Origin of the sequence: Paraburkholderia sp. BCC1886 (assembly GCF_900996245.1) — a bacterium.
Lineage (GTDB): Bacteria > Pseudomonadota > Gammaproteobacteria > Burkholderiales > Burkholderiaceae > Paraburkholderia.
This window is the reverse complement of the sequence record NZ_CAAJGK010000129.1, coordinates 57,672-286,336: the sequence shown is the minus strand read 5'-3', so window position 1 is coordinate 286,336 and position 228,665 is coordinate 57,672. Positions and strand designations below refer to the sequence as shown.

The 228,665-nt window shown below is 64.6% G+C and carries 214 protein-coding genes (2 of these 214 cut by a window edge); 110 read left to right on the top strand and 104 right to left on the bottom strand.

Annotated elements, in window-relative coordinates:
* Both FQ746_RS34575 and FQ746_RS34570 read left to right on the top strand, forming a co-directional pair.
* Positions 1-69: the end of an aldo/keto reductase gene (locus FQ746_RS34575; RefSeq protein ID WP_144114288.1), read on the top strand. It extends 915 nt beyond the left edge of the window; the window shows 69 of its 984 coding nt (coding positions 916-984); the start codon falls outside the window, past its left edge; it ends in the stop codon at positions 67-69.
* 146 nt (positions 70-215) lie between these two features.
* The gene (locus FQ746_RS34570) at positions 216-569 is read left to right on the top strand and encodes a DUF4148 domain-containing protein (protein WP_144114287.1); all 354 of its coding nucleotides are present in this window, start codon (positions 216-218) and stop codon (positions 567-569) included.
* Between the two features lie 90 nt (positions 570-659).
* Here FQ746_RS34570 and FQ746_RS34565 read toward each other — a convergent pair whose 3' ends face one another.
* The 12 genes from FQ746_RS34565 to FQ746_RS34510 all read right to left on the bottom strand — a co-directional run bounded on the left by FQ746_RS34565 (position 660) and on the right by FQ746_RS34510 (position 13,661).
* On the bottom strand, positions 660-875 hold the full coding sequence (locus FQ746_RS34565) for a hypothetical protein (RefSeq protein ID WP_260854281.1): 216 nt from the start codon (positions 873-875) through the stop codon (positions 660-662).
* A gap of 238 nt (positions 876-1,113) precedes the next feature.
* Positions 1,114-1,578 (bottom strand): helix-turn-helix domain-containing protein, encoded by a 465-nt coding sequence (locus FQ746_RS34560; RefSeq protein WP_260854280.1) that lies wholly within the window; start codon positions 1,576-1,578, stop codon positions 1,114-1,116.
* Entirely contained in the window at positions 1,575-2,747 is a 1,173-nt protein-coding gene (locus FQ746_RS34555) for an NAD(P)/FAD-dependent oxidoreductase (protein ID WP_144114285.1), read from the bottom strand. The genes FQ746_RS34560 and FQ746_RS34555 overlap by 4 nt, the downstream gene beginning before the upstream one ends.
* The gene (locus FQ746_RS34550; protein WP_144114284.1) at positions 2,744-4,150 is read right to left on the bottom strand and encodes an NAD(P)/FAD-dependent oxidoreductase; all 1,407 of its coding nucleotides are present in this window, start codon (positions 4,148-4,150) and stop codon (positions 2,744-2,746) included. Before FQ746_RS34550 ends, FQ746_RS34555 begins: the two co-directional genes overlap by 4 nt.
* Positions 4,135-4,446 carry a (2Fe-2S)-binding protein gene (locus tag FQ746_RS34545; protein WP_144114283.1) on the bottom strand — a complete coding sequence of 104 codons (312 nt, stop codon included), beginning with the start codon at positions 4,444-4,446 and terminating at the stop codon, positions 4,135-4,137. Before FQ746_RS34545 ends, FQ746_RS34550 begins: the two co-directional genes overlap by 16 nt.
* Positions 4,443-6,287: an ABC transporter ATP-binding protein gene (locus tag FQ746_RS34540; protein WP_144114282.1), complete on the bottom strand. Its 1,845-nt coding sequence runs from the start codon at positions 6,285-6,287 to the stop codon at positions 4,443-4,445. Before FQ746_RS34540 ends, FQ746_RS34545 begins: the two co-directional genes overlap by 4 nt.
* Positions 6,287-7,237: an ABC transporter permease gene (locus FQ746_RS34535; protein ID WP_144114281.1), complete on the bottom strand. Its 951-nt coding sequence runs from the start codon at positions 7,235-7,237 to the stop codon at positions 6,287-6,289. Before FQ746_RS34535 ends, FQ746_RS34540 begins: the two co-directional genes overlap by 1 nt.
* A complete protein-coding gene (locus tag FQ746_RS34530; protein WP_144114280.1) occupies positions 7,234-8,187 on the bottom strand; it encodes an ABC transporter permease in 954 nt (317 codons plus the stop codon). Before FQ746_RS34530 ends, FQ746_RS34535 begins: the two co-directional genes overlap by 4 nt.
* A 75-nt stretch (positions 8,188-8,262) precedes the next feature.
* Entirely contained in the window at positions 8,263-9,879 is a 1,617-nt protein-coding gene (locus tag FQ746_RS34525) for an ABC transporter substrate-binding protein (protein ID WP_144114279.1), read from the bottom strand.
* A gap of 84 nt (positions 9,880-9,963) precedes the next feature.
* Positions 9,964-11,238 (bottom strand): NAD(P)/FAD-dependent oxidoreductase, encoded by a 1,275-nt coding sequence (locus FQ746_RS34520; RefSeq protein ID WP_144114278.1) that lies wholly within the window; start codon positions 11,236-11,238, stop codon positions 9,964-9,966.
* A gap of 40 nt (positions 11,239-11,278) precedes the next feature.
* Positions 11,279-11,947, bottom strand: coding sequence for a haloacid dehalogenase type II (locus FQ746_RS34515; protein ID WP_144114277.1), 669 nt, complete (start codon positions 11,945-11,947; stop codon positions 11,279-11,281).
* Between the two features lie 232 nt (positions 11,948-12,179).
* Positions 12,180-13,661 (bottom strand): aldehyde dehydrogenase family protein, encoded by a 1,482-nt coding sequence (locus FQ746_RS34510; RefSeq protein WP_144114276.1) that lies wholly within the window; start codon positions 13,659-13,661, stop codon positions 12,180-12,182.
* A 289-nt stretch (positions 13,662-13,950) separates the two neighbouring features.
* Here FQ746_RS34510 and FQ746_RS34505 point away from each other — a divergent pair, with 289 nt between their 5' ends.
* The 4 genes from FQ746_RS34505 to FQ746_RS34490 all read left to right on the top strand — a co-directional run bounded on the left by FQ746_RS34505 (position 13,951) and on the right by FQ746_RS34490 (position 17,847).
* Positions 13,951-14,823: a GNAT family N-acetyltransferase gene (locus FQ746_RS34505; protein WP_144114314.1), complete on the top strand. Its 873-nt coding sequence runs from the start codon at positions 13,951-13,953 to the stop codon at positions 14,821-14,823.
* Between the two features lie 5 nt (positions 14,824-14,828).
* The gene (locus FQ746_RS34500; protein ID WP_144114275.1) at positions 14,829-15,755 is read left to right on the top strand and encodes a 2-hydroxyacid dehydrogenase; all 927 of its coding nucleotides are present in this window, start codon (positions 14,829-14,831) and stop codon (positions 15,753-15,755) included.
* Between the two features lie 142 nt (positions 15,756-15,897).
* Complete coding sequence (locus FQ746_RS34495) at positions 15,898-17,295, top strand: aspartate aminotransferase family protein (RefSeq protein ID WP_144114274.1); 1,398 nt, start codon at positions 15,898-15,900, stop codon at positions 17,293-17,295.
* Between the two features lie 54 nt (positions 17,296-17,349).
* Positions 17,350-17,847 (top strand): Lrp/AsnC family transcriptional regulator, encoded by a 498-nt coding sequence (locus tag FQ746_RS34490; RefSeq protein ID WP_144114273.1) that lies wholly within the window; start codon positions 17,350-17,352, stop codon positions 17,845-17,847.
* Between the two features lie 13 nt (positions 17,848-17,860).
* On the opposite strand, the gene FQ746_RS34485 is transcribed toward FQ746_RS34490, so the two are convergent.
* Positions 17,861-18,790: a LysR substrate-binding domain-containing protein gene (locus tag FQ746_RS34485; protein WP_144114272.1), complete on the bottom strand. Its 930-nt coding sequence runs from the start codon at positions 18,788-18,790 to the stop codon at positions 17,861-17,863.
* 123 nt (positions 18,791-18,913) lie between these two features.
* Here FQ746_RS34485 and FQ746_RS34480 point away from each other — a divergent pair, with 123 nt between their 5' ends.
* The 4 genes from FQ746_RS34480 to FQ746_RS34465 are packed head-to-tail and all read left to right on the top strand — an operon-like array spanning position 18,914 to position 22,856.
* Entirely contained in the window at positions 18,914-19,996 is a 1,083-nt protein-coding gene (locus FQ746_RS34480; RefSeq protein ID WP_144114271.1) for a tartrate dehydrogenase, read from the top strand.
* 15 nt (positions 19,997-20,011) lie between these two features.
* A complete protein-coding gene (locus FQ746_RS34475) occupies positions 20,012-21,484 on the top strand; it encodes an NAD-dependent succinate-semialdehyde dehydrogenase (protein ID WP_144114270.1) in 1,473 nt (490 codons plus the stop codon).
* Between the two features lie 14 nt (positions 21,485-21,498).
* Positions 21,499-22,476, top strand: a complete 978-nt coding sequence (locus FQ746_RS34470) for a succinylglutamate desuccinylase/aspartoacylase family protein (RefSeq protein ID WP_260854277.1) — start codon at positions 21,499-21,501, stop codon at positions 22,474-22,476.
* Positions 22,477-22,511: 35 nt separating this feature from the next.
* Positions 22,512-22,856 carry a cupin domain-containing protein gene (locus FQ746_RS34465; protein WP_144114269.1) on the top strand — a complete coding sequence of 115 codons (345 nt, stop codon included), beginning with the start codon at positions 22,512-22,514 and terminating at the stop codon, positions 22,854-22,856.
* 46 nt (positions 22,857-22,902) lie between these two features.
* Here the strand turns inward: FQ746_RS34465 and FQ746_RS34460 are convergent, their stop codons facing one another.
* Positions 22,903-23,697: a substrate-binding domain-containing protein gene (locus tag FQ746_RS34460; protein WP_144114268.1), complete on the bottom strand. Its 795-nt coding sequence runs from the start codon at positions 23,695-23,697 to the stop codon at positions 22,903-22,905.
* 209 nt (positions 23,698-23,906) lie between these two features.
* Here FQ746_RS34460 and FQ746_RS34455 point away from each other — a divergent pair, with 209 nt between their 5' ends.
* Complete coding sequence (locus FQ746_RS34455) at positions 23,907-24,575, top strand: aspartate/glutamate racemase family protein (RefSeq protein ID WP_144114267.1); 669 nt, start codon at positions 23,907-23,909, stop codon at positions 24,573-24,575.
* 75 nt (positions 24,576-24,650) lie between these two features.
* On the top strand, positions 24,651-25,745 hold the full coding sequence (locus FQ746_RS34450; protein WP_144114266.1) for a LacI family DNA-binding transcriptional regulator: 1,095 nt from the start codon (positions 24,651-24,653) through the stop codon (positions 25,743-25,745).
* A gap of 62 nt (positions 25,746-25,807) precedes the next feature.
* On the opposite strand, the gene FQ746_RS34445 is transcribed toward FQ746_RS34450, so the two are convergent.
* Positions 25,808-26,512: a molybdate ABC transporter substrate-binding protein gene (locus tag FQ746_RS34445; RefSeq protein WP_222105921.1), complete on the bottom strand. Its 705-nt coding sequence runs from the start codon at positions 26,510-26,512 to the stop codon at positions 25,808-25,810.
* 55 nt (positions 26,513-26,567) lie between these two features.
* Entirely contained in the window at positions 26,568-27,803 is a 1,236-nt protein-coding gene (locus tag FQ746_RS34440; RefSeq protein WP_144114265.1) for an alpha-hydroxy acid oxidase, read from the bottom strand.
* 299 nt (positions 27,804-28,102) lie between these two features.
* Between FQ746_RS34440 and FQ746_RS34435 the strand changes: the two genes are divergently transcribed.
* The 6 genes from FQ746_RS34435 (at position 28,103) to FQ746_RS34410 (ending at position 35,383) form a co-directional block, all read left to right on the top strand.
* Positions 28,103-29,185, top strand: coding sequence for a lactonase family protein (locus FQ746_RS34435; RefSeq protein ID WP_144114264.1), 1,083 nt, complete (start codon positions 28,103-28,105; stop codon positions 29,183-29,185).
* Between the two features lie 115 nt (positions 29,186-29,300).
* Complete coding sequence (locus FQ746_RS34430; protein ID WP_144114263.1) at positions 29,301-30,590, top strand: MFS transporter; 1,290 nt, start codon at positions 29,301-29,303, stop codon at positions 30,588-30,590.
* 49 nt (positions 30,591-30,639) lie between these two features.
* Entirely contained in the window at positions 30,640-31,452 is an 813-nt protein-coding gene (locus tag FQ746_RS34425) for a cupin domain-containing protein (RefSeq protein ID WP_144114262.1), read from the top strand.
* Positions 31,453-31,525: 73 nt separating this feature from the next.
* A complete protein-coding gene (locus FQ746_RS34420; protein WP_144114261.1) occupies positions 31,526-33,076 on the top strand; it encodes a c-type cytochrome in 1,551 nt (516 codons plus the stop codon).
* 60 nt (positions 33,077-33,136) lie between these two features.
* Entirely contained in the window at positions 33,137-33,709 is a 573-nt protein-coding gene (locus tag FQ746_RS34415) for a sugar dehydrogenase complex small subunit (protein WP_144114260.1), read from the top strand.
* A gap of 45 nt (positions 33,710-33,754) precedes the next feature.
* Positions 33,755-35,383 carry a GMC family oxidoreductase gene (locus tag FQ746_RS34410; RefSeq protein WP_144114259.1) on the top strand — a complete coding sequence of 543 codons (1,629 nt, stop codon included), beginning with the start codon at positions 33,755-33,757 and terminating at the stop codon, positions 35,381-35,383.
* A 33-nt stretch (positions 35,384-35,416) separates the two neighbouring features.
* Here FQ746_RS34410 and FQ746_RS34405 read toward each other — a convergent pair whose 3' ends face one another.
* Positions 35,417-36,691, bottom strand: coding sequence for a hypothetical protein (locus tag FQ746_RS34405; protein WP_144114258.1), 1,275 nt, complete (start codon positions 36,689-36,691; stop codon positions 35,417-35,419).
* 193 nt (positions 36,692-36,884) lie between these two features.
* Here FQ746_RS34405 and FQ746_RS34400 point away from each other — a divergent pair, with 193 nt between their 5' ends.
* From FQ746_RS34400 to FQ746_RS34340, 13 genes are all read left to right on the top strand, one after another.
* On the top strand, positions 36,885-37,613 hold the full coding sequence (locus tag FQ746_RS34400) for a GntR family transcriptional regulator (RefSeq protein ID WP_186310916.1): 729 nt from the start codon (positions 36,885-36,887) through the stop codon (positions 37,611-37,613).
* A 60-nt stretch (positions 37,614-37,673) separates the two neighbouring features.
* On the top strand, positions 37,674-38,900 hold the full coding sequence (locus tag FQ746_RS34395; RefSeq protein ID WP_144114256.1) for an ABC transporter substrate-binding protein: 1,227 nt from the start codon (positions 37,674-37,676) through the stop codon (positions 38,898-38,900).
* A 69-nt stretch (positions 38,901-38,969) separates the two neighbouring features.
* Entirely contained in the window at positions 38,970-39,890 is a 921-nt protein-coding gene (locus FQ746_RS34390; protein WP_144114255.1) for a ferritin-like domain-containing protein, read from the top strand.
* A 21-nt stretch (positions 39,891-39,911) separates the two neighbouring features.
* On the top strand, positions 39,912-40,835 hold the full coding sequence (locus FQ746_RS34385) for a hypothetical protein (protein WP_144114254.1): 924 nt from the start codon (positions 39,912-39,914) through the stop codon (positions 40,833-40,835).
* Positions 40,832-41,722, top strand: a complete 891-nt coding sequence (locus FQ746_RS34380) for a branched-chain amino acid ABC transporter permease (RefSeq protein WP_144114253.1) — start codon at positions 40,832-40,834, stop codon at positions 41,720-41,722. The genes FQ746_RS34385 and FQ746_RS34380 overlap by 4 nt, the downstream gene beginning before the upstream one ends.
* Before the next feature lie 3 nt (positions 41,723-41,725).
* The gene (locus FQ746_RS34375; protein WP_144114252.1) at positions 41,726-42,793 is read left to right on the top strand and encodes a branched-chain amino acid ABC transporter permease; all 1,068 of its coding nucleotides are present in this window, start codon (positions 41,726-41,728) and stop codon (positions 42,791-42,793) included.
* Positions 42,786-43,562: an ABC transporter ATP-binding protein gene (locus tag FQ746_RS34370; RefSeq protein ID WP_144114251.1), complete on the top strand. Its 777-nt coding sequence runs from the start codon at positions 42,786-42,788 to the stop codon at positions 43,560-43,562. Before FQ746_RS34375 ends, FQ746_RS34370 begins: the two co-directional genes overlap by 8 nt.
* Positions 43,555-44,373 (top strand): ABC transporter ATP-binding protein, encoded by an 819-nt coding sequence (locus FQ746_RS34365; protein WP_144114250.1) that lies wholly within the window; start codon positions 43,555-43,557, stop codon positions 44,371-44,373. The genes FQ746_RS34370 and FQ746_RS34365 overlap by 8 nt, the downstream gene beginning before the upstream one ends.
* Positions 44,370-44,762, top strand: a complete 393-nt coding sequence (locus FQ746_RS34360) for a RidA family protein (protein WP_144114249.1) — start codon at positions 44,370-44,372, stop codon at positions 44,760-44,762. Before FQ746_RS34365 ends, FQ746_RS34360 begins: the two co-directional genes overlap by 4 nt.
* A gap of 75 nt (positions 44,763-44,837) precedes the next feature.
* On the top strand, positions 44,838-46,241 hold the full coding sequence (locus tag FQ746_RS34355; protein ID WP_144114248.1) for an amidase: 1,404 nt from the start codon (positions 44,838-44,840) through the stop codon (positions 46,239-46,241).
* A 168-nt stretch (positions 46,242-46,409) separates the two neighbouring features.
* Positions 46,410-47,567, top strand: a complete 1,158-nt coding sequence (locus FQ746_RS34350) for a Gfo/Idh/MocA family protein (RefSeq protein WP_144114247.1) — start codon at positions 46,410-46,412, stop codon at positions 47,565-47,567.
* A gap of 179 nt (positions 47,568-47,746) precedes the next feature.
* Positions 47,747-49,594: a thiamine pyrophosphate-requiring protein gene (locus FQ746_RS34345; RefSeq protein WP_144114246.1), complete on the top strand. Its 1,848-nt coding sequence runs from the start codon at positions 47,747-47,749 to the stop codon at positions 49,592-49,594.
* Between the two features lie 89 nt (positions 49,595-49,683).
* Positions 49,684-50,685 carry a glycosyltransferase family 2 protein gene (locus FQ746_RS34340; protein ID WP_144114245.1) on the top strand — a complete coding sequence of 334 codons (1,002 nt, stop codon included), beginning with the start codon at positions 49,684-49,686 and terminating at the stop codon, positions 50,683-50,685.
* A gap of 5 nt (positions 50,686-50,690) precedes the next feature.
* Here the strand turns inward: FQ746_RS34340 and FQ746_RS34335 are convergent, their stop codons facing one another.
* Positions 50,691-52,754 carry a putative bifunctional diguanylate cyclase/phosphodiesterase gene (locus FQ746_RS34335; RefSeq protein ID WP_144114244.1) on the bottom strand — a complete coding sequence of 688 codons (2,064 nt, stop codon included), beginning with the start codon at positions 52,752-52,754 and terminating at the stop codon, positions 50,691-50,693.
* 138 nt (positions 52,755-52,892) lie between these two features.
* Complete coding sequence (locus FQ746_RS34330) at positions 52,893-53,831, bottom strand: LysR family transcriptional regulator (RefSeq protein ID WP_144114243.1); 939 nt, start codon at positions 53,829-53,831, stop codon at positions 52,893-52,895.
* 102 nt (positions 53,832-53,933) lie between these two features.
* Between FQ746_RS34330 and FQ746_RS34325 the strand changes: the two genes are divergently transcribed.
* The 12 genes from FQ746_RS34325 (at position 53,934) to FQ746_RS34275 (ending at position 68,984) form a co-directional block, all read left to right on the top strand.
* Complete coding sequence (locus FQ746_RS34325) at positions 53,934-54,815, top strand: HpcH/HpaI aldolase/citrate lyase family protein (RefSeq protein ID WP_144114242.1); 882 nt, start codon at positions 53,934-53,936, stop codon at positions 54,813-54,815.
* A gap of 69 nt (positions 54,816-54,884) precedes the next feature.
* On the top strand, positions 54,885-56,195 hold the full coding sequence (locus FQ746_RS34320) for a CaiB/BaiF CoA transferase family protein (RefSeq protein ID WP_144114241.1): 1,311 nt from the start codon (positions 54,885-54,887) through the stop codon (positions 56,193-56,195).
* A gap of 40 nt (positions 56,196-56,235) precedes the next feature.
* Entirely contained in the window at positions 56,236-57,129 is an 894-nt protein-coding gene (locus tag FQ746_RS34315; RefSeq protein ID WP_144114240.1) for an amidohydrolase family protein, read from the top strand.
* A gap of 94 nt (positions 57,130-57,223) precedes the next feature.
* Positions 57,224-58,591, top strand: coding sequence for a short-chain fatty acid transporter (locus FQ746_RS34310; protein WP_144114239.1), 1,368 nt, complete (start codon positions 57,224-57,226; stop codon positions 58,589-58,591).
* A gap of 97 nt (positions 58,592-58,688) precedes the next feature.
* Entirely contained in the window at positions 58,689-60,017 is a 1,329-nt protein-coding gene (locus tag FQ746_RS34305) for a 2-hydroxycarboxylate transporter family protein (protein ID WP_409932465.1), read from the top strand.
* A gap of 209 nt (positions 60,018-60,226) precedes the next feature.
* Positions 60,227-63,118, top strand: coding sequence for an ABC transporter permease subunit (locus tag FQ746_RS34300; RefSeq protein WP_144114238.1), 2,892 nt, complete (start codon positions 60,227-60,229; stop codon positions 63,116-63,118).
* On the top strand, positions 63,115-63,816 hold the full coding sequence (locus FQ746_RS34295; RefSeq protein WP_144114237.1) for an ABC transporter ATP-binding protein: 702 nt from the start codon (positions 63,115-63,117) through the stop codon (positions 63,814-63,816). Before FQ746_RS34300 ends, FQ746_RS34295 begins: the two co-directional genes overlap by 4 nt.
* A gap of 121 nt (positions 63,817-63,937) precedes the next feature.
* Positions 63,938-64,075: a hypothetical protein gene (locus tag FQ746_RS34990; RefSeq protein WP_186310915.1), complete on the top strand. Its 138-nt coding sequence runs from the start codon at positions 63,938-63,940 to the stop codon at positions 64,073-64,075.
* Positions 64,072-65,157 carry an ABC transporter substrate-binding protein gene (locus tag FQ746_RS34290; protein WP_186310914.1) on the top strand — a complete coding sequence of 362 codons (1,086 nt, stop codon included), beginning with the start codon at positions 64,072-64,074 and terminating at the stop codon, positions 65,155-65,157. The genes FQ746_RS34990 and FQ746_RS34290 overlap by 4 nt, the downstream gene beginning before the upstream one ends.
* Positions 65,154-66,545, top strand: coding sequence for an NtaA/DmoA family FMN-dependent monooxygenase (locus tag FQ746_RS34285; protein ID WP_144114235.1), 1,392 nt, complete (start codon positions 65,154-65,156; stop codon positions 66,543-66,545). Before FQ746_RS34290 ends, FQ746_RS34285 begins: the two co-directional genes overlap by 4 nt.
* A gap of 69 nt (positions 66,546-66,614) precedes the next feature.
* Positions 66,615-67,865, top strand: a complete 1,251-nt coding sequence (locus FQ746_RS34280; protein ID WP_144114234.1) for an acyl-CoA dehydrogenase family protein — start codon at positions 66,615-66,617, stop codon at positions 67,863-67,865.
* 135 nt (positions 67,866-68,000) lie between these two features.
* A complete protein-coding gene (locus FQ746_RS34275; RefSeq protein WP_144114233.1) occupies positions 68,001-68,984 on the top strand; it encodes a GlxA family transcriptional regulator in 984 nt (327 codons plus the stop codon).
* An 8-nt stretch (positions 68,985-68,992) separates the two neighbouring features.
* On the opposite strand, the gene FQ746_RS34270 is transcribed toward FQ746_RS34275, so the two are convergent.
* The 13 genes from FQ746_RS34270 to FQ746_RS35460 all read right to left on the bottom strand — a co-directional run bounded on the left by FQ746_RS34270 (position 68,993) and on the right by FQ746_RS35460 (position 85,814).
* The gene (locus FQ746_RS34270) at positions 68,993-70,198 is read right to left on the bottom strand and encodes an NAD(P)/FAD-dependent oxidoreductase (protein ID WP_144114232.1); all 1,206 of its coding nucleotides are present in this window, start codon (positions 70,196-70,198) and stop codon (positions 68,993-68,995) included.
* A 145-nt stretch (positions 70,199-70,343) separates the two neighbouring features.
* A complete protein-coding gene (locus FQ746_RS34265; RefSeq protein WP_222105920.1) occupies positions 70,344-72,065 on the bottom strand; it encodes an NAD(P)/FAD-dependent oxidoreductase in 1,722 nt (573 codons plus the stop codon).
* 121 nt (positions 72,066-72,186) lie between these two features.
* The gene (locus FQ746_RS34260) at positions 72,187-73,533 is read right to left on the bottom strand and encodes an MmgE/PrpD family protein (protein WP_260854274.1); all 1,347 of its coding nucleotides are present in this window, start codon (positions 73,531-73,533) and stop codon (positions 72,187-72,189) included.
* A gap of 50 nt (positions 73,534-73,583) precedes the next feature.
* Positions 73,584-74,675 (bottom strand): flavin reductase family protein, encoded by a 1,092-nt coding sequence (locus FQ746_RS34255; protein WP_186310913.1) that lies wholly within the window; start codon positions 74,673-74,675, stop codon positions 73,584-73,586.
* Complete coding sequence (locus FQ746_RS34250; RefSeq protein ID WP_222105919.1) at positions 74,668-75,936, bottom strand: aromatic ring-hydroxylating oxygenase subunit alpha; 1,269 nt, start codon at positions 75,934-75,936, stop codon at positions 74,668-74,670. The genes FQ746_RS34255 and FQ746_RS34250 overlap by 8 nt, the downstream gene beginning before the upstream one ends.
* A gap of 101 nt (positions 75,937-76,037) precedes the next feature.
* Complete coding sequence (locus tag FQ746_RS34245) at positions 76,038-76,883, bottom strand: nitrilase-related carbon-nitrogen hydrolase (RefSeq protein WP_144114230.1); 846 nt, start codon at positions 76,881-76,883, stop codon at positions 76,038-76,040.
* Positions 76,884-76,892: 9 nt separating this feature from the next.
* Positions 76,893-77,795, bottom strand: a complete 903-nt coding sequence (locus tag FQ746_RS34240) for a glycine betaine ABC transporter substrate-binding protein (protein WP_144114229.1) — start codon at positions 77,793-77,795, stop codon at positions 76,893-76,895.
* A gap of 42 nt (positions 77,796-77,837) precedes the next feature.
* On the bottom strand, positions 77,838-78,518 hold the full coding sequence (locus FQ746_RS34235) for an ABC transporter permease (RefSeq protein ID WP_313955596.1): 681 nt from the start codon (positions 78,516-78,518) through the stop codon (positions 77,838-77,840).
* A 74-nt stretch (positions 78,519-78,592) separates the two neighbouring features.
* On the bottom strand, positions 78,593-79,834 hold the full coding sequence (locus FQ746_RS34230; protein ID WP_144114228.1) for an ATP-binding cassette domain-containing protein: 1,242 nt from the start codon (positions 79,832-79,834) through the stop codon (positions 78,593-78,595).
* Complete coding sequence (locus tag FQ746_RS34225; RefSeq protein ID WP_313955595.1) at positions 79,831-80,523, bottom strand: ABC transporter permease; 693 nt, start codon at positions 80,521-80,523, stop codon at positions 79,831-79,833. Before FQ746_RS34225 ends, FQ746_RS34230 begins: the two co-directional genes overlap by 4 nt.
* Before the next feature lie 235 nt (positions 80,524-80,758).
* Positions 80,759-81,724: a LysR family transcriptional regulator gene (locus FQ746_RS34220; protein ID WP_144114226.1), complete on the bottom strand. Its 966-nt coding sequence runs from the start codon at positions 81,722-81,724 to the stop codon at positions 80,759-80,761.
* A gap of 155 nt (positions 81,725-81,879) precedes the next feature.
* Positions 81,880-84,969, bottom strand: a complete 3,090-nt coding sequence (locus tag FQ746_RS34215) for a hypothetical protein (RefSeq protein ID WP_144114225.1) — start codon at positions 84,967-84,969, stop codon at positions 81,880-81,882.
* 161 nt (positions 84,970-85,130) lie between these two features.
* Entirely contained in the window at positions 85,131-85,814 is a 684-nt protein-coding gene (locus FQ746_RS35460) for a hypothetical protein (protein ID WP_260854272.1), read from the bottom strand.
* 451 nt (positions 85,815-86,265) lie between these two features.
* Between FQ746_RS35460 and FQ746_RS34205 the strand changes: the two genes are divergently transcribed.
* From FQ746_RS34205 to FQ746_RS34195, 3 genes are all read left to right on the top strand, one after another.
* The gene (locus FQ746_RS34205; protein ID WP_144114306.1) at positions 86,266-86,718 is read left to right on the top strand and encodes an HrpB1 family type III secretion system apparatus protein; all 453 of its coding nucleotides are present in this window, start codon (positions 86,266-86,268) and stop codon (positions 86,716-86,718) included.
* Positions 86,715-87,482, top strand: coding sequence for a DUF3455 domain-containing protein (locus FQ746_RS34200; RefSeq protein WP_186310912.1), 768 nt, complete (start codon positions 86,715-86,717; stop codon positions 87,480-87,482). The genes FQ746_RS34205 and FQ746_RS34200 overlap by 4 nt, the downstream gene beginning before the upstream one ends.
* A 382-nt stretch (positions 87,483-87,864) precedes the next feature.
* The gene (locus FQ746_RS34195; protein ID WP_260854271.1) at positions 87,865-88,800 is read left to right on the top strand and encodes a response regulator transcription factor; all 936 of its coding nucleotides are present in this window, start codon (positions 87,865-87,867) and stop codon (positions 88,798-88,800) included.
* Positions 88,801-88,881: 81 nt separating this feature from the next.
* On the opposite strand, the gene sctC is transcribed toward FQ746_RS34195, so the two are convergent.
* The 10 genes from sctC to FQ746_RS34145 form a co-directional block, all read right to left on the bottom strand.
* Positions 88,882-90,738 carry a type III secretion system outer membrane ring subunit SctC gene (sctC, locus tag FQ746_RS34190; RefSeq protein ID WP_313955594.1) on the bottom strand — a complete coding sequence of 619 codons (1,857 nt, stop codon included), beginning with the start codon at positions 90,736-90,738 and terminating at the stop codon, positions 88,882-88,884.
* Between the two features lie 79 nt (positions 90,739-90,817).
* Positions 90,818-92,290, bottom strand: a complete 1,473-nt coding sequence (locus FQ746_RS34185) for a helix-turn-helix transcriptional regulator (RefSeq protein ID WP_144114223.1) — start codon at positions 92,288-92,290, stop codon at positions 90,818-90,820.
* A gap of 272 nt (positions 92,291-92,562) precedes the next feature.
* The gene (sctT, locus tag FQ746_RS34180) at positions 92,563-93,375 is read right to left on the bottom strand and encodes a type III secretion system export apparatus subunit SctT (RefSeq protein ID WP_144114222.1); all 813 of its coding nucleotides are present in this window, start codon (positions 93,373-93,375) and stop codon (positions 92,563-92,565) included.
* A complete protein-coding gene (locus FQ746_RS34175; RefSeq protein WP_144114221.1) occupies positions 93,372-93,869 on the bottom strand; it encodes a type III secretion protein in 498 nt (165 codons plus the stop codon). The genes sctT and FQ746_RS34175 overlap by 4 nt, the downstream gene beginning before the upstream one ends.
* Positions 93,866-95,287, bottom strand: coding sequence for a type III secretion system ATPase SctN (gene sctN, locus FQ746_RS34170; protein WP_144114220.1), 1,422 nt, complete (start codon positions 95,285-95,287; stop codon positions 93,866-93,868). The genes FQ746_RS34175 and sctN overlap by 4 nt, the downstream gene beginning before the upstream one ends.
* The gene (gene sctL, locus FQ746_RS34165; RefSeq protein ID WP_144114219.1) at positions 95,284-96,066 is read right to left on the bottom strand and encodes a type III secretion system stator protein SctL; all 783 of its coding nucleotides are present in this window, start codon (positions 96,064-96,066) and stop codon (positions 95,284-95,286) included. The genes sctN and sctL overlap by 4 nt, the downstream gene beginning before the upstream one ends.
* Entirely contained in the window at positions 96,051-96,797 is a 747-nt protein-coding gene (locus tag FQ746_RS34160) for a type III secretion protein HrpB4 (protein WP_144114218.1), read from the bottom strand. Before FQ746_RS34160 ends, sctL begins: the two co-directional genes overlap by 16 nt.
* A gap of 46 nt (positions 96,798-96,843) precedes the next feature.
* The gene (gene sctJ / locus FQ746_RS34155) at positions 96,844-97,680 is read right to left on the bottom strand and encodes a type III secretion system inner membrane ring lipoprotein SctJ (protein ID WP_144114217.1); all 837 of its coding nucleotides are present in this window, start codon (positions 97,678-97,680) and stop codon (positions 96,844-96,846) included.
* A gap of 2 nt (positions 97,681-97,682) precedes the next feature.
* A complete protein-coding gene (locus FQ746_RS34150) occupies positions 97,683-98,084 on the bottom strand; it encodes a type III secretion protein HrpB2 (protein WP_144114216.1) in 402 nt (133 codons plus the stop codon).
* A 73-nt stretch (positions 98,085-98,157) separates the two neighbouring features.
* Complete coding sequence (locus FQ746_RS34145; RefSeq protein ID WP_144114215.1) at positions 98,158-98,751, bottom strand: HrpB1 family type III secretion system apparatus protein; 594 nt, start codon at positions 98,749-98,751, stop codon at positions 98,158-98,160.
* A gap of 423 nt (positions 98,752-99,174) precedes the next feature.
* Here FQ746_RS34145 and FQ746_RS34140 point away from each other — a divergent pair, with 423 nt between their 5' ends.
* The 6 genes from FQ746_RS34140 to FQ746_RS34115 all read left to right on the top strand — a co-directional run bounded on the left by FQ746_RS34140 (position 99,175) and on the right by FQ746_RS34115 (position 105,951).
* Entirely contained in the window at positions 99,175-100,212 is a 1,038-nt protein-coding gene (locus tag FQ746_RS34140; RefSeq protein ID WP_144114214.1) for an AraC family transcriptional regulator, read from the top strand.
* Positions 100,213-100,270: 58 nt separating this feature from the next.
* A complete protein-coding gene (locus FQ746_RS34135; protein WP_144114213.1) occupies positions 100,271-101,329 on the top strand; it encodes a sugar ABC transporter substrate-binding protein in 1,059 nt (352 codons plus the stop codon).
* Positions 101,330-101,396: 67 nt separating this feature from the next.
* Positions 101,397-102,221: an ATP-binding cassette domain-containing protein gene (locus FQ746_RS34130; RefSeq protein WP_144114212.1), complete on the top strand. Its 825-nt coding sequence runs from the start codon at positions 101,397-101,399 to the stop codon at positions 102,219-102,221.
* Complete coding sequence (locus FQ746_RS34125; protein WP_186310911.1) at positions 102,218-103,498, top strand: sugar ABC transporter permease; 1,281 nt, start codon at positions 102,218-102,220, stop codon at positions 103,496-103,498. The genes FQ746_RS34130 and FQ746_RS34125 overlap by 4 nt, the downstream gene beginning before the upstream one ends.
* A 26-nt stretch (positions 103,499-103,524) precedes the next feature.
* On the top strand, positions 103,525-104,253 hold the full coding sequence (locus tag FQ746_RS34120; RefSeq protein ID WP_144114211.1) for an SDR family oxidoreductase: 729 nt from the start codon (positions 103,525-103,527) through the stop codon (positions 104,251-104,253).
* Between the two features lie 63 nt (positions 104,254-104,316).
* Positions 104,317-105,951: an FGGY-family carbohydrate kinase gene (locus FQ746_RS34115; protein ID WP_144114210.1), complete on the top strand. Its 1,635-nt coding sequence runs from the start codon at positions 104,317-104,319 to the stop codon at positions 105,949-105,951.
* 59 nt (positions 105,952-106,010) lie between these two features.
* Here the strand turns inward: FQ746_RS34115 and FQ746_RS34110 are convergent, their stop codons facing one another.
* Positions 106,011-107,516 (bottom strand): PLP-dependent aminotransferase family protein, encoded by a 1,506-nt coding sequence (locus FQ746_RS34110; protein WP_144114209.1) that lies wholly within the window; start codon positions 107,514-107,516, stop codon positions 106,011-106,013.
* A 139-nt stretch (positions 107,517-107,655) separates the two neighbouring features.
* Here FQ746_RS34110 and FQ746_RS34105 point away from each other — a divergent pair, with 139 nt between their 5' ends.
* From FQ746_RS34105 to FQ746_RS34080, 6 genes are all read left to right on the top strand, one after another.
* The gene (locus FQ746_RS34105) at positions 107,656-108,306 is read left to right on the top strand and encodes an FMN-binding negative transcriptional regulator (protein ID WP_144114208.1); all 651 of its coding nucleotides are present in this window, start codon (positions 107,656-107,658) and stop codon (positions 108,304-108,306) included.
* A gap of 152 nt (positions 108,307-108,458) precedes the next feature.
* Complete coding sequence (locus tag FQ746_RS34100; RefSeq protein ID WP_144114207.1) at positions 108,459-109,595, top strand: muconate/chloromuconate family cycloisomerase; 1,137 nt, start codon at positions 108,459-108,461, stop codon at positions 109,593-109,595.
* Between the two features lie 30 nt (positions 109,596-109,625).
* Complete coding sequence (gene catC / locus FQ746_RS34095; RefSeq protein WP_144114206.1) at positions 109,626-109,916, top strand: muconolactone Delta-isomerase; 291 nt, start codon at positions 109,626-109,628, stop codon at positions 109,914-109,916.
* 43 nt (positions 109,917-109,959) lie between these two features.
* The gene (gene catA / locus FQ746_RS34090; RefSeq protein WP_144114205.1) at positions 109,960-110,895 is read left to right on the top strand and encodes a catechol 1,2-dioxygenase; all 936 of its coding nucleotides are present in this window, start codon (positions 109,960-109,962) and stop codon (positions 110,893-110,895) included.
* 45 nt (positions 110,896-110,940) lie between these two features.
* Positions 110,941-112,197: a GTPase gene (locus tag FQ746_RS34085; RefSeq protein WP_144114204.1), complete on the top strand. Its 1,257-nt coding sequence runs from the start codon at positions 110,941-110,943 to the stop codon at positions 112,195-112,197.
* Positions 112,194-113,744 (top strand): dynamin family protein, encoded by a 1,551-nt coding sequence (locus FQ746_RS34080; protein ID WP_260854270.1) that lies wholly within the window; start codon positions 112,194-112,196, stop codon positions 113,742-113,744. Before FQ746_RS34085 ends, FQ746_RS34080 begins: the two co-directional genes overlap by 4 nt.
* A gap of 33 nt (positions 113,745-113,777) precedes the next feature.
* Here the strand turns inward: FQ746_RS34080 and benD are convergent, their stop codons facing one another.
* The 5 genes from benD to FQ746_RS34055 all read right to left on the bottom strand — a co-directional run bounded on the left by benD (position 113,778) and on the right by FQ746_RS34055 (position 119,031).
* The gene (gene benD / locus FQ746_RS34075; RefSeq protein ID WP_144114203.1) at positions 113,778-114,554 is read right to left on the bottom strand and encodes a benzoate diol dehydrogenase BenD; all 777 of its coding nucleotides are present in this window, start codon (positions 114,552-114,554) and stop codon (positions 113,778-113,780) included.
* A gap of 82 nt (positions 114,555-114,636) precedes the next feature.
* Positions 114,637-115,974 carry an MFS transporter gene (locus tag FQ746_RS34070; protein ID WP_260854269.1) on the bottom strand — a complete coding sequence of 446 codons (1,338 nt, stop codon included), beginning with the start codon at positions 115,972-115,974 and terminating at the stop codon, positions 114,637-114,639.
* Between the two features lie 129 nt (positions 115,975-116,103).
* Entirely contained in the window at positions 116,104-117,132 is a 1,029-nt protein-coding gene (gene benC, locus FQ746_RS34065) for a benzoate 1,2-dioxygenase electron transfer component BenC (RefSeq protein WP_144114202.1), read from the bottom strand.
* Positions 117,133-117,187: 55 nt separating this feature from the next.
* Entirely contained in the window at positions 117,188-117,676 is a 489-nt protein-coding gene (gene benB, locus FQ746_RS34060) for a benzoate 1,2-dioxygenase small subunit (protein ID WP_144114201.1), read from the bottom strand.
* On the bottom strand, positions 117,673-119,031 hold the full coding sequence (locus FQ746_RS34055; protein ID WP_144114200.1) for a Rieske 2Fe-2S domain-containing protein: 1,359 nt from the start codon (positions 119,029-119,031) through the stop codon (positions 117,673-117,675). The genes benB and FQ746_RS34055 overlap by 4 nt, the downstream gene beginning before the upstream one ends.
* A 215-nt stretch (positions 119,032-119,246) precedes the next feature.
* Between FQ746_RS34055 and FQ746_RS34050 the strand changes: the two genes are divergently transcribed.
* Positions 119,247-120,179: a LysR family transcriptional regulator gene (locus FQ746_RS34050; protein WP_144114199.1), complete on the top strand. Its 933-nt coding sequence runs from the start codon at positions 119,247-119,249 to the stop codon at positions 120,177-120,179.
* Here the strand turns inward: FQ746_RS34050 and FQ746_RS34045 are convergent.
* The gene (locus tag FQ746_RS34045) at positions 120,176-121,189 is read right to left on the bottom strand and encodes a zinc-dependent alcohol dehydrogenase family protein (RefSeq protein WP_144114198.1); all 1,014 of its coding nucleotides are present in this window, start codon (positions 121,187-121,189) and stop codon (positions 120,176-120,178) included. The genes FQ746_RS34050 and FQ746_RS34045 overlap by 4 nt on opposite strands.
* Positions 121,190-121,283: 94 nt before the next feature.
* On the opposite strand from FQ746_RS34045, the gene FQ746_RS34040 reads away from it, so the two are divergent.
* Positions 121,284-122,249, top strand: a complete 966-nt coding sequence (locus FQ746_RS34040) for a LysR family transcriptional regulator (protein WP_144114197.1) — start codon at positions 121,284-121,286, stop codon at positions 122,247-122,249.
* A gap of 162 nt (positions 122,250-122,411) precedes the next feature.
* Positions 122,412-122,834, top strand: a complete 423-nt coding sequence (locus FQ746_RS34035) for a PaaI family thioesterase (RefSeq protein ID WP_144114196.1) — start codon at positions 122,412-122,414, stop codon at positions 122,832-122,834.
* A gap of 95 nt (positions 122,835-122,929) precedes the next feature.
* Here FQ746_RS34035 and FQ746_RS34030 read toward each other — a convergent pair whose 3' ends face one another.
* The 5 genes from FQ746_RS34030 to FQ746_RS34015 form a co-directional block, all read right to left on the bottom strand.
* Positions 122,930-123,310, bottom strand: a complete 381-nt coding sequence (locus FQ746_RS34030; RefSeq protein ID WP_144114195.1) for a hypothetical protein — start codon at positions 123,308-123,310, stop codon at positions 122,930-122,932.
* 54 nt (positions 123,311-123,364) lie between these two features.
* Positions 123,365-123,712 (bottom strand): hypothetical protein, encoded by a 348-nt coding sequence (locus FQ746_RS34025; RefSeq protein ID WP_260854268.1) that lies wholly within the window; start codon positions 123,710-123,712, stop codon positions 123,365-123,367.
* Between the two features lie 166 nt (positions 123,713-123,878).
* Entirely contained in the window at positions 123,879-124,004 is a 126-nt protein-coding gene (locus FQ746_RS35455) for a hypothetical protein (RefSeq protein WP_260854267.1), read from the bottom strand.
* A complete protein-coding gene (locus FQ746_RS34020; RefSeq protein ID WP_144114194.1) occupies positions 124,001-125,254 on the bottom strand; it encodes an MFS transporter in 1,254 nt (417 codons plus the stop codon). Before FQ746_RS34020 ends, FQ746_RS35455 begins: the two co-directional genes overlap by 4 nt.
* A gap of 139 nt (positions 125,255-125,393) precedes the next feature.
* Complete coding sequence (locus tag FQ746_RS34015) at positions 125,394-126,329, bottom strand: LysR substrate-binding domain-containing protein (protein ID WP_144114193.1); 936 nt, start codon at positions 126,327-126,329, stop codon at positions 125,394-125,396.
* A 96-nt stretch (positions 126,330-126,425) separates the two neighbouring features.
* Here FQ746_RS34015 and FQ746_RS34010 point away from each other — a divergent pair, with 96 nt between their 5' ends.
* The 13 genes from FQ746_RS34010 (at position 126,426) to FQ746_RS33950 (ending at position 141,479) form a co-directional block, all read left to right on the top strand.
* Complete coding sequence (locus FQ746_RS34010; RefSeq protein ID WP_144114192.1) at positions 126,426-127,421, top strand: alpha/beta fold hydrolase; 996 nt, start codon at positions 126,426-126,428, stop codon at positions 127,419-127,421.
* Positions 127,422-127,601: 180 nt separating this feature from the next.
* Positions 127,602-128,687, top strand: coding sequence for a type III secretion system export apparatus subunit SctU (gene sctU, locus FQ746_RS34005; RefSeq protein WP_144114191.1), 1,086 nt, complete (start codon positions 127,602-127,604; stop codon positions 128,685-128,687).
* Positions 128,688-128,770: 83 nt separating this feature from the next.
* Positions 128,771-130,909 (top strand): type III secretion system export apparatus subunit SctV, encoded by a 2,139-nt coding sequence (gene sctV, locus FQ746_RS34000; protein ID WP_186310918.1) that lies wholly within the window; start codon positions 128,771-128,773, stop codon positions 130,907-130,909.
* A gap of 74 nt (positions 130,910-130,983) precedes the next feature.
* Positions 130,984-131,613, top strand: a complete 630-nt coding sequence (gene sctP / locus FQ746_RS33995; protein ID WP_144114189.1) for a type III secretion system protein SctP — start codon at positions 130,984-130,986, stop codon at positions 131,611-131,613.
* Positions 131,614-131,678: 65 nt separating this feature from the next.
* Positions 131,679-132,992, top strand: coding sequence for a type III secretion system cytoplasmic ring protein SctQ (sctQ, locus tag FQ746_RS33990; RefSeq protein WP_144114188.1), 1,314 nt, complete (start codon positions 131,679-131,681; stop codon positions 132,990-132,992).
* Positions 132,976-133,644: a type III secretion system export apparatus subunit SctR gene (sctR, locus tag FQ746_RS33985; RefSeq protein ID WP_144114187.1), complete on the top strand. Its 669-nt coding sequence runs from the start codon at positions 132,976-132,978 to the stop codon at positions 133,642-133,644. The genes sctQ and sctR overlap by 17 nt, the downstream gene beginning before the upstream one ends.
* Positions 133,645-133,648: 4 nt before the next feature.
* Entirely contained in the window at positions 133,649-133,912 is a 264-nt protein-coding gene (sctS, locus tag FQ746_RS33980) for a type III secretion system export apparatus subunit SctS (RefSeq protein WP_144114186.1), read from the top strand.
* Positions 133,913-133,991: 79 nt separating this feature from the next.
* The gene (locus FQ746_RS33975) at positions 133,992-135,254 is read left to right on the top strand and encodes a hypothetical protein (protein WP_144114185.1); all 1,263 of its coding nucleotides are present in this window, start codon (positions 133,992-133,994) and stop codon (positions 135,252-135,254) included.
* 124 nt (positions 135,255-135,378) lie between these two features.
* A complete protein-coding gene (locus tag FQ746_RS33970) occupies positions 135,379-136,824 on the top strand; it encodes a secretion protein (protein ID WP_144114184.1) in 1,446 nt (481 codons plus the stop codon).
* Positions 136,825-136,893: 69 nt separating this feature from the next.
* Positions 136,894-137,136 carry a type III secretion protein gene (locus FQ746_RS33965; RefSeq protein ID WP_144114183.1) on the top strand — a complete coding sequence of 81 codons (243 nt, stop codon included), beginning with the start codon at positions 136,894-136,896 and terminating at the stop codon, positions 137,134-137,136.
* A gap of 160 nt (positions 137,137-137,296) precedes the next feature.
* Positions 137,297-137,518 carry a hypothetical protein gene (locus tag FQ746_RS33960; protein ID WP_144114182.1) on the top strand — a complete coding sequence of 74 codons (222 nt, stop codon included), beginning with the start codon at positions 137,297-137,299 and terminating at the stop codon, positions 137,516-137,518.
* A 163-nt stretch (positions 137,519-137,681) separates the two neighbouring features.
* Complete coding sequence (locus FQ746_RS33955) at positions 137,682-138,137, top strand: CesT family type III secretion system chaperone (RefSeq protein WP_144114181.1); 456 nt, start codon at positions 137,682-137,684, stop codon at positions 138,135-138,137.
* A gap of 243 nt (positions 138,138-138,380) precedes the next feature.
* Positions 138,381-141,479, top strand: a complete 3,099-nt coding sequence (locus FQ746_RS33950) for a winged helix-turn-helix domain-containing protein (RefSeq protein WP_186310910.1) — start codon at positions 138,381-138,383, stop codon at positions 141,477-141,479.
* 113 nt (positions 141,480-141,592) lie between these two features.
* Here FQ746_RS33950 and FQ746_RS33945 read toward each other — a convergent pair whose 3' ends face one another.
* Positions 141,593-142,027, bottom strand: a complete 435-nt coding sequence (locus FQ746_RS33945) for a lytic transglycosylase domain-containing protein (RefSeq protein WP_222105918.1) — start codon at positions 142,025-142,027, stop codon at positions 141,593-141,595.
* 213 nt (positions 142,028-142,240) lie between these two features.
* On the opposite strand from FQ746_RS33945, the gene FQ746_RS33940 reads away from it, so the two are divergent.
* Positions 142,241-145,231, top strand: coding sequence for a hypothetical protein (locus FQ746_RS33940; RefSeq protein ID WP_144114179.1), 2,991 nt, complete (start codon positions 142,241-142,243; stop codon positions 145,229-145,231).
* Between the two features lie 44 nt (positions 145,232-145,275).
* Here the strand turns inward: FQ746_RS33940 and FQ746_RS33935 are convergent, their stop codons facing one another.
* Both FQ746_RS33935 and FQ746_RS33930 read right to left on the bottom strand, forming a co-directional pair.
* Positions 145,276-145,557 (bottom strand): transposase, encoded by a 282-nt coding sequence (locus tag FQ746_RS33935; RefSeq protein WP_144114178.1) that lies wholly within the window; start codon positions 145,555-145,557, stop codon positions 145,276-145,278.
* Positions 145,558-145,723: 166 nt separating this feature from the next.
* Complete coding sequence (locus tag FQ746_RS33930; RefSeq protein ID WP_144114177.1) at positions 145,724-147,217, bottom strand: MFS transporter; 1,494 nt, start codon at positions 147,215-147,217, stop codon at positions 145,724-145,726.
* A 245-nt stretch (positions 147,218-147,462) separates the two neighbouring features.
* On the opposite strand from FQ746_RS33930, the gene FQ746_RS33925 reads away from it, so the two are divergent.
* Entirely contained in the window at positions 147,463-148,410 is a 948-nt protein-coding gene (locus FQ746_RS33925; protein WP_144114176.1) for a TauD/TfdA dioxygenase family protein, read from the top strand.
* A gap of 26 nt (positions 148,411-148,436) precedes the next feature.
* Here the strand turns inward: FQ746_RS33925 and FQ746_RS33920 are convergent, their stop codons facing one another.
* Complete coding sequence (locus FQ746_RS33920; RefSeq protein ID WP_144114175.1) at positions 148,437-148,781, bottom strand: DUF3088 domain-containing protein; 345 nt, start codon at positions 148,779-148,781, stop codon at positions 148,437-148,439.
* A gap of 40 nt (positions 148,782-148,821) precedes the next feature.
* Positions 148,822-150,039, bottom strand: coding sequence for an acyl-CoA dehydrogenase family protein (locus FQ746_RS33915; RefSeq protein WP_144114174.1), 1,218 nt, complete (start codon positions 150,037-150,039; stop codon positions 148,822-148,824).
* Between the two features lie 246 nt (positions 150,040-150,285).
* Here FQ746_RS33915 and FQ746_RS33910 point away from each other — a divergent pair, with 246 nt between their 5' ends.
* Both FQ746_RS33910 and groL read left to right on the top strand, forming a co-directional pair.
* The gene (locus FQ746_RS33910; protein WP_144114173.1) at positions 150,286-150,576 is read left to right on the top strand and encodes a co-chaperone GroES; all 291 of its coding nucleotides are present in this window, start codon (positions 150,286-150,288) and stop codon (positions 150,574-150,576) included.
* Positions 150,577-150,606: 30 nt separating this feature from the next.
* Entirely contained in the window at positions 150,607-152,247 is a 1,641-nt protein-coding gene (gene groL / locus FQ746_RS33905) for a chaperonin GroEL (protein WP_144114172.1), read from the top strand.
* Positions 152,248-152,421: 174 nt separating this feature from the next.
* On the opposite strand, the gene FQ746_RS33900 is transcribed toward groL, so the two are convergent.
* The 8 genes from FQ746_RS33900 to FQ746_RS33865 all read right to left on the bottom strand — a co-directional run bounded on the left by FQ746_RS33900 (position 152,422) and on the right by FQ746_RS33865 (position 159,698).
* A complete protein-coding gene (locus FQ746_RS33900; RefSeq protein ID WP_144114171.1) occupies positions 152,422-153,177 on the bottom strand; it encodes an SDR family NAD(P)-dependent oxidoreductase in 756 nt (251 codons plus the stop codon).
* A gap of 190 nt (positions 153,178-153,367) precedes the next feature.
* Positions 153,368-154,192, bottom strand: coding sequence for a MetQ/NlpA family ABC transporter substrate-binding protein (locus tag FQ746_RS33895; RefSeq protein ID WP_144114170.1), 825 nt, complete (start codon positions 154,190-154,192; stop codon positions 153,368-153,370).
* A gap of 211 nt (positions 154,193-154,403) precedes the next feature.
* A complete protein-coding gene (locus FQ746_RS33890; RefSeq protein WP_144114169.1) occupies positions 154,404-156,515 on the bottom strand; it encodes a family 2A encapsulin nanocompartment cargo protein cysteine desulfurase in 2,112 nt (703 codons plus the stop codon).
* A complete protein-coding gene (locus tag FQ746_RS33885) occupies positions 156,490-157,422 on the bottom strand; it encodes a family 2A encapsulin nanocompartment shell protein (RefSeq protein ID WP_144114168.1) in 933 nt (310 codons plus the stop codon). The genes FQ746_RS33890 and FQ746_RS33885 overlap by 26 nt, the downstream gene beginning before the upstream one ends.
* A gap of 106 nt (positions 157,423-157,528) precedes the next feature.
* Entirely contained in the window at positions 157,529-157,780 is a 252-nt protein-coding gene (locus FQ746_RS33880; protein ID WP_144114167.1) for a helix-turn-helix domain-containing protein, read from the bottom strand.
* Complete coding sequence (gene epsC, locus FQ746_RS33875) at positions 157,777-158,754, bottom strand: serine O-acetyltransferase EpsC (RefSeq protein WP_260854264.1); 978 nt, start codon at positions 158,752-158,754, stop codon at positions 157,777-157,779. The genes FQ746_RS33880 and epsC overlap by 4 nt, the downstream gene beginning before the upstream one ends.
* A 42-nt stretch (positions 158,755-158,796) precedes the next feature.
* Positions 158,797-159,264 (bottom strand): rhodanese-like domain-containing protein, encoded by a 468-nt coding sequence (locus FQ746_RS33870; RefSeq protein ID WP_144114166.1) that lies wholly within the window; start codon positions 159,262-159,264, stop codon positions 158,797-158,799.
* Between the two features lie 188 nt (positions 159,265-159,452).
* Positions 159,453-159,698 (bottom strand): hypothetical protein, encoded by a 246-nt coding sequence (locus tag FQ746_RS33865; RefSeq protein WP_144114165.1) that lies wholly within the window; start codon positions 159,696-159,698, stop codon positions 159,453-159,455.
* 421 nt (positions 159,699-160,119) lie between these two features.
* Between FQ746_RS33865 and FQ746_RS33860 the strand changes: the two genes are divergently transcribed.
* Positions 160,120-161,433, top strand: coding sequence for a CocE/NonD family hydrolase (locus FQ746_RS33860; protein WP_144114164.1), 1,314 nt, complete (start codon positions 160,120-160,122; stop codon positions 161,431-161,433).
* A 35-nt stretch (positions 161,434-161,468) separates the two neighbouring features.
* Here the strand turns inward: FQ746_RS33860 and FQ746_RS33855 are convergent, their stop codons facing one another.
* Positions 161,469-162,059, bottom strand: coding sequence for a carboxymuconolactone decarboxylase family protein (locus tag FQ746_RS33855; RefSeq protein ID WP_144114163.1), 591 nt, complete (start codon positions 162,057-162,059; stop codon positions 161,469-161,471).
* 231 nt (positions 162,060-162,290) lie between these two features.
* Between FQ746_RS33855 and FQ746_RS33850 the strand changes: the two genes are divergently transcribed.
* Genes FQ746_RS33850 through FQ746_RS33840 form a run of 3 tightly spaced genes read left to right on the top strand, consistent with a single transcriptional unit; the run spans position 162,291 to position 165,829 of the window.
* Positions 162,291-163,913, top strand: a complete 1,623-nt coding sequence (locus tag FQ746_RS33850; RefSeq protein ID WP_260854263.1) for an ABC transporter substrate-binding protein — start codon at positions 162,291-162,293, stop codon at positions 163,911-163,913.
* Positions 163,906-164,928 (top strand): ABC transporter permease, encoded by a 1,023-nt coding sequence (locus tag FQ746_RS33845; protein WP_144114162.1) that lies wholly within the window; start codon positions 163,906-163,908, stop codon positions 164,926-164,928. The genes FQ746_RS33850 and FQ746_RS33845 overlap by 8 nt, the downstream gene beginning before the upstream one ends.
* 1 nt (position 164,929) lies before the next feature.
* Positions 164,930-165,829 (top strand): ABC transporter permease, encoded by a 900-nt coding sequence (locus tag FQ746_RS33840; RefSeq protein ID WP_144114161.1) that lies wholly within the window; start codon positions 164,930-164,932, stop codon positions 165,827-165,829.
* Between the two features lie 86 nt (positions 165,830-165,915).
* Here the strand turns inward: FQ746_RS33840 and FQ746_RS33835 are convergent, their stop codons facing one another.
* Positions 165,916-167,652, bottom strand: a complete 1,737-nt coding sequence (locus tag FQ746_RS33835) for an ABC transporter ATP-binding protein (RefSeq protein ID WP_144114160.1) — start codon at positions 167,650-167,652, stop codon at positions 165,916-165,918.
* A gap of 367 nt (positions 167,653-168,019) precedes the next feature.
* A complete protein-coding gene (locus FQ746_RS33830; RefSeq protein ID WP_144114159.1) occupies positions 168,020-168,820 on the bottom strand; it encodes a FadR/GntR family transcriptional regulator in 801 nt (266 codons plus the stop codon).
* Positions 168,821-168,935: 115 nt separating this feature from the next.
* On the opposite strand from FQ746_RS33830, the gene FQ746_RS33825 reads away from it, so the two are divergent.
* Positions 168,936-169,355: a nuclear transport factor 2 family protein gene (locus FQ746_RS33825; protein ID WP_144114158.1), complete on the top strand. Its 420-nt coding sequence runs from the start codon at positions 168,936-168,938 to the stop codon at positions 169,353-169,355.
* A gap of 48 nt (positions 169,356-169,403) precedes the next feature.
* Here FQ746_RS33825 and FQ746_RS33820 read toward each other — a convergent pair whose 3' ends face one another.
* The 5 genes from FQ746_RS33820 to FQ746_RS33800 all read right to left on the bottom strand — a co-directional run bounded on the left by FQ746_RS33820 (position 169,404) and on the right by FQ746_RS33800 (position 173,817).
* Positions 169,404-169,835 (bottom strand): GlcG/HbpS family heme-binding protein, encoded by a 432-nt coding sequence (locus FQ746_RS33820; protein WP_144114157.1) that lies wholly within the window; start codon positions 169,833-169,835, stop codon positions 169,404-169,406.
* 27 nt (positions 169,836-169,862) lie between these two features.
* On the bottom strand, positions 169,863-171,278 hold the full coding sequence (locus FQ746_RS33815) for an MFS transporter (RefSeq protein ID WP_144114156.1): 1,416 nt from the start codon (positions 171,276-171,278) through the stop codon (positions 169,863-169,865).
* A gap of 38 nt (positions 171,279-171,316) precedes the next feature.
* Positions 171,317-172,249: a transporter gene (locus FQ746_RS33810; protein WP_186310908.1), complete on the bottom strand. Its 933-nt coding sequence runs from the start codon at positions 172,247-172,249 to the stop codon at positions 171,317-171,319.
* Between the two features lie 162 nt (positions 172,250-172,411).
* Positions 172,412-172,951 carry a cupin domain-containing protein gene (locus FQ746_RS33805; RefSeq protein WP_144114154.1) on the bottom strand — a complete coding sequence of 180 codons (540 nt, stop codon included), beginning with the start codon at positions 172,949-172,951 and terminating at the stop codon, positions 172,412-172,414.
* A 53-nt stretch (positions 172,952-173,004) separates the two neighbouring features.
* Positions 173,005-173,817 (bottom strand): HpcH/HpaI aldolase family protein, encoded by an 813-nt coding sequence (locus FQ746_RS33800; protein WP_260854282.1) that lies wholly within the window; start codon positions 173,815-173,817, stop codon positions 173,005-173,007.
* A gap of 492 nt (positions 173,818-174,309) precedes the next feature.
* On the opposite strand from FQ746_RS33800, the gene FQ746_RS33795 reads away from it, so the two are divergent.
* Positions 174,310-175,677: an LLM class flavin-dependent oxidoreductase gene (locus tag FQ746_RS33795; protein WP_222105917.1), complete on the top strand. Its 1,368-nt coding sequence runs from the start codon at positions 174,310-174,312 to the stop codon at positions 175,675-175,677.
* A gap of 16 nt (positions 175,678-175,693) precedes the next feature.
* Here the strand turns inward: FQ746_RS33795 and FQ746_RS33790 are convergent, their stop codons facing one another.
* Both FQ746_RS33790 and FQ746_RS33785 read right to left on the bottom strand, forming a co-directional pair.
* A complete protein-coding gene (locus FQ746_RS33790; protein ID WP_144114151.1) occupies positions 175,694-176,893 on the bottom strand; it encodes a sugar transporter in 1,200 nt (399 codons plus the stop codon).
* A 123-nt stretch (positions 176,894-177,016) separates the two neighbouring features.
* Positions 177,017-177,562 carry a TetR/AcrR family transcriptional regulator gene (locus FQ746_RS33785; protein ID WP_144114150.1) on the bottom strand — a complete coding sequence of 182 codons (546 nt, stop codon included), beginning with the start codon at positions 177,560-177,562 and terminating at the stop codon, positions 177,017-177,019.
* Between the two features lie 187 nt (positions 177,563-177,749).
* On the opposite strand from FQ746_RS33785, the gene FQ746_RS33780 reads away from it, so the two are divergent.
* The 4 genes from FQ746_RS33780 to FQ746_RS33765 are packed head-to-tail and all read left to right on the top strand — an operon-like array spanning position 177,750 to position 183,096.
* Entirely contained in the window at positions 177,750-180,407 is a 2,658-nt protein-coding gene (locus FQ746_RS33780) for an FAD/NAD(P)-binding protein (protein ID WP_222105916.1), read from the top strand.
* A 39-nt stretch (positions 180,408-180,446) separates the two neighbouring features.
* A complete protein-coding gene (locus FQ746_RS33775; RefSeq protein ID WP_144114149.1) occupies positions 180,447-181,259 on the top strand; it encodes a MetQ/NlpA family ABC transporter substrate-binding protein in 813 nt (270 codons plus the stop codon).
* Positions 181,260-181,289: 30 nt separating this feature from the next.
* A complete protein-coding gene (locus FQ746_RS33770; RefSeq protein WP_313955593.1) occupies positions 181,290-182,459 on the top strand; it encodes a methionine ABC transporter ATP-binding protein in 1,170 nt (389 codons plus the stop codon).
* On the top strand, positions 182,440-183,096 hold the full coding sequence (locus FQ746_RS33765; protein ID WP_144114148.1) for a methionine ABC transporter permease: 657 nt from the start codon (positions 182,440-182,442) through the stop codon (positions 183,094-183,096). Before FQ746_RS33770 ends, FQ746_RS33765 begins: the two co-directional genes overlap by 20 nt.
* A 21-nt stretch (positions 183,097-183,117) precedes the next feature.
* Here FQ746_RS33765 and FQ746_RS33760 read toward each other — a convergent pair whose 3' ends face one another.
* From FQ746_RS33760 to FQ746_RS33750, 3 genes are all read right to left on the bottom strand, one after another.
* The gene (locus tag FQ746_RS33760) at positions 183,118-183,804 is read right to left on the bottom strand and encodes an amino acid ABC transporter permease (protein WP_144114147.1); all 687 of its coding nucleotides are present in this window, start codon (positions 183,802-183,804) and stop codon (positions 183,118-183,120) included.
* On the bottom strand, positions 183,801-184,541 hold the full coding sequence (locus tag FQ746_RS33755; protein WP_260854262.1) for an amino acid ABC transporter permease: 741 nt from the start codon (positions 184,539-184,541) through the stop codon (positions 183,801-183,803). The genes FQ746_RS33760 and FQ746_RS33755 overlap by 4 nt, the downstream gene beginning before the upstream one ends.
* A gap of 81 nt (positions 184,542-184,622) precedes the next feature.
* Positions 184,623-185,441, bottom strand: a complete 819-nt coding sequence (locus FQ746_RS33750; protein ID WP_144114146.1) for an ABC transporter substrate-binding protein — start codon at positions 185,439-185,441, stop codon at positions 184,623-184,625.
* A 258-nt stretch (positions 185,442-185,699) separates the two neighbouring features.
* Between FQ746_RS33750 and FQ746_RS33745 the strand changes: the two genes are divergently transcribed.
* The 5 genes from FQ746_RS33745 to FQ746_RS33725 are packed head-to-tail and all read left to right on the top strand — an operon-like array spanning position 185,700 to position 189,812.
* Entirely contained in the window at positions 185,700-186,494 is a 795-nt protein-coding gene (locus FQ746_RS33745) for a GntR family transcriptional regulator (protein ID WP_144114145.1), read from the top strand.
* A complete protein-coding gene (locus tag FQ746_RS33740) occupies positions 186,491-188,224 on the top strand; it encodes a fumarate reductase/succinate dehydrogenase flavoprotein subunit (RefSeq protein ID WP_144114144.1) in 1,734 nt (577 codons plus the stop codon). The genes FQ746_RS33745 and FQ746_RS33740 overlap by 4 nt, the downstream gene beginning before the upstream one ends.
* Positions 188,225-188,236: 12 nt before the next feature.
* Positions 188,237-188,482: a ferredoxin family protein gene (locus tag FQ746_RS33735; protein ID WP_144114143.1), complete on the top strand. Its 246-nt coding sequence runs from the start codon at positions 188,237-188,239 to the stop codon at positions 188,480-188,482.
* Positions 188,483-188,532: 50 nt separating this feature from the next.
* On the top strand, positions 188,533-189,528 hold the full coding sequence (locus FQ746_RS33730; RefSeq protein ID WP_144114142.1) for a HEAT repeat domain-containing protein: 996 nt from the start codon (positions 188,533-188,535) through the stop codon (positions 189,526-189,528).
* The gene (locus FQ746_RS33725) at positions 189,525-189,812 is read left to right on the top strand and encodes a DUF971 domain-containing protein (RefSeq protein ID WP_144114141.1); all 288 of its coding nucleotides are present in this window, start codon (positions 189,525-189,527) and stop codon (positions 189,810-189,812) included. Before FQ746_RS33730 ends, FQ746_RS33725 begins: the two co-directional genes overlap by 4 nt.
* On the opposite strand, the gene FQ746_RS33720 is transcribed toward FQ746_RS33725, so the two are convergent.
* Complete coding sequence (locus FQ746_RS33720; RefSeq protein ID WP_144114140.1) at positions 189,802-190,794, bottom strand: helix-turn-helix domain-containing protein; 993 nt, start codon at positions 190,792-190,794, stop codon at positions 189,802-189,804. The two genes, FQ746_RS33725 and FQ746_RS33720, sit on opposite strands and share 11 nt — an antisense overlap.
* 125 nt (positions 190,795-190,919) lie before the next feature.
* Between FQ746_RS33720 and FQ746_RS33715 the strand changes: the two genes are divergently transcribed.
* Positions 190,920-191,438, top strand: a complete 519-nt coding sequence (locus FQ746_RS33715; protein ID WP_144114139.1) for a cysteine hydrolase family protein — start codon at positions 190,920-190,922, stop codon at positions 191,436-191,438.
* A gap of 8 nt (positions 191,439-191,446) precedes the next feature.
* Here FQ746_RS33715 and FQ746_RS33710 read toward each other — a convergent pair whose 3' ends face one another.
* Genes FQ746_RS33710 through FQ746_RS34985 form a run of 4 tightly spaced genes read right to left on the bottom strand, consistent with a single transcriptional unit; the run spans position 191,447 to position 194,408 of the window.
* On the bottom strand, positions 191,447-192,121 hold the full coding sequence (locus FQ746_RS33710; RefSeq protein WP_144114138.1) for a response regulator transcription factor: 675 nt from the start codon (positions 192,119-192,121) through the stop codon (positions 191,447-191,449).
* Between the two features lie 16 nt (positions 192,122-192,137).
* Positions 192,138-193,499 carry a sensor histidine kinase gene (locus FQ746_RS33705; RefSeq protein WP_186310906.1) on the bottom strand — a complete coding sequence of 454 codons (1,362 nt, stop codon included), beginning with the start codon at positions 193,497-193,499 and terminating at the stop codon, positions 192,138-192,140.
* A 9-nt stretch (positions 193,500-193,508) separates the two neighbouring features.
* Positions 193,509-194,186, bottom strand: coding sequence for a response regulator transcription factor (locus FQ746_RS33700; RefSeq protein ID WP_144114136.1), 678 nt, complete (start codon positions 194,184-194,186; stop codon positions 193,509-193,511).
* Between the two features lie 3 nt (positions 194,187-194,189).
* On the bottom strand, positions 194,190-194,408 hold the full coding sequence (locus tag FQ746_RS34985) for a hypothetical protein (protein WP_186310905.1): 219 nt from the start codon (positions 194,406-194,408) through the stop codon (positions 194,190-194,192).
* On the opposite strand from FQ746_RS34985, the gene FQ746_RS33695 reads away from it, so the two are divergent.
* The 5 genes from FQ746_RS33695 (at position 194,407) to FQ746_RS33675 (ending at position 199,085) form a co-directional block, all read left to right on the top strand.
* Complete coding sequence (locus tag FQ746_RS33695) at positions 194,407-194,697, top strand: DUF4148 domain-containing protein (RefSeq protein ID WP_186310904.1); 291 nt, start codon at positions 194,407-194,409, stop codon at positions 194,695-194,697. The two genes, FQ746_RS34985 and FQ746_RS33695, sit on opposite strands and share 2 nt — an antisense overlap.
* On the top strand, positions 194,685-194,978 hold the full coding sequence (locus FQ746_RS33690) for a DUF4148 domain-containing protein (protein WP_144114134.1): 294 nt from the start codon (positions 194,685-194,687) through the stop codon (positions 194,976-194,978). Before FQ746_RS33695 ends, FQ746_RS33690 begins: the two co-directional genes overlap by 13 nt.
* Positions 194,979-195,135: 157 nt before the next feature.
* Positions 195,136-195,843, top strand: coding sequence for a gluconate 2-dehydrogenase subunit 3 family protein (locus tag FQ746_RS33685; RefSeq protein ID WP_144114133.1), 708 nt, complete (start codon positions 195,136-195,138; stop codon positions 195,841-195,843).
* A gap of 96 nt (positions 195,844-195,939) precedes the next feature.
* Positions 195,940-197,712, top strand: coding sequence for a GMC family oxidoreductase (locus FQ746_RS33680; protein WP_144114132.1), 1,773 nt, complete (start codon positions 195,940-195,942; stop codon positions 197,710-197,712).
* A gap of 2 nt (positions 197,713-197,714) precedes the next feature.
* Complete coding sequence (locus tag FQ746_RS33675; RefSeq protein WP_222105915.1) at positions 197,715-199,085, top strand: c-type cytochrome; 1,371 nt, start codon at positions 197,715-197,717, stop codon at positions 199,083-199,085.
* Positions 199,086-199,146: 61 nt separating this feature from the next.
* Here the strand turns inward: FQ746_RS33675 and FQ746_RS33670 are convergent, their stop codons facing one another.
* From FQ746_RS33670 to FQ746_RS33650, 5 genes are all read right to left on the bottom strand, one after another.
* The gene (locus FQ746_RS33670) at positions 199,147-199,500 is read right to left on the bottom strand and encodes a YbjQ family protein (RefSeq protein ID WP_144114131.1); all 354 of its coding nucleotides are present in this window, start codon (positions 199,498-199,500) and stop codon (positions 199,147-199,149) included.
* A gap of 30 nt (positions 199,501-199,530) precedes the next feature.
* Positions 199,531-201,396, bottom strand: coding sequence for an ABC transporter transmembrane domain-containing protein (locus FQ746_RS33665; protein WP_144114130.1), 1,866 nt, complete (start codon positions 201,394-201,396; stop codon positions 199,531-199,533).
* Between the two features lie 112 nt (positions 201,397-201,508).
* The gene (locus FQ746_RS33660; RefSeq protein ID WP_144114129.1) at positions 201,509-203,314 is read right to left on the bottom strand and encodes an NAD(P)/FAD-dependent oxidoreductase; all 1,806 of its coding nucleotides are present in this window, start codon (positions 203,312-203,314) and stop codon (positions 201,509-201,511) included.
* Positions 203,315-203,429: 115 nt separating this feature from the next.
* Positions 203,430-204,602: a sigma-54-dependent Fis family transcriptional regulator gene (locus FQ746_RS33655; RefSeq protein ID WP_144114128.1), complete on the bottom strand. Its 1,173-nt coding sequence runs from the start codon at positions 204,600-204,602 to the stop codon at positions 203,430-203,432.
* A gap of 163 nt (positions 204,603-204,765) precedes the next feature.
* Positions 204,766-205,614, bottom strand: a complete 849-nt coding sequence (locus FQ746_RS33650) for an alpha/beta fold hydrolase (RefSeq protein ID WP_144114127.1) — start codon at positions 205,612-205,614, stop codon at positions 204,766-204,768.
* A gap of 102 nt (positions 205,615-205,716) precedes the next feature.
* Between FQ746_RS33650 and FQ746_RS35450 the strand changes: the two genes are divergently transcribed.
* Positions 205,717-205,851 (top strand): hypothetical protein, encoded by a 135-nt coding sequence (locus FQ746_RS35450; RefSeq protein WP_260854261.1) that lies wholly within the window; start codon positions 205,717-205,719, stop codon positions 205,849-205,851.
* A 39-nt stretch (positions 205,852-205,890) separates the two neighbouring features.
* Here the strand turns inward: FQ746_RS35450 and FQ746_RS33645 are convergent, their stop codons facing one another.
* Positions 205,891-206,802, bottom strand: a complete 912-nt coding sequence (locus FQ746_RS33645; protein ID WP_144114126.1) for a LysR family transcriptional regulator — start codon at positions 206,800-206,802, stop codon at positions 205,891-205,893.
* A 135-nt stretch (positions 206,803-206,937) separates the two neighbouring features.
* On the opposite strand from FQ746_RS33645, the gene FQ746_RS33640 reads away from it, so the two are divergent.
* The 5 genes from FQ746_RS33640 to FQ746_RS33620 all read left to right on the top strand — a co-directional run bounded on the left by FQ746_RS33640 (position 206,938) and on the right by FQ746_RS33620 (position 212,477).
* Positions 206,938-207,948 (top strand): hydroxymethylglutaryl-CoA lyase, encoded by a 1,011-nt coding sequence (locus tag FQ746_RS33640; protein WP_144114125.1) that lies wholly within the window; start codon positions 206,938-206,940, stop codon positions 207,946-207,948.
* Between the two features lie 8 nt (positions 207,949-207,956).
* The gene (locus tag FQ746_RS33635) at positions 207,957-209,105 is read left to right on the top strand and encodes a CaiB/BaiF CoA transferase family protein (protein ID WP_144114124.1); all 1,149 of its coding nucleotides are present in this window, start codon (positions 207,957-207,959) and stop codon (positions 209,103-209,105) included.
* Positions 209,106-209,238: 133 nt separating this feature from the next.
* The gene (locus FQ746_RS33630; protein WP_144114123.1) at positions 209,239-210,678 is read left to right on the top strand and encodes an MFS transporter; all 1,440 of its coding nucleotides are present in this window, start codon (positions 209,239-209,241) and stop codon (positions 210,676-210,678) included.
* 144 nt (positions 210,679-210,822) lie between these two features.
* Entirely contained in the window at positions 210,823-211,476 is a 654-nt protein-coding gene (locus tag FQ746_RS33625; RefSeq protein ID WP_144114122.1) for a DsbA family protein, read from the top strand.
* A gap of 65 nt (positions 211,477-211,541) precedes the next feature.
* On the top strand, positions 211,542-212,477 hold the full coding sequence (locus FQ746_RS33620; protein WP_144114121.1) for a YncE family protein: 936 nt from the start codon (positions 211,542-211,544) through the stop codon (positions 212,475-212,477).
* Positions 212,478-212,482: 5 nt separating this feature from the next.
* On the opposite strand, the gene FQ746_RS33615 is transcribed toward FQ746_RS33620, so the two are convergent.
* From FQ746_RS33615 to FQ746_RS33575, 9 genes are all read right to left on the bottom strand, one after another.
* Positions 212,483-213,718, bottom strand: coding sequence for a Gfo/Idh/MocA family protein (locus tag FQ746_RS33615; RefSeq protein ID WP_222105914.1), 1,236 nt, complete (start codon positions 213,716-213,718; stop codon positions 212,483-212,485).
* Positions 213,705-214,436 (bottom strand): YoaK family protein, encoded by a 732-nt coding sequence (locus tag FQ746_RS33610; RefSeq protein WP_144114119.1) that lies wholly within the window; start codon positions 214,434-214,436, stop codon positions 213,705-213,707. The genes FQ746_RS33615 and FQ746_RS33610 overlap by 14 nt, the downstream gene beginning before the upstream one ends.
* A 145-nt stretch (positions 214,437-214,581) precedes the next feature.
* Positions 214,582-215,469 (bottom strand): ABC transporter permease, encoded by an 888-nt coding sequence (locus tag FQ746_RS33605; protein ID WP_144114118.1) that lies wholly within the window; start codon positions 215,467-215,469, stop codon positions 214,582-214,584.
* Positions 215,466-216,308 carry an ABC transporter ATP-binding protein gene (locus tag FQ746_RS33600; RefSeq protein WP_144114117.1) on the bottom strand — a complete coding sequence of 281 codons (843 nt, stop codon included), beginning with the start codon at positions 216,306-216,308 and terminating at the stop codon, positions 215,466-215,468. The genes FQ746_RS33605 and FQ746_RS33600 overlap by 4 nt, the downstream gene beginning before the upstream one ends.
* A gap of 50 nt (positions 216,309-216,358) precedes the next feature.
* On the bottom strand, positions 216,359-217,411 hold the full coding sequence (locus tag FQ746_RS33595) for an ABC transporter substrate-binding protein (RefSeq protein WP_144114116.1): 1,053 nt from the start codon (positions 217,409-217,411) through the stop codon (positions 216,359-216,361).
* Positions 217,412-217,465: 54 nt separating this feature from the next.
* Positions 217,466-218,386, bottom strand: a complete 921-nt coding sequence (locus FQ746_RS33590; protein WP_144114115.1) for a TauD/TfdA dioxygenase family protein — start codon at positions 218,384-218,386, stop codon at positions 217,466-217,468.
* 173 nt (positions 218,387-218,559) lie between these two features.
* Positions 218,560-219,336, bottom strand: a complete 777-nt coding sequence (locus FQ746_RS33585; RefSeq protein WP_144114114.1) for a molybdopterin-dependent oxidoreductase — start codon at positions 219,334-219,336, stop codon at positions 218,560-218,562.
* Between the two features lie 15 nt (positions 219,337-219,351).
* Positions 219,352-219,951 carry a cytochrome b/b6 domain-containing protein gene (locus FQ746_RS33580; protein ID WP_144114293.1) on the bottom strand — a complete coding sequence of 200 codons (600 nt, stop codon included), beginning with the start codon at positions 219,949-219,951 and terminating at the stop codon, positions 219,352-219,354.
* Positions 219,952-220,074: 123 nt separating this feature from the next.
* Complete coding sequence (locus FQ746_RS33575) at positions 220,075-220,338, bottom strand: pentapeptide MXKDX repeat protein (protein ID WP_144114113.1); 264 nt, start codon at positions 220,336-220,338, stop codon at positions 220,075-220,077.
* Positions 220,339-220,566: 228 nt separating this feature from the next.
* Here FQ746_RS33575 and FQ746_RS33570 point away from each other — a divergent pair, with 228 nt between their 5' ends.
* A complete protein-coding gene (locus FQ746_RS33570) occupies positions 220,567-221,139 on the top strand; it encodes a sigma-70 family RNA polymerase sigma factor (protein WP_144114112.1) in 573 nt (190 codons plus the stop codon).
* On the top strand, positions 221,136-221,777 hold the full coding sequence (locus tag FQ746_RS33565; protein WP_144114111.1) for a DUF1109 domain-containing protein: 642 nt from the start codon (positions 221,136-221,138) through the stop codon (positions 221,775-221,777). The genes FQ746_RS33570 and FQ746_RS33565 overlap by 4 nt, the downstream gene beginning before the upstream one ends.
* Here the strand turns inward: FQ746_RS33565 and FQ746_RS33560 are convergent.
* Positions 221,766-222,458: an O-methyltransferase gene (locus tag FQ746_RS33560; protein WP_144114110.1), complete on the bottom strand. Its 693-nt coding sequence runs from the start codon at positions 222,456-222,458 to the stop codon at positions 221,766-221,768. The genes FQ746_RS33565 and FQ746_RS33560 overlap by 12 nt on opposite strands.
* A gap of 114 nt (positions 222,459-222,572) precedes the next feature.
* On the opposite strand from FQ746_RS33560, the gene FQ746_RS33555 reads away from it, so the two are divergent.
* Positions 222,573-223,208 carry a TetR family transcriptional regulator gene (locus FQ746_RS33555; protein WP_144114109.1) on the top strand — a complete coding sequence of 212 codons (636 nt, stop codon included), beginning with the start codon at positions 222,573-222,575 and terminating at the stop codon, positions 223,206-223,208.
* A 42-nt stretch (positions 223,209-223,250) separates the two neighbouring features.
* On the opposite strand, the gene msrA is transcribed toward FQ746_RS33555, so the two are convergent.
* Genes msrA through msrB form a run of 3 tightly spaced genes read right to left on the bottom strand, consistent with a single transcriptional unit; the run spans position 223,251 to position 226,525 of the window.
* Positions 223,251-223,988 (bottom strand): peptide-methionine (S)-S-oxide reductase MsrA, encoded by a 738-nt coding sequence (gene msrA, locus FQ746_RS33550; protein WP_144114108.1) that lies wholly within the window; start codon positions 223,986-223,988, stop codon positions 223,251-223,253.
* A gap of 59 nt (positions 223,989-224,047) precedes the next feature.
* Complete coding sequence (locus FQ746_RS33545) at positions 224,048-225,952, bottom strand: cytochrome c biogenesis protein DipZ (protein ID WP_144114107.1); 1,905 nt, start codon at positions 225,950-225,952, stop codon at positions 224,048-224,050.
* Between the two features lie 60 nt (positions 225,953-226,012).
* Positions 226,013-226,525, bottom strand: coding sequence for a peptide-methionine (R)-S-oxide reductase MsrB (gene msrB, locus FQ746_RS33540; protein ID WP_144114106.1), 513 nt, complete (start codon positions 226,523-226,525; stop codon positions 226,013-226,015).
* Between the two features lie 188 nt (positions 226,526-226,713).
* On the opposite strand from msrB, the gene FQ746_RS33535 reads away from it, so the two are divergent.
* Both FQ746_RS33535 and FQ746_RS33530 read left to right on the top strand, forming a co-directional pair.
* The gene (locus FQ746_RS33535; protein ID WP_144114105.1) at positions 226,714-227,460 is read left to right on the top strand and encodes a response regulator transcription factor; all 747 of its coding nucleotides are present in this window, start codon (positions 226,714-226,716) and stop codon (positions 227,458-227,460) included.
* On the top strand, positions 227,457-228,665 hold the 5' portion of the coding sequence (locus tag FQ746_RS33530; protein WP_144114104.1) for a sensor histidine kinase. The gene runs 315 nt beyond the window's last position; only the first 1,209 of its 1,524 coding nucleotides appear in the window; its start codon is at positions 227,457-227,459; its stop codon lies beyond the right edge, outside the window. The genes FQ746_RS33535 and FQ746_RS33530 overlap by 4 nt, the downstream gene beginning before the upstream one ends.

Sequence of the window (228,665 nt, the reverse complement as noted above, 5' to 3'; positions counted from 1 at the left end):
GCGCTCAAGCAGATCGAGGTGGTAGGCGATCGTTATCCGGCGCAGTGGCAGCAACGTATCGACCGTTGAATGGTGACATCTGGGTGACAAAGGTCGCGTCGACCATAGACCGGAAATTTTTTCATCTCCGTTCTGGACCATCGGCAAGCGCTCATCCCGTGGCACGCCGCATGCGATATCTCTTTCGCAACGCCAACTTTTCTGGGAGAACCACGATGAACAAGCTCAAGCAAATCACCGCAATAGCCGCGCTCGTTGCCACTCCGATCGTCGCATTTGCGCAGTCCGACATGCCGTCGAACACTAACGACTCGCTTACACGGTCTGAGGTCAAGCAGGATCAGCGCAATGTCGAGCAGGCTGGCTATAACAACTCGGTGGGCGACCATGCGTCGTATCCGCGCGAGGCTCAGGCCGCTGAAGCCCGCATCGGCGCGCAACAGGTCCAGCAGGAATCGAATGGCGACTATGGTGGCGTCGTCCCCGGATCGTCCGCATCGGGCGCGCCGATCCAACCCGCTCACACGGGTGGCGCAGCGGGTACGAAGCCGGTGTATTTCGGCCAGTAAGTCCGACCGCATCTGAAAAGAGCAAGCGGCAAACAGGCGGACCTCATCGACGAGGTCCGCTTTTTTTTATGCCGCACGCAGACCGTGAGCCTAGCCGCGTTTGCGCACGACTTCGCGTCCCGCATACACCGCTACGAACAGACCCACGAGCGTAGACGCGACGGCTAAAGACTGAACCTGCCGGCTCGCAGGGAGTGCGTTCGACGCATAAACCCAAAGGGCTACGCCGACTATCGTCAGCAACACGCCGACGACCAGGCTCCAAACCGGTCGTGCGGCTTCGACGCTTTCCAATCTGTGAGACATCTTCATTGCCAGTTTTCCCCGTACGCGCCGACGTTTTCTGATTGCCGATGGCTGCGAGTTTTTGCAGCCGTTCGGTATTGAAGGAGCGTACGCAGTCAAAAACAGGCGATCAACCGGTCAGATTAGTTGTTGTCGAAATGCATCGATTCGGGCTTATTCACGCGCCGGAACCGACGATGCCCTTCTTTTCCAGACGGCTCGACCCACGCGCCGTCGATATAAAACTGCAAGGCATGCTTCATGTGATGGAGGTCTCGAGAGAAGAAATCGGGCGCGCGGGACGCCGGGTATCGCGTTTGCCGGCATCGGCGCCGACGTCGCGTCCATAAGCCGGCGTCAGCGACGGCAACTCATGCCGAAGCTGCGATCGACTCCCGTTCGCCGCGGCGAGCTGCATGAACCGGCTCGGCGTCATTCCACAGCACTTCTTGAAATGCCGGCCGAAATGGCTTTGATCGAAGAACCCCACCTCGGTCGCGACCGCCGATCCCGGCACGCCTTCGAGCAACAGCGTCTGCGCGCGCTGAATCCGCAGGCCGCACAGGTACCGGTAAGGCGACGAGCCGAATTGCTCGCGAAAGACGGTGGCAAAACGCGACACGCTCAACGCCGATAGCTCGGCGAGTTGAGCCAGCGTGACGGGTTCGTCGAAATGGGCTTCGATAAACGCGCGGGCAGCGTTCAGGCCGATGGCTTGTTTCATGACGTCACGCCAGTCGGTAAAGCCGCATCCTGCTGCGCGAAGCGCCGGATGGAAAACGAGTCGAGTGAAATGGACGTGCTGCCGGTATCGATGAGTTCGGCCAGCGTCTCGCCGACGCCCGGCCCGATCTGAAAGCCCGACCCGCAGAACCCGAATGCGTAGAACAAGCCGTCGACCCGGCTGCTCGGACCGATCACCGGCTCGCCATCGGGCAGATAACTTTCCACACCGCTCCACACGCGAATCACGTGAAGCGGCGCCAGCGCCGGCACGAGACGGCGCATTTGCGCGACCTGTCGCACGGTATTGGCCGGCAACACCGATGCACGACTCGTGGCGATATCGGCAGGACCCGCCGGACCGCCGCCGACGATGATGTTGCCGCGTGGAATCTGCCGGAAATAGATGCTCTCTTCCTTGATCGACGTGAACACGCCCATCGACGAACGGAATACGTAAGGCACCGGTTCGGTCACGCACATTTGCGGTCCGCGCGCGGCGATGGGCACGGTTTCGCCGAACTGCGCAGTCAGCCTGCCCGCCCACGCGCCGGCGCAGATCACCAGTTGCGCGGCCCAATACACGTCGCCGCGCGCGCTTTCCACACGGAACCGCCCTGCTTCTTTTTCGACCCTTACGATTTCCGTGTTCTCGACGACCCGCGCGCCGAGCCGCGCGGCCGCACGACCGAACGCGGGCGCCGCGAGCCGCGGATTGGCGTGACCGTCGAGCGGCGAGATCGACGCGGCCAGCACCTCGCGGCCGAGAAACGGAAAACGTTCGAACATGGCTTTGCCGTGCAGTACTTCGAGGTCGAGTCCGTAGGCGCGCGCATCCAGCGCGTATTGATCGAAGTTCTCCACGTCCTGCTGGTGGTAGCACACGCGCGTGTGGGCCGAGGCGAGAAACTCGATGTCTTCGCCGAGCATCTGCGCCGAGCGTTGCCACGTGCGCAGCGCGCGGTTGGCCATCGCGAGTTGCGGCAGCGCACGGCCCTGCCGGCGGATGCCGCCGAAATTCACGCCGCTCGCCTGCTGCCCGGTGAGTCCGCGTTCGAGCAGAATCACCGAGCGCTTGCGCTCACGCAGGAACAGCGCGGTCGTCGTGCCCATGATGCCGCCGCCGATCACGATCACATCGGCTTCATTGCCGGTCGTCGTCGTGCTCATTCGGTCACCTCGTCCTTCATTGCTTCGCTCGATGCTTCGCCGGATGCTTCGGTCAGCGCCACCGGCAGCGGCTTGACCGGTGCCTGACCGCGCAGGCGTCCTACCGCAGACAGCGGAACGCAGGCCGCCGCGGCGATCACTTCCGCGCCCGCATGCGCGCAATAGCGTCCCTGACAGCGACCCATGCCGACGCGTGAAAATGCCTTCGCGCGATTCGCTTCCGTCGCGCCCGACTCGCGTACGACGCGGCGCAACTCACCGGCAGTAATCGCCTCGCAGCGGCAGACGATCGTTTCGTCGGGCAGCGCCGCCGCGAATCGCGCCGGCCACGGGAACGCCTGCCGCAAGCCCGCGGCGAAGCGCGTAAAGCGCGCGAGTTCGGCGCGCAGGCGTTCCACGCCGCTCACCGGCATGCCGCGATCCTGCAACGCGGCAAGCGCCGCGAGACGGCCGGAGCGCTCGGCCGCATCGGCGCCGCGCACGCGCGCGCCGTCGCCCGCCAGGTACACGCCGGGCACGCTGCTGCGGCCATCGGTATCGATTTGCGGCAGCCACTGCTGCGTGTCGGCGTCGAACACAAACTGGCAGCCTGCGAGGTCGGCGAGTTGCGTCTCGGGCCGCAAGTGATACCCGATCGCGACTGCATCGCAAGGCACTTCGAGACGCTCACCTCCGTGCAGCGCGACTTCGACCGCGCTCACGCCGTCCTGCGGCGTGCCTTTTATCTCGAGCGGCTGCACGCCGCGATGAACCGGCACGCGAGCCGCGGCGAGCACCCGCATCAGCGCGATGCCTTTGCCGAGCGCGGCGGGAATCGCCAGTAAGCGAGGCAACGCGGCGACGCGCTGCATCGGCGTCGACGTGTCGAGCACCGCGGCAAGCTGCGCGCCTGCCTTCACGTACTGCGCGGCGACCAGATACAGCAGCGGCCCGCTGCCCATCATCACGATGCGCGAGCCGATGGCGCAGCCCTGCGATTTCAGCGCGACCTGCGCACCGCCGAGGGTGTACGTGCCGGCGTGCTGCCAGCCTTTGACCGGCATCAGCCGGTCCGTTGCGCCACTGCAGACGATCAGCGCGTCGAACTCGAGCGTCCGGTAACGCGTGCCGCTCGTCAGATGCAGCGTATTCGGCGAGATATTCCAGACCAGCGTGTCCGGCAGATAGTCGATGCTGGCTTTCAACGCATCGAAGCGCCGGTGCAACGACTCGGCGCGCGCGGCCTCGGTCCCGTAGAGCGCAGAATAGCTGCGCGTAAAGCCGTCGGGCTGACGTCGATAAATCTGCCCACCATCGCGTCGTCCTTCATCGACGACGACCGGCCGCAGCCCGGCTTCGACCAGCGCCTCCGCCGCACGCACCCCTGCCGGTCCCGCGCCGATCACCACTACGCGCGTGGCCATACGCCCTCCACGGCAGCGAGTCGCGTGACGATCGACATGCCGGGCGTCGCCGGCGTGCTGCAGGCGCGCACGCGCTCGCCTTGCGCGGTCCACACCCAGCAGTCCTGACACGCGCCCATCAGGCAGAAGCCGGCACGCCGGCCGTCGCCGAATTCGGAATCGCGCAACGTGCGGGTGCCGGTGAGCAACGCGACCATCAACGTATCGCCTTCGGCCGCCATCTGCTCGACGCCGTCGACGGTGATCGGAAAGGTCTTGCGACCGGTTTCCGCGAGACGCACAAAACGTCCGTTCATGCCGGGCTCGCCTCCAGGGTTTGCAAGCGGTTCAGTTCGGCGGCCGGATGGTGGCACAGAATCTCCGCGCCCGAAGGCAGCCGTTTGACCGACGGCGGCGTGACGTTGCATTTGCCGTCGATCCGCACCGGGCAGCGCGCGCGGAACGTGCACAACTCCGCAATGTCCGCGCTCTCGCCCATCGCCGGCAGTGCGCTCGCGACGATCTCGCGGCGCGCGTCGAGCCAGCCGGGTTGCAGCGCCGGCACGGAATCCACCAGCAGGCCCGTGTACGGGTGATAAGGCGGCGCGGAGAGGATGTCGCGATGCCCGGCTTCCACGCGATGTCCCGCATACAGCACGATCACGTCGTCGCAGATCGCGCGCACCGTCGAAATATCGTGGCTGATGAACATGTACGACACGCCGAGTTCGCGCCGCAATTCGCCGAGCAGATCGAGAATGGCCGCGCCGACCACGGTGTCGAGCGCCGACGTGACCTCGTCGCACAGAATCAGCGCGGGATCGGCGGCGAGCGCGCGCGCCAGATTCACACGCTGTTTCTGTCCGCCGGACAGGCCCGCCGGTGTGCGGGTCGCAATCGATGCCGGCAGCCTCACCAGATCGAGCAGCGCCAGCATGCGTTTTTTAGCGGCCGCGCCACGCAGATGGTGATAGAACGCGAGCGGCCGGCCGAGAATATCGGCGATGGAATGGCTGGGGTTGAGCGCCGTATCGGCGTTCTGGAACACGATCTGGATCTGCCGGTACTGCTCCGGCGTGCGCCGCGCGATACTGGCCGCGAGCGGCTCGCCTTTGAACAGCACCTCGCCGCGCGCCCGTTCGACGAGCCCCGCCACCACGCGCGCGAGCGTCGTCTTGCCCGAGCCGGATTCGCCGATCACGCCGAGCGCGCGGCCGCGTGGAATCGCCAGACTCACGTCGTCCAGCACGCGCACCGCAGGCACGCCCCAGCGGTCGATTCGGCCATAACCCGCGGAGAGTCCGCGAATCTCGAGCAGCGGCGCTTCGTTGGGAGCGACGTTCGCCGGCACGCTCAGCACGGCTTCGGGGCGCCGCGTCGCAGCCAGCAACTGCCGCGTGTAGGCATCCGCCGGCGCGTCGAGCACTTGCGCGACCGCACCGTTTTCTTTGACAGCGCCGCCGTTCAGCACGACGATGCGGTCCGCCATCTGCGCGACCACGGCCAGATCGTGCGAGACATAAACAGCCGTGGTGCCGAGTTCGCGCACCACCTTCTTGAACGCCGCGAGCACCTCGATCTGCGTGGTGACGTCGAGCGCAGTGGTCGGCTCGTCGAACACGACGACGGCCGGATCGGTGATCAACGCCATCGCCGCCATCAAACGCTGCAACTGGCCGCCCGAGACCTGATGCGGATAGCGCTCGCCGAGCGTGTCGGGCGCGGGCAACGCGAGCGCCCGGAACAGGCCGATCGCCTTCGCGCGCGCCGCTTCCTTCGTCATCAGGCGATGCAGCAAGGCCGGTTCGATGACCTGATCCATGATCGTGCGCGCCGGATTGAAGCCGGCCGCCGCGCTTTGTGCGACATACGCGACGGTCCGCGCGCGCAGCGCACGGCGCCCCTTCTCGTCGAGCGACAACACCTCGACCTCGCCGATACGCACCGAGCCGCCGCTGATCGCACAGCCCGCGCGCGCATAGCCGAGCAGCGACAGCGCGATGGTGGTCTTGCCCGAACCCGACTCGCCGATCAACGCGAGCACTTCGCCCTTCTTCACCGAGAAATCGACGCCCTTGACGATTTCCGTCACCGGCCCGGGTGCAGCGCCCGCGACGACGCGCAGGCCTTTCACTTCGATCATGTCCCGTTCAGCCATCACGCACCTCCGTGGCTACGGCTGCGGCGCCGCAGATTGTCGATCAGCAGATTCATGCCGATGGTCAGCGTCGCGATCGCGACGGCCGGCATCAGCACGGCGGGCGCGCCTTCCGACAGGCCGCCGATGTTCTCGCGCACGAGCGAACCCCAGTCGGCATTCGGCGGTTGCACGCCGAGACCGAGGAAGCTCAGTCCGCTCAGCAGCAGCACGATGAACACGAAGCGCAAGCCGAAATCGGCGAGCATCGGATGCATCATGTTCGGCAGCACTTCGACTCGCGCGATATAGAAGATGCCCTCGCCGCGCGCTCGCGCCACCTGCACGTATTCGAGGTTCATCAGATTGACCGCGAGCGAGCGCGAGATGCGGAACGCGCCGGGAATGTAGGCGAGCGCGGCGACGGTCGTCAGCATCGGAATCGACGAACCGAACGCGGCGATCACCACCAGCGCGAGCACCTTGCTCGGAATCGAAATGAGCGCGTCGAACAGGCGGCTCAAAATCTCGTCGATCACCCGGCCCGAGACGGCCGCGAGCAGACCGAAAAACGTGCCGATCAGGCTCGCCAGCACCGCTGCGGCCAGCGCGAGACCGACCGTATAGCGCGCGCCGTACAGAATCCGGCTGAGCATGTCGCGGCCGAGATAATCGGTGCCGAGCGGGTAAGCCGCGCTGTAGCGGCCGAAGATTTCCGTCGAGGTCAGCGCCCCGCCTTTATACGGCGCGATCAGCGGGCCGATGAAGGCGACGATCAGCCAGAACGCGACCATCGCCAGGCCGATCAGGCCGAGCACGGAAAAGCGGGTCACCAGCCGCCTGAACACGCCCTGTTTGACGACCGGGACTTCGGCGGGCGCGGGTTCGACGACCACTTCGTCGCGGCGCACGTCGTACAGTTCGGTGCCGGCGTGCGGCACGTGGTGGGGATTGGTTGGTTGGCTCATCATCGACGCAGCCTCGGGTTGGAGACGATCTGACACAGGTCGGCGATCAGCACGAGTGCGAGATACGCCGCACAGAACACCATCACGCAGCCCTGCACGAGGGGCATGTCGCGGTTGGTCACCGCGTCCACCATCAGGCTGGCCAGGCCCGGATAATTGAAAATCGATTCGACGATCACGACGCCGCCGAACAGATAGGAAAGACTCAGCGCCACCGCGTTCGCAATCGGGCCGACCGTGTTCGGCAATACATGCCGCCACACCACGCGCACCGGCGACGCGCCCTTGAGCAGCGCCATTTCCACATACGACGAATTGAGCTGATCGAGCACGGCCGCGCGGGTCATGCGCGCCATCTGCGCAACCAGCACGCAGCACAGCGTCATCACCGGCATCGCGTAGATGCGCAACAGCGCCCCGAACGAATGCACTTCCGACAGATACGACAGCGCGGGCAGCCAGCGCAGCTTCACCGCGAAGATCAGCACGGCAATGGTCGCGATCAGGAACTCCGGCACGGCGACGGTCGACAGCGTGAGTACGTTGAGCGTACGGTCGAGCAGCGAACCGCGGAACATGGCCGAGGCAATGCCGATCGCCAGCGCCACCGGCACCGAGACCAGCGCCGTCAGACCGGCGAGCACCAGCGAATTGGGCAGTCGCGTACCGATCAGCTGGCTAACGGGCAGATTGTTCGACAACGACGTGCCGAAGTTGCCGCTGACCACATGCAGCAGCCACACGAAGTAGCGTTGCAGCGCGGGCTGATCGAGACCGAACTGATGCCGCAAGGCGGCCACGGCTTCGGGGGTCGCCGCCTGGCCGAGCGCCTGTTGCGCCGCGTCGCCGGGCAACAGTCCGGTGATGGCGAACACGACTGCCGACACCAGCAACAGTGTGAGCAGCGCGAGGCCGAGTCGCGCGGCAATGAGACGTTGCGCATGTGCTTTCATCGAAAGTCGCCTCTTCAGTTAAAGCCGCACGCCGCGGAATACGCAGCGTGCGTGTTGCAGGGCCGGGCGCGAGGCTCAGCTTTCGAGCCAGACGTTTTCCGCGAACATGAAGCCCATCAGACCGGCGAGCGGAATCGAGCTGAGACCTTTGAGCTTGCTCGTGTACGCGTCGATGGAACTCTGGAATAGCGGAATGCCGATCCCGCCGTTCTCATGCACCAGCACCTGCATGTCGCCGTAGATCTGCTTGCGTTTGGCGTCGTCCGGTTCGCCGCGTGCGGCCAGCAGCATCTGGTCGAACTTCGGGCTCTTCCAGTTCGCTTCGTTCCACGGTGCATCGGACTTGAAGAACTGCGTGAAGATCACGTCCGCGCTCGGGCGTGCATTGACGTTGCCGAAACCCAGCGGATGTTTCATCCAGTGATTCGACCAGTAGCCGTCGGACGGCACGCGCGACACCTGCAGGTTCAGGCCGGCTTGCGGCGCGACCTGCTGCAGGAACATCGCCATTTCGACCGAGCCTTCCGCTGCCGGCGACGCAAAGATCTGGATCGGCGCGCTGCCGACCTTGGCCTTCTGGAAGTGGAACTTCGCCTTGTCCAGATCGAACGGGCGTTGCGGCAAGCCGGCCAGGTAATACTTGTTGGTCGGATCGACAGGCTGGTCGTTACCGATCGTGCCGTAGCCCTGGAAGATCGCGCGGCGCATCTGCTCGCGGTCCTGCAGGTACATCATGCCGCGGCGGAAATCGTCGTTGCCGGTAATGCCACCCTCGTCGCGCACGATCAGGTCGGTGTACAGACCCGTTTTCGTCTCCAGCACGCCGAAGCCGCCGGCGCCCTTGATCTGCGTGGTCGAACGCGGGCTGACCGAGTTAATCAGTTGCACGTCGCCCGAGAGCAGCGCATTCACGCGCGCCGATTCGTCGCCGATACCGATCAGTTCGATTTCGTCGAGATGCGGCAGCCCCGTCTTCCAGTACTTCTCGTTGCGCACGCCGACGGTACGCACGCCCGGCGAGAACTCCTTGACCTTGAACGGACCCGTGCCGATCGCCGTTTTGAAGTCTTTCGTGCCGTCCTTGATGATCTGGAAATGCGAGGTCGCGAGAATTACCGGCAGGTCGGCGTTCGCGCCTTCCAGCGTGATCGTCACCTCGTTCGGGCCCGTGGCCTTCACGTCCTTGATCTGATCGGCCAGCGTCTTCGCTTTGGACGCGGTGGCCGGGTCCTTGTGACGCATGATCGAATACACCACATCGGCGGGCGCGAGCGCCTTGCCGTCGTGGAACTGCACGCCGCTGCGCAGTTTGACCACCCACACGGTCGCATCCTTCGTGTCGAGCGAAGTCGCGAGCGACATCTTCGCGCCGAGATGCGCGTCGAGTTCGGTCAGGCAGTTGTAGAACATGAAGCCGCGTACATAGTCGGTGCCGAGCGCGCCTTTCGCGGGATCGAGCGTGTCGGCCGCGGAAGCGGATTGCGTCGCGACGCGAATCTTGCCCCCCTGCTTCGGCTTCGCCTCTGCGAGCGCTGCGCCGCTGGCGGCGAGCAGGCCGCCGCCCGTGACCGACATCATCCCGGCAGCGCCCAGGGCGCGCAGCACGCCGCGGCGCGAGGCGCCTTTGGCCGTCAATCGCTCCAGCTCGATGCCGAGTTGATGAGCGCCTGGTTGCGAGTTTTCCTTATTCATCGAACTTCTCCGCGAGGGTGAGCAGTGTGGGCTGCAAGGTAGGGAGGTTGGGAGGTGGAACTGGCCAGTCGAACAAACGAACGATCAATAAAACATGTCTTTGATGCGGTAGTACGTGCCCACGAGCGGCAGGAACCAGGGCTTGCCGGTATGGCCGGGAATCGCCGGCCAGTCCGCTTCGCGCCACGGATTGCGGTCTTCGTGTCCGTCCATCACGTCGGCCATCACCTGGCCCATGTGAGTCGACATCTGCGTACCGTGACCGCTGTAGCCCAGCGAGTAGTAGATGCCGTCGTGCTGGCCGGCGTGCGGAAAACGGTCGGCGCTCATGTCCACCAGACCGCCCCAGCAATAGTCGATGCGGGCGCTGGCGAGCGTCGGAAACATCGCGGTCAGGCCGTCGTGCAGGATTCGGCCGCTGCGCGCGTCGGATGGCTGCTCGGACGCGGTAAAGCGCGCGCGGCCGCCGAACAGCAGACGCGAGTCGGGCGTCACGCGAAAGTAGTTGTGCATCAGACGCGTGGTGGTGTACGCGCGCCGGTTCGGGAACAGTTGCGCCAGCACCGCCGGGGCCAACGGTTCCGTCACGACGATGAACGAGCCGACCGGCGCAAGCCGTCGCCGGTACCAGCCGAACGGACCGTGCCGCGACGGGCCGGTCGCGATCAGCACCTGCTTCGACCGCACTTCGCCGCGCGCGGTGGTGACGCGAAAGCCGCCGCCCTCTTTCGCGATACCGGTGACCGCCGCGTTTTCGTAAATCTTCGCGCCGCGGCGCACGGCGGCTTCGGCAAGGCCGATGACGAACTTGCCCATATGCATCTGGCCGCCGTGCCGTTGCAGCAGTCCGCCGTAAAAACTGTCGGACTGGATTTCGCTGCGAATACCGTTGCCATCGATCAGTTCGATATCCGTATCGACTGCACGGCGAATCGCTTCGGCGGTCTTCTCCAGATGCGCGAGATGATGTGGCTTCGACGCGAGCTTCAGCTTGCCGGTCGCGATGTAGTCGCAGTCGATGTTTTCTTCGCGGACCAGACGCTCCACCGTATCGACCGCATCCGAAAACGCCCGGTAGCAGGCGCTCGCGCGTTCCACACCGAGTTGCGCGACCAGCGCCGCGAAGTCCTGCGCGACACCGGTGTTGACCTGTCCGCCGTTGCGCCCCGATGCACCGCCGCCAATGCGGCCGGCGTCGAGCACGGTGACCGAAGCGCCGCGCTGACCCAGCGCCTGCGCCGCCGACAGGCCCGTGAAGCCGCCGCCGATCACCGCCACATCGGTTTGGCCGTCGACCGGACCGTCGCTTGCCGAGCGCAGCGGCGGTGCGGTATCGAGCCAGTAGGAATCGAGCTTCATCCGGTCTGTCCTTTAAGAGGGCGCGGGTCGGAGAACCGGCTTACAGGCCGAGTTCCGAAGCGAGATGCGGAATGTCGTTGACTTCGTAGTACTGGTAGTACGGCGTCGACGGTTCGTGGCCGCGCTTGACGAAAGCCTTGTGCTTGATGCCCAGATCGTGCGCGGTCATCAGGTCGTAGCGCAGGCTCGACGACACGTGCAGCACGTCTTCGGGATTGCAGTCGAGCTGGTCGAACATGTACTCGAAGCCCTGCATGCGCGGCTTGTACGATTGCGCCTGCTCGGCGGTGAAGACCTTGTGGAACGGCGCGCCGAGCTTGTCGACGTTGCTCTGGATCTGGTTGTTCGACGCGTTCGAGAGAATCACCAGCTTGTACTTCTTGGCGAGGCGCGCGAGGCCTTCCGGAACGTCCGGGTGCGGGCCCCAGGTCGGCACGGCCGTGTAGATCTTTTCGGCTTCCACTTCGTCGAACTCGACGTTCATGCGCTTGCAGGCGCGGCGCAGCGCGTTCACCACGACATCGCGATACGGCTTCCATGCACCGAGCACTTCGTCGCGGCGATAGCCCGAGTAGAACGCGATGAGCTTTTCCAGGTCGTCGGCGCTCAGCAGATGACCGAACATCTCGCGGGTCATGTCGGCCATGTGGAATTTGGTCAGCGTGCCGTAGCAGTCGAAGGTGATGTACTTCGGTTCGAAATCGATCATGGTGCAGTCCTATCGTGATGGTGAACTCGCAATCGGAGCTCTTTGGGCGAAAACAGCAACGGGTTGCATGAGGCGGGAAAGCTCATGCCTGAAAAAGATTTAATCAGTGCAAAAACATAGATGCGGTTGATTCGGGCGCTGCCGGTGACACAAACCATGCGTTTTTGCGGGCGCTACAGCACAGAATGCGGCGACTCCCTTGAAGCCCTTTCCGTGCAAGGGTTAACGGCAATCAAGCACGCAGATCGATCAGCACGCTCTTGAAGCGCAGGTTCGCTTCGTAAGCCTGACGCCCGAGGTCCTTGCCGATGCCCGAGCGCTTGTAGCCGCCGGTGGGAATCATGAAGTCGGCCGTGCGGCCATAGCGGTTGACCCACACGGTGCCCGCTTCGAGTCCGCGCACGAAGCGCAGCGCGCGGCCCAGGTCGGCGGTGTGCACGCCGGCCGCGAGGCCGTAATCGGGATGCTGGGCGAGCGCGAGCGCCTCTTCTTCGGTATCGAAGGTTTGCAGCGTCAGGACAGGTCCGAAAATCTCTTCGCGGACCGCTTCCGAATGCACGGTCACGCCGGTGAGCAGCGTCGGCGTATAGAACGCGCCGTCGGCTCCGCCGTCTGCACGGACGCCGCCGTACGAGAGCGTCGCGCCGGCGTCCAGCGTGCGCCCGACGATGCCTTCGATACGGGCCGCCTGCGGCGCCGAAATGATCGGCGAGAGCGTCGTGCCGGCGGCCCACGTCGGGCCCGGCCGCAATTCCGCGAAAATCCTGCCGATGCGCTCGGCGAGCGGCTCCGCGAGACTGCGCTCGACCAGCAGCCGCGAGCCCGCCACGCAAACCTGCCCGGCGTTGCCCGTGATGGCGCCGGCGATGCGGCGCGCGACGTCGTCCAGACGCGGCGCGTCGGCGAACACGATTTGCGGGCTCTTGCCGCCCAGCTCCAGCGTCACCGGCTTGGTGCCGCTGTTCGCACACGCGGCCATGATCGACGCACCCGTGCGGGTCGAGCCCGTGAAGGTGACCTTGCTGATCTTCGGATGGCGCACGAGTGCGTCGCCGGTGACGCGGCCATCGCCCTGAATCACGTTGAAAATGCCCGCGGGCACGCCGGCCTGAACGGCCAGTTCGGCCAGCCGCAGCACCGAGAACGGCGTCATTTCCGAGGGCTTCAACACCACGGCGTTGCCGGCGGCGAGCGCGGGCGCGATCTTCCACGAGGCCATCACCAGCGGGAAATTCCACGGCGCGATGGCACCGATCACGCCATACGGCTCGGCGATCGTCATGCCCAGATGATCGTGGTCGGTGGCGGCAACGTCGCCGCCCAGCTTGTCGGCGAACTCGGCGTAAAAGCGGATGCCTTCGGCGGTAAACGGCACGTCCCAGCCGATGGCCTGAGCGATGGGACGCGTCGAGCCGAGCGATTCGAGCCGGCCGAGGTTCGGCGCATCGGCTTCCACGAGGTCGGCGAAGCGGCGCAGAATTTTCGCGCGTTCGCGCGGCGCCATGCGGGCCCAGCCGCTGTGCCGGAAAGCCTGCCAGGCGTTGTCGACCGCGCGGTCCACCATCGCCGGGTCGGCGACCGGTACCGATGCGTAGACCACGCCGTCCGACGGCCGCGCCACCTCGATGCGGGTCTCGGCGCCCGCATCCACGTAATCGCCGCCAATATAGTGTCCGCTGCGAATCGTGACGTCGGCCGGATTGAAGCTGTCCATGAAAAGGGATCCTCTATGACTGGCTGGTGGTCCGCGTTGGGCATTCGTCGAACGCCGTCGCGATGAACTCCATCGTAGAGCCGCACCCGTGGCATAAATCGCCGACAAAAATCGCCATACAGCAGAACTCACCTGTAATGCGTGTCCGCACCTGGCGTTTTGCATCGAATGCGTGCACAGCCCTTTGCGAGACCCTGGATAGAAAGATCGTCCTAGTCACATGGCGCCACCGATGACACAGTGACGCGTAAGCCATCAGTCATACAGGGAGCACGGCGTGTCCGATTCGATTACCGATCCGATCACCTATAGACGGTTCACCCCCGACGACATCGCTGCCGCGCACGCGTTGACGGTCGAGCTCAAGTGGCCGCATCGCGCGGACGACTGGAGATTCGTGGCCCTGCTGGGCGAGGGCTTTGTCGCGGAAGACAGAAGCGGTGTGATCGGTACCGCGTTGTGCTGGAAATATGGCGCGACGAGCGCGTCGCTCGGAATGGTGATCGTGTCGCCGGCCCGTCAGGGGCGCGGCATCGGCAGACAGTTGATGGAACGGGTGCTCGACGCACTGGGCGAGCGCGTCACGTTCCTGCACGCCACCCCGGCAGGCCAGCCTCTCTATGAGAAGCTCGGCTTTCGCGCGATCGGCACGCTCGACCAGCATCAGGGCGCGGCGTTCCAGCCGCCGCTCGTGTCCTTGCCGCCGGGCGAGCGTCTGCGCCCGCTCGGGTCGAGCGATACCGCGCGGCTCGTGCAACTGGCGTCGCAGGCAAGCGGGCTGGATCGCAGCGACGTGCTACCGGTATTGCTGGACGCGGCCGACGGCATCGCGCTCGACCGTGACGGCGAGCTGATCGGCTTCGCGCTGTTTCGCCGCTTTGGCCGCGGCTTTGCGATCGGCCCGGTGGTTGCACCCGCCTCGGAGGACGCGAGCCGCGCGAAGGCGTTGATCAGCCATTGGCTCGCGCTGAACGAAGGCGTGTTCGTGCGCATCGACACGCCCGGCGACAGCGGTCTGACCGAATGGCTGGAGCAACTCGGGCTGCCGCGCGTGGACACCGTCGTCAAGATGGTCCGTCATGCGCCGCTGGACCAACCTGCGAGCAGCGGTGACAATTTGCGCTGCCTGCAATACGGCATCATCAATCAGGCAATCTGCTGACCGACATGGCTTTCCTCTATAAAGCGGACCCGGCGCGCGGCGCGCAGTGGGCCGATATCTTTGCGCAGAAGGCGCCCGACCTGCCGTTTCATATCTGGCCCGATCACGGCGATCCGGCCGCTGTCCGTTATCTGGCCGCATGGCAACCGCCCGAGGATCCCACGCGCACTTATCCGAACCTCGAAGTCGTGTTCTCGGTCGGCGCGGGCATCGATCAGTTCGACCTCTCCGGTGTGCCGGCGCATGTGCCGGTGGTGCGGATGATCGAGCCGGGCATCGTCGAGGGCATGGTCGAATACGTGACGCAGGCCGTGCTGACGATTCATCGCGACCTGTTCGACTACCGGTTGCAGCAACAGCAGCAGGTTTGGCGCGAAATGCCGCTGAAGCCGGCCAGCCAGCGGCGCGTCGGCGTGCTCGGTCTCGGCGTGCTGGGCACGGCCGTGCTGGAACGCCTGCGACTCTTCGGGTTCGCATGCGCAGGCTGGAGCCGTTCGGCTCGCGAGATCGAAGGCGTCGACACGTTTGCGGGCGAAGCCGCACTCGATGCGTTTCTCGCGCGCACCGACATCCTCGTCTGCCTGTTGCCGCTCACGCCGGCTACGCGCGGTTTGCTCGACGCGCAACTGTTCGCCAAGCTGCCGCACGGCGCGTCGCTCATCCAGACAGGGCGTGGTCCGCATCTGAATCAGCCGGACCTGCTCGCGGCGCTCGAGAGCGGCCAGTTGCAGAACGCGATTCTCGACGTGACCGATCCCGAGCCGTTGCCGGCCGGGCATCCGTTGTGGACGCATCCACGCGTGCGCATCACGCCGCATATCGCCAGTGCAACGCGGCCGGAGTCGGCGGTCGAAGTCGTGCTGGAGAACCTGCGCCGTCACCGTGAAGGTTTGCCGATGATCGGTCAGGTCGACCGCGCCCAGGGCTATTGAGCGCAGTGCAGCAGAAAATGCTAAAGCGGCCCATCAAAACGCGTCGTGCACGCTTTTCGGGCAATTGTTTAGCGGAGCGGGGAGGGCTCGCCGATCAGTAGTATGAGACGGTCAACAGCCCTCCCCGCGACGAGAAACCATCATGCCGATTCAATCGCTCATCGAAGCCGACCGCAAGCATCTGATTCACCCGGTCATCAATTACCGCACGCACGAAGCGCGCGGCGTCACCGTCCTCGAATCCGCACGCGGCGCGTTTCTGCGCGATGCGGCGGGCAACGAACTGCTCGACGCGTTTTCCGGACTCTGGTGCGTGAACGTCGGCTACGGTCAGCAGAGCATCGTCGATGCGGCCACCGCGCAAATGCAGAAACTGCCCTACGCCACCGGCTATTTTCACTTCGGCTCCGAACCGGCCATCGAACTGGCGCAAAAGCTGGTCGACGTCTCGCCCGCTTCGCTGCAGCACGTGTACTTCACGCTCGGTGGTTCCGACGCGGTCGACTCGGCCATCCGTTTCATCACGCACTACTTCAACGCTACCGGCCGCCCGGCGAAGAAGCACATCATCTCGCTGGAGCGTGGCTACCACGGCTCGTCGTCGACGAGTGCCGGACTCACCGCCCTCCCCGCGTTCCATCGCAACTTCGATCTGCCGCTGCCGACCCAGCATCATCTGCCGTCGCCGTACGCGTATCGCAACGACTTCGCCGACGACGCCGCATTGATCGCGGGCTCGGTCGCCGCGCTCGAAGCGAAGGTCGCCGAACTCGGCGCCGACCACGTCGCCGCATTTTTCTGCGAACCGATTCAAGGCTCGGGCGGTGTGATCGTGCCGCCAGTCGGCTGGCTCACGGCGATGCGCAATACCTGCCGCAAGCTCGGCATCCTGTTCGTCGCCGATGAGGTCATTACCGGGTTCGGCCGCACGGGACCGCTGTTTGCCTGCCAGGGCGAGAACGTCGAGCCGGACATGATGACCGTCGCCAAGGGATTGACCGCGGGCTATGCGCCGATGGGCGCCGTGCTGATGTCCGACGAGATCTATCAGGGTCTCGCCGACAGCGACGCCGAAGCGGTAGTCGGCCACGGGCATACGTATTCCGCGCATCCGGTGAGCGCGGCGATCGGTCTCGAGGTGATGCGCCTTTATCACGAAGGCGGCATTCTCGCGAATGGCGTCGCCCATGCGCCGCGTTTTGCACGCGGTCTCGACGCGCTGCTCGAGCATCCGCTCGTCGGCCAGCAACGCTACCGCGGTCTGCTCGGTGCGCTCGAACTGGTCGCCGATAAAGACAGCAAGGCGCGCTTCGACCCGGCGTTGAAGCTGTCCGAGAAAATCGCCGCGGCCGCTTATGACAACCGCCTGATTTTCCGGGCCTTCGGCGACAATATTCTTGGCTTTGCACCAGCGCTCTCGTACACTGGGGACGACTTCGATCTGCTGTTCGAACGGCTCGAAAAAACCCTCGACGACGTGCTCGCTCAACCCGACGTGCGCGCTGCGTTGAAGCTCAGAACGCCGGCCGCTGCATGCTAGAGTAGACGGCACGCCAAGCCCTCTGCCCCCCTTCGCCGGAGCGACAACGTTACGATGAGCAGCGACTGCAAGCTAGACCGGATTGATCTGCGCATACTGTCCCAGTTGCAGAAAAAAGGCCGCATCACCAATGTCGAACTGGCCGACGAGGTCGGCCTTTCGCCGAGTCCCTGCCTGATCCGCGTCAAGCGTCTGGAGAAAGCCGGCTATATCGTCGGCTACGGTGCGCAAATCCAGCTGGAAAAACTCGGCGACGTGCAAATCGTCTTCACCGAAGTCACGCTCGCCGACCATCGGCGGGAAGACTTCATCAAGTTCGTGAATGCGATTCGCGACGTCGACGAGATCGTCGAATGCCATCTGGCGAGCGGCGGCTACGACTACCTGCTCAAGTTCATCACGCGCAGTGTCAGCCACTATCAAAGCATTATCGAGGGGCTGCTGGAACGCGATATCGGTATCGAGAAGTACTTCAGCTTCGTGATCATCAAGTCGCCGTTCGTGAAGAGCCACTACCCGCTCGAAACGCTGTTCTCACAGAACCACCCGTAATCGTCGTGCGGGCTCATTCACTGCCCGCATCGTCCGGCGGACTCCAGCCGGCGAACTCTTCACTCAGAAAATCCACGCACACCCTTACCTTCGCCGACTGCGCGAGCCGCGCCGGATACACGGCCCACAGGTTCGCCGGTTGCGTGACCTCGGGCAATACCTGCTGCAACTGCCCGCTTTCAAGTAATGGCCGCACGTCCCACATCGAGCGCAATACGATGCCGCGTCCGGCTAGCGCCCATTGCACGGCGACTTCACCATGATTGGTCGAGAGCGGCCCGGTGACCTTGATGGACACGGTCTCGCCGCGCACGGTCAACCGCCACAAACCGAACGGATGATCGCGCTCCTTGATCGCGAGACACGCATGCGACGACAGGTCGGCCAACTGACGTGGCGCGCCCTGCTTCGCGATGTAGCCGGGCGATGCGCAAAGCACGCGATGATTCGACGCGAGCCGCCGCGCGATCAGATGCGGTGCGATTTCGTCGCCGATGCGCACGTCCAGATCGAAGCCTTCGCCGCCGACGTCGACGAGACGGTCGAACAGATCGAGCCGCACGCTCAATTGCGGATAGCGCTCGGAGAAGCGCGCCAGCGACGGCGCGACAAAACGGCGGCCGAAGCCGAAGCTGCTGGAAATGCGCAGCTTGCCCGCGGGAAGACGGCGGGTGGTGGAGACGTCCTCCACCAGTTGTTCGACGTCGTCGAGAATTTTTTCGGCCCAGCTATACACGCGCTCGCCGGCCTCGGTAATCGCCACCCGGCGCGTCGAGCGGTGCAGAAGACGCGTACCGAGCGTAGTCTCGAGCACGTTGATGCGTTTACTGACATAGGCCGCGGACACCGACAGGGCTTCCGCCGCCGCGCTGAAACTCGATTTGCGCGCGACCTCGCAAAACACGCGTAAATCGCCGAGATCCGGTGATGGAAGAGCATCCATGGGTCGGTGGTTTGTACACGAATCGTGCACAGTGGCTTAACTGGATCGACCATTTTAGTCTTAATTGGCAGGAATAAAATAGCCGTTATCGAATCGTCGAATGTCCCATGGAGGAGCAGAAACATGTCGAAGAAATATCGCATCGCAGTCATTCCCGGCGACGGCATCGGTGTCGAAGTCATGCCCGAAGCCATTCGTGTACTCGACGCGGTGAAAGACCGCTTCGGCATCGAACTGGAGTACCAGCACATCGAATGGGCCAGCTGCGATTACTACGCCAAACACGGCAAGATGATGCCGGACGACTGGAAGACGCAACTGCAATCGGCCGACGCGATTCTGTTCGGCGCGGTCGGCTGGCCGGACATGGTGCCCGACCATATCTCCCTGTGGGGCTCGCTGCTGAAGTTCCGCCGCGAATTCGACCAGTACATCAATCTGCGCCCGGCGCGCCTCTTTGCCGGCGTGCCCTCGCCGCTCGCGGGACGCAAAGCCGGCGACATCGACTTCTGGATCGTGCGCGAGAACACCGAGGGCGAATACTCATCGGTGGGCGGCGTGATGTTCGAAGGCACCGAGCGTGAATTCGTGCTGCAGGAGTCGGTGTTCACCCGCCACGGCAGCGAGCGCGTGCTGAAGTTCGCCTTCGATCTCGCGCAGCGCCGCAAGCGCAAAAAAATCACCGTCGCCACCAAGAGCAACGGCATCGCGATCAGCATGCCGTGGTGGGACAAATGCGCGGCCGGGGTCGCCGCGCAGTATCCCGACGTGGCGTGGGACAAGCAGCACATCGACATTCTCTGCGCGCGCTTCGTGCTGAACCCGGATCGTTTCGACGTGGTGGTCGCCACCAATCTGTTCGGCGACATCCTGTCGGACCTCGGTCCGGCCTGTACCGGCACGATCGGCCTCGCACCGTCGGGCAACCTGAATCCCGACCGCAAGTTTCCGTCGCTGTTCGAACCGGTGCATGGATCGGCGCCGGACATCGCGGGCAAGAACATCGCCAATCCGATTGCGATGATCTGGTCGGCCGCGATGATGCTCGACTTCCTCGGCAATCAGAGCGGCAAGGAGCGTGAAGCGCACGACGCGATTCTCGCCGCGATCGAGTCGACCCTGCTCGAAGGCCCGCATACCGGCGACCTCGGCGGCAAGGCGACTACGACCGAAGTCGGCCAGGCCATCGCGAAGAAACTCGGCTAACCGCAAGGATTTTCCATGACACGCACATTCGAACTGGGCGAGTTGATTCGCGCCGACAATTTTATCGACGGCAAATGGACGGCCGCGCAAGACAACGTCCGCTTCGCGGTGACCAACCCCGCCACCGGCGAGACCATCGCCGAGGTAGCCGACAGCAGCCCCGCCGATGCGCGCGCCGCGACCGATGCCGCCGCTCGCGCCCTGCCCGCCTGGCGCGCACTGCTGCCGAAGGACCGCGCGGCCGTGCTGCACCGCTGGCACGCGCTGATCGTCGCGAATCAGGACGCGCTCGGCGCGCTGATCTCGCTCGAACAGGGCAAGCCGCTCGCGGAAGGCAAAGGCGAAGTGGCCTATGGCGCGTCGTATGTCGCGTGGTTTGCGGAAGAAGCCACGCGCATTTACGGCGATCTGATTCCGCAGCAACAGCGCGGCAAGCGGATGACGGCCGTGAAGGAACCCATCGGCATCGTCGCCGCGATCACACCGTGGAATTTTCCGCTCGCGATGATCGCGCGCAAGATTGCGCCGGCGCTCGCCGCCGGCTGCACGGTGGTCGCCAAACCGGGGGAAGACACGCCGCTCACGGCGTCGGCGCTGGTCCTGCTCGCGCACGAGGCCGGGCTGCCGGCGGGCGTGCTGAACCTGATTACGGCGTCGCGCGACCATGCGGTCGCGACCGTCGCCGACTGGCTGCACGACACGCGCGTGCGCAAGATCACGTTCACCGGTTCGACGCCGGTCGGCAAGTATCTGGCGCGCGAGTCGGCCGAAACGCTCAAGAAGCTGTCGCTGGAATTGGGCGGCAACGCGCCTTTCATCGTGTTCGACGATGCCGACCTCGATGCCGCCGTCACCGGTCTGATGGCCGCCAAGTTCCGCAACGGCGGGCAGACCTGCGTGTGTCCGAATCGCGTGTACGTGCAAGCCGGCGTGTACGAACGCTTCGGCGCGCTGCTGGCCGAGCGTGTGGGCGCGCTGAAAGTTGCCCCCGCAACCGACCCGGCCGCGCAGATCGGACCGATGATCAATAGCCGGGCGCTCGACAAGATCGCCCGCCATGTCGACGACGCCGTGACGAAAGGCGCGCGCGTGCTGACCGGCGGCAAGCGCCTCGTCGAACTGGGCCCCCACTACTACGCGCCCACCGTGCTCGCCGACGCAACGGCGGGCATGCTGCTGAACGGTGAAGAAACCTTCGGGCCGATCGTGCCGCTGTTCCGTTTCGACGACGAAGCGCAAGCCGTCGCCGCCGCCAACGACACTCCGTTCGGCCTCGCCGCTTACTTCTATAGCGAAGGGGTGAAACGGATCGACCGCGTCGCGCGGGCGCTCGAGGCGGGCATCGTCGGCATCAACGAAGGCGCGGTCGCGAGCGAAGCTGCGCCGTTCGGCGGCGTGAAGGAATCGGGCTATGGTCGCGAAGGCTCGAAGTACGGGCTCGACGACTATCTGTCGATCAAATACCTGTGTCAGGGCAATCTCGAATGACTGAGGAGATCAACATGACGGCCTATCCGATCGAAGTCGACTTCCCCGATATTTCCGCGCACGAGCAGTCGGCGTCCGGTATCGCGTACGTGCATACGTTCGACTCCGGCTTGCCTGGTCCGCACGTCATGATCAACGCGCTCACGCATGGCAACGAAGTGTGCGGCGCGATCGTCGTCGACGAACTGCTGCGGCTCGGTTTGCGGCCGCGTCGCGGGCGGCTGACGCTGGGCTTCGCGAACGTCGGCGCTTATCTGCGCTTCGATCCCGCGAACCCGGATGCGGCGCGCTTCGTCGATCAGGATTTCAATCGCGTATGGACCGCCGCGGTGCTCGACGACCCGTCGCGTACCTCGAGCGAACTGGCGCGTGCGCGCGAGATGCGGCCCGTCATCGACACGGTGGACGCGTTGCTCGACCTGCATTCCATGCATGAGAAAAGCAAACCGCTGATCGTCGCCGGACCCTTGCGGAAAGGGATCGACCTGGCCGTGCGGCTCGGCACGCCGGCCACGGTGATCTGCGACGAAGGTCATCCGGAAGGCCGCCGGATGCGCGATTACGAAGGCTTTGGCGATAACGCCAGCCCGAAGAACGCGCTGCTGATCGAATGCGGACAGCACTGGGAAAAGGGCGCTGTGGCAGTTGCACGCGACACTACCGCGCGGTTTCTGTTGCTCGCGGGTGTGGTCGACGAAACGGATTTGCCGGCGGGCTGGATGGCGGCGTTGCCGCCGCTGCAGCACATCGTGCGCGTGACGGAACCGGTGGTGGCCACCAGCATGGACTTCCGTTTTGCCGCGCCCTACACGGGACTGGAGATTTTCCCCGAAGCGGGCGCGGTGATCGGCTGGTCGAACGGCGAACCCGTCCGCACGCCCTACGACGACTGCATGCTCGTGATGCCTTCACTGCGGCAGTTGCGCCCGGGCGTCACCGTCGTGCGGCTGGGCAAGGTCGAAGAGACGCTCACCCGCACTTCCGGTCGTTGAAGCGGTTATTCACTCATCAAAAAGGTAGCGCGAACATGAAGGTGCAGCAGATCAAGCAAAGCGTGGGACTGCAGAATCTCGAGGACTGGGGCAAGGCGGGCCTGCCGGGCACCACGCCGATTCAGGTGTCGGGCGTTCAGAAGGTGATCAAGGGCAGCGAAGCCATCGACACCGGCATTTTCGAATGTACGGCGGGCACGTATCGTCGCTCGGTGAAACAGGCCGAAGTCATGCACTTCATCGCCGGGCGGGGTCGCTTCACGCCCGACAACGAAGAGACCGTTCATTTCACGAGCGGCGATACGCTGTTCTTCGAGGCGAATACCGAGGGCCTGTGGGAAGTCGAGGAGACGATGCGCAAGGTGTATGTGATTTTTTGAGGGGTCTTGCGCGCAGGGTTTCGCGGCCTGACTCAGGCCGCGGACCCTAGCGGCCGGCGATCGGGTCGAGTCCCGTCGCCTTCACGTCGGCCTGAGCCGCCGGCGACGACAGATAATCGAGCAACGCCTTCGCCTCCTGCGGATGCGGCGCATTCACCGGAATGCCCGCGGCGTAGCGCGTCACCGACTGCACGTCTTCCGGAATCTTGCCGACGAAAGTCACGCCCGGCACTGGCAGCAATTCCGCCACCTGCTGAAAGCCGAGTTCGTATTCGCCTTTCGCAACCACCGAGGCCACCGGGATCCTGGGCACCATGGTCGCCTTCGGCTTGATCTGCGCCTCGATGCCGAGCTTCGTGAACATCTCGCGCTCGATATACACACCGCTCGCGCTATCCGAGTAAGCGACGGACTTCGCGTGCAGCAGCGTCGACCGGAATGCGTCCACCGTGCCGATATCGGGCTTCGGCGCACCGGCGCGCACCACCATGCCGATGCGCGAGTCCGCGAGTTCGACGCGCGAGGTGGGAACGACCTTGCCGTGCTTGATCAGATCGTCGAGCGCATAACCCACCATGATGACCACGTCGGCGGGCTCGTTGCGGTCGAGCCGGTTCGGGATGGATTCGGGCGCCTTGCCCATCGACGGCCCGAGAATCGTGTCGAGCGTATTGCCGGTTTTTGCGGTGAAGCCGGGACCCAGGCGCTTGTAAGCCGCGGTAAATCCGCCGGACGTCATGACGTGCAAGTCTGCCGCGTAGGCAGACGGTAAGCTGGGGGCAGACGCAAACGTGCCCAGCGCCAATACGAAGGCGATCGATTTCTGTTGAATGGATTTCATCGGTTAAGGGAAAGTGAGTTGTCTCTAAGATTGGGATAAGTACAGCTTCTGCATGCTGCATGCCGCATGCGCCGGCAATCGTGGTTTCGGATCAGATGCGAAGCCAGCACGCGCAACACTCTACTCCGCTCGACCAATCTGCACACAAGCCCCCTCTCAAATTTGTAATCGGTTACAATTTAGACATCGCGTTTTCGACAGGAAAAACCATGTCCCGCATCGTTCTGCTCCATGCCACGCCCGTGGCCATGCAACCCATCCACGCGGCATTCGCGGCGCACTGGCCGGAAGCGGAGACGGTCAATCTGCTCGACGACGGCCTGACCATCGACCGCGCGCGCGAAGCCGACCTGAGCCAGGGCATGATCGACCGCTTCGTCGGCTTCGGCATGTACGGCAAACAAATCGGCGCCGACGGCATCCTGGTCACCTGCTCGGCATTCGGGCCCGCCATCGACGTGCTCGCTTCCCGCGCCGGCGTGCCGGTGCTGAAACCGAACGAAGCGATGTTCCAGGCGGCTATCGCGCAGGGCAGCAAGATCGGTATGCTGGCCACCTTCGGCCCGTCGGTCTCCACCATGACCGACGAATTCGATGCGTACGTACGTGAAGCCGGCGTGCAGGCGAGTTTGCGAACCATCATCGTGGCCGACGCAATCGATCTGCTGCGCAAGGGCGACGTGGAGTCGCACAACCGGCTCGTCGCCGAGCGCGCTCCCGAACTGTCCGACTGCGACGCGATCATGCTCGCGCACTTTTCCACCTCCCGCGCGGCCGAAGCAGTCCGGCAGAAAGTCTCGGTGCCGGTCTTGACGGCACCGGATGCGGCAGTCGCGCAAATGCGCGCGCTCGTCGAAGGCCAGGCACACGAGCGCTAGGCAAAGAAAGCCGTGTTTCAGGCCATAATCACGGCGACCGCATAACTAGATCATTCAGTCAGGAGACGCGAACCCATGGCAACGGAATCCGATCAGCAGGCAGCCGATGGCCGTGCGCGCGTGAACGTCGGCGATGTCGCACGTCTCGCGGGCGTGTCGACTGCGACGGTATCCCGTGTGCTCAACCACCCGGAAGCCGTGCGCGCGGACAAACGGGAGGCGGTGCGCCAGGCGTGCGACGCGCTTGGCTATGTGATGAACGGCGCGGCCCGCGCGCTGTCGCTGAACCGCACGTTCACCATCGGCGCGGTCGTGCCGACCATCGAGACGCAAACTTTTTCACGCTCGCTCAACGCGTTTCAACGGCGGCTGCACACGGCAGGCTACACGCTGTTGCTGGCGAGTTCCGATTTCGATCCGGCCGTCGAAATGGAAGAAGTGACGAAGCTGCTCGGCCATGGTGTGGATGCGCTGATGATCGTCGGACGTACGCACGACCCGAAAATGTGGGAGCGAATCGATCAGCAACGCGTGCCCTGCATCCAGATTCTCGCCATCGATCCGCAGCGCCCGAGCATCGGCTACGACAACGTCGCCATCGGTCATCTGATCGCGGACCATCTGATGCAGCTGGACCATGCGGATATCGGCGTGATCGTCGGTACGCCGCCGACCAACGATCGCGTCACCGACCGCATTCGGGGCATTCGCAAACGTCTGGCCAGCGGCGGCTTCAAACTGCCGGCCGAGCGCATCGTCGACGACGCGTTCACGTTGAACGAAGCGCGCCAGGCGGCGTTGAAGATGCTCTCCGCCACGACCGGCCGGCCGACGGCCATCGTCTGCGGCAACGACCAGCTTGCATTCGGCGTGTTGCTCGCCGCTTCGGCAAAAGGACTGAAGGTGCCGGACGATCTGTCGGTCGTCGGCTTCAACAACTACGACTTTGCTGCGCATCTCGCACCGCCGCTGACCACGGTCAGCGTGGACCTTGCGCAACTCGGCGAGCAGGCGGCGGACTATCTGCTGCGCTGCCTCGACAACCTGCCGCATCCGGCTACATCACCGCGCATCGAGACAGCGTTGATCGTCCGCAGCAGCACCGGACCGGCGCCCGTCAGCGCAACGGGAAAGCGCCGCCAGCGCACGGCGCGTTCTACTGCGGCTTGATGCCGGGTTTGATGCCGGATTTGATGCAAGGCTTGCGGCAAGGCTTAACGCCGGGAAGCCGGTCAAACCGGATCGAGCCCATAGCGGCGATACGTATCGCGCGCGGCGGCATCGTCGATATGGGCGATGAAGCGCTTCGCTTCGTCCAGATTGTCCGTACCAACAAAACACGCCGCCGAAAATGAAAGCGCTTTCTGCGCACCCGGCGGAAACGGTCCGACAATCTCGATGCCCTCGACCGAGAGCAGTTCGCTAATCTGCTGGATCGCGAGATCCGCGTCGCCGCTCAGCAACTTCTCCGCCGCAAGACCATCCTTGATGATCGTTGCGCGTGCATTCAGCGTCTCGGCAATGCCCCATTCGGCAATCAGCTTCCCAAAGTAGATGCCGCTCGCCCCAGCATTCGAATACGCGACCGAACGCGCGTCGAGCAATGCCTCGCGAAACTCATCCACGTTCGCGATACGCGGATGGGGTGCCCCTCGTTTCACCGCGACGCCCAGATTCGAGCTGAGCAACTCGACTCGCGTCGAGGCGTCGGCCATCCCCTTCGCAACGAGTTCATCCATGGCTTCACGCGTGACGAGCAGAACGTCCGCGCGACTGCCCGCGTCGATTTCCCTGAGCAGCACGGAGGTCGGGTTCCACTCGATCTGCACCGCTCCGCCCGACTGCTCGAAGCGCGGTATCACGTCCACGCCGAACGGCGTCTGTACGACGAACCCCGACATCAAACGCACGGGACGACGGGTTGATTGTTGCTGCATGAAAGAACTCCTGCCGGTTTTGATCAGTAAGCCACGGTACACCGCGGCATGCGACTTACGCCACCCGCCGCACGTGCTCGGGCGTCAGCTCGTCGAGCCGTTTGACGCCGACCAGCGCCATGTCGCGATCGATCTCGTCGCCCAGAATTCTGATTGCGTGCAACACGCCATCCACACCAGCTAGCGCCGCGCCGTACAGGAACGGCCGCCCGACGAACACGAAGTCCGCGCCCAGCGCCATCGCCTTGATCACATCGGTGCCGCGGCGAATGCCGCTGTCGATCATCACCTTCATGTCTTTCTTGAACGACACGCACTCTTCCAGCGTTTCCAGCGGCGCGATCGCGTAATCGAGTTGACGGCCGCCGTGATTCGACAGGATCACGCCGTCCGCCCCGCACGACTGCGCGATCCGCACGTCGGCGGGCGTCATGAGTCCCTTGACCACGAGGTTGCCTTTCCAGCGCTTGCGGATCGCTTCGACATGGCGCCACGCGAGCTCGTCGCGCTTGTTGGTATTGCGGACCTTTTTCGACATCATCGGCGGCCCGCGTTCGGCGTCGGTGTTTTCGAAATGCGGCGCACCGTGTTTCAGAAACGTTTGCGCGACCGTGCCGAGCAACCAGCGCGGATGCAACGCGCTTTGCCACATGACCCCCGGCGTCATCCTGATCGGCATGCTGAAGCCGCTGCGGATGTTGTGCTCGCGATTGCCGAGCATCGGCGTGTCGCCGGTCACGACGAGCGTTTCGTAGCCCGCTCGCTCGACGCGCTCGACCAGCCGGTCGATCCGCGGCTGATCGCCCGCCAGATAGGCCTGAAACCAGGCGTGCGGATTCTCGGCGATCACGTCTTCCAGCGTAATCAGCGCGGAGGCGCTCAGGATCATCGGAATCTCGCGACGGCGGGCCGCTTCGGCAAAGCGCAAATCGCCGCGATACGCGACGAAGGCCGACCCGCCGAGCGGCGGAATGCCGAACGGATGCGCGTAACGCTGCCCGAACAACGTGACGCCCTGATCCCGGCCCGACACGTCCACGAACATGCGCGGCAGAAACGCGTAACGGCCGTACGCGTCGCGCGCCGTGCGCACCGAAGTTTGTGTCTCCACGCCCCCGGCCACGTACTGAAAAATCATCGGCGGCAACACGCGCTTCGCGTGGCGCTCGAAATCGTCCAGCGCGAGAAGATCGCGCAGCGCGCGCGGCACCGCCGCCGGCGCCGGCTTGCTGAGGGCTTGCGGCGGGTCTGCGGCGTCGGTCGTGACACCGTTTATTGTAGGGTTCTTCATAGCCAGCTTTTCCTGGTGCTGCCCGACCATCGCGGTCAGGACAGTTGCCTCAATTTGTAATCGATTACAAATTTTAGTGTATTATGGCCTCATTCGGCTCGTCAATGTTGTGCTGATTTCAGCTGACGCCGTCAGGCAGGCTGTTTTATTAAGCCAATCGATACGCTAGACAAGCATTTCTTGCCGAGTAAGCTCGCGACAAATGTAATCGGTGCCATTTTTCAGGTGCTCCGTCAGTCTCAGGATCGATCGGCTTCTACTTCTTCATAGGGAACGCGGCAGGCGCCGTCAGCAGGGTCATGGCAGAAACCTTCGTCTTTGTCTCGAATGCGCAGGATGGCGATATCGGCGGCTACCGGCTCGACCGCGCGCGCAAATCGTTGCTGCCCGTTTCGCGGACCCAGGCGGCCCCGCTGGTCATGCCCATCGTCATCGATCCGCGAACCGCGACGCTGCACGCGGCGGTCCGTCGTGCGCCCTTCGCGCTGGTGAGCTATCGCATCGACACGAGCACGGGCCGGTTGAGTCCGCTAGCGAACACGCCGGTCGCGAACAGCCTCGTGAATCTGCGCCTCGATCAATCGGGCCAATGGCTGCTCGCGGCCTCTTATGGCGCGAATCTGCTGGCCACGTTCAAACTCGATGCACGAGGACTCCCCCACGGCGAGCCGGCCAGCACGCTCGCCGGTGGCGACAAGCCGCACGCCACATTGCCCGATCCGCACTCCGACCTCGTGTTCGTCCCGTATCTGGGCAGCGACCGCATCGCGGCGTACCGTTTCGATGCCGCTCGAGGCCGGTTCGCGAACGAGCCTGCGTACACGTTGCAGGCGCCCTCCGGTTCGGGCCCGCGCCACGCCGTGCTGTCTACGAACGGCCGCTTCCTCTACGTGCTCAGTGAACTGCTGGGCACGGTGACGGTATTCGAACGGACTTCTGCGGACCTGCCATTCGCCGAATTGCAATGCGAGTCGTCGATACCCGCCGAAGCGGGCATGGTGCCGGGCCGCGCGCGCCCGCCCTCCGGCGTCACGCCGGGCGCAGACGACACGCCCCCGCCCGACTCCATCTATTGCGCTGACATTCACCTGTCGCCGGATGGCCGCTCGCTGTACACGTCGGAGCGCACGCGCGGCCTGTTGAGTCACTTCTCGATCGACCCATCTGGCGGACGCGTCACCCGTCTCGACACTGTTGAAACTGTCGCGAGTCCGCGCAGTTTCGCGCTCGATCCGCAAGGCGACTTCCTTATCGCGGCCGGGCAGAACGACACCCGCGTGGCGCTGTACGGCATCGACCGTTCGAACGGTCGGCTCGATCTGCTCGACCACGTGGACGGCGGTCGCGACGCCAACTGGGTCGCCATAGCGAACTTCGCCTGACACGCCGGACAGAACCATGCGGAACTCATCCGAAGCAGTCGGGCATAGAGGCGACGTCGCTAGCGCGAAGCCCGGGCACATAAAAACAGCGAATCAAATTCATTTGGGAGACGAGATGAAAACCGGAAAGTACCGCTATGTCGTGGCCACCCTGCTGTTTCTCGCAGGCGCCATCAACTACATGGACCGAGCCGCATTGGGCGTGGTCGCGCCTATCCTGAAACAGGAACTGAACATCTCGCCGTCGAAGATGGGTTTTATTTTCAGCAGCTTTTTCGTGGGTTATTCGCTGTTCGCCTTCGTTGGCGGCCGGCTCGCGGACCGGTACGGCCCGCACCGCGTGTTTTCGGTTGCCATGGGCGGCTGGTCGCTCGTCTGCGGACTGACGGCGACGGCGGGCGGCTTCGTGTCGCTGCTGTTCCTGCGCACGTTGTTCGGCTTCGGTGAAGGCCCGATGAACGCCACCACCAACCGCACCATCACCAACTGGTTTCCGCGTGAGGAAACCGCCACGATGATCGGCTTCACGTTCTCCGGGCAAACCGTGGGCAGCGCGATTGCCGGGCCGATCGTCGGCCTCACCGCGTACGCGTTGGGCTGGCGGGTCGCCTTCGTCGTGATCGCCGCGCTAGGCCTCGTGTGGCTCGCCGCGTGGTGGCTGTTCGGCACCGACCGTCCCGCGAACAACAAGCGCGTGAGCGCCGCCGAACGCGAGATGATCGAAACCAGCCGGCACAACGCGGAACTCGCGGCCGGCAAGAGCAATGCGCCGCTCAAATCGTTTCTCGTGCGGCCGAGCACGCTCGCCGTCGCCGCGGGTCTGTTCGCCGCCAACTACATGCTCTACGTGTTCATCTCGTGGATGCCGAGCTACTTCACCGATGGCCTGCATCTGAGCCTGCAGGCCATGAGCATCGTCAGCGTGATTCCGTGGTTGTGCGGCGGCATCGGCTTCTTTGGCAGCGGCATCGTCGCGGACATGTTTTTCAAGCGGATGCGCAACAAGCTGCTGGCTCGCAAGATGAGCGCGATCGTGCCGCTGGCGCTGTCGGGCATCTCGATCCTGTGCGTCGGGCACGCGCAGTCGACGGCCGTGATCGTCACGCTCGTGGCGCTCGCGGTGATGTTTCTCTCCGCCGCGTGCCAGGGATGCTGGGCGACGATCCACGAACTGATCCCAGCCGAGCATGTAGGCGGCGTGGGCGGCTTCGTGCATCTGATCGCGAACATTTCCGGCGTGGTCGGGCCGGCCCTGATGGGTATGGCGGTCGAACGCCTGGGCGGCTACGACAGCGGTTTTCTGGTGGGCGCGGGCATCGATCTGCTCGGCGTGCTGGCCATGCTTTTCTTCATCACGTCGCAGGCGAGCAACCGGGAGCCCGCGCTCGATTCGACCCAGGCCTGAAAAAAAACGCGTCAGGCCGTCAACAACGTTGCAAAGGGAGTGCAGGCAAGTGAGTGAAAGTCAGGTAGCGCCGGAGAAGATCGATAACCAGCGCAGAAGCGCATTGCTGCACGGTGCGAGCGCGGCCATCCTTGCGGTCGCTCCGGCGTTGCTGCCCACCCCGGCGCAGGCCGCGAGCGAAAACGATAGCGCACCGGAGACCGATCCGGGTCCGCCGCCCTCGGCGGCCGCGGCGGGCAACCGGGTCGTGCCGACCGCCGAGGAGCCGCGTCACCACGTCGTCATGCAGAACAGCCAGATGCGGGTGATGCGCGTGATGATCCGCCCCGGCGAGTCGACCATGTGGCACGCGCAGAACCTGACCTTCGTCAACACTATCGTCAACGGCTCGCGCGCTTACATCCAGCGCAAGGACGAACACGGCGGCAAGGTGGTCGATATGAAGACCGGCTCGGTGCGCTTCGGCGACTATCAGACGTCGGGCATCGTCGACCAGGTGAGCAACATCGGCGACGCGCTCATTCATCAGATCGCCTTCGAGGTGATCGCGCTCGAACGCGGCAACTATGGCAATGCGGACCGCTCGGGTGTTAGCGCATTTTCACTGGTGCTCGACAAAGCGCGCGTGCGTGGCTGGCGTCTGCGCTTGCAGCCCGGTGAGATTGCCGCGCCGTATCGGCAGTTCGGTCCCGGCCTGCGTGTCGTGCTGTCGGGCGAACGGCTGATCGAGCAGAGCCCCGGCGATATCGGCAAGCAGACCACGCTGCACAAGGGCGATGCCTTCTTCACCGAAGCCGGCACGCGGGTGCTCACGAACGGCGGCGAGACGCCGCTCGAAGTGATGGAGTACGAGTTGCTGTAACACGCGCCGGCAGCGCAGCGCACCCGTCCACAGTCCCACTACGGCCCCACAAGCCGAGCAATCCAACAAGAAGATGCGATTCAGACAAGCTCTTACCGGCGCTGCCCTGGCGGCAGTTGCCCTGCTCCCCGCTTTTGCGTTTGCGCAGGGCGCGGCACCGGCTTTTGCCGGCACGGCCGACTCCACGAGGCTGGTGCCGCCAGTGGCGTCCTCCGCCGCGTCGGCTAACACCGCGTCGGCTAATACCGCGTCGGCTAATACCGCGTCGGCTAATACCGCGTCGGCAACGCCGGGCGTCGCGGATTCTCCGTTGATCGCAGCGGGCCGCTATCTGGCGACCGCGGCGGACTGCGCCGCCTGCCACACCGCGCAAGGCGGCAAACCGTTCGCAGGCGGATATCCGATCAATTCGCCAATGGGCACGATCTACTCGACCAACATCACGCCGTCGAAGCAAGGCGGCATTGGCGATTACACCGAGGCCGAATTCGCGCGTGCCTTGCGCCAGGGCGTGCGCCGTGACGGCCAGCATCTTTACCCCGCGATGCCGTACACCTCGTATGCGGCCCTGACCGACAACGACGTTCACGCGCTTTACACCTATTTCCACGATGCGGTCGCGCCGGTCGACGCCGCCGCGCCGCAAACGAGCCTGCCCTTTCCATTCAGCGTGCGGGCCTCGATGTCGCTCTGGAACGCGCTGTTCCTCGACAGCGCACCGTTCAGGCCGGACCCGCATGTTTCACCGCTGATCAATCGCGGTGCTTACCTGGCCGGCGCGCTCGAACACTGCGCCGCGTGCCACACGCCGCGCAACGCGCTAATGGGACAGAACGACGCGCGCGCATTCGCGGGCGGTTCGCTCGGCAGCTGGTACGCGCCGAACATCAGTTCGGACCCGGTCAGCGGCATCGGCGGCTGGACCGATGCCGAACTCACGCAGTATCTGAAAACCGGCTTCGTACCCGGCAAGGCGCAGGCCGCCGGACCGATGGCCGAAGCGATCGACCACAGCCTGCAACATCTGAACGACGGCGATATCGCCGCGCTCGTCGCGTACCTGAAACAGACGCCGCCGATGCACGACGGCGAAAGCGCCACGCGCTACACCTACGGTCAGCCGCTGAACGAAGCGGCCTTGCGCGGCAACGACGCCAAACCGCCGCGCGGCTGGCAGGTATTTTCCGGCTCGTGCGCGGCCTGTCACCAGGCGAATGGCGGCGGTCTGAGCAATCACGACTACCCGTCGCTGTATCACAACACGGCGACCGGCGCGGCCAATGCCGACAACCTGATCTCCGTGATCCTGTTCGGACTTCAGCGCGATGCGCACGGCAAGCCGGCGTTCATGCCCGCGTTCGGTCCGGGCGCGAGCTTCACCGACCGCCTGTCCGATCAGGATGTTGCCGATGTCGCCAACTTCGTGCTGCATCAGTACGGCAATCCGGCCGTGACGGTTAGCGTCGCGGACGTCGCGACGATTCGTCAGGGCGGCAAGCCGCCGCTGATTGCGCAAGCCGCTCACTATGCGATACCTGGGCTCGTTGTCCTGCTCGTCGTGATCGTGCTGCTGGTGCTGGCGCTGTCGCGCCGGAAAGCATCGCGCAAGCGCGTGCGCGCCTGATTTCAACTGCCTGGTCGAAGAAAAGACAAAAAGACCAAAAAAACGAAAAGGGATCTCACCATGCCGCAATCCAAAAACCGGCTCGACGGCGCCACGCACTGTCCGTCGCGCCGCACGTTTCTTGCCGTTGCCGCAGGCGCCGCGCTCGCGGCAGCCGTGGCCACGCCGCTGTCTTTCATGCCGCGCGCGTTCGCAGCGTCGGGCACCTCGGGCACCTCGGGCACCTCGGGCGCACCCGGCGCATCGGCTGACCTGTCCGCGGCATTTCTGCGGCTCTCGATGTTCGTGACCGGCCAGCACGATCTCGACCCGCAAACCGGCGCGCGCTTTTTCACGTCGTTGTCCCGGCACGATCCCGCGTTCGGCGCGCACATCGGCACGCTGCTCGCGCATATCGACGACGCAAAGTTCGCCGACATGGACGCGTTCGTCGCAGCAACGCCGGTCGACACCTCGCTGTTCGCCACTGCATCGCAGATCGTTTCCGCGTGGTACCTGGGCATCGTCGGCAACGCGGCCGATGCCGAACTCATCACTTACGCCGACTCGCTCATGTACCGCCCCACCCGCGGCATCCTGGCGGTGCCGACTTATGGACCCGGGCCGCTCGCCTGGGGCCCGAAGCCGGCCTGACCTCACGGTCCAGTCATACCTCAGCAATCTAACGAGAAAATAGTCATGAGCAATTTCGACGCAGACGTGATCGTGATCGGATCGGGCGTGATGGGCGGACTCGTCGCGAGCTCGCTGGCCCGCGAAGGAAAATCGGTCATCGTTCTGGAAGCGGGGCCGCGCGTGAAACGTGCGGACGTCGTCGAGACTTTCCGCAATGCACCGGTCAAGCTGTCGCTGGCCAATATGAAACTGCAGGGCGGCGGCTCGCCGTTTCCGAGCATGCCGTATGCGCCGTCCACTTACGGCGACTATCTGCAGCAGACCGGCCCCGTGCCGTACAAGACCGCGTATCTGCGTGTCGTGGGCGGCACGACCTGGCATTTCGGCTCGGCGCTGTGGCGCATGATTCCGAACGACTTCAAGCTACAAACGCTGTACGGACGAGGCCGCGACTGGCCGTTCAGTTACGACGACCTGGAGCCTTACTACTCGCGCGCCGAATACGAGCTGGGTGTGAGCGGCGTGGACGAGGAAGATCAGGGCGGCAATGGCGGCGCGCCCTTTCCGCCGCGCAGCAAGCCTTATCCGATGAAAGGCCTGCCCAACAGTTATTTCTTCGACCGTGCGTCGGAACTGCTCGCCGCCGGCGGATACCACCCGATCAGCGAACCGAACGGACGTGCGACGCGGCCTTACGGCAACCGGCCTATCTGCGCGGGCAACAACAACTGCAATCCGGTGTGCCCGATCGGCGCGAAGTACGACGGCTCGATGCATATCGACGACGCCGAGAAGCACGGCGCGAAAGTACTCGAAAGCGCGGTGGTGTATCGCATCGAAGTCGGCGCGGACCGCAAGATCAGCGCGATTCTGTACAAGACGCCGGACGGCACGTCGCATCGTCTGACCGCGCGTTACTTCGTGCTCGCCGCACATGCGGTCGAGTCGCCGAAGCTGCTGCTGATGTCGACTTCGGCGGACTACCCGAACGGCGTTGCGAATTCGTCGGATATGGTCGGCCGCAATCTGATGGACAACACCGGTATCAGCATGAGCATGACCGCGCGCGAAGACATGTGGCCGGGCCAGGGGCCGACCGAACTGCTGATCTACATGAACTATCGGGACGGCGCGTTCCGCAAGGATTTCCCCAGCTACAAGACCAAGGTGCGCAACACGGTGCCGACGTCGCAGTTGACCTCGAAACTGATTGCCAAAGGCGTGCTGGGCAGCAAGCTCGACCAGCAGATTCGCGAGCGCTCCGCGCGCGACATGAACTGGGCCGTGGACTTCGAAATGCTGCCGCTGCCGCAGAATCGCGTGACGCCGAGCAGGACGAAAACGGACGCGCTGGGCCTGCCCGTGCCGTCGATTTACTACAGCGTCGACGACTACTGGAATGCGGGCCGCGATTTCGCGGTGAAGGACTTGCAGCGGATGGCGGGGTTCCTGAATGCGGACGTGACGGCGACGGACGTCAATCATCAGAACCGTCAGCACATCATGGGCACGACCATCATGGGTACGAACCCGAAAGATTCCGTCGTCGATGCCGACTGCCGCACGCACGATCATCAGAATCTGTTCATTGCCGGCTGCAGCGTGATGCCGGCAGTGGGATGCGTGAACCCGACACTGACGGGCGCGGCCTTGAGTATTCGGGTCGCCGACACGCTGCTCAAGGAAATCTGATCGACACGCCTGCCGCCGCGCGCCGCCGCTGCGTCAGGTGGGACTCGTAGTGAGGCGCCGCTCCGCCTGTTCGTAGACGCCGGCCAGATCGTCACCGGTGTCTTCGGCGAGGCGCGCGGCGCTCAGCGCTTGCGCGTCCTCGTGGTCGAGCAGGAACAGCGCTGCGCCCACCATGCGCGACCAGCCTCGTTCGTGGCAGAGCGCGTCGAGTGCAGGATCGAATCGGGTCGAGCGCCCGGCGAGCGGCGCAATATTTTCGCGACAATCCACTACGGTCACCGCAGTTAATCCACCGCCTTCCCCACGCTCGTCACGAATCCGCGCGAGGTTATCGTCGATCGCCGCGATCGATGGGCCGTCGAGTAATTCGCCGTGAATCAAGGTCTTGAACAGATGCACGCCTGACCCGCGTGGCACCAGGACGAACGATTCGTCGAGCCAGTCGCTTTGCGCATTGCCGGTAAGCAGCGTCAGCTTCTTCTTCACCGCTCGCGCGACACCGCGTCCCGTTCCCGCCACGAGTTGCGCGGAAAACGCCCACTGTTTCTCGCTCGCCTCAAGCGCGCGCATTTTCGTTTCGATCGCTTCGATCTGCCGCCGGTAGTCGGCCAGCACACTCAGCCGCTGCTGTTGCGCGTCGTTGTGCACATGGTCGAACCAGGCTGCGTTGAGCACGGCGGCGCCATCCGACAAGCGCGCAATCAGCAGCGACAGCGCGGCCAGGAAGCGCTGCTGCGCCGCGTCGTCCATGGGTGAGGCCAGTTGCGGCAACAACAACACGCGGCCGGCCCCGCTGGTGCGATAGGCCGCGAGCGGCTCGCCCTGCGCGCTCTTCAGGATCGTTTCGCCCGGCACCTTCGCGAGACGGGACGCCGGCCGCCACAGGCCTGCGGTGCTCGAAAAAAAGTCGTGAAAAGGCTCGCCGCCCGCAATCGACTCGCCCTGCGTGGAAGAGACCTCCTGCAATTCCGCGAAAACCGGGTCCAGCGCTTCGAGCAGATCGAGGTCGATCACGTCTTCGAAATGATGGGCGCGCACGGTCGCGCGCGCGGGCAGAAACGTGACGATCGTGCCGCCGCGCGCAAGCAGCGCATCGAACTCATGCCGCCAGTGACGCGTCGCGACGAACATGTCCGTCGACGCGCCGACGCTCAACTCGCACCCCTCCTTCGTCAGCCCGTCGTGCAGCCGGGCCGGATTCCACAACACCGCGTCACAACCGGAAAGCGCATCGCGCGAAAAGTAGCTGCCGGCCCCCGCCACCGCGGGCGAAGGCTCGAGCGCCACGTCGATAGTCTGAATTCGCATAACGATTCCCGAAAAGATTTTTTTGAAAAACAGGGAAATGTTTTAATGTATGGCCAACTATACATTTAACGTCTCACCTCGTCCTCTGGACAAAATGATGCCGCCGAGAACGCTTCCCCGCATCCATTCCCCCGCTGCAGATGGGGATATATCGTCACCTAAGGCAGACCGTTCCATCGACCGGCTTTCGCCGTTGCCGCTCTACGTGCAGATCAAGCGGCGGCTGCTGGTGGAAATTCACGCGTGGTCGCATGCGGACCGGCCGTTTACGCCCGAGCACGAGTTATCGGCGCGCTTCGGCGTCGCGCGCGCCACCATGCGTCAGGCAATGAGCGAACTCGTCAACGAAGGCTATCTGGTCCGGCGCCGCGGCCTCGGAACCTTCGTGATGACAGAAAAGGTCGTGGAGCGCGTCGACCCGTCGATGAACTTCATCGAGCAATGGGCGAGCCTCGGCCGCAAGCTGACCTTCGAATTGCTGCGTATCGAGAAAATTGCCTGCCCGCCCGCCTGGCAAACGCGGCTGGGTCTCACCGGCGACGATCTGGTCTGGCATATCGTGCGCCTGCGGCGTGCGGAGCAGGTGCCGGTGTCCATCGACTACCGCTACGTGAGTGTGCGGTTTGCGGGCTCGCTGAAGAAACGCGCGCTGGAGCGTCAGTCGGTTCTCGATCTGCTGAATCCCGACGCGCAGGCCGTGAATGCCGAGTTCGGCCTGGAGTGCCGCGAAGCCGACGAGGCGGACGCCGAACATCTGAACCTGCTGCCCGGCGATCTCGTGCTGACGCGGCACATGACCTACCGCAACGAAGCGGGCGATGTCGTGCTCGCGGGCACTTCGCATTACCGGCCGGATCAGGGACGCTGGTCGGTGCGCGTGCCGCTCACGCCGCACGCGCCGCCCGACACGGACCACGCGTAAGACGCCCTTTCCGGTTTCTCTCATTCCTCTACTTTGAATCCGCCTGCATTGGAGCAGTCCATGAATCGTGTTTTTTCCGTTGCAAGATCGACGCTTCGACAACCCGCCGACGTCCAGCGGAGCGCGCCTTCGCGCTGGCTGCGCAGTTGCGCGCTGTCCCTGCCGCTCGCGTTCGCGTTGATCGCGAGCGGGCCCGCATTCGCGCAGGTCAAGATCGGCTCGATCCTGTCGGTGACGGGACCCGCCGCGTTCCTCGGCGAAGACATGAAAGACGCGATGCAGATGGCGGTGGACGATCTGAATGCCCACGGCGGCATCAATGGACAGAAGGTCGAATGGGTGTTTTACGACGGCGAGAGTCAGCCCGCGAAGGCGATCAATGCCACGCGGCGTCTGATCTCGCAGGACAAGGTCTCGGTCATCGTGGGCGGCGGCAACATGAGCGGCATCGCGCTCGCCATGCAACCGCTCGCCGAGAAAGCGCAGGTGCCGTTCGTCTCCACCGAAGGCGCGATGTCGATCGTGTATCCCGCCGCGCAGCGCAAGTTCGCGGTGAAGAGCACGGTGGACGACGACCAGGTGCTGGAGCGTCTCGCCGACTATTTCGACAAACAGAAGATCACGAAAATCGCCTTCCTCGCGGACAGCAGCGGCTTCGGCCAGAGCGCCGTCGAACAGCTGAAGACCATTGCGAAGGAGCGCAAGCTCGAGGTGGTGTATCAGTCGTTCAATCCGTCGGACACCGATCTCACGCCGCAACTCACGGCCGCGAAATCGGCCAGTGTCGGTGCGGTCGTGTGCTGGACGGTGACACCGGCCGGCCTCATTTTCATCAAGCAGGCGAAGCAGTTGGGCCTCACCATGCCGCTGATTCATAGCTATGGTTTCGTCGACCAGCGCTACATGAAACTTGCAGGTGAAGACGCGAAAAGCATCCTGCTGGTTTCGGTGAAATTCCCGGTCGGTGCGGACCTGCCCGATAACGACCCGGTCAAGTCGAACATTCTCGATCTGACGAAGCGCTTCGAAGCGCGCTTCGGTCACGCGCCCAACCAGTTCGTCGCGCAGTCGTACGACGCCGTGATGCTCGCCGCGCAGGCCATGCAGAAAGCCGGTCCCAAGGCGGATGGCGCGGCAATTGCCGGCGCGTTCGCGGGCATCCAGGGCTACAAGGGCATCAGCGGCATCTATACGTTTTCCCCGGAACGTCACTCCGGTCTGTCGAAGAGCGACACGGTGATGATCCGTTACGACGGCACCCGCTTCCGTCTCGCCGATTATCACTAGGGCCGGCGTACTGCTCATCCGCTCGCCCGCTCATCACGCTCACCTAGCCCGTCCGCCAGGAGAACCATCATGTCCGTAGCCTCGTCTTTTACGATTCTCGACGCACCTGTCAGCCAGTTTCCGCTCGACCTCGACGTGCGCATTCCGAAGATCCGCGAACTGTTCCATCTGTCGACCAGCAAGCAGTGGGATCCGCGTGTCGATATCGACTGGGAGGCGTGCGACCCGTCCATCTATACCGAAGAGCAGCGCTACGCCGGCCGCCTGAGCTGGAGCCGTCGCGCCTGGACGGAATATGCGGCGATCTCGGAGAGCCCGGCGCTGCAGGTGCGTTTCTGTCATGAGAAGCGCGCGCCGGACATGCGGCTCTACTTCACGATCCGTTCGCAGGAAGAAAGCCGGCATGCGGAATCGTGCTTCCGGATGGCCGAGCGCCTCGGCGGCTACATCGAGGCGCCCAAGCCGAAAGCCCAGCAATCGGTGGCGACGCACGGCGTGCGCCGCATGGCGCTCGATCCGTCGATGCCGCTCGAAGCCATCATCGCGGCGCTCGTCTGCACGTCCGAGGAAGTGGCGTTCGACGTGTTCCGCCATCTGGCCGAGATCACCCGCGACCCGGCCGCGAAACGCATCCACCAGATGATCACGCGCGACGAAGTACGGCATTGCGCCTTCGGCTGGCGCTTTCTCGACGCGCAAATGCCGCTGCTCTCGCGTGCCGAAGTCAAAGCCGTCGAAGAAGCCGTGGTGACCATGATCGAAAAAGTCGAACTGAACGGCTACCACGTGACATGGCTCTCGCCGGACAGCGAAGACGCGCGCGAAGAAATCGCCATGGACCGGCTCGCCTGGGAAGCCGGACTCGGCGCGACGGTCGAGGAACTGGAGAAGCCGATTTTTATCGCGTCGATCCGGTCCATTCGCGAACGCATGCGCCCGTGGGGCATCGACTTGCCGAACTTCTCCCACCCGAAGCTCGGCACATTCTGAACGGAAGACCTGGAGCCGCACATGACTGACATTCTCGCTGCGAGTCCGGCGCTCGCGACACAACCGGTTCGCATCGGCCAGGAACGGCGCTTTCCGATCGCGCTGTCGCGCCAGATCGATTCGATCCGCGATCTTTACGATCTGGCCAAGCAGTCGCGCTGGAATCCGCTGACCGACATCGCGTGGGCCCGGCTCGATACCGGCGCCTATTCGGCGGACGCGCTGCTGGCCGCGCGGCTGGTCTGGAGCCGCCGTGCATGGCTCGAGTATCCGCGCCTGTCGGATACGCCGGCGACGTTGATCCGCTTCTGCCTCGAACCCGACCGCGAGTCCGATCCCAAGTACTTCCTGACGGTGAAGAACACCGAGGAAGCGTGGCAGATCGAGACATATCACACGCTCGCCAATGCGCTGGGCGGCTATTTCGACCGTCCGCCGCAAGCGCGTGACGAAAGCCTGTTCGATCAGTTCCGCCACGTGTCGGCACTGCGCGCCGAAGATTCGCTCGACGCGCATTTCACCGCGCATTGCGTGGTCGAAGCGGAGGTCGAACTGCAACTCTATCGCGCGTATCTGGACAACACGACCGATCCGGTCGTGCGTCAGGCGCTCGAACAGATCGTCACGGCCAAGGAACGGCACGCGCGCTTCGGCTGGCTGTATCTGGACGTCCGCTCGCCCGTGTGGGACGAGGCAGCGCGCGCGGCCATCGTCGAACGGGTGCTGACGTATATCGCCAAAGTGGCGCTCGGCGGGCTGCACAGTGCGCTGCTCGCGGGCCAGAGCGAACTGGAAAGCGCGACCGACCGTACTGCGCTCGCGGGCCTCGGCGCGGTCTCCGCCCAGCAGGAAGTGGACGTGCTGCTCGGCGCGTTGCGCGACTCGGTCAAACGCCTGAACGCGCTGGGACTCGATATCGCGTTGCCCGAAGGTCGGGCCGTATGAATCCGCTTGCCGTGCAGCTGCTGCAACTCGCGATTGCCGGACTCACGATGGGCTGCATCTACGCAATCGTCGCGGTCGGCTTCAACGTCGTGTACAAGGCGACTGGCGCGATCAACTTCGCGCAGGGCGAGTGGCTGATGGCGGGCGGGATGATCGCCTCCGCGCTGCACGGCGCCGGTTGGCCCGTGTGGGCGTCGTGCGTCGCGGCGCCGGCGGCCTGTGCGCTGCTCGGCTGGATCTGCGACCGGCTCGTGATGCCCTTCGTGAACCGCAGCGGCAGCAATAATCCGTTCACGCTGACGCTCGTCACCATCGGCGTGGGCCTGAGTCTGCGCAGTGCCGTGATGATGACGCTCGGCAAGGACCCGCACGGTTTGCCTGGTCTAACGCCCGGCACGGTGTCGCTCGCAGGGATCGCGGTGGATGCGCAGGCGCTCTGGCTGATGGGCATCGCGCTCGCCTTCATCGTCGCGACGCATCTGTTCTTCGAGTACACGCTGGCAGGCCGCGCGATGCGCGCGTGCGCAGCCGAACCGGGCGCAGCCGCGTTGATGGGCGTGCCGGTCGAACGCACGGTGTCGTGGGCTTTCGTGCTGGCTGCGCTGGCGGGCGGCGTCGCCGGTGTGATCGTCACGCCGCTCACCTTCGTGTCGTACGACTCGGGCACGCTGTTCGGCTTCAAGGGGTTTGCCGCGGCGATGCTCGGCGGTCTCGGCGGCTTGCGCGGCGCGTTGCTCGGCGGCCTGCTGCTCGGTTTGCTGGAATCGTTCGCGAGCGGTCTGGTGTCGTCGCATTTTCGTGACGCGGTGTCGTTCGTCTGTCTGCTGCTCGTGCTGTTCGTACGTCCGCACGGGCTGTTCGGACGAGCCGATATCGTGAAGGTCTGAGCCATGGCCTCTCTGGAAAAACCGATTCCGCGCGAACCACGTGGCGAGGTGTTATCCGGCTCGCTGACGAGATCGGACGCGGTCTCGATCGACGCACGAGGCGCCGCGTTCAACCGTCGTCCGGCGAGCCTCTTCGTCATCTGGGCCCTGCTCGCGCTCGTGCCGCTGCTGCTGCCCAACGCGTACCTCACCGGGCTCGCAGTCACCTTGCTGCTCAATCTGCTGCTGCTCGCAGGCCTTAACCTGGTCGCCGGTTACTGCGGACAGATTTCGCTGTGCCATGCCGCGTTTTATGGACTCGGGGCGTATGTCAGCGGCGTGCTGTCGGTCCGCTACGGCACGCCGCCTTTGCTCGACATGGCCGTGGCCGTCGCGCTGACCGCGGGCGTCGCATTCGTCACCGGTTTGCCGACCTTCCGCCTGAAAGGCCACTACCTCGCGATGGCGACGCTCGGCCTGAACGCGATCGTCTCCGTGCTGTTCGTCGAACTGGTCGATCTCACCGGCGGTCCGAACGGGCTGTCCGGCATTGCGCCGTTTTCCATCGGCGGCTTTGCGTTCGATACCGACCGCGCGTTCTACTGGCTATGCTGCGCCGTCTCGCTCGCGCTCATGTGGGGCATCTGGAACCTGACGCATTCGCGCATCGGCCGAGCGATGGTCAGCCTCGGCACCAGCGAGACCGGCGCCCAAGCTAGCGGTGTCGATACGCGCAAGATGAAGCTCGCCGTGTTCACCCTGTCGGCCGCGATGTCGGCGGTTGCGGGTTCGCTGTATGGGCACTACACGGGTTTCATTTCGCCGGAATCGTTTTCGGTTTCCGTCTCCATTCTGCTGATGGTGATGGTCGCGGTGGGCGGGCGCGCCCGCTTCTACGGCCCGCTGCTCGGCGCGCTGGTCTACACGTTCGTGCCCGAAGGGTTACGCGCGATTCCCGATGCCGAACTGCTGATCTTCGGTGTGGCGATGGTCGTGGTGCTGACGGGCTTCCCCGCCGGGCTCGCGGGTATCGGCGAGACTTTGCGAAAACGCTGGGCAAGTCGATCGACGCGGAGCGTGCGCCATGACTGATGCGATTCTCAACGTCGACGCCATCGGCGTGCGCTTCGGCGGCCTCGCGGCGCTCGACGACGTAACGTTCAGCGTCGCGCGCGGCAGCATCAAGGGATTGATCGGCCCGAACGGCGCGGGCAAATCCACGCTGTTCAATACGATCTCGGGCAACACCGCGCCGTCGAACGGTTCGATCGCGTTCGAAGGCAAGCGCATCGACGCGCTGCCGATGGCGCGGCGCGCGCAACTCGGCATTGCCCGGACGTTCCAGAACCTGCAGTTGTTCACGCAACAGACGGTGCTCGAGAACGTGATGGTGGGATGTCATCCGCGAACCCGCGCGGGCTTCGTGGCGTCGGTGCTGCGCACGCCCGCGCAGCGCCGCGAGGAACGCGAGATTCATGCACGTTCGATGGCGGCGCTGGAAAGGTTCGGACTCGCGAATCGCGCGCAACGGCTCGCCGGCACGCTCAGTTTCGGCGAGGCGAAGATCGTCGAGATCGCCCGTGCGCTAGTCGGCGAACCGTCGCTGATGCTGCTCGACGAACCGGTCGCCGGCGTGCCGCATGGCGAGGTCGAACAGGTCATCACCGCGATCGAGAACGTCAACCGTGCAGGCGTGAGCCTGTTGCTGGTCGAACATAACCTCGGCTTCGTCATGTCGCTGTGCGACGAACTCGTCGTGCTCGATCATGGTTGCCTGATCGCGGATGGCGACGCCGAACAGGTCGTCGGCGATCCCGCCGTGCTCGAAGCCTATCTCGGCGAGGAGTTGAGCGATGCTTGAAATCGACGCACTGCGCGCGTCTTATGGCGCCAATGAGGTGCTGCACGACGTCTCGCTGACGGTGCCGCAAGGGCGCATTGCCTGTCTGCTCGGCTCGAACGGTGCGGGCAAAAGCACGACGCTGCGCTCGGTGTGCGGCACGGTGCGCCCGCGCGGCGGCAGCGTGACGTTGCGCGGCGCGCGCATCGACGCGTGCTCGCCGGCGCAAATCGTGAAGGCGGGACTTGCGCTCGTGCCCGAGGGGAGGCGTGTATTCGGTCCGCTGAGCGTCGACGAGAATCTGCAGATGGGCGGCTACCTGTTACTGCGCGAAGGCAATCGCGCGCGCTTTGCCGAGCGGCTTGCTTTCGTGCGCGGTCTGTTTCCGCGCCTCGAAGAACGTGCGCGGCAAACCGCCGGCACGTTGTCGGGTGGCGAGCAGCAGATGCTCGCCATCGGCCGTGCCTTGATGAGCGGCCCCAGCGTGTTGCTGCTCGACGAACCGTCGATGGGTCTGGCGCCGCTCGTCGTCCGCGAGATATTCGCGACGCTCGGGCGTCTGCGCGACGAAGGCATGACGCTGCTCATCGCGGAGCAGAACGCGCGCGCGGGCCTTGCAATCGCCGATCACGCGTACGTGATTAGCGAAGGACGTATCACTCGCAGCGGCAGCGCCGCCGACATTCTTCACGACCACACGCTGGCCGATACCTATCTCGGCAAAGGCGCGGCTGCGCTCACGCGACGCCAGCGGGTCGCCAACCACGCCCACGCGTCCCAAGATTCCCAAGCTTCCCAACTTTCTCAACCTTCCATCGAACCACAGCCATGAGCGTCGAGAAACTGAATCCCCCTACCGTCCACGCACCCGGCGGCCCCTATAGCCAGGGCGTGTCGATTCGTGGACCGGGCCGCACTTTGTACCTCGCCGGCCAGATCGGCGTAGCGCCGGACGGCGCGCTCGCCGACGGCTTCGAAGCGCAGGCGGCGCAGTGCTGGCGCAACGTCGTCGCGATTCTCGAGGCGGACGGCATGTCCGTGCAGCATCTCGTCAAGGTCAATACGTACCTCACGGACATAGCGGATGCAGTGCGCCTCGGTCCCGTTCGCGAACAGTTTTTGGCCGGGGCGCGTCCGGCGTCGACGCTCGTGGCGACCCCCGCGCTCGTGCGGCCCGAATGGCTCGTCGAAATCGAGGCGATTGCATTCAAGCCGGATTAACGACATCGCGGCATTTTTCTTCGCTGGTGTTTTTCCATCGCCAAAGTCATAGGCGTTCTGTCAGGAGACGAATAGATGAGTGACGAGATCGCCACCGAGCTGCAAACGGCAAGCGCAATCCCGCTTGCGAATCCGCTGCTTCGCCTGGGTGCCCACGCGTTGTCCGACGCGTTTCGTGCCGGCGAGCTATCGCCAGTCGAAGCGACCCGCGCCGCACTCGAACAGATCGATGCGTTCGATGCCACGCTGCACGCGTTTTGCGAGACCCGTTTCGATGCGGCGCTCGATGCTGCGCGCCTTTCCGAAGCGCGCTGGCGTGCGGGCGCCCCGCTTTCTCCGCTCGACGGCGTACCGGTTTCTATCAAGGATCATCTGGACGTGACGGGCTTTCTCGCGCCGAATCGCGGCGGCCCGGCGCAATCGCACGAATCGGCATTCGACAGTCCTTGCGCCGCGCGGCTCAAGGAAGCGGGCGCGGTGATCGTCGGCAAGACCACCATGCCCGAGTTGAGCGTCGTGCCCGTCACGCAGACGGCCGCGTGGGGCGTCACGCGCAATCCGGTGAATCTGGCGCATAGTCCCGGCGGATCGAGCGGCGGTGCCGCGGCGGCAGTGGCCGCCGGCATGTGCACGGTTGCGATCGGCAGCGACGGCGGCGGATCGATCCGCTTGCCCGCTGCCTTCACGGGCATCTGCGGACATAAGCCGACGTTCGGACTGGTGCCCTACTACCCCGGCCAGACCGATCGCACCGTGGCCGGTCCGCTCGCGCGATCGTGCGCGGACCTCGCGCTGGCGATGGACGTGATCGCGCGCCCGGACGGACGCGACTGGACCGAACAGAGTCGGAGCGACGTACATTACTTCGACGCGCTGGCAAAACCGCTTGCCCGGTTACCGAAGTTACGCATCGGTTTCAGCGCGACCTTCGGCTATCAGAAACCGTCGCCGGGCGTGCTCGCTCAAGTCGAAGCCGCGCTACAGAAATTCGCCGCGTTGGGCCTCGAAGTCGAGCGGTTCGATCGGCTTTGCGATGACCCGTTCATGACCTACATGCGGCAGGCGACGCTGCGTCTGCGCGGCAAAAGCGCGGGATTCAGCGGGCCGGAAGCGTTGGGCTCGGTGTTCCGGCTCGCCGATAGCTGGACCGCCGACGACGCTCAACGCATGATCGACGCACGTACCCGGCTCGCCGACGATTTCATGACGGCCTTCTCGCGTTACGACGTGATCGTCTCGCCGAGTGCGCCCTTCACCGCGCCGCGCGTCGGCGATTTCTACCCGGACGGCGACATCACCTCGGAAGACAATCGCAATCTGATCGGCTATGCCGCGCCCTTCAATCTCGTGCACCTGCCGGCGCTTTCCATTCCGTGCGGGACCAGCGACGGCCTGCCGGTCGGCTTGCAACTGGGTGGCAAGCGCTTTAGCGACGCACTGCTTCTGCAACTGGGCGCTGCACTCGGCAGCGTGACCTGAGGAATAGCGGCGCGTGTGAATTCGCGCGTCCGTCACGCTGTCCCTGCTCTCGTTTCCCTCGTGGCCTGCCATGCAGGAACGTCGCTTGCAACACTTTCGACGAGCGCCCGTCGCCGCCTTCATGGCCGACGGGCAATTCAGTCATCGTTTGCAAGCAAGGAAATCGACATGAGCATCCTCTCCGCCATCGGCCTCACCTCCGAAAAGAAAATCCGTTACGCGATCGTGGGCGTCGGCGATATTTCGCAGGAAGCGATGATGCCCGGCGTCGCTCACACGGGTAATTCGGAGATCACGGCACTCGTGACGAGCGACCCCGAGAAAGCCCGCCGCGTCGGCGAGCAGTATGACGTGGCGGACGTCTATACCTACGAGCAGTTCGACACTATGCTCGCGTCCGGTAAGGTGGATGCGATCTATCTGGCCACGCCGAACTGGCGCCATGCCGAGTTCGTCATTCCTGCGTTGAAAGCGGGCATCCACGTGCTCGTAGAGAAACCGCTGGAAATTTCGACCGAACGCTGCAAGGAAATTGCGGAGGTGGCCAACGCGTCCAGCGCGCGGCTAATGGTCGCATATCGTTTGCACTTCGAACCCGCGACCTTGTCGACGATCGAGCGCATTCGCTCCGGCGAACTGGGTGAAGTGATGCTGTTCACGTCCACTTTCGTACAGAAAGTGGACCCGGAGAATCACCGCGCCCGCAACGGCATCGAGGCCGGTCCGCTGTTCGACATGGGCCCTTACCCGCTGAATGCCTCCCGCTATGTGTTCGAGGCGGAACCGACCGAAGTGGTGTCGGCGGTCGGCGTGCGTCACCCGGAAGCAGACTTGGGCGATTTCGACGACACCGTTGCCGTGACGCTCAGATTTCCCGGAGACCGCCTGGCCCAATTCGTCGTGTCTTACGCGGCCAACTCGCTGGAATCATATTTTGTGGTCGGCAGCAAGGGCAGCATTGCGATGCAGCCCTGCTACAACTACGGCAAGCCGCTGCAACAGACCGTGACGATCGGTCAGGACGAAAGCAGCCATTCGTTCCGTAATACCGATCACTTCGGCGGCGAGATGAAGTATTTCTCCAATTGCATCCTGACTGGCACGGACCCGGAGCCGGATGCGGAAGAAGGCTATGCCGACGTCCGCGTGCTGGAAGGCATTGCACAGGCATTAAAGAGCGGCGGCCCGGTGACGCTCGAGCCGTTCGTGCGCAGCAAGCGGATCGATACGAAAAATCAGATCGAGACGCTGCGTGCGGTCAAATCGCCGGAACTCGTCAACGCGAGCAATCCCGGCGAAGGCGTGGACAAGGTGCCGAAGAACTGATCTTCGCGACAGGCGCAAGCGTTGCACGCGCAATGGCCGCGGACGACCGCGTCCCGCGCTTACGGTTTGCAAGCTCGCGGAACGCCGCTTGCGCCAGCGACAGATCGACAACGCCCGCCTTTCCGGCTTCAACCGGACGTGCGGGCGTTGCAGCCTTCATTGCCTATCTGGAGAAACGCATGTCCACAACCGTCGGCGACTTCATCATCGAACGACTTCACGCCTGGGGCGTCCGCCGTATTTACGGTTACCCTGGTGACGGCATCAACGGCGTATTCGGCGCGCTGAACCGCGCGCAAAAGGCCGCGGCCAAACACGACAAAAGCGAGCAATCGGCCCACCACCCGACCTCTCCTATTGAGTTCGTGCAGGTCCGTCACGAAGAAATGGCCGCCTTCATGGCCGCCGCGCACGCTAAATTCACCGGCGAGCTGGGTGTGTGTATCGCCACCTCGGGCCCGGGCGCTTCGCATCTGATTACCGGTCTGTACGACGCGCGCATGGACCACATGCCCGTGCTCGCCATTGCCGGACAGCAGGCGCGGGCGTCGCTCGGCGGGCATTATCAGCAGGAACTCGACCTGGTCTCGTTGTTCAAGGACGTGGCCGGCGCTTTCGTCGAACAGGCCAGCGTGCCCGCGCAGGTTCGTCATCTGGTCGATCGTGCCGTGCGGACCGCTCTTGCCGAACGCAAGGTCACCGCCATCGTGCTGCCGAACGATCTGCAGGACTTGCCGTATGAAGCGCCGGGCCGCAAGCACGGTACCGTGCATTCGGGCGTCGGCTATCGCGCACCGCGCACGCTGCCCTACCCCAACGATCTACAACAGGCGGCCGACGTGCTGAACGCCGGCAAGAAAATCGCGATCCTCGTTGGCGCGGGCGCACTCCACGCGACGGACGAAGTGATTGCCATTGCCGACAAACTGGGCGCCGGCGTCGCGAAGGCGCTGCTCGGCAAAGCCGCGTTGCCCGACGATCTGCCGTACGTGGCCGGCTCGATCGGCTTGCTCGGCACCAAGCCCAGCTCCGACATGATGGCCGAATGCGACACCTTGCTGATGATCGGCTCGGGCTTTCCGTATGCCGAGTTTCTGCCGAAAGAAGGCGCGGCTCGCGGCGTGCAGATCGATATCAAGGCCGACATGCTGAGCCTGCGTTATCCGATGGAAGTCAATCTGGTCGGCGATAGCGTCGAGACCTTGCGCGCGTTGCTGCCGCTACTCGAAGAGAAGACGGATCGCGCGTGGCGCAAGAAGATCGAAGGCTGGACTGCCGACTGGTGGACAACCCTCGAGAAGCGCGCCCGTGAACCCGGCAAGGACGCGGTGAATCCGCAGCGCACTGTGTGGGAACTGTCGAAACGGATTCCGTCGAACGCGATCGTGACGAGCGATTCCGGCTCGGTCGCGAACTGGTATGCGCGCGACTTGCAGGTGCAGCGCGGCATGATGTGCTCGCTCTCAGGCGGCCTCGCGTCGATGGGCGCGGCGGTGCCCTACGCTATCGCCGCAAAATTCGCCTATCCCGAGCGGCCGGTCATCGCACTCGTGGGCGACGGCGCCATGCAGATGAACAATATGGCCGAACTGATCACCGTGTCGAAGTACTGGAAGAGCTGGAGCGATCCACGCTGGATCTGCATGGTGCTGAACAACGGCGACCTCAACCAGGTGACATGGGAACAGCGCGCAATGGAAGGCGATCCGAAGTACTCGGCGTCGCAGGATATTCCGTCGGTGCCGTATCACAAGTTTGCGGAGTTGATCGGACTCAAGGGCATCTATGTCGACGACGATGCGCAGATGGCATTAGCGTGGGACGAAGCGCTGGCCGCGAAATGCCCGGTCGTGATCGAGGTGAAGGCGGACCCGAACATCGCACCGCTGCCGCCGCACATCACGCTGGCTCAGGCGAAGGCGTTTGCATCGACCTTGATGAAGGGCGATCCGGATCAGGGCAATGTCATTGTCGAGACCGCGAAACAGGTGCTCGGTGCGGTGTTGCCGGGGCATCGCGACAAATAGCGTGACGTACCCGGCGGACTGGCTCGGCGCCGCTGGGCACAACGCTTGCTCGACTTTCACGACCGAACCGATAGAAGAACGCGACCAGCATGGATACCAAACTGCTCCCCCGGCGCATTTCCGTTGTCGTCCTGACGCATAACCGTGCCGACCGATTGATCGCGACGCTCGAACATCTGGTGGCGCTGCCGGAAAGCCCGCCGATTTTCGTGGCCGACAACGGCTCCAGCGACAAGACGGTCGCTCTGGTCAAAGCGTTGTTTCCGACCGTCTGCGTGGTGGAATGCGGCGAGAACCTTGGCGCGGCCGGCCGCAATCGCGCCGTGGCCTGCGTGGGTACGGACTATGTCGCGTTTTGCGATGACGATACGTGGTGGGAGGCGGGATCGCTCGAACGGGCCGTGCAATTGCTGGATGCATGGCCGGACGTCGGCGTGCTCAGTGCTCGGGTCGTCGTGGAGCGCGGCGACGAGGAAGTCGACGCGGTCGATCGACCCGCTGTCGCGATGCACTCGAACGTACCGGACGGCGCCGGTTTAGCCGGCTTGGCGCCCAACCCGGCACCCGGTCCGGCGCTCACGGAATTCATGGCGCGGGCATGCGTATTTCGTACTGCGCTGTTCAAGCACGTAGGCGGTTACGAATCGCAACTGTTTATCGGCGGCGAGGAAGAACTGGTCGCGCTCGACGTGCTCGCGGCGAACCAGTCGATCGTTTATTGCGATCAACTGACTGCGCATCATCAGCCAACCCCTTCCCGTCACGACCAGCTGCGTCGCAGTCTGTCGCTGCGCAACGCTGCATGGACGGCGTGGCTGCGACTGCCGCTAGCCGACGCCTGCAGGACGACGCTGACCGCATTAAGCGAATTCGCGCGCCGCGGTCATTTCGTGCGCGATAGCACCGACCTGCTGCGCGGACTTCGCTGGGCACTGTCACGCCGCCAGGTCGCTCCGCCGCACGTGTTGAATTTGCGCCGCCAGCGCATCGCCGCCAAAGGTATGCGTTCGTCGCATTCGTCGCGTGCGGATCTGGCAGCGGACCGCGTGAGCGTCAATCCGGCGATGGGCAACACCGACGCCCGCACCTGACTGCGCTATTGCTTCGCCGTGACCGTCGCGATCAGTTGATCGGCCGACATCGGCCGGCCGAGTAGAAAGCCTTGCAGCGAGTCGCAGCCGAGTTGCGTGAGCAACTCCTGCTGCGCCGCCGTCTCCACGCCCTCGGCGACGATATTCAGATTGAGCGTGCGACCCAGCGCGACGATGGCCGAGACAATGGCGGCATCGTCGGTGTCGCGTACCAGGTCGCGCACGAAGCCGCGGTCGATCTTCAGTTCGCTGGCCGGCAACTGCTTAAGGTTCAGCAGACTCGAATATCCGGTGCCGAAATCGTCGATGGAGATACGCACGCCGATGTCGCGAAGCTGACGCAGCACGCTCAGGCTGGCCTCCGCATTGCGCATGGCCGTCGATTCCGTCACTTCGAGCGTCAGGCAACCGGGCGCCAGATCGTAGCGCGCGAGCGTGTCCCGCACGGTCTGCAGAAGGCTTCCGTGACCGAGTTGCAAGGCCGACAGATTGACGGCCATGGTCCAGTCGGCATGTCCCGCATGTCGCCATTCGCTGATCTGGCGGCACGCTTCTTCCAGTACCCATTCGCCGATCGGCACGATCAGGCCGGTCTTCTCGGCGAGCGGAATGAACTGCTCCGGCGCGATGAGTCCGCGCACCGGATGCGACCAGCGCACCAGCGCCTCGACGCCGATCACCCGTCCGTCGGGCGCGGTGAACTTCGGCTGGTACTGCAGGATCAGCTCGTTCCGGTCGATGGCGGAGCGCAGATCCTGCACGAGTTGCAACTGCTCGTGCACATTGGCGTTCATCGACGCCTCGAAAAAGCAGTAGGCATTGCGGCCAATGCCTTTCGCGTGATACATCGCCGCGTCGGCATTGGTCAGCAGTTCGTCCTGCTGCGCGCCGTCGGTCGGATACATGGCGATGCCGATGCTGGTCGAAATGCCGAGCAGCCGGCCGGCAACCACGAAGGGTTCCTGGATCGCCGCCAGCAGTTTGGCCGCGAGCGTCGCGGCATCCGCGGGTTCCGTGACGACGGCGAGCAGCACGAATTCGTCGCCGCCCACCCGGGCGATCGTGTCCTGTGCGCGAACCATCGAACCGATGCGCTGCGCGACCTCCAGCAACAACTGGTCGCCGATACGGTGTCCGTAGGCGTCGTTGACCGACTTGAACCCGTCGAGGTCCATGAACATCAGCGCGAACCGGCTGCGCTCGGTTTTTGCGCGCTGGATCGCCCGTTCGAGCCGGTCTTCCAGCAAGCGGCGATTCGGAAGTTTGGTGAGGTTGTCGTGTTGCGCGAGATAGGTCAGTTCCTGATTCGCCTCGGCCAGCGAGGTTGCCAGAATCGCCGTGCGCGACTCCAGCCGCAAATCGAGCACCGACGTAATCAGCGCGATGGCCAGCACCGCCAGGGTTACGACGATGATCACCAGCGCGAGCCAGCCGGTATCCACGCCGCCGCGCGCCGCACCGCAAATACTGTTGGCCGGAAACTGCGCGGCGTCCATGCCGAGGTAATGCATCCCGGCGATCGCAACGCCCATCACCACCGCTGCGCCGATGCGCAACGGCATCACCCGAGGCGATAAACGGCGCAGATTGAACGCGATCCACAACGCGAACCCGGATGCGCCGACCGCCACCAGAATGGACAGCACGAGGGGAAACGGCGCGTAGCGGATGGTTGGCGTCATATGCATCGCGGCCATGCCGGTGTAGTGCATGGCCGCGATTCCCGCCCCCATCAGCAAGGCGCCGCCGACCAGCCGGTGCCACGGCAACGTTTCGCGCGCCACCAGCCATAGCGCGAACGCCGACGAGGCGATGGCGATCAGCAGTGACAGAACGGTAATGGAGGGATCGTAGCCAAGCGGGATGGGCAGGCTGAAAGCCAGCATGCCGACGAAGTGCATCGACCAGATGCCGGTGCCCATCGCGCAGGCGCCGCCGGCCAGCCAGCTGCGTGCCGCGCGCCCCTGCGCGCTGGAGATGCGGCCCGCCATGTCAAGCGCGGTATACGAGGCCAGAATGGCAACCAGCAGCGAGAACAGGACAAGCAGGCCGTCATAGCTGCCGAACATGGATATTTCCTGTAGACGTTGATCTCCCGCCTGATGCGCTTTCGCTGTAGCCACGCTGCAGCGGCCCGGACATCGGCGGATTTTCTGTAAAACTTATTTCCCGCAACTTTAGCGGAAAGCCGCGCGATATACGCTTGTTTACATCGGCGCCGACGGGTTCGCGTCGGGCGGAGCGTCGAATATCAAAGGCTTGCGCGACTTGTGCTCGTCCTCCAGGACCTTATCGGCGCACTCCAGAAAGCCGCGAATCAGCCGCCCACGCGGGGACGCCCGATGCCAGAGCACGCCGAAACGGCGCGGTTCGGTGGGCACCGGCAGCGCCAGTTTGGCGACCTGCAAATGGGTAGTGAGCGGCGACACGATGTCCGGGACGAGCGACACGCCGAGTCCGCGATCGACCATCATCGTGATGGCCATGAGCGCGTTGAGTTCGAACAGTTCGTGCGGCACGATCTTCGCGGCGCGCAGGTACTGGTCCGCCTGCTTGCCGCCGCCGAGCGAGCGGTCGTAGCGGATAAACGGTTCGCCAGCGAGCAGTTCGTGCGGATCGTGAGCGGCGAAACGGGACGGCGCCAGCACCACGAGCGGTTCCTCGCGCAGCAGATGCCAGCCGTAAGCCTTCGACAGCGCGAACGCCGGATGCAGACACACGGCCACGTCGATATCGCCGCGCTGCAGCGCTTCGTACAGCTCCGTCGAGGTGCCCGCGCGGATCAGCACCTTGGCCTGCGCAAACGCCGCCGCGAAGCCGGACAGCACGTCGGGCACCAGACTCAGCAACGCGGTGGTGATCGTGCCGATGCGCAGTTCCCCCGCCGCCTCGCCCTCCAGCGCAAACGCCTTCAGTTCCGCGAACTCGCGCACCAGCGCGCGCGCCCGGTCGATGACGCGATGCCCCGCCTCGGTCGGCCTGACGGTGCGGCCCGAGCGCGTCAGCAACTCCACACCGAGTTCGCGCTCCAGCGCCTGCACCTGCTGCGCCACCGCGGCCGGCGTGACGCCCACGCGGCGAGCCGCTTCGGCCATCGAGCCGCTATCCACGACCAGCAGCAGATTCGCGAGAAAAGTGATGTCCATGAAAGAAAGCTTAAGTATTGTTTGAAGATAGAGACGAATAGTTTATCTAAATCCAGCACGGCTTTAGACTTCGCTGAATAAATAAACACAAGGAAGCGAGACATGCGAAGCAAACTGTTCGTCCCCGCGTCGCGCCCGGAGTTGTTCGACAAGGCCTTCGCCAGCGCCGCCGACGCGTTGTCCTTCGATCTGGAAGACGCCGTTGCGGCCGACCGCAAGCCGCAGGCGCGCACCGCATTGCGCGAACTATTGCGCTCCGGGCGGGTAACGAATCCGGCGACACCGCGCAAGGTGTTGATCGTGCGCGTCAACGCACTCGACACGCCGCATTTCGCCGACGACATCGCCGCGATTGCGCAACCCGGTCTCGACTTCGTCAATCTGCCGAAACCCGAAAGCGTCGACGACGTGCGCGCCGCAGCGGATGCGCTGGCGCATGCCGAAGCCGCCAACGGCGTGAGCACGCCAATCCGCCTGCTGCTCAACGTCGAATCGCCGAAAGCGCTGCGGCTCGCCGCCGAACTCGCGAGGGCGGATCCACGCGTCGCGGGTCTGCAACTCGGGCTCGGCGACCTGTTCGAACCGCTTGGTATCGCGCGGCGCGAGACGACGGCGATTGCCCAGGCGATGTTCGCGTTGCGCATCGCGGCGGGCGAAGCGGGCGTGTTTGCGTACGACACCGCGTTCGCCAATATCAAGGACGAAGCGGGTTTTCGTGCCGAGGCGCAACTCGCGCGCTCGCTGGGGTTTCTCGGCAAAAGCTGTATTCATCCGAGCCAGATTGCCCTCGCCAACGAGGTATTCCGCCCTTCCGACGAAGAGATCGCGCACGCGTTGCGCGTCGTCGAAGCGGCGCGTGAAGCGGACGCGAATCACGTCGGCGCGTATGTAGTGGACGGCAAGATGATCGATCCGCCGTTCGTCGAGCGTGCGCGTGCGCTGGTTCGCGATGCGGTGCGGCTCGGGCTCGTCGAAGGCGAGTGAGCAACCGGGCGACTATCGTCGAAGCGCTTTTTGCATGCCGCCGCCAACCTGAAACACACGGAAACGATCATGGAAGCAACCTCACCTGAAACCGGCACGAATGGCGCGAATGGCGCAAGCGGCGCAAGCGGCACAAGCGGCACAAGCGGCACAAGCGGCACAAGCGGCGCAAGCGGCGCAACCGGCTCGAGCGCCGCGCCGACGGACGCGCCGGGGCCGCTGGCCGGCATCCGCGTACTCGACCTGAGTGCCTATATCGCCGGGCCGTATGGGTGCACGCTGCTGTCCGACCAGGGCGCCGAGGTCATCAAGATCGAGCCGCCCAGCGGCGATAACCTGCGCAAATATCCGTCCACGCTCGAAGCGGAAAGCCGCGCGTTTCTCGGCGTGAATCGCGGCAAGCGCGGGCTCGTGCTCGACCTGAAACAGCCCGAAGCGCTCGACGTGCTGATGCGGCTCGTCAGGAGCGCCGACGTGCTGGTCCACAATTTCCGCCCCAGCGTGCCCGCGCGCCTGGGCATTGCCTACGAGCAGTTGCGCGAGATCAACCCGCGGCTCATCTACTGCGCGGTCACCGGTTACGGCGAAACCGGCCCGAACAGGGACAAGGCCGGCTACGACCAGGTGCTGCAAACCATGAGCGGGATGTGCACCTTGCAAGGCAAGGCCGATGGGCCGCCGGAAATTCTCTACGGCTCCGTCGTCGATTACTACGCGGCGGCGCTGGTCGCAGCGGGTGTCGCGTCGGCGTTGTTCCAGCGCGAGCGCAACGGCGTCGGCCAGTACGTCGGCGTGTCGCTGCTGCGCAGCGCGCTGGCCATGCAGTCGGCGCGCATGATCTGGGCCGAGGGCGAACCGAAAGAGATCGGTCGCGATATGCGCTCGGGCGGCATCACCGGGATTCATCCGACGCGCGAAGGCTATCTGTATATCTCCGCGAACACGCCGCATTTCTGGCAGTCGCTGTGCGACAAGGTCGGCCTCGCTGCGCTCGCGAACGACGAGCGCTACGATTCGGTCCGCAAGCGCGCGCAGCATCGCGACGAAATCGTGCCGCGTCTGCACGAAGCGCTGGCGGCGAGAAGCGCACTCGAATGGGAAGCGCTGTTCGGCGACGCCGTGCCCTGCTCGGCCGCACGCAGTATCGACGACATGTTCGACGATCCGCAGGTGCAAGCCGAGGAGATGGTCGCCACGTACGAGTATCCGGGCGTGGGCCGTTACCGTGGCTTCCGGCAGCCGATCCGTTTCGGCGACAGCGCCGGTCCCGCACCGCTCGCAGCACCTGGCTTCGGCCAGCATTCCGACGCGGTGCTGCGCGACGCGGGCTGGAGCGATGCCGAGATCGCCGCGCTGCGCGCGACACGCGCGGTGCTCTGAAAAGCGTCCCGCAAAAAACAACCACGACACGGAGACCGCGATGACTTCGTTACAGCGCGACGACGCTGCCTCGTTTCCGGCGAACCGGATGCCTTCAGGCGCCTGCGATTCGCACATGCATATCTACGAGCGCCGCTTTCTCGCGGACGGCGCGCGTCATGCGGGCTTCCCGGCGCATGCGGGCGTCGACGATTATCTGGCCGTGCAACAGCGCATCGGCACGCAGCGCACCGTGGTCGTCACGCCGCGTCCCTATGGCACCGACAACCGCGTCACGCTCGACGCGATCCGGCGACTGGGCGCCGACCGCACGCGCGGCGTCGCCGTGCTGACGCCCGACGTGAGCGATGCCGAACTGGCCGCGCTGCACGCAGGCGGCATTCGCGGTATCCGCTTCACGCTGTACACGCCGGCCAATGCGGCCGTCACGTTCGAGATGGTCGAACCGCTCGCGCAGCGCGTCGCGGCACTCGGTTGGCACGTGCAACTGCACTGGACCGCAGAGCAGATCGTCGAACATCGCGCGATGCTTGCGCGGCTGCCTGCGACCATCGTGTTCGATCATCTGGCGCGTCTGCCGATGCCTGCGGGCGCGTCGCATCCGGCCTTCGCGATCGTGCGCGAACTGGCCGGTAACGGCCGCGTCTGGATCAAGCTGTCGGGGCCCTATCTGGACTCGGCGCTCGGTCTCGCAGGCGATTACGCGGATACCGCCGCGACCGCTCGCGCGTGGCTCGACGCGCTACCCGAACGCGTGGTGTGGGGCAGCGACTGGCCGCATGTCACCGAGACTCGCAAGCCCGACGACCTGCAACTGGTCGATCTGCTCGATAGCTGGACGCGCGGCGACACGGCATTGCGTCAGCGCATTCTGGTCGACAACCCGGCGGCGCTTTACGACTTCGCCGCGTTATGCAGGCCGGACTCACCCTGACCGCGTAGCCACACGGAAAGACGCGCATCGAACGCGCAACGAAAGAACGAAAGAACGACAGAACGACGCAACGAGAAACATAACGGAGACCCTGTTGAAAACCGCCCCACCCGCCGCCAGCGCAGCCAGCAAAACACGCTTCACCGAAGCGACTATCCGCCTGTTCGAACGCATGATTCCCGACCCGTTCGTCCTGGCGATCCTCATCACCGTCGTGGTCGCGTTGCTGTCGGTCGCCTTCGCACCGCAAGCGTCGGCCGCGCATCTGATCGGCGGCTGGTACAAAGGCTTCTTCGATATTCTGACGTTCGCCTTCCAGATCACGCTGATTCTCGTAACCGGTCATGCGTTCGCCCATGCGCCGTTCGTGCAGCGACTCTTCAAGGCGCTCGTCTCGGTGGCGCGCACACCGAATCAGGCGGCCGCGCTCGTCTTCGTGCTGGTGGCCGTTGCATCGTTCTGCAACTGGGGCTTCGGACTCGTGGTCGGCGCGATGCTCGCGCGTGAAGTCGCGAGGCGCATGCGGGTGGACTTCGCGTGGATCGTCGCGGCCGGTTTCTCCGGCTGGGTCGTGTGGGCGAGCGGCATCTCCAGTTCGATCGCGCTTGCGCAGTCCACCTCCGGCAGCGCGATGAACGTCGTGCAGAAGCTGACCGGCCAGATTCTGCCGTTGGGCAGTACCGTGTTCACCCGCTTCAACCTCGTGCCGACGCTCGTCATGCTGGTGGCAATGCCGTTCGTCTTCGCGTGGCTCAAGCCCGCGGATGCGGACATCGTCGTGCTGGATACCGACAAGCATCCCGATGCGCCGCCGCGCGAACGTCCGGCCGGCAAGCTGAGCTTCGCCCGCTGGCTCGAATACTCGTGGCTGGGTAGCGCCTTTATCGGCGTAGCGGGGGTGGCCGTGCTGGTGCTCACGCAGGTCGAGCATCTGCCGTTTTCCGGCGTGAATGCGGTGATCTTCGTGATGTTCGTCGGCGGCGTGATCCTGCACGGCTATCCGCTGGCTTACGCGGATGCCGTCAAAAACGCTGCCAGACAGACCGGCTCGATGATGCTGCAATACCCGCTGTACGGCGGCGTGATGGGCATGATGGACGCGACGGGTTTGCCGAACGTGATCTCGCATTTCTTCATTGCCATTTCGAATGCGCACACGCTGCCGTTCTGGAGTTACGTGTGCTCGGTGATCGTCACGTTCTTCATTCCGAGCGGCGGCGGCCACTGGGCCGTGCAGGGTCCGTTCGTGGTGCCGGCGGCGGTCGCGCTGCATGCGTCGGTGCCCGCCACGACGATGGCGGTCGCGATGGGCGAGCAGGTGTCGAACATGTTGCAGCCGTTCTGGGCGGCACCGGTCGTAGCGATGGCGGGCATCGGCGTGCAACGGGTGCTCGGCTTCACGGTCGCGACCTTTATCGTCGGCCTGCTGGTGTATGGCGCGGCGTTGCTGCTGCTGGTGTGACGGTGCAGAGCCTGCTGCAAGGAACATAACGATGAACGGAGACGCCTCGATGAAAGCCGCCACCACGCAGGAAGCCGCGCGCGATCCCGCTATCGCGATGAACGAAGCCAGCGCACCCGACGCGCGCCCCACCTTCAAGGACCGCTGGTGGGCGCTCTTCGATGCGCGCATCGGATCGCTGCCGGTGCCCATCTACTTCGTGCTGGTCGCCGTGCTCGCCGCGATGACGGCGCGCGGCAAGCTCGCCTCGGACCTGCCGACCGGCATCGCTCTGGTGGCACTCGGCGGCTTCACCTGCGCGGAACTGGCCAAACGTATTCCGTGGATTCGCCACGTGGGCGCGACGTCGATTTTCGCGGCCTTCATTCCGTCGATGCTGGTCTACTACAAGCTGATGCCGGCGCCCATCGTCAAGGCGGTCACCGACTTCACGAAGACCTCAAACTTCCTGTATCTGTTCATCGCCGCGATTATCGTCGGCAGCGTGCTGAGCATGGACCGGCAGACCCTGATCAAAGGCTTCGTGCGGATCTTCATTCCGGTGGCGGCCGGCTCCGTCGCGGCGGCTTGCGTGGGCACGGGTGTCGGCGTCGCGCTCGGCATGCAGGCGCGCCACGCGCTTTTCATGGTGGTGGTGCCGATCATGGCCGGCGGTGTCGGCGAAGGCGCCCTGCCGCTGTCCGCCGGCTACGCGCAGATCATGAACGTCGAACAGGGGCCCATGTTCGCGCAGGCGCTCTCTGCGGTGATGCTCGGCAATATCGTTGCGATCTGCTGCGCGGGCCTATTGAATTACGTCGGCACGCGTAAGCCCGGCTGGACCGGCAACGGGCAGTTGACCGTCGCCGCGAATGCCGGCGACGACGCCATGCATCGCGCCCCGCTGTCGTTCGAATTCGACGTGAGTTCGGTTGCGGCGGCGGGCGCCACGGCCATCACGCTCTATCTGATCGGCGTGCTCGCCCAGCAACTGTTCGGCTGGCCGGCGCCGGTCGTGATGCTGGTGCTAGTGGTCGCGGCGCAGTTGTTCCAGGTGGTGTCGCCGCGCGTGCGCGGTGGCGCGCGCTTCATGTACGGCTTTTTCTCGACCGCGGTCACGTACCCGCTGATGTTCGCGATCAGCGTCGCGATGACGCCGTGGGGCGAAATCGTCACGGCCTTCCATTGGGTCAACATCGTCACCGCGGCGTCGACGGTGTTGACGCTGGTGGTGACCGGCTTCGTGGTGGGCAAACTCGTCGGCATGTACCCGATCGAAGCCGCGATCGTCAACGCGACGCATAGCGGCCTGGGCGGAACCGGCGACGTCGCGATCCTGACCGCCGCGGACCGGATGGAATTGATGCCGTTCGCGCAGATCGCGACGCGCATCGGCGGCGCCGTCACCGTGATGGTGGCGCTCGCCGCATTTGCGTGGACGCGCTGAGAGAAAGAAGAAAAGCCCACTAGCTTCTGACGATTCGTCGTTTAGATATTAAGCGCTCGCAGAACATAATCGATTCTCCAGTCAGATTCGCTGTCAACGCCGACGCAACGCTTGCGTTTTCGGCGTCGCAACAGCGGCCTGAATCAAGGTGATGGAGAAAACGTTATGCGAACCTCGATATCCAGCGTTCCGACCGAGGCGCGCTGACCATGCAGTCGCTTCTCGAATACGCATTACTCGGTCTTAGTACCGGCGGCGCCTATGCACTGGTGGCGCTCGGGCTCGTCGCGGTATATCGCGGCACGGGCGTCGTCAATTTTGCGCAGGGCGGCATCGGCATGGCCGCCACTTACGCGTTCTGGAAACTCTATGCGCATGCGGGCGTCCCGCTGTGGCCCGCCATCGGTTTCGGCCTCGTCACCGGCATCGTCATCAGCGTCGCGTTTTATGCGTTCGTCGGCCGGCGTCTGGTCGGTGCATCGACCACGCTGAAGACGCTCGTCACGCTCGGTTTGCTGCTGGTGCTGCAAGCGGCCGTGCGCATCGTGTGGACCAATCAGCAGGAACGCGTGTCGAGTTTTCTCGTCGACGGCGGCACGACGATTCTCGGCGCACGCATTCAATATCTGTCGCTCGTGCTGCTGGGCGTGGCGCTGGTGCTCACCGTGCTGCTGACGGTGCTGTTCGAGCGCACCCGCTTCGGTCACGCCACCACCGCGTTGCAGGACAGCCCGCTCGGTGCACAGGCGTTGGGCTTTTCGCCGCATCCGTGGGGCGCGGCCGCATGGGCGATCAGCGGCCTGCTCGCCGCGCTCGCCGGCATTCTGCTGTCGCCGGTCACCGCGCTCAGTCCGAACGGGTTGAGCAGTCTCGTCATTCCGTCGCTCGGCGCCGCGTTGATCGCGGGATTCCGGCGCTTCTGGGTCGCGCTCGTCGTGGCCGTCGCGGCCGGCGTGCTCGAATCGCTGGCGATCGGCCTCTCGATCGAACCCGGGCTCGGCAAGTCGATTCCCTATCTCGTCACGCTCGTCGCGCTGGTGGTCAGCGGGCGCAATCTGCCTGGTCGCGGCACTGTCGATGCGCCGCGGTTGTTTCGCGTCGGCTCGGGTCGCGTCAGCCCGTTCGGACTCGCGCTCGGTATCGCGACCGTCGTCGTGGCGACCTTCGTGCTGCCAGACTATTGGGCCGACACCATTGCGCTCACCGGCATCTTCGCGCTGGTCGGACTGTCCATCGTGGTGTCGACCGGCTACGCGGGCCAGGTGAGCCTGCTGCCGCTCGGACTCAGCGGCGCGTCGATGCTGCTCGCCGCATGGCTCAACCAGCACGGCGCGTCGCTGCTCGTCACGCTGATCGGCGCAGCGCTCGCGGCGAGCGTCGCCGGCGTGGTGATCGGTTTGCCGAGCGCGCGTCTGCGCGGCATCGGGCTGACTATCGCCACGCTCGCCGTCGCGGCCATCGTCGAAACGTGGGGCTTCACGTCGGACCGCTTCCTGAACGGCGTGCAAGGCTGGAGCGTGAGCCACGTCGATCTGTTCGGCTTCTCGTTCGACAACGCGGTGTATCCGCAGCGCTTTGCGTTATTGACGTGGGGCGTGACGCTGCTCGCGGCGCTATCGGTGGCGAGCCTGCGTCGCAGCCGCGCGGGCCGTCGCATTCTGGCGATGCGGTCGAACGAACGCGCAGCGGCCGCCTCGGGCGTCGCGGTGCCGCATGCGAAGGTTGCGGCCTTCGTGTTCTCGACGGCGCTCGCGGGTCTAGCCGGTGCGCTGCTCGCCCTGCAGAGCGGCACGGTGGGCGGCCAGCGTTTCGGCGAAGGCTACGCTTACGCGGATACGCTCGCCGTGATCAGCATGACGGTGCTCTCGGGCGCGGGCTTTATCCTCGGCGGCGTGCTCGCGGCGATCTTCGCGCCGGGCGGTGTGCTCGCGCAGGTGCTGTCGTTCGGCGGCGCAATCAACGATTGGGTGGCGCTGGTGCTGTCGCTCAATCTCGTGTTCGTGCTGATCAGCGAACCCGATGGCGTCGTCGCGCAGATCCAGCGCGGTTGCGCGCGGCTGCCCGCTGGCGTGAAACGGTTGGGGAGCCGGTTGATCGCGTGGCCGGGATCGGCCACCGACATCACTAGTGCAACCGCAGCAACCGCAGCAACCGCAGCAACCACAGCAACCACAGCAACCACAGCAACCACAGCAACCACAGCAACCACAGCAACCACAGCAACCACAGCAACCACAGCAACCGATGCGCGACAACGCCGTACCCCAGCCACGCCGCGCAACGCCGGTCCCGCACTTCAGGTTAAAAACCTGCGCGTGGCCTACGGCGCGGCCGTCGTGGTGGACGACGTGAGCTTCGACCTCGCCCCCGGCGACGTGCTCGGCGTACTCGGCGCCAACGGCGCCGGCAAAAGCAGCCTGATCGATGCGATCACCGGCTTCGTTCCCGCACAAGCCGGCCGCGTGCTGGTGGATGGCGAAGACGTCAGCGCGCTGCCACCGCAACGCCGCGTCGCACGCGGACTCACGCGCACCTTCCAGGACCATCTGCTGTTCGACGATCTATCGGTGCGCGAGAACCTGCAGGTCGCCGCGGAAAAGAAAGACCTGTTCGCGTGGTTCCTCGCGCCACTCGGACTAGCCCCGCGCCGTGCGCTCGCCGCCGTCGATATCGCCGCGGCCGCCGCCGGGGTCGCGCCGCATCTGGAGAGCACCGTCGACACGCTGTCGCTCGGCTGGCAGGCGCGCGTCACGCTGGCCCGCGCGTTAGCCGCCAGCCCGCGCGTGCTGTGTCTCGACGAACCGGCCGCGGCGCTCAGCCCCGAGGCGCGTCAGCATGCCATCGACGTGATCCGTCGCGCGGCGCGCGAACTGGGCGTCGCGATCCTGCTGATCGAACACAACATCGACGTGGTGCTCGCCACCTGCAACGCCGCCATCGTGATGGACGCCGGTCGCGTGATCGCGCGCGGCACGCCCGCCGAAGTCTTGCGCCTGCCGGCAGTGCGTCGCGCGTATCTGGGCGACCCGCTGGACGCAAGCGACTCCGCCGACGCCGACGCGTCCCGCCATGCCGACCAGCACGCGAGGGCGCTCGCATGACGACACCCGTACTCGAAACTCGCGGCCTGCGCGCGGCCTATGGCCACCGGCAGATTCTGAACGGCCTGTCGCTCAGCGTGAACGCCGGCGAAATCGTCGCGCTGCTCGGGCGCAACGGCGCGGGCAAATCGACCACGCTGCTTGCGATCGCCGGCTTCATCGCCGACGTGAAAGGCGACATCCTGCTCGACGGCCGGCCGCTCACCGGCGCGCCGCATCGGCGCGCGCGCAGCGGCACTGGCCTCGTCATCAAGGGACGCAGCCTGTTCGCGTCGCTGACGGTAGCCGACAACCTGCGTCTATGCGATCTCGACCCGCGCGCATTGCTGGCGATCTTCCCCGAACTCGAACCGCGCCTCGACGTGCTCGCCGGTCAGTTGAGCGGCGGCGAGCAGCAGATGGTGGCCGTGGCGCGCGCGCTGTTGCGCCGCCCGCGCGTGGTGCTGCTCGACGAACTCACGTTCGGTCTGAGTCCGGCGATGGCGCGGCGCGTGGTCGATGCGGTCGTCGAACAGTCGCGCCGGGAAGGTATTGCCGTGCTCGCTGTCGAGCAGCATATCCACATTGCCGAGCGCATCGCCACGCATGCGGCGATCGTTGCCGACGGCGTGGTGAAACTGCATTTGCGCCGCGACGAATTGCTGGCCCGCGCGCACGAAATCGAAGAGATCTATCTCGGCCACGCGCTCGACGTGTGAGCGGTGCGGCCGCTCATGCACGTCACGAACTTTTCGCCTGTGCGAAGCCACGTCGTTTTCAAAGCGCAAAGGCTTTTCACGGTTTTCAACGACACCGTCAAGAAACCTAACCGAATCGCTCATGAAATTAAGGTCTTTTCTGCTTACCGGCGCCCTCGCAGGCACGACGCTTTTCAACGCCGCGAGCGCCGTCGCGCAATCGCACGACCCCATTCTAGTCGGCTTCATCATCGCTGAAAGCGGCTGCCGTTTGCCGTGACCGATCCGGGCCGCGTCGCGCAGATCGCCGCGCGCGCGGTCAACGACCAGGGCGGCATTAACGGGCGCAAGCTCGTCGTGGAGATTTGCGACACCAAAGGTCAGCCGGCCGCGAGCCTGTCGTGCGCGCGGCGCCTCGCCGACGAAGGCGCGATTACCTTGATTGGCGGCAGCAGCGCGAACGGCGTCGACAAGATTCTGCGAGCGAAGAAAATGGCCGCCTGGTTCCCGATGGGCAGCGACCCGTCGGACGTGCGCAATCCGCTGTCGTTCATCACCGCGCTGAACGGCGCGGGCGCGGCGCAAGGCACCTATCTCGGCGCGAAACGCTTCGGCGCGAAGCGCGCGGTCTATGTGTCGATGCTCGGCAACAAGACCTATCAGGACACCGCGCGCTTCGGTTATGCGCAGGCCGGCGTGACGGACGTGCAGATTGTCGAAGTGCCGCCCTCCACCACCGACTTCGCGCCGTACATCGCGAAAGTCAAGGCGCTGCACCCGGACGTCTGGGGCGGCATGCTCTACCCGCCCGAACAGCAGACGCTGCTGGTCGAAGCCGCCGCGCAGCAAGGCGTGACCATTCCGTTCGTGAGCAGCAACAACGTGATCGAGGATGCCACCATCGCCGCGCTCAGCAAGGCGCCGTTCCCGAACTCGCTGGCGCTCGAAAAAGGCGAAGACGCCAAACGTTTCCCGAGCTGGGCCGAGTATCAGCGTCAACTCGCGAAGTACGATCCGAACCACCTGGTGAAGGGGCCGACCGACGGCACCACGACCACCGACTGGCTCGCCGTGTGGACCTTCGCGCAGATCGCCCGCAAGCTGCCGACGGTCACCGTGGACAGCTTCCGCGATCACGTCACGAACGAGCGCAACTTCACCAACGACCTGCTGCATCCGATCGACTTCACCGCCGTCGCGCCGGTGCAGGGCATGCCGCGTCAGGAGAACATCTGGGCCTTTGCAGGCCACGTGCAGGACGGCCATGAAGTGGTCGACGACGCCGTGCCCTACAGCGCCTGGCAAAAGACCGCGGTGCAGCCGTGGACCCATCAGCAGATTGCGGAGGCAACCGGCAAATGAGCACCTCGTCCAGCGCGGTCCGTCCGCTCATCTACAACGCCTTCGCGCACGTCACGCCGAACCACCACAGCCACGGCTTGTGGCGTCATCCGATCGGCCAGCATCAACTCGACTTCTACAAGCTCGCGCCGTGGATCGAACTCGCGCAAACCGCCGAGCGCGGTTGCTTCGACGTCGTGTTTCTCGCGGATGTCGCGGGTATCTACGAAACCTCGAGCGGCCAGTGGCAACAGGCCGTGCGCACCGGCATGCAGTTTCCGTCGCACGATCCGGCCGCGCTCGTCTCCGCGCTCGCGGCGGCCACGAAGAACATCGGCTTCGCCGTGACCAGTTCGGTGATTCAGGAGCATCCGTTCAGCTTCGCGCGCAAGTTTTCCACGCTCGATCATCTGAGCGAAGGACGCGTGGCGTGGAATATCGTCACCTCTTACCTCGACAATACCGCGCGTAATTACGGGCTCGACAAACTGCCGCCACACGATGAGCGCTACGTGTGGGGCGAGGAGTATACGGAGGTCGTCTACAAGCTGTGGGAAGCGAGCTGGGAAGACGGCGCGTTGCGCGCCGACGCCGCCAGCGGCGTGCTGGTCGATCCCGAGCGGCTGCATGCAATCGATCACGTCGGCGAGCGCTATCGCGTGGCCGGCCCGCATCTCGTGCAGACCTCGCCTCAGCGCACGCCGGTGCTGTTTCAGGCCGGCGCGTCGGAAGCCGGCCGCGACTTCGCGGCACGCCATGCCGAAGTCACGTTCCTGCCGTCGCGCACGCCGCAATCGGCCGCCGCCGATATCGCCGACATCAGGCGTCGCGCGGTGCTGGCCGGCCGTCATGCCGACGACATCCGCGCGATCGTCATGCTCTCGCCGGTGATCGGCAGCACCGAAGCGGAAGCCAAAGCGCGCCGTGCGGAGATTATCGAATCGTTCAGTCTCGACGCTTTGGCGGCATTCTGGAGCGGGGGCATCGGGGTCGATCTGACCACCATCGACCCGGCCACGCCGCTGACCGAACTGCGCGAACAGAACGGCACGCGCGGCAACGTGCGCGCTTTCATCGATGCGGCGCCGCAAGGCGTCGTCACTTTCGCGGATGCGTTGCGCAAGACCGTCTCGGCGCAATTCGCCGGCACCCCCGAGCAGATCGCCGACGAAGTGGAGCGCTGGGCCGCCGCGGGCGTGGCCGGCTTCAACGTCGTGCCGGTGACCACGCTCGGCTGGTGGAGCGAATTCGTCGATCACGTCGTGCCGGTTCTGCAACGGCGCGGGCTGATGCAGCGCGAGTACGCCGAAGGCACGCTGCGCGACAAGCTGTTTCGCGCCGGGCCGCATCTGCCCGATCGTCATCCGGCGCGCCGGTTCCGGCCGTGGGCCGCGCCGCGCGCGGCTTGACGGGCCTGACCGGCCGGATCGCACACCCATCACGAATTCACGAATTGACGAATTGACGAGGAAAAACGCATGCCCTTCGACCGCACCAACCTGCCTGCCGGCTTCACTGTCGGCCACGCCTGGGGCCATGGGCCCGCGGCCAACTCAGCGGACCCGGCGCCCGCCGTTGCGTCCGCGGCGATCCTGCAACGCATTCGCGCCGGCAGCGTCGAGCGCGAAATCGAACGACGCCTGCCTACCGAAGAGATCGCATGGCTGCGTGAAGGCGGACTCACTGCGTTGCGCGTGCCGAAGGAATACGGCGGCGCGGGTCTAAGCCTCGCCGGCCTGTTCGAATTCCTGATTCATCTGTCGGAAGCCGATTCGAATCTCACCCAGGCGTTGCGCGCGCATTTCGGCTTCACCGAACATATCCTGACGAGCCCGGCGCAGCGACGCAATGTATGGCTCGCCCGACTCGCGAAGGGCGACCTCGTGGGCGCGGCCTGGTCGGAGACCGGTGGCGAAGCGCGGCAGCAAAGCTTCTCGACGCGACTCACGCAGGAAGCCGACGGCTGGCGGCTGAGCGGCAACAAGTTCTACACCACCGGCTCGCTATACGCCGACTGGATTCATGTCGGCGCGAGCAATGCCGAGGGCGAGCCGGTCGCCGTGACGATCGACCGCCACGCGCCCGGTGTCGACGTGATTGACGATTGGGACGGCATGGGTCAGCGGCTCACCGCGAGCGGTACGAGCCGCTTCACGAACGTTGCCGTCGACCCCGCCGAAATCGCGAGCGAGGCCGCGCCGTTCTATTACTCCGAGGCGTTCTATCAGCTGGTGCATCTGGCGACGCTCGCGGGCATCGGCCGCGCTGCGGCAACCGATGCCGCGGCCGCCGTCGCAGCCCGCAAGCGCGGCTATAGCCACGCACCCGCCGCGCTGCCCGCCGACGACGCGCAGTTGCTGCAGGTGGTGGGCCGCGTGCGCGCGCAGGCGTATGCCGCCGGCGCCATCGTCGCGCAAGCGGCGCAGGCGCTGGAACGCGCGGCGGGGGCTGCGGGCCGCGACGATGCGCTCGCGCTCACCGTCGAAGCGGAACTGGAAATCTGGCAGGCGCAGACGGTCGTGTCGCAACTGATACTCGACGCCACCAGCGACGTATTCGATGCGCTCGGTGCGTCGGCCACGTTGCGCTCCGCAGGGCTCGACCGCTACTGGCGCAATGCGCGGACCATCACGTCGCACAATCCGCGTGTGTACAAGGACCGCATCGTCGGCAACTTCGCGGTGAACGGCACCGTGCCGCCGGGGCAATGGAGAATCGGTGTGGCGTGAGCGAGCTTCGGCGGAGGGCGGCCACGAGTGGTGCGCCGCAACCACATGGCTATTTTTTATTTGGCACACTCATGGCAGCGCCGACTCCAGCCTATTGGCAAATCGGCTGTCCATTCGAGTCGAAGCCAATCCACCATGCCCGTGCCCCCCTCTTCCGCTTCCGTACCCCGTACCGAGCGCTTTGTTTTTCTGCTGGTCGACGGCCTGTCGATGATGAGTCTGTCGTCGGCCATCGAGCCGCTACGCTCGGCTAACCGGCTGGTCGGCCAGACGCTATACGAATGGAGTCTCGCCAGCATCGACGGCGAGCCGGTGAGTTCGTCGAGCGGCATTCCCTTGCAGGCAAGAAAGCTCGACGAGCTGCTCGGCCCGGCGGATTACGTGTTCGTCTGTGGCGGCTTGCGGCTCGACCCGAGCCGCGAGCCGACCATTCTCTCCGGCATGCGGCGCGCGGCGCGGACCGGCGCGATCATCGGCTCGCTGTCGACCGGCAGCTATCTGCTGGCGCGCGCCGGTTTGCTCGACGGTTATCAATGCACGATCCATTGGGAAAACCTGCCGGCTTTCACCGAAGCGTTTCCGCATCTGATGTGCTCGAGCAAGCTGTATGAAATCGACCGTGACCGCATGACGTGCTCCGGCGGCATTGCGGCGATGGACATGATGCTGCATCTGATCACGATGCGTCACGGTGCGGAACTGGCGGTGCGGGTCGCGAACCAGTTCCACCACGAGCGGATTCGCGATACCGACGACGACCAGCGCGGCTGGCGCGATCACAATCATGCGAGCCTGCCGCGCGGCATCCGGCGGGCGGTCGAGATGATGCGAGCCCATGTCGAAACGCCGGTGCGGATCGCCGATATCGGGCCCGCAATCGGCATGACCTCGCGGCAACTGGAGCGGGTATTCCTGCGGCATCTGAACATGACGCCCGCGCGCTATTACGTGCAGTTGCGCGTCGAACGCGCGCACGAAATGCTGGCCTATTCGAACGTGCCGGTCGCGGATGTCGCGATTGCAACCGGCTTCGCCTCGCCCTCGCATCTGGCGCGCTGGATTCGCCGCTCGTATGGGTCTAGTCCGACCGAACTACGCAGCGCACAGCCACGCTCCTGACACTCGCGTCAGACGGTTTCGGCTTCGGGTACGTGCAGGCCGACCGGCAACGGCAACCAGCCCTGAATCTCGCGCCAGTCGGGCTCGAGGCGCGCAAAGCGCGACAGCGCCAGGGTCGACAGATCGGCGAATCCACACTTGCCGTCCATCACCAGATCGCGGATCGCGTGACCGCTCGCGGGCGACAGCCCGAAGCCGACGCTCGACAGCGTCGCGACCGTCACGTTGTCGTGTGTGGCCGGGCGGTCGATGACGGGCCGGCCATCGGGTGTGTTCTCGATATAACCGGCCCAGCTGCGAATCACCTTTGCGTGCGCGGCTTTCGGCAACAGCGCCGCGAGCCGTGCGGCGATACTGCATTGCAAGGGCGTGGAATGCGGCCGGACTGCCGGCAAATCGGCGAGGTCCGCCCATTCGTGCGGTCCGCCGCCATACGCCAGATTACCGCGCAAGGTTTGGCGCCCATAGAGACCGTTGCCGTCCACGCCGCCGATATGCATCGGCGCGAGAGGTTCCGTCACGATCATCTCCGCGCGCGCCATGGCGAGCGGCACGTCGATGCCGAGTTGGGCAGCCAGTGCGCCGGTATGCGGACCCGCGGCGATGACCACGTGGTCGCAATCGATGCGGCCTTGCGTGGTGTTCACGCCGGTGACGCGCGCCCCGCTACTGACGAAACCGGTCACGGCCGTGTGCTGCAGCAGACGCGCGCCGTGATCCTCCATGGCCCATGCATACGCCTGTAACGTGCGATGCGGATTGGCGTGGCCGCCGAAATGATAGAAGTACCCACCGTAGACGTTGTCGCCGGCGAACGGCACGAGCTCACGGACCTGCTGCGCGTCGAGCACGTCGGAGCGCAGGCCGTGGTGCGCGCCGTTATCGAGCGCGCGGCGGTACAACACGAACTGTTTTTCGTCCAGCGCGATGCGGATACGCCTGGCGCGAAATTCGGTCGGGTAGCCGAGCAGTTCGTCCATCATCGGCCAGAGCCGCTGCTCTTCGAGAAACAGCGGACTGTGATGATGCGAACAACCGCCGCCATTACGGCCCGACGCACCCCAGCCGATCAGACCGGCTTCCAGCACCAGCACGTCGACGCCTTCGCGCGCGAGCCACCACGCCGCGCTAAGTCCCGTCACACCGCCGCCGACTATCACGACCGACGCGCGACGCGAATCGCGCCCCGTCGATGAATCCGTATGTGTTTGCATCCTGATCAGCCTTTCAAGTTGGCCCTCTGGTCGGCCGTGAAGTCGGCCGTGAAATCGGCCTTGAAGTCGGCCTTGAAGTCGGCCCTGGTCGAGGCCCGACAACCGGCGTTGCTGTTCCACCCGACCCGCCTGGTCGCCTGGTTGATTACTCGCTCGCCACCGGCACGCCGGTTTCGCGCGACGCAGCGGTGTACACCGGCTGCGCGCGCCAGAACGGCACCCATTGCGACGCCATCCCGAACCAGCTGTCCCAATGCTCGGCGAGCGCCGCGGACTCGCCGGTTTGCGCCAGCCGGTTCAATGCAAGCGGACGCACCGGCGTGCGAAACGTGGCAAGCGGAATCGCCGCGAGCGGCAACGCCGCGCCGATCGACAGCAACGCCGCCACCTGCTCGCGACAGCGACGGCCCTGACACGGACCCATGCAGGCGCGCGTCAGACGTTTGATGGTGTCCGGATTCGGCGCGCCGTCGGCGACGAGTGCCGCGACGTCACGGGTATGACGGGGCGGCTGCGGCGTCCAGCCCAGATAGCGTGGCGGCCGCACACCGAGAATCTCCGCTGCAGTCACCTCTTCGCACTGGCAGACGAAAGGCTCGCCCGATGCGTGCAACACCGAAGCGCGCACCCATTCGACGCGATCGTGCGCAAGCTGACAGGCGGCGGCTGGTGTCGAACCGGAACCGGACCCGCACTCGGCGGCCGACGACGGTTCGAAGTCGCGCTTCGAGGCAAGGCGGTGTTGGCCGGCAGCGTCTGTACTCGCGCCGTCGTTCAACGCGGCCAGCACGGTCGCGGCCGCGATCCCCGCTTCCCGCCGCGCGATGTCCGCGTCGAGGCTTTTCGCGGACCACACGCCCGCGCAGTCGCCCACGGCCAGCATGAACGGCAACGAGGTCCGTTGCGCGGCATCCACCCGTGCAATATGACCGCCGCGCGATTCGACGAAAGCGGTCGTGCAACCCGCTGCTTCGAGCAGTTCGATCGCCGGCAATGCGGCGATACCGAGCAGCACCGTATCGCAGTCGAACGTCGCGACAGGCTCTGCGGATTCAGCCGCGCTCGCCGGCGCCAGTGTCACCGATTTCACGCCGTGCAGATCGCCGTGCGCATGTCGCACGACCTGGCCCGTCATCACTTGCGCACCCTGCTGCACCAGTTGCGCGAGTAGCGCAGCGTCGCCCGTCACGGTGTCGCGCCGCTCGATGACAGCGACGATCCGCACGCCGCGCGCGCTCAATTCGAGCGCCGCCTGCAACGCTTCGGTATCGCTACCGACCAGCACCGCGCGCGCGGCATCGAGCGCGCCGTACATCACTGCAAGCCGCCAGGCCGCGCCCACTCCCATCACACCGGGAAGCTGCCAGCCGTCGAACGCGAGCCCCATGTCGCGCCGCCCGGCGGCAACGACCACCTGGCGAAAACGCATGAGCGAGACACGCTCGCGATCCGCCAGACCCGCTACGTGCGCATCCATCCACGCGGTGGTGGCGCGTTGCGGGAAGAGTCCCCATACCGCCGTGCCGAGCCGCACGTCGACGCCGGCTTCGAGTGCGTCCACCAGCAATGGATTGGCTTCGAGCATCGCTTCGAGCATCGCATTGCCGTTCGCCACCGCGGCGCCCATGCGGTTGCCGAAATGCAGCGGCACGTCCTCGCCCATCGTGTCGAGCGGCACCGGATTCTCATCGACGAGCGTGACGCTCACGTCCTGCCCCGACGTTGCGATCGCCAGCGCACAGGCGACGCCGGCCGGCCCCGCGCCGACGATCAGCACATCGGTTTGCGCGTCGACCGGCGGCGCCTTACCCGCCACACTCGCCGGGTCGTAGCCGTAAGAAGAGGATGAAGAAGGGTTCAGGTCCACAGCGCTTCCTTTGAACACGGATGAGATGGCTCGATTATCGAAGTGCGCAAGCTGCGCGCGACGTCACGAAACCGACCGGATTGGTTGCTGAAGCGACGTTCATGTGCAAGCCGCATTGCATTCAGACGGGCTCGCTCAGCACCCGCTGCATGAAACTGTCGAGCGACCGGCCGGGGCTCGCGAGGGCCAGCACGTCCGCTTCGATCGCCCTGGCAAAAGACTCGCCAAAACGTGCGCCGGTCAGCGCGTAAAACTTCGCGCGTTGCGTGTCGTCGTCGAGCGGCGAGTCGGCGTTGCCGTTCGCCTGCATCGGCCCGGAATCGACGCTGCGACCGTCGCGCAACTGCACGACGACACGGGCCCAGCGTTCGGCCGGAAACGCGGCGCTGAACGACGGCGCATCGACCAGCTTCATGCGCGTCACCAGTGCCGCGAGCCGGGTGTCGTTCAAGCCGCGCGCCGTCACCGTATCGGCATCCACGCGGCCGTCGGCCAGCGCGGCGGCGACGGGAAACAGCACGCCGTATTGCGCTTCTTCGGTATTGCGCGGGAATGCGGACCATAGTCGGGTCGCTTCGTGGAAACTGTGAATCGTGACCGTCTCGACGTCCTCCCCCCCGAACTCGCCCAGCGATTCACGCACGCGCAATGCCGCGGCAATCGCCGGATGCGCCCATCGGCACACCGGATACGGTTTGACGTACTGATCGAGAATGAGCCACCGTTCGCCGAGATCCGACCAGAGCGTTTCGGCGTGCTGCTCGACCGTCACCGCCGGGGCGCCCGTAAAACCGCGCGCGGCCAGCAGAGCCGCGCTGATGCCTGCCAGCGCGCCCCAACCCGAGCCGTCCTTTAGCATCGTCGGATGGTCGATGCAGCGCATCATGTCCGAGCGTGGGCCGTGATATTCCGCGATGCCGAGCGTGTGACGCGTGGTCTCCAGATCGAACCGCAGCGTGCGCGCGGCGATGGCGGCGGCCGCCAGCGCATTCCATGCGCCCGACGTGTGATACTCGCGGCTCGTCGCGTGCAGGGCGATGCCGGCGCGCGTGCCGATCTCGTAGCCGAGCACGATCTGGGTGAGGAATTCGCGGCCGTCTGACGCGGCCGCCCCCTGCGCCATCGCCAGCACCGCCGGCAGCACGGTCACGCCGACATGCCCTTTGGTCAACGAATGGCCGTCGTGGCCATCGAAACTGTCGATGGTCGTGGCACCCGCGAACGCCATGCCGGCGGCACTGACCGTGCGGCCGTCGAACAGCATGCGGGCCGGCCAGCGTCCCGCGCCGAAACAGTCGAGCGCATGCTCGCGCGCGATCGACGACAGCGCGGTCCCGCTTCCCGCGGCGGCGACGCCCAGCAGATCCAGCACCCGGCGCAGTGCATCGCGCACCACCGGCTCGGGCAAATCGTCGAATCTCAGCGAATGGATAAAGAGGCTGGCGTGGTCACGCATGGGTACGGTCATGGCGGTCGGTTCAGTGGGCAAGGTGAATGAACGAGCAGGCGAACGAACAATCAGAAATCCAGTTCGACATCGGAGCGCAGCCGGCTCGAGCAGGCCAGAATCCAGCCGCCGGCTTCGTCCTGCGCCGACAGTCCGCCGGCGTGCTGCATGACGACGTCGCCGGATCTGCAACGCAGCTTGCAGGTGCCGCACATCCCGCTCGCGCAGCCGCACGGAATCACCACCTGCTGGCGCGACGCCGCCGCCAGCACGGTCTCGCCGTCCCGCACGCCGAAGCGGCGCGCACCGAGCGTGGCGTGCCAGACGTCGGCCGACGAAACGGCATCAGGAGGCGGGGCGAGTGGCGTCACGTCAGGCGTCGCCGGCCCGAAATGCTCGATATGGAATGGCGCGCGGCGCGTGCCTTCCGCCGCATGAATGCGTTCGAGCCCGGCCATGAAAGACGCCGGACCACAGCAGTACACGGCGCGCGTCGCGAAGTCGGGCACCAGTGCGGAAACGGTGCGCCGCGACAGGCGGCCGCGTACCCCGAACCAGCCCGGCGCCGGCGCGCTCAATGTCACGATTGCCTGCAGGCGCGGCATGACGGCTTGCAGCGCAGCGAGTTCGCCGGCGAACAGAATGTCGGCGGCGCTGCGCGCGGCATGCAGCCATACGACGTCGGTGTCCGGTGCGTGCGCCGCGAGCGTGCGCAGCATCGCCATTAGCGGCGACGCGCCGGAACCCGCCGACACCAGCGCCAACGGCGCGGCCGGCAACGCATCGAGATGAAAATGCCCCAACGGATAGCGTGCGCCGATCCGCATGCCCGGTGCGAGCGTGTCGTGCAGCCAGCGCGCTGCACGGCTACCCTGCTTCACCTTGATGGTGAAGTCCAGCGTCGCGCATGCGTTCGCTCGCCCTCCACTTCGCATCGGCGACGACGCGATCGAAAAAGTTCTCTCCACGCGGGCCCCGTCGATGTCGAGCGACAGCAATGCGGCCTGCCCTGCGATGAAGCGCAATGCGCCATCGGGATGCGTATCGCGAAAGCGGAATGTCTTGACGTCGGCCGTCTCGCTGCGAACCTCGATGCATTCGAGTACGCGCGTTTGCGGCGTGTCGGCAATATCGGGAAAGGCCACCGCCAGCACCTCAGCCATTCGACACCCGCAAGCCGATGGTTCGCCGGGCACGCGCCAGGTCGTCGTCGTGCGCATCGAGGTAGCCCGTCAGCTTGTCGGCGTACCAGTTCGTGAAGTTGCGCAACATGAATTCGGACGGCGCATAAGGACCCGGCGTATAGCCGATCGAAGCAACGCCCAACTGATTGTTGGCCGCGAGCCGCGCGTCCTGGTCGTTGGTCGCGCGCCAGACCGCGGTCATTTTGTCGATGTCGTAGTCGACGCCTTCGACCGCGTCTTCGTGCACCAGCCACGTGGTGCGCAGCGCGGTGCGCGTCGCCGACAACGGCAGAATGCGGAAATGGATGATGTGATCGGCGAGAAAGTGATTCCAGTTGTTCGGCACGCGGAACATACGCACCGAACCCAGATCGGGCTCGACCAGATCGCCGAGCAGCTTGCCGCAGGCGGGCGATCCATCCTCGGTGAAAGACACCGCGCCGCGATGAAACGGCAAACGGATACAGCGGAATTCGTTGCCGCCATCGGCGGGACGATGCGCCAGACCGTAGCGATCCCACGCGCGCGCCTTGTCGTCCATCAGCCGCTGGAAATCGGCCGAGCCTTCGGGGTCGTCGGGTAACGCGAATTCGACCAGGGTCGCCAGCAGTTCGGGATGATTGCCCGCGCAGTGATAACACTCGCGGTTGTTCTCGATGACGAGCTTCCAGTTGGCGTCTTCGATGAGTGTCATCTCGAACGCCACTTTGGTCCGTGCCGGCTGATGCGGTGCGATGTATGGCGTCACGGTCTCGCGAAACCGTGCGATGTCGGGCGGCGTATCGGCGAGACAGATGTACACCATCGAGCAAACGATTTCGACGTGCACGGGTCGCAATGCATGCGCGTCGCGGTCGAAGCCGGCCGGCATCTGGCGGGCGTGCAGCAGCGTGCCGTCGAGATCGTAGACCCACTGGTGATAAGGACACACGAGCCGATGGGCATGACCGGCGGACTGCGTGCAGATACGCGAACCACGGTGGCGGCACGTGTTGAAGAACGCGTGAATTTCGCCGTCCTGGCCGCGCACCACCACCACCGACGACGTTCCGATCTCGAGCGTCAGATAGTCGCCTGGCGTGCGCAGTTCGCAGCTATTGCAGGCGAACAGCCACTCGTTGTAGAACACCGCATCGATGTCGAACCGGTGGAACGCTTCGTCGGTGTAAAAAGGTTGCGGCAGCGAATGGTTATCGCGCCGCGCCGCGAGTAGCGCGCGCACCTGCGTTGCGTCGATCATCGTCGTTCTCCCCACGCCATGTCTTCGTCAGATGAAACTGCATTGGCAACGATTGTGTGTCACGGATAAAACCCGCGACGGCAGGAAGCCGACCAACCCGATCACATATCCGACACGATCTCGCCATGCAGCGGTTTCAGCGCGCGCGCGTCCCGAACGGTCGGCAGCGCGAACCGCGCGGCGCGCACCGCGTCGTAATCAAGCGGTGCCACCACCAGTTCGTCGCGCTCGGCTTCGCTCTGCGCGAGCACGTCGCCGCGCGGCCCGAGGATTCGCGAGCCGCCCCAGAAACGCAAACCGCCTTCCGCGCCGATCCGGTTGGCGAACACGATCGGCATGCCGTAGACGAGCGAGTAGAACCGCAACGCGACATCCCAGCCGCGCGGGTTGTCGAACTCGCCGCCCACCGCTTCGATTGCCGAACTCACCGGCGCCGCGCACAGCGTCGCGCCGTCGCTCGCCAGCCGGTGCACGAGCGACGGATTCCACCAGTCCGCGCAGATCGGCGTGGCGACTTGCCAGCGCGCGTCGCCCGGCAATGCGAACTGGTCGATCCGCTCGCCATGCCCGTAGAACTTGCCGTCGTCGAGTTCGCCGTACGTGGCCAGCGCGACCTTGCGGTGCACGCTCAGCACGCGCCCCGCGTGCAAGGTCGCGACGCTGTTGAAGAACTGCGCGCCCGGCGCTTCCTCGATGAAACCGACCACCGCCACCAGCGCAGCGCACGCGTCGGCGAGACGGCGCAGCACCTCGGCATCGCGCGGCAGCGCGAGACGCAGTGCGTCGCGGCCCGCCGCGTGCCCGACGAGCGACAACTCGGGAAACACCAGGAAGCGCACCTTGCGTTCGAGCGCGCGGCCGATGTGCCGCAGGTGCGTGCGGAGGTTCGCGTCGAGATCGCCCGGTACCGTCTCGATCTGGGCCGCCGCGACCAGCAACTGTGTCATCGCGCGTTCCTAGATCAGGCCGGCCGATTTCAGGAATGCGGTCGACACGTCTTCCAGCGACTTCTTCTGCACGTCGACTTCGGCGTTCAGCTTCGCCATGGTCGCATCGTCCAGCTTCGCCGACAGGCCGTTCAGGATCGGCCCGAGTGTCGGATTGGCATCGAGCGTCGCCTGACGGATCACCGGCGTGAGCGCGTAGGCCGGGAAGAAACCCTTGTCGTCGCGCAGCACGATGAAGTTGAAAGCCGGAATACGGCCGTCGGTGGTAAAGACGAGCGCCGTGTCGACCTGACGGTCTTTCAGCGCCTGATACGTCAGGCCCGAATCCATCCGCTTGACTTCGGACTGCGAGAACGTGAAACCGTACGCTTCCTGAACGGGCTTGAGTCCGTCCGGCCGCGCATAGAATTCGGAATTGCAGGCGAACGTCAATTCCTTGCCGCTCTTCAGCACCTTCGCGAGGTCGCTCATCGTCGCAATACCGAGTCTGGTGGCGACGTCGCGGTTCATCGCGAATCCATAGGTGTCGTTGGCTTTCGATGGATCGAGCCAGACAAGGCCCTTCTTCGCGTCGAGTTCCTTCACGCGTTGATACGTCTGTTGGGCATCCAGCTTGTCGGTCACCTTGTTGTAGGTGATGAGCGAGGTGCCGGTGTATTCCCAATACACGTCCACCTGACCGTTTTCCTGCGCCTGACGCAGCACCGTGCTACCCATCCCGTCTTTCTTGACGACCGTGAAACCCTTCGCCTGCAGCAGCGTGGTGGTCATTTGCGCGAGCAGCACTTGCTCGGTGAAATTCTTGCCGCCGACGGTCACGGTCGCTGCGCCGGCTGAGGAACTCACGCCTGCCGTGGTGAAAAACAGAGCGCCTGCGAGCGCGACGATGCGAGACAACAGCCTGTTGTGCATGTGGAGTCCAGAAAAAAGAGAACGACAGGAAGGAAAACCGGATCAGCGGGTCGGGTTGACGCCGCGTGGTACGAGACGTTGCTGAAGCTGAGCGACGAACAGGTCGGTGGCCACCGCCAGCAACGCAGTCGGAATCGCACCGGCCAGCAGCATCGTGAAATCGTTCAGATCGATGCCCGTGAAGATCAACTCGCCGAGACCGCCGCCGCCCACCAGAAAAGCGAGCGGCGCAGTCCCGACGGTAATCGCCAGCGCGGTGCGCAGCCCCGCAAAAATCACGAACATCGCGTTGGGCAGCTCGACGCGAAACAGAATCTGCCGCTGTGTCATGCCGATGCCCGTGGCCGCCTCGATCAGCGCGGGCGGAACCGCACGAATGCCTTCGAAGGTGTTCATCGCAATGGGCAGCAGCGTGGCCAGCCACAGTGCGAAAATCGCGGGCTTCGCGCCGATGCCGAGCAGGCTCATCGCCAGCGCGAGCAGCGCGAGTTTCGGCACAGCCTGGCCGACGTTCAGCGCGAGCATGACGAGGTGAGCGGCGCGACCGGAATGCGGGCGGCTCAGCCAGACGCCCGCCGGGACCGCCACCACGATGGCCGCGAGTCCCGCCAACGCGACCATCAGCATCTGCTGCACGGACTGGTAGACGATGTCGCTGCGGTATTGGGCGAAGCCGCCCAGCCAGTTGTCCGCATACGCGGGGAGGCTCGCGCACATCGTCATGCTGGCGAGCATCTTCGCGACGAACCCGCGGCTCGTGCCATGGCGAAGCGCATCGCCCTCGATGCGCGCGCGGCTCATCGCCCGCCTCCCGCGGCGAGCGCCGGCGCCGCATCGCTGCCAGCCGCGCTCGTGCGCACGCTCGCTGCGTCCGCGCCGCTCGTCGCCCGCAGGCCGCCATGCGCACCGCCCGGCAGGGCATCGCCGGACGCACACGCCGCGCGGGCCAGTTCCGCGATCCGTTCATAGGTGACATAGCCGATGAAGCGCCCGTCGTCGTCGACGGCGGCGAGCCACGCGGCGCCATGCGACAACATGATGGACATCACCGAACGCAGGTCGTCACGCGCGTTGACGGTGACCGTGAGCGCCTGCAGAAAGGCGGGTTCGACCCGCGCGCCGGCTTGCGCGAGCCGTGCACCGTCCAGAAAACCGAGCGGCACGTCGTGTTCGTCGACCACCACGACGGCATCCGCCGGATGATGATTCAGTAGCGCACGCGCATCCGCCGCCGGGAAGCCGAGCCGCGCAACGCGTGCGCCGGCCAGGGCGGCATCGTGCGCCTGCAGCAGCCGCAACCGTTTCAACGCACGATCCGCGCCGACGAAATCGGCCACGAACGCGCTGGCCGGACGCGCCAGCATCTCGTCCGGACTCGCGAACTGCTCGAGCTTGCCGTGCCGGAAAATCGCCACCTTGTCGGCCATTTTCATGGCTTCGTCGATATCGTGGCTCACGAACATCACGGTCTTGCCCAGACCTTGCTGGATCTTGCGGAACTCGTCCTGGATCGTCGTCCGGTTGATCGGGTCGATCGCCCCGAAGGGCTCGTCCATCAACATGACCGGCGGGTCCGCTGCCAACGCCCGCGCAACGCCGACGCGTTGTTGCTGGCCGCCCGACAGGTCGCGCGGATAACAGCGCGCATAGACCGCCGGGTCGAGCGAGACCATCTCCAGCAACTGCGCGATGCGCCTGTCGATGCGCGTTTTGTCCCAGCCGAGCATCTGCGGAACCAGCGCGATGTTCTGGGCGACCGTCATGTTCGGGAACAAACCGACCTGCTGGATCGCGTAGCCGATTCGACGACGCAATTCGACGACGTCGAACTGCGCGGTGTCCTCGCCGCCGATCAGGATCTGACCGTGCGTCGGCTGGATCAGCCGGTTGATCATTTTCAGCGTGGTGGTCTTGCCGCAGCCCGAGGGGCCAAGCAGCACACACAGTTCGCCCGCTTGAACCGTCATGCCGACATCGTCGACGACGGCTTGCGTAGCCCGGCCTTCAAAACGTTTCGTGAGGTGTCGAAGCTCGATCATTGGCCCTCCGCCAGCGACGCTACAGGGGTGGCGGCAAGTGCCGCGAGACGGCCGGCCTGCAACGCCGCGCGCGACTCGCGGCGACTGCGGGCGCGCATGCCGGCCGGCGTCAGACGCCGCTGCAGCGCGGCGAGTCCGAGATCGGCGGCAATCGCAAGAAGGCTGACGATCAGCGCGCCGGCAATCAGCTGACGCGGATCGGACTGCGAGATACCCTGACTGATCAGCCGGCCCAGTCCGCCCGCGCCGATATAAGTCGCGATCGCCGCAATGCCGATGTTCATCACAACCGCCATGCGGATACCGGCCATGATGAGCGGCACCGCAATCGGCATTTCGACCTTGCACAGCCGTTGCCACGCGGTCATGCCCATGCCGTTGGCGGCCTCGCGTAACGCCGGGTCGAGATTGCGGATGGCCGAGTAGGTGTTGCGCACGATCGGCAATTGCGCATAGAGGAACAGTGCAATGACCGCCGGCAGGAATCCGATGCCCTGCCCGATCAGGGAAAGTACCGGAATCATCAGACCGAACAGCGCGATGGAGGGAATGGTCATCAGCATCGCGGCCACGTAGAGCACGATGCGCGCGGCGCGTTCGTTCAGCGTAATGGCGATACCGAGGGCGACGCCGGTAACGATCGCGCAACCGACCGCGACCGCCACGATTTCGATGTGCTGCAGCAGCATCGCGCCGATCGACGAGAGATTCGTCCAGATGAAAACTACCGTTTCCACAGCTGCCTCCCTTGTCCGGTAACCACGTGATGAGAGCAATGTAACGACTCAAAAACAGCCGAACCGGCACAAATTCGACAACTACTGTCACCGAGCCGACAGCCGCTGCCGGGTAGCACCGGCGCGGGACGGGGCGTGGGCTGCGGCGTGGGCTGCGGCAACTCGCCCGGTCGGCTGGCGCAGGATGTCAGCCCAATGCATCGTCCGGCAAACCCGGCAACGCGCGCGCGAGCGATGGCTGGATGGACTTCTCGAGCACGCTGCGGGTCAGTGCCACGATGTCCTGCACGAACGGGTCCCATTCGCCCTGCCGGTGCAGCAGGAAGAAGTCGCGCCGTCCCAGCCGGCCAGGCGGCAACGGCATCACGGCGATCTCGTCGAGATAATGGCGCGCCTGCCATAAGCACAGCGGCGTGGAAATCGCGAAACCCGCGCGGGCCGCGACCAGACTCAGCAGCGGATCGGTCGCGTCGAATTCATAGCGGCGCGGGCTGCTGATGCCCAGATGCAGCGCAAAGCGCTCGATCTGCTGACCGATCACGGAGCGCGCGGTATAGCGGATCAGCGGCAGTTCGGCCGCGAGCGTGCGCCAGTCGAGTTCATGGCGACCCTGCAGATGGCTGCGCGCCACCACGACCACGAAGGCCTCGGAAAACAGCGGCACTTCGACGATGCGCGCGTCGTTCAGCGTGGTCTGGGTGCAGATGGCAATGTCCAGTTCGCGGTCGTGCAGCTGTTTGCCGAGCCCCGGCGTGAGGCCGGACCACATCGAAATCTGCCGCTCGGAATTCGATACTGCGCGGATCAGTTCCGGCCCGACCGTGGCCGCGAACGAGTCGACACAGCCAAGACGGACCGGCATCTTGCCGGTCCGCGACGCATCGCCGATCCGGTTGCCGACCATCTGCGCGTGTTCGATCAGCGGGCCGGCAAGCTCCAGCAGTGCGCGCCCGGCCGCGTTAGGACGCGGCGGGCGGCTCTCCCGGTCGAACAGCGTGAGGTTCTGGTCGCGCTCCAGCGCGGCGATAGACTGGCTGATCGCGCTTTGGCTCACGCCGAGTTGCCGCGCGGCGCCGGTCATCGAGCCGTTCTCGCAGACGGCGACGAACGCCTGCAACGCTCGCAGGTCGATGGGCGACGGGGTTCGTCTCACGCTGCGTACCCGTTGCAGCGAGGGTGCGGGAAGTGGACGGTATGAAGCCGGCAGGTGGTCGTGAGCATGAAGAGGCAGTCCTATGACGTTCCATAAGTTTGCCTAATACAAAATTCGCGCACACGATTTCCTGCATTAAAAACGAAGCCGCGTCCTCAAGGCAGATCGATGCTGTGGCTCGGCCGCGGCGATGCGCGTCCGCCCGACTGCGAATGCGACTCGGAGAGGCGTGTATTGGCCACCGACTCGCCGTCTTCGATTTCCTGAATGCGTGGCCCGGCGAGCCCGGCTTCCAGCGCGCTGGCCTGATCGAACGCGCTTTGCCCCGTCTGGCCAGTCTGGGAACCGTCGCCCGCCGTGCTCGCGGCGCCCGGCTTCGGCGAGAGGGACAACGAGGACAGAAAGCTCGACAGCATCAGCCCGACCGACAGGCCGGCGATCAGATTCGTCACGACCGCATGCCCCGACGCCGGCAATTTCTGACCGGCCTTGTTCATCGAATCGAGCAGCGAGAACAGGATCACGAAGAGCGACTGACGCGCGGTCATCGCGCCGCTCACCTTGTTCTTGACGTCGTCCATCGTCAGGTCGCCGACCACTTCGTGACCGGCCACCCGGTTGATCAGTTCGCTACCCACCGGCACGTGAATGCTCGCCCCGAGCCGTAGATTCGCGACGCCGCTCAGCCCCTGACGCACGGTGCCGCGCGTGCCCTGGCTGATGCTTTCGCCGACCTTGTCGAAGAACGCGGTCATGGCCGGATAGAGCATCGCATCGGTGATTTCACCGCCCGCGTTGGCGGCGGCAAACGCGCTGATATGGCCGAACGCCTGACGCACCGACGCGTGTTGCGCCGATTCGCTGGTGCCCGAATACGACACGCCGAGCCCTTGCAGCATGTTGACCACGAACTGGTTGACGCCGAACACCGCCATGTTGGTGGCCATCGCCTTGAAGTTGATCGGTGCGCGGTCTTCGCTGCGATTGTCCGAGAGTCGTACGAACATGTTGATGCCGTCGCGCGCGAGCGTATAGGCGGTGGCTTTGACGAGCAGCGGCGCGATATCGCCGAGCGTGCCGGTCTTGCCCGCGACCGCGCCCGCGGTGGAGAGCGCGGCGATATTCGCCAGCTGGGCGGTGCGGGTGATCCAGTTGCCGGTGCCGTCGCGGCCCTGACGCAGCATCGCCGCGCCGTTCAGCAGGCCCGTGCCGACCAGCACCGTGATCGACACGCCGAGCTTCAGTTCTTCGCTGGCGTTTTCGAGGCCTTTGGTGACGGCCTGGCCGGTCAGTTCGCGCAGCACGGTGGCGAGGAAGGTCACGCCGCCTTCGCGCAAGGTCGCGTTGAACAGATTGGCGGCCCAGCCTGCGGTGTTGCCGAGCGCCGTGTGATCGAAGGTATTTTTGAAGAACTGGTGGATGAGGCCGGCGTGTTGGGCGATCGCTTCGTGCTGTTCGTGAGAACCGACTTCGAACTGGCTGATGGACGAGTTGCTCGCCAGCGTGAGGTCGGTCGGCAACGGAGCAATCGGCCGGGCCGGATTGGCCGACGTGCTCGCGATGGTGGATTGATGCGTGGGTTGATGCGTCGGTTGCGGGACTTCGAGGTTCTGGCTGTGTCGTGGCCCCGGTGTCGGGTTCGGCTGGGACGTCGACGGTTTGAGAGCGGGATTCGAGGTTTCGGCGCCCGTGGTCGACCGCGCCGGTTTCAGTGTCGGGGTTTGTTGCAACGTGGAGGCTGCGGGTTCTTGCGGCGTCTCCTTCTCCTTGCCCTTCGACGTCGAAGCCACGGTGCTTTGTTCCAGCGTTTCGAGCTTCGTGGTTGGCGTTGTCGTTGTCGTTGCCGTTGCCGTTGGCGTTGTCGTTGGCTCGGCTGTCTTGGGCGTCGTGGTCTGTTGCGACGTCGAAGCGGCAGGCGCCTTCTGCTTCTGCTTCTGTTTTGCGGCCGGGGACGCCGCCGTCGATTGCTCTGCCGATGCCGTGGACACCGTGGACACCGTGGCCGGCGAGTGTGACGTCTCAGCCGTTAAGGTCAGCGACGACGAGGCCGGCTCTTCCCGGATCGTTTCGAGATTCGCCGTCGCCGTCGAACTCTGCCGCGAATGCACGGGCGTTTCGCTTGCCTCGTTCGGATCCGCCTCGGTAATCCGAACCGACGGAACCGGACGCAAGCTCGCCTGTCCGCTCGATTGCGGTCGCTCCGTCACGGGGCGACGACGCTCCGAACGTTGCGGCACGAACGACGGCGGCACGGCGATGCTGGCTGTCGCCTCGCTCGGCGTCGTTTGCTTCGGCTCGGCCGTCGCATTGCGCACCGGAGGCCGCAATGGCGAGCGCGGCGGAATGGGCGGCGGCGCAACGGATTCATTCGATACCGAAGATGCAATCGACGCGTTCGATGCAGCCGACTCTGTCGACACCGATGCCGCCGTGCTCTGCGCCGGCTTATGCGACACCACGGACTGCGCCGGCCGGCGCAGCTCCGAGCGCCGGGAAAACGGCGGCACCTCTACGGATGCAAGCGGAGTTTCCGTGCGCGACACAGTCTGCTCAGCGCTCACCTGACTCTGCTGAACAGGCCGTTGTTGCGACGAAGTCGCCTCCGTTGCGGCTCGATGCCGTTGCTCCGAAGGCGGCGTGAGCGTCGCCTGCGAGAGCGGCGCGCTACTCGTGCTCGCGACCTCGTTACGACGCGGCGGTGGTGGTGTCGGTGTCCGCGCCGTGCGAACCTCATCGACTTCATCCAGACTGCGCAAAAGCGCGCCATAACCTTCGGCCGACAACTCGTCGACTAGCGCCTGATCGATGTCGCTATCGGCATCCTGCGACGGGTTTTGCCTGACTTCCTGCCGCACTGTTTCATGGCGAGCCGTGCGCGATGTCGACGCTTCGGCTGCGACATGCCGCGGCGTCACCAGCGGACGCGCCACCCGAGGCCGCGCGTTGCGTCGCGACGAACCCTCCGCGCCATTCGCTTCGTCGTGCACCGCACGCTCGTGACCGGTCGTCGCCGGCGCGTCCTCTCTCACCGCATCGCCAGGCTCGTCGCGAGCGCCTTCCGTTCTCGCGCCAATCGCACGCGGCGTTCCTTCGCGATGCGCCGTGCGCAACTCCACGAGCCGCAACAACGCGGCGCCTCCCTGACGCGGCGCCGCGCCATTGGCAGGCTCGCTGTCCTTGTCCTTCCTGATCGCCGCTTTCAGGAATCCGCGATGAAACACCACGTCCTTATTGCCAATTTTCACGCTCGCTCCTTTCGGCCCACGGCATTCGTGGAAGTCATCGGGCAGCCTGCACGCCTGCGCGCGGCCGCCCGGGCAAACTCAAATCCGGAACCCTGTGCATCGGTTCAGCCGCACACGGCTCCGGAGATGAACATCGCTACGATCGACCCTCGGGTCCCGACTCAGAAATCGTTTTTCTGATTCAGATCGCCCGCGCTGACGGTCACTTCCGACGACGAGAAGTCGGCGTTGCCACCATCGCCTTCCGTGGGCTTCACACCCGACAACAGACCGGCAAGGCCGCCCTTGCCGCCGGTTTCCAGGCGCTGGATCTCCTTCGTCGCGCCGGAGTTGAGCGACACGGAGCCGTCCTGATTGACCTGACCCACGGAGTTGCCGCTGCCGTTATAAAGCGTACCGTTCGAGTCTTCCTGCAGATGCAGCGCTTCACCGCCCGCCTTCGTGTTCAGCTTGACGTCGTGCAGACCCTGGCCTTGTGTCGCGCCGCTGCCGAAGCTGCCGGCGCCCGTACCGGGCGTCGTGCCCGCGCCGGTGCCCGCGCCGGTGCCCACGCCGGTCCCCGAACCCGAGCCGCCGCCCTGTTGCAGCGCCTGCAGATCCTGCAACAACTGCTGCAGACCGCCCACTCCGCCCGAGCTGCCGTTGCCCGCGCCGGTGCTCGCGCCTGGCGTGCCGCTGCCCGAACCGCCGGAGGTACCTTGCCCGCCCGTCAGCAGCTGCTCGATATCCTGCAGCACCTTCGCCATCGCCTGGTTACCGCTTTCGGCGCCGCTGGTACCCGACGAGCCGAAGTCCGAAATGCCGCTCGATGAGTTCAGGAACGCGGACGTAATCGCATTGCTCATGATGTGTGCTCCCGCTGAGTCATGGTTGGATCGAAAAGGAATCGGCCACGCTGAACGAGCGCGTCTCAATTCACCGTACAGACTAGGAGGGGCGTCACGCAAAGCCGTCGATCGATGCGAAGCCAGGTTGCGCGAGCCGAAAGCGCCGCGCGACAAAACCATCTGCGCGCCGCGTGTCGCAGGCGACACTTCCGGCGAGCGCGGCCTGCACGTCGGCCGGCTTCGCCTGCACGCTCAATGCTTCGCGCAGGACCGGCGCCGCGCGCGATGCTTCGCCGACAATCCCGACACATCGAGGGAATCGATCAACGCGTGCATTGAACGTCGGACGCGCCGATTCGCGCGGATTCGTTCAGCGCGTGTTAGCGGCATACGGATTCCCCTTGGATTGCAAAGCGCGGCGCGGGTCGCTGCCGTATCGCCTGGCTCAACACGCCTTCGGAGCACCTCCATGTCGAACCCACAACTCGTGTCGAACGTCCTGCTGACGATATTTTCCTGGGGCGTGCGCAGCGGTGCACGCGCCGAGCTCGAAGAGATGCTGCAAGCGCTGCGCGCGTTGCAACCGAACGGTCCGATCGGCGATATCTGCGAAGCGCGACTCGAGATAGCGTCGGGCAACTGGCTGGGCGCATCGCAAACGCTGCGTCAGGTCGACGAGCGCGGCGAAGGCAGCCCGATTGTCTGGGCGCTGCAGAGCTGGTGTCTGTACACGCTCGACGACATCGAATGGCAGCGCTACGCGCAAGCCGTGCTGGCGAGCGGCCACGATACGGCGACGGCGATCGTCGACCGCTTCCTCACGCATCACGAAGACGAGGCGAGCCATGTCGGCTACCGTCACGACGATATGCGCGTGCGCGTGAGCGAAGCGCTGAGTTCGAGCCGTGCGCTGAGCGCATGAGCACCGCCCGGAGGGTGACGCGTCCACGTTCTACCAGCGCGGTGTTGACGGCAAACCGCACGGCCCACGCGACACGCTTGCTTGCGCTCGGCGTCGCGCTGCTCGGCACGGCCGCCTGTACCACGCCCTATTTGCCGCCCGCCGATGCCGACCTTCCCGTCACGTTGCGCGCCGGGCCTAACCAGCATCTCGATCGGGCTTTGACCGCGCGCGGTCAGAGTCTTTATGAATGCCGGCGTGACGGCAAAGCGCTGTCGTGGAGCCGCGAAGGCGATCTCGCGACGCTGGTCGACGCGCAACGCCGCAGCGTCGGCACGGTCGCGCCCGGCGGCTATTTCGTCGCCTACGACGACAGCTACGTCGCTACCAAACCCGATGCCGAAGCTCAGGTGACGGCGGGAACGCTGGTATGGGCACGGCTCGTACCGAGGCACCGGATCGACGAAGCACAGGGGCGTGGGGCCAATGGGGCTCGTGGCGCTCATGGCGTAACGAGCGTCTATCGCAGCGGCACCGGCAGCTTCGCCCAGACCTCGCTGATCCAGCGTGTCGACACGACCGGCGGCCTGCCGCCCAATCCGCTCTGCACGCGCGAAGGCGGCACCCTGCTCGTGCCGTTCAGCGCGACGTATCTGATCTACAGCCCGGCGGGCAATCTGCTGTCCGGCGCACCCCCATCGACCATCCCTACGAGCCACGCGTCGCCCAACCCTTGGGCCGGCAACGGCCATCTTGAAAGCGCACTGCCGCTACCGAACGACTGATCGATTCTCAAATAAAATCAGTTTTTTCATTACTGTTCTGTAATGTTTTTCGGGAAGCCCCGTGGTATGGGGCTTGCGGACCGTTTCGGTAGATTTTTCGCTCTATTGCCGAGCAATTGTTCAGCAATCGGGGACGCTCAATTCGCCCTAATCGCCGCTAAGTTCATAGGATTTGCGGCGATCTTCGCCACGCATGCAAGCGCTCGGTCGAGCTTTGCAAATCATGCAATTTCCATTCAGCCTTTCTTTAACAAAATGTTACTTACCTAGCGATTACGAGGCCCTACCTTTCGTTTGCCGGGACGCGGGACGCATAGACGTCCTGCTGCGTGAGCAAGCAGTGAACGAGCAACCAAATGGCCATGTCTTCGCGAGGTAACCATTGAGACTTGCAATCTTCACCCATGACGCGGCGCTGTTTCAACTGATCGAAAGTTGTTTCGAAGCCGAAGGCGCGGTGTGCACCCGCTATAGCGCAGAAGTGGAACTGGCGCGTGCATTGCATCGGGAGGAATTCAGCGCGATCGTGTTCGATGCGGCGGCGGGTTTCGATCCGTCCCATCCGGTCCTCGCCCGGCGTGCGTGTTATGGCGACCGGCGCGCACCGCTGATCGCGATCGGCGACTTCTGCGCCCGTGACCGGGTCCTCGCGGCACTCGAAGCCGGCGCGGACGACATCGTGCTGCTGCCGGTCGATCCGCGCGAGTTGCGCTTGCGCTTCCACCTCGCAGTGCGGCGCTTCGCGAGTCATCCCGCCGCGGTGGGCGGCTGCCTGCAGGCGGCCGACGAGATCGAAACCGGGGTCTATCACCTGCATCGCGCGGACGGCACGGCTTATGTGAACGGCGCGCCGATCAAACTCACCGCTCGCGAGTTCGCGATTGCATGGGTGCTGTTTTCGCAGCAGGGCAACTATGTGACGCGCCGCTCGATTGCCGCGACCGTGTGGGGCAGTTCGGAGGAAATCGTCGGACGCACGCTCGAGCAGCACATCTACAAGCTGCGCAAAAAACTGCTGCTCGACGGCGCGCACGGCATCGTGCTGCGCACGATGTACGCGCATGGTTACCGGATCGAGCAACGTAATGAACAACGCGGCGAACAACGCATAGAGCCACGCAACGAGCAGCGCATCGAGCCACCCGTCGAGCGTGTCGTGCAACGCGACGCGTCACCGGCACGGCGAGCGGCCGCCAACGACAAGATCAAGGTGCACGCCGGCAACAGTGCGACGGCCCGCAGTGCGCAACCCTGGTCGCCGGAACCCGACAACTGGGCATTTCTCACGCAGAACACGGGCACGCGCCGACTCGCGTGACAGGCGAATGCGCTATGGACGCTGCCACGACCCGACTTTGGGTTCGGCGGCAGCGCCCATAGCGCGGTCAAGCCCGGCGCGTTAAAACTCGATCACATGCGGCGACAGTAAAACCAGCCGTTCCATGTGACTGTGCTGATCGTCGCGGTAACGGAACAGGCCGCCGAGCAGCGGGATTTTCGACAACACCGGCACGCCGCTCTGATCGCTCGACGAACTGTCCACGCGATAGCCGGCAATCAGCAAGCTCTCGCCCTGGGTCACGACCGCTTCCGTATTGATCGTGCTGGTGGTGATCACCGGAATGTTGTCCACCTGGTCCGACGTGGTCTGGCCGTCCTCGACATGCACCTGCAGTTTGATCTGGGTCCGGCCGTCTTCGTCGACCACCATCGGCAGCACGCGCAACGACGTCCCGGTTTCTATCGCGTACAGATCACCCGACGTATAGCCCTGCACGCGCACGTAGAACTTCTTCTTGTTGTCCATGATCGCCTCGACGTTGTCGAGCGTCGCGACCTTCGGGCTCGCGTCGATCCTGGCCAGATTCGTGTCTTCGAGCGCATTGACCCGCGCCATCAGATAGCGTCCCGCATCGCCCAGCACCGCGGTCATCGAGATGCCGGCCGGCGTCGTATTGATGATCGTGTTGCCGCTCGAATCGGTGCTGCTGAAAGTCGGATTCAGCGAGCCGCCCGCGTAACTGTTTGCGGACGTCGTACCGGTCCCCGTCTGGATGTCGCCGTGACTCGAATGCGCGCGCCAGTCGACGCCAATCTGCTTGAGCGCCGAGTCGTCGATCTCGATGATGTGCGCTTCGATCTCGACGAGCTTGCGACGCACGTCGAGTTGATCGATCAGATCCTGGTAGCGTCCCACCCGTTCGGGCAGATCGCGGATCAACACGGAGTTGGTGCGCGGGTCCGCCTTGATGACCGGCAACATGCCCGCGCCTTGCGGCATCGCGCCGGTGCCGCTGACCTCGTTCGAGCCACTCGCGTAATTGCCGCCGTCGTTGCCGCCTCGCGAGCCGCTGTTACCGTTCCTGCCACCCGCACCCTGCCCCGCGAATTGCGGCGCACCACCCTGCGCGAAAAACGACGGCAGCGGCGGATTCACGCCGCCGCTATCGCCGCCGGCGAACGGCGAACCGCCGCCGGTGCCGCCACCCGCGTCGTTCATCGGCGACAGGCGCTGCATGCCGGGCGTCACGTTGCCCGCGCCGTCCACGCCGTTATCGCCCGAGCCGTCCTTGCCCGGGTGATACATGCTCGAGAGCACGCGCGCCACGCCCGGCACCATCACCGACTTGCCGTCGATCACGACGTTGTGGTCGGCGGCCCAGCCGTGCTTCAGCCGGAACACGCGGACCTCGGTGCCGACGCGCCGGTTCGCATTCTGGTCGAGCCGCGCAGCGAGATTCGAGACCAGCGCGACATACTGGCTCGGGCCGGTGACGAGCGCGGCGCCGAGTGCAGCGTCGTACACCACCGGGAAGCGCCGGTTGTCGAGGCCCATCTGTTCGAGCGTCCTGCGCAGGTCGCGCGTGCCGGCGAAGTCGAGGTGGATGACCTGCCGCGTGATGTCGTTGGCGCTGCTGATTGCCAGCACGCTGCCGTCGTAGAACCACACGAAGCCGAAGGTGGACGCCAGCGTATCGAGGAAGCGCTGCGGTCCCATGTCGAAGCGGCCCGACACGGTCCCTTGCACGTCGTTCGCCACCGAAGCCGCAATCCCCTGGCTCGCGGCGAAGTCGCGCAGGACGTCTTTCAGGTCCTTGCCTTCGACGGCAATATGGACGATCGAATTACGGAACGGCACCTGCATGGCCATGGCGAGCTGCGCGCCGTTTCCGGCGATCAGCACGAGACACAGACACAGCTTCAGGCTCGCGACGAGTCGCGGCCGCCACGTGTAACGACGCGAAATGACTTTCATGTGAGGTCTGTCGGAAACGGTTGAGAAAGAGATCGGGCCGCGCGCCGCAACAGGCTCGCGCGGTCTGCAGGCGAAGCGTTCAGCGCTTGAGCGTGTCCGAGGGCGCTTCGTTGAACTGACGCCGGTAACCGTTCACCAGCGTCGAGCGGTTCTGCACGCCCCAGCGGCTTGCCGCGCACAGCACGCTCGGCTCGCCATGCACGGATTCGCGCTGCAACTCTGCGCGAATCCGCTGCATGCGTTTCTGCCGGATGATCTCGGTAGGCGTCGAGCCCAGGCTGTTCTTGAACGCGCTTTGCAACGCGCGCTCCGTCACGCCGATCTCGGCGGCCACTTCGCGTACCGACAGGTCGCTGCGTTCGAGGTTCTCCATCAGGTAGCGATACGCGCGCCGATACTTCGCGGGCAAGCGTGCACCGACATCGTCGAGCTGCTCGGTCACGCGGTTCGCGCGATGCGCGAACGGCGCCAGCGCGGCGGACGCTTCGCGCAGACATTGCATCGCGGCCAGCGCATAACGGCTATACAGCTGCACCGATTCCTGATCGCGTCCTTGCGCGGCGCGCGTTTTTGCGAGGCAGTACAGGTACTCCAGCTGGCAATGACCGTGTGCGACGCGCCGGTCGGCGGCGAGCGGCGCGAGCATGGTTTCGGCGAGTTGCGTTGCGCCACCCGCGAGACCCGCCAGTGCAATCTCGAGCCTGACCGCGTACTGGTACGCGTACAGGCTATTGGCGATGGCCCAGTTCAGATGCGCGATCAGCGCATCGGCTGCTTCGCGCTGCCCGCCCGCGAGACGTCGCAGACCGTCGAGATAATCGATCCGTGCACGCAACAGCGGCGAGCCGACGCGAGCCGCGAGTTGCGCGGTCTGGCTCGCGTGGTCGTTGCGGCTATCCGTGCGCGGCCGCGTGTTCAGACGCGCGGTGAGGCCCGACTGCCAGTACACATGATCGGCGAGTTGTGCGGCGGTACGCAGTTCCTGCTGGGTCGCGAGATCGTAACGCAGCGTCGCTACCAGTTCGCGCCAGACGGCGGCATCCTGGAGGGGCGCTTCGCCGGGTTGCGCGCAGGTATCGACGATGGCTTCGAGTTCGTCGAGCAGGTCGCCTGCTTCGTGCAATTGCCCGAGTTCGAGCAGCACGCACAACGCGCCGAAGCGCCCTTCCATCGCCTGACGCGCTTCGAGACGCGTGTCGTCGACGATGCTCATGAAGCACGCCATCGCGGTGCCCAGACGATGCCGGAAAAACGCTTGCCAGCCGGTGTTGCGGCACGACGCCGCGCGCACGTCGCGGCGCGACTGGCGAATCATTTTCTGCGCTTCGCGATACGAGTCTTCCGCATCCACGTCGATGCCGAGCATGGTTTGCAGATCGGCCTGCAACTGCATGCAGCCGAAGGCTTCGTCGTCTTCGCATTGTTCGGCGCAGCGGTTGGTGTACGACACCGTTTCGGCAATCCGGCCATCGCGCAGCATCGCCAGATGTCCGGGCGGGGCGCTCTCGCAGGCAAGCGTGGAAACCAGCGGAAAATACAGGCTAGAAAACATGTCGAACTCCCTGTTGGTCAGTCCGCGTCACGCCGGCCCGTGAATCGAACGAGCAGACACGCGCGAACCTTTGGCGTGTGACGTTCGAGTGAAACGTCGTTGCCAGACACGCGACACAGCGAAGCCAATGTAATGGAGCACGCAGTTGAAAAAGATCAACAAACCTAACGTAATAGCGGGATTTGAGAACTGTTGAAGATCTGCAGCGAACCGGCGACCGTACCCGTGCGAGCTTCGCGCGAAGTGTGGGATGGCCGCACGAAGCGTCGCTGTTATTGCGCCGCGCCGTGCACGATTGCAACCGAATGCATCTGTTGAGCGAACAGACGTAAATCGAGCTGGTCCCGCACCTCGTTGACGAAGATGCCGGCCAGCAACGCGAGCATCAGCACGGCGACCGCGCCCTTGATCGGCTGACTCAGCGCACCGAGTTCGAGCTTCTGCGCGGACTTCGACGCGAGGTTCACACCGAGGTCGATCAGCACCATCACGAACAGCATCGGCGCGGCGAGTTTCGCGATCATCTGCATCATCGTATCGGTCTGGCGCAGCACGAACATCTCGAGGAAATCCGTATCGATCGGCTTGGACGACGCCACCGGCCACCAGCGATACGAGTCGTAGAGCGCCTGCAATAGAAACTCCATGCCGCCCAATGTCCAGAATGCGACGATCGCGAGCTGACTCAACAAAGTGCCCGACGGGGTGGACTTTTCCGATTGCATCGGATTGGTAATCTGCGCGTTGTTATAGCCGCTCAGACTGTCGAGATATGTACCCGCACTCTCCGCGACCCAGAACACGGTGGCCGCGCCGAAGCCGAGCACCGTGCCGATCAGCGCCTCACGCAAACCCGTGATCATCAGGACGGTCCCATTCAGCGATTGCGCGAAGCCTTCCGGCTGCGCCATCGCGATGAAGGCGCTGAACATCAACGCGACGCCGTTACGCAGCGGCCCTTGCAGCACGCCGTCGGCGGTCGGCGGGAACAGCGTCATGATTACGTAGAGGCGAATCGAACAGACGCCCAGCACCAGCAGATCCTGCACGAGACGCGGCCCGACCAGCAGGAACAGGTCGTTCATGCGAAGCTGCGCCGCGCGCTGGCGAGTTCTTCGGCGGCTTCGTCTTCGGCGTCGAGCGCAACCTGGTCGAGCGTTTGTTGCAGCTGTTTCGTGTGCTTGCGGCACACGTCGATGCGCCCGCGGTTCAACGCGATCGCCCGCCTTGCGCCGGCGACTTCGGCTTCTTTCGCGACCGCCGCGGAGCGACGTGTGTCGAGTTCGGCGCGCGCCTCGTCGCATTGCGATTCGACCACTTCGAGATAACGCCGGCAGCCGTCGAAGATATCGATCGAGAACGGCTCCGCGCCGGTCATCATTGCGACGATGCGGGCGCGGTGCTGATCGGCCACGCTCTGCAATTCGTTCAGACGTGCGACGGTCTGGTCGACTTGAGCATGCAATTGCGCGCACTCCTCGCGGCGCGCTGCGAGCGCCGCGCGCAGGTCCGGCTCCATCCGCTCGCGCCGCGCGCTCGCACGGGTCAGTGCGCCGATACGTCGTACCAGCGTACTCATCGGTTAGTCCCGGAAGGTGCGTTCTGCACCAGTTGCAGCAGCGCCGCCGCGGTTTCCGCGGGATCAGCGTAATGATCGGTCGGCTGCGACAGGAAGGCCGTCATCGCGTCGATCTTCGCAATCGCTTCGTCAGCCAGCGGATTCGAGCCCGCCTGATATTCGCCGACCTGCAGCAGCATCTCCACGTCGCGATGCTGGGCGAGCAGTTCGCGCAACCGCGTCGACGCCGCGAGGTAGTCGCGGCTCACCACTTGCGGCATCACGCGCGACAGGCTGCCTAGCACGTCGATCGCGGGATAGCGGTTCTTCGCGGCGATTTCGCGCGACAGGATCAGGTGGCCGTCGAGCACGCCGCGCACTTCCTCGGCAATCGGATCGCTGCCGGATTCGTCTTCGGCAAGCACGGTGTAGAGCGCGGTAATCGAACCTTTCTCGCCCATCCCGGCGCGTTCGAGCAGGCGTGGCAGTTCGGCGAAAATCGACGGCGGGAAGCCGCGCCGCGCGGGCGGCTCGCCCGCGGCCAGACCGATTTCGCGGCCGGCGCGCGCGAAGCGCGTCAGCGAGTCCATCATCAGCAGCACGCGTTTGCCTTCGTCACGGAAATGTTCGGCGATGGCCGTGGCCACGTATGCGGCTTTCGCGCGCTCGATCGACGAGCGGTCCGACGTCGCGCACACCACGACCGAGCGCGCCATGCCCTGCGGCCCGAGTATCAGCTCGACGAATTCGCGCACTTCGCGGCCGCGCTCGCCGATCAGCGCGATCACGTTGATATCGCATTGTGCGCCGCGCGCCAGCATGCCGAGCAAGGTGCTCTTGCCGACGCCGGCCGGCGCAAAAATTCCCATGCGCTGACCTTCGGCGATGGTGGTCAACGCATCGATCGCGCGCACGCCGGTGGCCATCGACTGCCCGATCAGGCGTCGCGTCATCGGACTCGGCGGGTCCGCGAAAATAGGTCGCGTGGTGTCGATGTCGATAGGCCCGAGGCCGTCGATCGGCTCGCCCAGACTGTCGATCACCCGCCCCAGCAGCTTGTCGCCCACCTTCACCGAGAGCGGGCGGCCGAGCCCGATGACCTGGGTGGAACGCGAGACCTGGGCCAGTCGCGCGAACGGCGACACGAGCGCGTAGTCACGTGTGAAGCCGATGACTTCGCCATGCTGCAGCAAGGTGCCGTCCGCTGCGCGCAGTTCGCACAACTCGCCGAGTTGCAGGTCGAGGCCCGCGACCTTGATTAGCGTGCCGATGACTTCGATGATCTTGCCGCTCTGCCGCACGCGCACGCTGGCGAGCAGTTCGCGTTCGATCGCGTCGGTGAGTTGCCGGAAATGCGCGCCCTGCAGCGGGCGATGGTTTTGAACAGACTGGTCCGGTTCGGAAGCCGGTTCGGGAAGCGGTGTGACGACGGCGTTCATGACGCGGCTCCTTGCAGCGATGGGTCGGTCGCATTCGACGCGTCGGGTTCGCCGTCCTGCACCGCCGCCTTCAACGCGCGCGCGATCGCGGCGCGCATGGTGCGCAGTTGCGTCGACACGCTGGCATCGACCAGACCGAGATCGGACTCGCACAGGCAGCTGCCGGGCGCGAGCCGACGGTCGGCTACCACCGTCATCGGCAACGGACGGCCGAGGTCGCGCCAGCGGCTCGCCAGTCCTTCGAAGGCGGTGCGCGCGTCGTCCAGATCGTCGGGATGCACGGCGACGCGCAAATACGTCGAGCCCTCGACGATCCGATCCACTGCGGCGAGTGCCCGCTCGAATAGCGCCGTGCCGCCTTCGCTGCGCACGATCTGTTCGACGGCGACCGCGACGATCTCCGCCATCCGGCCACGCATGTCGTGTTGCGCCGCGCGCGCCGCGCCGCCCGCCTGCGCGACGCCCGCTAACCAGTCGGCGACGCCTTGCGCGAGGCCTTCGTCGTAGCCGCGTTGCGCGGCGGTTTCGTACTCGCGGCGTGCCTCGGCGAGTAGCGCGTCGACTTCTTCGCGACCGGCCGCGATGATTCCGGCGGCTTCGTGACGTGCCGCGGCCAGTTCGGCGTCGGCTTCCTGCGTCGCCTGTTCGTAGGCCACCGCGACGTCGACCAGCGCGCCGAAGGTCTCACGCGGCAGGATGTCGCCGTGCACGCCGAAGCGCACGCGTTCGCTGCCGGCCGGCTGAGTGGCCTGGCGGGGATTGCTTAGCCAAATAACCATGCCCACTCCGGCAAAAGATGGGGAAGCTGGGTGAAGAGCCTGGCCGTGCCGCCTTGATCGACATCGGCGGGAATCGCCGTGACCCAGTGAGATCGCGCTGTGCTGCCGGTGTGTTTGCTCGCGCCGTGGCGCGGCAAGGCCATTCGCAACAACGGACACGGCGAGCGCGTGCTGCGCAGGTCGCGTTTGAGCAGCGCGTATCCTTCGAGCGCGAGCGCCTCGCCGGCCAGCATCGCGACCGGTGGAATGGGCACGCGTGCGGCCATCTGCGCGATGTCGGGCGCGGCCGTGCGTTCGTTCGCGAGATCGCCGCCCAGACGCTCCATCGGCATGCCGGCCCATTGCGCGACCTGTGCGCGGGTGCGCTTGTCGACGATGCGCCGGATCTCGCCGCGCCTGAACCGCAATGCGCGCAGGCGCAGCACCTGCAAACCCGAGGCGGGCAACATCGCATCGAGACGCGCTGCTCCGGGTTGCGCGAGGGCATCGAGCGTCGGCAGCGAAGCGCCGATGCTCCGCAGCAAGGCCTGCGAGCACGCGTTCGCCCGTGCGTCCGTCTCGTCCAGACGACCGAGCTCACGCACGAGCAGCGCAGCCGCCTGCTCGTCGATCGACAGCGCGGCGGCGAGCCACGACGGATGCGCCCATTGCATCAGACCCCGCACGTTGCGCTGCCATGCGCTCAACGCGGCCGCGGTGCGTTGATACGGCGAATCGGCGAGCGTGCTCATGGGCGTGTTCCTGTGCTTTTACTCGCGCGGTACGGGATGCCTCTGGTCACACCGAGGAGCCGCGCTTGCGACGCAGCGACGACACGCCCGCCGATAGCTCCGCCAGGCGACCGCCCAGCACCTCGACGGTCGGCGCGAGACGCCGCTCCACGGTCTGACGCCAGATCAGAAAAGCGGCGGCTAGCGCGGCTAGCAGCGCAATCCCGCCCACGGCGAGCCAGCGCCACGGATACGGTTGGGCCGGAGTGGCCGCGGCGATTTCGACGGGCTCGGCGGCCACGGCCGTGACGCTGACCTGGTCGTACGACAGCCCTTCGACGCTATGCACCACGAGGTTCTTGATTTGCGGCACCAGCGCGCCGATATCCGCCTGCGGCCGGTATTTGATGAACACCGCCGCCGACGACGGCTTCACCTGCTGCGCGAGCGGATCGTTGTTCGGCAGCACGATCTGCACGCGCGCGAACATCACGCCGTCGATATGCGACAGCGTGCCCGACAATTCCTGCGAGAGACCATAGATGAAGCGCACGCGTTCTTCGGTCGGCGTGGACACGAGACCGTCTTTCTTGAAGAGCGTGCCGAGGTTGTCGAAGCGGCTGTGCGGCAGACCCTCGACGCTGAGAATCTGCATGGCCCGCACCATGTCGCCGTCGCCGACTTCGAGGGTGTAGGTCTTGCCGCCATCCGCGCTGGTTTTATCCGCGTTCACGCCGCGCTCCAGCAGCGCGACGGTCATCTCGTTGACGTCCTGCTCGCTCAGGTTCGCGTACAACTCCTTCTTGCACGACGCCAGCAACGTGCAGCCTGCCAGCGCGAACACCAGCGCGACACGACGCAGGGTTCGCGCACGACCCGCGCGAGGCGATGAAGGCCGCTTCATGGCTACTGGTTCTTCATCAAGGTTTCCGCCGACGACTTCGACGAAGAGACCACGCTCATCTTCGCCTGAAAGTCGAACTGCACCTGGTACATTTCCATCGCCGCCTGAGCCGACTGCGCAATCACCTGTTTGATGTCCATGTTGCCGGCCTGCTGCGAGAACTCCGTCATGTGATCCATTGCGGCCTGCGCGGCGGCGTCGTGCGTCGAGACCATCTGCGTGAACAGGGTTTCGTCGCCACCCGCGTGCGCGCCGGGCGGGCTCAGTTGCGGCTGATCCATCAGCGCCTGAAACTTTTCCGCGGCACCCGCCGGCGGCACCGCGCCGGCGACGTCGCCGCCCTGCTCCAGCGCGTTTAGCGCCGCGCTGACCAGCGGGTTCGCGTTGCCAATCGATTCGCTCATGATGGTTCCTCGCTCGGTGACTGGAGTGTGCTCGTCAGGTAAGCCCTCAGGCCCATGCTTAAAGCTCTTGAGTTCAGGCGCGCAGATAGCTGTACTGCACGTCTGTCAGCGGCAGCGAGTTTGCCGCCGGACTCGCTGCCTGTTCGGCCGCGCGAGCGTCGTCCGCGAGTGCCTGGCACGACTCCGGGATCACGAATTCGCCGCCGCGATAGTCGCGCATTGCGTGATGCAGGTCTTCACGCGCTTCCAGCGCGCGCACCAGCGCGAGCGTCTCTTCGTTCGGATTCGATTCGAGCGCGTTGTGCGCCCATTGACGCCAGCCCGACTCGCCTTGCGAGGCGAGGCAGTAGGCCATCATCGCCTTGGCGTAGGCGAAGTCCGGCGCGAGATCGATCACCGCGCGCAGCGCGTGCGCGGCATCGTCCCAGCGGCCGTGCACGATATGCAGCACGCCGTCGAGCATGCCGATTTCGGCGACCTTCGGGCGGAACACCCGCAGCGCGTCGAGCACCAGTTCGACGTCGAGCGTGTCGCCGGCGGCTTTCGGGAAATGGGCGAACAGCGCCGCCGAAGCCGTCTCGATCAGGCCGCAGACCACGTCGTGACTGCATTGCAGGTAGTCGGGCAGCGCACTCGCTGACGACGGTGTGGACTGGCTCGGGAGCATGAGGTTGGATCTCCAGGAATAAGGGCGCTGGGCGCCAGCCGTTGCGCCGGGACGCTTGCCAGGCCGCGGCACGGCCCATGTTCCGGTCCGGGCGCGCCTGCCGCTACTGGCGACGCATCCCACCTTAGCAACGCGCGCCCGGTCCGCGCGAGCTCCACGCGAAGTGCCTGGCGTGGAAACGAAGCGAGGGTTTTGGGAGCGCAGCGCGTGCGCCGGTCGGCTCATCACGCCGCTCACGAAGCTGCTGCGTTGCACAAAAGTTGACTCTCGAGGCGATACGGGCTTACCCGCATGCAAATTAGTATCGGTTTGCGGTTCCAATTTCAGTGGTGAAAGTTCCGCCGCAGGGCTATTTTTCACTCACTGCGGAGCGCACCATGCTCGCTGCGAGACGCAAATAAAAAATCCGGTGGAGGTAGACAGATGCACACCATTCTGGGCACCACGACGTGTCGGTGCGGAGCATGCGGATCTTGCCGCGCAGCACGTCTGGACGCCCGCCGCGCGAATATCGTTCAACCCGATCTCGAACTGGTCGCCGTACCGCGCGACGAGTCGTTCAAGGTCTGGTCGCATGGTTATCCCTACCGCACGGTGCGCTGGCACTTTCATCCGGAATACGAAATCCAGCTCGTCACGTCGACCACGGGCACCTACTTCGTCGGCGATTACGTCGGCAACTTCGCGCCCGGCAATCTCGTGATGATGGGAAGCAATCTCCCGCACAACTGGGTCAGTCATGTCTCGCCGGGTGAGCACGTGGACGAGCGGTGCCTGATCCTGCAATTCGACGCCGGATTCATCGCGCGTGCGGTCCTGGTCTTTCCGGAACTCGCGCGCATGACATCCCTGCTCGAAGCTTCTGCCTCCGGAGTGCTGTTCTCATCGAAAACCGGCGCGGCAGCCGAACCGATCATGCGCGAGATGCTGGGCGCGCAAGGCATGCGGCGCATCACGCTGTTTTTCGCTTTGCTCGAACTGCTCGTGCAAAGCGTGGATCCCGTGAAGCTGACCAGCGCTGCCTATCGCGCCGACCCCGCGAGCTATGCCGGGACCCGTATCAATCATGTGCTCGCTTATATCGGCAAGAACCTGTCGCAGGAGCTACGGGAGACGGAGCTGGCCGAACTCGCGGGACAGAGCGCCAGCGCCTTTTCCCGCTATTTCCGCCGTCATACCGGCGTGCCCTTCGTGCAGTACGTGAACCGGTTGCGGATCAATCTCGCGTGCCAGTTGCTCATGTCGGGCGAACTGACCGTCACCGATATCTGCTATCAGGTCGGCTTCAATAATCTGTCGAATTTCAACCGGCAGTTCCTGTTGCAAAAAGAGATGTCGCCGTCGCGATGGCGCGGGTATCAGCAACTCAATACCGCGAGTTCCACGGGCTCGCCCGACATCAGCGCTGCCACGTCCGCCACGTCCGCCACGTCCGCCAGTGGGGTTCAACTGGAAGCCTGACCCGCAGTTCACCACGGCGACACGGCCGCGGAATTTTTCTAAAAAACGGAGACACTCGATGACCCGACTTTCCCACCAGTTGATCGGCGCCGGCGCGTTCGGCCTTACCCTCATGAGCGCCACGGCGGCGCTCGCCGCGCCCAGCGGCACGGTCGCTTTCCTGATGCCCGATCAGGCCTCGACGCGCTACGAACAGCACGACTTCCCAGGCTTCAAGGCCGAAATGACCCGGCTCTGCCCGGACTGCAAGGTGCTCTACCAGAACGCCAATGCCGACGTCTCGACCCAGCAGCAGCAATTCAATTCGGTGATCGCGCAGGGCGCGAAGGTAATCGTCCTCGATCCGGTGGACTCGACGGCCGCCGCGTCTCTCGTCCACATGGCGCAGGGCCAGGGGATCAAGGTCATTGCTTACGACCGGCCCGTGCCGTCGACGCCCGCCAACTACTACGTATCGTTCGACAACGAAGGCATCGGCAAAGCCATCGCGGCGTCGCTCGTCCAGCATCTGAAAGACTCGGGCGTGCCGACCACCAAAGGCGGCGTGCTCGAGGTCAACGGTTCGCCGACCGACGCGGCGGCAGGATTGATCAAGAAAGGCATCCACGCCGGCTTGCAGGCCGGCGGCTACAAGACGCTGGCCGAATACGATACGCCCGACTGGGCGCCGCCGAAGGCCCAGCAATGGGTGAGCGGTCAGATTACCCGTTTCGGCTCGCAGATCGTGGGGGTCGTGGCCGCCAACGACGGCACGGGCGGCGGAGCCGTCGCGGCCTTCAAGGCAGCCGGCGTCAATCCGGTGCCGCCCGTGACCGGCAACGACGCGACGCTCGCCGGGCTGCAGTTGATCATCGCCGGCGACGAGTACAACACCATCCTCAAGCCGAGCGAGATCGTCGCGGCGGCGGCGGCGAAGGTAGCGGTCGGCTTCCTGTCCGGCCAGACGCCGAAAGCCGAAACGACCCTCTTCAATACGCCCTCGCAACTCTTCAAGCCGGCCGTCATCACGGCGAAGAACCTCAAGGCGGAAGTCGTCGACAAAGGCTTCGCGAGCTCGAAGGATCTGTGCACCGACCGGTATGCCGAAGGGTGCAAAAAGCTGGGAATCACGAACTGAGCCGGCGCGACGCCGGTGGTATCCGGCGTGCGCCCGCTTCCGCTAATCATCACGAGGTATTCGTCAGATGACCGACAAACTCACGGCAAGGTCGAGCCCCGGTGAGCTGGTGCTCAGCCTGCGCGGCGTCTCGAAACACTTCGGCGCGGTGTCCGCCCTCACGGACATCGAACTCGACGTCCGTGCCGGCGAAGTCGTCGCGCTGGTGGGCGACAACGGCGCCGGGAAATCGACCCTGGTGAAAGTGCTGGCCGGGGTCCATCAACCCAGCTCCGGCACCATCACGTTCAGCGGCAAGGAGGTCACGCTGGCGAATCCGGGCGCGGCGCTCGATCTCGGCATCGCCACGGTGTTCCAGGATCTCGCGCTGTGCGAAAACCTGGACGTCGTCGCCAACATCTATCTCGGGCGCGAACTGAATCCATTGCGTCTCGATGAAGTCGCAATGGAAGTGCGGGCGTGGACCCTTCTGAACGAACTGTCGGCGCGCATCCCGAGCGTGCGCGACGTGGTCGCGTCGCTGTCGGGTGGGCAGCGCCAGACCGTGGCGATTGCGCGCTCGCTGCTGCTCGACCCGAAACTGATCATGCTCGACGAGCCGACCGCCGCGCTCGGCGTAGCCCAGACCGCCGAGGTGCTGAACCTGATCGAGCGGGTGCGGGATCGCGGCCACGCGGTCATCATGATCAGCCACAACATGGAGGACGTTCGCGCCGTGGCGGACCGCATCGTGGTATTGCGGCTTGGCCGCAACAACGGCGTCTTCTATCCCGACTCGTCCAACCAGGAACTGGTGGCCGCGATCACCGGCGCTACCGAGAACGCCGTGTCGCGTCGTGCCGGCCGCCGCCAGAGCGAACCGGGTCAACAGAGTGCCAGGGAGCCATCATGATCGACGACACGCCCGCCGTTTCGCATGCAGCGCAAAACACGCCGCAGCCGTCCACGCTGCTCGACCGCAGCGATGTCCGCGTCAGGCACGCCACCGGAGTCGGCGGCGCCGTCGCCGCCTTCGTCGAACGGGTGCGCTCGGGCGACCTGGGCGCGCTGCCCGTGATTGCCGGCCTGCTTATCATCTGGACCGTGTTCACCAGTCTCAACCCGGTGTTCCTGTCCGCCGACAACCTGGTGAACCTGCTGTTCGACTGCTCGACCGTCGGCGTGATTTCGCTCGGCATCGTCTGCGTGCTGATGGTCGGGCAAATCGACCTGTCGGTAGGATCGATGAGCGGCTTCGCGTCTGCCCTCGTCGGCATGCTCTGGGTCAATCACGGCTGGCCGGTGTGGCTGGCCATCGTCGCCGCGGTCGTCGTCGGTGCGCTGGTCGGCGCCGTCTACGCGTTCCTGCTCAACCGGCTCGGCATGCCGAGCTTCGTCGCGACGCTGGCCGGACTGCTCGCGATTCTCGGCATGCAGTTGTACGTACTCGGCGCGACCGGGTCCATCAACCTGCCCTATGGCTCGGCGATGGTGAACCTCGGACAGCTCATCATCATCCCCGCCGTCGTCGCGTACCTCGTTGCGCTGCTACCGGGCGCGGTGATGCTCGTCATCGGTCTGCGTACGGCTGCGCGGCGGCGGGCGTCCAATCTGTCGGCGCCTTCGGTGGGCAGTCTTCTCGTGCGCGCCGCGGCTCTCACCGTGCTTCTGGAGGCCGTGGTGGCCTACCTCAACCAGGGCCGGGGCGTTCCCCTCATGTTCGGAATCTTTCTCGGCCTCGCCGTCGCAATGGACTACGCGCTCAGGCGCACACGATGGGGCCGCTCGATGAACGCGGTCGGCGGCAATCACGAGGCCGCCCGGCGGGCCGGCATCGATGTCGGCGCCATCTACATGAGCGCTTTCGTGCTGTGCGCGAGTCTAGCCGCGCTGGGCGGCGTCCTGACCGCGGCCCGGCTCGCCTCGGCAAGCCAGCAGGCCGGCTCCGGGGACGTGAACCTGAACGCCATCGCCGCAGCCGTGATCGGCGGCACAAGCCTGTTTGGCGGGCGCGGCAGTGCGTATTCGGCGGTACTGGGCATCATCGTGATCCAGTCGATCGCCAGCGGGCTGACCCTGCTCAACCTGTCGTCTTCGCTGCGTTTCATGATCACCGGCGCGGTGCTCGCGATTGCGGTGATCGTCGATTCGCTCGCCCGGCAGTCCCGTGTCTCGCACGGCCGCGCCTAATTTCACCGCATCCAGGAGAGCCGTCGATGAGTGAATCCATGAAGGGAAAGGTCGCCGCCATCACGGGCGCGGCGTCGGGTATCGGCCTCGAATGCGCGCGCACCCTGCTCGCGGAAGGCGCGAAGGTCGTGCTGATCGATCGTGCACGGGACCGGCTCGAGCCACTGTGCGCGGAACTGGGCCCGAACGCGCTGCCGCTCGTCGTGGACCTGCTGCAGCCGGCCGAGGTTTCCGCCATGCTGCCGAAGATCCTCGCGCTGGCCGGAGGCCTCGACATCTTCCATGCGAACGCCGGCGCGTATGTCGGCGGCGAAGTCGCCGACGGCAATCCGGACGAGTGGGACCGCATGCTGAACCTGAACATCAATGCCGCGTTCCGGTCGGTCCACGCGGTGCTGCCGCACATGGTCGCGCAAAAGTCGGGCGATATCGTCTTCACGAGTTCGATTGCGGGCATCGTCCCGGTCGTGTGGGAGCCGATTTACACCGCCTCCAAATTCGCCGTGCAGGCCTTCGTCCACACGTCCCGGCGTCAACTGGCCAGGCATGGCGTGCGCGTCGGCGCGGTGGCGCCGGGGCCGGTGGTCACCGCGCTGCTCGACGACTGGCCGAAGGCGAAGATGGACGAAGCCCTCGCGTCGGGCAGCCTCATGCAACCCAAAGAGGTCGCCGACGCGGTGCTGTTCATGTTGACGCGGCCGCGCAACGTCACCATCCGCGACCTCGTGATCCTGCCGAACAACGTCGATCTGTAGAACGGATACGAGGCGTCGGCACGGCGCGCTCGCCACCCCAGCTAACGAACAGGCAGTGAGCTTATGACCTCGGAGCACGCGATCGCCGGCGCGACAAAGCGCCCTCTTTTTGTGGTTGGGGTAGACGTGGGCACGGGCAGCGCGCGGGCCGGCATCTTCGACACGGCCGGCGGCATGGTCGCCTCGGCAAAACACGATATCAGCCTGTTTCAGGCAAGCGGCGGCATCGTCGAGCAGTCGAGCGGCGAAATCTGGAACGCGGTCTGCCGCGCGGTGAAGGAGGCGCTGGCGCTGGCGGCGGTGTCGCCCGGGCAGATCGCCGGACTCGGGTTCGATGCGACCTGCTCCCTCGTCGTGCTGGGAGAAGGCGGCCGGCCACTGCCGGTAGGTCCTTCCGGCCAGCCGGAGCGCGACATCATCGTCTGGATGGACCATCGGGCCGTGGCGCAGGCGGAGCACATCAACGCGACCGGCCACGAGGTATTGAAATATGTCGGCGGCAGGATCTCGCCGGAAATGGAAACCCCCAAGCTGCTCTGGCTTCTCCAGAACAGGCCGGCCGTCTTCGCCGCCGCATGGCAGTTCTTCGATCTGACCGATTTCCTGACCTGGCGCGCGACCGGCGATCTATCCCGTTCCACCTGCACGGTCACCTGCAAGTGGACCTATCTGGCGCACGAGCGACGCTGGGACGACAGTTACTTCCAGACCATCGGCCTCGGCGTGCTCGCGCAGGAGGCGTTTGCGCGCATCGGCCAGCGCGTCGTCGATCCCGGCACGCCACTGGGAAGCGGACTGAGCCCGGCAGCCGCCATGGAACTCGGTCTGCTGGCCGGAACGCCGGTCGCCGCGGGCGTGATCGATGCCCATGCCGGGGGGATAGGGACCGTCGGCGCCGTCGGTGAGCCCGAGTCGTCTCTGGCGTACGTGTTCGGCACCTCGTCGTGCACGATGACCACGACCCGGAGTCCGGTGTTCGTGCCCGGCGTATGGGGGCCTTATTTTTCCGCGATGGTGCCGCTGGCGTGGCTCAACGAAGGCGGTCAGTCGGTGGCCGGCGCGGCAATCGAACGATTGCTTTCGATGCACCCCGCGTCCGTCGATGCGCGGCGTCGGGCGGAGCAGGAAGGCCAGCCGTTGCCGGGCCTGCTCGCCAGCCTCGCGGCGCAGGCGGCGGACAGCCTGTCGGGGACGGTCTGGCTGGCGCAGGGTCTGCACGTCGTTCCGGAATTCCTGGGAAACCGTGCTCCGCTAGCCGACCCGCACGCACGGGCGGTGATCGCGGGTCTGGGTATGGAAACCGGCCTGGACAGTCTGGTCGCCCTCTACATTGCCGGCATCTGCAGTATTGGTTACGGCCTTCGCCAGATCATCGAGGCACAGACTCTGGCCGGCGCGCCGATCGAGCGGGTGATGATCAGCGGCGGGGCCGGCCGGCTCGATCTCGTCCGGCAACTGCTCGCCGACGCCACGGGCAAGCCCGTATTGGCCACGCAGGCGGACGAGCCGGTCCTGCTGGGCGCCGCGATGCTGGGCGGACTGGCAGGCGGGTGCTTCGACGACGTACGCTCGGCCATGGCCGGGATGTCGCGAATCAGCAGGGTTTACGAGCCGGCCGCAGGGGAGATCGCGACCCTGCATGAAGCGCGGTTTCGCGCTTTTACGAAGTTGCAGGACGTGGCGAGAGCCGTTCGCTAGACTCGCTACATCCGCTACATCCGCTACATCCGCTACAGCCGCTACAGCCGCTACAGCCGCTACGGTCCGCGGCTCTGGCGTTCCACCGCCGCAATGCTCTCCCCCAGCAGCCGCGTGGCCACCTCTATCTCGTGGTCGCTGAACCCGCCCAGCCCCAGTACCAGACCCATCGGCCCGCGTTTGCCGGCATACATCGGCGACACCGCTCGCACGACGACTCCGCTTTGCGCCGCGTGGGCGGCCACCCGCATATCGTCCACGCCGCGCCCCAACCACAGCAACAGATGCATTCCCTGATCGCTCGGTTGCAACCACGCGAGTTCTCCCGGCAACCAGCGCCCGATCGCATCGACGATGCACGCGCGGCGCTCCGCATACACGCCGCGAATGCGCCGGATATGACGATCCAGATAGCCGCCTGCGATGAAGGCCGCCAGCACGTGCTGGTCCGCATTCGCGGGGTTGCGGTCGATCAGCACCCGCGCGCCGCAAAACGCTTCCACCAGATTGGGCGGTGCGATGACATAGCCGAGCCGCAACGACGGAAAGAGGATTTTGCTGAACGTGCCGAGATAGATCACGCGGTCCGGGCTCAGTCCCTGGAGCGAGGGAAACGGATGCCCCGCGTAGCGCAGTTCGCTGTCGTAGTCGTCTTCTATCACCCACGCATTCGTGCTGCGCGCCCACGCGAGCAGCGCCTCGCGTCTGGCCATGCTCAACGGCATGCCGAGGGGGTACTGGTTCGACGACGTGACGAACGCGGCACGCGCATGCGGCGCGAGGCGAATGCCTTCGTCCACGTTCAGCCCTTCCGCGTCGACCGGCACGCGCACCATGCGTTCGGGGTGGCCGCTGCTTTCGAGGATCGCGGTAATGCCGCGATACGCCGGGTCTTCCACCCACGCGCAAGCGTCGCCGTCGAGCAGCACCTGGCAGGTCAGGTAAAGGCCCTGCTGCGTGCCGCTGGTGATGACGACCTGCGACGCGTCGCAGCGCACCGAGCGCGACTTCCTGACGTAGTCGGCCACGGCTTCGCGCAAGGCCCGCGCGCCTTGCGGATCGCCATAGCCGGTGGGCGCGCCCGCGCCACGCGCACGCAGACGGTTGCCGAGCCGGCGCCAGGCATCGTCGGGCGCGGCCGGGCCGTTCGGGACCGAGACGGCGAATGGGACCTGCGGCACTTCCTTGAACTGACGCGCCACCTGCGTAAACATTTGCGCACGCTCGGGAATAGGCCCGGCGACGTTTGGCGCAAGCGGCTGTCCGGACGCCGCGGCCGATGAAACCGGAGACGACAGCGCATGCGCGACGCGCGTATCGGCTCCCGGTTGCGATTCGAGAAAACCTTCGGCGACCAGTTGCTCGAATGCCTCGATGACGGTTCCGCGGGCCACGCGCAGCGACACCGCCAGCGCACGGGTGGACGGCAGCACCTCATCCGGTTTGAGATCGCCGCGCCGGATCGCGTCGCGCAGCAGTTGCGCGAGTTGACGCCCGAGCTGACCGGCGGCCCGGTCCAGCGCGCCCAGCGACGGAATTTCCATACTGCCGGGTTTGCGCGGCATCGTTTCTGGTCCAATGAAAAAGATTAAAACTGGTTCTACAACATAAACCAGTTGGACGCCACAATGGCCTGCCTGTGATGGCGCCGATTCGCCGACCGTGGCGATCGTGCCGCCCTTTCCTACAAAAAGCGGAGCCCCCATGTACGTTCCCAGCCAGTTCGAAGAAAAACGCACCGAGGTGCTGCACGAGCTGATCACCGCCAATCCGTTCGGTACGCTCGTGACGCACGGGCCGAACGGCCTCGACGCCAATCACATTCCCTTCGAATTGCACCCGGCGCAAGGACCGCTCGGCCAGTTGAGCGCGCACGTCGCGCGTGCCAATCCGGTGTGGCAGGAACTCTCGAACGGCGACGAAGTGCTCGTCGTGTTCCGTGCGGGCGATGCGTACATCTCGCCCAACTGGTACCCCAGCAAGCACGAATTGCACAGGCAGGTGCCGACCTGGAATTATCAGGTGGTCCATGCTCATGGCCGCGTGACGATACGCGACGACGAACGCTATGTGCGCGGCGTCGTCGCTCGCCTCACCCGCAAGCATGAAGCCTCGCAACCCAAACCGTGGAAAATGTCGGACAGCGCGCCGGATTTCGTCGATACGCTGATGAAGGCCATCGTCGGCGTCGAGATCGACATCACGCGGCTGGTCGGCAAATTCAAGCTGAGTCAGAACAAGGACGTGCGCGATATTCGGGGACCGGCCGAGGCCCTGAACCAGGACGGTGAGTCCGTCATCGGCTCGGCGATGTTCGCGGCCGCGGACGCCAAGGCCAAAGCAGACGCGAAGTAAGCGGCGAATGCGGTTCGGCAAGGCGTGATGAGAGCGCCGAATCACCTTTTTCTTCCATGCCCTGAGAGTATGGAAACGGTCGAATCAGGTATTGGACGCGAGCACGGTGCGGGGTTATAAATTCACCCCACGAACCTCACTACGCTTTCGCCATGACCGCACCGACCATAGATCGCATCGAAACCCGCCTGGTCGATTTGCCGACAATCCGCCCGCACAAGCTGTCGGTCGCGACCATGTACGGGCAAACCCTGATGCTCGTAAAGGTATATTGCAGCGACGGCGTCGTCGGCATCGGCGAAGGCACCACGATCGCGGGCATGGCCTACGGTCCCGAAGCGCCCGAGTCGATGAAGCTGGCCATCGACGGCTACTTCGCCCCCGCCATGATCGGCCAGGACGCCACCCGCATTCAGGCGTTGATGGCGCACCTCGGCAAGCTCATCAAGGTCAATCATTTCTCCCGCAGCGCCGTGGAAACCGCGCTGCTCGACGCCCACGGCAAACGCCTGGGCGTACCGGTGAGCGAACTGCTCGGCGGCCGCCGGCGCGATCGCCTGCCGGTGGCGTGGACGCTCGCCTCGGGCGACACCGCGAAAGACATCGCCGAAGCGGAGAAAATGCTCGAAGCGCGCCGGCACAAGATCTTCAAACTGAAGATCGGCGCGAAGGAACTCAAGACCGACATCAAACACGTCGCCGACATCAAGAAAGCCGTCGGCGAGCGCGCCGCCGTGCGCGTCGACGTGAATATGGCCTGGAGCGAAACCCAGGCCGCGTGGGCCATTCCCGCGCTGGCCGAGGCCGGCTGCGATCTGGTCGAACAACCGGTCGCGTCCGCCGCTGCCATGGGCCGTCTGATGCGCCGCTTTCCGGTTGCGTTGATGGCCGACGAAATTCTGCAAGGCCCGGAGAGCGCGTTCGAGATTGCGAAGCACGGCGGCGCCGATGTATTCGCCATCAAGATCGAGCAAAGCGGCGGCCTGTTTGCGGCGCAGCGCGTTGCCGCGATAGCCGACGCGGCCGGCATCGAGCTATACGGTGGGACGATGCTCGAAGGCGCATTCAGCACGGTGGCGTCGGCGCATCTGTTCGCCACTTTTCCGAACCTGCAATGGGGCACGGAGTTGTTCGGCCCGCTGCTGATTACCGAAGACATTTTGACGAAGCCGCTCGATTACAGCGACTTCGAGTTGAGCGTGCCGAACGGCCCGGGACTCGGCATCGAACTCGATGAAGAGAAGCTCAAGCGGTTCACCCGCGAAGGCATGTTCAAAGCCACCCGCTAGCAGAACACCCCACAAAAAAGGACACTTTCCATGCTTTACCACGTACGAATGGACGTGAACATTCCCGTCGACATGCCCGCCGACGTCGCGAATGAAATCAAGCTGCGCGAAAAGGCTTACTCGCAGGAACTGCAGCGTAGCGGCAAGTGGCCGCATATCTGGCGCATCGCCGGCGAGTATGCGAACTACAGCATCTTCGACGTGGCGAGCAACGCCGAACTGCACGAGATTCTGATCGGCCTGCCGCTCTTCCCGTACATGAAAATTGCGGTGACGCCGCTGTGCCGCCACCCGTCGTCGATTCGCGACGACGAATCGTAAGCTGCGCTGTTACCGACCCCACAACCACAAGGAGACGAAAATCATGAGCGTCAACGTATTCGATAGCAAGGAAGTCCAGCAACTGCTGGCGGCCGCCGTCAACCTTAACTCCGACGAAGGCAATCCCCGCATGAAGCAGGTCTGCCACCGTCTGCTGAGCGACCTCTTCAAAGCCATCGACGAGCTGGACATTACGCCGGACGAAGTCTGGCTCGGCATCAACTATCTGAACAAACTCGGTCAGGACGGTGAAGCCGCGCTGCTCGCGGCCGGGCTCGGCCTCGAGAAGTATCTCGACATCCGCATGGACGCCGAAGACAAGGAAGCCGGCATTACCGGCGCCACCCCGAGAACGATCGAAGGACCGCTGTATTACGCAGGCGCGCCGGTGCGTGACGGCATGGCGAAGCTCGATGTCGACCCGGATGCCGACGCAGGTCCGCTCGTGATTCACGGCACGGTCACAGGTCCTGATGGACAGCCGCTCGAAGGCGCAGTGGTCGAATGCTGGCACGCCAATTCGAAGGGCTTTTACTCGCATTTCGACCCGACGGGCGCACAAAGCGATTTCAATCTGCGCGGTGCGGTCAGAACCGGCGCGGACGGCAAGTACGAATTCCGCACGCTCATGCCAGTGGGTTACGGATGCCCGCCGCACGGGTCGACGCAGCAATTGCTGAACGTGCTGGCGCGCCACGGTAACCGTCCGGCCCACGTGCATATCTTCACCAGCGCCGACGGCCATCGCAAGCTGACCACACAGTTCAACATCGAAGGCGATCCGCTGATCTGGGACGACTTCGCCTACGCCACGCGCGAAGAACTGATTCCGAAAGTCGTCGAAAAGACAGGCGGCGCGGCGTTGGGTCTGAAAGACGACGCGTACAAGTCGATCGAGTTCAACGTGACGTTGAGCGGGCTCGTGGGCGGCAAGGATAATCAGCTGGTCAACCGGTTGCGCGCCGCTGCGACGGCGTGATCGTTTAAAAGCCATCTAGAAAAATACTCGAACCGGAGGCCATGCTTGTCTGGCGAAACGCGTAAGCAGGCGGCCGATGCCATCGTGGCCGTCCTGCCGGACCGGACGGACGATCTGCTGCGTCTGCAAATTCTGGCTCAGGATGCAGCGCCGACCGTCACGGTCATCGGCAAATACAACCACGGCAAAAGTCGTCTACTAAACGAGCTGATTGGCCAAGACCGGTTCGCCGTGGCCGACCGGCGCGAAACGGTGAGCCTGTCCGATAGCCAGCACGATGGCGTGCGCTGGCTCGACGCGCCCGGTCTCGATGCGGATGTCGGCACCGAAGACGACCGTCATGCCGCGCGCGCTGCCTGGCTCGAGGCCGATCTGCGGCTGTTCGTGCATTCCGCCAGAGAAGGCGAACTGGACGCGAACGAACGCACGTTTTTCGCTCGGCTGTGCGAGGACGACAGCAGGACGCAGCGCAGGACCTTTTTCGTGCTGTCGCAAGTCGATCAGTTACCCGACGAGAGCGAGCTTCAACACGTACGCGACGCGCTGCACGCGCAGTTACGCGACGTGCCTTTGCATGTCACCTCTTCCGCGCGCAACCGTAAGGGCATCGACGACGGCAAGCAGCTTCTTCTGCAAAAGAGCGGTATTCCTGCGTTGCGCGCGACGCTGCGCGAAGCGCTCGGCGGCGTAGCGCAGGCACGCCGGCACGAACGCGCACTGCATCTGCGTGACATTCATCACGAACTCTCGTTACTGTCGACAGAACGCGCGGCATCGCTCGACGCGCTGCGCGAGCGGCAGCAACGCGAGCGTCGCCATTTCGACGCGAGCCTCGAAGCGGTGATCGGTAAAGTCAGCGCGACGATCGAAGCGTTGTTGAACGACCTCGGCGAAGACCATGCGTCCGTTCCCGACAGCGCCAAGGACGTCTACGGCATCACGGCGGGCAAACTGGAACGCAACCGGATGCAGAATGCGTACTCGCGTGCCTGCATGGAGATCGACGCCGTGCTGATCGGGCATGGCGTGACTGCGCTGCCCCAGGAACAGCAGGTCGCCTCGAACAGCCTGAACTCCGTGATGGTCGCTGTAATGGGCATCTCGGTCAAACTGCGTCGGGATCTGCGCAGGATTTTTTGCGAGCCGACGGGCCGGCAACGCATGCAACAGGACTTCACGCGCTATTTCGAACTCTCCGCGGATCGCAGGAAGCTGGCCGCGCAAATCGACGAGACGCAACGCTCACTCGCGCAGTCGACCGACGCGTCGCTCGCATTGCGGGCATTCGGCCTCGACGTATGAATAGCGAACCCACAGGCAGCATGACGAACGAGCAGCGCTTTATCGGGCGCCTCGACGCGCTCGAAGCCGGCACGCAGGATGTCGACGAGAGCTTGCGCTCGCTCGACGCCTGGCTGACCGGATTAAGCACGGATCTGCACAGCCGCCGTTTGGCCCACACGGGATTCGCCAAAGAGACGAAGCCGGCTCGCGAGGCCGATGCGATCGATACGCTGCTGCAGGACAGCCTGCGCACCTGGTCGCAACAGTGGGAAGAACTGCTGCCGGCGCATACGCTGGCCGATACGTTCCATGACCAGGTCGTGCTGCTGGTGTTCGGCAAATTCAACTCGGGCAAGAGCTCGTTCTGTAATTTTCTGGCGGACCGCTTTGCTGCACACGGCAAGCCGGCCCACTATTTTCATGTGAGCGGCGGCCGTATTGTCGAGACCGCACAGCGCCTCGACGAAGGCGCGACCGAAACCACGGCGCGCCTGCAAGGCGTGCGTCTCGGCGACAATCTGGTGCTGCTCGACACGCCCGGCCTGCACTCCGTCACACGCGAGAACGCGGCCCTGACGCAGCGCTTTACCGAAAGCGCGGACGCACTGCTGTGGCTCACGAGTTCGGCGTCGCCCGGACAGGTGCAGGAACTCGAGCAGCTCAGCCGCGAATTGCGCCGTAACAAGCCGCTGCTGCCGGTCATTACGCGCAGCGACTTCTACGACGAGGATGAAATCGACGGCGAAATCTGCAAGCGTCTATGCAACAAGAGCGCCCGGAATCGCGCGATGCAGGAAGCCGACGTCGAGACTCGGGCGCGAGAAAAGCTTCACATGATGGGCGTCGACGTGGCGCTGCTCCGAGCGCCGCTCTCCGTTTCTTCTCACACTGCACGAGCGGAAGGTGTCACGCCGACCGCGATGGCCGACGCCGGCTTCGAGCGGCTATTTGCCAGTCTGCTTGCAAGTGCGGAACCGACTCTCGCCTATAAGGCGCGCAAGCAGGCCGAGATCCGCCTGCATCATATGGAAGAGAACGTGGCAGGCTGGCTCGTGGCTCGGTTGCTGCCTCTTCTGACGGCCTTGCAGACGTCTTTGGATAACGCGAGGCTCGAACTCGATGACGACGAGAAGCAGATTACGCAATCGGTTTGGCGTCACGTCGTGCCCACGCTGCCGGGACTGATCGAAGAATATGCGGCCGAGCGGGATTGGGTGTCGCTCATCGAACGCTATTCCCAAGCAGTCAGCGCGCGTTTCATTCAGGAAGCCCGTGCAACGCTCGGCGGCTACGTAATCGACCTGTCCGATTTGCTGCCCGATGCCGAACCGCTCGACATCGGCGACCTGATCCAGCAAGGCAATCTCAGTGACGAGAAGCTGTATAACGCGCTGCAACAGGCAACGCTCAGACGGCTGCAGCACCTGACGAGAACGGTGACGGACCCGTGCCGCGAGTCCATCCAGCGGTTAGCGCAACGTGCCGACCGTCTGTCCCATTGCGTTCGCGATTACGAGCAGCGCCTGTTCGAACTCAAACGGGAACTGCGCGAAGAAACCGCTTGAGCCTGCCTGAGGCTTCGGGACGCAGTCGCTCGTTCAACCCGTATCGCCGCCGGCAACCGGCAGCACGGACCCGGTGATATAGCTGGCCTCGTCCGAAGCCAGAAAGAGAATCGGCCCGACCTGTTCGTCGATGTTGCCGTAGCGCTTGAAGAAGGTCGATTGCGTCACCTGCTCGACTGCTTCGCTCATCCACTGTTTCTCCTGCTCGGTGTCGCCGGCGGCATTGCGCGGAATGCGTCGCGCCGGCGCCTCGGTCCCACCGGTTGCGATCGCGACCACACGAATGTGCTGTTCCGCGTATTCCATCGCCAGCGATTGCGTCAACGCGTTGATGCCGCCCTTCGCCGCCGAATAAGGCACGCGCCGGATGCCGCGCGTCGCGTTCGACGAAATATTGACGATGGTGCCGCCGCCGCGCTCGAGCAGATGAGGCAGGACGGCATGGCAGCCGTAAAGCGTCGGCATCAGCGAGCGGCGCACTTCCGCATCGATCTGCGCCGGTTCGAACTCGGCGTACGGACGCATGCGAATGGCGCCGCCCACCCCGTTGATCAGAATGTCGATGCCGCCAAACCGTTGTGCGGCGAACGCCAACGCCGATGCGGCGCCCTCGTACGTCTCGAGGTCGGCCATGAAGGCAGCGGTGTCCGCGCCTTCTGCTTCGGCGGCCACTTCGTGGACGAAGTCGGCGCGATCGACGAAGACGACCTTGGCCCCTTCGGCGGCAGCGCGAAGCGCGACGGCGCGACCGATGCCTTGAGCGGCGCCGGTCACGACCATCACTTTGCCTGCAAATCGTTGCGTGTTCATACGGTTCCCGATGCTACGGTGAATGTCGAAACAGAAAGCCAGTTGGCGTGCGACGGCCAACTGGCTTTAACAGGGATAAGACTCAGTGCGCGGCGATCAGCGTGCCATCGGGCACGCGGCCGTTGATGCGAATTGCCATCACGGCGAGTAAGGCCGCGGCCAGCGGAACCGCCAGCGCCAGATAGAAGCCGCCGGGACCGCCGAAGCCGAGCACCGTGCCGCCCACCGCGGAACCGGCAATCGCGCCGACCCGGCCCATGCCGATAGCCCAGCCCGTAGCGGTGGCACGCAAGGCCGTCGGGTACGCGCCGACCACCAGATAGTTCAGCGCGATCTGTTGCCCGCCGATGCCCAACCCCGCCGCGCCGGCCAGCACGAACACCAGTCCCCACGACGTGCCTGCATACGAGAGGCCGATCGAGATCGCAATGCCGAGACCCAGCAACACGATCAGCAGCTTACGGGTGCTCACACGCGGCAACAGGACGGACAGCGGGATCGCGCAGACGATGAACACGGCATTCACGATGACGGTGCCCATCGGCGCCTGCGCTGCGGGCAGGCCTGCCGCTTTCAGCACGGTGGGCAGCCACGACAGGAACATGAACCACGCCACCCAGTTGCACAGATAGACCGCCCAGATCGCGATGGTGTTGCGCGCGTTGCCATGCTTGAAGAGCGCCGCGACGCTGGCCCTGGCCGCCGATTCGGGTAGCTGGAAACGCGTATCGGCCGCAAGGGGAACGCTCAGGATGCGGCGCAGGGTTCGATGCACGCGCGACGCGTTCGCACTGCCGCCACGATTGACCAGATACTGCAACGATTCCGGCAGTGCGAAGTACAGCACCACGAGCAACAGCAACGGCGCGCCGCCGCCCACGATGAACACGCCCTGCCAGCCGATTGCCGGCATCATGCGCGCGGCGAGCAGGCCACCCAGCATCGCGCCGGCCGGCAGGCCGAGCAGCACGCCGGTCATGATCGAACCGCGATGACGCGCACAGCCATATTCCGCAGCAAGCGCGAGCAGCACCGGCGTGCAACCGCCCATGCCGAGGCCGGCCAGAAAACGCAGCGACAGAATCTGCACGGTGCTGGTGGAAAAAGCGGTCAGCAACGACGCAATACTGAAAACGGCGACACCGCCCAGCAGCGCGGGACGACGACCGACCCGGTCACCGACGAGGCCGAGGGTCATCGCGCCGATAGTCATGCCGAGCGTGCCGGCAATCAGGATCGGCGCGAGATCGCCGGCTTTAAGACCGAACGCCGCGACGATCGCCGGACCGGTGTACGCGATGGCCTGCGTATCGAATCCGTCGAATAACGCCGTCGCGAAACAGAGAAGAAAGATGGCCCATTGATACGGGCGCAACGGCTCCCGATCGATGAGCGATGAAATACTGATAGGCTGGTTCACGATGTCTCCCTGCTTGCGCGTGCGGATCGATTGTTGTGTATGGAATGATGGGTCACAGCGTACGAGACTGCTCGCGACGTCGTCCAATACTGATCGCGACTACTTCCATACCGCCCGTGCATAGTCCGATCACGCGGTTTGCGGCTCGGCGTTCGGCGTGAATTTTTCGTAGTGGAAGCTGTTGGGCTTGACACCGGTGTCGTCGAAATATTTGCGTACGGCATCGACCATCGGCGGCGGTCCGCACAAATAGACATCGACGTCGCCATCGTTCAGCGCCTCGGGCGGCATATGCTGCGTGACCCAGCCTTTGCGCGGATGATTCGACTGAGCATCCGCCACCACGGTGCTATGCGTGAAGTTCGGCAGCTTCGCGGCATACGCTTCGATGGCCTCGACCTGCACGAGGTCGAGCTCGCGTGTGACGCCATAGATCAGATGCACTTTCTGCTGCGCGTTCTGGCGTACCAGCACTTCGAGCATCGACAGGAACGGCGCGAGCCCCGTGCCGCCCGCGAGAAACAGCAACGCACGCTCGACGGGGCGCAGATAGAAGCTCCCGAGCGGCCCCGTCAATCGCGTCGTCTCGCCCGGTTTCGCGGATTCGAGCCACGTGCTCATGACGCCACCGGGAATCTTCTTGATCAGAAAGCTGATCCGTTTTTCGCCCGGCGCCGACGAGAACGAATACGAACGGTGCAACCCGCTGCCCGGCACGTCGATGTTGACGTACTGACCCGCGAGGAACACCGGCGCGGCAGCGCCGGCATCGACATCGAGTTCGAGTACGACGGCGGCATCGTTATGCGCTTCGACCCGCGTGACGGTTGCGGTAAAGCTGCTATGTTCCGTCTTGCAGACCGCCGACGAGGCCGGCACCGCAATCACGCAGTCGCTGGCGGGCACCATCTGGCAGGTCAGAACGAGACCGCTGTCCTTTTCGTCCTCGCTCAGCGCGTCTTCGATGTAATCGTCGCCGAGGTCGTAACTGCCGCTTTCCGCGCGGCACTTGCAGGTGCCGCACACGCCGTCGGAGCAATCCATCGGCAGGTTGATCTTTGCGCGAAAAGCCGCGTCGAGAACTTTCTCGCCGGCCTTGCATTCGACGAAACGGGTGACGCCGTCTTCGAAATTCAATGCGATGTTGTAGCTGGTCATCGTGCCTCCTGCTTGCTGTCCCGTTCCTGCCGCTTCGGCCGCTTCGGCCCTTCCCTCAGACGTGATAGACGTCGAGCACCTGGCGGATATAGTCGTTCTTCAACGCGATTCTTTTATTGGCAATGAGCAACCGCTCGCCGACCCGGCGAAACGTGACGTAGATCGTGCCGAAAAACAGATCGGTCACCTTGTAGCGGTGGTTCAGCGTGTTGAAGTTGTAGCGAACATCCACTTCGTTCTCACGCTCGGCCAGCACTTCGACGTTGGTCACGTTATGACTCGTTCTCGGCTCGGGCATCGACGCGCCGCTGCGTTCGGTCTTGATGCGGAACACCCGGTCTTCCAGACCGCCGCGGTCCGGGTAGTACATCAGGGATATCTGGCTATGCGGGTCGTCCGTCAGCCGGTCGTCGTCGTCCCACGCCGGCATCCAGTAGCTGACGTCCTCCGTGTAGCAGGCCAGCCACTCGTCCCATTCGCGGTCGTCCAGAAAGCGCGCTTCGCGATACAGCGCGTTGCAGATCGTCTGGTAGTCGAAGCTCATACCGTCGTCTCCGCGTGTTCTTTCTGCAGCGCCTCGCGCATCGTCTGAACCCAGTACTCGTGCTGGACCACGAACAGGCCTTCGTCCTCGCTGCGTTCGCCGGAAATGAGCGGCTTCAGGCCCATGCGTTTCGCGTTCTCGTCGGGGCCGTGAATCCACAGCGGCGCGCCACGCGAGAGGTCGTTCCACATCGGCGTCGACCCCGCGTAGCCGGACTGGCATGCGCGGAACTCTTCGAGGTCGTCGCTCGTGCCCATGCCGGTCACGTTGAAGAAGTCTTCGTACTGGCGAATGCGGGTCGCGCGGCTTTGAGCGCTCTCGCCCTTCGGCGCAAAGCAGAAGATGCTGACCTCGGTCCTGTCGACGCCGATGGGACGCACGACACGGATCTGCGTGCTGAACTGGTCCATCAGGAAGACGTTCGGATAGAGGCACAGATTGCGGGTCTGGTTGACGATGAACTTCGCCTTGTCTTCGCCGACCCGCGATGCGATTTCATCGCGGTGTTCGTAGACCGGCCGGACTTCCGGGTTCATCGAGTTGGTCCACAGCAGAATGTGGCCATGCTCGAAACCGTACACGCCGGCGACGGACTTGCTCCAGCCGTTCGCGTCCACCGCTTTGGTGCCCTCTTCCTTGCGCCGGCCCATCGTCGCCGCGTAGTTCCAGTGCACGGTGCTGACGTGATAACCGTCGCAGCCGTTTTCCATCTGCATCTTCCAGTTGCCGTCGTAGATATACGAGGAGTTGCCGCGCAGCACTTCGATGCCGTTCGGTGCTTGCGCCACGATCTGGTCGATGATGACGCGGGTCTCGCCGAGGTAATCTTCGAGCGGCATCACGTCCGGATTCAGGCTGCCGAACAGGAAGCCCTGATAGCTCTGGAAGCGCGCCACCTTGCGCAGATCGTGCGAGCCCGACTTGTTGAACTGCACTGGATACTCGGTGGTTTTTTCGTCCTTCACCTTGAGCAGCTTGCCGGCATTGGAAAACGTCCAGCCGTGAAACGGGCAGGTGAAGCTGCCTTTATTGCCGTGCTTGCGACGGCATAGCATCGCGCCCTTGTGCGCGCAGGCGTTGATGACCGCATGCAGTTCGCCGGCCTTGTCGCGGGTGATGACGATCGGCTGACGGCCGATCCATGTCGTGTAGTAATCGTTGTTGTTCGGAATCTGGCTTTCGTGCGCGAGATAGACCCAGTTGCTCTCGAAGATGTGCTTCATCTCGAGCTCGTACAACTCCGCGTTCGTAAAGATGTCGCGCCGGCAGCGGAACACGCCGTTTTCACGGTCGTCCTGCACGGCATTGCTCAGCAGGTCGTCCAGTTGATGGGCTCGATCGATTGTGTCGGACATGGTTGCTCCTCCTATGCGCGTCTTTGTGGGTTTCGCATTCGTGGTCGGCTTCGGACCCTCGTGTGCGGTCGGGGTTAACCCTCTGTTTTTAGCGAGCGCGTTATGTTGATAAGGTATAATCCGCTCGAAAAACACCGACTGAATGCAGAATAATCGACGTATCCGGCCGTCGTCCAAGACTGAATGAGTATCGGGTTATACCGTGGAGGTATGAGATGGAATTGCGGCATCTGCGTTATTTCGTGGCGGTGGCCGAAGAGCGCAACTTCACGCGTGCCGCCGACCGGTTGCATATCGCGCAGCCGCCGTTGAGCCGCTCGATCCAGCAACTCGAAGAGACACTCGGCGTCCAGCTTCTGGAGCGCAACTCGCGACCGTTGAAGCTGACCGAGACGGGAAAGTTCTTCTACCTGCACGCCGCCCAACTGATCGCCCAGACCGCGGAACTCGAATCGATGACGCGGCGCGTCGGCAATATCGAGCGGAGTCTTTCAGTCGGGTTCGTCGGTTCGACGCTGTACGGCATGCTGCCGAAAATCATCCGCCGGTTCCGGGACGAGAATCCGACGGTCGAACTGAGTCTTCACGAGATGTCCACGATGGACCAGTTGCGCGCGCTGAAGGACGGCCGCATCGACGTCGGATTCGGGCGAATCCGCAACGAAGACGCCAACATTCGCCGCGTGATCCTGCGCGAAGAAAAAATGATCGTCGCGCTGCCGGAAGGCCACCCGTTGTCGCACGCGAAGCCGATCCTCGCGCTGCGCGATCTGCTGAACGAGACGTTGATCATCTTTCCCAAGGCGCCCCGACCGAGCTACGCGGACCAGGTGCTCGCGGCCTTCAGCGACCGGGCGCTCGAGCCGCGGCGAATTTACGAAGTGCGGGAATTGCAGATTGCGCTCGGGCTGGTGGCCGCCGGCGAAGGCGTGGCGGTCGTACCGAGCAGTGTGTATGGACTCAAGCGCGACGACGTGAGCTACAAGGAACTGGACGACCCCACGCTGGTGTCGCCGATCATCATGAGTACGCGGGCGCTGGACGAGTCGCGGGACATTTGCGAGATGCTCGAACTGATCTACCGGCTGTACGAATCGCAGAAGATACCCTACGTGCCCCGTACGGACCGGCCCGGCGACACCGCTTAAGCAGGCCGGTCGAAGTCGATCACCACCTTGCCGACATGCGCGGCCGACGCGAGATAGCGATACGCGTCGCCGGCTTCGTCGAACGCAAACACCCGGTCGATCACCGGTTCGATTCGCGCCTGCTGCAAGGCGCGCATGGCAGCTTCCAGGTCGCTCGTCGAGCCGGTCTGGCTGCCGAGAATATTCAGCGTCTTCACCATCACCGGCAGCAACGGCAGGCTCGCCTCCATGCCGCCGACGAACCCCACCACATACACCGTCCCGCCAATCGCCGCCGCGTTGACCGAGCGGGCGAACGTCCCGCCGCCCACGGTTTCCACCACCAGATCCGCACCCCGCCCGCCTGTCGCCGCCAGCACGGCTTCGTCCCAGGCGGGCTGCGTGCGGTAATTGATCAGCACGTCGGCGCCCAGTTGGCGCGCGCGTTCCAGCTTCTCATCCGACGAAGACGCGAGGATGACCCGCGCGCCGGCCGCCTTCGCATACTGCAGCGCAAACAGACTGACCCCGCCGGTGCCGAGCAGCGCAACCGTCGAAGCCGGTCCGGTGCGGCTCTTGACGATCGCATTCCATGCCGTGGTCGCCGCAATCGGCAGCGTGACGGCCTGCGTGTACGACAGACTCTCCGGAATGCGCACCAGCGCACTGGCAGGCACGACCGCGTAGTCGGCGAGCGAGCCGGGCATCGTGACGCCGCGAAGCCGCCGGCCGTTCGCTTCGGTCAGCAGTCCCGCCGACCAGTCGACAATCAAGCCTGAGATGACGCGTTCCCCCGGCACCCAGCCGCTGACCCGCTCGCCGGTTGCGACGATTTCGCCGGCCCCGTCGGTACCCGGCACGAAGGGTGACGTCGTGTCGCCGAGCCTTCCCCTCGCGACCATCAGATCCAGATAGTTGAGACCGGCTGCATGGAGCCGGATCAGCACTTCGTCCGCAGCCGGCTGCGGGTCGGGCATGTCGGCCAGGCGGAGTTGCCAGGCTTCTCCCGTTGTCAAGTGATAGGCACGCATCGTTTTTCTCCCGGTTTTCGATGCGACCATCGTAACTGGCTCTCGCACCTATAATCGACCGATAGAACAAGACATTCGTGCATGGAGCGCAGCAATGAACGGGACGGAAGCGGATGAAATAGGCGCCTTGCTGGCGGTGCTGGAGACCGGCAGTTTCTCGGCGGCGGGACGTCAACTGGGACGCGATGCGTCGGTCGTGTCGCGGCGTCTGCAAGCTCTGGAAACGCGCCTGGGCATTCGTCTGGTCGAACGATCGACCCGACGACTCTCACCCACGGACGCCGGCTTGCGGCTGCGCGAGCGGGCCCAGGAAGCGATGCAGTTGATCCGCAGCGGCGAGGACGAAGCGCGCTCGCTGTCCACTACGCCGACGGGGCTCTTGCGGCTCAGCCTGCCGGCCGGTTTCGGACGGCGCTGGATCGCGCCGCGCCTGCCGGCGTTTCTTGCGCAGTATCCGTCACTGGACGTCGAAGCGGTCTTCACCGACCGTTTCGTCGATCTGATCGCGGAGCGCTTCGATGCAGGCGTGCGCATCGGCAGGCTGGAGGACAACCGGCTCGTCGCGCGGCACATTCTGAGCATGCGGCGGCTGCTGTGCGCAGCGCCGGCTTACATCGACACGCATCCGCCGATCCGTCATCCACGCGATCTCGCGAATCATGCGTGTATCGGTTTCATACCGATGGCGTCGCATCCGGTATGGCATCTGTCGCGGCGGGAGGCGCGGCACAACGGGCGACGCAGCGGGCGACGCAGCGGACAAGCGGCCGAGCAGCACAGCGTGCGCACCCGTTCGCGGCTGGCGACCGACGATATCGACGCGGTGGTTCAGGCGGCGCTTGGCGGGATCGGAGTCGCGTACTGCGCCGACTGGCTCGTCGCCGACGAACTGCGCGACGGGCGTCTCGTCGCTGTGCTGCCGGAATGGGACGTGGCTGGCGACGAAGTGATGAACGTGGTCCGTGCGTCGGCGCAATACACGCCGGCCAAGACGCGCGCGTTCATCGACTGGATGGCGCAGGAGTTCGAAACCCCGCCGTGGATGCGCGCGCGCAGCTAGGATCGGCATGGCATCGGCATGGCGTAGCCCGCGCAAAGGTGCTATCAACACGGAGTCTTTCTGAATCCGGTATCACGCCGGGCTCGTGGTGCACAGGGCGCAGGTCGGCCCTTTCCCACCCTCACCGGCATTTCCAGCCTCACTCTTTCACCCATGAATACAATGAGCGACCTCTACAAACGAATCGCAGACAGTTTCAACGCCCAAGGCCTGATGGCCACTCTCGGTGCGCAATTACGCGGCGTGGAGGACGGCGAAGTGCAGATCGAACTGCCCTTCTCCCTGCACCTTTCCCAACAGCATGGCTATCTGCATGCGGGCGCGACGACCAGCATTCTCGACAGCGCCTGCGGTTACGCGGCACTCACGAAGGCGCCGCCCGGGTTCGAGGTGGTCACGGCGGAGTTCAAGATCAACCTGCTGCGCCCCGCCCTCGGCGAACGGTTCGTCGCCATCGGCCGGGTGCAGAATGCGGGAAAACTGCTGACGGTGTGTACCGGCGAAGTGCGCGCCTATGCTGGCGCCCAGGACAGCTACAAGCTGATTGCGCTGATGCAGGCCACCGTGGCCAATGTTCAGCGATAAACGGCTTTAGCACGACGGCGCGACGTATTACGACGGCCGGATACACAGATAATCAGCGCGCCCCGGCGCGCTGATTATTCAAAGCCGCATCACGCTTAGTTATGCCAGTTGGTCACGACGCCGTTCTTGAACCAGAACCACACCGTATCGCCATAACCTTCTTTCTTGTGAATATCCGCGACACTCGAAGCCTGATTGACGGTCGACATACCGGGAATCATGCCAGTGGCCATAGAAAGGAAATTATTTCCTGACCGGTTCTTCGAATATATCCACGTATCGGAATTACTTGCACTGGTTTGCTTCTGTTCCGGCTCGCCGTAAAGCGCCTGAATATCCTGCTGAGTGGTTTTACCGGTTACCACATGCTGTCTGATCCAGGCCGGGTCGAACTTCTCGTTGCCGACGCCTAAAGCGCCCCCCGTCGAACACGCGCCAAGCCATAGCAGCAACGCGATTGCGTAAATTTTTTTCATCTGGATTTTCCAACGAAATGATGGCAGCCGAAAGTCAACCCCGTGTCACCCGTGTCACCCGCGCGGATGACATTCGCCATTCGAGTACGTTGCCTTGTCCAGCGGGGTCAAGCCCGGAATGACGAACGCGGTGCAGGTGAACTTGCGGCCCCGCGCGGTGGTGGCGTCGTAGCTGATCTGGCTGCCGCCAATTGCATTCTTTTTAACGTATTGAACATTGGCGACCGTGATTTCATCCGAAGACGCGAGCCCTAATGTTTTTGCAGTGGTGGTCTGCATTTCCGTCATGTTCAACTGGGTGCCGCCGCACGCGGAAAGCAAAATGCATAAGCCCGCCGTAGCGGCGGAATAAGCGATGAGTCGATTCGACATCCGGCATTCTCCTATTTTTTGGTTAGTCATTTCAGAGCCGGACGTAATATAACACCACTTTACTTACGCGTAATAACAAAGAAAGGCGAATGTCGTCTCCCGGGAAGATCTCGATTTCGATTGCGGCCATTAAAGGCGCGAGCCGGTAGTCCGGTTATTTGGCGGGATGAATAACTAAACAGACAGTTCACCGGAATCAATCGCAGAATGCGAGTCCCGATAAAAGAGAGAGCAGCGCAGCGGGCGTCAGATAACCCGCGAAACATACCGCCAGCACGGCAATGCCAAGCAATGCCGTGATGCCGGCGGCAAAAGTTTTCATACCGGCCGCGCGAGCGGCGCGGCGCGGTGGTGGGCAACCCGCGAATCGTTGATCGGCAGATGCAACAGACCCGCGATCACCCCGAGCCCGATCGCGCCGTACCAGAGCAGGTCGTAAGCATGCGTTGCGTCGTACACCAGCGCACCGAGCCAGATGCCGAGAAAACTCCCCAGTTGATGCCCGAAAAACACGAAACCGAACAGCGTCGCGATATACCGCACACCGAAAACCTGCGCGACGACCCCGCTGGTGAGCGGCACCGTGCCGAGCCAGATGAACCCCAGCAGGAACGCGAACACGTAGAGGCTCGCCGGCGAGAGCGGCGCGAAAAAGAACGCCGCCATGGCCCCGGAGCGGATGAAGTAAATGGCCGAGAGGACGTACTTGCGCCGCATGAAGTCGCCGACGTAGCCGCACAGGTAAGTGCCGATCACGTTGGCGAGCGCAATGAGCGCCAACGCCATGCTGGCGTTGCGCGCGCTCAGCCCCTTGTCCAGCAGATACGCGGGCAGATGCGCGGCGATAAAGGCGAGCTGGAAACCGCAGGCGAGAAAGCCGGCATTCAGCAGCCAGAATCCGCGATGCGAGAGCGCCTCGCGAATCGCCGCGCCCATTGTTTGAGCCGACGCCTCGCCGTCGACCGGACCGCGTGGCGCGCCATGATCGACCTGACGATCGCGCAACCAGGCCGACAGCGGCGCGAGCAGCACCATCGCGGATGCGAGCACGAGCAGCGTCGAGACCCAGCCGATGCCGCTCAACAGGCTCTGCACGAACGGCACCGTACAGAACTGGCCCAGGCCGCCGATCGCGCCTGCCACGCCGAGCGCCCAACTGCGATGCGCGGCCGGAAAAATCCGCGACAACGCGCCATACACGGCGCCGAATGCGGAGCCCGACAGTCCGACGCCGACCAGCACGCCGGTGCCGAGCGTGTAGACGCCCGGCGTGCCCGCATACGCCATGACGACGAGCCCGAGCGCATAGACCAGCATGCCGGCGAACACCACGCGCGCGGAGCCGAAGCGATCGGCGATCATTCCCGCGAACGGCTGCGCGACGCCCCACAGCAGGTTCTGTAACGCCAGCGCGAGACCGAAGGTTTCGCGCGACCAGCCGTGGTCGATCGTGACCGGTGTCAGGAAGAGCCCCTGCACATGCCGCACGCCGAGTGCGGCGCCCATCACCACGCCGCCGGCCAGCACCGGTGCCCAGCGTTTTTGCCAGATGTCCTGTTGTCCGCTCACCATTCCTCCGCGTTCGCCGTATTGGATGGATGCGCACACCGCTAGTGCGCACGCCATCGCGGACATTAACGCCGGCGAACGATACGCTTCAATCGATACTTCGGAAGGATTCGCATGCATGGCGCGCATGCGGTGAACGAGGTTACCGGCCGAGCGCCCGGCTAACGATCTCCTCCACCGCGCCGGCTTCCGCAACGATCCACTCGACTACGTCGAGCACGGCGCGGCGCGGTTGCGGCTCGGCCTGATAGAGCCAGTAACCGTACGTACTGGAGCGCACCGGACCGCTCCCGGCGAGCGCGACCAGCCGTCCGTCGGCCAGCAGCGGTTCGATCAGCGCGATGCGCCCGAGCGCGATGCCCTGCCCGGCCAGCGCGGCGGCAATGACCTGGTCATACTGGTTGAAACCCAGCATCCGCCCCGGCTTCGCGTGGGCGAAACCCATTGCGGCGAGTTGATCGGACCAGCGCAGCAGCGGCCGGCGCGGTCCTTCGAATTCGAGCAGCGTGTGCCGCTCGAGCACGACGGCCTCGTCGAGCCCCACGAGTCCGAGCGACGGATGCGCCACCGGCACCACGGCCTCGTCGAACAGCCGCACAGCGCCCGGCGGCGCATTGGTTGCCGTGCAATAGCGAATGCCGAGATCGATGCCCTCGGCACGCAAATCGACGTTTCTGTCGATTGCCGCCATTCGCAGATCGACCTTCGGGCAGCGCTTCTGAAACGCGTTGATACGCGGCAACAGCCAGAGCCCGGTCACGCCGATGCTGGCTGTAATCGTCACGGGCAGCCGCTCCTGCGCATGCCCCAACACTTCGAAGACTTCCTGCAGTTGCTGAACGGCGGCGTCGGCGGTGCGAAACAGGCGTTCGCCTTCCGGCGTGAAGGAAATCGACCGGTAGCCGCGCTGGAACAGCACGAAGCCGAGCGAGTCCTCGAGCGCGCGAACCTGGCGGCTCAGCGCCGACTGGGTCAGGCATAAGTCTTCGGCGGCGAGCGTAATGCTCATGCGCCGGCCGACCGCGACGAAGCCGCGAATCAGGTCGAGCGAGGCGAGCCGGACGAGCGGGACTGGCATTCGTATTCCTCATGCGAAAGATGCGAGAAGGTTGGTTGAGCTCGCCGCGCGAGTCAAGTGGAATGTGACGGTACAGCCCAATCAGGCGGAGACCCAATGCAGGACAGAGAGACCGACGCCCCCCAGGCCATCACGCTGGTCGCCGCGGACGGCTACCCGATTCATGGCTTCGTCTGGCGTCATCGCGCGCGGGAGGCGAGCGGGACGGGCGAGTCCGCCGGCAACACCGACGCACGGCCGGTGGTGATCGTCAATGCGGCGACATCCGTGCGCTGCCGCTACTACTTCCGGTTCGCCGCCTTCCTCTTCAGTCATGGCTACGACGCGATCGTCTACGACTACCGCGGTATCGGCGAATCGCGGCCTCGCTCGCTGCGCGGCTTTCACGCGTCGTGGCTCGACTGGGGACAACTCGATTTCGAGGCCGTGCTGCAATACACGGCGCGCGCCTTTCCGGGCCAACCGGTCGACGTCGTCGCGCACAGCATCGGCGGCGTCCTCGTCGGGCTCGCGCCGTCGAACGCGTCGATCCGGCGCGTCGTCACGATAGGCGCGCAGTACGCCCACTGGCGCGACTACGCGCCCGGCCGCAAGCTCGCAATGCTCTGGCGCTGGCATCTGTTGATGCCGCTCTTCGCGCTGCTGGTCGGCTATGTGCCGGCCAAACGTCTGGGCTGGATGGAAAACACGCCGAAAGGTGTCGCCTTGTCATGGAGCCGCAGCAAGCGCCGTTTCGAAGACACCTTCCGACGCAAGCCGTTCGCGCTCGACGACTCGCAGCGCGACCGGCTCGTCGATCGCTTCGCGGCGGTGCGAGCGCCGCTGCTCGCAATCGGCGCGACCGACGACGAGTTCGGCACGATCCCGGCCATCGAGCGGCTGCTGCGTTATTTCACGGGCAGTACGCTGACGCATCTGCGTATCGCACCGGCGCAGATCGGCGAGTCGGCGATCGGGCATTTCGCTTTCTTCCACAGCCGTTTCGCGGAAAACCTCTGGCCAATTGCGCTCGCATGGCTCGAATGCGGCGCGTTGCGCGAAGGCTTGCCCGGCAGCGTCGTCTCTCACTATCCGCCCGCGCGGCCTCGCTAAGCCGCAGGGCCGGCACCGCTCCCTGCTCCCCGCATACACCGCTTCGCTTCCCCGGCCGGCGCTTCGGGCCGGGACTTCTGCACGCGGGCGCCGCCGCTATGATCGGTTCAGGTCGGCCGGCATGCGCCGTGGCCGGCCATTGGCTGTCAGGCAATCCATCGAGCAGCACCCGGGCCCGCCATGAGCGACGAAAAAACCGAACAGCCCACCGAGAAAAAGCTGCGCGAAGCGCGCCGCGACGGTGAGGTTTCGAAGAGCACCGACCTGATCGACGGCATCCTGCTGGCGGCCGGTGTCATCGTGCTGCTCGCGTGCGGCGACATGATCGTCGATGCGACCCGCTCTTCGCTGACGATCGCATTGCGCTTCGTCTCGGGCGATCACGACCTCGTCGCGCTGTCGATCGCGCTCGAACAGATCGGCGTGCGTCTGGCCGGTGCGCTGGTCGTGCCGCTGGTCGCGGCAACAACCGCCGTCTGCGTGGCGCTGATTCCGCAAACCGGCTTTCAGGTGTCGATGAAGCCGGTCGCGTTCAAGCTGAGCGCCGTCAGCCCGATGGCCGGCATCAAGAAAATTTTCTCGGTGCGTGCGCTGATCGATCTCGCGAAGATGATCGTCAAAGGGCTGATCGTCGCGCTCGTCATGTGGGAAACCATCCGCACCATGCTGCCGATGGTGGTCGGCTCGCTCTACCAGCCGTTGCCGCAACTCTCGCGACTGTTCGCCGGCATGGTGATGAAACTGTTCGGCGTGGCCGCGCTGGTGTTCATCGTGATGGGCGCGGCCGACGTGAAGCTGCAGAAATGGCTCTTTATCCGCAGCAAGAAAATGAGCAAGGACGAGGTCAAGCGCGAACACAAGCAGGACGAAGGCGACCCGGTCATCAAGGGCGAGCGGCGCCGGATCGCGCGCGAACTCGCGAGCAGCGCGCCGCGTCCAAAAATCGGCGCGGCCAACGTGATGGTGGTCAATCCCACGCACTACGCGGTCGCCATCCGCTATGCGCCGGAAGAAAACCCGCTGCCGGTGGTCATCGCCAAAGGCTTCGACGAAGAGGCCGCGCGTCTGCGCCGAGAAGCGCACAGCGCGGACGTGCCGATCGTCGGCAACCCGCCGGTGGCGCGCGCCTTGTACAAGGTCGAGATCGGCGCGCCGATTCCGGAAGAACTGTTCGAGACGGTCGCGGCGATCCTGCGCTGGGTCGACTCGCTCGGCGCGAAATCCATCGCCGCGGGCGACGCAGCGAACGCCCAACGCGCGCACTGACCGATGCGCGCCGTCCATCCATTTTCCATGAAGCTCTCGCCGGACTTACCTGGTTCGCCGCATCCGCCGAACTCATCGAGGTCATCATGCTCAAGACGCTGAAGTTGCCCGCCGGCGGCGAAATCGCCCTACTGGGCCTCGTCATCGCGATGATCTCGCTGATGATCCTGCCGCTGCCCACCTGGCTCATCGATATCCTGCTGAGCGTGAACCTGGCGATCAGCGTGACCTTGCTGATGATCACGCTGTACGTGCCGAGCATCTCGTCGCTGTCGGCGTTTCCCTCGCTCCTGCTGTTCACGACGCTCTACCGTCTCTCGCTCAACATCGCCTCCACGAAGTCGATCCTGCTGCACGCCGAGGCCGGCGAGATCATCGACAGCTTCGGGCAACTGGTGGTGGGCGGTAACCTGGTGGTCGGCATCGTGGTGTTCGTGATCATCACCGTGGTGCAGTTCATCGTGATCGCGAAAGGCTCGGAGCGGGTCGCGGAAGTCGGCGCGCGCTTCACGCTCGACGCGCTGCCGGGCAAGCAGATGAGTATCGACGCCGATCTGCGCGCGAACAACCTGACGGCCGAAGAAGCGCGCCGCAAACGCGCGACGCTCGCGCTGGAAAGCGCGCTGCACGGCGGCATGGACGGCGCGATGAAATTCGTCAAGGGCGATGCGATCGCCGGGCTGATCATCACGGTCGTGAATATCGTCGCGGGACTCGCGGTGGGCGTCTCGTATCACGGCATGACGGCCGGCGAAGCGGCGAACCGCTTCTCGATCCTGTCGATCGGCGATGCGATGGTTTCGCAGATTCCGTCGCTGCTGCTCTCGGTGGCTGCCGGCGTGATGATCACGCGGGTCGCCGACGAGCGCGAGGAAAAGCCGCTGTCGCTCGGCGCGGAAATCGGCAAGCAGTTGACCACCAGCGCCCGCGCGCTGGCGTTCGCGTCTTTGCTGCTGCTGGCGTTCGCCGCGGTGCCGGGTTTTCCGTGGCCGCTGTTCCTGCTGCTGTCGGGCATTCTCGGCTTTACCGCGTACCGGCTCGGCAAAGGCAATGCGGGACACGGTGCGCCGGGTAGCGAACCGCTCGGTTCGATGCAACGTGCGGGCTCGAAAACCAGTTCGCCTGCCATTCTGGGGCAAGCGCCCGCCTTCACCGCGCCGCTCGGCGTGCGTATCTCCGCGGACCTGGTGGCGCGCATCAACCCGGGCGCACTCGACAAGGCTTTCGAAGCCGAACGCGCGTTGCTGCAGGAAGAACTCGGCTTGCCGTTTCCCGGCATCACGCTGTGGGTCTCGGACCGCGTGCCGCCCTCCAGTTGCGAATTCCTGATGCACGACGTGCCGCAACTGTCGCTGGCCTTGCCGGCCGGCAAGGTGGTGCTGCCCGACCTCGGCGCAGCAACCGCGAGCGAAGCGCGCGCGGACGCCGTCGATGCGACGAACCCGGTCACGGCTGCGGCCGCGCAGGAAACGGACAGCACGACCGCACTGATCGCACGCTGCGACGTCGGCTCGCCGCTCGCCGCGGACGGCCGGCAGACCTACTGGATCGACGAAAAAGCCGCGCCCGCCAAGACCCGCGTGTGGCGCGCGGAACAGCTGATCGCGCACGCGTCGGTGGCCTTGCTCAGGCAGCACGCGACGCTGTTCGTCGGCGTGCAGGAAGTCCAGTACATCCTCGAACAACTGGGCGCCGACTATCCCGGACTGGTCGCCGAAGTGCAGAAGGTGCTGCCGCCGCAGCGTATCGCCGACGTACTGCGGCGTCTGCTCGAAGAACAGGTGTCGATCCGCAATGCCCGCAACATCATGGAGAGCCTGATTACCTGGGGGCCGAAAGAAAAGGACATGCTGATGCTCACCGAGTACGTGCGCGGCGACCTGTCGCGCTTTCTTGCGCACCGTGCGGCCAACGGTGCGAAGCAGTTGCCGGTGGTGTTGTTCGACATGCCGGTCGAGCAGCATATCCGCCAGGCCATCAAGCAGACGCCGACCGGCAACTATCTGGCGCTGCCGCCGGATCAGGCGAAATTCCTGGTCGACAGCATTCAGACCTTCGTCGGCCCGGTGCCGCGCGCGGGCATCGCGCTGGTTACGTCGATGGATATTCGCCGCTACGTGCGCCGCATGATCGAATCGCAACTCGGTTGGCTGTCGGTGTATTCGTACCAGGAACTGGGCGCGCACGTCGATCTGCAACCGATGGGCCGGGTCACGTTATGAGCCGCACGACGCGTCGCGGGCCGAGCCGCGAGAGCACGCGCGTGAACGCGAGCGGCTGAGGACCGGGCCGCGCCATGTCACGCATCCATCGCCCCGCCCGCATCATCGCGCCCGAGCATCCCGAGCAGGAAGGCGCCGGTGCGCCGCGCTCGCGGCGCGTCGACTATGCGGCGCTGCTGCGGCGCCGCCTGACGCCGCGCGACCCTTCGGCTTCGGGCGACGGCGACGGCGAGTCGGCGGGCACGGCAGGCTCGGCGCAAGCCGGCACCGATCTGCCGGACGACGACGCGCCGGACCCCAGCGTGTCGTCCGGCCCCGGCGGCCATGCCGGGCGCAAGGCGGGCACGCTCGCCGAGCGGATCGGCTCGGTCAGCGTGCCGATCGTCGAAGCGGTGTACCGCCAGCAAAACCAGTTTATCCAGCTCACCGCGCGGGTTGCCCGCGAAGTCGCGGCCTTCTGTGCGAACCGCGCGATTACCCGGTCGGGCAACTGGGAAGTGCGCCTGCCGCTCGATCCGAAGCTGTTGCCCGACACCACGCTGTATCTGACGCTTTCGCCTCTCTGTCTGCAGCTTCGTTTCGACGCGCAGGATCCGTCGAGCCGACAACTACTCTTGCAGCACAGTCATCTGCTCGACCGCGAACTCACCGAACTGCTCGACGCCTGGGGCGAACCGCGCCAGGTGGACATCACCATCTGGTGACTTGCCGCCTACGCGATACGTCGCCGTGCGGCGAGCGCCTCAACGCCGACCTCGACGTCTAACTCATGGCAATCGCGCTGGACGAAACCGCTCCTCACGAAGACCGCCTCGCCGATTCCGGCCGCCCGCGCGCGGCGGCTGTGGCCGCGCACACGCGTTCCCACGTGCCTGCGCCAGCGGACCGGCACTCGCTCGCCGCGCATCTCGAACGCGTCGGCGAAGCGGCCGCGCAAGCGTCACGGGTGCTGTTCGATGCGCGGCTGGATGGGTTGGTCGCGCGATTGTCCGGCATCGAGAACTGGCAGTTGCAGCCTGTATCCCGCGACGACGCCGCACCGCCTGTCGAGGAACCCGGCCGGATCGTGCTGGCGCACGTCGCGGGCACGATGTCGATCGATGTCGATCTGCGCAGCTATCCGGCCTTGCAGATACTGGCGTCGGCTGAACCAGTCAGCCCCGCTGAAGGCAGCGCGAACGCCGGCGCGGCGCAGGCGTTGCGTCAGTCGATCGCGGCGGCCCTGCTCGCGCCGCTGGTCGAAACGCTGCTGAGTGCGGGCATCGGCACCTGGCGCGTCGCCGAAGTGCGGCGCCTCGATCCGGATGCACCGGCGGCGTCACGTGCCGACGCCGCCGATCGCGCGGACGCCCTGCTCGCACACGTCGCGCTCACCGCAGGCGGCCGGCATCACACGGCGCACGTGCAGGCGAGTCCGGCCATCCTGGCGCTGCTGGAGCGCCGCATCGCCTCGCTGCACGAGCACGCCGCGCCCTCCACGTCGGGCGCTCATGCCTCGACACCCAATCTGGCGGTGCGCTCGCCGTCCCTACCGGCGTGGCGCATTCCCGGCCGTATCACGATCGGCGCGCGGCGCATCGCGATCGCCGCGCTCGAAGCGCTGCGGCCCGGTGATGTCCTGTTGCGCACGCTTCCTCACGCCACCGAGACCGCACTGGGTCTCGGCCATCCGTTCCGGGCCCATGCCGCGTGGGGCACGCCCGGGCTGACCCGGCTCAATGTCGCGGTCCAGATCGACGACAACCGACTTGCCATTCTCGAGGACCCCATCATGAACGACGAAGCGCAGTACCCCGACGACGGCAGCCCGCCGCTCACCGTCGACCTGCAAGGCGACCCGATCGAAATCGGCGAACTCGACCTGCCGGTGCAGTTCGAACTGGACAGCGTGGCCTTGCCGCTCGCGCAACTGTCGTCGTTGCGACCGGGACACGTGATCGAACTCGACACGCCGGTCGCCGATGCGCAGATCCGCCTGGTCGCGCACGGACAGACCATCGGTTACGGCGAACTGATCGCGGTCGCCGAACATCTCGGCATCCGCATCGTCAGAATGGCGCACGGCGATGCTTCAGTACGGTGACATCACAGGACTGCTGCTCGTCGTACTGGCGATCAGCATCCTGCCGTTCATGGCGATGGTGGTGACCTCGTACATGAAGATCGTGGTGGTGCTCGGCTTGCTGCGCAACGCGCTCGGCGTGCAGCAGGTGCCGCCGAACATGGTGCTCAACGGCATCGCGATTCTGGTCTCCGCCTACGTGATGGCGCCGGTGCTGATTGCCGCGTCGAACGGAATGTCCGCCGATGCCGGTGCGAATGCTGCCGCCGGTGGCGCGTCTTCTTCGCAAACGGTGATCCAGGCGTTCGGCGCCGCGCGCGAACCGTTCCGCAAGTTTCTCGAAGCCCATGCGCATGAACGCGAAAAGCGTTTCTTCCTGCGCTCCGCGTCGCTCGTCTGGCCCAAGGAACAGGCCAGTCAACTGAAGGAAACCGACCTGATGGTGCTCGCGCCGGCTTTCACGCTGAGCGAACTCACCGACGCGTTCAAGATCGGCTTTCTGCTTTACATCTCGTTCATCGTGGTGGATCTGATCGTCGCCAATGTGCTGCTCGCGATGGGCCTGAACCAGGTGCAGCCGACCAATGTCGCGATTCCCTTCAAGCTGCTGCTGTTCGTGGTGATGGACGGCTGGTCCACGCTGATTCACGGACTCGTGCTGACCTACAGGTGATCTCATGGACATCGACACGCTGATCGGCGCCACCGCGCAAGGCATGTTGCTGTGCCTGTACTGCTCGCTGCCCATCGTGCTGGTGGCCGCGCTGGTCGGGCTCGCGGTGTCGTTTCTGCAAGCCATCACCTCGATGCAGGATCAGACCTTGCCGCACGGCGTGAAGCTCGTCGCGGTGGTCATCGCGATCGTGATTGCCGCGCCGCTCGCCGCGTCGGCCGTGCTGCATTTTGCCAACCAGATGATGCGCACCGCGCTGCCGTTATGAGCGTACTTGCCGTCGTTCCATCCGGCTCTGCGCGGCTTGCGTCTGGACGTCTGCCGCGTCGTTCGTGGGGTGGAAGCCGATGACTCCGGTCTCGCCGAACGCGCCGGTCGCGCGCGCCAACTCCGTCAATTCCGCCGACTCCGCCGCGCAAACCGATCGCGCGCGAGCCGGACACGCCGATCAGGCAGCACGCAGCGATCATCGCGCCGCGCTGTATCGCGGCCGTACCACCTTCGCGCACGCGCGCCACGCTCAGGCGAAGCTGCTCGCCAACAAATCGCACGCTGACAAATTGCGCGACCGGCTTGCGCAAGTCAAACGCGCGCGTGCGAAACAGCGCGGCCGGTTCGCGCAGTCGGCCAAGGCCGCGCAGATGCGTCAACGGCCCGCCGGTGCGCATGCGTCGCTGCCGCGCGGCGGCGCGGGCCGTCATGCGTCGTCGCGCGTGACTCGCGACGGCGGTCGCGGCGGTGGACAACGCGGCGGTAAGCAGCAGTCTCAGCAGGACGGTCAGAAAGACGGGCAAGGCCAGCAACCGCGCCGTCCGCGCGAATGGCGCCTGTCGGGAGCGGGCAACGTGGTGCGACGGCCCGGTGCAACCGCGGATCGCATGACCATGCCCGACTGGCTCAGCGCGGCGATGCAGCATGATGCGGACGCGCCCGGCAACGACGCGCTGATCGACGGTTGTTGCGATGCGCTGCTGGCGCTGCGTGATGAGATCGGCGCGGGTCCGGCGGCGCGTCTCGATGCGCGTTTGTATCGGCTTGCGCAGGAAGGCGCGCTTGCGCGCAGCTTTCTCGGTGCGGGTGCGGCGGCAGGTTTCGGGGCGATCTGTGCGCGCCTCGTCGAGCGTGCTGCGCAGCATGCGGGGAAATTGGCGGGGGTAGCGTCGGCGTCGGCGGCAATGTCAGCGTCGGTGGCGTCGGTGGCGTCGGTGGCGTCGGTGGCGTCGGTGGCGTCGGTGGCATCGGTGGCGTCGGTGGCATCGGTGGCGTCGGTGGCGTCGGTGGCATCGGTCGCGCCGACCGCGATTCCGGCGCCTCGCGTCGACGGTTTGCGCGTCGTCGGCTCACCGGAAGGGGCGAGTGCATCGAGCGGGCGCACACCGGCTACGAGGTCGAACGCTTCCTCCGCTGCCGGATCATCGATCATCCAGCGTGTGCAGGATTTCAACCTCCTGCTGCCGCTGCATCTGCTGATGCTGGAGCGCCCGCTAATCGAATCGCGGGCTGCCCGCACGGCCGGCGCGCTGGCCTCGCTGAGCGCCGGTGCAGGCGGCAACGCGCCCGACGAGACTGGCGGATCCGCACAAAGCGCCTGGCCGCCGGACTCCGCATGAAGACTTCGCCTGCCTGCCGACCGCTTCGCGTCGCGTCGCGGAATGCCGGATCGGTGCGGCTAAAGTGCAAGCATCGAAAGCAGGCCAGCCGCAGGTCCGCATCACGTAGACAGACGATCCAGCCATGAAACTGCTACGCATTCTCACGGGTCATCACGCCGGCGCGCAGGTGCTGCTGGAGCCCGGCACGTACCGGATCGGCACCGATGACGACGCCGATATCCAGATCACCGACTGGCGCGGCGTCGATGTACTGCTCAGCGTCGAAGCGGACGGTGTGGTGAGCAGCCAGCGGCTGGAAACGCCGGCGATGGCGGTGGCCGAAGCGGGTTCGTCAGGGGCCGCAGCGGCGCACGCGAACCCAACCGCAGATGCGGCGACCGGCAAGCAGGCAGCCCGTGCGCAATCCGCCGGCCCTGAGACTCACGACGCAGACGGCGCTGAGGGCGACCCGGCGGCAACGCTCGATCCGGGTTGCGTGCTGATGGTCGATTTCGTGCCGATGCAATTCGGCGACACGGCGCTGTGCATCGGATGGGCGGACGCCGAGTGGCCCAGCGACCTCGCCCTTCTCGCGACGCTGCTGAGCGCACCTGGAGAAGCGCAGCGCGAGGCCGACAACGCCGTGCACGCGGCGGCGCGCGTCAAACGGCGGCGCTACACCGGCATCGCCGCGTTGTGTGTGGTGTTGAGCGCGGGCGCGGTCGGCATCAGTTTCGCGCTGACCACGAACGTGAGCCGCGCGGCCCTGACGCCGCCGGACGTGCAACTCGAACAGAGCCTGAATCGCGCGCTGTTCGACGCGCATCTCGACGAGTTGCACGCCACTCGCGAAGCGGGCGCCGTCGCAGGCGACGGCGCCCCGGCAGGCGGCAAATCCGGCGATGACACGGCGCGTGCGGTTGTCGGCGGGATGGTGCGCAGCAGCGGTGAAGATGCGCTCGCGCGGCAGATCTTCGAGCGCATGCGGCCCGGTGTGGTCGTGCGCCACTACGGTATCGCCGACGATACGGCGCGCGGTATTCGCGACGCGATCGGCGTGGATGGCGTGCAGGTGAAATACGACGGGCATGGCGTGTTCACGGTGTCGGGCACGGTCGCCAACCGTCAGCGCGTGGAGAGCGCGTTGACCCGGATTCGCGGCGATCTCGATCACAGCGTGACGCAGATCCGGGTCGCGCTGACCGATGTCGCGCAGCCTGCTTCGGCGCCGGCGCTGCCGCAGGGCACCTTCACGGCGCTGGTGTCGTCGGGCGACGTGCAGTACGCCGAGACGCCCGATGGCGTGAAACATATTTACGCGGTCCCGGATAGCGCGGCAGCCTCGGGCGCGACGACGGAGGATGCGGCGGCTAGTGCGGCGGCTAGTGCGGCGGCCAGTGCGGCGCCTGGCGCAACGACGAATGCGATGAACGCCACGAACGCCTCGTCCACCACAACCGCGAGCGTGCCCGTCACGACGGCGTCCGCAGCACCGACCGATGCAACCCCGGCGTCACGCGAGCCGCGTTCGACGGGCAATACGAACACGATCGGCATGGCCGGCCAGGTGCCCTTGCCTTCCGACTGACGTCATGCCCAACTAGCCGCCGCACTAGCCGCTGCACTAGCCGCCGCACCGAACTACCGGAGAAATGTCATGTACGAAGCACTCGAACGTCATGCCGACGATTTCAACGACCTGCAGAACCTGCTCGCCGATCCGTCCTCGGGCCAACGTCTGATCGATCTCGAACGCGCGTTGCAGCAGAGCGCGCAATCGGTCGGCGACGCTCAGGGCGGCAACGAACTGGACCGCAGCAACCGCTCGAAAATCTACCAGGGCTTGATGGCCGCGAGCCGTGTCATCGCCCAGTTGCGCGAGCAGGAACTGGCTCGATGAGCGCGATATGAAGTCAACCCGATTTCCGCGTGCGTGATGCGCGGAATGCCGTGAGGACCGGTGGGCGGCCCTCGCGTCTGCAATACGCTGTTCAACGGACCGGCGCGCGCGAGCGGCCTCTGACGGATGGCGATCTTTTCTACTTCAGAAGGAGTTGATTATGGGTGCGATTACCTCGGCTGCAGGCAACCTGGCAGCAAGCGTCGGCGGCGCCGCGAGCACGGACGCGAGTACCTCCGGCATCACCGGTCAGATCGCCGCGCAAGCGCAACAAAGTCTGGAGATCGCGCAGGCGCAAGCTCAGGCCAGCGTCACGCAGGCCGCCGGCGACGCGCTGAAGAGCGGCGCATCGGGCATCAAAGACGCCGCCAAGGCATCGTGATCGCGCGGGTGCCGGCCCGCGTTAGCGCGCCGGCCGGCACCGTGCGTGCGGTCGCGCCGAGGGTTTCGGTCATGACCGCATCTGTACTGGTTTATGCCTCTGCGTTCGCGCCACACGGGTTGCACCCGGGCGCGAGAGGCCTCCTGTTCTCGCGGCGGCGTCGATGAGTTCAGCAATGTACACCTCGCTGATCGGCGAACTGTGCGCGGCGGTCGGGCTGCCGGACGTCGAGCACGTGCTCGACACGCGCGCGATCGAAGTGGAAGGTTTCGAAGTCCGGCTCGATCACTTCGACAGCGATCCCGAAGCGCTCTACGTGAATTTTCACTATGGCGCGGTGACGGCCGGCCGGGCACTGACGGTGTTCCGCCTGATGCTCGAAGCCAACCTGCTGATCTATGCGCAGGACCAGGCGCAACTCGGCATGGACACCGATACCGGTGGCATCGTGCTGATTCTGCGCGTGCCGTTCGCCGACGACGTAGACGGCGAGGCGCTCGCCGATCTGCTCTCCCATTACGCGGATCACGGCCGCTACTGGCAACAGAACATCATCGAATCGAGCGATGAAATGTTCGAAGGCATCGCGGCCGGCGAATTCGTCTGGCTGCGCGCGTGACAACGCCTGGACCGCCCGCGCTACCCGCGCCGCAAGACAATACGGTGAATGGCCTCACTCCTCGCACCGAAGTCGAGCTTATCGCGTAATATTCAGACAAAATATCACGCTCGGGCGTTAGTCCGGGCGAAGCCACGAACGAGACCACAGACCCGGCCTACAACGCCGCTGTGGCGCGACGCCCAGGGCGATTACCGTCGCCGCGGACCGTCGCTCCGATTTCCGCGACCGCAGGTACGGTGCATGAAACAAGAAAAAACGCTACCCGTCACCGAGGAGCCTGTCACGCTGTTCGGCCGTTTCGCGCTCGCGCGCGATTCGCGCACGCTCTACGCCGACGGGCAGACGGTAACCCTCAACGAGCGCGCCATGGATGTGCTGATCGCGCTCGTCGATGCGCGCGGCAAGATCATCTCCATCGAAGAACTGCAGCAGCGGTTATGGCCATCGCTGTCGATGGTCGCGACCAGCGTGCAGGCGCTAGTGTCCCAACTGCGCCGCGCGCTCGGCGACGACCGCGACCTGATCGAAACCGTGCCGCGGCGCGGCTACCGGCTTACCGCGGCCTGGTACGAAAGCCGCGACGTGCCGGTGTTTCCGGGCAATGACGCGACGTGGCGCTCGGCGCCTGCTGGTTTGTCCGCTGCTTTGCCCAGTGCTACGCCCCCCGCTTTGTCGGCCGCGTTGTCCGCCGCTTCGTCGCCAGGCTCCGCTCCCTTAGCCAGCGCTTCCGGCGGCTTGCCCGCCGACGCCTCGCTGCCGCTCGTCGGCCGCGACGCCGAACTGTCCGAACTGTCGATCCGGGTGCCGCAACAGCGACTCGTCACACTGCTGGGGCCGCGCGGCGTCGGCAAGACGCGTCTTGCACGCGACGCCGCGTTGCGGGTCGCCGCGCTGTTTCACGAACCGGCCGCGTTCGTCGGCTTCGCGGAAGTCACGCTGCCCGGTCAGGTGGCCGCGACAATCGCCGCGCAGTTGCCCCCGCTCTCGCCGCCCCGACGCCCGGAATGCATCGACACGCTGATCGCGCGGCTCGCCGGCAAGCCGACGCTGCTCGTCATCGAGGACGCCGACCATCTCGCGCACGAGGTCGCGGCCGTCGTCGAGGCGCTGCTTGCCGCGACGCCGGTGTGCGTTCTGGTGTGTGCGCAAGCGCCGTTGTTCGCTGCCGCCGAGTACCTGTTGCCGCTGGCGCCGCTGCGTTGCGCGCCGCTGGAGACGAGCGCCAATGCGCCGGCGGATTCCGCGAATCTGGACTGGTCGGACGCGGCCCGGTTGTTCGCGCTGCAGCTTGCGGCGCGCAACGCGTTGCCTCGCTCGAGCGACGATGCCTCGCACAGCGCCGACAGCCTTGCAGCGGTTTCGGTTTGCATTGGCCTGGATGCGTTGCCGGAATTTTTGCCCGAGCGCGCCCGCATCGAATCGATCTGCCGGTCGCTGGGCGGCAATCCGCTCGCGCTCGAACTGGCGGCCACGCAGATCGCCGCGGCCTGCCGGCGCCTGCCGGTTCCGGCCGATGCGCTCGCCGACTGGCACGCTCGCTGGCGCGCCCTGCTGTTACGGCGGACCGGCAACGCCGATGCCACGGTGAATGACGCGACGCTGATCCCCACGCTCGTGGCGCTCGCTTATCGCACGCTCGAAGCGGGCGCCCAGCATGTATTGAGCGGCGCGAGCCTGTTCGGCGGCAAATTCGAAAACGCCGACGCGCTCGCAGTCTGCATGCCCGGCGCGCTCGACGGAAAGGACCAAGAGGACGACGGGATCGAAGAGATCGAAGAGATCGACCCGTCCGGCACGGCCGTCGGCGAGCGTTGCCTGCAAAGGTATTTCACGACGCTGCTCGACGCAGGTCTGCTGCTCGATTCGACGCCCGCGGAAGCGAACGACGATCGACCGGCGGTTCATGCCCGTCTGCTCGATATGCCGCCGGCGGTGCGCCGCTTCGCGCTCGGTGAACTGTCGTACCGTCGCGATTACGAAGCGCTCGCCGCGCGCTACGTGCAGCGAATCGCCGAGCGGCTGACCCAACAGCCGTTGGAACGCTCTGCCGGCGCCGAGCCGTCGCGAACTCGCGGCGGCGCGCAAACGATTGCCACCGTGCGAGTGTCCGACGTGCGCCGCGCGCTCGGCTGGTCGCTCGAAGCCGGACGGCTGGATCTGGCCGCGCGGTTGCTGCAGCACTCCACGCAGGTCTGGGCAGCCGCGCGGCTGATGGACGAACGGCTCCACTGGATCGGCCGCGCGCTCGATCGCGACGGTGCGGTGTCCATGTTGAAAGTGCGCGACCGCATGCAACTGACGCTCGCGCTCGCCCAGGCGCTGCCGGGCTCGCCGGCGGCCTCGGCCGGCGCGGGCATCGAAGCGTGGTGGCGCGTGTACGAACTGGCGACCGCCTGCGCCGACGACGACACCCGCCTGCGCGCCCTGTCGGTGCTATTGATGGGCCTGCTGGAAGCCGGCTTCGGCGAGGAACCGCTCGAGCCGCTCGCGCGCGTGCGCGGGCGCATCGCGCAGGAATGCGACGGCTCGTCCACGCATCCGGGCTTCGGCCTGCTGCACGGCGCGCTGCTGACGCTCGGCGGGCGTCATCATGAAGCCGTCAAACTGCTGGCGCCCGCCGATCTGCCGGACAGCGACGAGTTGTCGGTCGATTCCGCCCTCCCCGCCGACTCCGGTCAGCCGGCCGCCGGCTACGTCGAAGCGCTGGCCCGCAACGGGCTCGCGCTGTCGTTGTGGCTGAGCGGCGCGCGCTCGAAATGGCATCCAGTGCTGTTGCGCACGTTGCGCGAAGCGCGCCAGCGAGCCGACCCGGTGTCGCATTGCGCGGCGGCGGCGATGGCAAGCCTGCTGTTCCTGCTCGAAGACAACCTGCCGCGCATGGCGCAACAGGCGCGCGTGCTGTGCGCGATTGCCCAGCGCGCGGGTCTCGACAACTGGTTGCGCGCGGGTCGCGGTTTTCTGCTGTGGGCGGAAGCCGTCGACGACACCAGCGCGGCGGCGACTCAACTCGTCGATCACGCGCTGAACAATCTGACCCGCGGCTACGGCACCGTGATGGACCTGCGCGCGCTGGAGCGCTTTACGGATCTCGCGCTGCTGCAGGCCGAGGGGCCGACGCTGGTGCGTCTCACCGAGCAGATGATCGCCAACCTCGACCGGCTCGGCCGGCGCTGGGTGCTGCCGGAAGCGATGCGCGTGCATGCGGTGTTGCTGCGTCGAACCGGCGCGTCGGTGGCGGACGTGCGGGCGTTGCTGGATCAGGCCGCGCAGGAAGCGCACCGGCAGCATGCGAGGATGTTGTTGCGCAGGATCGAGGTATCGCAGGCGCAGGTGGAGTGATGGGGCGGCGGTGGTGCGGCTGGCGCGGTTGCCGCTGTCGTTGCGTCGGGCGCCGGTGCGTCGGGTGCCGGTGCGTCGGTTGCCGACCCGTCGGCCACCTTGGCATCGCGCGCCTAGCGCGGCTGCGGCTGCATCCGCTGCACGATGAGCCGCACCTGGGCGGCGTATTTATCGCGTTCGGCGGGAGTTTGCGAGTGATACGCGCCGACCGCGCGCCACGTGTTGCCGTATTTCAGCATCATCTTGCGCAGATGCCAGGCGGCCACGTAGATGCTCGCGCACGGGTCCATCAGCAGGCTGGAGGTGATGCCGTAAGTCGACAGCACCGAGAGGTGGATCGAGTTGATCTGCATGAGCCCGTAGTCGATCGAGCCGTTGGTGTTGACCCGGCGCGCGTGGATGTCGTCATGCGATTCCTGCCACGCGAGCGCGCGCAATATCGTCTCGTTGACGTGCTGGTAGCTGGCCGCCTGCGAGAAACAGTCGGCCCGCGCGGCGGGAGCGAGACACAGCAGCATCGCCAGTAGCGCGGCGGCTCGAATGACCATATGCGGATCCATCGGAAGCATGGGTGCCGCGATCTTAAGACCGCCGCCCCGCGCGCCATCAAGCAGATGCGAAAACATGACGCGCCGCGCGAATCCAGCGGTATGGCGGTGGCTGGCTTCGTCTGCGTACACGGCGCTTCGTGGGCTGCATCAAGGTGACATATGCCGGGCCTACCTTGGCTTACGATCCTCGCTCGTTGAGTGCCGTGCGCCATGTCCAAGTTTCACGTGTTCCGATCGGCTGTTCCAGCGGCTCCCGCGCCCGTCGATGCCGAGGGTGCGCAGGCGGCGCACACCGGCGAGCAGGCGCCTGCCGCCGCACCCGAGGTCGCCGACGAAACGGCGCTCGGACGCCTGCGCAATGCGGTCGGCCGCACCGGCGCGCGATTGCGTACCCGCAAGATCGAAGTCAGCACGGCCGTGTATCAGACGACCCTGAACGGCAAGCCACTCGATGCGGCCACTCTCACGACGGGCGGCACACGCTATCCGGCGAAGCCTGCGAAGGCATCCAATGCGCCCGGCACGCCGCTCCTCAAAACCGAGAAGCAGAGCCTCGCCGCGCTCGCCAGGACAGCGCGACGGCGCACAGCACAGGTGGATGTCGCGGACGTCGCGGATGTTGCGACGGTCGACGAACCCGATCCACTCGACGGGACGGACGCGCCCGCAAACCCACAGCGGCTCGCCACCGCCGCGACCGCTCACGCCGGCGAACCCGTGCCGATGGTTCCGCTCGACGCGCAAGCCGCGCTGCCCACGGCGATGGACGATCGCGCCGGCCTGCTCGCCTACGTGAGCCGTGCGCTTCCTTCACCGCCCGGCGATCTGCTCGCGGCCGCCCAGTTTTCGCACTCGCTGGCAGAACTCGGCGCCGCCGACGGCGCGCCGTCCACCACGCGCGGCGCGCTGATCGCCCAGGCCTTGCGCGAGGCCGGCGTGGAAACCAGCGCCGAAGCCGCGCTCGTGCTCGACTCGCTGCGTGGGCTCGACCTCGCGCACCTCGACCAGCAACGCTCGACCTCGCCCGTCGAAGCCAACGCGTGGCGCACCGCCCGCATTCTGGCGCGCACGAACGTCGGCTTCGAAGCATTCGAGCACTTGCGCAGCGGCACGGCGGGCGGCGCGGCGGCAAGTGCGGCGGCAGGCGCGGCGTTAAGTGCGGCGGCAGGCGCGGCCGCCTCCTCCACACAGCTTGCCGCGCGAATGATGCTGCAGGCCGCCGACGCGATGGACGCGGCGAGCGCCACCCCATCGGCCGACCCCGCGCCCGGCGCAGTGGCGGCCGCGCATGCGCCAGCGCCGGGTGTCGCGGTTCGCGAGGCGGCGTTCGCGTGGCGCGCCTACGCAGCCGCCTCGACCTTGCTCACGCATGGCCGGCACGCGCTGACGCCGGATCAGAAAGGCGCGTTCTTCGCGTGGCGGCAGGATTTTCGGGCGGACGCTCGCGGCAGCGATCTGTCGCGCGCCCGCGAGCGTCTGAACAAGTTTTCCGCGAAGAGCGTCGCGCGGGTCGACGAGCCGCGCTGGAAGAGCTTCGCGCCGCGCGTGTTCGGCAAGCACAAGTCGCCGTTGTCCGCGTTGAGCATGGGCACGCAAGGCTTGCCGCACGAAGCCGCCAACGATGCCGCTGCCGAGGCCGAAGCGGCGATTGCCGCCGCGCCGGATCGCCTCGGCCCCAACGCCAACGCGGCCCGCGCCACCCTGAAAAACGTCGCGCGACAACTGCAATCGAGCGCACGCCTGCGCCTCACCGACGGCGGCAAAGTCGGCGTCAGCACGCGCGGGCTGTCGGCGAACGTCGGTCACCTGCTGCATGCCGGCGCGGTGCCGGTCGCGCCGCGCGTCGATCTGCGCGCGTCGAAGTCGCGCGAGGCGCTGGTCGAACTGAGCCGCGGCACGCAGGGCGTCGAAATGTTCATCGGCACCGCGAAGACGCGCACGCGGCATGCGGGCGCGGGCGCGCTGGTCGGCTACGACGTGGACGTCGGCGTAACCCAGCTGCGCGCCGGCGTGACGGTTCAGGGGGTGCTGCACTCGCAGCAACTCGACGCGCAAAGCGGCGTATCGCTGCGCATCGCGCGGCGTCTGAACGCCAACGGCGACGGTTACGACGACGCCGCCATGCGCGCGAAACTCAATAGCGTGGTCGACCATGTGTTCGACGAGGCCAGCGCCGCGCACACGGGCGACGCGCACGACACCTGGAACCGGCTGGCCGGGCGCTACTTCGACGACCCCGACATCTCCGTCAGCTGGACCGATGCGAACGCCGACTCGGTGAAGCGCGGCGGCTCGGCGGATGCCGGCGTTGCCGTCAAGCTGGGCACGGCCGGCTCGCCGCTGCGCGCCGGTGTCAACCTGGGTCTCGGTTACGAGCGGACAACACGGCAAACCCATGATTCCGCCGAACAGAGCGGCCGCCTGCAGATCGAACAACATCGTGTGGGCGCCGGATCGCGGCTGCTGGCACGACTGAGCGGCACGCTCGGTTCGACCGCATCGGTGGGTTCGGCGCAATCGAGCGCCGGCATCGGCCTGTTATCGCTCGACGCGCCCTCCGCTACCGTCACGTTCGCCGACGACACCCGCGTCGCCAAGGTGCAGTTGGTGCGCGAAGACGGCGTGCTCGTGCATCGCGCATGTTTGCTCGACACCGACTACACGAGCGCCGAAACCTACACCCGTGCGCTCGATGCGAGCCGCCCCGAGTGGTGCGCGCTGTTCGCCCTGCAGATCGCCGACGAACAGCGTGCCGAGCGCGACCGGGCGGCGCAAAACGGCGAACCCGCGCCGCTTCAACGCGACCCGCAAGTGCTGGCCGCGGAACGGCTCGACGCGCATCTGGGCGACGTCAAGGCGAACCGGCGCGCCAATCAGACTTACTTCCACCGCTACCGGCTTAAACGCGATGCGGCGGCGCAGATTTCAACGCTGGAGGCGTTGCAGAAGACATCGACGGGGCCGGTAGCCGAAGCGCTCGATGCGAAAATCGCGGACGTGCTGAACGAGCCGGCGTCGTGGCTGCCGATCGAGTTGAAAGTGAAGGAACGTACGGCGACCACCCGGCGTCCGGGACTGAATTTCGGGCTGCAACTAAACACGCAGACCGCGGCAACCGGCGAGCGCGAAGTGTTCGCGCAAAGCATTCCGTTTGCGCTGGTCGAGGAACTGGACCGGCGCGGCGCGGCTGGGCCGGTTTGAGGCGATTTCAGGCGGGCGACGAAGTGTTCGCCTCGCCTGCACCGTCACTGATAAGCGGCGGACGACCCTTCTATTTCCAGCTCGGTGAAGATGGTCGACATCAGTCCCGCGCGGCGCCATTGCAGCCACTTGATGTAGCACGTCTGCGACGGCGGAAAGTTGCCCGGCAGATGATGCCAGCGCTCGCCCTGCGTCATCACCCACAAAATCGCGTTCAGAACGTCGCGCGGATTGCGCGGCGGCCGGCCGAAATGCGGCTTCGAGTCCTGCTGGAGCAGGTGACTCACGCGATCCCATGCATCGTCGGAAAGAGGAAGAGTTAGCACGCTGGCCCCCATTAACTGTCTGGTACATTTCCGATACTACCGTCGCGGGTTTTCTTTTAAAGCCGCGAGATGGAGCCGAAAATGCCTGCAGTTCGGGTGTTGGGGCGTGCGACGGGTATTCCTCAGACTGGCTGACGAGTGGGCGATCTGGGATTGGCCGCCAGAGTCAACCGGCGTTCGCCGGCTGCGCGTAGTCCTCACCGTCGATGTCGTAGCCCGACGGTTCCCACCGGATAAAGAGCAGCACCAGCAGCGAACTTAGCGGCGCCAGCGCGATCAGCCAGAACACTTTCGTGCCGAGCGCCGCGGCCAGCACCGGGAACAGGAACAGCGACACCGTCGAAGCGGAACGCACCAGAGTCTGGTTGAACCCGACGCCAATCCCCCGCAACGAAGTGGGATAACTCAGCGACGCGTAGGTCATCGAATGCGAGCCCGGCCCGAAGCCTTGCCCGAACAGATAGCCGCCGAGCAGCAGGATCGCCACGACGACCAGCGCGCCGCTACCCGGCTTGCCGATCAAAGCGAGGCCGATCAGCGAGGCGAATTGCAGCGAGTGGCCCAGCACCGTCATCTTCCATGCGCCGACCGTCGGCGCAGTCCACACGCCGATCAGACCGCCGACGAACGCGAACACCAGATTCAACGCGAGCGCGGCGACGATCGTCGTCAACGGGCCTTGATGGAAGAAGCTCGTAATGATGACCGGCAAGCCGAAAATAATCGCGTTGTAGCCGAACGAAGACGCGCTGCCGATCACCGCGGCGAGGATCGTGCGCCGCCGGTATGTCGCGTTGAACAGCACGCCGTAATTACGCCAGGACGCAGCGCGCGGCGCCGCCGGTTTTGCGTAACTCGCATCGTTGCGTTCGACCACCGCATCCACGCCATAGCTGCGTTTCAGAATGCGCGCGGCACCCTCAAGATCGCCTTGGTTCGCGGCCCACACCGGCGACTCGCTGATATAGCGGCTACGCACCAGGATGATGACGATGGCCGGCACCGCGCCGAACGCGAGCGTCAGACGCCACAGCCAGCCGAGACTGTGCTCCGGCAGAATCGCGTAAAGCCCGAGGATTAGCAGATAGCAGGTGCTGGTGGCCGCGTACCACGCCGGGCACCATGCGGCGACACTGGCCGCCTTGTTGCCCTTGCCCGCGACCTTCGAGAACTCGGCGAGAAACGCCATCGCCACCGGCAGGTCTAGCCCCACGCCGAAGCCCATCAGGAACCGGGCGCCGCCCAGCACCCATGCATTCGGCGCGAGACCGGCCGCGATGGCCGCGACCACGAAGAACAGCATGTCGGCCATGAACACGCGGTAACGGCCGATGCGGTCGGTCAGATACCCGCCGAACAGCGCACCGAGAATCGCCCCGAACGTGATGGCCGAGGACACGAAACCGACCTGCACCGGCGACAGCGAAAACTGCCGCGCGATGTCCTTGATGCCATACGCGAGCGACGTCAGATCGTAGGCGTCGAGGAACACGCCGCCGAGCGCAATGGCAATCACGATGCGCGCGTTGCTGCCGGGCGCCGCGCCGGCGTTCACGATACGCGAGACGTCCTGCGCGCTACGAATGACGGTGGGTTGCGCGCCGGAACCGGCGTGCGTCTGCGAGTCGACGTCGGTCGACGGAAAGGCGACAGTGGACATGATCCGGGCTTCGATTGAAAGATGAAGCCATGCATGTTAGTGACGCGCGCGGCGGCCGTAAAACGAGGAAATCTGCTATGCAAAGCAAACTTTGCGCGATTGCAGCGCGATTGCAGCGTGGTTCCAGCAAAGCCGGGGGCGACGCCTGGCCGGTTCGCAGTTCGGCTGATTTTCTTATCTGCAAAGATTGGTTGGATTCGCCCGCCGGCGAATTTAACGTGGTCGTCTTCGTCAGGAGTCCGCTCATGAGTGCAGCCGCCGCGCAGGATCCGCAGTCTATTCAAATCACCCCGCTGTCCGCGCATATCGGCGCGGAAATTCACGGCGTCGATCTCACGCAGAAACTGGACGCGCGTCAGATCGCCGGGATTCGTGCCGCGTTGCTCAAGTGGCGCGTAGTGTTCTTTCGCGAGCAGTTTCTGACGCACGAGCAGCACGTCGCTTTCTCCGCGCAGTTCGGCGAACTGACGCTCGGGCATCCGGTGTTCGGTCACGTGGAAGGACATCCCGAGGTCTACGCGATCTCGAAGTTCCGCAAGGCGACGCGCTTCGAAGGCGCGTCGTTGCAACGCCCATGGACCGGCTGGCATACCGACGTGACCGCCGCGGTCAACCCGCCTTGGGCGTCGATCCTGCGTGGCGTGACGATCCCTCCTTACGGCGGCGATACCCAGTGGACCAGTCTGGTTGCGGCGTATGAAAAGCTGTCCGCGCCATTGCGTGCTTTCGTGGATGGTCTGCGCGGACTGCACCGTTTCACGCCGCCGGCCGGCGCGAGCGGAACGCAGGCTTTCGTGCAGGCGGTCGAGCAACGCACGCTGGTGAGCGAACATCCGCTGGTACGCGTGCATCCAGAGACCGGCGAGCGGGCGCTGTACGTGAGCCCGAGCTTTTTGAAATCGATTGTCGGCGTGAGTCCGCGTGAAAGCGAAGTGCTGCTCGAATTGTTGTGGGAGCATGTCACGCGGCCGGAATTCACGGTGCGGTTCAAATGGGAACCCGGCAGCATCGCGTTCTGGGACAATCGCGCCACCGCTCACCTCGCCCCCACCGATATCTTCGATCTCGACTTCGACCGGCAGTTGTACCGCACGACGCTAGTCGGCGATGTACCCGTGGGCCCCGACGGCCAGCAATCGGTATCGATTCAGGGCTCGCCGGTGAGCGCCGCGGCGGCCGTCGCGTTGAACTGAAAGACCGGCCGCGGTGCTACGCGGCCTTAATGCACCTTCGGAAAACCGTGCCGCTGCGCGAGCAGATCGAGTATGCGGCGCGTGTCCGTCACGAAGCGCTTGTCGCCGAGCGTCTCTGCATCGGCGGGTGCCGGATGTTCGTCACCGAGAATCAGCACGGGCAGGCCCTGATGCTCGCTGTCCAGCGCGTCGACCACGACCGCGCGCGGACGCGGAAACGGCAGGCGTCGAATGTCGAGGCGCACGTTGCGCGCCGGGTCGCTCGCCAGCAGGCCTTCGATAGGCGCGCCATCGGGACAGATAAAACGTTCACCGGGATGGTTCGGGTCGGTGAAGCCCGGTTCCAGCAACAACAGAAGGTCTCGGCTCATAGGGTGTGCGTAGTTGAAGTGAAGGGTGAATAAAAGGTCGTCAGAAAACCCGTCCCTCGGTGAGGTGGGTCGTCACGCCGTTCAACTCGTAGTCGCCGACCACTCTCGCTTTATGCAGCAACGGGTTGTGGTTGAAGATAGTGCGCAGATTGCGCCAGTGCCGGTCGAAGTTGTGCGCACGCCCCGTCACCGATGCGCCGCCAATCTCGAACAGCCGCTCGCCGGCATACAACGCCAGCTTGCTCACCACGAGTTGCGTCTTCGCCGTGGCCAGCGCGCCTTCGAGCACCAATGCTTCCGCATCGTCTGCGCCGCGACGGATCGCATCGGCCGAGCGGTCGAGCGTGCGTGCGTTCTGCTGAACCAGTGCGTCGATCGCGAGACTGTGCGCGGCGAGATCGCCGACCACCTGTTGCACGAAACCATCTTCGCGCGCGGACGGTGCCGGGCTATGCAAAACCGGCCGGCCGTAATGGGTCACGTAGTGTCGTGCGTCGGCCAGAATATTGCGCACGATGCCCGCCGCCACCGCCACCAGATGCAGCTGACGCAGCGCGCCGCCATGCCGGCCGGCAAGCGTCTGATAACCGCGTGCCGCGACTTCATGTGCGAACACCTGCACGTTGTCGAGCACGAGGCTGCCGCTTGCCGTCATGCGCTGACCCATGCCGTCCCAATCGTCGAGTATTTGCAGACCTTCACGCGAGACCGGAACGACGATCGACACGTTCTGATCGTCGGCGTCCTGCACGTTGATGCGCGCGTAATCGGAGAACGCAGTGCCGGTCGAGTAATACTTCTTGCCGCTCACACGATAATGTTCGCCATCGCGCGTGAGACGCGTGCCGATTTCACCCGGCCGCGACGTGCCGAGTTCGGTCGATGCACCGCCAAAAATCGCGCCTTCCCTGAGCCGGCCAATTTGCGTGTCGTTAAAAGTCGAGCGCGGCGACAACACCAGTTGCTCGGTCAGATCGTAATGAATGCGCAACGCGTGCGCGACATTCGATTCGTGCGCGGCCAGCGTCGTGACCACATGAAACAGGTCTTCGAGCGAACCGCCCAGACCGCCCCACTCCACCGGCAGACGCAACACCCCGAGACCCGATTCGCGAAACAGCGCGAAGCGGTCGAACGGCAACTCGCGGCGCGATTCGCGTTGCGCGGCATCTTCCCCGATGGCTTGCGCGAGCGCGGGTAGCGCGGCTAACGCGGCCTGCAACGGGGACTGCGCAGGGGTGGATCGAGAGAGCGACATGCATTCCTTCCTTATGACTGGTGCAAACCTACCCAGTATAGGGACGCGGCACCGGCCGCCCAACCAGCGAAACAAGCTATGCATATGCGGATCGCTGCATTGTGTTCCCGGCTTTCGCAAATGCACTCCGTTCATATCCTTCGATGAATCGCTTATTGGCCCATCGCGTACGCTATTTCTATACTCGATTCCGGTCTCAGCACTCACCAACGACGAGTGCCAAATCTCACACGCGGAAATCGAACCATGAGCCTTCGTCCCCTGCACGATCGTTTGATCGTCAAGCGTCTCGATCAGGAAACCAAAACTGCATCGGGCATCGTCATTCCCGAAAGCGCCGCCGAAAAACCCGATCAGGGCGAAGTGATCGCTGTCGGCCCCGGCAAGCGCGACACCGACGGCAAGCGCATCGAGCCCGACCTTAAAGTCGGCGAGCGCGTGCTGTTCGGCAAATACGCTGGCCAGTCCGTCAAGGTGGACGGCAACGAACTGCTGGTCCTGCGCGAAGAAGACGTCGTCGCAGTCGTCACGCAATAAACCCAGGCATAACCGAGGGAGCATCGAACCATGGCAGCAAAAGAAATTATTTTCAGCGACGTCGCACGCTCGAAACTGGTGGAAGGCGTCAACATTCTCGCCAATGCAGTGAAGGTCACGCTGGGTCCGAAAGGCCGCAATGTCGTGCTCGAGCGTAGCTTCGGCTCGCCCGTCGTGACCAAGGACGGTGTGTCGGTCGCGAAGGAAATCGAACTGTCGGACCGCGTGCAGAACATCGGCGCGCAACTCGTGAAGGAAGTCGCCTCGCGTACCAGCGACGCCGCCGGCGACGGCACCACGACCGCCACCGTGCTGGCTCAGGCCATCGTTCGCGAAGGCCAGAAATACGTGGCGGCCGGCCTCAATCCGCTCGACCTGAAGCGCGGCATCGACAAGGCGGTGATCGCCGCGATCGAAGAGCTGAAGAAGATCAGCAAGCCCACCACCACCAGCAAGGAAATCGCGCAGGTCGCGACCATTTCGGCCAACGGTGAAGAGTCGATCGGCCAGCGCATCGCGGAAGCCATCGACCGCGTCGGCAAGGAAGGCGTGATTACCGTCGAAGACGGCAAGTCGCTCGACGACGAACTCGACGTCGTGGAGGGTCTGCAATTCGATCGTGGCTACCTGTCGCCGTATTTCATCAACGATCAGGAAAAACAGGTCGCCGTGCTCGACAACCCGTTCGTGCTGCTGCACGACAAGAAGGTGTCGAACATCCGCGATCTGCTGCCGGTGCTCGAGCAGGTGGCCAAAGCCGGCCGCCCGCTGCTGATCATCGCGGAAGACGTGGAAGGCGAAGCGCTCGCCACGCTGGTGGTGAACAACATTCGCGGCATCCTGAAGACCGTGGCCGTCAAGGCGCCGGGTTTCGGCGACCGCCGCAAGGCGCTGCTCGAGGACATCGCGATCCTGACCGGCGGCCAGGTGATTGCGGAAGAAACGGGTCTCACGCTCGAAAAGGCGACGCTCGCGGAACTGGGCCAGGCCAAGCGCATCGAGGTGGGCAAAGAGAACACGACGGTGATCGACGGTGCCGGTGACAGCAAGAATATCGAAGCCCGCGTGAAGCAGATTCGTGCGCAGATCGAGGAATCGAGCTCGGACTACGATCGTGAAAAACTGCAGGAACGGGTCGCGAAACTGGCGGGCGGCGTTGCCGTCATCAAGGTGGGCGGTGCGACGGAAATCGAAGTAAAGGAAAAGAAAGACCGCGTCGACGACGCGCTGCACGCCACGCGTGCGGCCGTCGAAGAAGGCATCGTGCCGGGCGGCGGCGTCGCGTTGATTCGCGTGCGCCAGGCCATCGTCGGCCTGAAGGGTTTGAACGCCGATCAGGACGCGGGCATCAAGATCGTGCTGCGCGCACTGGAAGAACCGCTGCGCCAGATCGTGACGAATGCCGGCGAAGAAGCCAGCGTGGTGGTCGCGAAAGTCGCCGAGGGTACCGGCAACTTCGGCTACAACGCACAGACGGGCGAGTACGGCGACCTGGTGGAATCGGGTGTGCTCGATCCTACCAAGGTGACGCGCACGGCGCTGCAAAACGCGGCATCGGTGGCGGGTCTGTTGCTGACCACCGACGCGACCGTGCACGAAGCACCGAAAGATTCACCCGCTGCCGGTCAGCCGGGCGGTCCTGGCGCAGGTGGTCCCGGCCTCGACTTCTGAACGCCGCCGCCTGACCTGACGGCATGATGCCCACGCTGGGGACAAGAATCGAAGTGTCCCAGCGTGGGCTTTTTTACGCGCCGTCGAACGACTCAATAAAACAGCAAAGTCCGCAATTCGATACTGCGCCGTGCCGGTGCGCCGACGGGTGAAGCCGGATCGTCGAACGCCGTACTAAAACGTTTCGTTGAACGGCCGCAGATCGATTTCCTGCGACCAAGCACTGCGTCCTTGCCGATGCAGATACCAGTACGCGTCGGCGATTTCGTCCGGACTGAGCAGACCATCCGGGCCGCTCTTTGCGACGCGCTCCGGCGCCGACGTACGCAAGCGTTCCCCGTCGATCCCGCCGTCGACCACGACATGCGCGACGTGAATATTGCGCGGCCCGAACTCGCGGGCGAGGCTTTGCGTCAACGAACGGAGACCGGCCTTGGCCGAAGCGAATGCGGCAAAAGGCGGCCGCCCGCGTAACGCGGCAGTCGCGCCGGTGAACAGCAACGAACCTCGCCCCGCCGCGAGCAACGGTTCGAGCGCGGCGCGCGCGAACAGGAATCCGCCCAGCGTGGTAACGCGCCATGCGGCTTCGAATTGTTCCGCGCTCAGTTCGAGCGTCGGCGCACGCGTGGCGCCGGCCGCATTGAAGATGGCTACTTCGAGCGTGCCGTGTCCGGCGAGGCCGCGCGCAATCGCATTCAGATCGCTCTCGCTGGTGACGTCGCCGGGAAACGCATGCGCGTCGCCACCGCTTGCACGAATCTCTTCGACCAGCGTCGCCAGTCGCTCGCTCGAGCGGCCCGTCACCGCGACGCTCAAGCCTTCGCTCGCGAAGCGGCGCGCCAACGCACCGCCCATGCCGGCACTTGCACCCACTCCGGCGATCCACGCCACGCGCGGCTTCGTTACACCTTGTCCGACAGCATCGCTCATTCCCGTCTCCCATTGGCAGTTGCCGCACCGCGCCGACGTACGACGGCACGAGGCCCTTTGGCCCACTACATCAACGTAGACGACGAAACGCGGCAAGGGAAATAACGAATCGTGGAAAGGTAAGCACTTCAGCCGGTCGCCCTGGTCGAGGCGACGGCTTATCCAACGTTGAGAGAAGATCGCGGCCTGACTAGTGCCAGTCAGCCGGTTTCGAGAAACCCGCGAACCGCTCGTCCACCACGCGCTTGAACTCGGCGGAGCGGTAAGCGTCGGCGATATCTTTCACGTACGGCTTCTGCAGATCGGCGGTGCGCACCGCGACCAGGTTCAGATAGTAGGGAGGAATTTTTTCCAGCAGCAGCGCGTCGGTCAGCCTGAAGCCGGCGGCGAGCGCGAAATTACCGTTCACCAGCGCATAGTCGACGTCGTCGAGCGAGCGCGGCAACTGCGCCGCTTCGAGCGGCAACAGCTTCAGTTTGTGCGGATTGCCGGCAATGTCGCGCTCCGACGACTTCACCGGATCGACTCCGGCCTTCAACGTCACCCAGCCGAGTTGCTGCAACAGGATGATCGCGCGCGCCTGGTTGGTCGCGTCGTTCGGCAGCGAGACCGTGGCGCCCTCTTTCACCTCGTCGAGGCTCTTGTGTTTGTGGCTGTACAAGCCGATCGGCGCGGTCGGCACCTTGACGAGTTCGGAGAGTTGCAGCTTGTGATCGTCGGCGAATTTGTGCAGGTAAATCTCGTGCTGGAACGCGTTCGCATCGAGCACGCCGTCAGCTAGCGCCAGATTGGGCTGCACGTAGTCGGTGAATTCGACGATCGTCACCTTGTAGCCCTCTTTCTCGAGCACGGGCTTGATGCCGTAGCGAATCTGGTCGGAGTAAGGGCCCGCGGTCGCGCCGAAACGGATTTCTTTTTTATCGGGGTCGACGGCATGCGCCGTCAGGCTGAGTGCGAGCAAACTGCCGAAGGTGGCCGCCGCGACGGCAGACCGGAAATGGCGAAAAACTTTCATTGGTTCTCCTCGTCGCTGGCCGGCCCGCTTCGGGTCGCTTCGGGTCGCGCGGCGTGTAGTTGGTTGTAGGCAGAGAAGCTTACAAAAAGCGCACGCGCGGCCCAACCAACAAATCAATCTTTGGATTCTTACCGGAAGAAGATGGGAGAACCATGAAAAACGGGAGGCGGTGGCCAATCCGGCCGCCGCCTCCCGTCGGTCCATCGACCGCTCAGCGTCGCGATGAAAGACGCCGCACCACCGACACCAGCGCATCGACTTCATCGCAGGTGTTGTAGAACGCGAGCGAGGGCCGTACCGTCGCCTCGACGCCGAAACGGCGCAGGATAGGTTGCGCGCAGTGATGTCCCGAGCGCACCGCAATGCCCTCTTCGTTCAGTGCGTGACCCACTTCCTCGGTCTCGTAGCCTTTCAGCACGAAAGACAGCACGCTCGCCTTGTCGCGTGCCGTGCCGATCAGACGCACGCCCGGCACCGGTTGCAACACGCTCGTCGCATACGCGAGCAGGTCGTGTTCGTAGCGCGCGATGTTCTCGATGCCCACGCGTTGCACGTAGTCGATCGCCGCGCCCAGACCCACCGCATCGGCGATGTTGCCGGTGCCCGCTTCGAAGCGGTTCGGCGGCGGCTGGAACACCGTGCGCTCGAACGTGACGTCGGCGATCATGTTGCCGCCACCCTGCCACGGCGGCATATCTTCGAGAATCGCGCGCTTGCCGTACACCACGCCGATGCCCGTCGGACCGAACACCTTGTGCCCCGAGAACACGAAGAAGTCCGCGTCGAGCGCCTGCACGTCCACCCGCATATGCGACACCGACTGCGCGCCGTCCACGAGTGCCTTCGCGCCAGCGCGATGCGCCAGCTCGACGATCTCCTTCACCGGCACGACCGTGCCGAGCGCATTGGACACCTGCGTGACGGAGACGATCTTCGTGCGATCGTTGAGCAAACGCCGGTACTCGTCGAGCAGGACCTGGCCGCTGTCGTCGACGGGAATCACCCGCAGTTTCGCGCCAGTCTGCGCGGCAAGCTGCTGCCACGGCACGATGTTCGCGTGATGCTCCAGATGCGACACGATGATCTCGTCGCCTTCGCCGACGTTTTTCACGCCCCACGTCTTCGCGATCAGGTTGATCGCTTCGGTGGTGCCGCGCACGAAGATGATTTCCTCCGGCGAGGACGCACCGATGAAACGCTGCACCTTGCTGCGTGCCGCTTCATACGCATCCGTCGCGCGGCCCGCCAGCGCATGAGCGGCCCGATGGATATTCGAGTTCTCGTGCGCGTAGAAGTACGCGAGCCGGTCGATCACCGCCTGCGGTTTATGCGTGGTCGCGGCATTGTCGAACCACACCAGCTGACGGCCGTTGACGCGCTCCTGCAGAATCGGAAAATCGCGCCGGATAGCGTTGACGTCGAACGGCGGATGCGCGGACAGACCCGCATGCGGCACACCGCTTCCACCCGTTCGATCCGGCGTATGCGCAGCGCCGTGAGACGGCTCGCCCAGGTTCAGAAAATAATGCGAACCGCTGCGCGCTTCGGCCGGTGCAGCCGTCGCGCCCGGCACAGCGCCGGAAGACTGTCCCGGATGGTTCGTGGGCGGCCGGTCATACGGAAAGCGTTGCTCGGCGAGCGGTTGATCCGCGGCGGGCAGCCCGAGCGATTGCGCGCTCACTTCGTTCCACACGGGCACCGTCAACTCCGGCGATGCGGCGCTCGAAGCCGGTTGTCCCGCGTCGCGCAGAAAGTAAAACGGCGCGGACGAGTCCGGTGCGGCAGGCGCTGCGCCGCCCGCGGACGGACGCTGGGCGCCATGTCCTTGCGGCACACCCAGGGCCGCTCCGCCAAATCGCGGATCGAGGGCGGGCGCAACGGTGACGACGTTATCGGGCAAGCCGTTTTGCGCCGCGGCGTGCGGCAGCAAAGCAGGCGCGCGATTGCCGAGCGACAGCACGTGCGTGGGCGCCGAAGGCAGCAGATTACTGCCCGCCACCTGTCCTTGCGGCAACGCCGCGCCCGGTACGCCGGTGCCGGTACCGCCGGGCCCTGCGAGCGGCGAACCGGCGGGCGCCGGGTTGCCGATCTCGCTCGTCAGCGGCGCGGTAATCGGCAACGCGGCGGGCAACGCGGCGGCAATGCCGGACACGTCACCGGTGCTGGGACGCTGTCCCGGCAACGCCGAAAAGAACGCATTGGCCAGCGACGCCAGCACCGCAGGATCAGGCAGGCCCGCAGACAAACCCGCGGGCGGACCCGACGGCACTTCGTGCGGCAGCGCGCTTTGCATGGGCTTACTTGTAGGTGTCTGGGTAGTCATGGTACTTGCCGATCTCCACGTCATCGAGGACTGCCAGCGCGTCCGGCGAGTGCACCGCGAGCGAGCAGTAGAGCGAGATCAGATACGAAGCGATCGCATGATTGTTGATACCCATGAAGCGGACCGACAGACCCGGCCCCTGTTCGCCGGCGACGCCCGGCTGGAACAGACCCACGACGCCCTGGCGCTTGTCGCCCACGCGCAGCAGCAGGATCTTGGTCTTGCCGTCGGCGACCGGCACCTTGTCCGACGGAATCAGCGGAATGCCGCGCCAGGTGAGGAACTGCGAACCGAACAGGCTGACGGTAGGCGGCGGCACACCGCGACGCGTGCATTCGCGGCCAAACGCGGCGATCGCAAGCGGATGCGTCAGGAAGAACGCCGGTTCTTTCCAGACCTTGGTGAGCAATTCGTCGAGGTCGTCAGGCGTCGGTGCGCCGGTCAGCGGAAACACGCGCTGTTCTTCGGCGACGTTGGCGAGCAGGCCGTAATCGGGGTTGTTGATCAGCTGGCTTTCCTGCAACTCCTTGATCGTTTCGATCGTCAGGCGCAGTTGTTCCTTGATCTGATCGTGCGGGCTGCTGTAAAGATCCGAGATGCGCGTGTGCACGTCGAGCACGGTGCTCACCGCATTCAGGAAGTATTCGCGCGGTTGCTCTTCATACGGGACGAACGTGCGCGGCAGGATGCTCTCGTCTTCGCGCGCGGTGCAGGCCGCCACCACCGCTTCCGGATTCTTCACCTGGTTCAGACGATAGATGCCGGCTTCGACCGGAATCCATTGCAGCAGATGGGTCAACCAGCGCGGCGTGATGGTCGCGAGTTGCGGAACGGTTTTGGTGGCATTGGCTAGTTGCCGTGCTGCGGTATCGCCGAGCGCCGTCAGGCCGCCCACTGTTGCTGTCATCAATTGCTCCAGGGTCTATAGAAGAAAAACGGGAAAGCTTATGAGCGAGAGCGATTATCGTGATCGAACCCTGGCGGTTCAACATGCTATAGACGGTAATTCAGAGTCAGGCGATGTCGGTGGTCGTGGCGGTGGTCACAGCGTTGGTCGCCGGACTGAGCAGACTTTCAATGGGTACGTTGAACGCCCGGGCAAGTTTGTCGACGGTTACGATCGACGCGATCGCGGAGCCCCGCTCGACCTCGCCGACGTACGAGCGGTTGAGTCCGGCAAACTCCGCCAGTTGCTCCTGCGACCAGCCCAGGTTTTCGCGAGCGCGCCGCACCGCGGCGCCGAACTCCCGGACGAGCACGCTCATCGAAGCACTCCCGCGGCGCTGGCCACCGCCTCGGCGGTCTGAGTCGCGCGCGGTTCGCGTGCAGCGGGCGAGCCCGTGCCTTCATTGCGCGACACGGCCTGGGTCACGTGCGAACCCGGCGCGACATCGTGCGTCAGCCAGACATTGCCGCCGATCACCGAGCCGCGGCCGAGCGTCACGCGGCCGAGAATCGTCGCGCCGGCATAAATGACGACATCGTCCTCGACGACCGGATGGCGCGCATGACCTTTTTCCAGATGCCCCTGCGCATCGCGCGGAAAACGCTTCGCGCCCAGCGTGACCGCCTGATAAAGACGCACGCGTTCGCCGATCACCGCGGTTTCGCCGATCACGACACCCGTGCCGTGATCGATGAAGAACCCCGCGCCGATCTTCGCGCCGGGATGAATGTCGATACCGGTTTGCGCATGCGAAAGCTCGGCGACGATTCGCGCGAGCAACGGCAGACCGAGCCCGTAGAGTTCATGCGCGAGGCGATGGTGAATCATCGCGAGCACGCCGGGATAGCACAGCAAGACTTCGTCCACGCTGCCCGCGGCCGGGTCGCCATGGAAGGCGGCGAGCACGTCGCTGTCGAGCAGGCTGCGAATGGTCGGCAAGCGCCCGGCGAAGGCACGCACCGCGATGCCCGCCTGCGCTTCGACGGTCGAAGCCGGCGGCGGCTGATGCCGGCTGCGGTAATGCAACTCCAGCCGCGCCTGCGCCAGCAACGCGTGCAACGCGGCGTCGAGCGCATGACCGACATAGAAGTTTTCGCTCTCCTGACGCAGATCGGGCGGCCCGAGCCGCATTGGAAACAGCACGCCCTTGAGCGTATCGACGATCTGCGCGAGCGCTTCGCGCCCGGGCAGATCGCGCCCGCCCGGCTCCAGCGAGCGTTTCTGGACTTCACGCCATTGCTGGCGGACCGTCTGAAGCGCTTCTACGATCCCGTCGACATCGAACACAGCCACAACCGTTTCTCCTCAAAATGACGACGTGGACCGGCAGGCGCTTCAGTCCTGGATCCACGGCAGCCCGTGAAAGCGCCAGCCATTGCTGGCGCCGCGTCGGTTCGCGTCGTCGAGGTCTCCTTCGAAACCCTCGGACACGTTGTATACCTGCGTAAAGCCGGCTTTCGCGGCCGCCTCGGCGGCCTGGGCCGAACGGTTGCCGCTGCGGCACAGCAGCAGCACCACCGCGTCCTTGCCGGTTTTTGCTTCCAGTTCGCGCACGAAGCGCGGATTGCGCGTCAGACTCGTCCCGGTCGCCCATGCAACATGCAGGCTCTCGGGCACGTGGCCGACGAATTTGCGTTCCTCGGCGGTGCGCACGTCCACCAGGACTGCGTCACCGCTTTGCACGAGCGCCCAGGCCGCTTCCGGCGATACACCGCCGGCATAGGGCAAACCGGCTTCGGCAGCCTGGGAACGGGCTGCTTCGAGCAGCGCGTGCGTGGGTCGTTCTGCGAGTTCAACCGTCATGACGTCTCCTTCGATATCGCGCGACACATTCGCGCAGTGTCGGCTAGCCGGCGAATGCAACCGTCTATAGCCATCAGCAGACACTATGAAAGAGAGCGGCTCGCAGTTGAACCAATTAATTGTGATTTCTTAAGAAGCAGCGATTTGATTGCTGCGACCCATGCAGCGCTGCGGACGGCGCACCGGCTTCACTCCAGCCCGCGATCAAGCGGCAGGACGACGAACATGCCGGCGGTGTAGTCCATATGGAAATAGCCGGAACGGGCATAGGTCGCGATCCGCTCCAGCCGTTCGGCGGCATCGCGGCCGTGCTCGTCGGCGACGGCCGCGACCGGGCTCGTCGTGCGTTGCGAGCTTTGCGTGCGATGGGACTGCAGCTTGCGGATGGGATGCCGGAGTCCTTCCCAGATGTGCGTGGTCGAGAGCGTGGCCATATCGCCTCCGTCTTCATGAATGTTCGTTAAATCTAACGGCCCGTATTGGGAAGTGCAAACAAGCTTTTGTGGAATGGTTTTCGGCAGAACGCATTGATTCGGGATCGACTCCGGCGCTGCGTAGCTGTGCACGCCCGGCGCGATATTCAAAGCACAAATGCTTGCTTGGGCTGCGACGTTCGCACTATTAGCATGGCGCCATCGCAAATGTCGCTTATGGATTCATCGATGCCGGACACGTCTTTCTTTCACGTCAGTCAAACCACCCAGGATGTTGTCGGGAAAATGCTCGCGCTTACGCAGCGTTCGTGGCTTGGGCAAATCTCGCAGCAAGCGAGCGGGAGTGTGCGTCAGAGTCCGAGTCCGAGTGCGAGTGTCGTCAATTGCGCGAAGCCGGCCTAGCGACGCGGCGCGGTTCAGCATGCGTCGGCGCATAGTCAGAGGCGCGGTAACGGGGTACGCGGTGTTGTTCACTCCGTTCATCGCTTCGTTCGCGTGGGCGGGATCGTCCCCTTCTACCGCCATCCCCTCTTCCGTCGAACCGCTCGCCCACGCGCACGTGGCGCGCATTGCGCTCGACGACGATCGGTATCTGCCGGCGAGCGGACTGAACGAACGGATCGTGCGCGTTCCCGTCGATGCCGCCGGCACCCTCACGCTCGAAACGACTGTCTATAAACCGGACGGCGCGGGTCCCTTTCCGCTGGTCGTGTTCAATCACGGCAAGATCGCGGGCGACCCGCGCGCGCAGGAGCGCAGCACGCCGCTGTCGTTCGCGCGCGAATTCGTGCGGCGCGGCTACGTGGTGGTCGCGCCGAATCGCGAAGGCTTCGGCCGTTCCGACGGCGCGTACCGGCAGGATGGTTGCGATGTCGAACGCAACGGCATCGACCAGGCCAGCGACGTCGCGGCGACTATCGCGTGGATGTCGAAGCAGTCGTATGTCGACGCGACGCGGATCGTCGTCGCGGGCACATCGCATGGCGGGCTCGCGACGCTCGCCTATGGCACCGAGGCGGCGCCGGGCGTGCGAGCGTTGCTCAACTTTTCCGGTGGCTTGCGACAGGACGCCTGCGTGGACTGGCAAGGCAACCTCACCCGCGCATTCGACGCGTATGGCCGCAGCGGCGCAGTGCCGTCCCTGTGGCTATATGGCGATAACGATTCCGTCTGGGCCCGACCGATGGCGGCCGCGCTGTATTCGGCATACACCGCGCACGGGGCGGACGCCACCTTGATCGATTTCGGCCCCTACAAGAACGACGCGCATCGGCTGGTCGGCGACCGCGACGGCGTGGAGATATGGTGGCCGGCCGTCGAGTCGTTCCTCGCCCGCATCGGCATGCAAACCAGCGTGCGCTATCGCGTCGCCGCTCCGGCCTTACCGCAGCCGAGCGGGTTCGCATCGCTCGATGCGGTGAACGCCGTGCCGTTTCTCGATGAAGCAGGACGCAGCGGCTATCGCACTTTCCTGCGCCAGTATTCGAGCCGTGCGTTCGCGGTCTCCGAATCGGGCGCGTGGTCGTGGGCCGAAGGCGGCGACGACCCCGAGGCGAAAGCGCTCGCCAATTGCGAGCGCGAAAGTGGCGATGCCTGCCGTCTGTATGCGGTGAACGAAACGGTAGTGTGGCGTGACGATCCCGCACACTCCATCGAGACGGCGACCGATGCGCAACGGAAAACCGAAGCTGCCGGCTCGACCGCTGACGCACAGGTGCTCGTCACGCGCCGGTGACACCAGGATGCGCCGCAGCGGCCGGCAGATGCCGGTTACGCGAACACCTTCGCAATCGCAAGCGTGTGCGCATACACGGCGCCCGCACGCAACACCGCCGCGACCGCGTAGCCCTCCTGAAGCGCATCCTCCGACACGCCGTTCTCCAGAGCGAAGCGGTGAAACGTGTCGCGCAGCGCCTCGCGCTTTTGCGCGAAAGCTACCGCGCTCGCCGTGACCAGACGCAATTCGAGCGACAAGGTGTCGTCTTTCAGAATGTCGCCGACGAACTGATCGCGCGACTGGCCGGCCGAAGAACGCGAGATTGCCGACTGTTTCACGTCGACGCCGAGTGTCGCGCTCAATGCGATCTCGTCGGTTTCGATCGATTCGAGCGCAGCAGTGATGTAAGCCGCCGCGAGCAGATCGTCGAGCGACGCGCCGAGCTTGCGGCCGATCTCCGCGTGATGTTCGATGCAGTACTCACAGCGCGTCACCTGCGCGACGGCCACCGCGACGATGTGTTTATCGCGGCCGCTCAGCTTGCCGTCGTTCCAGTGCTGACGCGAAAAACGCCGGAACGCTCCCGCGTGCGCGTTCTTCGTTTCCAGTTGCGAAAGAATCCGGGTTTCGTCTGCGTGGGTCATCGATACGATCCGTTCAGTAGCCGTCGTGCGGCAGGGGGGCCAACACACTAGCGCATGCCGCTGCGTGCTCCAACCAAGAAAAGCCGATAAGCATTCCGCCCACCGCGAATACCGAACGATTCCTTTCGAATATGCACAGCAGTTTTAATTGGTTCCGCGCAGACGGCCGGCTTGTTACCTTACGCGGCTAATTTAAGCCGCGCCACCAGCGGCATACAGGGGAAACACACTGTGTCCATTAGCAGCAGCTTGCATCTCTGGCGCCGCGCCACGCGCAGCGTCCTGTTCGCGACGATGATCGCGGCCACGGGCAGCGCCTTCGCGCAGACGCCCAAACACGGCGGCACGCTCACCGTGATCGCACAACCCGAACCGGTGATCCTGACCGCTGCGCTCAGCACGTCGTCGCCGACCGGTATCTTCAGCACGAATGTGTTCGACGGCCTGATCGAATACGACAAGGACTTCCATCTGAAGCCCGGCCTCGCCGTCAAATGGACACTGTCGCCGGACAGCAGGACGCTGACGCTCGACTTGCGGCACGGTGTGAAATGGCACGACGGTGCGCCGTTCACGTCGGCCGACGTGAAGTGGACGCTCGAGAACGTCTGGAAAAAATATCACCCGCGGAATCAGGCGCTGTTCGCCAACGTGGACCGGGTCGACACCCCCGACGAATACACGGTCGTCATCCACTTCAGCAAGCCGTCGCTCGCCGTGCTCAGTTCGCTGAACAGCAATGGCGCGCAAGTGTTGCCGAAGCATCTGTACGAAGGCACGGACATTCTCAACAATCCGTATAACAACAAGCCGGTGGGCACGGGCCCGTTCGTCTTCAAGAAGTGGGTGAAAGGCGATTACATCCTGCTCGAACGTAACCCGAACTACTGGGATGCCGGCAAGCCGTATCTCGACAAGGTGATTTACCGCGTCATTCCGGATGGCGGCGCGCGCACGGCGGCGCTCGAAAAAGGCGAGGTGCAATATGCACCGCTCAGCCCGGTGCCCGCGCGCGACGCGCAACGGCTCGCGAAACTGCCGACGCTGCGCATCGAGACCAAGGGTTATGAATGGCTGTCGCCCTGGCTGTTCCTCGACATCAATGTCGACCGGCCGTTGCTCAAAGACGTGCGGGTGCGTGAAGCGCTGTATCGTTCGATCGACCGCGACGCGTATAACCGCGTGGTCTGGTACGGCTTCGGCAAGCCGGCGGTGAGCCCGGTCGTCTCGACGCTGACCGAGTTCTTCGAGCCCAACGTGCCGAAGTATCCGTACGACGTCGCCAAGGCCAATGCGCTGCTCGACGCGGCCGGCTACAAGCCGGGCGCCGACGGCATCCGCTTCAGGCTGACGATCGACTACCTGCCCTACGGCGATGAATTCCAGCGTAGCGCCGAGTTCATCAAGCAGGCATTCCGCAAAGTCGGCATTGCCGCCGACATCCGCAATCAGGACGTGCCGACCTACACGCATCGCATTTACGGCGACCGTGACTTCGACGTGACGATCCAGTGGTATGCCGGCTTTTCGGACCCGCAAGTCGGCGTGACGCGTGACTATCAGTCCGACAGCATCGGCAAGAACATCCCCTTCACGAACGGTTCGGGCTATCGCAATCCGAAGGTCGACCAGTTGATTCGCGATGCGCAAAGTTCTGGCGATCAGGCCGAGCGCGTGAAGCTGTTCAAGGAGTTCCAGCGCACCGTGCAAACCGATCTGCCGTCGCTGCCGTTGACCGAACTGCACTTCTTCACGCTGGAAGCGTCGGACCTGCACGACACTGTTAGCGGCGTGGATCAGGTGTATGGCTCGTTCAAGAACGTGTGGTACACGGACCCGTCCAGGCATGAGTGACACGGCTGCACCGGCTGGCCGGACGAAGCCGAAGCCGCGGCCAGGCTTCGCCTATGCGACGCTGCACAAACTCGTGCAGTTGCTGGGCATCGTCCTCGGCATCGCGGTCGTCAACTTTTTCCTGTTGCGGCTCGCGCCCGGGGACGCCGTGCAGGTCATCGCCGGCGAGTCGGGGTCCGCGTCGCCGCAATATATCGCGGCACTGCGTCAGCAGTTCGGACTCGATCAACCGCTGTGGTTCCAGTTCGTCAAATACCTCGAACATCTCGCGCGTTTCGATCTCGGTTACTCGTTTCGCGAGGGCATGCCGGTGTCGCATCTGATCTGGACACGTTTGCCGGCCACGCTCCTGCTGATGGGCGCCGCGGTGCTGATCGCCGCCGTGTTCGGACTGCTGCTCGGTTCGCTCGCGGCCTGGAACGCGGGACGGTGGGTCGACGTGCTGGTCTCCACGTTGTCGCTGGTCTGTTTTGCGACGCCGCTCTTCTGGGTCGGCCTCATGCTGGTGGTGGTGTTCTCGGTGTGGCTCGACTGGCTGCCGGTCGGCGGCATGCAAACGGTCTCGTCGGGATTGACCGGCTTCGCGTCGGTCCTCGATGTGTTGCGCCATCTCGTTCTGCCCGCGGTCACGCTGTCGCTGTTCTACATGGCCGCTTATATCCGGCTCGTGCGCAACAGCGTGATCGAAGTCAGACAGCAGGACTTTATCCGTACGGCCATTGCACGCGGCGTGCGGCCCTGGCGTCTTTATCGCGTGCATATTCTGCGCAATGCGCTGATCCCGTTCGTGACGATGCTCGGCATGCAGGTGGGCTCGATCGTCGGCGGCGCAATCGTCGTCGAGACGGTGTTTTCCTGGCCGGGGCTCGGACGGCTTGCCTTCGACGCACTCGTGCGCCGCGACCTGAACGTGCTGCTCGGCATTCTGCTGTGCAGTTCGATCCTCGTCGTGCTGATCAACTGGACCACCGACGCCGTGAACCGTTGGCTCGATCCACGCATCGCCAGACATTGACATGCCCGACTCCCTCGACTCGCAGAACCCTGTTTTTATCGCGCGGCAGCCCGTTCGTCGGCGGGGCCGCACGCTGCGGCTGCTGCTCGGTTTGCGACGCTGGCCGTCGGCGCTGGTCGGTGGCGTCGTGCTGCTCGGCATTGTCGCGATCGCGCTGGGCGCCGGCTGGCTGCGTCCCGGCGATCCGCTCGAACTGGTAGCCGAGCCGTTTTTGCGTCCCGGCCAGGACCCCGCTTATCCGCTCGGCACCGACATGCTGGGGCGCGACATTCTCTCGGGCATCCTGCACGGTGCGCGCGCATCGCTGCTGATTGCCGCGACTTCGACCGTGCTGAGCCTGCTGATCGGTATCACGGCGGGACTCGTGGGCGGCTATTTCGGCGGCTGGGCCGATCGGGAGATCAACCGCATCACGGTGTTTTTTCAGACCGTGCCGCCGTTCCTGTTCGCGCTGGCGATCGTCGCCATCGTGCAGCCCTCCGTCGCGACGATTGCCATCGCGATCGGCCTGACGTCATGGCCGAATCTCGCGCGGCTCGTGCGCGCCGAGACGCAGAAGCTGCGGCATGGCGACATGGTGCAGGCGAGTATCGCGATCGGCGCGAGCGATTTGCGGATCATTTTTTCGGAGATTCTGCCCAACACGTTGAGCCCGGTGATCGTGTCCACCTCGCTGCTGGTGGCGACCGCCATTCTCACCGAGTCGGCGCTGGCCTTCCTCGGACTGGGCGACCCGAATATCGCGAGTTGGGGGAACATGGTCGGCGCGGGCCGCGAAGTACTGCGCACGGACTGGTATATCGCGACGCTGCCGGGACTGGCAATCGTCGTCACCGTGCTCGCGCTGAATCTGCTGAGCGACGGACTGGCTGGACTGCTCGGCCAGCGCGCCAGAAGCTGAGGTTTTTGCGGGCGCGTGTTGCGACGCGAGTCGCGCCCTGCTGTTTCTTTTTCGCTTCAGGCCGCCTCGGGTCGCCTCAAGCTGCCTCAAGCCGCCTCGGCGTCGGCCGGCCGAAGTCTGCGCCGACCGGGCATCGACGCGATCAGCGAGCGCGTGTACGGATGCGCCGGCGCCGACCAGATCGCGTCGTGACTGCCGCTCTCGACTATCTCTCCACCGCTCATGACCAGCACGCGATCGGAGATATACCGCACTACCGCGAGGTCATGCGAGATGAACAGCAGCGACAGGTTGAACTCGGCTTTCAGATCCACTAGCAGGTTCAGGATTTGCGCCTGGATCGATACGTCGAGCGCGGAGACGGGTTCGTCGCAAATCAGCATGGCCGGCCTCAGGATCAACGCACGGGCAATGCCGATCCGCTGACGCTGGCCACCCGAAAATTCATAAGGGTGCCGGTCCAGCGCCGTCGCCGGCAGTCCGACCGCATCGACGATCGACGCGATACGGCGGCCGCGCTCCCGCACGGGCACGAGCCCTTGCACCGATAAAGCGAACTGCAGGATCTGCTCGACCGTGTGGCGCGGATTGAGCGACGAGTAAGGGTCCTGAAACACCATTTGCAGTTGCGCCCGGTGCGGCACCAGTTCGCGCCGCGACAGCGGCGCGAGGTCGACACCGTTCAGCACGATACGACCCGAGGCGGAATCGATCAGCCGCATGATGGTGCGCGACAGCGTCGTCTTGCCGCAACCCGACTCGCCGACGAGACCGACGGTTTCGCCCTGCGCGACCGTGAGCGAGACATCGCGCACGATATGACGCGGACCTTCCGGTGTCGTATAGAACGTATTCAGCTTCTCGACCGACAGCAGTGCAGGCGCAGGCGCAGCCCGCCCGACACCGCCGGCTGCATTCTTCGTTCGACGCGTCGGGTCGGGAAGCGGCGGCGTTTCCAGCCGGAAATCCGTTTCGCCGCTCGCCGCCGTGCTCACGCGTATCTCCGGCAAACGGCCCTGCAGATAATGCCGCTCCGTATCGACGTGCAGTGCCGCGCCCAGCAGTCCGCGCGAATACGCATGCTGTGCACCCGCGAACAGTTCAGTCGTGCCGCGCTGTTCGACCGCCTCGCCGCCGTACATCACCACCACGCGATCGGCCCAGTCCGCGACAACGCCGAGATCGTGCGTGATGAGCAGCAGTCCCATGTCGAAATCGCGGCGCAGCGAGTCGAGCAGTTGCAAGATCTCGGCCTGCACCGTGACGTCGAGCGCCGTGGTGGGTTCATCGGCAATCAGCAACGCGGGTTCGCAGGCAATCGCCGCCGCGATCATCGCGCGCTGGCGCTGGCCGCCCGACAACTGATGCGGATAGTCGTCCACGCGCCGCTGCGGCTCGGGAATCCTGACGCGGTCGAGCAGTTCGATGGCCCGGCTGCGCGCGAGACGCGCTGGCAAGCCCAGATGAATCTGCAGGGCTTCGCCAACCTGGGCGCCGATGCTCAGCACGGGATTGAGCGACGTCATCGGCTCCTGAAAGATCATCGCAATGCGGCGGCCGCGAATTTCCTCGAGCCGGGCTTCCGGCATTGCCAGCAGATCGGCGCCTTCAAAATGCGCTGTGCCGCCGACCCGGGCAGTGCGTGGCAGCAAGCGCAGCAACGACATTGCCGTGGTCGACTTGCCGCAACCGGACTCGCCGACCAGCGCGACGGTTTCGCCCTGCGCGACGTCGAAATCGAGTTCGCGCACAGCCCGATGCTCGCCGTACGAAACGTTCAGGTTCCTGACCTGGAGGAGCGCGGAGCGGATGTCGTCTGTCATGGTGCCGGGGTTGCATGAGTCGGAAGAATGCGAGCAGCGACGATAGCAAAAAGCGTCGTGCAACTGAACCAACAATGCTTGCTATCGACATCTGCGATGCCGCTTTAGCGGCAGAAGAGCGAGCGGAGTGGAGAAAGCTTGAGGGGTGGTGGTGAGATTCAGTTGAGTTTGAAATCCCGATGGGTGCAGGGGCTCGGCGGGGTGCACGCAGGCGTTTCGTCGGATCGGTATGGGGACGGTTTTAAAGAACGGATCGGAGAGCCGCGGAAGACCGGTTGCGGTAGCAGGCCGGGTTCGGCCAGGACGGGTCTTTCACGACCCTGCGTTTCCGACCGTTCCCGGACTTTAATCGGCCGGTGGCCGATATCTAACCGCGTTGCAACATTGATCCTAGCAATCTCGCCAGTGCGGGCTCGGACAACATTTTTTCGCCGGCGTCCGGCAGCGACGAAATCACCTTCGCCGAGTGTTCGATATGTGCGCGGGCGGCTTCGCGCGCGGCAACGACATCACGGCTCGCAATTGCGTCGACCAGAAGCTGACGGTCCCTGGCCATACGTTTCGTGATTTTCCTCCAGTTTTCGTAAGAGTCGCCGGTGAGTTCCCTCGCGAAGCCGACCTGCACGCTGGCCATGAACCGGCATAGCGCGGCGAGCAGGACGTTGCCCGACGCTTTCGCTAGCGCGTCGATGAACAGCCGGAGTCCGTTCGACACCGCTTGCGCGTCGGCGCCTTCGTTGATCTGACGTAGGGCTTCGCGCAGCGCCTGCAGATCATTTTCCGTGGCGTGCCTTGCCGCGAGTTCCGCCGCATAGCCGTTCAGCGCGCCCATCACGCCAAGAACTTCCTTAATTCCAACGCGTTCCAGTTGCATCATCGAAAGAAGCGATACGCCGATGAGCTGATCGGCGTCCGCAGTGACGTACGCGCCGCTTCCGTGCCGCACTTCGACCAACTGCGCCGTCGTCAAACCGCGAATGGCTTCGCGGACTGTGGGACCGCTCACGCCATAGCCTTCCGCGAGCTGCTTTTCGGTCGGCAACTTCATGCCGCGCGTGAGTTCACCGTCAAGAATCCGGCTGCGCAGGTCTTCGAGAATCTGTTCGGCGGCATTGCCGCGGGCCAGTCGGCGCGTCGGTTGCCAGGATGGGTCAGTGGGTGTTTGCATCAGCGCTTTCCTTTTTTTCTGGACCTGTTTCCGGCGTTACTATACTCTACAAGTCACCTTGTGACTTTGCTCGCGATCTTGCGAGCGTTTTTGTTAGTACGTTTATGGACCAACGATGAACGATCCAGTGACTCACGACGAATTGCAATCCATCGAACGGCTCTTCAGCGACTTCGCCTGGTTCGCCGACCGGAGCGACGCTGAAGGGCTGGCGAATCTTTTTCTACCGGACGGGGTGTTGTCCGTCCGCGGTCAGGAGTCGGCGGGGAGCGACAACATTGCCGCGGACTGCCGAAAACGCTTCGCCGCAGCCGATCGCAAAACGCGCCACATGTGGTCGAATCTGCGGGTCGAGATGCCCAGCGCCGACACGGCGAGAACCACGGCCGTCCAGTTGACTTTCGAAACCTCGGACGATGATACGCCGGCCCGGTTGCGCGTGAACGACGTCGTCGATGAACTGCGCAAGGCGGCTTCTGGCGAGTGGCGTTTCGTCAGTCGCCACATTCGTTGCGAAATGGCGCTGGCGTTCTAGCGCCAATAAGGGACTCGCACGCGAGACAGCCGGGTGCGAGGCGACGCTTTATCCGACATCCGCTTGCAGACCGGCGCGAAGGATACCCGCTATCGCGCAAGCTTCGTCCTTCTCCGGATGATCGCCGCTGATTCCCACGGCGCCGATCACGTGATTGTCGGCATTGCGAATCAGCACGCCGCCGGCAACCGGAACGATCCGTCCCGCGGAGATATCCGTGAGCGCACTGAAGAACGCCGGTGACGCTTCGGCCCGCTGCGCGAGCGCACGGCTTCCCACCCCCATGCCGAGCGCGCCCCATGCTTTGGCCTGAGCGATTTGCGGCCGCAGGATACCGCTGTTGTCGCCCCGTTTGAATGCGACCAGATGGCCGCCCGCATCGAGCACGGCAACGGACATTGGCGCGCAAGCCGATTCTCGCGCGGTGGCGAGCGCCGTGTCGACGATCGTGCTTGCGTCGCTCAGTGACAGGGTTTTCATCAGTGCTCTCCTTGTTGAACTATGGGATCAATGCGTGAATGCGTTGTCGCTGGATGTGCGTTCGAGTGGCCCTTGCGCGGCGGAGCGTGAGAGCGTGTCCTCACGCACCGATTCGTGCGATCGAGGGTTGTTGTCACGTCGCCGCATCAGTCGGCCCAGCACCAGGACTGCCAGCGCTGCACCCACCGACGTTGCACCGGCGACCGTGAAAAGCACTGGCGGTGTGACGCCCGCGCCGAGCAACACGCCGCCCATGACTGGGCCGGCGATCGCGCCGGTGCGGCCGATGCCCATCGCCCAGCCGATGCCGGTAGCACGCAGGCCGGTTTCATAGAACACCGCGCACAGCGCCACCGTGCACATCTGCGCGCCGATGCTGAAAGCGCCAGCGACGAAGCTTGTCAGGTACAACAACCGTGGCGACCATCCGGCGAAGCCGATTGCCGCGATCGCAACGGCGCCGACGAGATAGGCACAACCGATGGTGCGCGTCGGCCCAAAGCGGTCGGCGAGACGGCCGAGCAGCACACATCCGGCGACCGCGCCGAGATTGAGCATCGCGACGGCGAGCACGGCCTTGCCGATATCGAGCCCATTCGTACGCGCGACGACCGGTATCCAGTTGATGAGGAAATACGTCAGCAGCAGGCTCAGGAAAAACGCGATCCATAGCAGGAACGTCGCGCTCGCACGTCCTTGCGTGAAAAGATTGGCGACAGGCGAATGAGGCATCACCGCGCGATAGTCGGAGTCGCCGTTCCACAACGACTCGGCCTTCAGCCGCCGGAGAATTTGAGCGATGGCGGCGCGGTCGTTGCGCAGCGCGAGATACCGCACCGATTCCGGTACGACCATGACGAATAGCGGAAGAATGAACAGCGGCAGGAGGCCGCCCGCGACGAACACGCTCTTCCAGCCGAACGCTGGAATCAGCAAGGCCGAGGCGCCGCCGCCCAGCACGGCACCAAGTGGAAAGCCGCAGAACATCGCGCCCACCAAGGTGCTTCTAAGCCGCTTCGGCGCATATTCTGACGTGAGGGAAATGAAACTCGGCAGTGCGCCGCCCAGGCCGATGCCGGTGACGAATCTCAACGTCGCCAGCATCGCCGTGGAATGTGCAAGCGGAGTGAGCAGCGAGGCGAGCGAAAATACCAACACGGCGCACGACAAAGTCGATTTGCGCCCGAAGCGGTCGCCAGCCGCGCCGAACGCCAGCGCGCCGAGCAAACCGCCCAGCAATCCCGCGCCGAAGACAGGGCCGAAGGCCGATGGCGCCGCCCCCCACGCAGTCATGATTTCGGGGGCGACGAACGCGATCGCCTGCGTGTCAAATCCGTCTACCATCGCGACGAGGCCGCACAGCAGAAAAATGAGGATCTGCAGACCGCTTACGCGGCCCTCGTCGATGATGGATTCGAGATCCAGTTTGCCTATTGCTTGCATGTGTTACTCCGTAAGCGGGCGACGTCCGATCGCAGATGTCAGAAGCGGAAGTTCAAATTGGCGAATACCTTGTAGCCCTTGGGAATCGTCGCGCGATTCGGACCGGGATTGCCCCCGGACGCGCTGGCGCTCACGTCTTTAGTCGCCCACAGATTCAGCACGGCCGGCCCGAAGTCGTAGCCAACGAGGCCACCCACCGCGAAGAGGTTGTAACTGCTGACATTGATGGCGTTGTGATAGAACGCGCTCGACGTGTCGTTGCTCACCTGCCCGACATAGGACGCGACCGGACCGACCCGCCACTTCCCGAAGGCTTTCGTCGCAGCGAAGTCCGCGTGAAAGATATCGCCGGTGCGATAGTCGGTCTTCGTATTGGGTGTGTTCATTTCGAGCGAGAAGTTGGCCGTCAGATTCCAGCCGTCTTTCAGATAAGAAAAGGCGAGCAGAGGCTGCACGATCCACCAGGGCGCACCAGGATCACCGAGCCCGTTGGGACCGGAAATGGTGCCGTCCGGAACGGTGATGCCGACGCCGGTCTTTACGAACAACCCTGTGCTACCCAGTGCCCAGCTCAGTTGCACCGGCGCGATGAACGTGTTGTGCACGCCGCCGCTTTGGGCGTTCAGCGGCGCGCCCGCGTCGGCCATCGTGAATGGCTGCACGATCAGCGCTTCATAACGCGCGCCGAGAAACATCCAGCCGGGCGTCCACAGCACGCCCGTGACCGCGGACGCCACGCGGATCGGCGTCGAACCGCTGGGGTCACCGGGCCCGTAACGGTGCGCCTGTGCGGTATAGACTTCGTTGAAACTGTAGACGCCGGGCGCGGGCGTGGCGGCTGTCATGCCCAATACGACGCCGGGTGGCATCGACCATCCGGGGTAGCCGGCTTCGTATGCTTGCGATGCCGTGCTGCCCATCATGGCGGCGAAGGCGAGCGCGACGCACGAAGCGTATTTGCGTGATTGCATGAGTGTCTCCTCCTTATCGGCCCGCTTCATATCGAGCGGCCTGTGTGTCTCGCGCCGAGCCGTCCCGGCGGCTCTCGCGACATGGGCGTCTTGTGTGCGTCCCGGCGTCGGTGTCGCGGCCGATGCCGGTTGGCGTGCACCCGGATGAATGTGTGGGCGGATTCAGGCGTTGAGCGTCGCGTCGATCATGCAACCGCACAACAGGCATGGTTCGTCCGAACGATTGCTCCATGCGTGATTGGTACCGCGAATCACGACGGTGTCGCCCGCGCGCATCAGCACTTCGTCAACGTCCGTCACGAGGTAGATCTCGCCCTTGATGCAGGTAATGCAATCGAGGGTGTCCGTTCGATGCATGCTTGGGTGGCGGGCAAGGTCTTCCGCGCTCGGCGGGTGCTTCTGCTGCACCTCGACATTCAGCCTCTTCAATTGTTCGACGTGATGCGCCTTGTCCGCGGTGTCGGGCGGAATCTCCAGTGCACGAAACAGCAGACCGCCCGGAACAGGCTCGCGCGTGGTCACTTCGTTGGCGCGGTCGGTCTCGATGCTGTTATTCACTGGAACTTCGCGCGCGCTCCACAGCGTGGCGCGATAGAAAATGCCAGGGTTGTGCTGGACATTCGTGGCTTCGTCCATCAGCACGGCCGATTTACCGTCCGCATTGGGACCGACGACATAACGCTTCCAATTCCATTTGGTCATTGACGTTCTCCTTGATCTGTTTCTGTGCGGCGATTCGATACGGTCAGCCGGCATTAGTCGGGGAAGGCACTGGCCGGCGCGGGTGGACGTCTGAACGCCGAACCTTCGATACCGGCATTGAGCGATGAGACGGTTTGCTCGCAGAAGCGCCGGAAGCCGAGCGTATCCAGGCCGAGACAGAAGATCCGCACACCGTCGTCGAGTGACTTTCGGCAAGCGGCGGGCGTCGGATCCAGCACTGGGCCGCCGATCACCGCGACACCGTGCTTTTCTGCCGAACGCAGCACCGTGCGATAAGCCTCCTGAACACGCGGGCTTTTCATCATTGCCGTGCCCTCGTTCATTGCGTAGGCGAGGTCGCCCGCGCCGAAGACGATGATCTTTACTGCGTCGAGTGCGCAGATTTCATCGATGTTCCCCACGGCCTCCGGATGCTCGATCATCGGAATCAGCGCGATTTCCGCATTGTTCCAGGCGGTGTATTGATCGAAGTTTTTGAACGCGTAGCGGGCCGCACGGGTTGCGGGACAAATGCCACGCTCACCCAGCGGCGGGAAGAACGCAAACTTGGCGGCTTCCTCGACGTCAGCCGCGGAGCGGACCATCGGCAAAAAAATGCCCATCGCTCCTGCCTCGAGGGCACGGCGAATGCCAGTCTCGTCGCCACGGTCCGGCACGCGCACGAAAGGCGCAAGGCCAGCCCGCTCGGCGATGCGCACGCTGTTTTCCAGCGCGCGCACGTCATTTCCCGAGTGCTCGCCATCGATCATGACGAAGTCGAAGCCCGTCAAGCCCATGACCTCGATAAGCGCCGGGTCCCCCGTAAAGCACTGCATGCCAAGCGGAATTTCATTCCGCTCCAGCATTTCCAACAGACGGTTTCGCACGAACATCAGTTATCTCCCCGAGTGAATTAAAGGTGCTCCTGGCTTGACCGACCAGCCTCGATACAAGTCACCTAGTGACTATATCACTTGAGATCTGACTTCCGGTGGAGTATGGGGTAAACGATAAATTGCTGGAGATGACGCGATTGCAGGCGTCTTGCGCTGCACGGACGTTTCCCGTCGCGGGGGAAGCATCGTCTGGATGTCGCTTCTGGTGGCACGTAAGTCGAGGCGCATGGCGACTGTCGACCTCGGTCGCTCAGTGCTGTTTCTGGCGTCGAAACATATGCGGAAAATTCAAAGTAAAAAGAACCAGCACTCGGACAACTCAACGTCCGGTCAGCCGGCAAAACTAACGACGTACATCGGCACATCGCCACATCCCCACATAAGCATTCCATCGATAGGAATATGCACGGCACCCCATCGCGCATAGACTTTCAGTCCTTCCAGTTTCAAGCCTGCTACGCCGTGAAAAAACCGATTCGCTTCAACGCCTTCCTGATGAACTGCGTTACGCACCTGGCGCCCGGCCAATGGCTCGCCGAAGGCGACCGCGCGCCCGACTATCTCGCCCCCTCCTACTGGACCGACCTCGCCCGGCTGCTCGAACGGGGTCGCTTCGACGCGGTGTTTCTCGGCGACGTGCTAGGCGTCTACGACGTCTACGACGGCGGCCCGGACGCCGCCCTACGACAGGCCGCGCAAGTGCCGATGAACGACCCGCTCGCCGTCATCCCGCTCATGTCGCAAGTAACCGCGCATCTGTGCTTCGGCGTGACCTGCTCGCTCTCCTACGAGCATCCGTATACTTTCTCGCGCCGCATGAGCACGCTCGATCATCTGACGCACGGCCGGATCGGCTGGAATATCGTCACGTCATACCTGGACAGCGCCGCGCGCAACATCGGGCTCGATCGTCAGCTCTCGCACGACCAGCGTTACGATCTCGCCGATGAATACATGGAGGTCTGCTACAAGCTGTGGGAAGGCAGTTGGGAAGACGGCGCCGTCGTAAAGGATCGTGTCAAAGGCGTCTACACCGACCCGTCGAAAGTGCATCCCATTGCGCATGAGGGCACCTATTACAAGGTCCCCGGTTTCCATATGTGCGAGCCCTCGCCGCAACGCACACCGGTACTGTTTCAGGCGGGCAGTTCGGGACGCGGCAAACAGTTTGCCGGCACGCACGCCGAGTGCGTGTTCGTCGCCGGCCCGACCCGCAAGATCGTGGCACGCACGGTCGCCGATATCCGTGCGCAGGCCTCCTCGCTCGGGCGGGACGGCACAGCGAGTCTCGCCATCTTCGCGATGATGACGGTAGTAGTGGGACGCAGCGACGAAGAGGTGCAGCAAAAGCTCGCCGCGTATCGCGCCCGCGCGAGCTACGAAGGCGCGGCCGCCCTGCTGTCCGGCTGGACGGGTATCGACCTGGCGCAGTACGCGCCCGACGACACGCTGTCCTATGTCGATACCGATGCGGGCCGCTCCGCGCTCGCGTCGTTTTCGAGTGCGGATCCCGAGCGGACGTGGACCGTGAAGGAAGCAATCGAGTACGTATCGCTCGGCGGACGGGGACCGCTCGTGGCCGGCACGCCGGAGCGCGTCGCCGACGAACTGGAAGCATGGATCACGGAAACCGGACTGGACGGCTTCAACCTGACCTACCTGTCCGCCCATCAGACTTTCGCGGATATCGTCGAGTTGCTGGTGCCGGAACTGCAGCGACGCGGCCTGTATCGCGAGCAATACGAGGCCGGCACCTACCGCGAAAAACTATTCGCGGCCGGCCCGCGTCTATCCGCCGATCATCCTGGCGCGGGGTACGCAAAGCGCTGACGCGAGACTTACGTTGTCAGCCGCGCCGCGTTTCTGCGTTTCTGCGTTTCGAAATCGTCAGCGCCAGCCAGCAGAACGAGGCGCTCGCCGCACCGACCAGACCGCCGAAGGTGCCGGTCCACGCGAGGCCGAAGTTGTGCGCGACGTAATTGCCCAGCAAAGCGCCCGCGCCGATGCCGACGTTGTACAATCCTGAAAACAGCGACACGGCCAGATCGGTCGCATCGGGCGCGAGTTCCAGCACCTGCGCCTGCATGGCGAGACCGAACGAAATGATCAGTCCGCCCCACAGCAGAATGTGCAGCGACAGTGTGCCGATCGTCAGCGCGAACGGGAACAGCAGCAGCAGGCACGCGGCCACCAATGCCACGGTGGTCAGCAGGAACTGCCGAGGCTGTTGCGGGTAGAAGCGGTTAAAGCAGATGGCCGCCGGTATGCCGGCTACGCCGAACAGCACCAGCAGGTAGGTGATGCGGTTATCGCTCGCATGGTTGACCAGGTGCGCGAACGGTTCGAGATACGTGTAGACCGCGAAATGCGCTGTCACTGTCAGCACGGTCACGCCGTACAGCACCATCAGCATGGGCGTTTTCAGCAGGCCCGGCAGGCTGCGCAGCGACCCGGCACGCTCGCTCGGCAGCAACGGCAGCGTCATCCACAGCGCGGCCATGACCATCAGCGCCGCGCACGCGATGATCTGGAACGTGGTGCGCCATCCCAACGCTTCGCCGATCACCCGGCCGATCGGAATGCCCGCCACCATCGCGATGGAAGTCCCGACCGAAAGAAAACCCAGCGCGCGACTTTTGTCGGCCGGCGGCACGAGACGCACGACCATCGCGACCGACACGGACCAGAAGATCGCATGCGCAAACGCAATGCCAATTCGTCCTATCACCAGTATCGTGAAGTTCGGCGCGACACCGGTCACGACGTGACTCACGATAAAAAGAATGAGCACCCGCATCAGCAACTTGCGCCGTTCGACGTGCCGCACCAGCAGCATCAAGGGCATGGAGGCGAGCGCGACGGTCCATGCGTAGATGGTCAGCATCAGGCCGACATTGGTCGGCTCCATGTCGAGGCTCTTGCCGATTGCGCCGAGCAGTCCGACCGGCACGAACTCGGTGGTATTGAAGACGAAGGCCGAACAGGTTAGCGCGAGGACGCCCCACCAGGGCCGCTTGAAATAGGAGAAATCGGTCGTCGCAGTCATGGGCTCGGTTAGGACGCTGCTGGCCCTGGTTGTCTGTGAACGTCAGGCACGGTTTCGAAGAGAAGGTGCGCGAAAGGTGATTGTAGTTCGTCGCGGCCTGCCCGTCGTCGTGCGCGCGCACGCCTAGCCCGCCGCCGCCTTCACCAGCGCCGCCGCACACTTGCGCGCCAGCACCACACCGTCGTCGTTTCTCCGCACGATGACGGCCGCCAGCGCGCCGTCGTAGAGCAGCGCCAGTTGCCGCGCCATGTCTCTGGCCGCGGCGCGTCCCAACCCCGCGACCGCCGATGCGAACAGATCGCGCACGGCGTCCTTGTGCTGCACGGCCACCGCGCGAATCTCCGGCGAATTTTCGTGCTCCGCTACCGCGAGCAGAAATGCGCAGCCGCGAAAATCGTCGGACACCCTGCTTTGCAACCAGTTGAATGGCGCGGACGCTCGCGCCACGAGATCGGTTCCCGCCGACTCCACCGCAAACGTCATCGCGTCCAGCGCGAAGCGATGCCGCGATGCGAGGTAAGCCACGATCAGCGTTTCTTTGGTGCGGAAATGTTTGTAGAGCGTCGCCTTGGCGATACCCGCTTCTTCGATGATCCGGTCGACACCGACCGCACGCAAACCATGCCGGTAAAAGAGCTTCGCAGCGGTGTCGAGAATGTGATCGCGCATCGGGATGTTTTATGAATGACGGAGGATGAAGCAGGAAACGCTAACCGTCCGGTTGAGAGAATAAGCCTTCAAACAAAGGTCATAAACAAAGCTCAATTGATTCTAACAGACAGGTCTGTCTACCGATATATTGACTCGCCGCCGTGTTGAATGTTTTCCGTCACCTGCCTGGAGTTCGAGCTACCGTATGTCACACAAACACATCATCGTCATCGGCGGAGGATTCGCCGGCGTGAACGCCGCGATTCATCTGATCCGCGCCCGGCAGGACGAATTTCAACTCACGCTGATCGATCCGACGCCCGAAGCGGGCCGCGGGATCGCGTACAGCACGGCGCTGCCCGGACATCTCATCAATGGTCCCGCGAAGCTTTTCAGCCTCTATCCCAGCGAGCCGGACCATCTGGTGAAGTGGCTCGACGCGCATGCCGCGACGCTCGGCTGGTCGCTGCCCGCCGGCGTCGGCTTTCCCGATGCGTTCGTGCCGCGCTGGGTCTACGGCGATTATGTTCGCGATGAATTCGCGCGTGCGCTGGCCGATGCCGCGGGTCGTGTGACCTATAAGCAGATCAGGTCGCGCGCGATCGATCTGACCGAACGTGGCGGCCACTACACCGTCGCCACCGCCGACGGCGGCCACGTGACGGGTGATACGGTCATTCTCGCCACGGGCCTCTTCCCCAAACTGGCTAAGCATGGCTATCCGGTTTCGCGCGAGTTGAAGCAATCGCCCGCGCTGATCGGCGATATCTGGAACGAAGCAAACTGGCGCGGCGTGGCCGAAGCAAAATCGCTGTTGATCGTCGGCTCCAGTCTGACGGCACTCGACGCGATGATCAGTGCAGAGGCGCACGGCTTTCGCGGCACGTTCACCGTGATTTCGCGCCATGATCTGCTGGTTCAGACCCGCCGCGAAGTCGCGCCATGGCCTGACCTGCTCGATCCCGCGAATCTGCCGACGACCGTACGCGAACTGCTGCGCGCGGTCCAGCCGGTACGCCGCAAGCTGCGCGACGAAGGCGGCGACTGGCAGCGTCTGCCTGGCGCGATACGTCCGCATCTGCCGACACTCTGGGCCAATGCGAGCGCTCGCGAACGCCAGCGCTTCATTCGCCATGTCCGCCGGTTCTGGGAAGTCAGTCTGCATCGGGCCGCGCCCGAAGCCGGCAAGGCACTCGAACGGATCGTCTCTCAAGATCGTCTGAACCGCCTGGCCGGGCAGATCGAATTCGCGTCGTTGCAGCCGGGTGGAAAAGTCGAAGTGCAATGGCGGCCGAGCGGTGCGAGCGCAACGCGCCGCAACGAGTTCGACCGCATCGTCAATGCCAATGGCTTCGAATTCGATTGGGCGAGAATCGACGATCGGTTGATTCGCAACCTGCTCGATCGTGGTCACGTGCAGCGTCATTCGACTGGTTTCGGTATCGAAGCCAATCCGCTCAACGGTGCAGTGCGGCTCGCCTCCGGCGAGTATTCCTCGCAACTGTTCGCCGTGGGCCATCCGCTGCGCGGCGCATCGTGGGAGTCCAACGCGATCGGCGAACAAACGCTCGAAGCCGTGGCGACCGCCAGGTTCATCGGCAATACGCCTTCGCTGGCGGCTGCGGGACAAGAACCGGAATCGCTCGAGTCCACCCTCGCCAGGTTGCGCGAACGGGCGCCCGCAGCGGACCGCGCGGGCCAGTACGATCCGCGCAATATCGCGGACCTGCATCGTCACGGCCTGACCGCGCTTGCGGTGCCCCGCTCGCACGGCGGCGCCGATTTGCCGCTTTCCCAGGTAGCGCCTCTGATCGGACAGATTGCGGCCGCGGATCCTTCGACGGCGTTGATCGTGCTGATGCAGACGCTGCATCACCGTGCGATTCAGACGAGCCATACCTGGCCGCGTCATATTGCCGATACCGTCTTCAACGCCGCCGTCAAGGACGGCGCGCTGATCAACGCGCTGCGCGTCGAACCGGCACTGGGCAGCCCCGTGCGCGGCGGCATTCCGGCCACCAAAGCACGCCGTACCGAACAAGGCTGGCGTCTGAGCGGCCACAAGCTATATTCGACCGGCGCGCCGGGACTCACGTGGGGCATCGTTTGGGGCGCGACGGATGAAGCGGAACCGCGCGTCGGCGAGTTCCTCGTGCCGCTGTCCGCCCCGGGCGTGAAGATCGTCGACACCTGGGATCATCTCGGCTTGCGCGCGAGCGGCAGCCACGACGTGATTTTCGAAGACGTGCTGATTCCGCACGACCATGCCGTCGATCTGCGCACGCCGCTGCAATGGCAACAACAGGACATCGGGCTGAGCGCCTGGTTGCCGGTCATGCTGTCGGCGCTTTACGACGGCGTCGCCCGTGCGGCACGCGACTGGACGCTGCCGTGGATACGCGAGCGCAACCCGAGCAACCTCAAAGGGTCGCTCGCCGACTTGCCGCGCTTCCAGTCGGCTATCGGTGAAATCGACGCGTGGTTGCAGACCAACGCATTGCTGATCGAACAGGCCGCCGCGGCCGTGGACCGCCAGGCCACGCAAGCCGGTACGGCGCTCGGCATCCAGCCGGCGCTGATCAAGTACACGGTCACGCAGAACGCCATTGCAGCGGTCGAGAAAGCACTCAGCTTGCTCGGGAATCACGCGTTGACTCGCAGCAATCCGCTGGAACGGCACTATCGCGACGTGTTGTGCAGCCGCGTTCATCAGCCGCAAAACGATCTGATTCTGGAAGGGGCCGGACGTGCCGCGCTGCTTGCACCCACCGCACCCGCGACACCGGCCACGCCTCCCGTTCCCGCCGCCGACGGCTCGCCGATTCACGCAGACCGTCGCGAAGAAGTCGTCACCAACGGCTAACCCCACGCTATCCACCTTCTGATCCTGACCGGAGTTTGCATGTCTTCCGTATCGTTGCGCCCTGCCGTTCTCTTTGCCGTTGCTGGTTTGTTTTTCACGCAATTCGCCAACGCCGCGCCGGTCGAACTGAAAGTGGGGACGCTCGGCGGACCCTACGAACAGGTGACCGAAGCGGCCGCGCAAGCCGCCCCGCATCAGGGCATCGTCATCAAGCCGGTGGTGTTCAGCGGCGTGGTGAGTCCGAACGAAGCGCTGGTCGGCAAGGATCTCGACGCGAACGCTTACCAGCACATTCCGTTTCTGAACAGCGAGGTGAATAAGCGCGGCTACAAACTCATCAAGATTGCGGACATTTATACGGTGCCGCTCGCCATCTACTCGCTGAAGTACAAAACGCTGGCCGCGCTGCCGGCGGGTGCGAAGATCGCGATTCCCGCGGACGAAGCGAACCAGAGCCGCGCCTTGCTCGCGCTGCAGGACAACGGTCTGATCAAGCTGCGGCCGGACTTCGATCCGCTCAAGGGCAATGCGAGCACGCTGGATGTGGTGGAGAACCCGAAGCAGTTCAAGCTCGTCGAAGTGTCCACCACCATCCTGCCGAAGTCGCTGCCCGATGTGGATGCAGGCGCAACCAACGCCAACCTCGCGTTCCAGCTCGCTCATCTTTCGTTGAAAGACGCGATTGCGGTGGAGAACCCCAACACGACTCGCCGCTTCACGCAGATTCTGGTGATCCGCGAGGAAGATCGCAGCAAGCCGTGGGTCACGCCGCTCGTCAAATCGTATCAGTCGCCCGAGGTCAAGGCCTTGATCGACTCGCAGTTCAAGAACGTGATGACGCCCGCGTTCTGAGCCCGCCCGCTTCCGCTTACGAGCCCAACGATGCTAACCAGAGTTCACACGGATAAGGCTACGGCTACGGCTACGGCCGCGACCTCTACGCCGGCCTTGGCGGCACACGCCGACTTACCGCGAGCTGCCGCTGCCGTTCAGAACGGCGCGGTAGGCAGCATCCTCATGGACGCGGTCAGCAAACGCTACCCCGGTCAGCGCAAGGATCAGTACGCGCTCGATGCGGTGTCGCTAGCGGTCGCGCCGGGCGAAATCTACGGCATCGTCGGCCGCAGCGGCGCGGGCAAGTCCACGCTGATTCGTACGATCAATCGGCTGGAGCCGGTCGATAGCGGCACGATCCGCGTGAGCGGTATCGACGTCGGCGCGTTGTCGCGTGCACAACTCCTCGCCACTCGGCGGCGCATCGGCATGATCTTCCAGCACTTCAACCTGCTGTCGGCAAAAACCGTGCGCGACAACATCGCGTTGCCGCTGGTAGCGGCGGGTGTCGCCAGGCCCGCCATCGAGGCGCGCGTCACCGACGTGCTCGATCTGGTGGGTCTCGCCGACAAACGCGACACCTATCCGTCGCGCCTGTCGGGCGGTCAGAAACAGCGCGTGGGGATAGCCCGCGCGCTGGTGCAGAGTCCCGACGTGCTGCTCTGCGATGAAGCGACTTCCGCGCTCGACCCGGAGACGACCGTTTCCATTCTCGATCTGCTGCGCGATATCAATCGGCGGCTCGGCCTCACGATCATGCTGATCACTCACGAGCTCGACGTGGTAAGAGAAATCTGCGATCGCGTCGCGGTGCTGGAGAACGGCCGCATCGTCGAACAGGGCGATGTGTGCTCGGTCTTCGGCGCACCGCGTCATGCCTCCACGCAAGCGCTGCTCGGCTCGCAGAACGAACGGCTGCCGCAGTCGCTCAGGCAATCTCTCGCTGCCTCGCCGCCCGACACTGCGTATCACGTCGCGCTCGACATCCGCTATCAGGACGTGGCGTTCGGCAGTTTGCCGATCGGCGAATTATTGGGCGCGCTCGGCAAGAACGTCCGGCTGCTGCATGCCCATACCGACGACATCAAAGGCCGGCTGTTCGCGCGCTTCATCGTGGACGTGCCCGCCACCGAATTCGACACGCCGGACTTCCAGTCCCGGCTGCACGATATTGCGCTCTCGCCCCGGGTATTAGGCTATGTCAAATCTTCTGCTTGAAAAGTTCTGGGACGCATTGCTGGAAACGTTCACGATGGTGGCCGTTTCCGGCGCGATCGCCCTGCTGATCGGCGTGCCGCTCGCTGTGCTGCTGGTCGTCACGTCGAAGGGCGGCATACACACGGCGCCGCGTGTTTACCGCGTGCTCTCGACCGTCATCGACGCAATCCGCGCCACGCCCTTCATCATCATGATGGTGTTGCTGATTCCGCTGACGCGCTGGCTGCTCGGTTCCGCCATCGGCGTCTTTGCGGCCATCGTGCCGTTGACGATCAGCATCACGCCGTACTTCGCACGAATCACCGAGATCAGCCTGCGCGACGTGGGCGGCGGACTGATCGAAGCCGCCGAGGCAATGGGCTGCGGCCGCTGGCATATCGTGCGCCATGTGCTGCTGCCGGAAGCGCTGCCCGGCATCGTCTCCGCGATGACGATCACCATCGTCGCGCTCTTCAACACGTCCGCCATGGCGGGTGCACTCGGCGCGGGCGGCCTCGGCGATCTCGCCATCCGCTACGGCTACGAACGTTACGACCCGCTCATCATGCTCTACGTGGTGGCGATCCTGTTCGCCCTGGTCACGGGCTCGCAAGGATTCGGCGACTGGGCGGTGCGCTATCTGCGCCGTCGCCGATGATCAGGCCCTGTCCATGCCAAATCATCCCCGCGCCGATCGCGCGCGGCGTAACAGCCGGTTAGCCAGCCACTGCAAAGCAGAACACAACACCAGATAGACGATGCCCACGAAGATGAAAATCTGCGCCGGGTAGATCATCAGCCGGCTGTTCACCTGATTGGCGAGGAAAGTGAATTCGGGCACGCCGACGATATACGCGAGCGAGGTGTCTTTCACGAGCGACACCCATTGGTTCACGAACGACGGCATCATCACGCGCACGGCTTGCGGCAGCACCACGTAGCGCAGCGCCTGCCAGCGTGTCAGGCCGAGCGACAGTGCCGCATTCTGCTGACCCGCACCGATCGACACGATGCCCGCGTGAACCGAATGCGACAGATAAGCGCCGCCGATCAGCGACAGCGCGCACACCACGGTCGCGAGGCCCGGCACGTCGAGATGCAGCACGATCGGCATCAGGAAGAAGGTCCAGAAAATCAGCATCAGGACCGGAATCGCGCGGAAGAATGCGACGATCGCGAGCAAAAGCGCATGCCCCACGCCGCGCGTGACGAACAGCGCGACGCCGCCCGCGAGCCCCAGGACCCCGGACAGGACGGCCGATATCACGGAGAGCACGACGGTCAACGCCGCCCCGCCGAGCGGACCATCGGGAAACGCACCGAGCAGCAGATAACGCAGCGTCGGCAACCAGTCGGGCGCGCTCATGCCCGCCCCCGCTGCAATGCCCGCACGCCTGTGTGCTGCCAGACCACCAGCGCCGCTTCGATCAACGCGATGGTGCCCACGTACAGCACCGTGGCCGTGCCGAAAGCCTGGAAAGTCCGGAAGCTTTCGGTATCGACCTGACGCGACATGTACGACAGTTCGGCCACGCCGATCGCCATCGTCAACGACGAGTTCTTGACGATGTTCATGTATTGCCCCGCGAGCGATGGCGTCGCAATGCGCACCGCTTGCGGAAGAATGACGTATCGCAGGCTGGTCAGCCGCGTCATCCCCAACGCTTCACTCGCCTGATACTGCGCGCTGCTCACACCGCGAATGCCCGCGCGAAATTCTTCCGCGATAAAAGCCGTGCTGTAGAAGGTCATGCCGAGCCAGCCGGCAAACAGTTCGAAGCTCGGCCAGCGCAGCGCGAGCGGCCCGATGGACCCCACGTGGGGCGTGTTGAGCCAGGTCATCCAGTGCTCGGGCAACAGCGTCGCCGCGCCAAAATACCAGAATAGCAACTGCACCAGCAGCGGTGAATTGCGAAACACCAGCACGTAGATACTGGCCGCGCCCGCGATCGCGCGATGCCGGGCGATCTGCGCCATCGCGAGACCAAAACCGAGTATCGTTGCACACACGACGACGCACACGGAAAGCAGCAGCGTGATGCCGAAGCCATGCGCGAGCCAGCCCAGATAGCGCTGATCCAGCCAGAAATTCAGGAAGTGCAATTGAAAACCTCAAGCGACGAGGCCCGGCCGCTCGCAACAAGCAGGCCGGGCCATCCTGGGACGTCGGAATAACGCAGTCGATCAGCTCTTCTGCGGGTCGCCGATCTTGAACAGACGCGGCAGCGGTGCGGCGCTCTTCGGGCCGAACCACGTGTCGTAGATGCTGGCTGCCGTGCCCTTGGCTTCGAGATCTTTCAGCGTATCGTTCACGACGTTCAGCAGACGGGTTTCGCCCTTCGGCACGCCCACGCCTTCATAGTCGTTCGAAATGGTGAACGCCGGAATTTCGTAGTTAGCCTTGTCCGGGACTTTCGCCAGCAAGGCGACCAGCTTCGGGCCGTCCTGCGTGATGGCCTGCACGTTGCCCGTACGCAGCGCGGCAAACGCGAACGGCGTGTCGTCGTAAGCGATGATCGTCGCACTCGGGAATTGCGCGCGGACCTGTTGTTCGTTGGTGGTGCCTTTATCCGCGCCGATACGCAGGCCGTTCAGTTGTTGCGGCGAAGTGAGCGTGCCCTTCTTCGCGATGAACTGCGTGCCCGACGCGAAATACGGCGTGCTGAAGTCCACTTCTTTCTTGCGGTCGTCGGTAATCGTGAAGTTCGCGAACACCAGGTCCACCTTGCCGGACTTTAGAAAAGCGATACGGTTCGCCGGATTGGTCGGCTGAATCTCGAGTTTGACGCCGAGTCGCGTCGCCAGCGCACGCGCATAGTCGATATCGAGTCCGACGATCTGATTGCTCTTCGGATCGACGAAGCCGAACGGCGGATTGCTGTCGAACGCGGCAACCCGCAACACGCCCGCTTTCTTGATGTCGTCGAGACGGTCCGCATGCGCGGCGCTGGACAGGACGAAAAGGCCTGCGGCAATAACCGCGCCGAATTTCTTGATGTTCATAACGGTGGCTTCCTTTTTTTCTGGGACCTCGCGCGAATCTTCGGACAAGCTTCCCCCGAGCGCGAGCCGCCACTCTAACAATGCTCGCGATTGGTGCAAACCAAGCATTTGTCGAGTGCTAAGCGGCATCTGTGATATCGCCGATCGACTCGCTGACGCATCGCACGGTTCGATGAAATGGATAGCAGAAAAAGTTGGTTGGGCCGCCCAGTCAACCTCAGTAGACTCGGCTTCATCTTGTCATAACAAGTTGAGCCCATGCCCAAACCGGCCAGCAATCTCGCCGTCGCTGTGACTGCGCTGCCCCTGTACGCGCAGATTACCGAAACCCTGCGTACGCGCATTCTCGACGGCACCTATGCGCCGCATAGCCAGATGCCCTCCGAGTACGAACTGTGCGCAATGTTCGACGTCAGCCGTATTACGGTGCGTCAGGCGCTGGGCGATCTGCAGAAGGAAGGCTTGCTGTTCAAGCTGCATGGCAAGGGCACCTTCGTCTCGAAACCGAAGGCATTTCAGAACGTCAGCTCGCTGCAAGGTTTCGCGGAAGCGATGTCGTCGATGGGTTATGAAATCGTCAACCGTCTGCGCAGTTTCAAATTCGTCGAGGCGGAGCGGCAGGTCGCGGCGCGCCTGAACGTCGAGGAAGGCACGACGGTCACGGAGATTCATCGCGTGCGCCTGCTCAACCGCGAACCGGTTTCGCTCGAACTGACATGGCTGCCCGAGTCCGTGGGCCGGCGTCTGGCGAATGCCGATCTCGCGACGCGCGACATTTTCCTGATTCTGGAAAACGATTGCGGCATCGCGCTGGGCCATGCGGACGTGGCCATCGACGCGATTCTCGCGGATCACGATATTGCCGACGCGCTGCGCGTCGAGGAAGGCAGTCCGATCATGCGCATCGACCGTCTGACTCACGACGCCGACGGCGCGCCGCTCGATTACGAGCACTTGTATGTGCGCGGCGATGCGCTTCAGTACCGCCTGCGTATCGACCGCGAAAAAAGCGAGTCGGCCACTTCACGCACCTCGACAGGGAAATCACGATGAATACGCATGTACTCGAATACGACGTGGTCGTGGTCGGCGGCGGAACAGCCGGACCGATGGCGGCCGTGAAGGCAAAAGAAGGCAATCCGGGTCTCAAGGTGCTGCTGCTGGAGAAAGCCAACGTCAAGCGCAGCGGCGCGATCTCGATGGGGATGGACGGACTGAACAACGCGGTCATTCCCGGCCATGCGACGCCCGAACAGTACACCCGCGAAATCACGATCGCCAACGACGGCATCGTCGATCAGGAAGCCGTCTATGCGTATGCGAAGCATAGCTTTCAGACCATCGAGGAACTCGACCGCTGGGGCGTGAAATTCGAAAAGGACGGCACCGGCGATTACGCGGTGAAGAAAGTGCATCACATGGGCTCGTACGTGTTGCCGATGCCGGAAGGCCACGACATCAAGAAGGTGTTGTACCGGCAACTAAAGCGGGCGCGCGTGGCGATCACCAACCGGATCGTCGCCACGCGTCTGCTCAAAGACGCGCAAGGCAATGTATGCGGCGTACTCGGCTTCGACTGCCGCACCGCCGACTTCTATATCGTGCGCGCCAAGGCGGTGATCCTGTCGTGCGGCGCGGCCGGGCGTCTCGGCCTGCCCGCCTCCGGCTATCTGATGGGCACCTACGAGAATCCGACCAATGCGGGCGACGGTTATGCCATGGCGTATCACGCGGGCGCAGCGCTCGCGAATCTCGAATGCTTCCAGATCAATCCGTTGATCAAGGACTACAACGGTCCCGCGTGCGCATACGTGACGGGTCCGCTCGGCGGCTTCACGGCGAACGGCAAGGGCGAACGCTTCATCGAATGCGATTACTGGAGCGGCCAGATGATGTGGGAGTTCTACCAGGAACTGCAAAGCGGCAACGGCCCGGTGTTCCTCAAGCTCGACCACCTCGCGGAAGAAACCATCCAGACCATCGAACAGATTCTGCACACGAACGAGCGGCCGAGCCGCGGCCGTTTTCATGAAGGACGCGGCACCGACTACCGGCAGCAGATGGTCGAAATGCACATTTCGGAGATCGGCTTCTGTAGCGGTCATAGTGCATCGGGCGTTTATGTGAACGCGCGCGCGGAGACCACCGTTGCGGGTCTGTATGCCGCAGGCGACATGGCGGCGGTGCCGCACAACTACATGCTCGGCGCGTTCACTTACGGCTGGTTCGCGGGTCGGAATGCCGCGGCCTACGTGGCCGGACGCGAGCATGCGGCGATCGATCAGGAACAGGTCGATGCCGAACGGGCGCGCATTTACGCGCCGCTGGAACGCGAAAACGGTCTCGCTCCGGCGCAGGTCGAGTACAAGTTGCGCCGCATGGTCAACGACTATCTGCAGCCGCCGAAGGTCACCCGCAAGATGGAAATCGGCCTGCAGCGCTTCGAGGAAATCGGCACGGACATCGACGCGATCAAGGCCGCGAATCCGCACGAACTGATGCGTGCCGCCGAAGTGCGCGCCATCCGCGACTGCGCGGAAATGGCCGCACGAGCCTCGCTGTTTCGCACCGAGAGCCGTTGGGGCCTGTATCACCATCGCGTCGATTATCCGCAGCGCAACGATGCCGACTGGTTCTGCCATACGCATCTGTTCAAGGACGACACGGGCCGCATGACGAGCAGAAAACGCGCGGTCGAACCGTATGTCGTGCCGCTCGCCGAGACCGAACTCGATTCATACCGGCACCTGCGCATTCACGAAGCCGCCGACGCCACCGTTTAAAAGGAATTCGCGATGTCCTATACGCCTCACGAAATTTTTCAGCGTAGCTCGGCGCCCGTCACGATCGACGAAGACAAATGCATCGCCGACAAGGGCTGCACGGTGTGCGTCGACGTGTGTCCGCTCGACCTGCTTGCCATCGATATGAGCAAGGGCAAGGCTTACATGCAGTTCGACGAATGCTGGTACTGCATGCCGTGCGAGCAGGATTGCCCGACCGGCGCGGTCAAGGTCGAGATTCCGTATCTGCTGCGCTAAAGCGCTGTAGAACGATTGACCCACACGCTCCCCCTTCACGCGATCGCCCCATGACCGACTCTCCTTTGCTGATTCACGACCCCGACACGCTCGCGCCCGAAGTCGCCGCGTTGCTGCCCCGCCTTGCGCACGACGACCCCGTGGTCCGCCGGATCGCGCTGCTGGAACTCGCCGATCTGGAAGAGCCCGATGCGCTCCCGGCCATCGCGCATGCACTGGCGCACGATGCGTCGGCGGACGTGCGGCGCGAGGCCGCGCGCGTGCTCGGCGCGTGGGAGGAAGCGTGGATCGTGGACGCGCTTTGTCACGCGCTGCTCGACGCCGAGCGCGAAGTGGGCACCGCCGCAGCGCACAGTCTGTCGGTATTGAAGGACACCGCGTCGGGGACGGTTCTGCTGCGCTGGACCGATCACGCCGACCCGTTCGTCCTGGCCGCCGTGCTGCGTGCGCTGCGCGAATTACGTCATGCGGATGCGCTGGACCCGGCCTTGCGCGGGCTGAATCATCACGACGACACGGTACGGATAGAAGCGGTCGTACTGCTCGGCTGGCTCAAGGACGTTCGAGCCCTGGCGCCGCTCGCGCACGCGGCCAGGTCGGACGCGAGCGCCGAGATTCGTCGCGCGGCAGTCGGTGCGCTGGGCTTCGCTTCCGTGGCCGACAGCGCAGCACCGGACGCCTTGCTGCACGCACTCGCCGACCCGGTCTGGCAAGTTCGCGAAGAAGCCGCGACGACGCTCGGCAAACTGCGCGCCCGGTTCACGCGCGACACATTGGTCGCAGCGCTCGCCGACGACTTCTGGCAGGTCCGTTTGCGGGTGGCACGCGCGCTGGGGCAGATCGGCGATCGCGCGGCGGCGTTGCCGGTCGCCGCGCTGCTCACCAGCGCCATCAGCAATCTACGCAAGGAAGCCGCGCTCGCACTCGGCGAACTGCGCGAACCCGCTACGCTCGACGCGCTACGCGCTGCGCTCGACGACGCCGACCCCGACGTGCGCAAGGCCGTGCGTATCGCGTTGCAGCAGATCGAAGAAGCGCGCTCGTGATCACGCCCGAGCGCATCGAACTGGACAGCGAAGCGCGAGCGCTTTGCATCCATTGGCCCGATACGGCGCCACAGCGGATCGCGTATGCGGCGTTACGCGCGGCCTGCCGCTGTACGCATTGCCGCCGCAACGGCTCGCGTCGCACAGACGACAGGTTCGACGATACGTCGGTCATGGCGATTCACCCGATGGGCTATGGCATCCAGATGGTATTCAGCGACGGACACGAGCGCGGTATCTTCCCATGGGCCTATCTCGCGCAATTGCCCGCCCTCACCGCCTGACCGCGACTTCCCGCCCGCGAAAATTCTGCCGCCAGATCTTCGGCGAAATGCCGTACGCGCGCCGGAAGTGCAACCGCAACGATTCCGGCGAGCCGAAGCCGGCGAGCGCGGCAATCGCGTCGACCGAATGATCGCTGGTTTCCAGCAGGCGTTGTGTGAGCACGAGTCGTTCGCCCAGCAGCCATGCACCCACCGTCGTGCCCGTCAGCAAACGGAACTGACGCGTGAACGTGCGCCGGCTCATCAAGGTTCGGGCAGCGAGGCTATCCAATGTATGCGCGTCGTCCAGTTCGCCGCGCAACGTGTCGAGCAGCCCCGACAGGCGCGACTCTCTTCCGGTCGAGGGTAACGGATGTTCGACGAACTGCGCCTGCCCGCCCTGCCGATGCGGCGGCACGACGAGTCGTCGCGCCATGCTGTTCGCGCACTCGGCGCCATAGCGCTGGCGGATGAGATGCAGGCAGCAGTCGATGCCCGCCGCCGTGCCGGCCGAGGTCACCACGTTGTCGTCCTCGACGTAGAGCACGTCCGCGGCCACCTTCACGCCCGGATAACGCTGCGCGAAATCGGCTGCGTAAGCCCAGTGCGTCGTGGCGCTGCGTCCTTCCAGCAAGCCCGCCTCGGCCAGCACGTACGCGCCCAGACACAAGCCGACGATCTGCGCCCCGCGCCGTTGCGCACTGACCAGCGCCTTGAGCAGCGGCGCCGGCGGCCGTTCGTGCGGGTCGCGCCAGGTTGGCACGATGATCGTGTCCGCGGTTTTCAGCGCGGCCAGACCGTGCGCCACGCCAAGAGAAAACCCGGCCGTCGTATTCAGGGTGCCCGCTTCGGCCGCGCAAACCTTGAGCGTGAATTGCGGCATGAGCGACTGCCCGGCGCCGGGCGACTCGCCGCCGGTTTCGCCGAACACGACGCAGGGCACGGACAGATGAAACGGGCTGATGCGGTCGAAAGCGACCACTGCGATGACAGGTCGGCGCATGCTGGTTTCCGAAGACGAAGAACGGGTTGACCCGATCTTAACGGAGATTGTCGTTCGGGCCACTTAAACCCGCGGGCCGGATCGGCAAGAATGGCTGCATTCCACCTCACTCCACGGACTGCACCATGAGCAAGCAAGCGTTGATCGTCATCGACATACAAAACGACTATTTTCCGGACGGTGCGTTTCCGCTCTGGAATAGCGACGCCGTTCTGGAAGCCAACGAGCGCGCCATCGCGCGGGCCCAGGCCAAAAACATTCCGGTGATTCTGGTTCAGCACGTGGCCGACACGGCAAAAGCCCCGTCGCCTTTTTTCAATGCCGGAACGCCGGGCGTCGAAGTGCATGAACGGATTCGCGCCGCCGCACCGGACGCCAGCGTGGTCGTGAAGACTCATGCCGACGCATTCCACCTCACGAAGCTGGAAGAAACGCTGTCGAAACTCGATGTCGAGGAACTGCTGATCAGCGGGATGATGACGCACAACTGCGTGACGCATACCGCGATTTCGAAGGCGGCGGAAAAATACGCCGTGAAGATTCTGCCTGACTGCTGCACGTCGGTCAGCCGGCCAATACATCTGATGGCGCTGAGTGCGGTGTCCATTCGCACGCCGCTGGTCGAGTCCACCGACATACTGTGAGACGGGTGCTAGTCCCGCTCGACCACCGCGCGATAACCGAGGCCGCGCACGGTCACGATGGTGACGGGCACCGTGGTCGCCACGAGCCGGGCACGCAGCCGCGCGACGAGCAGATGCAGCGAGGTCGTGTCCGCATCCGCTTCGCCGAACACATAGTCGACCAGTTCGTCGCGACGGACTTCGACGCCCGGTTCACGCAGTAGACGGTCCATCAGCAGATACTCGCGCTTGCGCAGCAACAGGCGGGTACCGTCGGCCGCGAGCAGACTGCGCGTGGCTAGCGACAGCACCGACGTCGCGGACGATACCTGCGGACCCGGCTTTCCCGGCGTACCGGCGAACCGACCGCACAGCGCAAGCAGGCGCGCGTGCAACTCCGCATAGTCGTACGGATCGTTCAGACAGATATCGGCGCCGGCCTGCAACGCAGCCGCCCGGCTGGGCTCGTCGCCTTGCCGGTCGATCACTACGAGCGCCGTGTGCGCGGGTCTCGCGGCGAAGAGGCGTGCCGTCGCTATTGCGCTGCCGGCCACCAGCGCGATCAACGCATCGACATGCTCCGCGCTCGCCGAGTAGGCGGCGTCGACGGCCGCCTGCAATTCCATCACGCTGTGATTCGATTCGACCAGCGCTTCGGCGAGATAGCGCCGTGGACCGTCGTCGCCGATACAGATAATGCGCATCGCCGTTTCTCCCCGCTCAGCCGCGTGTGCGGTGTTGCCAGCAATCGAGCGTCACGCATAGCCCGGGCGCCGCGTCGGACAGGCTCAGGCCGAAATCGTGCAGACGTATCACCGCCTGCACGACCGAGAGACCGAGCCCCGATCCCGCTACCGCACTGGTCAGTTCGCTGCGATAGAACCGCTGGAAAACCGCCAGCCGCTCCGACACCGGAATGCCGGGCCCGGTGTCGCTAATGGCGATACGGGGACCCTCGTCGCACTGGCTCACCGCAATCCGCACGCGCCCGCCTTCGGGCGTGAACTTGATGGCGTTGTCCAGCAGATTGACCAGCGCCTCGAACATCAGCGGGTAATCCGCGCGGACGTTCGCCACCGCTTGCAGGTCCATCTCCAGTTGCACCTGCCGGACGGCCGCCACCGGTTGATACAGTTCGCCGGCCTGGCGGCAGAGGTCGGCCACCGCGACATCGCTGAACCCCTTGCGGCGGTTCATCGCTTCGATTTCGGAAATGCGCATGATCGCCGCAAAGCGCTTGAGGACTTCGTCGGCTTCGCCGAACGCCTGGTCGACGAGTTGCGCCTCTTCGGCGGCCATGCCCGCGGTCGGAATCCGCGCGAGCAGCGAACGGATATGGATGACCGGCGTGCGCAGGTCGTGCGCGATGCCGTCACAGGCGCCCTTCACTTCATGCATCAGGCGCGATACTTCGTCGAGCATGTGATTGACGATCTGCGAGAGCCACGCAATCTCGTCGCGGCCCGCGGCGGGCAAACGCGCATCGAGGTCGCCCAGCGCGATCTGCTGTGCGACGCGGCGCACTTCGTGGACCCGGCGCAGTTGTCCCGTGGACACCAGCAAACCGACGCCGAGGCCGCCGAGCATCACGATCGCCGCGCTCCACGCGAGACCGCCCAGCATGTAGCCGCGCAAGCGCGCCATTTCGTCGACATCGCGCGACACGACCAGCACGTTGCCATTTGCGAGCCGGATGGCGCGGGTGCGCATGTACTCCGGACGCGCGCTCGACGAACCGTTCAGCAGCGGGGTGCTCCACACGCCTTCGCCATCCGCGCGCACGCCTTTGGGCCAGGCCAGCACGTCGCCCGCGAGCCACGTCTTGTCGGCGGAAAACAGCCCGTAGTAATTAACCGGCCGATGCATTTCGCTGCGGATATGCGCGGCGATCTGCATCGGCATCTGGTCGACGGGCAAGGCCGAAAAGTACGCGAATTGCCAGTCGATGTTGTAGTCGGCCTGGGTCGCCGTGTACGACGCGGAGTTCCAGTAGTTCAGATACACGAGCCCCGACATCGACACGGCGAACACCAGCCCGAAGGTCACAAACAGCCGCAGAATCGTACTTCGCCAGAGACTCATGTTCATGATTCAGCCCAACATATAGCCGGACCCGCGCACGGTCCGGATCAACGGCCGCATGCCGGGCAGGTCGATCTTCTTGCGCAGCAGCCCGATGTACACCTCGATCAGATTGGTACCCGGATCGAAATGCATGTCCCACACCGACTGGAAAATCATCGTGCGCGTGACGATCTGCGCCGAGTTGCGCGCGAGATAGTCGAGCAGGCGGAATTCGACGGGCGGCAGCGAAATCTCATTGCCGGCACGCTTCGCCGAGCGTTTGATGAGATCGATTTCGAGGTCGTCAACCTGGAGCCAGGTCACGACCGGTTGCAGCGAACGGCGCCGGTGGCGCAGCAGCACCTGCACGCGCGCTTTCATTTCATCGGGCGCGAAGGGCTTGGCGATGTAATCGTCACCGCCCGCGAGCAGGCCGCTCACGCGCTCGTCGACGTCGGACAGCGCGCTGATCATCAGCACCGGTGTGTCGACACCCGCGCCGCGCATCGCCTTGACGATGGTCAGCCCGTCGATGCCAGGCAACACACGGTCGAGCGTGACGACGTCGAACGTGGGATCGACCGCGTGCGCCAGTCCCTCGCGCCCGGTACGCACCCACTCCACGTCGAAGCCGCCTTCGCGAAGCGTGTCGGTAATGTCGCGACCCACGATGGGGTCGTCTTCAATGGTGAGAATCCTGTTCATGGTTCAAGTGGCCGCAAAGCCCGGACCGCTGAAAAATGGGTTATTCAGTATCGCAAACGCACGCATGCCGAAGATGAGGAATTCTTTAGGTATGTGTCCATGAAAGAACCTTAATGTTTCGGCAGCAAAGTTTCGCGCCGGCTCTGCAAACATGAGACTGCACCGTGCACCGTTGCTGCCCGGGCGCACCTCGATCAACTCCTGCGGATTTACCGACGCCATGAAACGACTCCTCTCCATTCTGCTTATCGCCAGCGCCGTGACGCTACCCAATGCTTCCGCGTTTGCTTCGGTCACCCAGACCGCGGCGCCGGGTGTCTCGCGCCAGCAGGTACGCGCCGACCTGTACCGCGCTTTCCTGACCGGCACGACCGCGAACGACGAGAAATACACCTACCCCGCGCCGCCCGACAACCGCGCCGAACTCTCGGCGTTGCGCTGCAATCAGGCTCGCGCGCACCTGTCGCACGCCGAATTCCCGTCGATCGTCAGTGCCGTATGCACGGGTTAGGCCGTCAGGCAGTACGCCGGGTGCTGGCCGTCGCGCTGTGTTGCGCTGGCCTGCCCGGCGCCCTGACACAAGCCGCCCACGCCGCGTCCTTGCCCGCCGCGACCGGCAAAAGCCGTGCGACGGTCGACGCCGAACTCTGCCGCGCCGAACAGGCCGGGCTGGTACCCGCCACCAATCTCGGGCCGCCCGACGCGTGGACGATCGCCCGCAATCAGGCGAGCTTCGCGGCAACGGGATTCCACTGCCCGGCCGCACCACACAAGGGCGACACGGTCCGCTAGCCACTCGACAACTGCCGCCACACGAGCCCGTCACCTGCGACATTTTGACTTTATTTTAACTAATCAGTTAAAATTTCACCGAAGCGGCATCGAGGGTCCCGCGCTTCGCGCAAAACCCGACCTTGTCCTGTTTGCGAGGAATCACCGGAGAACCCACTTGCTGCGCCGTAAATTTCTATCGTCAATGATCCTGATGGCCGCCGGCATCGCCGTTGCCCGCGCCCGTGTGATTTTCGGCGGCATGCCGTGGTTCAAGGACCCGGTCATGCTGCCCGAACCCGTCGTGCCGGACGGCTGGAAGTTTTTCACGGCTGCCGAAGTCGCCACCGTCGAGGCCATCGCCGACCGGCTGATTCCCCCGGACGAACTGAGCATCGGCGGCAAGGAAGCGGGTTGCGCGCTGTTCATCGACCGGCAACTGGCCGGCGACTATGGGCGCGCGGCGACTCAATACCGGCTGGGCGATTTCAAGCCCGGCACGCCGAGCCAGGGCCCGCAGATCAAGGACACGCCTGCCGAGCGCTATCGCAAAGGTCTGCAATCGCTCGACGCGCATTGCCGCACGAACTTCGGCCAGAAAACGTTTGCAGCACTCGCGGCGGATCAGCAGGACGGTCTGCTCAAACAGCTCGAAGCCGGTCAGCTCGCGCTTGCCAACGTCGACGCCAAGGCGTTCTTCAACCTGGTGCTGCAAAACGTTCGCGAAGGCTTTTTCGCGGACCCGGTATATGGCGGCAACAAGGATATGGCGGGCTGGAAGATGCTCGGTTTTCCCGGTGCGCAGTACGACTTTCGCGACATGATCGGCCGTCAGGGTGAAGACCTGAAGATCATTCCGATCAGCCTGATCAGCCGTAAGAGCTAGCGCAATCGCCCGAGCAATAACCCGAGCATTAGCCAGACATAAGCGGCCATTCGAACGGCACCCCACTGTACCCAAAGCAACCAGCGGAGAATCACAATGGCACTCAAACGTGCTAAGGCCGACGCCGTGATCGTCGGTCTCGGTTGGGCCGGCTCGCTGATGGCGAACGAGCTCACGCTCGCCGGCCTGAACGTCGTCGCGATCGAACGCGGTGCATGGCGCGACACCAGCAGCGATTTCCCCACCACCGTCGACACCGACGAATTGCGTTTCGCGACGCGCCGCGCGCTAATGCAGCCGCCCGCCGTCGAAACCCTCACCTTCCGCAATACACCGGATCAAACCGCGCTGCCGCTGCGCGACTGGAACACGTACCAGTTCGGCATCGGCGTGGGCGGTGCGGGCACGCATTGGAACGGCATGACATGGCGATTCCTGCCGAACGATTTCCAAACGTATTCGAATACCGTCGAGCGCTACGGCAAGAACAAGTTTCTGGAAGGCATGCAGGTGCAGGACTGGGGCGTCACCTACGCCGAACTCGAACCGTACTACGACAAGTTCGAGCGTCTCGCGGGCACGTCGGGCCGTGCAGGCAACATTCAGGGCAAGGTTCAGGAAGGCGGCAATCCGTTCGAAGGTCCGCGCCATCGCGACTATCCGCTGCCGCCGCTCGAACGCACCCGCGTGGCGACGATTTTCGACCAGGCCGCGCGCGGGCTCGGCTACCATCCGTTTCCCGTGCCGGCGGGCAACACGTCGGGCGCGTATGTGAATCCGCTCGGCGTGCACATGGCGCCTTGCACGTATTGCGGTTACTGCGAGTTCTTCGGTTGCGGCAACTGGTCGAAGAGCAGTCCGCAGGCGTGCATCATGCCCGCGCTCATGCAGCGCAAGAATTTCAGCGTAATTACCGAATCCGAAGTGCTGCGCGTGAATCTTGCCGACGACAAAAAGACGGCGACCGGCGTGACCTTCGTCGACCACGACAATAACGAGTGGGAACAGCCCGCCGATATCGTCGTCATCTCGGCCTACCAGATGGACAACGTGCGGTTGATGCTGCTCTCCGGCATCGGCAAACCGTACGACCGCGATACCGGCGAAGGCGTGGTGGGACGCAACTACGCGTACCAGACCATCTCGGGCGCGTCGATCTTCTTCGAGAACGAACGGCTCAATCCGTTCATCGGCGCGGGCGCGCTGGCGCAGGCCATCGACGACTTCAACAGCGACAACTTCGATCACACGAACCACGACTTCATCGGCGGTGGCGTGGCGCTCGTGCACTCCACCAACGGCCGGCCGATCGGTTTGTCCAACGGCGTGCCGCCGGGCACGCCGCGCTGGGGCAGCGAGTGGAAAAAGGCGTATCAGCACGCGTACCAGAACTACAACTCCATCTACGTGATGGGTAACAGCTATCCGCATCGCAACGTGTATCTCGATCTCGATCCGGAATACAAGGACCGGTTCGGCCGGCCGCTGTTGCGCGTGACGTTCGACTGGATCGAAAACGACAAGCGCTCGGCGAAGTTCATGGCCGACAAGTCGGAAGAACTCGGCCACGCGATGGGTGCGAAAACCGTCGTACGCAGCGAGCCGACCACCAAACCGTTCTCGCCGATGGACAACCTCTCGTCACACACCACCGGCGGCGCGATTATCGGCGACGACCCGAAGACCAGCGCGCTGAATCGCTATCTGCAAAGCTGGGACGTACATAACACCTTCGTGGTGGGCGCCTCCGCGTTCGCCAACAACGGCGGCTACAACCCGACCGGCACGGTGGGCGCCACCACGCTGTGGGCCGCGGAAGCGATCAAATCGCAATACCTGAAATCGCCCGGACCTTTGGTGAGGATCTAGACGTGCGCACACGAACACTCATCGGTTCTTTCAGCGCGGTGCTGCTCGCCGCGGCGGCGTTCGTCGCATGGGATCATGCGGGCGTCGCCCGCGCCGAAGACAACCCGAATGCGCAGAGCAACCTCGGCGCGCCGAGTTCGGTGAACGCGCCGGCTGCGAAGGCCGCGCCCGTGGCCACCGCAACGGGCGCAGCGTCGGCCGATTCGGATGCGATCAAACGCGGCCTGTACCTGGCCCGCGCCGGCGACTGTATCGCCTGCCATACGGCCGAAGGCGGCAAACCGTTTGCGGGCGGCCTGCCGTTGCAAACGCCGTTCGGCAAGATCGTCGCGAGCAATATCACGCCCGACCGGCAGACCGGTATCGGCACCTGGACCGACGCGGAATTCATTCGCGCAGTGAAGGAAGGCCGCGGCAAACACGGCGAATTCCTGTATCCGGCCATGCCTTATACGGCGTATGCGAAAGTCAGCGATCAGGATCTGCGCGACATCAAGGCGTATCTGGATACGGTGCCCGCGGTGAACAACAAGGTCGACGCCAACCAGTTGCCGTTTCCGTTCAACATCCGCATGCTGATGTTCGGCTGGAACCTGCTGTTCTTCCACAATGCGCCGTTTAAAAACGACGACCGGCAGTCGGTGGAATGGAATCGCGGCGCTTATCTCGTCGAAGGGCTCGGCCATTGCGCGTCGTGCCATACCGCGAAGAACTTCCTGGGCGGCGACGAAGCGGCGTTGCAGGGCGGCTCGCTGCAGGGCTGGTATGCACCGGAAATCACCGGCAATCCGTACACGGGGCTCGGCAAATGGTCGACGCAGGATATCGTCGAGTACCTGCATACCGGCGGCAATAGTCGCAGCGTGGCATCGGGCCCAATGGCCGAAGCCGTGACGAACTCGCTGCAACACCTGAGCCCCGCGGACCTGCAAGCGGTCGCCGTGTATCTCAAGAGCTTCCCGGGTTCGGACCGCACGGCCCCCGCCGCGCTGGCGGCGAACGATCCGACGATGACGCTCGGCCATTCGCTCTTCATGGCGAACTGCGCCGCGTGCCACCGCTCGTCGGGCGAAGGCGTGACAGGCATGGTGTCGTCGCTCGCGCAAAGCGCCGGCGTGCAGGCGCCGGACCCGACCAACATGCTGCGCACGATTCTGATAGGCAGTCGCGGTGCGGTCACGCAAAGCAATCCGACCGGGGCCGCCATGCCGAACTTCAGCTGGAAGTTGACGGACGGCGATATCGCCGCCATCTCGACCTATGTGCGCAACAGCTGGGGCAACGCGGCCGCGCCAGTCGCGGCGGACGACGTGAAGAAAGCACGCAGCAGTCTCGGCGCGCAATTGGCGCTGGGGGTGGCGCAGGCGAAGTAACGCGACCTGCCGTTATTTAAGCAGCGGGACGAAGCCGGCATGGCACACATGCCGGCTTTTTTTATGCGGTTGCGATTGGCGTCGATACTTTCGATACGCGCACCGCCGTCCCATAACACAGCACTTCGGAAATACCCGAGGCAATCTCCGTCGCGTCGTAACGCATGCCGACAATCGCGTTGGCACCCAGCACGCCGGCCTCGTTCATCATCCGTTCGAACGCATCCTGGCGCGCGCGTTCGCACAGCGACGTGTATAGCGTGATGTTGCCGCCGAACAGCGTCTGTAACGACGCGCCGATCGATCCGACCACCGAGCGCGAGCGCACGATGATGCCGCGCACCACGCCGAGCGACGCCTCGGTGCGATAGCCCGGCAGTTCGAAAGCCGTGGTGACCATGCTGCGTTCGATCATCGATACCTCGCTGGAAATGACAACGTGCGTTCAAGGTTGACTTAATGGATCGTGGGCGTGGGCGTGGGCATCGGCAGCGGCACCGGTCGCCGCCACCGTCCCCGCCGACACGCCGAACTGCAACGCCGCCAGTTGCGCATACAACGGCGAGCTGATCAGCAGATCCGCGTGACGCCCCTGCGCGACGATTTGCCCCTGCTCCAGCACGACGATGCGGTCGGCCTGCTGCACCGTCGCGAGCCGATGCGCAATGACGAGCGTCGTGCGGTTCTGCGTCGCGTTGTCGAGCGCGGTTTGCACGAGCCGTTCGCTCGCGGCGTCGAGTGCGCTGGTGGCTTCGTCGAACAGCAGGATGGGCGGGTCTTTCAGAATCGCGCGGGCAATCGCGATGCGCTGGCGCTGTCCGCCGGAAAGACGCACGCCGCGTTCGCCGAGAAAGGTGTCGTAGCCCTGCGGCAGATCGTCGATAAAGCCGGCCGCAGCGGCCATGCTCGCCGCTCGCTGCACCTGTTCGAGCGACGCCTCGGGCGAGCCGTAGCGAATGTTGTCGAGCACGCTGCCCGAGAAGATCACCGATTCCTGCAGCACCACGCCGATGCGCGCGCGCAGCGCGGTCAGCGAAGTCTGCCGGGTCGAGACACCGTTGATCGAAATATCGCCGGCCTGCGGATCGTAAAAGCGCAGCAGCAGTTGGAACAGCGTGGTCTTGCCGGCGCCGGACGGTCCCACCAGCGCGACGTGTTCGCCGGCCCGCACGTGCAGCGTGAGACCGCCGAGCGCGGCGATGCCCGGGCGCGACGGATAGGAAAAGCTCACGTCGCTGAAACGGATGCCCTCGCCCTGCGCCGGCAACTCGACCGGGCGCGCCGCTTCGAGCACCGGCGAACGCGACGCCAGCAGTTGCAGCAAACGCTCGGTCGCGCCCGCCGCGCGTTGCAGATCGCCCCAGACTTCGGCGACCGCGCCGACCGCGCCCGCCGTGAACACCGCATAGAGAATGAACTGCGACAATTGCCCCGCGCTCATGCGCCCGGCCAGCACGTCCTGGGCGCCCAGCCACAGCACGAATACGATCGCACTGAACACCAGCACGATGACCACGGCTGTCAACCAGGCCCGCGCGCGAATCCGCGTGAGCGCGGTGTCGAACGCGAGTTCCACCGCGCCGCCGAAGCGCCGTCGCTCGAGCGGTTCCTGCGTGTACGACTGCACGGTCGGCATCGCATTCAGAATCTCGCCGGCCAGCGCGCTCGTGTTCGCGATCCGGTCCTGACTCGCGCGTGACAGCCGCCGCACGCGCCGTCCGAAAATGACGATCGGCGCGACCACCACGACCAGCGTCGCGATGATGTACGCGGACAGCACGGGGCTCGTCACTGCGAGCATCGCCACGCCGCCGACCAGCAGGAATGCGTTGCGCAATCCGAGCGACAGACTGGTGCCGACCACCGCCTGGATCAGCGTGGTGTCGGCAGTGAGGCGCGACAGCACCTCGCCGGTCTGAGTAGTTTCGAAGAACTGCGGACTCATGCGCAACACGTGATCGTAGACGGCACGACGCAAGTCGGCGGTGACGCGCTCGCCGAGCCATGACACGAGATAGAAGCGCAGTGCGGTGGCCGCCGCCAGCACCAGCGACACAGCGAAGAGCGCCAGGAAATAGCGGTCGATATGGCTTCGGTCGCCCGCCGCGAAGCCGCGATCGATCAGATACTTGAACGCCACCGGCAGCACCAGCGTCGCCCCCGCCGAGGTCACCAGCGCGAAAAACGCCAGCGCCCAGCGTCCGGCGTAAGGCCTTAGAAAGGGGAACAGCGCGAATAGCGGCGCAATGCGCTTCGACGGGGATGAGGCGGAAGACGGCGTCGAAGTCGATGAAGCGGCAGCGTCCGGCATGAGAGTCCAGGGCGATTGAAAACGGCCCATTGTGCCAGTCTTGCGGATTTCGAACGCGGGGCGGTTGCGGAGTGGCCGTGGGTTGACCGCCAGGGCGACCGCCCCGCACGCATCACGACAGGTGATGCACCTCCTGCAACCCGTACACCGGCGTGTCGATCCCTTCCATGCGCGCCTTCAGTTGCAAGGACAGATACTGCGAGTAATGCCGCGACTGATGCAGATTGCCGCCGTGAAACCACAACGCCTGCTGTTGCGTCGGCTTCCACATGTTGCGCTGCTCGCCTTCCCACGGCCCGGGGTCTTTGGTGGTGGCCGAGCCCAGCCCCCACACCTTGCCGACCTTATCCGCCACTTCGCGCGAGATCAGATCGGCCGCCCAGCCGTTCATCGACCCATAGCCGGTTGCATAGACCACCACGTCGGCAGGCAACTCGGTGCCGTCGCTCAGCAGCACGCCATGCGCCTTCAGTTCCACCACGTCCACGCCGCTTTTCAGCTTGATCTTGCCGTCCGCGACGAGATCCGCCGCGCCCACGTCGATGTAGTAACCTGAGCCGCGCCGCAGATATTTCATGAAGAGGCCCGAGTCGTCGTCGCCGAAATCGAGCATGAAGCCGCGCTTTTCGAGCCGGTCGTAAAACTCCGCGTCGCGTTTGCGGATCGCGTCGAATACCGGCTTCTGGAAGGTGTGGAGAATTTTGTACGGCAGCGAGGCAAAGGTCAGATCGGCTTTCGACGTGGTCATGCCCGACGCGACCGCGCGTTCGGAATACAGGTCGCCGAGCGCCAGCTCCATCAGCGAATCCGACTTGACGATGTGCGTGGACGAACGCTGCACCATCGTCACGTCGACACCCGCTTCCCACAGCGCGCCGCAGATATCGTGCGACGAGTTGTTCGCGCCGATCACCACGACCTTCTTGCCCTTGTACGCATCCGGTCCCGGATGCTTCGACGAGTGATGCTGGTCGCCTTCGAACACGTCCTGACCCTTGAACGCAGGGACGTTCGGCTTGCCCGACATGCCCGTGGCCAGCACCAGCTGTTTGGGCCGCAAGGTCAGCACCTCGCCGTCGTGCTCGACTTCGACCACCCATTCCGCCGCGGCCTCGTCGTAGCGCGCGGACTTGCACACCGTGGAGCCCCAGTAGTTCAGCTCCATCACCCTGGTGTACATCTCGAGCCAGTCGCCGATCTTGTCCTTCGGCGTGAATACCGGCCAGTTATCCGGAAACGGCAGATACGGCATATGGTCGTACCACACCGGGTCGTGCAGACACAGCGTCTTGTAGCGATTGCGCCAGGCATCGCCCGGCCGCGGATTCTTGTCCACGATGATGGTCGGCACACCCAGTTGCCGCAGACGCGCGCCGAGACCAATTCCGCCCTGGCCGCCGCCGACGATCAGGCAGTACGGCTGCTCGGCGCGTCCGAGCGCCTCGGCTTCGGCTTCACGACGCTCCTTCCAGCTCGTACGATCGAGTCGCGCGCCGTGTTCCGCGCCCATCGGACGACGATTGCCTTTCGGCTCTTCGTGGCCCTTCAACTCGCTCATCGTGGTCAGCAAGGTCCAGATCAGGCCGTCTTTCACGCGGATAAAACCGCTGCCGCGCGCGACTTCCGTTTCGAAGGTGATCCACGCCTGCAGCAGGCCGTCCGCTTCGGTCGGCGTTTCGTTCTCCGCGATGCGCAGCCGCGTCGGTTTGATCGCGCCAAGCTGCGCGTCGAGCATCGCGCGAATCTGCTCACGGCCTTCCATGGTCTTGATGTTCCAGGTGAACGCCACGAGATCGCGCCAGTAACACTCGGGCTGGAATAGCGCGACGGCGGCTTCGGTATCGCCGCGCCTCAGCGCGGATTCCAGAGACTCCAGAACGTGGCTGATCGTTTGATGGGCAGGGTTGTCGTCAGGCATGGTTGCTCCTCCATTCGAAACGGATTGATGAAAGTTGGAAGTGATGCGCGGGTCTCGGCCCGGCTGGTGAAGGCAATCGCGCTGTCGTCACAGCGCGATCGTGAAACGTGGACGGCTATCGTCGATGCGGCGCAACGATGGCGAATCGCGTGATGCGCCGGTAGAGCGTCGCCCGTGAAATATCGAGCGTGCGGGCCGCTTCGTCCGGCCGCCATTTGGCCTGGGTCAGCGCGGCGACGATGCGCTGGCGTTCCAGCGTATCGCTCTCGTTGAACATGGGCGCGGTTTCCGGTGTGGCCTGCGTGCTCACTTGATCGTGTGCGGCAGGTTCGCGATCGCGACTCGCCGCACGCCGCGGCGCACTCGTGACCGGCGGGCGGACCCGCGCGTAAAGCGGCACGCCATCGCCGATTCGCTTCAGTGACACGCGGTCGCGGCCCGGCTTCACATCCAGCAGGCGTTCGGCGCGTACGTCGAAAAGTTCGTCGACCCGCCGCGGCAAGCGCTCGAGGCCCGGCACGCATTCGCGCGCGCGCCGGTTCGCGGCGACGGCCATACCGCGCGCGTCGAAGGCGATCAATATTTCCGGTTGCGCTTCGACGTAATGGCGATTGCGGTGCGCGAGCAGCACCCAGCAATCGGTGGTCGCGTCGAGAAAGAAACTGTCTTCGATCAGCATCGCGCCGTTGCGCACGATGTGATTGACGAGGCGCTGACTTTCGCGCTCGTCCGGCGAGCGGATCGCCGATGCGTCGAGCACGCCGATCAGTTCTCCATCGAGTCCGAAGATCGGCGACGCGCTGCAGGTGAGCGTGGTAAAGGCGGCACGGAAATGATCGGTCTTGTGCACCGTGATCGGTTTCGAATCGAGCAGCACGGTGGCCACGCCACAGGTGCCCTCTTCCCGCTCCGACCAGCACGAGCCGAGATACAGGCCGGCGCGTTTGAAGTCGTGGCGGCGTTCGCGGTCGACGCGATAGTCGATGGTCACGCCTTGCGCGTCGGTCAGCATCACGCAGTAGTCGGCCTCGCGCACCGTCTCATGCAAACGCGACAGGCATTGTCCCGACGCACGCAACACCGATTCCTCACGATGCTGGACATCGCGCAGTTCCGGCGCGCTCAGAATGCGCGGGCCTTTGGTCAGGCCCGGGTCGAGGTGGTATTGCTCGAGCGAGCGCCAGTAGGAAGAAGCCAGCCGCGTCGACTCGCCGCCTGCGTGCGGCGCGCGTCCTTCGATCGCGCGACGGATACGGTCGATATGTCTGACCTGCGGAACATAAGGCATGAATGTCTCCGTGATTCCGGCGCGCTTCGATCGACGACAGCAACGGCACGCTCAGGGAGACTTTTAGCATGGGGTTCGCGCAAGAGCACACTGCAGCGCAGCATCGCGCCGACTGAGACGTTTGTCTCACGGGCTCGTCACGGTCTCATGACCGTGGCGGCACTCAGTGTGAGAACCAGTCGACGAGGCGCGCGTTCACCTCCGCGGCGCGTTCCCACTGCACCCAGTGTCCGGCGTGTGCGATCTTCTCGAAGCGATAGTCGAGTCCCGGCAGCAGCGTGTCGACGAACGTCTCGGGGTGCGCTGCGGTGACGTCTTCGTCGCCCCAGATCAGCAGCGTGGGCGCGTCGACTTTCGCCAGCGTTTGCGCGAGTCCCTCGCCGAGCGAGGTTCCCTTGCTGCGAAAGCGCGTGCGGACGCAGGCGTCTTCGTAGATGGCCACGGCCGTTGCGTCGACACTCGCTTCATCGCACAACATGAAGGCGGCGAGATTGTCGCGGAGTGCATCACGCCGTGCCTCGGGCGTGGGCGCCGCGCGCCAGTTCTTCATCGGGCCATACTCGCGGCGTGCGCTGCCGTGACCGGCGCTGCCCAGCAGCGCGAGTCGACGAACCGGGCGGCGGCTTGCCAGCGTCGCGGCGACCAGTCCGCCGAAGGAAAAACCAGCGAGGTCGATCGCCGTCGTCGCGCCAAACACGCTATCCAGTGCGTCGGCCATGGCGTCGACGAGCAAGCGGAAGTCGGCATTGGACTCGGGATCGTCCGAATCGCCGTAACCGGGCATATCGGGCACCCAGACTTCGTGGCCGGCGGCGAGCGCTTCGATATTCGCCGCCCAGTGTTTCCAGGTGCCGTGGCCGCCGTGGAGCAGCACGAGCGGCGCACCATGGCCAAAGCGGCGGAAGGTGACTTGTGCCGACGATGGCAATTCAGCAGGGTGAACAGCGGCGAGACTTTCGAGGCGCGACAGGGGTTCTGGCTGATCGAGGCGAGGCGTTTGGGTCGGGTTCATTAGAAAATTTGTAGGGGCGACGACGAATTTTGTTACGTTGCACCGCAACATCGGGTCTGTATAATAGGGGTTTCTACCTACGCAATTACCCGAGAGGCCACCATGAACACCGCCACGACCGAATTCCGTACGCCCAGCACCTGGTTTGCCCGCTTCCGCGCTCATTGCGCTCACGCATGGGCCATTCACGTACGAACCTGCGAACTGATGGCCGAATCGCACCGCCGCCTGTTCTAAGTGCACTGCCTCATCTGCCTTAGCTGCTTCACTCCCGCCTCACTCCGCTTCCCCCGCCGCCCGGCTTGCCAGATGGTCGACCATCCGGCGCGCGGCGGGCTGCAGCGTTTCCAGATCCCGAAACACCACCACGAAGCGGCGTAACGCCCATGCATCGGTGAGCGGAATCGTCTCGATGTTAAAAATGCGCTGGTAGGCCTCACCCACTTCGAGGGGCACCACGCTGATCCCCAACTGCGCGGCCACCACGCGGAACGTCGCATCGAAACTGGACACGATCACGCGATAGGAAACCGTCTGCCCGACCCGTGCGGCCGCCCGCTGCAGCATCGTGTGCACGGCCGTGGACGGCGGCAGGCCGACGTGGTCGAAACCCAGCGTCTCTTCGAAGGCGACCGATTTCGCCCCCGCCAGCGGATGCCCCGGATACACCGCCAGCGCCAGCCGGTCTTGCCGGTAGCGGCGGAACTGCAGGCCGTCGAGATCCGCGTTGTCCCAGCACACGCCCACCGACGCCGCCCCCTCGCGCAACTGCCTGACCAGATCGACGGACTGGCGCTCTTCCACGTCCACGCGAATATTCCGATGATCCGGCTCGCGCATGAATGCCGCGATATCGTCGAGCAGCACTTCGGCGATGGCCGACGCCGTCGCGCACACATTCACGCTGCCGCGCAGCCCGCTGCCGAACGCCGCCACGTCGCTGGCAATCCGGTCCATCGTGAACAGGACGTTGCGGGCGTGCTCCAGCAGCATCACGCCGACCGGCGTCGGCTGCACGCCGCGACGTGAGCGCACCAGCAATGGCGTACCCAGATCGCTTTCGAGTTGCGCGATCCGCTTGCTGATGGCGGACGGTTCGATATGTTCCTCGTCCGCGGCGCGCCCCATGTTGCGATGCTCGCAGACCGTCACGAAAAGCCGCAAAGTCTTCAGGTCGATGTCCCGCATAGCCGTCTCCAACTTTCCTGGCTTTCCAGAATGGAATCTCAAAGGTTCCAAAATACCTCTTTATGGCATTCGCGGAAAGCCTAAAGTGACGCCATCGCCAGCGCGCCATGACTGGCGGGTATTCAGGAGACAGACATGCCCTCGTTCCCCCAGAACGTCGTGATCCGCGAAGTCGGTTTGCGCGACGGCCTCCAGAGCATCCAGACCACGCTCCCGACGGACCGCAAGATCGAATGGATCGCCGACGCCTACGCGGCGGGTCAGCGCGAAATCGAAGTCGGCTCGTTCGTGCCGCCCAGACTGCTGCCGCAACTCGCCGACACCGGCGAACTGGTCGCGTTCGCGAAAACGCTGCCGGGACTGCGCGTATCGGTGCTGATCCCCAATCTGAAAGGCGCCGAACGCGCGATCGACGCACAGGCCGACGTCATGCTGCTGCCGCTTTCCGCGAGCCACGCGCATAGCCTCGCGAATCTGCGCAAAACTCCCGACGAAGTGATCGCCGAAGTCGCGCGCATCCGCGCCGCGCGCGACGCGGCCGGCTCGAAGACGCTGATCGAAGGCGGTATCGGCACGGCTTTCGGCTGCACGATTCAGGGCGCGGTCGAGCACGCCGAGGTGCTGCGCTGCATGCAGGGTCTGCTCGATGCCGGCGCCGATCGCGTCAGCATCGCCGATACGGTCGGTTACGGCGGCCCCGCCGCCGTGCGCGAACTGTTCGGCGAAGCCCGCAAGATTGCCGGCGACAGGTTCTGGTGCGGCCACTTTCACGACACGCGCGGCCTGGCGCTCGCCAACGTGTTCGCCGCGCTCGAAACCGGCGTGGCGCGTTTCGACGCGACGCTGGCCGGCATCGGCGGCTGCCCGCATGCACCGGGCGCGAGCGGCAACGCGTCGAGCGAAGACCTCGCGTTCATGCTCGCCGATATGGGTATCGACACCGGCATCGATATTCCGCGTCTGCTGACGTTGCGCGCGAAGGTCGCGCAATGGCTCTCCGGCGAGACCCTGCACGGCGCTTTGTGGCTGTCGGGTTTGCCGAAGACTTTCGCCGCGCAGCCTGCGCCCGGCAACGCGAACGTGGATGCGAAAGCCACTCCGACCGCCTCCCCCAACGCCACACTCAACGCCACTCTCTCCGCCTGAGGTCGAGCATGAACAACCAGAAACCGCTTCCGCTTGCCGGCGTGCGCGTCATCGAATTCACGCACATGGTGATGGGCCCGACCTGCGGGATGATCCTCGCCGATCTCGGCGCCGAAGTGATCAAGATCGAGCCGCCGGGCGGCGACAAGACCCGCAAGCTGCCGGGTCTCGGCATCGGCTTTTTCCGCTCGTTCAATCGCAACAAGAAGAGCGTCGTGCTCGACATCACCACGCCGGACGGCCAGGCCGCCGCGGTCGAGCTGATCGGGCAGTGCGACGTGATGCTCGAGAATTTCCGTCCCGGCCTGATGACGAAACTCGGTCTGGACCACGAGACGCTGTCGAAGCTTTACCCGAAGCTGATCTACGTGTCGCACAAAGGCTTTCTGCCGGGCCCGTACGAAAAACGCCTCGCGCTCGACGAAGTCGTGCAGATGATGGGCGGCCTCTCGTACATGACCGGACCGGCGGGCCGGCCGTTGCGCGCGGGCACGTCGGTCAACGACATCATGGGCGGGATGTTCGGTGCGATCGGCGTGCTCGCCGCCTTGCGCGAGCGCGACATGACCGGCCTCGGCCAGGAAATCCAGAGTGCGCTGTTCGAGAACTGCGTGTTCCTGAGCTCGCAACACATGCAGCAATTTTCGATGACCCAGGAGGCGCCCCCGCCGATGCCCTCGCGCGTTTCGGCTTGGAGCGTCTACGACGTGTTCACGCTGGCCGGTGGCGAGCAACTGTTCATCGGCGCGGTGAGCGACAAGCAGTTCGTCACGCTGTGCGACGTGCTGGAGCGTCCCGACCTCGTCGACGAGCCGCGCTTCGCGAACAACGCGTTACGCGTGGCGGTGCGCCCCGACCTGCTCGCGTGTCTCGGTGAAATTCTCAAGGACCATCGCGCCGACGAACTGTCGCCGAAGCTCGAAGCGGCCGGCATTCCGTACGCACCGATCGTGCGCCCCGACCAGTTGCTCGACGACCCGCATCTGAAGGCGAGCGGCGGTCTGGTGCCGATGGACACCGAAGACGGTCCGACCGACGTCGTGCTGCTGCCGCTGCTGATGGGCGGTCGCCGCCCCGGCGTGCGCCAGGCGCTGGCCCGGGTCGGCGAGCATACCCAGGAGATTCTCGCCCGCCTGACCGGCCGCGCTGCGGCTTAAGCCTCGCGCTGGCCGCCGCGCTGGCCGCCGCGCTAGCCGCCGCGCTAGCCGCCGCGCCGTTCCCGAACACCACCGAAGCCCCTCGCCCGGCAATCAAAAACAACACTGCCGGCGATTCCACAAGGAGACAGTGATGCAACGCGTCATGACTACGGACACCTCGCCGCTCGCGACGCCCGATGCGCTCGAGCAGCGTCACCGGGCCGCGGCCCTATCCGCGCGAATGGACCGCTTACCGGCGACCCGGCATATCTGGATGCTGGTGTTCCTGATCTCGCTCGGGGGCTTTTTTGAAGTCTACGATCTGATCTTCACCGGCTATATCGCGCCGGGCATGGCCAAAAGCGGCCTGCTGCAAACCACCACGTCGTCGTTCTTCGGTTTTCACGGCATCGCGGGCTTTATCGCGGCGACCTTCGCGGGGCTGTTCGTCGGCACCTTCGGTTTTGGCTGGCTGCCGGATCGCTACGGCCGCCGTTCCGTCTTCACGTTTTCGTTGCTGTGGTACTCGGTAGGCTCGGCCATCATGGCGTTCCAGACCACGCCGGAAGGCGTGATTTTCTGGCGCTTCGTAACCGGCATCGGCGTGGGCATCGAGATCGTCACGATCGATAGCTACGTCACCGAGATCGTGCCGCAACACATGCGCGGTCGCACGATGGCATTCAACCAGATGGTGATGTTCGCCGCCGCACCGGTCGCCGCGATTCTTTCCTACTGGCTGGTGCCGACCACGCTGTTCGGCCTCGACGGCTGGCGCGTGGTGGTGCTGGTCGGTTCCATCGGCGCGTTGATCGTGTGGCTGATCCGCCGCCGCGTGCCGGAAAGCCCGCGCTGGCTCGCCTCGCATGGTCGCGAGGACGCGGCCGACCGCATCGTCGAAAAAATGGAAACGACCGCGGTGGCGGAGATCGGCCGCCCGTTGCCGCCGCCGGCCGCGACGGTCGAGCAGCCTGCGCATCGCCGCGCGTCGCTGGCCGAGTTGCTGCAAGAGCCCTACCGCTCGCGGCTGATCATGCTGATTGTTTTCAACTTCTGTCAGGCGATCGGCTATTACGGTTTCGCCAACTGGGTACCGACGCTACTGATCGGGCAAGGCGTCACCGTGACCAGGAGCCTGCTGTATTCGTTCGTAATCGCGATCGCGCTGCCGGTCGGACCGATGCTCGCAATGCTCTATGCCGACAAGGTGCAACGCAAATGGCTGATCGTCGGCGGCGCCTTCGCGGTGATCGTGTTCGGCCTGCTGTTCGCGCAGATGAAATCCGCGCCCTCTCTGATCGTGCTCGGCGTGCTGGTCAGCCTCGCGGGCCAGACCATCTCGGTGTGCTATCACGCGTATCAGGCGGAGCTGTTTCCGACCGCCGTGCGTTGCCGCGCGAACGGCATCGTGTATTCCGCAAGCCGCGTGGGCGCGATGATGTCGGGCTTCATCATCGCGTTCCTGTTGCGGGACTTCGGCGTGACCGGCGTGTTCACGGGCATTACGGTGTGCATGGCGGTGGTGATGATTTCGATCGGCGCGTTCGGTCCGAAAACCAACGGATTGCGCCTGGAAGAGATCAACCACTAAGGCATCCCGCGCGAAAGAGTGCGGGACAGCACGACACGGCACGACACAGGCCGACATGAGCGGGCCGCTGTGACGATCGGCGCCCGGCAGCGCGGCGCGAGACAGGATATCCTGCGGGGTTTGTATCCGGCCGGGAAATCCATCGTGACTGTTCTGCACTACATCTTCGATCCGCTGTGCGGCTGGTGCTACGCAGCGGCTCCGCTCGTCGCCGCGGCCCGCACGGTCCCAGGTCTCGCCGTGCAATTTCACGGCGGCGGCATGCTGACCGGCGACAACCGCAAATCGATTACACCCGAATGGCGCAATTACGTATTGCCGCATGACGAACGTATCGCGCAGTTGACGGGCCAGACTTTCGGCGAGGGTTACCGCAACGGCCTGCTGCGCGACTACGGCGCGCTGCTCGATTCTGAACCGCCCACCACCGCCGCGCTCGCCGCTGACGCGCTCGACGATCGCGGCCTCGACATGATTGCGCGCCTGCAACACGCGCATTACGTGGAAGGCCGGCGCATATCGGACCCCGAGATGCTGATCGCGCTCGGCGAGGAACTCGGGCTCGAAGCCGCCGCGTTCCGGCAATCGTTCGGCCGGCTGGCAGGCGCGGCGACTCGCGAACATATTGCCGACACGCGCCGCCTGCTCGCTCAGGCCGGTGGCCAGGGTTTCCCGACCTTCGTGCTGCAGCGGGTGGACGGCACGCGCACCACACTCGATACCGGTCGCTGGCTGGGTAAGCCAGAGCAATGGGCCGCGCATCTGCAACAGTCGATTCAGGAAACCAGCAGGAACTAAACACCCGGCACCGGTTCGATAAGAGAGTCTTTGCAGGCTTATCGAACTCGTTACCGGGAGCTTGAATGTCCAACACCCAACCAGGCATCATCGCCGTCGACAAGAAAGGCAAACAGGTCCTTTTTCTCGACCCGTCGACTTACGAAACCGTCGCGACGCTGCAGCATTTCCCGACCTTGCCGCATGAACTGGTGCTGTCGCCGGATGGCCGCACCGCTTATATCCCCGCGTATGGCGACGGCATTCACGGCGATAACCCGCATCCAAATCACGTCATCAGCGTCGTCGACCTCGTGCGCCGCGAACGTCTCGCCGACATCGACATCCGGCCGTTCGAATCGCCTCATACACTGCGCTTCGGTCCGGACGGCCTGCTGTATATCTGCTGCGAGAACGACAGCGCCGTGGTGATCGTCGACCCGAAGGCCGCGCGTGTCGCCGGCAACATTCCAACGGGGTCGAACAAAACGCACCGGCTCGCGGTGCTGCCAGGCAAGCAGCAGATCTGGACCGACAACGAAGAAGACGCCTCCATCACGGTGATCGATCTGACCAGGCGCTCGCGCATCGGTACCGTCGAATTGCCGCAGGCGATTGCGGGCATCGCCGCGTCGGCGGATGAAAAGTGGGTGGTGGCCACCAGCGCGGAAAGTCCGGTGCTGTTCGTGATCGATACGGAGCACGCGCGGCTCGAACGGACCATCGAGCTAGCCGGACACAGCAAAGGCTCGCAGGTGACGCGCTACGCGCCCGATGGCCGCACGCTGATCGTGATCGGCGACCACGAACCGGTTATCACCCTGTTCGACGCCGCGTTGCAAACGCAGAGGACCGTGCAGGTCGGCAACAAGCCGATGGATGCCGCGTTCAGCCCGGACGGTTCGACCGTACTGGTCGCCAACGAAGACGACGCCACCCTCAGCGTCGTCGACATCGGCACTGCCACCGTGCGGAAAACGGTGACGGCCGGCAAGGGTTGCGAAACCCTCGCTTATTTCTAACTGCGTCACCAGGCGCTCGTATTGTCCAGCCGTATTGGCCGTCCTTCGCGGGCGGACCGATAGAGCGCTTCCATCAGCACGTGATCGCGCAGGCCCTCTTCGCCCGGTGTCGCGATGGCGTGATCGTCTCTCACGCATTGCGCGAAGTGATCGATCTCCAGCGCGAACTGGTTCTTGAATTCGAGCCGCTGCTCTTCGACCGCTTCGATCTTGTCCTTGCGCCGCGCAATGCGCATGCGCTGACCTTTATACGCAAACGCGTTTTCCAGATCGATCCAGCCTTCCTCGAGACGGATGCGCATGTCCTTCGATTCATGCGCACCGTAACTCGATGCGCAATGCGCGATGGCGCCCGAAGGAAAACGCAGCGTGAACGCCATGGTTTCCTCGACCTCGCGGTAGCGATCGTCGTCGGCGGGATTGACGATCTGCGCGTAGACCTCGACGGGTTCTTCACCGAGCACGTGACGCGCGCCGTTCAGACAGTACAACCCGATATCGGGCAACGCGCCGCCGCCGGCAAGCGCGGCCTTCAGGCGCCATTGATCGCCGGGCCCTTGCGCCTGCGTGTTGGTCGCCTCGATGATGCGCGGCCGGCCCAGTTCACCCGATTGGACGAGTCGCGCGGCCTCGCTGTTAAACACCTCGAACTGGCAGCGATACGCGATCATCAGCTTGACGTGCGCGGCGGCGCACGCGTCGATCATGCGGCGCGCTTCGTCGGCGGTGTTGGCCATCGGCTTTTCGCACAGCACGTGTTTGCCGGCTTTGGCCGCCGCCGCCACATGCTGCGGATGCAAGCCATTCGGCGTGACCACGTACACGACCTGGATGTCCTCGTTGTCGGCCATTCGCGCGATGTCGTCGTAGCCGTAGATCGCGCTTTCGTCGATACCGTATTGCGCCGCGACGGCTTTAGCCTTCTCCGGGCTGCCGGATACGAGGCCCGCGAGACGGGCATGCGCGCACTGGCTGAACGCGGGCAGAATCTGTTCGAGCGACAGCCGCCCGAGTCCGGCGACCGCGAATCCCACCCGTTTCGCCGGCGGCGATGGCGCGGGCGGCGGTGCGGAAGGTTTGTCGGCCTCACCGCGCCAGTTCGGAAACTTTACGCGGCCTTCCTCGACGCTGCCTACGTCGATGCCAGCGGGACGCTGCCACTCGCCCGCAGCGGGTAACGTGGGGCCATCCGGCGTACCGGGACCCGTGACGGTGAACGAAGTCTTGTCATTCTCGGACACGATTGATTCCTCCATCAGGTAAAGATCGGTGAGCGGCGTCGTCGCCCTCACCTGCATGCGCCGACGTCGCCGTGAACAACGTCGTCACGACAGCACACGCGAAAGTGAACGAAGCCACGATGGCCAGCGCTCCCGTGTTGAAAAGCCGGTCGAGCAACGTGCCGAAGACCGCACCGACAACGAACGCGGCCCAGCGCGCGAGGCCGAGTGCGGCCGCGCCGTATTCGCCCTCGGCGAACTCGCGGCCTACGCGAATCAGATTGCCGGTAATGAACGTGACACCTGGCTCGTCGATGCGAACCTGGTTGATGGCGCCCATCGCGCAGGCAACGAGACAGGTGATGAGAAGGGAGTACTGATCGGCGACCAGCGCAACGGCAAGTGCTGAAGCGACACCCATCGACAGCGCAGTGAGAAATAGCACGAGCGCACCGCGCCAGGCCGGCAGACGGCTGCCGAGCCACGCGGCGACGGTGGTGGAAACCAGAAAGCAGGCGATCACGCCGAGCAACGGCCCGGCTTTCCCCCACGCGCCATTCACCAGCGACTGCCCAAGCTTGGTCGAGTTGCCGGTCATATACACCGCGAGCAGATCCTTGCTGTGGAGCATGATCTGCGCGTCGACGCTGCCGGCAATGGCGAGCAGCACGAGCACCGGCAATGCGGAGCGGGCGAGCGATTTCGCGGACTGCGCGAGCGGGGAAAATCGCGAGGGCATGACGAGGCTCCGTGACGATGCGAAAGGTGGTGTACGACGCTCGACCACCCTGTTGCATGTCACGTGGCAGGAAGCGACCTCTCGATGAGGCCGCAAAACGGATGCCCGCCCCGCTTCGCGCTTTGCGACGAACCGGTATTCCGGCTTACTGCTGCACGCCCCAGCGTCTGACGGTAACGCGTTCGAGCGTATCGAACACCAGATGTTCGACAAGCAGGCCGATCACGATGACCGCGGCCAGCCCGGCGAACACGCGGTCCGTGTACAACTCGTTGCGGTTCTGAAAAATGTACCAGCCCAGACCGCCGCTGCCAGAACTGGCGCCGAACACGAGTTCGGCGGCGATCAGCGTGCGCCATGCGAAGGCCCAGCCCACGCGCAGGCCGGCCAGGATCGACGGCAATGCGGCAGGCACCAGAATCAGCAGCACATGACGCAAGCCCGTGAGCCCGTAATTGCGTCCGGTCATGCGCAGCGTCGCCGGCACCGACTGAAAGCCGGAGTACGTGTTCAGCGCCAGCGGCCACAATACCGAGTGCACCAGCACGAACAGCAGGCTGCCAGTCCCCAGTCCGAACCACAACAACGCGAGCGGCAGCAACGCGATGGACGGCAAGGGATTGAACATGGCGGTCAGCATCGACAGCAGATCGCGGCCGATTCGCGTCGACACCGCCAGCGACGTCAACACGAAAGCGAGCGCCGCACCGAGCATATAGCCGCGCAGCAGCACCGACATCGACACAGCGGTTTTCTGCAGCAACTCGCCGGACCAGATGCCCTGCACGAACGCGCTCAAGGTCGCGCCGAAGGTGGGCAGCAACAGGTCGTTGTCGACAAGCCGTGCGGCGATCTCCCAACCGGCGATCAGCACCAGCGCGATCAGCGTCTTGCGCAGCCAGCTTTGCCCGGCGATACGCTTCGCGAGCGGCAGCGGCACTTCCAGCGCGAGTTCACCGAGCGGTGCGAGCGGACGCTCGTATTCTTCGCGAACCGGCGGTAATGGCCGGGCCTTCGTAGCGGGCGTACTCATTGCGCGGCCTCGGTCTCATTGAACAGCAGTTCATGAATGCGCGCGACGCTGCGCTGAAAATCGACACGGCCGGAGCTGTCATGGCCATATTGATGACTGTTGAGTTCGGCGCGCACGCGGCCCGGATGCGGCGACAACAGCAGAATGCGGTTGCCGATCACCAGCGCTTCCTCGATCGAATGCGTGACGAACAGCAGCGTGAAGTTGTCCTCTTCCCAAAGCCGCAGCAGTTCTTCCTGCATCTTGCGACGCGTGAGCGCGTCGAGCGCCGCAAACGGTTCGTCCATCAGCAGCACACGCGGTTGCATGGCGAGCGCGCGCGCAATCGCGACGCGCTGCTTCATGCCGCCCGACAGCGTATGCGGATAGGCATCGGCAAACGCCGTCAACCCGACCTTCTCCAGATAATGCAGCGCACGTTCGCGCGCCTCTGCGCGCGACAGTTTGCGCGCGACGCGCAGCGGGAACGCGACGTTCTGCAGCACCGTCTTCCACGGCGGCAACTGGTCGAACTCCTGGAATACGACGATGCGATCGGCGCCTGGCCCGCGCACCGTCTGCCCGTCGATGGAGATGCTGCCCGCGCTCGGCTGGATGAACCCCGCCACCGCCTTGAGCAAGGTGGATTTGCCGCAGCCCGATGGGCCGAGCAGCACGAAACGGTCGCCGCCGTAGACGTCGAAACTGACGTCGTGGGTTGCACGAACAATGCGCTCGCGCGTGCGGTATTCGAGGCTGACGTTCTCGACCGCGAGCAGGCGCTCGCTGGTCACGGCGTCCGGTCCCGCGCCGGTTTGCACCAGTCGTTCGGAAAACACGTGCGTGGGGTTGGCGGCCATGGCTGGGTTCCCGGTAAGCGGACGGTCCGTATCGGCGATTAGTGTCATGCTCAGCTGCCGTTGGCCGTCGCCGGATCGTCGAAGAAATAATCTTTCCACGACTTCGGTTCGTTCCTGATTGCGCCGACGCGATACATGAATTGCGCAAGTCCAAAGGTGTTCTGCGGCGTGATCTTGAACTGCACCTGCGGGTTCTGGATCACCTTCAGCAACAGCGCGCGATCGATCTTCGACTGGTTCGTGCGGATGTAAATATCCGCGGCGCCTTGTGGATTCGCGGTGATGTACTGCGCTGCGTCGGCCAGTGCGTCGACGAACGCGCGATAGGTTTTCGGATTGTCGTTACGGAATTTCCCGGTGGCGTACAGCACCGTTGCCGAACTCGGACCGCCCAGCACGTCGTAGGAATTCAGCACGATATGCGCCTTCGGATTGCCCGCCAGTTCCTGCTCCTGAAACGGCGGATTACCGAAATGGCCAGTAATCTCCGTGTGTCCCGCGATGATCGCCGCGGTCGCATCGGGATGCGGCAGTGCCTGGGTGAACGGGTCGAGCCGGTTATATTCCTTGTCCCCCCAGCGCTTCGCGGCGGCATACTGCAACACGCGCGACTGCACGGACACGTTGACCGCCGGCACCGCAATGCGGTCTTTGGCGGTGAAGTCGGCAATCGTTTTCACGTTCGGATCGTTACTGACGAGGTAGTACGGCAGATTGCCGAGCGAAGCCACGCCCTTCACGTTCTGCCGGCCATGCGTGCGGTCCCAGATGGTCAGCAAGGGGCCGACGCCTGCACCGGCAATATCCACCGCGCCAGACAGCAACGCGTCGTTCACCGCGGCGCCGCCCGAGAGCTTGACCCAGTCCACCTTGATATCGAGCCCCTGCTTGTGGCCTTCCTTCTCGACGAACTGCTGCTCACGCGCGACGTTCAGCAGCAGATAGACCACCCCGTATTGCTCCGCGATGCGAATCTGCCCTTCGGCGTGGGCCGGCACGGCAGCACCGAGGCCGGCGGCGGCAGTCGACAGCGCGAGCAACGTCGCGCCTGCGCGGCGAACGAAGGACGACCGCGCAGCGGTCGGGCGAAACATAACGGGCATGGAAGCTCCAGTCTGCGAATGAGCGGGTGGGAAGTCAGGCGGACGACGTTGCGCTCAGAACGGCACGTCGCCTTCAATGGTCGTGCGATATAGCTTGCGGCGCAGATGATCGGGCGTGCCGGCCGCGAGATGCATCAGCGAGCGGTTGTCCCAGAACACCATGTCGTGCTCGGCCCAGCGATGCCGGTACAGATGCTCGGGCCGCACGCTGTGCGCGAACAGTTCGTCGAGCAGCGACTGGCTTTCGTCTTCGGGCAGACCGATGATCCGGGTCGTGAAATGCTCGCTGACGAACAACGCCTTGCGACCGGTTTCCGGATGCGTGCGCACGACCGGATGCACGACCGCCTTCACCTGCGCGACCTGTTCGGCGGAAAGGTTCGGCCGCCATGGGCTGCGCTTCTGCAATTCGGCGTATTTCGCGAGATACGTGTGTTCGGCGCTCTTGCCTTCCACCGCGCTGCGCAGATGCGCGGGCAACGTGTCCCACGCGAGGTGCATGTTGGCGAACAGCGTATCGCCGCCTTCCGCGGGCAACTCCTGCGCATGCAGCAGCGAGCCGAGGCTCGGCTTTTCCTTGTACGACAGATCGGAATGCCAGAAGTAACCGGCGTCGCCCAGACCGATCGGCTTGCCGTTCTCAACGATGTTCGAGACGATCAGCACTTCGGGATGACCCTGCAACTGGAACTGATGCAGCACGTGAATCTGCAGCGGACCGAAGCGGCGGCTAAAGGCAATCTGTTGATCCGGCGTGATGCGCTGATCGCGAAACACCAGCACGTGGTGATCCAGATGCGCGCGGCGAATCTGCGCGAACGTCTGCTGGTCGAGCGGCTGGCTCAGATCGAGCCCCAGCACTTCCGCGCCCACCGGCGCGTCGAAGGCGCGGATTTCGAGGGGCGAAGCCGGACCGGCGCTTGCGGCGGGGTCGGCGGCGGGATTAGCAGCGGCGGCGGCAAAAGCACTGGTCACGGGACACTCTTCGTCGAAAAAGTTCGGAGACGCCGGCAAAGGCGCTATTCAATCCGACGAATTTACCGGGGCCCGCGCACAAGAACAACGAAGCAAATCCGATACTGATATCTGCTGGAGTGATAAACCGGATGCTGGAGCGCGTGAGCGGTTGAGGCGAACGCGCGGCCGGCTTACGATCCGCCGAACCAGTTATAACCCTGGTCGACCCAATACCCGCCGGGAAAGGTGTTGGTGACGAAAATCTCCATGATGTGCTTGGGATTCTTGTAGCCGAGCTTGGTGGGCATACGGAGTTTCATCGGGTAACCATACTGCGCGGGCAAACGCTCGCCGTCGAACGACAACGTCAACAGCGTCTGCGGATGCAGCGCGGTCGGCATGTCGATGCTTTCGTAGTAATCGTCTGCACATTTAAAGCCGACGTATTTCGCCGACGTATCCGCCCCCACCCGCGTCAGGAACTCCCGGAACGTCGTGCCGCCCCAGCGGCCGATTGCGCTCCAGCCTTCGACGCAGATATGGCGCGTGATCTGTTCGGTCTTCGGCAACGCGTCCAGATCGGCGAGCGTCCAGTCCTTCCGGTCGCGCACCAGGCCGCCCACTTTCAGCCGGAAATCCCGGCCATCGACATGCGGCACGTCGGCGATGCCGTAGAACGCATTGAACGGAAAGGGACGCGTAATCTGCGCCTCGGTATACGTCGGCGCGAGACGGTTCGGATCGAAGAGCCAGCCTTGCACGCTGTCGTTCAGTCTCGATACCCGCGCGAGGAAGGTTTCGACCGATTTGTCGTCCGACAGGCTGCAACCGGTCAGCATCGCAAGACCGCCGAGCGTGAGGATGCGTTTTCCGAACAGACGCCGCGACGGCATGTCGAGCTCGCGTCGCACATCGATACCGAGCGAGTGACGGTCGATGTTCGACCGTGGAGATTTGATTGGCTTCATGTTCGTTCTCTCCGGTTAGCGGCCACGAATCATCGTAAGCAGGGAACGCGGCACCAGCGCCACCATCGTCACGTGAATCACGATGAAGCCGGCCAGCAACGCCATCGCGCAGAAGTGAACCACGCGGGCGCGGTCGTAGCCGCCCATCGCTTCGCGCAGCAGCGGAAACTGCACGGACTTCCAGATCGCGAGACCCGAAACGATCAGCAGTGCAATGTCGAGCATCACGAACAGGTACGCGAATTTCTGCACCGCGTTGTAGCGGCTCGGGTCCGCATGAGACAGATGCCCTTTGAGTGCGTCGCGCAAGTCGCGCAGAATCGCGCGCGGCGACAGCGGAAAGAATCTGGAGCGGATGCGGCCGGTCACCACGTTCATCGCCAGATAAAACAGCGCGGTGAAGAACAGCAACCACATGGCCGCGAAATGCCATTGCAGCGCGCCGCCGAGCCAGCCGCCGAGGGTGATGCCAGGCGGAATGCGAAAACTCGCGAACACGGGCGACGCATCGTAGATTCGCCATCCCGAGAGCATCATCAGCACCACGGCCAGCGCATTGAGCCAGTGCGCGACGCGTACCCATACGGGTTGAATCGGGCGCGGAACGTGGGGCATGCCGGGGACGCCGGGGACGTGGCTCTCCCCGGCGGGTCGGTCAATTGCATTCATGTGGGATCTCCGTCGAACCGTCGCGGCAGCGGTGCGTTCGCGCGCCGACGCGTGAACGCACCTCGCGTTTTATTGACTCATCGCGTCGCCTTTTTTCATCGCGTCGGATTTCATCTTGCCGTCCTTGCTCATGGTGTCTTTGGACATCGTGCCCTTCGCCATCGAGTCGTGACTCGCGCCGTCCTTCGACATCGTGCCTTTGGCCATCGAGTCGTGGCTCATCGTGTCTTTCGACATCGCGTCGTTGGACATCGCGCCGCTCGCCTGCGCGAACACCGAGCCCACGTTGACCAGCAAGGCTGCGCTTACTGCTACGATTGCAATGCGTTTCATGACAACTCCTTGAATGTTGTGAGTCGAATCAGCGAAGACTTTTTTTGTCAGCTGGCGATGCGTCGTTATTGCGCATCTATGAGGTAGTTCGCCACGCAGGTCGAAACGGTTACAGCGCACCTGAATTTTTTTTCGCGCGGCTATCAGTACCCGGAAACACCTCTACAATCCGACCCGCCGCACCGGCGCGATGAAATAAACTGCGTTCCCCTGTAACCGGCGCCCCCGATGAAGCGAATTACCGATATCACTGCAGCGCAGGCCAAGGAGTTGCAGCTTCGCGAGCTGTTCCTGCGCGGACTGGATGGCGATAGCGCGGCATACCGGCGTTTTCTCGCCGAGCTGGGTCCGCATCTGCGAGGTTTCCTGCGGCGGCGGCTTCACGACAATGCGTCCGATGTCGAGGATCTCGTGCAGGAAATACTGCTGGCCGTTCACAATGCAAAGCACACGTATCGCGCGGAAGAACCGCTGACCGCGTGGATTCACGCGATTGCGCGCTACAAGCTGACCGATTACTTCCGCGCCCGCTCACGGCACGAAGCGCTCAACGATCCGCTCGACGATGCCGCCGACCTGCTCGCCGCACCCGATCTCGAACCGGAGCAGGCCAGGCGCGATGTCGGCAAGCTGCTCGAACAGCTACCCGAGCGCCAGCGTCTACCCATCGTCCACGTGAAGCTCGAAGGACGCTCGGTGACGGAAACGGCGCAGTTGACGGGCCTGTCGGAGTCGGCCGTGAAAATCGGCGTACACCGCGGCCTCAAGGCATTAGCCGCAAAGATTCGGGGATCGCGATGAACACGGATGACTTCATTTCGCTGCTGGCAACCGGCGTCGCCCCGGTAGACCGCCACGCGCTCACGAAACGCTTCGCCATCGCCGTGCTGACCGGCGCAGTCGGCGCGACGTTGATCATGGCCATGCTGCTCGGCTTTCGCCACGATCTCGCGGACGTTGCGCTCACACCCATCTTCTGGTCGAAGATCGCCTTGCCCTTGTGTCTGCTAATCGGCTCGCTATGGATGTCGACGCGGCTCGCGCGCCCGGGTGGCCGCGCGGGTGGCAGCCGCTGGTGGATTGCCGCGCCGGTCGTAGCGGTGTGGCTGGCAGGCGCATTCGTGCTGATGAACGCGCCCGACGGTGCGCGGCTCGCCATCGTGCTGGGCCGCACCTGGCGCGTTTGCCCGTTTGCTATAGCGTTGCTGTCGGTGCCCGGTTTTATCGCCGTGTTCTGGGCACTCAGAGGTTTGGCGCCGACCCGGCTGGCGTTGTCCGGCGCAATCGGCGGACTGCTGGCCGGGTCCACGGCGACCCTCGCGTACTGCCTGCATTGCCCCGAAATGGGCATTCCGTTCTGGGGCACGTGGTACCTGCTCGGCATGCTGGTGCCGACGGTGATCGGCGCGTTGCTGGGGCCCAGGGTTTTACGTTGGTGAGGCCGTGATCAGCATCGACATCTCCACGTCCTGCGCGAACGGCACCGACAGATACCTGCCGCCGGTGCGCACCCGCGCGAGATATTCCTCGCTCCAGTCCGCGTTATCGGCGATCACGATCGCGCCGGCGCGCAAGCGCGGTTCGAGCAGTTCGAGAATCCGCGGGTAAAGCGCTTTCGCGCCGTCCAGCAGCACCAGATCGATCTGCTCGGGCAATTCCCCGGCGAGGGTCTGCGTCGCATCGCCCTCGCGAATCTCCACCAGATCGGCCAGGCCGGCCCGCTCGATAGTGCCGCGCGCCTGCCTCACCTTACCAGCCTCGAACTCGGTACTGATGAGCCGGCCACCGCCGTTATCGCGCAACGCCGCCGCGAGGTGCAATGTCGAAACGCCGAACGACGTACCGAACTCGACGATCGAACGGGCCTTCATGGAGCGCGCCAGCATATAGAGCAGCGTGCCGGTCTCGCGCGAGACGGCGAGGTGGAACTCTTTAGCGCGTTCATAGAACGGCCGGAAATCGGCAGCGCGGGCGCTTGCCATCAACGCGTCGCGTTCGGCGGCCGGCAGCATGCTCAGGGTTTGCCGGAGCGTAGCGCTGGTTGCGTCGGCCTCGGTAAAAAGCTGCTGCAACACCGTGGAAACCGGGGCTTGGGTGAGAGTAGTCGAAGTCGAGGTCATCACAATCCTGAGTGTCTGGGCGTGTCCCGCGAATGAGGAAACGCATGCAGATAGAATACGAATAGTTCGTCGCATTTTCTATTCGCATTCCCGGACGCCCTTCGAGAAGAATCCATGAAAACCCGTGAAACCCCGGTTGTATCGGTCCGCAAACGCCCGCAACAGGCGCGCTCCGCGCAACTCGTCGAAGACATTCTGGAAGCCGCTATTCGCGTTTTGACGCGTGAAGGCGCACGCCGCTTCACGGCCGCACGCGTCGCCGAAGCGGCCGGCGTCAGCGTGGGGTCGCTGTATCAGTACTTCCCGAACAAGGAGGCGATCCTGTTTCGCTTGCAGACCGACGAGTGGACACGCACGCGTGCGCTGCTCGAAAGCGTTCTGTTCGATACGAGCCGCTCGCCGGCCGATCGCCTGCGTCTGACGGTGCGCGAATTCTTCCGCTCGGAATACGAGGAAGCCGACTTTCGCCTCGCGCTCGACGACGCCGCGCCGCTGTATCGCGACTCGCCGGAAGCGCCGGCGCATCAGAAGGAAGTCAGGAAACGCGCACTCGCGTTCATGAAAGAAGCGCTGCCGGATCTCGCGCCGAAGAAGCGCGCGTTCGCGGCCAACGTGATGATGACGACGCTCGCCACGCTCGGCGAACAGGTCTCGAACGAAGCGCGCTCGAAAGAGGATGTGGATGCGTGGGCGCAGGCAATCGGCGACATGCTGTGCGCGTATATCGACAAGCTCGCCGTGACCGGCTGAGCGGTCACGGCGTCCACGTTGAAACGGGCCGAACGATCGAGCTTAAGTCGCGACTTTCAGCAATACGGGATCGTTGCGATACAACTCCGGAAACAGGCGCTTCAGCCCATTCACCTTCGGCATATCGTTGATGGCGATATACGGATAATCCGGATGCAGCGCGAGGAAATTCTGGTGATACGCCTCCGCCGGGTAAAAGCCCTTGAAGTCTTCCACCCGTGTGACGATAGGCGCCGGGAACACGTGGGCCTTGTCGAGTTGCGCGATATACGCCTGCGCGACACCGCGTTGCTGGGCGTTCTGCGGGAAGATGGCCGAGCGATATTGCGTGCCGTGATCGGGGCCCTGGTAATTCAACTCGGTCGGGTCCTGCACGACCGAAAAGAATATCTGCAGCAGTCGGCCATAGGTGATTTGCGTCGGGTCGTAGGTGATCTGCACCGACTCCGCGTGCCCCGATTCCCCTTCGCTCACGGTTTCGTATTGCGCAGTGGTAGCCGCCCCGCCGCTATAACCCGAGGCGACCTGCTTCACGCCGCGCACGTGTTCGAACACGCCCTGCACGCCCCAGAAACAGCCGCCCGCGAAGACCGCGGTTTCGCTGTGCACGGCGCCCGCCTGCTCGTCCTGCGCGGGCGCGGGCACCTTCACGGTGGTCTCGGCCGAATTCGCGAAGCGTTGCACGGCGAACACGCTCGCCGCAATCGCGACACATCCCGCGAGTCTGGTTACAACCGAACGCTTGCCGAGCTTCGGCCGGTGAGCAGAATTCGTATGCATGATGTCCGTCCTTCAAAAAATGGGTGAATGACTGCGAGCGGTCCGCCGGATTCTTCCGATCAGCCGAACGTGAAGGCAAACGCCTGCACGCCCGGGTCCAGAAACTCGATGGAGAACGTGCGATCGGCAACCGCTCCGGTCTGCCGCACGAGTTGATAAAGACGCTGCTCCGTGACCGTGCCGCTGCCGTCGGCCGCCACGTCCGTTCCGTGCGCTGCGCCGGGTGCTGCGCCATCCACGCTGACCCGGAAGCGCACCGGCTTGCCGTCCGCGCCCGGACCGAGCACGAGGTGCAGGTCGCGAGCATGAAAGCGATAGACGATGCGCCCGGATGCCGCCGCCAGCGTCGCATGTTCGGCGCCCACGCGCCACGTGCCGGCGAGGCCCCAATCGTTCACGTCCGGCTGCGACGGTGCTGCGTAAGTGTGCAGCTTATCCTGCGCCTCGCCGCCCGGCGACGCGAAATTTTCTGCGCGCGGATAGCCGATGTAGGTTTCCGGCGATTGCATGTCGGCGTTGTCCGCCGCGGCCTCCACGCCTTGCGCGCCGGAACCGCTCGGGCTGCCCGCGCCGCCCATACCGAGCGCGATCTTCGACGCGCCCTCGTGCCCGGCTTCGGCCAGCAACTGCTGAATGACTTTTTCCGATTCCGCGTAGTCGCCTTCGCCGAAATGGTGATATCGGATCTGCCCTTTCGCGTCGACGAAATAATGCGCCGGCCAATACTGATTGTTCAGCGAGCGCCAGATCGCGTAGTTGTTGTCGATCGCAACCGGATAGTCGACGCCGAGGTCGTGCGTGGCTTTCTTCACGTTGTCGATATTGCGTTCGAACGCGAACTCGGGTGCATGCACGCCGATCACCACGAGCCCCTGGTCCTTGTACTTCTGCGCCCACGCTTTCACGTAGGGCAGCGATCGCAGGCAATTGATGCAGGAGTAGGTCCAGAAATCGATCAGCACGACCTTGCCGCGCAGGCCCTGTACCGTCAGCGGCGGCGAATTCAGCCATTGGACTGCGCCGTCCAGCGTCGGCAGAACACCCTCCACGGGCAGCGAGGCGGGTTGCGCGGGCAAGGTCTGCACGGCGCGCATCATCGCGCCGGATTGCTCTGGCTCGCTAGCGGGATTGGCGCTCATCATCGCGCAGCCCACGCTGTTGTTCGCGCTGTTGGCCACGCTGTTGCCCACGCTGCTACCTGCGCTATTTGCGGCCAGCGAAGGGCTAGCCGGCGACGCACCGGGCGAAAGCCGGTCGACCAGTTTCTGTTCGAGCCCGCCGGTCGCAACCGTCGAGACGCGCGCCAGCACACCGGTATCGAGTCCGAGCGCGATTGCCACGACGCCCGCCAGCATTGCGACGCCAATACTGCGGCGAATCCATTCGCCCGCGCCCAGCGACCGCTTCATGGCCGTGAACACCCGCCCGCCGATCAGCAAGGCCACCGCCAGCGAGGTCGCCGCGCCCGCCGCATACGCGGCCAGCAGCAAGGTGGTGCCGACGCTCGCACCGCGCAAGGCCGCGCCGGTCAGCACGAGGCCGAGAATCGGGCCGGCGCAAGGCGCCCACAGCAGGCCGGTGGCAATACCCAACAGAAACGACGAACCGATCGACCCCTGCTGTTCGCCGCCCTGCGCGAAGTTCGACAGACGATTGCCCGCACTCACCAGCGGCCGCATCAGATGATCGGCGAAGCGCGGCAGCAGCAGCGTCAGTCCGAAGACGGCGAGCAGCACGATCGCCACCCAGCGCCCGTACTGGTTCGCCTGCGTGACCCAGCCGCCGCCTACCGCGGCAAGTGTCGCGACCAGTGCGAACGTGAGCGCCATGCCGGCCAGCAGCGGCAGGCCGCTGCGCACGAAGGGCTTATCCGCACGGGCAAAGACGAACGGCAAAACCGGCAGGATGCACGGGCTGAGAATCGTGAGAGCGCCGCCAAGATAAGCGAGAACGATGAGTAACATGTCGGTTCGGGGCGTGGTTGCCGGTGAATGAAGTCGGGAAGAAATCGGCCGGATGCGGGCTCAGCCGGCGGCGGGTCGGAAATTCATGGCCACGCCGTTCATGCAGTAGCGCAGGCCCGTGGGTTCCGGCCCGTCGTCGAACACATGGCCGATATGGCCGCCGCAACGCCGGCAGTGCACTTCCGTGCGCGTCACGCCGAACGAGCGGTCCGTGCGCGTGGCCACCGCATGCTCGAGCGGCGCCCAGAAGCTCGGCCAGCCGGTCCGGCTGTCGAACTTCGTGCGCGACGCGAAGAGGTCGAGCCGGCATCCGGCGCAGCCGAACACGCCCGCGCGGTGCTCGTCGTTCAGCGGGCTGGTGTACGGCCGCTCGGTGCCTTCGTGACGCAGCACCAGATACTGCGACGGCGTCAGCATCTGGCGCCACTGATCGTCGGTATGGGTGACTTCAAAGGTTTCGGCAGGCTGACCGGTGTCGCCCAATACCGCCGCCATCGGCCGCCGCTGACCGACGGCCGCAACGGCCGCGATGGCCGCTGCGCCTGCAAACAGGAAGCGCCTTCTGCTTCGCATGTTGTTCTCCTCGATAGGATTCTGCGGAAAGTGCGCCTATCTTGGGGCACCGAGCATGTCCAAGTCCTCACGGAAAGTTAAATTAAACGTGATAACTTCCAGCCCGAAAATTTTGCACAATGGCGTCATCGCGCGAGGGGGCCGTCTTTACCGCAGCGCCTTCTTGCGGCAACACTGACCGAGTCACCATGGACCCACTGAAGCGCATCCTCATCGTCGAAGACGACATCGACATCGCCAATCTGCTGAGCCTGCATCTGCGCGACGAGCGCTATGAAGTCGTGCACAGCGCCGACGGCAACGAGGGCCTGCGGCTGCTCGAGCAAGGCGACTGGGACGCGCTGATTCTCGACCTGATGCTGCCTGGCGTCGACGGCCTCGAAATCTGCCGGCGAGCCCGCGCGATGACGCGTTACACGCCGATCATCATCACCAGCGCGCGTTCCAGCGAAGTGCACCGCATTCTCGGCCTCGAACTCGGCGCCGACGACTATCTGGCCAAGCCGTTCTCGGTGCTCGAACTGGTGGCGCGCGTCAAAGCCTTGCTGCGGCGCGTCGAAGCCATGGCGAAGAACTCCCGCATCGACGCGGGCAGTTTGCGGGTCGCCGGTGTGTCGATCGATCCGTTGACGCGCGAAGCGTCAGTCGACGGTCGCGCCATCGAACTGACGCCGCGCGAATTCGACCTGCTGTACTACTTCGCGCAGCATCCGGGCAAGGTGTTCTCGCGCATGGACCTGCTCAATGCCGTATGGGGCTATCAGCACGAAGGCTACGAACACACGGTGAACACCCATATCAACCGGCTGCGCGCGAAGATCGAAGCCGACCCGGCGCAACCCGAGCGCATTCTGACCGTCTGGGGCCGCGGCTACAAACTGGCGACGCCGTCCGATAAACCCACGGCAGGCACGACCAGCAAGGACGCGTCGTGACGCTGACACTGACCCAACGGCTCTCGCTCGTCTTCTCCGCCCTGCTGCTGGCGTGCTGCGGCGCGTCGGCCATGCTGCAGATCCGTTCGAGCGATCTGCACGAGAAGGAAGTCGTGCAGAACCTCTCGAAGAATCTCGCGGACCATATCGCCCATCGCACCACGTTGATGGATGCGAACGGCCTGCGCCCCGACGCGGTCCGGCAACTGTTCGGCCAGTTGATGATGGTCAACCCGAGCGTCGAGGTGTATCTGCTCGACAACCAGGGGCGCATTCAGGGCGACGATGCACCGGCCGGTCACGTCAAGCGCGCGCAGGTGGACCTCACGCCGATCCGCCAGTTCATCGCGGGCAACGCGTTGCCGATCGTCGGCGACGACCCGCGCAGCGTGGACGGCAAGAAGGTGTTCAGCGCCGCGCCGCTGCAATTGAGCGGACAGGCGCCGTCCGGTTATATCTACGTGGTGCTGCTCGGCGAAGAACACGACGCGCTCGCGGCGCGGGTCGCGGCCAGTTCGGTATTGCGCACGACGTTGTGGTCGATGGCGCTGGTGGCCTTGCTGGGGTTACTGGCCGGTTTGACGGCGTTCGGTCTGATCACGCGGCCGTTGCGGCGCCTGACCGACGCCATGCGCCGCTTCGACGCCGATGGCGAACCCGACACCCAACCGGCCGTGCCGCGCTCGGCCGCCGCCGGGCAGCGCGACGAAATCGCGGTGCTGGAAACGACGTTCGCGCAGATGGCCAATCGCATCGGCGAACAATGGCGGGCCTTGACGCGTCAGGATCAGCAGCGCCGCGAGTTGATTGCCAACATCTCGCACGATCTGCGTACGCCATTGACTTCGCTGCACGGTTACCTGGAAACGCTGTCGCTCAAGTCGGAAACGTTGAGCGACGCCGAGCGCAAACGCTATCTTGCGATCGCGCTCGCGCAAAGCCTGAAGGTGGGACGGCTCGCGCAATCGCTATTCGAACTGGCGCGGCTCGAGCACGGCAACGTGCAACTCGCGCTCGAACGGTTCTCGCTGGTCGACGTGGTGCAGGACGTTTTCCAGAAATTCGAATTGCCGGCCGAGGCGCGGCAGATCGAACTGCGCGCCGGCATTCCGCCGCGCCTGCCGAATGTCTACGCCGATCTCGGCATGATCGAGCGCGTGCTGACCAATCTGCTCGACAACGCGATCCGTCATACACCCGCGGGC

Excerpts from the sequence above, each read along its gene's own strand:
- FQ746_RS33735 (WP_144114143.1), top strand. The coding sequence starts at position 188,237 with ATGTCCTATACGCCTCACGAAATTTTTCAGCGTAGCTCGGCGCCCGTC.
- FQ746_RS35460 (WP_260854272.1), bottom strand. The coding sequence starts at position 85,814 with ATGAGCAATGCGATTACGTCCGCGTTCCTGAACTCATCGAGCGGCATT.
- FQ746_RS33970 (WP_144114184.1), top strand. The coding sequence starts at position 135,379 with ATGAAACTGCTACGCATTCTCACGGGTCATCACGCCGGCGCGCAGGTG.
- FQ746_RS33975 (WP_144114185.1), top strand. The coding sequence starts at position 133,992 with ATGACTCCGGTCTCGCCGAACGCGCCGGTCGCGCGCGCCAACTCCGTC.
- FQ746_RS34040 (WP_144114197.1), top strand. The coding sequence starts at position 121,284 with ATGAACGGGACGGAAGCGGATGAAATAGGCGCCTTGCTGGCGGTGCTG.
- FQ746_RS34335 (WP_144114244.1), bottom strand. The coding sequence starts at position 52,754 with ATGTTCGGCAGCTATGACGGCCTGCTTGTCCTGTTCTCGCTGCTGGTT.
- FQ746_RS34230 (WP_144114228.1), bottom strand. The coding sequence starts at position 79,834 with ATGATCGAGCTTCGACACCTCACGAAACGTTTTGAAGGCCGGGCTACG.
- FQ746_RS35455 (WP_260854267.1), bottom strand. The coding sequence starts at position 124,004 with ATGAAAACTTTTGCCGCCGGCATCACGGCATTGCTTGGCATTGCCGTG.
- FQ746_RS34565 (WP_260854281.1), bottom strand. The coding sequence starts at position 875 with ATGTCTCACAGATTGGAAAGCGTCGAAGCCGCACGACCGGTTTGGAGC.
- FQ746_RS34460 (WP_144114268.1), bottom strand. The coding sequence starts at position 23,697 with ATGAAATCCATTCAACAGAAATCGATCGCCTTCGTATTGGCGCTGGGC.
- FQ746_RS34385 (WP_144114254.1), top strand. The coding sequence starts at position 39,912 with ATGACTGACATTCTCGCTGCGAGTCCGGCGCTCGCGACACAACCGGTT.
- FQ746_RS33820 (WP_144114157.1), bottom strand. The coding sequence starts at position 169,835 with ATGAAAACCCTGTCACTGAGCGACGCAAGCACGATCGTCGACACGGCG.
- FQ746_RS33640 (WP_144114125.1), top strand. The coding sequence starts at position 206,938 with ATGCCCTCGTTCCCCCAGAACGTCGTGATCCGCGAAGTCGGTTTGCGC.
- FQ746_RS34145 (WP_144114215.1), bottom strand. The coding sequence starts at position 98,751 with ATGCTCCCGAGCCAGTCCACACCGTCGTCAGCGAGTGCGCTGCCCGAC.
- FQ746_RS34415 (WP_144114260.1), top strand. The coding sequence starts at position 33,137 with ATGCCGCAATCCAAAAACCGGCTCGACGGCGCCACGCACTGTCCGTCG.
- FQ746_RS34420 (WP_144114261.1), top strand. The coding sequence starts at position 31,526 with ATGCGATTCAGACAAGCTCTTACCGGCGCTGCCCTGGCGGCAGTTGCC.
- msrA (WP_144114108.1), bottom strand. The coding sequence starts at position 223,988 with ATGCATACGAATTCTGCTCACCGGCCGAAGCTCGGCAAGCGTTCGGTT.
- FQ746_RS33585 (WP_144114114.1), bottom strand. The coding sequence starts at position 219,336 with ATGAAGCCAATCAAATCTCCACGGTCGAACATCGACCGTCACTCGCTC.
- FQ746_RS33955 (WP_144114181.1), top strand. The coding sequence starts at position 137,682 with ATGAGTTCAGCAATGTACACCTCGCTGATCGGCGAACTGTGCGCGGCG.
- FQ746_RS33580 (WP_144114293.1), bottom strand. The coding sequence starts at position 219,951 with ATGCCCCACGTTCCGCGCCCGATTCAACCCGTATGGGTACGCGTCGCG.
- FQ746_RS33545 (WP_144114107.1), bottom strand. The coding sequence starts at position 225,952 with ATGTTACTCATCGTTCTCGCTTATCTTGGCGGCGCTCTCACGATTCTC.
- FQ746_RS33915 (WP_144114174.1), bottom strand. The coding sequence starts at position 150,039 with ATGTCGCTCTCTCGATCCACCCCTGCGCAGTCCCCGTTGCAGGCCGCG.
- FQ746_RS34050 (WP_144114199.1), top strand. The coding sequence starts at position 119,247 with ATGGAATTGCGGCATCTGCGTTATTTCGTGGCGGTGGCCGAAGAGCGC.
- FQ746_RS34045 (WP_144114198.1), bottom strand. The coding sequence starts at position 121,189 with ATGCGTGCCTATCACTTGACAACGGGAGAAGCCTGGCAACTCCGCCTG.
- FQ746_RS33665 (WP_144114130.1), bottom strand. The coding sequence starts at position 201,396 with ATGCCGGACGCTGCCGCTTCATCGACTTCGACGCCGTCTTCCGCCTCA.
- FQ746_RS34120 (WP_144114211.1), top strand. The coding sequence starts at position 103,525 with ATGAGTGAATCCATGAAGGGAAAGGTCGCCGCCATCACGGGCGCGGCG.
- FQ746_RS33830 (WP_144114159.1), bottom strand. The coding sequence starts at position 168,820 with ATGCAAACACCCACTGACCCATCCTGGCAACCGACGCGCCGACTGGCC.
- FQ746_RS34035 (WP_144114196.1), top strand. The coding sequence starts at position 122,412 with ATGAGCGACCTCTACAAACGAATCGCAGACAGTTTCAACGCCCAAGGC.
- FQ746_RS34390 (WP_144114255.1), top strand. The coding sequence starts at position 38,970 with ATGTCCGTAGCCTCGTCTTTTACGATTCTCGACGCACCTGTCAGCCAG.
- FQ746_RS33920 (WP_144114175.1), bottom strand. The coding sequence starts at position 148,781 with ATGAGCCGAGACCTTCTGTTGTTGCTGGAACCGGGCTTCACCGACCCG.
- sctT (WP_144114222.1), bottom strand. The coding sequence starts at position 93,375 with ATGAACGACCTGTTCCTGCTGGTCGGGCCGCGTCTCGTGCAGGATCTG.
- FQ746_RS34350 (WP_144114247.1), top strand. The coding sequence starts at position 46,410 with ATGAGCATCCTCTCCGCCATCGGCCTCACCTCCGAAAAGAAAATCCGT.
- FQ746_RS33660 (WP_144114129.1), bottom strand. The coding sequence starts at position 203,314 with ATGCCTGACGACAACCCTGCCCATCAAACGATCAGCCACGTTCTGGAG.
- FQ746_RS34295 (WP_144114237.1), top strand. The coding sequence starts at position 63,115 with ATGACGACACCCGTACTCGAAACTCGCGGCCTGCGCGCGGCCTATGGC.
- catC (WP_144114206.1), top strand. The coding sequence starts at position 109,626 with ATGCTTTACCACGTACGAATGGACGTGAACATTCCCGTCGACATGCCC.
- FQ746_RS33840 (WP_144114161.1), top strand. The coding sequence starts at position 164,930 with ATGCCCGACTCCCTCGACTCGCAGAACCCTGTTTTTATCGCGCGGCAG.
- FQ746_RS33780 (WP_222105916.1), top strand. The coding sequence starts at position 177,750 with ATGTCACACAAACACATCATCGTCATCGGCGGAGGATTCGCCGGCGTG.
- sctS (WP_144114186.1), top strand. The coding sequence starts at position 133,649 with ATGGACATCGACACGCTGATCGGCGCCACCGCGCAAGGCATGTTGCTG.
- FQ746_RS34490 (WP_144114273.1), top strand. The coding sequence starts at position 17,350 with ATGAGCAGCGACTGCAAGCTAGACCGGATTGATCTGCGCATACTGTCC.
- benC (WP_144114202.1), bottom strand. The coding sequence starts at position 117,132 with ATGACCAGCTACAACATCGCATTGAATTTCGAAGACGGCGTCACCCGT.
- FQ746_RS33670 (WP_144114131.1), bottom strand. The coding sequence starts at position 199,500 with ATGATCGAACGCAGCATGGTCACCACGGCTTTCGAACTGCCGGGCTAT.
- FQ746_RS34470 (WP_260854277.1), top strand. The coding sequence starts at position 21,499 with ATGACGGCCTATCCGATCGAAGTCGACTTCCCCGATATTTCCGCGCAC.
- FQ746_RS34260 (WP_260854274.1), bottom strand. The coding sequence starts at position 73,533 with ATGACCGTACCCATGCGTGACCACGCCAGCCTCTTTATCCATTCGCTG.
- FQ746_RS34130 (WP_144114212.1), top strand. The coding sequence starts at position 101,397 with ATGACCGACAAACTCACGGCAAGGTCGAGCCCCGGTGAGCTGGTGCTC.
- FQ746_RS33805 (WP_144114154.1), bottom strand. The coding sequence starts at position 172,951 with ATGACCAAATGGAATTGGAAGCGTTATGTCGTCGGTCCCAATGCGGAC.
- FQ746_RS33885 (WP_144114168.1), bottom strand. The coding sequence starts at position 157,422 with ATGACAGCAACAGTGGGCGGCCTGACGGCGCTCGGCGATACCGCAGCA.
- FQ746_RS33730 (WP_144114142.1), top strand. The coding sequence starts at position 188,533 with ATGACCGACTCTCCTTTGCTGATTCACGACCCCGACACGCTCGCGCCC.
- FQ746_RS34240 (WP_144114229.1), bottom strand. The coding sequence starts at position 77,795 with ATGCACAACAGGCTGTTGTCTCGCATCGTCGCGCTCGCAGGCGCTCTG.
- FQ746_RS34570 (WP_144114287.1), top strand. The coding sequence starts at position 216 with ATGAACAAGCTCAAGCAAATCACCGCAATAGCCGCGCTCGTTGCCACT.
- FQ746_RS33930 (WP_144114177.1), bottom strand. The coding sequence starts at position 147,217 with ATGTCCACTGTCGCCTTTCCGTCGACCGACGTCGACTCGCAGACGCAC.
- FQ746_RS33790 (WP_144114151.1), bottom strand. The coding sequence starts at position 176,893 with ATGACTGCGACGACCGATTTCTCCTATTTCAAGCGGCCCTGGTGGGGC.
- sctC (WP_313955594.1), bottom strand. The coding sequence starts at position 90,738 with ATGAAAGTCATTTCGCGTCGTTACACGTGGCGGCCGCGACTCGTCGCG.
- FQ746_RS34300 (WP_144114238.1), top strand. The coding sequence starts at position 60,227 with ATGCAGTCGCTTCTCGAATACGCATTACTCGGTCTTAGTACCGGCGGC.
- FQ746_RS34325 (WP_144114242.1), top strand. The coding sequence starts at position 53,934 with ATGCGAAGCAAACTGTTCGTCCCCGCGTCGCGCCCGGAGTTGTTCGAC.
- FQ746_RS34455 (WP_144114267.1), top strand. The coding sequence starts at position 23,907 with ATGTCCCGCATCGTTCTGCTCCATGCCACGCCCGTGGCCATGCAACCC.
- groL (WP_144114172.1), top strand. The coding sequence starts at position 150,607 with ATGGCAGCAAAAGAAATTATTTTCAGCGACGTCGCACGCTCGAAACTG.
- FQ746_RS33555 (WP_144114109.1), top strand. The coding sequence starts at position 222,573 with ATGAAAACCCGTGAAACCCCGGTTGTATCGGTCCGCAAACGCCCGCAA.
- FQ746_RS33710 (WP_144114138.1), bottom strand. The coding sequence starts at position 192,121 with ATGCGCATTATCTGTATCGGCGACGACGGTCCACGGCGCTATCTCGCC.
- FQ746_RS34990 (WP_186310915.1), top strand. The coding sequence starts at position 63,938 with ATGAAATTAAGGTCTTTTCTGCTTACCGGCGCCCTCGCAGGCACGACG.
- FQ746_RS35450 (WP_260854261.1), top strand. The coding sequence starts at position 205,717 with ATGAACACCGCCACGACCGAATTCCGTACGCCCAGCACCTGGTTTGCC.
- FQ746_RS34305 (WP_409932465.1), top strand. The coding sequence starts at position 58,689 with ATGAACGAAGCCAGCGCACCCGACGCGCGCCCCACCTTCAAGGACCGC.
- FQ746_RS34030 (WP_144114195.1), bottom strand. The coding sequence starts at position 123,310 with ATGAAAAAAATTTACGCAATCGCGTTGCTGCTATGGCTTGGCGCGTGT.
- FQ746_RS34105 (WP_144114208.1), top strand. The coding sequence starts at position 107,656 with ATGTACGTTCCCAGCCAGTTCGAAGAAAAACGCACCGAGGTGCTGCAC.
- sctQ (WP_144114188.1), top strand. The coding sequence starts at position 131,679 with ATGGCAATCGCGCTGGACGAAACCGCTCCTCACGAAGACCGCCTCGCC.
- sctU (WP_144114191.1), top strand. The coding sequence starts at position 127,602 with ATGAGCGACGAAAAAACCGAACAGCCCACCGAGAAAAAGCTGCGCGAA.
- sctN (WP_144114220.1), bottom strand. The coding sequence starts at position 95,287 with ATGAACGCCGTCGTCACACCGCTTCCCGAACCGGCTTCCGAACCGGAC.
- FQ746_RS34135 (WP_144114213.1), top strand. The coding sequence starts at position 100,271 with ATGACCCGACTTTCCCACCAGTTGATCGGCGCCGGCGCGTTCGGCCTT.
- FQ746_RS33925 (WP_144114176.1), top strand. The coding sequence starts at position 147,463 with ATGAGTGCAGCCGCCGCGCAGGATCCGCAGTCTATTCAAATCACCCCG.
- FQ746_RS33700 (WP_144114136.1), bottom strand. The coding sequence starts at position 194,186 with ATGAACAGGATTCTCACCATTGAAGACGACCCCATCGTGGGTCGCGAC.
- FQ746_RS33655 (WP_144114128.1), bottom strand. The coding sequence starts at position 204,602 with ATGCCTTATGTTCCGCAGGTCAGACATATCGACCGTATCCGTCGCGCG.
- FQ746_RS33715 (WP_144114139.1), top strand. The coding sequence starts at position 190,920 with ATGAGCAAGCAAGCGTTGATCGTCATCGACATACAAAACGACTATTTT.
- FQ746_RS34015 (WP_144114193.1), bottom strand. The coding sequence starts at position 126,329 with ATGCCAGTCCCGCTCGTCCGGCTCGCCTCGCTCGACCTGATTCGCGGC.
- FQ746_RS33690 (WP_144114134.1), top strand. The coding sequence starts at position 194,685 with ATGCACGGGTTAGGCCGTCAGGCAGTACGCCGGGTGCTGGCCGTCGCG.
- FQ746_RS34235 (WP_313955596.1), bottom strand. The coding sequence starts at position 78,518 with ATGACGATGTGCGCGAGCCTCCCCGCGTATGCGGACAACTGGCTGGGC.
- FQ746_RS34270 (WP_144114232.1), bottom strand. The coding sequence starts at position 70,198 with ATGCAAACACATACGGATTCATCGACGGGGCGCGATTCGCGTCGCGCG.
- FQ746_RS34185 (WP_144114223.1), bottom strand. The coding sequence starts at position 92,290 with ATGTTTTCTAGCCTGTATTTTCCGCTGGTTTCCACGCTTGCCTGCGAG.
- FQ746_RS34150 (WP_144114216.1), bottom strand. The coding sequence starts at position 98,084 with ATGAGCGAATCGATTGGCAACGCGAACCCGCTGGTCAGCGCGGCGCTA.
- FQ746_RS34255 (WP_186310913.1), bottom strand. The coding sequence starts at position 74,675 with ATGGCTGAGGTGCTGGCGGTGGCCTTTCCCGATATTGCCGACACGCCG.
- FQ746_RS33635 (WP_144114124.1), top strand. The coding sequence starts at position 207,957 with ATGAACAACCAGAAACCGCTTCCGCTTGCCGGCGTGCGCGTCATCGAA.
- FQ746_RS34175 (WP_144114221.1), bottom strand. The coding sequence starts at position 93,869 with ATGAGTACGCTGGTACGACGTATCGGCGCACTGACCCGTGCGAGCGCG.
- FQ746_RS34475 (WP_144114270.1), top strand. The coding sequence starts at position 20,012 with ATGACACGCACATTCGAACTGGGCGAGTTGATTCGCGCCGACAATTTT.
- FQ746_RS33775 (WP_144114149.1), top strand. The coding sequence starts at position 180,447 with ATGTCTTCCGTATCGTTGCGCCCTGCCGTTCTCTTTGCCGTTGCTGGT.
- FQ746_RS33645 (WP_144114126.1), bottom strand. The coding sequence starts at position 206,802 with ATGCGGGACATCGACCTGAAGACTTTGCGGCTTTTCGTGACGGTCTGC.
- FQ746_RS33600 (WP_144114117.1), bottom strand. The coding sequence starts at position 216,308 with ATGGCCGCCAACCCCACGCACGTGTTTTCCGAACGACTGGTGCAAACC.
- FQ746_RS33630 (WP_144114123.1), top strand. The coding sequence starts at position 209,239 with ATGCAACGCGTCATGACTACGGACACCTCGCCGCTCGCGACGCCCGAT.
- FQ746_RS34410 (WP_144114259.1), top strand. The coding sequence starts at position 33,755 with ATGAGCAATTTCGACGCAGACGTGATCGTGATCGGATCGGGCGTGATG.
- FQ746_RS34365 (WP_144114250.1), top strand. The coding sequence starts at position 43,555 with ATGCTTGAAATCGACGCACTGCGCGCGTCTTATGGCGCCAATGAGGTG.
- FQ746_RS34025 (WP_260854268.1), bottom strand. The coding sequence starts at position 123,712 with ATGACTAACCAAAAAATAGGAGAATGCCGGATGTCGAATCGACTCATC.
- FQ746_RS33950 (WP_186310910.1), top strand. The coding sequence starts at position 138,381 with ATGAAACAAGAAAAAACGCTACCCGTCACCGAGGAGCCTGTCACGCTG.
- FQ746_RS34355 (WP_144114248.1), top strand. The coding sequence starts at position 44,838 with ATGAGTGACGAGATCGCCACCGAGCTGCAAACGGCAAGCGCAATCCCG.
- FQ746_RS34515 (WP_144114277.1), bottom strand. The coding sequence starts at position 11,947 with ATGATCGATTTCGAACCGAAGTACATCACCTTCGACTGCTACGGCACG.
- FQ746_RS34200 (WP_186310912.1), top strand. The coding sequence starts at position 86,715 with ATGAGCACCGCCCGGAGGGTGACGCGTCCACGTTCTACCAGCGCGGTG.
- FQ746_RS34525 (WP_144114279.1), bottom strand. The coding sequence starts at position 9,879 with ATGAATAAGGAAAACTCGCAACCAGGCGCTCATCAACTCGGCATCGAG.
- FQ746_RS33760 (WP_144114147.1), bottom strand. The coding sequence starts at position 183,804 with ATGAGCGCGCCCGACTGGTTGCCGACGCTGCGTTATCTGCTGCTCGGT.
- FQ746_RS33825 (WP_144114158.1), top strand. The coding sequence starts at position 168,936 with ATGAACGATCCAGTGACTCACGACGAATTGCAATCCATCGAACGGCTC.
- FQ746_RS34485 (WP_144114272.1), bottom strand. The coding sequence starts at position 18,790 with ATGGATGCTCTTCCATCACCGGATCTCGGCGATTTACGCGTGTTTTGC.
- FQ746_RS33740 (WP_144114144.1), top strand. The coding sequence starts at position 186,491 with ATGAATACGCATGTACTCGAATACGACGTGGTCGTGGTCGGCGGCGGA.
- FQ746_RS34010 (WP_144114192.1), top strand. The coding sequence starts at position 126,426 with ATGCAGGACAGAGAGACCGACGCCCCCCAGGCCATCACGCTGGTCGCC.
- FQ746_RS33650 (WP_144114127.1), bottom strand. The coding sequence starts at position 205,614 with ATGAACCCGACCCAAACGCCTCGCCTCGATCAGCCAGAACCCCTGTCG.
- msrB (WP_144114106.1), bottom strand. The coding sequence starts at position 226,525 with ATGCGAAGCAGAAGGCGCTTCCTGTTTGCAGGCGCAGCGGCCATCGCG.
- FQ746_RS33785 (WP_144114150.1), bottom strand. The coding sequence starts at position 177,562 with ATGCGCGATCACATTCTCGACACCGCTGCGAAGCTCTTTTACCGGCAT.
- FQ746_RS34115 (WP_144114210.1), top strand. The coding sequence starts at position 104,317 with ATGACCTCGGAGCACGCGATCGCCGGCGCGACAAAGCGCCCTCTTTTT.
- FQ746_RS34275 (WP_144114233.1), top strand. The coding sequence starts at position 68,001 with ATGCCCGTGCCCCCCTCTTCCGCTTCCGTACCCCGTACCGAGCGCTTT.
- FQ746_RS33620 (WP_144114121.1), top strand. The coding sequence starts at position 211,542 with ATGTCCAACACCCAACCAGGCATCATCGCCGTCGACAAGAAAGGCAAA.
- FQ746_RS33910 (WP_144114173.1), top strand. The coding sequence starts at position 150,286 with ATGAGCCTTCGTCCCCTGCACGATCGTTTGATCGTCAAGCGTCTCGAT.
- FQ746_RS34360 (WP_144114249.1), top strand. The coding sequence starts at position 44,370 with ATGAGCGTCGAGAAACTGAATCCCCCTACCGTCCACGCACCCGGCGGC.
- FQ746_RS33595 (WP_144114116.1), bottom strand. The coding sequence starts at position 217,411 with ATGCCCGTTATGTTTCGCCCGACCGCTGCGCGGTCGTCCTTCGTTCGC.
- FQ746_RS34535 (WP_144114281.1), bottom strand. The coding sequence starts at position 7,237 with ATGATGAGCCAACCAACCAATCCCCACCACGTGCCGCACGCCGGCACC.
- FQ746_RS33815 (WP_144114156.1), bottom strand. The coding sequence starts at position 171,278 with ATGCAAGCAATAGGCAAACTGGATCTCGAATCCATCATCGACGAGGGC.
- FQ746_RS34445 (WP_222105921.1), bottom strand. The coding sequence starts at position 26,512 with ATGCAGCAACAATCAACCCGTCGTCCCGTGCGTTTGATGTCGGGGTTC.
- FQ746_RS34340 (WP_144114245.1), top strand. The coding sequence starts at position 49,684 with ATGGATACCAAACTGCTCCCCCGGCGCATTTCCGTTGTCGTCCTGACG.
- FQ746_RS33945 (WP_222105918.1), bottom strand. The coding sequence starts at position 142,027 with ATGGTCATTCGAGCCGCCGCGCTACTGGCGATGCTGCTGTGTCTCGCT.
- FQ746_RS33605 (WP_144114118.1), bottom strand. The coding sequence starts at position 215,469 with ATGAGTACGCCCGCTACGAAGGCCCGGCCATTACCGCCGGTTCGCGAA.
- FQ746_RS34395 (WP_144114256.1), top strand. The coding sequence starts at position 37,674 with ATGAATCGTGTTTTTTCCGTTGCAAGATCGACGCTTCGACAACCCGCC.
- FQ746_RS34430 (WP_144114263.1), top strand. The coding sequence starts at position 29,301 with ATGAAAACCGGAAAGTACCGCTATGTCGTGGCCACCCTGCTGTTTCTC.
- FQ746_RS33745 (WP_144114145.1), top strand. The coding sequence starts at position 185,700 with ATGCCCAAACCGGCCAGCAATCTCGCCGTCGCTGTGACTGCGCTGCCC.
- FQ746_RS33570 (WP_144114112.1), top strand. The coding sequence starts at position 220,567 with ATGAAGCGAATTACCGATATCACTGCAGCGCAGGCCAAGGAGTTGCAG.
- FQ746_RS34380 (WP_144114253.1), top strand. The coding sequence starts at position 40,832 with ATGAATCCGCTTGCCGTGCAGCTGCTGCAACTCGCGATTGCCGGACTC.
- FQ746_RS33895 (WP_144114170.1), bottom strand. The coding sequence starts at position 154,192 with ATGAAAGTTTTTCGCCATTTCCGGTCTGCCGTCGCGGCGGCCACCTTC.
- FQ746_RS33940 (WP_144114179.1), top strand. The coding sequence starts at position 142,241 with ATGTCCAAGTTTCACGTGTTCCGATCGGCTGTTCCAGCGGCTCCCGCG.
- FQ746_RS33855 (WP_144114163.1), bottom strand. The coding sequence starts at position 162,059 with ATGACCCACGCAGACGAAACCCGGATTCTTTCGCAACTGGAAACGAAG.
- FQ746_RS34100 (WP_144114207.1), top strand. The coding sequence starts at position 108,459 with ATGACCGCACCGACCATAGATCGCATCGAAACCCGCCTGGTCGATTTG.
- benD (WP_144114203.1), bottom strand. The coding sequence starts at position 114,554 with ATGAACACGCAACGATTTGCAGGCAAAGTGATGGTCGTGACCGGCGCC.
- FQ746_RS34520 (WP_144114278.1), bottom strand. The coding sequence starts at position 11,238 with ATGAAGCTCGATTCCTACTGGCTCGATACCGCACCGCCGCTGCGCTCG.
- FQ746_RS34985 (WP_186310905.1), bottom strand. The coding sequence starts at position 194,408 with ATGGCGTCGGTAAATCCGCAGGAGTTGATCGAGGTGCGCCCGGGCAGC.
- FQ746_RS34440 (WP_144114265.1), bottom strand. The coding sequence starts at position 27,803 with ATGAAGAACCCTACAATAAACGGTGTCACGACCGACGCCGCAGACCCG.
- benB (WP_144114201.1), bottom strand. The coding sequence starts at position 117,676 with ATGAGCTTCGACTACCAGACGATCTGCAACGCGCTGTATCGCGAAGCG.
- FQ746_RS33870 (WP_144114166.1), bottom strand. The coding sequence starts at position 159,264 with ATGACGGTTGAACTCGCAGAACGACCCACGCACGCGCTGCTCGAAGCA.
- FQ746_RS34110 (WP_144114209.1), bottom strand. The coding sequence starts at position 107,516 with ATGCCGCGCAAACCCGGCAGTATGGAAATTCCGTCGCTGGGCGCGCTG.
- FQ746_RS33565 (WP_144114111.1), top strand. The coding sequence starts at position 221,136 with ATGAACACGGATGACTTCATTTCGCTGCTGGCAACCGGCGTCGCCCCG.
- FQ746_RS33695 (WP_186310904.1), top strand. The coding sequence starts at position 194,407 with ATGAAACGACTCCTCTCCATTCTGCTTATCGCCAGCGCCGTGACGCTA.
- FQ746_RS34315 (WP_144114240.1), top strand. The coding sequence starts at position 56,236 with ATGACTTCGTTACAGCGCGACGACGCTGCCTCGTTTCCGGCGAACCGG.
- FQ746_RS33560 (WP_144114110.1), bottom strand. The coding sequence starts at position 222,458 with ATGACCTCGACTTCGACTACTCTCACCCAAGCCCCGGTTTCCACGGTG.
- FQ746_RS34080 (WP_260854270.1), top strand. The coding sequence starts at position 112,194 with ATGAATAGCGAACCCACAGGCAGCATGACGAACGAGCAGCGCTTTATC.
- FQ746_RS33860 (WP_144114164.1), top strand. The coding sequence starts at position 160,120 with ATGCGTCGGCGCATAGTCAGAGGCGCGGTAACGGGGTACGCGGTGTTG.
- FQ746_RS34125 (WP_186310911.1), top strand. The coding sequence starts at position 102,218 with ATGATCGACGACACGCCCGCCGTTTCGCATGCAGCGCAAAACACGCCG.
- sctJ (WP_144114217.1), bottom strand. The coding sequence starts at position 97,680 with ATGAAGCGGCCTTCATCGCCTCGCGCGGGTCGTGCGCGAACCCTGCGT.
- FQ746_RS34405 (WP_144114258.1), bottom strand. The coding sequence starts at position 36,691 with ATGCGAATTCAGACTATCGACGTGGCGCTCGAGCCTTCGCCCGCGGTG.
- FQ746_RS33765 (WP_144114148.1), top strand. The coding sequence starts at position 182,440 with ATGTCAAATCTTCTGCTTGAAAAGTTCTGGGACGCATTGCTGGAAACG.
- FQ746_RS33880 (WP_144114167.1), bottom strand. The coding sequence starts at position 157,780 with ATGAGCGTGCTCGTCCGGGAGTTCGGCGCCGCGGTGCGGCGCGCTCGC.
- FQ746_RS33535 (WP_144114105.1), top strand. The coding sequence starts at position 226,714 with ATGGACCCACTGAAGCGCATCCTCATCGTCGAAGACGACATCGACATC.
- catA (WP_144114205.1), top strand. The coding sequence starts at position 109,960 with ATGAGCGTCAACGTATTCGATAGCAAGGAAGTCCAGCAACTGCTGGCG.
- FQ746_RS34510 (WP_144114276.1), bottom strand. The coding sequence starts at position 13,661 with ATGGACAGCTTCAATCCGGCCGACGTCACGATTCGCAGCGGACACTAT.
- FQ746_RS33865 (WP_144114165.1), bottom strand. The coding sequence starts at position 159,698 with ATGGCCACGCTCTCGACCACGCACATCTGGGAAGGACTCCGGCATCCC.
- FQ746_RS33770 (WP_313955593.1), top strand. The coding sequence starts at position 181,290 with ATGCTAACCAGAGTTCACACGGATAAGGCTACGGCTACGGCTACGGCC.
- FQ746_RS33835 (WP_144114160.1), bottom strand. The coding sequence starts at position 167,652 with ATGACAGACGACATCCGCTCCGCGCTCCTCCAGGTCAGGAACCTGAAC.
- sctR (WP_144114187.1), top strand. The coding sequence starts at position 132,976 with ATGCTTCAGTACGGTGACATCACAGGACTGCTGCTCGTCGTACTGGCG.
- FQ746_RS34375 (WP_144114252.1), top strand. The coding sequence starts at position 41,726 with ATGGCCTCTCTGGAAAAACCGATTCCGCGCGAACCACGTGGCGAGGTG.
- FQ746_RS33610 (WP_144114119.1), bottom strand. The coding sequence starts at position 214,436 with ATGCCCTCGCGATTTTCCCCGCTCGCGCAGTCCGCGAAATCGCTCGCC.
- FQ746_RS34500 (WP_144114275.1), top strand. The coding sequence starts at position 14,829 with ATGGCTTTCCTCTATAAAGCGGACCCGGCGCGCGGCGCGCAGTGGGCC.
- FQ746_RS34285 (WP_144114235.1), top strand. The coding sequence starts at position 65,154 with ATGAGCACCTCGTCCAGCGCGGTCCGTCCGCTCATCTACAACGCCTTC.
- FQ746_RS34435 (WP_144114264.1), top strand. The coding sequence starts at position 28,103 with ATGGCAGAAACCTTCGTCTTTGTCTCGAATGCGCAGGATGGCGATATC.
- FQ746_RS34530 (WP_144114280.1), bottom strand. The coding sequence starts at position 8,187 with ATGAAAGCACATGCGCAACGTCTCATTGCCGCGCGACTCGGCCTCGCG.
- FQ746_RS33960 (WP_144114182.1), top strand. The coding sequence starts at position 137,297 with ATGGGTGCGATTACCTCGGCTGCAGGCAACCTGGCAGCAAGCGTCGGC.
- FQ746_RS33720 (WP_144114140.1), bottom strand. The coding sequence starts at position 190,794 with ATGCGCCGACCTGTCATCGCAGTGGTCGCTTTCGACCGCATCAGCCCG.
- FQ746_RS34560 (WP_260854280.1), bottom strand. The coding sequence starts at position 1,578 with ATGAAACAAGCCATCGGCCTGAACGCTGCCCGCGCGTTTATCGAAGCC.
- FQ746_RS34345 (WP_144114246.1), top strand. The coding sequence starts at position 47,747 with ATGTCCACAACCGTCGGCGACTTCATCATCGAACGACTTCACGCCTGG.
- FQ746_RS34225 (WP_313955595.1), bottom strand. The coding sequence starts at position 80,523 with ATGCTGCTGCAGCACATCGAAATCGTGGCGGTCGCGGTCGGTTGCGCG.
- FQ746_RS33965 (WP_144114183.1), top strand. The coding sequence starts at position 136,894 with ATGTACGAAGCACTCGAACGTCATGCCGACGATTTCAACGACCTGCAG.
- sctP (WP_144114189.1), top strand. The coding sequence starts at position 130,984 with ATGTCACGCATCCATCGCCCCGCCCGCATCATCGCGCCCGAGCATCCC.
- FQ746_RS34495 (WP_144114274.1), top strand. The coding sequence starts at position 15,898 with ATGCCGATTCAATCGCTCATCGAAGCCGACCGCAAGCATCTGATTCAC.
- FQ746_RS33810 (WP_186310908.1), bottom strand. The coding sequence starts at position 172,249 with ATGCAATCACGCAAATACGCTTCGTGCGTCGCGCTCGCCTTCGCCGCC.
- FQ746_RS34370 (WP_144114251.1), top strand. The coding sequence starts at position 42,786 with ATGACTGATGCGATTCTCAACGTCGACGCCATCGGCGTGCGCTTCGGC.
- FQ746_RS34055 (WP_144114200.1), bottom strand. The coding sequence starts at position 119,031 with ATGTCCGACACAATCGATCGAGCCCATCAACTGGACGACCTGCTGAGC.
- FQ746_RS33900 (WP_144114171.1), bottom strand. The coding sequence starts at position 153,177 with ATGAGCGATGCTGTCGGACAAGGTGTAACGAAGCCGCGCGTGGCGTGG.
- sctL (WP_144114219.1), bottom strand. The coding sequence starts at position 96,066 with ATGGTTATTTGGCTAAGCAATCCCCGCCAGGCCACTCAGCCGGCCGGC.
- FQ746_RS34160 (WP_144114218.1), bottom strand. The coding sequence starts at position 96,797 with ATGAGCACGCTCGCCGATTCGCCGTATCAACGCACCGCGGCCGCGTTG.
- FQ746_RS34545 (WP_144114283.1), bottom strand. The coding sequence starts at position 4,446 with ATGAACGGACGTTTTGTGCGTCTCGCGGAAACCGGTCGCAAGACCTTT.
- FQ746_RS34465 (WP_144114269.1), top strand. The coding sequence starts at position 22,512 with ATGAAGGTGCAGCAGATCAAGCAAAGCGTGGGACTGCAGAATCTCGAG.
- FQ746_RS34250 (WP_222105919.1), bottom strand. The coding sequence starts at position 75,936 with ATGATCGACGCAACGCAGGTGCGCGCGCTACTCGCGGCGCGGCGCGAT.
- FQ746_RS34480 (WP_144114271.1), top strand. The coding sequence starts at position 18,914 with ATGTCGAAGAAATATCGCATCGCAGTCATTCCCGGCGACGGCATCGGT.
- FQ746_RS34020 (WP_144114194.1), bottom strand. The coding sequence starts at position 125,254 with ATGGTGAGCGGACAACAGGACATCTGGCAAAAACGCTGGGCACCGGTG.
- FQ746_RS34280 (WP_144114234.1), top strand. The coding sequence starts at position 66,615 with ATGCCCTTCGACCGCACCAACCTGCCTGCCGGCTTCACTGTCGGCCAC.
- FQ746_RS33750 (WP_144114146.1), bottom strand. The coding sequence starts at position 185,441 with ATGAACATCAAGAAATTCGGCGCGGTTATTGCCGCAGGCCTTTTCGTC.
- FQ746_RS34205 (WP_144114306.1), top strand. The coding sequence starts at position 86,266 with ATGTCGAACCCACAACTCGTGTCGAACGTCCTGCTGACGATATTTTCC.
- FQ746_RS33575 (WP_144114113.1), bottom strand. The coding sequence starts at position 220,338 with ATGAAACGCATTGCAATCGTAGCAGTAAGCGCAGCCTTGCTGGTCAAC.
- FQ746_RS33705 (WP_186310906.1), bottom strand. The coding sequence starts at position 193,499 with ATGAGTCTCTGGCGAAGTACGATTCTGCGGCTGTTTGTGACCTTCGGG.
- FQ746_RS34450 (WP_144114266.1), top strand. The coding sequence starts at position 24,651 with ATGGCAACGGAATCCGATCAGCAGGCAGCCGATGGCCGTGCGCGCGTG.
- FQ746_RS33800 (WP_260854282.1), bottom strand. The coding sequence starts at position 173,817 with ATGCTGGAGCGGAATGAAATTCCGCTTGGCATGCAGTGCTTTACGGGG.
- FQ746_RS34550 (WP_144114284.1), bottom strand. The coding sequence starts at position 4,150 with ATGGCCACGCGCGTAGTGGTGATCGGCGCGGGACCGGCAGGGGTGCGT.
- FQ746_RS34245 (WP_144114230.1), bottom strand. The coding sequence starts at position 76,883 with ATGACACAGTTGCTGGTCGCGGCGGCCCAGATCGAGACGGTACCGGGC.
- FQ746_RS34555 (WP_144114285.1), bottom strand. The coding sequence starts at position 2,747 with ATGAGCACGACGACGACCGGCAATGAAGCCGATGTGATCGTGATCGGC.
- FQ746_RS34330 (WP_144114243.1), bottom strand. The coding sequence starts at position 53,831 with ATGGACATCACTTTTCTCGCGAATCTGCTGCTGGTCGTGGATAGCGGC.
- FQ746_RS34540 (WP_144114282.1), bottom strand. The coding sequence starts at position 6,287 with ATGGCTGAACGGGACATGATCGAAGTGAAAGGCCTGCGCGTCGTCGCG.
- FQ746_RS34320 (WP_144114241.1), top strand. The coding sequence starts at position 54,885 with ATGGAAGCAACCTCACCTGAAACCGGCACGAATGGCGCGAATGGCGCA.
- FQ746_RS33845 (WP_144114162.1), top strand. The coding sequence starts at position 163,906 with ATGAGTGACACGGCTGCACCGGCTGGCCGGACGAAGCCGAAGCCGCGG.
- FQ746_RS33680 (WP_144114132.1), top strand. The coding sequence starts at position 195,940 with ATGGCACTCAAACGTGCTAAGGCCGACGCCGTGATCGTCGGTCTCGGT.
- FQ746_RS34140 (WP_144114214.1), top strand. The coding sequence starts at position 99,175 with ATGCACACCATTCTGGGCACCACGACGTGTCGGTGCGGAGCATGCGGA.
- FQ746_RS33890 (WP_144114169.1), bottom strand. The coding sequence starts at position 156,515 with ATGACTACCCAGACACCTACAAGTAAGCCCATGCAAAGCGCGCTGCCG.